Source organism: Eubacterium sp. OM08-24, assembly GCF_003438075.1.
GTDB lineage: Bacteria > Bacillota > Clostridia > Oscillospirales > Acutalibacteraceae > Ruminococcoides.
Window position 1 is genome coordinate 57,672 of sequence record NZ_QSTA01000002.1, and the last position, 230,686, is coordinate 288,357.

The 230,686-nt window shown below is 40.1% G+C and carries 209 protein-coding genes, 5 tRNA genes, 1 pseudogene and 2 CRISPR repeat arrays (2 of these 217 only partly in view); of the genes and pseudogenes, 59 read left to right on the forward strand and 156 right to left on the reverse strand.

Features of this window, described 5'->3' with window-relative positions; genetic code table 11:
• The 7 genes from DXC23_RS05260 to cas9 form a co-directional block, all read right to left on the reverse strand.
• On the reverse strand, positions 1-177 hold the 5' end (the start) of the coding sequence (locus DXC23_RS05260) for a hypothetical protein (RefSeq protein ID WP_117705126.1). The gene continues 195 nt to the left of window position 1, outside the view; 177 of the gene's 372 nt are visible here — the first part of the coding sequence; it begins with the start codon at positions 175-177; its stop codon lies off the left edge, out of view.
• Positions 161-334: a nucleoside triphosphate pyrophosphohydrolase gene (locus tag DXC23_RS12415; protein ID WP_147580692.1), complete on the reverse strand. Its 174-nt coding sequence runs from the start codon at positions 332-334 to the stop codon at positions 161-163. The genes DXC23_RS05260 and DXC23_RS12415 overlap by 17 nt, the downstream gene beginning before the upstream one ends.
• Positions 335-457: 123 nt before the next feature.
• The gene (locus DXC23_RS05265) at positions 458-1,579 is read right to left on the reverse strand and encodes a cysteine desulfurase family protein (RefSeq protein WP_117705127.1); all 1,122 of its coding nucleotides are present in this window, start codon (positions 1,577-1,579) and stop codon (positions 458-460) included.
• Positions 1,580-1,592: 13 nt separating this feature from the next.
• Positions 1,593-1,790, reverse strand: coding sequence for a hypothetical protein (locus DXC23_RS05270; RefSeq protein ID WP_117705128.1), 198 nt, complete (start codon positions 1,788-1,790; stop codon positions 1,593-1,595).
• Positions 1,750-3,354 (reverse strand): hypothetical protein, encoded by a 1,605-nt coding sequence (locus tag DXC23_RS05275; protein WP_117705129.1) that lies wholly within the window; start codon positions 3,352-3,354, stop codon positions 1,750-1,752. The genes DXC23_RS05270 and DXC23_RS05275 overlap by 41 nt, the downstream gene beginning before the upstream one ends.
• A gap of 244 nt (positions 3,355-3,598) precedes the next feature.
• A CRISPR array of direct repeats spans positions 3,599-6,007; the repeat unit is 36 nt; unit sequence GTTTTACTACCTTATGAAATTACACTATTCTCAAAC.
• 72 nt (positions 6,008-6,079) lie between these two features.
• Positions 6,080-6,493 (reverse strand): type II-A CRISPR-associated protein Csn2, encoded by a 414-nt coding sequence (csn2, locus tag DXC23_RS05280; RefSeq protein WP_117705130.1) that lies wholly within the window; start codon positions 6,491-6,493, stop codon positions 6,080-6,082.
• A 134-nt stretch (positions 6,494-6,627) separates the two neighbouring features.
• Positions 6,628-10,593 (reverse strand): type II CRISPR RNA-guided endonuclease Cas9, encoded by a 3,966-nt coding sequence (gene cas9, locus DXC23_RS05285; RefSeq protein WP_117705131.1) that lies wholly within the window; start codon positions 10,591-10,593, stop codon positions 6,628-6,630.
• Positions 10,594-11,078: 485 nt separating this feature from the next.
• On the opposite strand from cas9, the pseudogene DXC23_RS12640 reads away from it, so the two are divergent.
• A pseudogene (locus DXC23_RS12640) lies at positions 11,079-11,318 on the forward strand (NUDIX hydrolase); the annotation flags it as partial.
• Between the two features lie 309 nt (positions 11,319-11,627).
• Here DXC23_RS12640 and DXC23_RS12765 read toward each other — a convergent pair.
• From DXC23_RS12765 to DXC23_RS05325, 6 genes are all read right to left on the reverse strand, one after another.
• Positions 11,628-13,928 carry a CDP-glycerol glycerophosphotransferase family protein gene (locus tag DXC23_RS12765; RefSeq protein WP_117705132.1) on the reverse strand — a complete coding sequence of 767 codons (2,301 nt, stop codon included), beginning with the start codon at positions 13,926-13,928 and terminating at the stop codon, positions 11,628-11,630.
• Between the two features lie 81 nt (positions 13,929-14,009).
• Positions 14,010-15,020 carry a Stealth CR1 domain-containing protein gene (locus DXC23_RS05300; RefSeq protein WP_117705133.1) on the reverse strand — a complete coding sequence of 337 codons (1,011 nt, stop codon included), beginning with the start codon at positions 15,018-15,020 and terminating at the stop codon, positions 14,010-14,012.
• 7 nt (positions 15,021-15,027) lie between these two features.
• Positions 15,028-16,230, reverse strand: a complete 1,203-nt coding sequence (locus DXC23_RS05305) for a CDP-glycerol glycerophosphotransferase family protein (RefSeq protein ID WP_117705134.1) — start codon at positions 16,228-16,230, stop codon at positions 15,028-15,030.
• A 9-nt stretch (positions 16,231-16,239) separates the two neighbouring features.
• A complete protein-coding gene (locus DXC23_RS05310; RefSeq protein ID WP_117705135.1) occupies positions 16,240-16,971 on the reverse strand; it encodes an ABC transporter ATP-binding protein in 732 nt (243 codons plus the stop codon).
• Positions 16,972-16,973: 2 nt separating this feature from the next.
• Positions 16,974-17,756, reverse strand: coding sequence for an ABC transporter permease (locus DXC23_RS05315; protein WP_117705136.1), 783 nt, complete (start codon positions 17,754-17,756; stop codon positions 16,974-16,976).
• A gap of 979 nt (positions 17,757-18,735) precedes the next feature.
• Positions 18,736-18,812 (reverse strand) — tRNA-Pro (locus DXC23_RS05325).
• Between the two features lie 180 nt (positions 18,813-18,992).
• Between DXC23_RS05325 and DXC23_RS05330 the strand changes: the two genes are divergently transcribed.
• The gene (locus DXC23_RS05330; RefSeq protein ID WP_117705138.1) at positions 18,993-20,582 is read left to right on the forward strand and encodes an O-antigen ligase family protein; all 1,590 of its coding nucleotides are present in this window, start codon (positions 18,993-18,995) and stop codon (positions 20,580-20,582) included.
• 44 nt (positions 20,583-20,626) lie between these two features.
• Here the strand turns inward: DXC23_RS05330 and DXC23_RS12420 are convergent, their stop codons facing one another.
• Positions 20,627-20,785 (reverse strand): hypothetical protein, encoded by a 159-nt coding sequence (locus tag DXC23_RS12420; RefSeq protein WP_158552448.1) that lies wholly within the window; start codon positions 20,783-20,785, stop codon positions 20,627-20,629.
• A 227-nt stretch (positions 20,786-21,012) separates the two neighbouring features.
• On the opposite strand from DXC23_RS12420, the gene DXC23_RS05335 reads away from it, so the two are divergent.
• The 6 genes from DXC23_RS05335 to DXC23_RS05360 all read left to right on the forward strand — a co-directional run bounded on the left by DXC23_RS05335 (position 21,013) and on the right by DXC23_RS05360 (position 27,073).
• Positions 21,013-21,375 (forward strand): HIRAN domain-containing protein, encoded by a 363-nt coding sequence (locus tag DXC23_RS05335; RefSeq protein ID WP_117705139.1) that lies wholly within the window; start codon positions 21,013-21,015, stop codon positions 21,373-21,375.
• A 9-nt stretch (positions 21,376-21,384) separates the two neighbouring features.
• The gene (locus tag DXC23_RS05340; protein WP_117705140.1) at positions 21,385-21,957 is read left to right on the forward strand and encodes a hypothetical protein; all 573 of its coding nucleotides are present in this window, start codon (positions 21,385-21,387) and stop codon (positions 21,955-21,957) included.
• 60 nt (positions 21,958-22,017) lie between these two features.
• Positions 22,018-22,428: a peptide deformylase gene (locus DXC23_RS05345; protein ID WP_117705141.1), complete on the forward strand. Its 411-nt coding sequence runs from the start codon at positions 22,018-22,020 to the stop codon at positions 22,426-22,428.
• A 215-nt stretch (positions 22,429-22,643) separates the two neighbouring features.
• Complete coding sequence (locus tag DXC23_RS05350; RefSeq protein WP_117705142.1) at positions 22,644-24,851, forward strand: dockerin type I repeat-containing protein; 2,208 nt, start codon at positions 22,644-22,646, stop codon at positions 24,849-24,851.
• 569 nt (positions 24,852-25,420) lie between these two features.
• On the forward strand, positions 25,421-26,671 hold the full coding sequence (locus DXC23_RS05355; protein ID WP_117705143.1) for an ammonium transporter: 1,251 nt from the start codon (positions 25,421-25,423) through the stop codon (positions 26,669-26,671).
• 15 nt (positions 26,672-26,686) lie between these two features.
• Entirely contained in the window at positions 26,687-27,073 is a 387-nt protein-coding gene (locus tag DXC23_RS05360; protein WP_117705144.1) for a P-II family nitrogen regulator, read from the forward strand.
• Between the two features lie 141 nt (positions 27,074-27,214).
• A CRISPR array of direct repeats spans positions 27,215-31,968; the repeat unit is 30 nt; unit sequence ATTTAAAATCCAGTATGGATAGATTTATAG.
• 186 nt (positions 31,969-32,154) lie between these two features.
• Here DXC23_RS05360 and cas2 read toward each other — a convergent pair.
• The 11 genes from cas2 to DXC23_RS05410 form a co-directional block, all read right to left on the reverse strand.
• Positions 32,155-32,433 carry a CRISPR-associated endonuclease Cas2 gene (cas2, locus tag DXC23_RS05365; RefSeq protein WP_117705145.1) on the reverse strand — a complete coding sequence of 93 codons (279 nt, stop codon included), beginning with the start codon at positions 32,431-32,433 and terminating at the stop codon, positions 32,155-32,157.
• Positions 32,434-32,436: 3 nt separating this feature from the next.
• Complete coding sequence (cas1b, locus tag DXC23_RS05370) at positions 32,437-33,429, reverse strand: type I-B CRISPR-associated endonuclease Cas1b (protein ID WP_176782138.1); 993 nt, start codon at positions 33,427-33,429, stop codon at positions 32,437-32,439.
• Positions 33,430-33,438: 9 nt separating this feature from the next.
• On the reverse strand, positions 33,439-33,936 hold the full coding sequence (gene cas4, locus DXC23_RS12525; RefSeq protein WP_199523052.1) for a CRISPR-associated protein Cas4: 498 nt from the start codon (positions 33,934-33,936) through the stop codon (positions 33,439-33,441).
• 9 nt (positions 33,937-33,945) lie between these two features.
• Entirely contained in the window at positions 33,946-36,162 is a 2,217-nt protein-coding gene (gene cas3 / locus DXC23_RS05375; protein WP_117705146.1) for a CRISPR-associated helicase Cas3', read from the reverse strand.
• Between the two features lie 9 nt (positions 36,163-36,171).
• Positions 36,172-37,245 (reverse strand): CRISPR-associated protein Cas5, encoded by a 1,074-nt coding sequence (cas5, locus tag DXC23_RS05380; RefSeq protein WP_117705147.1) that lies wholly within the window; start codon positions 37,243-37,245, stop codon positions 36,172-36,174.
• Positions 37,246-37,257: 12 nt separating this feature from the next.
• On the reverse strand, positions 37,258-38,157 hold the full coding sequence (cas7i, locus tag DXC23_RS05385; protein WP_117705148.1) for a type I-B CRISPR-associated protein Cas7/Cst2/DevR: 900 nt from the start codon (positions 38,155-38,157) through the stop codon (positions 37,258-37,260).
• A gap of 18 nt (positions 38,158-38,175) precedes the next feature.
• A complete protein-coding gene (gene cas8a1, locus DXC23_RS05390; RefSeq protein ID WP_117705149.1) occupies positions 38,176-39,576 on the reverse strand; it encodes a type I CRISPR-associated protein Cas8a1/Csx8 in 1,401 nt (466 codons plus the stop codon).
• Entirely contained in the window at positions 39,576-40,316 is a 741-nt protein-coding gene (cas6, locus tag DXC23_RS05395) for a CRISPR-associated endoribonuclease Cas6 (RefSeq protein WP_117705150.1), read from the reverse strand. Before cas6 ends, cas8a1 begins: the two co-directional genes overlap by 1 nt.
• Positions 40,317-40,557: 241 nt before the next feature.
• Entirely contained in the window at positions 40,558-41,397 is an 840-nt protein-coding gene (locus DXC23_RS05400; protein WP_117705151.1) for a DegV family protein, read from the reverse strand.
• Positions 41,398-41,492: 95 nt separating this feature from the next.
• Entirely contained in the window at positions 41,493-42,038 is a 546-nt protein-coding gene (locus tag DXC23_RS05405) for a hypothetical protein (RefSeq protein WP_117705152.1), read from the reverse strand.
• A 62-nt stretch (positions 42,039-42,100) separates the two neighbouring features.
• A complete protein-coding gene (locus tag DXC23_RS05410; RefSeq protein ID WP_117705153.1) occupies positions 42,101-42,958 on the reverse strand; it encodes a LysR family transcriptional regulator in 858 nt (285 codons plus the stop codon).
• A 105-nt stretch (positions 42,959-43,063) separates the two neighbouring features.
• Between DXC23_RS05410 and DXC23_RS05415 the strand changes: the two genes are divergently transcribed.
• Positions 43,064-44,146, forward strand: coding sequence for a putative sulfate exporter family transporter (locus tag DXC23_RS05415; RefSeq protein ID WP_117705154.1), 1,083 nt, complete (start codon positions 43,064-43,066; stop codon positions 44,144-44,146).
• 88 nt (positions 44,147-44,234) lie between these two features.
• Here DXC23_RS05415 and DXC23_RS05420 read toward each other — a convergent pair whose 3' ends face one another.
• On the reverse strand, positions 44,235-45,875 hold the full coding sequence (locus tag DXC23_RS05420; RefSeq protein WP_117705155.1) for an AMP-binding protein: 1,641 nt from the start codon (positions 45,873-45,875) through the stop codon (positions 44,235-44,237).
• Between the two features lie 245 nt (positions 45,876-46,120).
• Between DXC23_RS05420 and murF the strand changes: the two genes are divergently transcribed.
• Positions 46,121-47,470 carry a UDP-N-acetylmuramoyl-tripeptide--D-alanyl-D-alanine ligase gene (gene murF / locus DXC23_RS05425; protein ID WP_117705156.1) on the forward strand — a complete coding sequence of 450 codons (1,350 nt, stop codon included), beginning with the start codon at positions 46,121-46,123 and terminating at the stop codon, positions 47,468-47,470.
• A 709-nt stretch (positions 47,471-48,179) separates the two neighbouring features.
• On the opposite strand, the gene DXC23_RS05430 is transcribed toward murF, so the two are convergent.
• From DXC23_RS05430 to DXC23_RS05460, 7 genes are all read right to left on the reverse strand, one after another.
• Positions 48,180-48,256: transfer RNA gene (locus DXC23_RS05430), tRNA-Arg, on the reverse strand.
• 90 nt (positions 48,257-48,346) lie between these two features.
• Complete coding sequence (locus DXC23_RS05435; protein WP_117705157.1) at positions 48,347-49,759, reverse strand: aminopeptidase; 1,413 nt, start codon at positions 49,757-49,759, stop codon at positions 48,347-48,349.
• Positions 49,760-49,795: 36 nt separating this feature from the next.
• Positions 49,796-50,407: a lytic transglycosylase domain-containing protein gene (locus DXC23_RS05440; protein ID WP_117705158.1), complete on the reverse strand. Its 612-nt coding sequence runs from the start codon at positions 50,405-50,407 to the stop codon at positions 49,796-49,798.
• Positions 50,407-51,015, reverse strand: a complete 609-nt coding sequence (gene coaE, locus DXC23_RS05445; protein WP_158552450.1) for a dephospho-CoA kinase — start codon at positions 51,013-51,015, stop codon at positions 50,407-50,409. Before coaE ends, DXC23_RS05440 begins: the two co-directional genes overlap by 1 nt.
• Entirely contained in the window at positions 51,002-52,108 is a 1,107-nt protein-coding gene (locus tag DXC23_RS05450; protein WP_347474783.1) for an L-threonylcarbamoyladenylate synthase, read from the reverse strand. Before DXC23_RS05450 ends, coaE begins: the two co-directional genes overlap by 14 nt.
• Positions 52,050-53,126, reverse strand: coding sequence for a peptide chain release factor 1 (prfA, locus tag DXC23_RS05455; RefSeq protein ID WP_117705161.1), 1,077 nt, complete (start codon positions 53,124-53,126; stop codon positions 52,050-52,052). Before prfA ends, DXC23_RS05450 begins: the two co-directional genes overlap by 59 nt.
• 1 nt (position 53,127) lies before the next feature.
• The gene (locus tag DXC23_RS05460) at positions 53,128-53,316 is read right to left on the reverse strand and encodes a DUF951 domain-containing protein (protein WP_117705162.1); all 189 of its coding nucleotides are present in this window, start codon (positions 53,314-53,316) and stop codon (positions 53,128-53,130) included.
• A gap of 293 nt (positions 53,317-53,609) precedes the next feature.
• Between DXC23_RS05460 and DXC23_RS05465 the strand changes: the two genes are divergently transcribed.
• Entirely contained in the window at positions 53,610-54,623 is a 1,014-nt protein-coding gene (locus DXC23_RS05465; RefSeq protein ID WP_117705163.1) for a CHAP domain-containing protein, read from the forward strand.
• Between the two features lie 56 nt (positions 54,624-54,679).
• On the opposite strand, the gene DXC23_RS05470 is transcribed toward DXC23_RS05465, so the two are convergent.
• Positions 54,680-56,410 (reverse strand): RNA polymerase sigma factor, encoded by a 1,731-nt coding sequence (locus DXC23_RS05470; protein WP_158552453.1) that lies wholly within the window; start codon positions 56,408-56,410, stop codon positions 54,680-54,682.
• A 302-nt stretch (positions 56,411-56,712) separates the two neighbouring features.
• Between DXC23_RS05470 and DXC23_RS05475 the strand changes: the two genes are divergently transcribed.
• Entirely contained in the window at positions 56,713-58,872 is a 2,160-nt protein-coding gene (locus DXC23_RS05475) for an RNA degradosome polyphosphate kinase (protein ID WP_117705165.1), read from the forward strand.
• Positions 58,869-59,954 (forward strand): ATP-dependent 6-phosphofructokinase, encoded by a 1,086-nt coding sequence (locus DXC23_RS05480; RefSeq protein WP_117705166.1) that lies wholly within the window; start codon positions 58,869-58,871, stop codon positions 59,952-59,954. Before DXC23_RS05475 ends, DXC23_RS05480 begins: the two co-directional genes overlap by 4 nt.
• Before the next feature lie 189 nt (positions 59,955-60,143).
• On the opposite strand, the gene DXC23_RS05485 is transcribed toward DXC23_RS05480, so the two are convergent.
• The 5 genes from DXC23_RS05485 to DXC23_RS05505 all read right to left on the reverse strand — a co-directional run bounded on the left by DXC23_RS05485 (position 60,144) and on the right by DXC23_RS05505 (position 65,486).
• Positions 60,144-60,563, reverse strand: coding sequence for a potassium channel family protein (locus DXC23_RS05485; protein WP_117705167.1), 420 nt, complete (start codon positions 60,561-60,563; stop codon positions 60,144-60,146).
• Positions 60,564-60,836: 273 nt separating this feature from the next.
• Positions 60,837-61,577 (reverse strand): CAP domain-containing protein, encoded by a 741-nt coding sequence (locus DXC23_RS05490; RefSeq protein ID WP_117705168.1) that lies wholly within the window; start codon positions 61,575-61,577, stop codon positions 60,837-60,839.
• A 14-nt stretch (positions 61,578-61,591) separates the two neighbouring features.
• Complete coding sequence (locus DXC23_RS05495; protein ID WP_117705169.1) at positions 61,592-63,037, reverse strand: nicotinate phosphoribosyltransferase; 1,446 nt, start codon at positions 63,035-63,037, stop codon at positions 61,592-61,594.
• 42 nt (positions 63,038-63,079) lie between these two features.
• Positions 63,080-64,771, reverse strand: a complete 1,692-nt coding sequence (locus DXC23_RS05500) for a hypothetical protein (protein ID WP_117705170.1) — start codon at positions 64,769-64,771, stop codon at positions 63,080-63,082.
• Entirely contained in the window at positions 64,764-65,486 is a 723-nt protein-coding gene (locus DXC23_RS05505; protein ID WP_117705171.1) for an ABC transporter ATP-binding protein, read from the reverse strand. Before DXC23_RS05505 ends, DXC23_RS05500 begins: the two co-directional genes overlap by 8 nt.
• Positions 65,487-65,931: 445 nt before the next feature.
• Here DXC23_RS05505 and DXC23_RS05510 point away from each other — a divergent pair, with 445 nt between their 5' ends.
• The 10 genes from DXC23_RS05510 (at position 65,932) to ptsP (ending at position 77,127) form a co-directional block, all read left to right on the forward strand.
• Positions 65,932-66,501 (forward strand): Bax inhibitor-1/YccA family protein, encoded by a 570-nt coding sequence (locus tag DXC23_RS05510; RefSeq protein WP_117705172.1) that lies wholly within the window; start codon positions 65,932-65,934, stop codon positions 66,499-66,501.
• A 565-nt stretch (positions 66,502-67,066) separates the two neighbouring features.
• Entirely contained in the window at positions 67,067-67,378 is a 312-nt protein-coding gene (locus DXC23_RS05520; protein WP_117705173.1) for a hypothetical protein, read from the forward strand.
• Between the two features lie 2 nt (positions 67,379-67,380).
• Positions 67,381-67,524, forward strand: coding sequence for a hypothetical protein (locus tag DXC23_RS12425; RefSeq protein ID WP_158552455.1), 144 nt, complete (start codon positions 67,381-67,383; stop codon positions 67,522-67,524).
• Positions 67,525-67,548: 24 nt separating this feature from the next.
• Complete coding sequence (locus DXC23_RS05525) at positions 67,549-68,727, forward strand: acyltransferase family protein (RefSeq protein WP_117705174.1); 1,179 nt, start codon at positions 67,549-67,551, stop codon at positions 68,725-68,727.
• A gap of 212 nt (positions 68,728-68,939) precedes the next feature.
• Complete coding sequence (locus DXC23_RS05530) at positions 68,940-71,042, forward strand: leucine-rich repeat protein (protein ID WP_117705175.1); 2,103 nt, start codon at positions 68,940-68,942, stop codon at positions 71,040-71,042.
• A gap of 316 nt (positions 71,043-71,358) precedes the next feature.
• Positions 71,359-72,108, forward strand: a complete 750-nt coding sequence (locus DXC23_RS05535) for a DeoR/GlpR family DNA-binding transcription regulator (RefSeq protein WP_117705176.1) — start codon at positions 71,359-71,361, stop codon at positions 72,106-72,108.
• Complete coding sequence (gene pfkB / locus DXC23_RS05540) at positions 72,105-73,010, forward strand: 1-phosphofructokinase (RefSeq protein ID WP_117705177.1); 906 nt, start codon at positions 72,105-72,107, stop codon at positions 73,008-73,010. The genes DXC23_RS05535 and pfkB overlap by 4 nt, the downstream gene beginning before the upstream one ends.
• Before the next feature lie 38 nt (positions 73,011-73,048).
• The gene (locus tag DXC23_RS05545) at positions 73,049-74,992 is read left to right on the forward strand and encodes a PTS fructose transporter subunit IIABC (protein ID WP_117705178.1); all 1,944 of its coding nucleotides are present in this window, start codon (positions 73,049-73,051) and stop codon (positions 74,990-74,992) included.
• A 112-nt stretch (positions 74,993-75,104) separates the two neighbouring features.
• The gene (locus DXC23_RS05550; protein WP_117705179.1) at positions 75,105-75,368 is read left to right on the forward strand and encodes an HPr family phosphocarrier protein; all 264 of its coding nucleotides are present in this window, start codon (positions 75,105-75,107) and stop codon (positions 75,366-75,368) included.
• Positions 75,369-75,426: 58 nt separating this feature from the next.
• Positions 75,427-77,127: a phosphoenolpyruvate--protein phosphotransferase gene (gene ptsP / locus DXC23_RS05555; RefSeq protein WP_117705180.1), complete on the forward strand. Its 1,701-nt coding sequence runs from the start codon at positions 75,427-75,429 to the stop codon at positions 77,125-77,127.
• Between the two features lie 832 nt (positions 77,128-77,959).
• Here ptsP and rplQ read toward each other — a convergent pair.
• The 32 genes from rplQ to rpsJ form a co-directional block, all read right to left on the reverse strand.
• Complete coding sequence (gene rplQ / locus DXC23_RS05560; RefSeq protein WP_117705181.1) at positions 77,960-78,301, reverse strand: 50S ribosomal protein L17; 342 nt, start codon at positions 78,299-78,301, stop codon at positions 77,960-77,962.
• 36 nt (positions 78,302-78,337) lie between these two features.
• On the reverse strand, positions 78,338-79,291 hold the full coding sequence (locus DXC23_RS05565) for a DNA-directed RNA polymerase subunit alpha (RefSeq protein ID WP_117705182.1): 954 nt from the start codon (positions 79,289-79,291) through the stop codon (positions 78,338-78,340).
• A 75-nt stretch (positions 79,292-79,366) separates the two neighbouring features.
• A complete protein-coding gene (gene rpsD, locus DXC23_RS05570; RefSeq protein WP_117705183.1) occupies positions 79,367-79,963 on the reverse strand; it encodes a 30S ribosomal protein S4 in 597 nt (198 codons plus the stop codon).
• A 32-nt stretch (positions 79,964-79,995) separates the two neighbouring features.
• Positions 79,996-80,397: a 30S ribosomal protein S11 gene (rpsK, locus tag DXC23_RS05575; protein ID WP_022234125.1), complete on the reverse strand. Its 402-nt coding sequence runs from the start codon at positions 80,395-80,397 to the stop codon at positions 79,996-79,998.
• Positions 80,398-80,412: 15 nt separating this feature from the next.
• Complete coding sequence (gene rpsM / locus DXC23_RS05580; RefSeq protein ID WP_022234124.1) at positions 80,413-80,781, reverse strand: 30S ribosomal protein S13; 369 nt, start codon at positions 80,779-80,781, stop codon at positions 80,413-80,415.
• A gap of 68 nt (positions 80,782-80,849) precedes the next feature.
• Positions 80,850-80,963: a 50S ribosomal protein L36 gene (gene rpmJ / locus DXC23_RS05585; RefSeq protein WP_015523208.1), complete on the reverse strand. Its 114-nt coding sequence runs from the start codon at positions 80,961-80,963 to the stop codon at positions 80,850-80,852.
• Positions 80,964-81,003: 40 nt separating this feature from the next.
• A complete protein-coding gene (gene infA / locus DXC23_RS05590) occupies positions 81,004-81,222 on the reverse strand; it encodes a translation initiation factor IF-1 (RefSeq protein ID WP_022234123.1) in 219 nt (72 codons plus the stop codon).
• A 14-nt stretch (positions 81,223-81,236) separates the two neighbouring features.
• Positions 81,237-81,476, reverse strand: a complete 240-nt coding sequence (locus tag DXC23_RS05595; RefSeq protein ID WP_022234122.1) for a KOW domain-containing RNA-binding protein — start codon at positions 81,474-81,476, stop codon at positions 81,237-81,239.
• A 9-nt stretch (positions 81,477-81,485) separates the two neighbouring features.
• Complete coding sequence (gene map / locus DXC23_RS05600; protein ID WP_117705184.1) at positions 81,486-82,238, reverse strand: type I methionyl aminopeptidase; 753 nt, start codon at positions 82,236-82,238, stop codon at positions 81,486-81,488.
• Between the two features lie 2 nt (positions 82,239-82,240).
• Positions 82,241-82,873 (reverse strand): adenylate kinase, encoded by a 633-nt coding sequence (locus DXC23_RS05605; RefSeq protein WP_117705185.1) that lies wholly within the window; start codon positions 82,871-82,873, stop codon positions 82,241-82,243.
• Positions 82,874-82,909: 36 nt separating this feature from the next.
• Complete coding sequence (gene secY, locus DXC23_RS05610) at positions 82,910-84,214, reverse strand: preprotein translocase subunit SecY (protein WP_117705186.1); 1,305 nt, start codon at positions 84,212-84,214, stop codon at positions 82,910-82,912.
• Positions 84,215-84,658 carry a 50S ribosomal protein L15 gene (gene rplO / locus DXC23_RS05615; protein WP_117705187.1) on the reverse strand — a complete coding sequence of 148 codons (444 nt, stop codon included), beginning with the start codon at positions 84,656-84,658 and terminating at the stop codon, positions 84,215-84,217. It lies immediately after the preceding gene.
• An 18-nt stretch (positions 84,659-84,676) separates the two neighbouring features.
• Positions 84,677-84,847: a 50S ribosomal protein L30 gene (gene rpmD / locus DXC23_RS05620; RefSeq protein WP_117705188.1), complete on the reverse strand. Its 171-nt coding sequence runs from the start codon at positions 84,845-84,847 to the stop codon at positions 84,677-84,679.
• A gap of 17 nt (positions 84,848-84,864) precedes the next feature.
• Positions 84,865-85,362: a 30S ribosomal protein S5 gene (gene rpsE / locus DXC23_RS05625; RefSeq protein WP_022234116.1), complete on the reverse strand. Its 498-nt coding sequence runs from the start codon at positions 85,360-85,362 to the stop codon at positions 84,865-84,867.
• Between the two features lie 17 nt (positions 85,363-85,379).
• Positions 85,380-85,739, reverse strand: a complete 360-nt coding sequence (gene rplR, locus DXC23_RS05630) for a 50S ribosomal protein L18 (RefSeq protein ID WP_022234115.1) — start codon at positions 85,737-85,739, stop codon at positions 85,380-85,382.
• A gap of 17 nt (positions 85,740-85,756) precedes the next feature.
• Positions 85,757-86,299, reverse strand: a complete 543-nt coding sequence (gene rplF, locus DXC23_RS05635) for a 50S ribosomal protein L6 (RefSeq protein WP_117705189.1) — start codon at positions 86,297-86,299, stop codon at positions 85,757-85,759.
• Positions 86,300-86,312: 13 nt separating this feature from the next.
• Positions 86,313-86,711, reverse strand: a complete 399-nt coding sequence (gene rpsH / locus DXC23_RS05640) for a 30S ribosomal protein S8 (RefSeq protein ID WP_117705190.1) — start codon at positions 86,709-86,711, stop codon at positions 86,313-86,315.
• 21 nt (positions 86,712-86,732) lie between these two features.
• On the reverse strand, positions 86,733-86,918 hold the full coding sequence (locus DXC23_RS05645; RefSeq protein WP_022234112.1) for a type Z 30S ribosomal protein S14: 186 nt from the start codon (positions 86,916-86,918) through the stop codon (positions 86,733-86,735).
• Positions 86,919-86,930: 12 nt separating this feature from the next.
• The gene (gene rplE, locus DXC23_RS05650) at positions 86,931-87,470 is read right to left on the reverse strand and encodes a 50S ribosomal protein L5 (protein ID WP_117705191.1); all 540 of its coding nucleotides are present in this window, start codon (positions 87,468-87,470) and stop codon (positions 86,931-86,933) included.
• A 14-nt stretch (positions 87,471-87,484) separates the two neighbouring features.
• Positions 87,485-87,802 (reverse strand): 50S ribosomal protein L24, encoded by a 318-nt coding sequence (gene rplX, locus DXC23_RS05655; RefSeq protein WP_022234110.1) that lies wholly within the window; start codon positions 87,800-87,802, stop codon positions 87,485-87,487.
• Positions 87,803-87,818: 16 nt separating this feature from the next.
• Positions 87,819-88,187, reverse strand: coding sequence for a 50S ribosomal protein L14 (gene rplN, locus DXC23_RS05660; RefSeq protein ID WP_022234109.1), 369 nt, complete (start codon positions 88,185-88,187; stop codon positions 87,819-87,821).
• Positions 88,188-88,219: 32 nt separating this feature from the next.
• Entirely contained in the window at positions 88,220-88,477 is a 258-nt protein-coding gene (gene rpsQ, locus DXC23_RS05665) for a 30S ribosomal protein S17 (protein ID WP_022234108.1), read from the reverse strand.
• 17 nt (positions 88,478-88,494) lie between these two features.
• Complete coding sequence (rpmC, locus tag DXC23_RS05670; protein WP_022234107.1) at positions 88,495-88,698, reverse strand: 50S ribosomal protein L29; 204 nt, start codon at positions 88,696-88,698, stop codon at positions 88,495-88,497.
• Entirely contained in the window at positions 88,698-89,117 is a 420-nt protein-coding gene (gene rplP / locus DXC23_RS05675; RefSeq protein WP_117705192.1) for a 50S ribosomal protein L16, read from the reverse strand. Before rplP ends, rpmC begins: the two co-directional genes overlap by 1 nt.
• The gene (gene rpsC, locus DXC23_RS05680) at positions 89,117-89,788 is read right to left on the reverse strand and encodes a 30S ribosomal protein S3 (protein ID WP_117705193.1); all 672 of its coding nucleotides are present in this window, start codon (positions 89,786-89,788) and stop codon (positions 89,117-89,119) included. Before rpsC ends, rplP begins: the two co-directional genes overlap by 1 nt.
• Positions 89,789-89,802: 14 nt before the next feature.
• Positions 89,803-90,141 carry a 50S ribosomal protein L22 gene (gene rplV, locus DXC23_RS05685; protein ID WP_117705194.1) on the reverse strand — a complete coding sequence of 113 codons (339 nt, stop codon included), beginning with the start codon at positions 90,139-90,141 and terminating at the stop codon, positions 89,803-89,805.
• Positions 90,142-90,161: 20 nt separating this feature from the next.
• Entirely contained in the window at positions 90,162-90,434 is a 273-nt protein-coding gene (gene rpsS, locus DXC23_RS05690; RefSeq protein ID WP_022234104.1) for a 30S ribosomal protein S19, read from the reverse strand.
• A gap of 22 nt (positions 90,435-90,456) precedes the next feature.
• On the reverse strand, positions 90,457-91,290 hold the full coding sequence (gene rplB, locus DXC23_RS05695; RefSeq protein WP_117705195.1) for a 50S ribosomal protein L2: 834 nt from the start codon (positions 91,288-91,290) through the stop codon (positions 90,457-90,459).
• Between the two features lie 78 nt (positions 91,291-91,368).
• Positions 91,369-91,662, reverse strand: a complete 294-nt coding sequence (gene rplW, locus DXC23_RS05700) for a 50S ribosomal protein L23 (RefSeq protein ID WP_117705196.1) — start codon at positions 91,660-91,662, stop codon at positions 91,369-91,371.
• Positions 91,659-92,282 (reverse strand): 50S ribosomal protein L4, encoded by a 624-nt coding sequence (rplD, locus tag DXC23_RS05705; RefSeq protein ID WP_117705197.1) that lies wholly within the window; start codon positions 92,280-92,282, stop codon positions 91,659-91,661. Before rplD ends, rplW begins: the two co-directional genes overlap by 4 nt.
• Positions 92,283-92,298: 16 nt before the next feature.
• The gene (rplC, locus tag DXC23_RS05710) at positions 92,299-92,931 is read right to left on the reverse strand and encodes a 50S ribosomal protein L3 (RefSeq protein ID WP_022234100.1); all 633 of its coding nucleotides are present in this window, start codon (positions 92,929-92,931) and stop codon (positions 92,299-92,301) included.
• Between the two features lie 75 nt (positions 92,932-93,006).
• Positions 93,007-93,318 (reverse strand): 30S ribosomal protein S10, encoded by a 312-nt coding sequence (gene rpsJ, locus DXC23_RS05715; RefSeq protein WP_022234099.1) that lies wholly within the window; start codon positions 93,316-93,318, stop codon positions 93,007-93,009.
• A gap of 488 nt (positions 93,319-93,806) precedes the next feature.
• On the opposite strand from rpsJ, the gene DXC23_RS05720 reads away from it, so the two are divergent.
• Positions 93,807-94,322, forward strand: coding sequence for a cob(I)yrinic acid a,c-diamide adenosyltransferase (locus DXC23_RS05720; protein ID WP_117705198.1), 516 nt, complete (start codon positions 93,807-93,809; stop codon positions 94,320-94,322).
• Positions 94,323-95,036: 714 nt separating this feature from the next.
• Here DXC23_RS05720 and DXC23_RS05725 read toward each other — a convergent pair.
• The gene (locus tag DXC23_RS05725; RefSeq protein WP_117705199.1) at positions 95,037-95,984 is read right to left on the reverse strand and encodes a transketolase family protein; all 948 of its coding nucleotides are present in this window, start codon (positions 95,982-95,984) and stop codon (positions 95,037-95,039) included.
• Complete coding sequence (locus tag DXC23_RS05730; protein WP_117705200.1) at positions 95,984-96,832, reverse strand: transketolase; 849 nt, start codon at positions 96,830-96,832, stop codon at positions 95,984-95,986. The genes DXC23_RS05725 and DXC23_RS05730 overlap by 1 nt, the downstream gene beginning before the upstream one ends.
• Positions 96,833-97,196: 364 nt before the next feature.
• On the opposite strand from DXC23_RS05730, the gene DXC23_RS05735 reads away from it, so the two are divergent.
• The 5 genes from DXC23_RS05735 to DXC23_RS05755 all read left to right on the forward strand — a co-directional run bounded on the left by DXC23_RS05735 (position 97,197) and on the right by DXC23_RS05755 (position 103,677).
• Complete coding sequence (locus DXC23_RS05735; RefSeq protein ID WP_117705201.1) at positions 97,197-98,099, forward strand: DUF5655 domain-containing protein; 903 nt, start codon at positions 97,197-97,199, stop codon at positions 98,097-98,099.
• Between the two features lie 13 nt (positions 98,100-98,112).
• Positions 98,113-99,303 (forward strand): PLP-dependent aminotransferase family protein, encoded by a 1,191-nt coding sequence (locus DXC23_RS05740; RefSeq protein WP_117705202.1) that lies wholly within the window; start codon positions 98,113-98,115, stop codon positions 99,301-99,303.
• A gap of 12 nt (positions 99,304-99,315) precedes the next feature.
• The gene (trpS, locus tag DXC23_RS05745) at positions 99,316-100,314 is read left to right on the forward strand and encodes a tryptophan--tRNA ligase (protein WP_117705203.1); all 999 of its coding nucleotides are present in this window, start codon (positions 99,316-99,318) and stop codon (positions 100,312-100,314) included.
• 193 nt (positions 100,315-100,507) lie between these two features.
• On the forward strand, positions 100,508-102,361 hold the full coding sequence (locus DXC23_RS05750) for a bifunctional UDP-sugar hydrolase/5'-nucleotidase (protein WP_158552457.1): 1,854 nt from the start codon (positions 100,508-100,510) through the stop codon (positions 102,359-102,361).
• 497 nt (positions 102,362-102,858) lie between these two features.
• Positions 102,859-103,677, forward strand: coding sequence for a DUF11 domain-containing protein (locus DXC23_RS05755; RefSeq protein WP_147329128.1), 819 nt, complete (start codon positions 102,859-102,861; stop codon positions 103,675-103,677).
• Between the two features lie 52 nt (positions 103,678-103,729).
• On the opposite strand, the gene DXC23_RS05760 is transcribed toward DXC23_RS05755, so the two are convergent.
• From DXC23_RS05760 to DXC23_RS05775, 4 genes are all read right to left on the reverse strand, one after another.
• Positions 103,730-104,746, reverse strand: a complete 1,017-nt coding sequence (locus tag DXC23_RS05760) for a CPBP family intramembrane glutamic endopeptidase (protein WP_158552461.1) — start codon at positions 104,744-104,746, stop codon at positions 103,730-103,732.
• Between the two features lie 138 nt (positions 104,747-104,884).
• Positions 104,885-105,472, reverse strand: coding sequence for an energy-coupled thiamine transporter ThiT (gene thiT / locus DXC23_RS05765; RefSeq protein WP_117705207.1), 588 nt, complete (start codon positions 105,470-105,472; stop codon positions 104,885-104,887).
• A 34-nt stretch (positions 105,473-105,506) separates the two neighbouring features.
• Positions 105,507-106,349 (reverse strand): carboxylating nicotinate-nucleotide diphosphorylase, encoded by an 843-nt coding sequence (gene nadC, locus DXC23_RS05770; protein WP_117705208.1) that lies wholly within the window; start codon positions 106,347-106,349, stop codon positions 105,507-105,509.
• A complete protein-coding gene (locus DXC23_RS05775; RefSeq protein ID WP_117705209.1) occupies positions 106,349-107,812 on the reverse strand; it encodes an FAD-binding protein in 1,464 nt (487 codons plus the stop codon). Before DXC23_RS05775 ends, nadC begins: the two co-directional genes overlap by 1 nt.
• A gap of 154 nt (positions 107,813-107,966) precedes the next feature.
• Here DXC23_RS05775 and hflX point away from each other — a divergent pair, with 154 nt between their 5' ends.
• The 7 genes from hflX to DXC23_RS05810 all read left to right on the forward strand — a co-directional run bounded on the left by hflX (position 107,967) and on the right by DXC23_RS05810 (position 112,927).
• Positions 107,967-109,217, forward strand: a complete 1,251-nt coding sequence (gene hflX, locus DXC23_RS05780) for a GTPase HflX (protein ID WP_117705210.1) — start codon at positions 107,967-107,969, stop codon at positions 109,215-109,217.
• Positions 109,218-109,301: 84 nt separating this feature from the next.
• A complete protein-coding gene (locus DXC23_RS05785) occupies positions 109,302-109,880 on the forward strand; it encodes a phosphatase PAP2 family protein (RefSeq protein WP_117705211.1) in 579 nt (192 codons plus the stop codon).
• Positions 109,877-110,095 carry a hypothetical protein gene (locus DXC23_RS05790; RefSeq protein ID WP_117705212.1) on the forward strand — a complete coding sequence of 73 codons (219 nt, stop codon included), beginning with the start codon at positions 109,877-109,879 and terminating at the stop codon, positions 110,093-110,095. Before DXC23_RS05785 ends, DXC23_RS05790 begins: the two co-directional genes overlap by 4 nt.
• A gap of 32 nt (positions 110,096-110,127) precedes the next feature.
• A complete protein-coding gene (locus DXC23_RS05795; RefSeq protein WP_117705213.1) occupies positions 110,128-110,796 on the forward strand; it encodes a UDP-N-acetylglucosamine pyrophosphorylase in 669 nt (222 codons plus the stop codon).
• Positions 110,797-110,935: 139 nt separating this feature from the next.
• A complete protein-coding gene (locus DXC23_RS05800; RefSeq protein WP_117705214.1) occupies positions 110,936-111,289 on the forward strand; it encodes a dihydropteridine reductase in 354 nt (117 codons plus the stop codon).
• A gap of 19 nt (positions 111,290-111,308) precedes the next feature.
• The gene (locus tag DXC23_RS05805) at positions 111,309-111,914 is read left to right on the forward strand and encodes a TetR/AcrR family transcriptional regulator (protein ID WP_117705215.1); all 606 of its coding nucleotides are present in this window, start codon (positions 111,309-111,311) and stop codon (positions 111,912-111,914) included.
• Positions 111,911-112,927, forward strand: a complete 1,017-nt coding sequence (locus DXC23_RS05810) for a zinc-binding dehydrogenase (RefSeq protein ID WP_117705216.1) — start codon at positions 111,911-111,913, stop codon at positions 112,925-112,927. The genes DXC23_RS05805 and DXC23_RS05810 overlap by 4 nt, the downstream gene beginning before the upstream one ends.
• 124 nt (positions 112,928-113,051) lie before the next feature.
• Here DXC23_RS05810 and DXC23_RS05815 read toward each other — a convergent pair whose 3' ends face one another.
• From DXC23_RS05815 to fba, 6 genes are all read right to left on the reverse strand, one after another.
• Complete coding sequence (locus DXC23_RS05815) at positions 113,052-113,531, reverse strand: dCMP deaminase family protein (RefSeq protein ID WP_117705217.1); 480 nt, start codon at positions 113,529-113,531, stop codon at positions 113,052-113,054.
• Positions 113,532-113,544: 13 nt separating this feature from the next.
• Positions 113,545-114,888: a triacylglycerol lipase gene (locus DXC23_RS05820; RefSeq protein ID WP_242997430.1), complete on the reverse strand. Its 1,344-nt coding sequence runs from the start codon at positions 114,886-114,888 to the stop codon at positions 113,545-113,547.
• Between the two features lie 102 nt (positions 114,889-114,990).
• A complete protein-coding gene (locus tag DXC23_RS05825; RefSeq protein WP_117705218.1) occupies positions 114,991-118,485 on the reverse strand; it encodes a dockerin type I domain-containing protein in 3,495 nt (1,164 codons plus the stop codon).
• 80 nt (positions 118,486-118,565) lie between these two features.
• Positions 118,566-119,243 (reverse strand): hypothetical protein, encoded by a 678-nt coding sequence (locus tag DXC23_RS05830; RefSeq protein ID WP_117705219.1) that lies wholly within the window; start codon positions 119,241-119,243, stop codon positions 118,566-118,568.
• 162 nt (positions 119,244-119,405) lie between these two features.
• Entirely contained in the window at positions 119,406-121,289 is a 1,884-nt protein-coding gene (htpG, locus tag DXC23_RS05835; RefSeq protein ID WP_117705220.1) for a molecular chaperone HtpG, read from the reverse strand.
• A 189-nt stretch (positions 121,290-121,478) separates the two neighbouring features.
• Complete coding sequence (fba, locus tag DXC23_RS05840; RefSeq protein WP_117705221.1) at positions 121,479-122,345, reverse strand: class II fructose-1,6-bisphosphate aldolase; 867 nt, start codon at positions 122,343-122,345, stop codon at positions 121,479-121,481.
• A gap of 288 nt (positions 122,346-122,633) precedes the next feature.
• Here fba and DXC23_RS05845 point away from each other — a divergent pair, with 288 nt between their 5' ends.
• Positions 122,634-124,394 (forward strand): trypsin-like peptidase domain-containing protein, encoded by a 1,761-nt coding sequence (locus tag DXC23_RS05845; protein ID WP_117705222.1) that lies wholly within the window; start codon positions 122,634-122,636, stop codon positions 124,392-124,394.
• A gap of 621 nt (positions 124,395-125,015) precedes the next feature.
• Here the strand turns inward: DXC23_RS05845 and fliB are convergent.
• From fliB to trxA, 16 genes are all read right to left on the reverse strand, one after another.
• Positions 125,016-126,041 carry a flagellin lysine-N-methylase gene (fliB, locus tag DXC23_RS05850; protein ID WP_117705223.1) on the reverse strand — a complete coding sequence of 342 codons (1,026 nt, stop codon included), beginning with the start codon at positions 126,039-126,041 and terminating at the stop codon, positions 125,016-125,018.
• Between the two features lie 260 nt (positions 126,042-126,301).
• Positions 126,302-127,969, reverse strand: coding sequence for a biosynthetic-type acetolactate synthase large subunit (gene ilvB / locus DXC23_RS05855; RefSeq protein WP_117705224.1), 1,668 nt, complete (start codon positions 127,967-127,969; stop codon positions 126,302-126,304).
• 280 nt (positions 127,970-128,249) lie between these two features.
• On the reverse strand, positions 128,250-129,575 hold the full coding sequence (locus tag DXC23_RS05860; protein WP_117705225.1) for an MATE family efflux transporter: 1,326 nt from the start codon (positions 129,573-129,575) through the stop codon (positions 128,250-128,252).
• Positions 129,576-129,984: 409 nt separating this feature from the next.
• Positions 129,985-131,334 (reverse strand): dicarboxylate/amino acid:cation symporter, encoded by a 1,350-nt coding sequence (locus DXC23_RS05865; RefSeq protein WP_117705226.1) that lies wholly within the window; start codon positions 131,332-131,334, stop codon positions 129,985-129,987.
• 201 nt (positions 131,335-131,535) lie between these two features.
• A complete protein-coding gene (locus tag DXC23_RS05870) occupies positions 131,536-132,291 on the reverse strand; it encodes a DeoR/GlpR family DNA-binding transcription regulator (protein WP_117705227.1) in 756 nt (251 codons plus the stop codon).
• 235 nt (positions 132,292-132,526) lie between these two features.
• Positions 132,527-133,522, reverse strand: a complete 996-nt coding sequence (locus DXC23_RS05875; protein WP_117705228.1) for an aldo/keto reductase — start codon at positions 133,520-133,522, stop codon at positions 132,527-132,529.
• Positions 133,523-133,602: 80 nt separating this feature from the next.
• Positions 133,603-134,568, reverse strand: a complete 966-nt coding sequence (locus tag DXC23_RS05880) for a sugar kinase (RefSeq protein ID WP_117705229.1) — start codon at positions 134,566-134,568, stop codon at positions 133,603-133,605.
• The gene (locus DXC23_RS05885) at positions 134,568-135,407 is read right to left on the reverse strand and encodes a ketose-bisphosphate aldolase (RefSeq protein WP_117705230.1); all 840 of its coding nucleotides are present in this window, start codon (positions 135,405-135,407) and stop codon (positions 134,568-134,570) included. The genes DXC23_RS05880 and DXC23_RS05885 overlap by 1 nt, the downstream gene beginning before the upstream one ends.
• A 39-nt stretch (positions 135,408-135,446) precedes the next feature.
• Positions 135,447-136,502, reverse strand: a complete 1,056-nt coding sequence (locus DXC23_RS05890) for an NAD(P)-dependent alcohol dehydrogenase (RefSeq protein ID WP_117705231.1) — start codon at positions 136,500-136,502, stop codon at positions 135,447-135,449.
• A gap of 96 nt (positions 136,503-136,598) precedes the next feature.
• The gene (locus DXC23_RS05895) at positions 136,599-137,987 is read right to left on the reverse strand and encodes an MFS transporter (protein ID WP_117705232.1); all 1,389 of its coding nucleotides are present in this window, start codon (positions 137,985-137,987) and stop codon (positions 136,599-136,601) included.
• Positions 137,988-138,024: 37 nt separating this feature from the next.
• The gene (locus tag DXC23_RS05900) at positions 138,025-138,732 is read right to left on the reverse strand and encodes a ribulose phosphate epimerase (protein ID WP_117705233.1); all 708 of its coding nucleotides are present in this window, start codon (positions 138,730-138,732) and stop codon (positions 138,025-138,027) included.
• Positions 138,733-138,768: 36 nt separating this feature from the next.
• The gene (locus DXC23_RS05905; protein WP_117705234.1) at positions 138,769-139,866 is read right to left on the reverse strand and encodes a zinc-binding dehydrogenase; all 1,098 of its coding nucleotides are present in this window, start codon (positions 139,864-139,866) and stop codon (positions 138,769-138,771) included.
• Positions 139,867-140,341: 475 nt separating this feature from the next.
• Positions 140,342-141,802, reverse strand: a complete 1,461-nt coding sequence (locus DXC23_RS05910) for an alanine/glycine:cation symporter family protein (protein ID WP_242997432.1) — start codon at positions 141,800-141,802, stop codon at positions 140,342-140,344.
• Between the two features lie 41 nt (positions 141,803-141,843).
• Positions 141,844-142,515, reverse strand: coding sequence for an HAD family phosphatase (locus DXC23_RS05915; RefSeq protein ID WP_117705236.1), 672 nt, complete (start codon positions 142,513-142,515; stop codon positions 141,844-141,846).
• Positions 142,512-143,429, reverse strand: a complete 918-nt coding sequence (locus DXC23_RS05920; protein WP_117705237.1) for a DMT family transporter — start codon at positions 143,427-143,429, stop codon at positions 142,512-142,514. Before DXC23_RS05920 ends, DXC23_RS05915 begins: the two co-directional genes overlap by 4 nt.
• On the reverse strand, positions 143,429-143,749 hold the full coding sequence (gene trxA, locus DXC23_RS05925) for a thioredoxin (RefSeq protein ID WP_022234084.1): 321 nt from the start codon (positions 143,747-143,749) through the stop codon (positions 143,429-143,431). Before trxA ends, DXC23_RS05920 begins: the two co-directional genes overlap by 1 nt.
• A 218-nt stretch (positions 143,750-143,967) precedes the next feature.
• On the opposite strand from trxA, the gene DXC23_RS05930 reads away from it, so the two are divergent.
• The gene (locus tag DXC23_RS05930) at positions 143,968-144,594 is read left to right on the forward strand and encodes a superoxide dismutase (protein ID WP_117705238.1); all 627 of its coding nucleotides are present in this window, start codon (positions 143,968-143,970) and stop codon (positions 144,592-144,594) included.
• A 750-nt stretch (positions 144,595-145,344) separates the two neighbouring features.
• Here DXC23_RS05930 and DXC23_RS05935 read toward each other — a convergent pair.
• From DXC23_RS05935 to hrcA, 16 genes are all read right to left on the reverse strand, one after another.
• A complete protein-coding gene (locus tag DXC23_RS05935) occupies positions 145,345-145,722 on the reverse strand; it encodes a TM2 domain-containing protein (protein ID WP_117705239.1) in 378 nt (125 codons plus the stop codon).
• A gap of 35 nt (positions 145,723-145,757) precedes the next feature.
• Complete coding sequence (locus DXC23_RS05940; protein WP_117705240.1) at positions 145,758-147,236, reverse strand: solute carrier family 23 protein; 1,479 nt, start codon at positions 147,234-147,236, stop codon at positions 145,758-145,760.
• A gap of 350 nt (positions 147,237-147,586) precedes the next feature.
• The gene (gene tuf / locus DXC23_RS05945; RefSeq protein WP_117705241.1) at positions 147,587-148,789 is read right to left on the reverse strand and encodes an elongation factor Tu; all 1,203 of its coding nucleotides are present in this window, start codon (positions 148,787-148,789) and stop codon (positions 147,587-147,589) included.
• A gap of 135 nt (positions 148,790-148,924) precedes the next feature.
• Positions 148,925-151,024 carry an elongation factor G gene (fusA, locus tag DXC23_RS05950; protein WP_117705242.1) on the reverse strand — a complete coding sequence of 700 codons (2,100 nt, stop codon included), beginning with the start codon at positions 151,022-151,024 and terminating at the stop codon, positions 148,925-148,927.
• 36 nt (positions 151,025-151,060) lie between these two features.
• Positions 151,061-151,531, reverse strand: a complete 471-nt coding sequence (gene rpsG / locus DXC23_RS05955) for a 30S ribosomal protein S7 (RefSeq protein ID WP_022234079.1) — start codon at positions 151,529-151,531, stop codon at positions 151,061-151,063.
• 150 nt (positions 151,532-151,681) lie between these two features.
• Positions 151,682-152,101: a 30S ribosomal protein S12 gene (rpsL, locus tag DXC23_RS05960; protein WP_022234078.1), complete on the reverse strand. Its 420-nt coding sequence runs from the start codon at positions 152,099-152,101 to the stop codon at positions 151,682-151,684.
• A 298-nt stretch (positions 152,102-152,399) separates the two neighbouring features.
• Entirely contained in the window at positions 152,400-153,557 is a 1,158-nt protein-coding gene (locus tag DXC23_RS05965) for a leucine-rich repeat protein (protein ID WP_117705243.1), read from the reverse strand.
• 259 nt (positions 153,558-153,816) lie between these two features.
• Entirely contained in the window at positions 153,817-154,926 is a 1,110-nt protein-coding gene (locus tag DXC23_RS05970) for a leucine-rich repeat protein (protein WP_117705244.1), read from the reverse strand.
• A 252-nt stretch (positions 154,927-155,178) separates the two neighbouring features.
• A complete protein-coding gene (locus DXC23_RS05975) occupies positions 155,179-156,003 on the reverse strand; it encodes an Mrp/NBP35 family ATP-binding protein (protein WP_117705245.1) in 825 nt (274 codons plus the stop codon).
• A gap of 29 nt (positions 156,004-156,032) precedes the next feature.
• A complete protein-coding gene (locus DXC23_RS05980) occupies positions 156,033-156,809 on the reverse strand; it encodes a hypothetical protein (protein WP_117705246.1) in 777 nt (258 codons plus the stop codon).
• 107 nt (positions 156,810-156,916) lie between these two features.
• On the reverse strand, positions 156,917-157,459 hold the full coding sequence (locus DXC23_RS05985) for a hypothetical protein (RefSeq protein WP_117705247.1): 543 nt from the start codon (positions 157,457-157,459) through the stop codon (positions 156,917-156,919).
• A 112-nt stretch (positions 157,460-157,571) separates the two neighbouring features.
• Complete coding sequence (gene prmA, locus DXC23_RS05990) at positions 157,572-158,495, reverse strand: 50S ribosomal protein L11 methyltransferase (protein ID WP_117705248.1); 924 nt, start codon at positions 158,493-158,495, stop codon at positions 157,572-157,574.
• Positions 158,496-158,527: 32 nt separating this feature from the next.
• Complete coding sequence (dnaJ, locus tag DXC23_RS05995; RefSeq protein ID WP_117705249.1) at positions 158,528-159,670, reverse strand: molecular chaperone DnaJ; 1,143 nt, start codon at positions 159,668-159,670, stop codon at positions 158,528-158,530.
• Between the two features lie 162 nt (positions 159,671-159,832).
• Positions 159,833-161,683 (reverse strand): molecular chaperone DnaK, encoded by a 1,851-nt coding sequence (gene dnaK / locus DXC23_RS06000; protein ID WP_117705250.1) that lies wholly within the window; start codon positions 161,681-161,683, stop codon positions 159,833-159,835.
• A 60-nt stretch (positions 161,684-161,743) separates the two neighbouring features.
• The gene (gene grpE / locus DXC23_RS06005) at positions 161,744-162,292 is read right to left on the reverse strand and encodes a nucleotide exchange factor GrpE (protein ID WP_117705251.1); all 549 of its coding nucleotides are present in this window, start codon (positions 162,290-162,292) and stop codon (positions 161,744-161,746) included.
• A gap of 19 nt (positions 162,293-162,311) precedes the next feature.
• Entirely contained in the window at positions 162,312-163,340 is a 1,029-nt protein-coding gene (gene hrcA, locus DXC23_RS06010) for a heat-inducible transcriptional repressor HrcA (protein ID WP_117705252.1), read from the reverse strand.
• Between the two features lie 279 nt (positions 163,341-163,619).
• Here hrcA and DXC23_RS06015 point away from each other — a divergent pair, with 279 nt between their 5' ends.
• Together DXC23_RS06015 and DXC23_RS06020 are read left to right on the forward strand one after the other, a co-directional pair.
• The gene (locus DXC23_RS06015; RefSeq protein WP_117705253.1) at positions 163,620-164,642 is read left to right on the forward strand and encodes a sugar-transfer associated ATP-grasp domain-containing protein; all 1,023 of its coding nucleotides are present in this window, start codon (positions 163,620-163,622) and stop codon (positions 164,640-164,642) included.
• 12 nt (positions 164,643-164,654) lie between these two features.
• A complete protein-coding gene (locus tag DXC23_RS06020) occupies positions 164,655-164,921 on the forward strand; it encodes a hypothetical protein (RefSeq protein ID WP_117705254.1) in 267 nt (88 codons plus the stop codon).
• A 69-nt stretch (positions 164,922-164,990) separates the two neighbouring features.
• Here DXC23_RS06020 and DXC23_RS06025 read toward each other — a convergent pair whose 3' ends face one another.
• Together DXC23_RS06025 and DXC23_RS06030 are read right to left on the reverse strand one after the other, a co-directional pair.
• A complete protein-coding gene (locus DXC23_RS06025; RefSeq protein ID WP_158552463.1) occupies positions 164,991-165,920 on the reverse strand; it encodes a bifunctional riboflavin kinase/FAD synthetase in 930 nt (309 codons plus the stop codon).
• 37 nt (positions 165,921-165,957) lie between these two features.
• Entirely contained in the window at positions 165,958-166,503 is a 546-nt protein-coding gene (locus DXC23_RS06030; protein WP_117705256.1) for an NUDIX hydrolase, read from the reverse strand.
• A 52-nt stretch (positions 166,504-166,555) separates the two neighbouring features.
• On the opposite strand from DXC23_RS06030, the gene DXC23_RS06035 reads away from it, so the two are divergent.
• Entirely contained in the window at positions 166,556-167,449 is an 894-nt protein-coding gene (locus DXC23_RS06035; protein ID WP_117705257.1) for a M14 family metallocarboxypeptidase, read from the forward strand.
• 701 nt (positions 167,450-168,150) lie between these two features.
• Here the strand turns inward: DXC23_RS06035 and asnB are convergent.
• The 15 genes from asnB to DXC23_RS06105 form a co-directional block, all read right to left on the reverse strand.
• A complete protein-coding gene (gene asnB, locus DXC23_RS06040; RefSeq protein WP_117705258.1) occupies positions 168,151-170,595 on the reverse strand; it encodes an asparagine synthase (glutamine-hydrolyzing) in 2,445 nt (814 codons plus the stop codon).
• Positions 170,596-170,774: 179 nt separating this feature from the next.
• A complete protein-coding gene (locus tag DXC23_RS06045; protein WP_117705259.1) occupies positions 170,775-171,602 on the reverse strand; it encodes a prolipoprotein diacylglyceryl transferase family protein in 828 nt (275 codons plus the stop codon).
• Positions 171,603-171,672: 70 nt separating this feature from the next.
• Complete coding sequence (locus DXC23_RS06050; RefSeq protein WP_117705260.1) at positions 171,673-172,392, reverse strand: DUF4190 domain-containing protein; 720 nt, start codon at positions 172,390-172,392, stop codon at positions 171,673-171,675.
• Positions 172,393-173,164: 772 nt separating this feature from the next.
• Complete coding sequence (locus DXC23_RS06055; RefSeq protein WP_117705261.1) at positions 173,165-173,581, reverse strand: hypothetical protein; 417 nt, start codon at positions 173,579-173,581, stop codon at positions 173,165-173,167.
• A 79-nt stretch (positions 173,582-173,660) separates the two neighbouring features.
• Entirely contained in the window at positions 173,661-174,518 is an 858-nt protein-coding gene (locus DXC23_RS06060; RefSeq protein ID WP_117705262.1) for an NAD(P)H-hydrate epimerase, read from the reverse strand.
• A 20-nt stretch (positions 174,519-174,538) separates the two neighbouring features.
• The gene (locus tag DXC23_RS06065) at positions 174,539-175,234 is read right to left on the reverse strand and encodes a hypothetical protein (protein WP_117705263.1); all 696 of its coding nucleotides are present in this window, start codon (positions 175,232-175,234) and stop codon (positions 174,539-174,541) included.
• Positions 175,235-175,246: 12 nt separating this feature from the next.
• Entirely contained in the window at positions 175,247-176,215 is a 969-nt protein-coding gene (locus DXC23_RS06070) for a biotin--[acetyl-CoA-carboxylase] ligase (RefSeq protein WP_158552466.1), read from the reverse strand.
• A 37-nt stretch (positions 176,216-176,252) separates the two neighbouring features.
• On the reverse strand, positions 176,253-177,443 hold the full coding sequence (gene coaBC, locus DXC23_RS06075; protein ID WP_117705265.1) for a bifunctional phosphopantothenoylcysteine decarboxylase/phosphopantothenate--cysteine ligase CoaBC: 1,191 nt from the start codon (positions 177,441-177,443) through the stop codon (positions 176,253-176,255).
• A 1-nt stretch (position 177,444) separates the two neighbouring features.
• Positions 177,445-177,840 (reverse strand): aspartate 1-decarboxylase, encoded by a 396-nt coding sequence (panD, locus tag DXC23_RS06080; RefSeq protein WP_117705266.1) that lies wholly within the window; start codon positions 177,838-177,840, stop codon positions 177,445-177,447.
• 26 nt (positions 177,841-177,866) lie between these two features.
• Positions 177,867-178,721 (reverse strand): pantoate--beta-alanine ligase, encoded by an 855-nt coding sequence (gene panC / locus DXC23_RS06085; RefSeq protein ID WP_117705366.1) that lies wholly within the window; start codon positions 178,719-178,721, stop codon positions 177,867-177,869.
• Positions 178,721-179,560 carry a 3-methyl-2-oxobutanoate hydroxymethyltransferase gene (gene panB / locus DXC23_RS06090; RefSeq protein WP_117705267.1) on the reverse strand — a complete coding sequence of 280 codons (840 nt, stop codon included), beginning with the start codon at positions 179,558-179,560 and terminating at the stop codon, positions 178,721-178,723. The genes panC and panB overlap by 1 nt, the downstream gene beginning before the upstream one ends.
• A gap of 595 nt (positions 179,561-180,155) precedes the next feature.
• Positions 180,156-180,437 (reverse strand): hypothetical protein, encoded by a 282-nt coding sequence (locus DXC23_RS06095; RefSeq protein ID WP_117705268.1) that lies wholly within the window; start codon positions 180,435-180,437, stop codon positions 180,156-180,158.
• 53 nt (positions 180,438-180,490) lie between these two features.
• Positions 180,491-180,640 (reverse strand): hypothetical protein, encoded by a 150-nt coding sequence (locus tag DXC23_RS12530; RefSeq protein WP_022234004.1) that lies wholly within the window; start codon positions 180,638-180,640, stop codon positions 180,491-180,493.
• A 153-nt stretch (positions 180,641-180,793) separates the two neighbouring features.
• On the reverse strand, positions 180,794-181,054 hold the full coding sequence (rpsT, locus tag DXC23_RS06100; RefSeq protein WP_117705269.1) for a 30S ribosomal protein S20: 261 nt from the start codon (positions 181,052-181,054) through the stop codon (positions 180,794-180,796).
• 172 nt (positions 181,055-181,226) lie between these two features.
• A complete protein-coding gene (locus tag DXC23_RS06105; protein WP_117705270.1) occupies positions 181,227-181,835 on the reverse strand; it encodes a TetR-like C-terminal domain-containing protein in 609 nt (202 codons plus the stop codon).
• 198 nt (positions 181,836-182,033) lie between these two features.
• Between DXC23_RS06105 and DXC23_RS06110 the strand changes: the two genes are divergently transcribed.
• Entirely contained in the window at positions 182,034-184,751 is a 2,718-nt protein-coding gene (locus DXC23_RS06110) for a YhgE/Pip domain-containing protein (protein ID WP_117705271.1), read from the forward strand.
• Positions 184,752-185,330: 579 nt separating this feature from the next.
• Here the strand turns inward: DXC23_RS06110 and hydF are convergent.
• From hydF to DXC23_RS06165, 11 genes are all read right to left on the reverse strand, one after another.
• Positions 185,331-186,512, reverse strand: a complete 1,182-nt coding sequence (gene hydF, locus DXC23_RS06115; protein WP_117705272.1) for a [FeFe] hydrogenase H-cluster maturation GTPase HydF — start codon at positions 186,510-186,512, stop codon at positions 185,331-185,333.
• Positions 186,513-186,521: 9 nt separating this feature from the next.
• Positions 186,522-187,940, reverse strand: coding sequence for a [FeFe] hydrogenase H-cluster radical SAM maturase HydG (gene hydG / locus DXC23_RS06120; RefSeq protein WP_117705273.1), 1,419 nt, complete (start codon positions 187,938-187,940; stop codon positions 186,522-186,524).
• An 18-nt stretch (positions 187,941-187,958) separates the two neighbouring features.
• The gene (hydE, locus tag DXC23_RS06125; protein ID WP_117705274.1) at positions 187,959-189,011 is read right to left on the reverse strand and encodes a [FeFe] hydrogenase H-cluster radical SAM maturase HydE; all 1,053 of its coding nucleotides are present in this window, start codon (positions 189,009-189,011) and stop codon (positions 187,959-187,961) included.
• Between the two features lie 782 nt (positions 189,012-189,793).
• Positions 189,794-190,648, reverse strand: coding sequence for a TPM domain-containing protein (locus tag DXC23_RS06130; RefSeq protein WP_117705275.1), 855 nt, complete (start codon positions 190,646-190,648; stop codon positions 189,794-189,796).
• A complete protein-coding gene (locus tag DXC23_RS06135; RefSeq protein ID WP_117705276.1) occupies positions 190,642-191,694 on the reverse strand; it encodes a hypothetical protein in 1,053 nt (350 codons plus the stop codon). Before DXC23_RS06135 ends, DXC23_RS06130 begins: the two co-directional genes overlap by 7 nt.
• A 21-nt stretch (positions 191,695-191,715) precedes the next feature.
• Positions 191,716-192,981, reverse strand: coding sequence for an SPFH domain-containing protein (locus tag DXC23_RS06140; protein WP_117705277.1), 1,266 nt, complete (start codon positions 192,979-192,981; stop codon positions 191,716-191,718).
• Between the two features lie 175 nt (positions 192,982-193,156).
• Complete coding sequence (locus tag DXC23_RS06145) at positions 193,157-193,990, reverse strand: zinc ribbon domain-containing protein (RefSeq protein ID WP_117705278.1); 834 nt, start codon at positions 193,988-193,990, stop codon at positions 193,157-193,159.
• A 3-nt stretch (positions 193,991-193,993) separates the two neighbouring features.
• Positions 193,994-195,769 (reverse strand): aspartate--tRNA ligase, encoded by a 1,776-nt coding sequence (gene aspS, locus DXC23_RS06150; RefSeq protein ID WP_117705279.1) that lies wholly within the window; start codon positions 195,767-195,769, stop codon positions 193,994-193,996.
• 34 nt (positions 195,770-195,803) lie between these two features.
• Positions 195,804-197,099 (reverse strand): histidine--tRNA ligase, encoded by a 1,296-nt coding sequence (hisS, locus tag DXC23_RS06155; RefSeq protein WP_117705280.1) that lies wholly within the window; start codon positions 197,097-197,099, stop codon positions 195,804-195,806.
• 98 nt (positions 197,100-197,197) lie between these two features.
• A complete protein-coding gene (gene mgsA, locus DXC23_RS06160) occupies positions 197,198-197,593 on the reverse strand; it encodes a methylglyoxal synthase (protein WP_015523032.1) in 396 nt (131 codons plus the stop codon).
• A gap of 30 nt (positions 197,594-197,623) precedes the next feature.
• The gene (locus tag DXC23_RS06165) at positions 197,624-198,364 is read right to left on the reverse strand and encodes a septum site-determining protein MinD (RefSeq protein ID WP_117705281.1); all 741 of its coding nucleotides are present in this window, start codon (positions 198,362-198,364) and stop codon (positions 197,624-197,626) included.
• A gap of 490 nt (positions 198,365-198,854) precedes the next feature.
• Between DXC23_RS06165 and DXC23_RS06170 the strand changes: the two genes are divergently transcribed.
• Positions 198,855-199,751 (forward strand): DNA-binding protein, encoded by an 897-nt coding sequence (locus DXC23_RS06170; RefSeq protein WP_117705282.1) that lies wholly within the window; start codon positions 198,855-198,857, stop codon positions 199,749-199,751.
• Between the two features lie 161 nt (positions 199,752-199,912).
• Here DXC23_RS06170 and DXC23_RS06175 read toward each other — a convergent pair whose 3' ends face one another.
• The 6 genes from DXC23_RS06175 to nifJ all read right to left on the reverse strand — a co-directional run bounded on the left by DXC23_RS06175 (position 199,913) and on the right by nifJ (position 204,938).
• A complete protein-coding gene (locus DXC23_RS06175) occupies positions 199,913-200,218 on the reverse strand; it encodes a hypothetical protein (protein ID WP_117705283.1) in 306 nt (101 codons plus the stop codon).
• A gap of 170 nt (positions 200,219-200,388) precedes the next feature.
• Positions 200,389-200,637, reverse strand: coding sequence for a hypothetical protein (locus DXC23_RS12315; RefSeq protein ID WP_147329129.1), 249 nt, complete (start codon positions 200,635-200,637; stop codon positions 200,389-200,391).
• 165 nt (positions 200,638-200,802) lie between these two features.
• A tRNA-Leu gene (locus DXC23_RS06180) sits at positions 200,803-200,890 on the reverse strand.
• A 9-nt stretch (positions 200,891-200,899) separates the two neighbouring features.
• Positions 200,900-200,974: transfer RNA gene (locus tag DXC23_RS06185), tRNA-Glu, on the reverse strand.
• A 3-nt stretch (positions 200,975-200,977) separates the two neighbouring features.
• Positions 200,978-201,054 (reverse strand) — tRNA-Met (locus tag DXC23_RS06190).
• A gap of 323 nt (positions 201,055-201,377) precedes the next feature.
• The gene (nifJ, locus tag DXC23_RS06195) at positions 201,378-204,938 is read right to left on the reverse strand and encodes a pyruvate:ferredoxin (flavodoxin) oxidoreductase (RefSeq protein WP_117705284.1); all 3,561 of its coding nucleotides are present in this window, start codon (positions 204,936-204,938) and stop codon (positions 201,378-201,380) included.
• A gap of 505 nt (positions 204,939-205,443) precedes the next feature.
• On the opposite strand from nifJ, the gene DXC23_RS06200 reads away from it, so the two are divergent.
• From DXC23_RS06200 to DXC23_RS06210, 3 genes are all read left to right on the forward strand, one after another.
• Positions 205,444-208,350: an acyl-CoA dehydratase activase gene (locus DXC23_RS06200; RefSeq protein ID WP_278286545.1), complete on the forward strand. Its 2,907-nt coding sequence runs from the start codon at positions 205,444-205,446 to the stop codon at positions 208,348-208,350.
• A gap of 26 nt (positions 208,351-208,376) precedes the next feature.
• Positions 208,377-209,678 (forward strand): 2-hydroxyacyl-CoA dehydratase, encoded by a 1,302-nt coding sequence (locus tag DXC23_RS06205; RefSeq protein WP_117705285.1) that lies wholly within the window; start codon positions 208,377-208,379, stop codon positions 209,676-209,678.
• Positions 209,679-209,918: 240 nt separating this feature from the next.
• Positions 209,919-210,740: a hypothetical protein gene (locus DXC23_RS06210; protein ID WP_117705286.1), complete on the forward strand. Its 822-nt coding sequence runs from the start codon at positions 209,919-209,921 to the stop codon at positions 210,738-210,740.
• A 200-nt stretch (positions 210,741-210,940) separates the two neighbouring features.
• On the opposite strand, the gene DXC23_RS06215 is transcribed toward DXC23_RS06210, so the two are convergent.
• From DXC23_RS06215 to DXC23_RS06245, 7 genes are all read right to left on the reverse strand, one after another.
• Entirely contained in the window at positions 210,941-211,690 is a 750-nt protein-coding gene (locus DXC23_RS06215) for a DUF6273 domain-containing protein (RefSeq protein ID WP_117705287.1), read from the reverse strand.
• Between the two features lie 12 nt (positions 211,691-211,702).
• Positions 211,703-212,146, reverse strand: coding sequence for a hypothetical protein (locus DXC23_RS06220; RefSeq protein WP_117705288.1), 444 nt, complete (start codon positions 212,144-212,146; stop codon positions 211,703-211,705).
• 150 nt (positions 212,147-212,296) lie between these two features.
• Positions 212,297-213,478 carry a DHHW family protein gene (locus tag DXC23_RS06225; protein WP_117705289.1) on the reverse strand — a complete coding sequence of 394 codons (1,182 nt, stop codon included), beginning with the start codon at positions 213,476-213,478 and terminating at the stop codon, positions 212,297-212,299.
• Positions 213,479-213,499: 21 nt separating this feature from the next.
• Entirely contained in the window at positions 213,500-214,894 is a 1,395-nt protein-coding gene (locus DXC23_RS06230; RefSeq protein ID WP_117705290.1) for an MBOAT family O-acyltransferase, read from the reverse strand.
• A 234-nt stretch (positions 214,895-215,128) separates the two neighbouring features.
• Positions 215,129-216,094, reverse strand: coding sequence for a M23 family metallopeptidase (locus tag DXC23_RS06235; protein WP_117705291.1), 966 nt, complete (start codon positions 216,092-216,094; stop codon positions 215,129-215,131).
• A gap of 39 nt (positions 216,095-216,133) precedes the next feature.
• Positions 216,134-216,832, reverse strand: a complete 699-nt coding sequence (locus DXC23_RS06240; RefSeq protein ID WP_117705292.1) for an NUDIX domain-containing protein — start codon at positions 216,830-216,832, stop codon at positions 216,134-216,136.
• Between the two features lie 40 nt (positions 216,833-216,872).
• On the reverse strand, positions 216,873-218,162 hold the full coding sequence (locus DXC23_RS06245; RefSeq protein WP_117705293.1) for a DHHW family protein: 1,290 nt from the start codon (positions 218,160-218,162) through the stop codon (positions 216,873-216,875).
• Between the two features lie 244 nt (positions 218,163-218,406).
• On the opposite strand from DXC23_RS06245, the gene DXC23_RS06250 reads away from it, so the two are divergent.
• The 13 genes from DXC23_RS06250 to DXC23_RS06310 all read left to right on the forward strand — a co-directional run.
• Positions 218,407-219,171: a type III pantothenate kinase gene (locus DXC23_RS06250; RefSeq protein WP_117705294.1), complete on the forward strand. Its 765-nt coding sequence runs from the start codon at positions 218,407-218,409 to the stop codon at positions 219,169-219,171.
• Between the two features lie 516 nt (positions 219,172-219,687).
• Entirely contained in the window at positions 219,688-220,404 is a 717-nt protein-coding gene (locus DXC23_RS06255) for a Wzz/FepE/Etk N-terminal domain-containing protein (protein ID WP_158552468.1), read from the forward strand.
• 19 nt (positions 220,405-220,423) lie between these two features.
• Complete coding sequence (locus DXC23_RS06260) at positions 220,424-221,143, forward strand: CpsD/CapB family tyrosine-protein kinase (RefSeq protein WP_117705296.1); 720 nt, start codon at positions 220,424-220,426, stop codon at positions 221,141-221,143.
• A gap of 89 nt (positions 221,144-221,232) precedes the next feature.
• Complete coding sequence (locus DXC23_RS06265) at positions 221,233-221,907, forward strand: sugar transferase (RefSeq protein WP_117705297.1); 675 nt, start codon at positions 221,233-221,235, stop codon at positions 221,905-221,907.
• A gap of 12 nt (positions 221,908-221,919) precedes the next feature.
• Complete coding sequence (gene rfbF, locus DXC23_RS06270) at positions 221,920-222,699, forward strand: glucose-1-phosphate cytidylyltransferase (RefSeq protein WP_117705298.1); 780 nt, start codon at positions 221,920-221,922, stop codon at positions 222,697-222,699.
• Positions 222,699-223,754 (forward strand): CDP-glucose 4,6-dehydratase, encoded by a 1,056-nt coding sequence (gene rfbG / locus DXC23_RS06275; protein WP_117705299.1) that lies wholly within the window; start codon positions 222,699-222,701, stop codon positions 223,752-223,754. Before rfbF ends, rfbG begins: the two co-directional genes overlap by 1 nt.
• A 27-nt stretch (positions 223,755-223,781) precedes the next feature.
• Positions 223,782-224,702, forward strand: coding sequence for an NAD(P)-dependent oxidoreductase (locus tag DXC23_RS06280; RefSeq protein ID WP_117705300.1), 921 nt, complete (start codon positions 223,782-223,784; stop codon positions 224,700-224,702).
• Between the two features lie 111 nt (positions 224,703-224,813).
• Entirely contained in the window at positions 224,814-225,386 is a 573-nt protein-coding gene (gene rfbC / locus DXC23_RS06285; RefSeq protein WP_117705301.1) for a dTDP-4-dehydrorhamnose 3,5-epimerase, read from the forward strand.
• Positions 225,387-225,416: 30 nt separating this feature from the next.
• On the forward strand, positions 225,417-226,427 hold the full coding sequence (locus tag DXC23_RS06290) for a glycosyltransferase family 8 protein (RefSeq protein WP_022234686.1): 1,011 nt from the start codon (positions 225,417-225,419) through the stop codon (positions 226,425-226,427).
• Positions 226,428-227,672 carry a glycosyltransferase gene (locus tag DXC23_RS06295; protein ID WP_117705302.1) on the forward strand — a complete coding sequence of 415 codons (1,245 nt, stop codon included), beginning with the start codon at positions 226,428-226,430 and terminating at the stop codon, positions 227,670-227,672. It begins immediately after the preceding gene.
• Positions 227,673-227,682: 10 nt separating this feature from the next.
• Positions 227,683-228,801 carry a polysaccharide pyruvyl transferase family protein gene (locus DXC23_RS06300; protein ID WP_117705303.1) on the forward strand — a complete coding sequence of 373 codons (1,119 nt, stop codon included), beginning with the start codon at positions 227,683-227,685 and terminating at the stop codon, positions 228,799-228,801.
• 2 nt (positions 228,802-228,803) lie between these two features.
• Complete coding sequence (locus DXC23_RS06305) at positions 228,804-229,967, forward strand: Coenzyme F420 hydrogenase/dehydrogenase, beta subunit C-terminal domain (protein ID WP_117705304.1); 1,164 nt, start codon at positions 228,804-228,806, stop codon at positions 229,965-229,967.
• A 22-nt stretch (positions 229,968-229,989) separates the two neighbouring features.
• Positions 229,990-230,686 carry the 5' portion of a glycosyltransferase gene (locus DXC23_RS06310; protein WP_117705305.1) on the forward strand. The gene runs 440 nt beyond the window's last position, so only the first 697 of its 1,137 coding nucleotides appear in the window; the start codon lies at positions 229,990-229,992; its stop codon lies beyond the right edge, outside the window.

Consider the following 230,686-nt stretch of genomic DNA (forward strand, 5'->3'; position numbering starts at 1 on the left):
ACTGCAATTATTTGAAGAATAAATACTTCCCTTTTTCTCGGCAACGAGTCCATTATTTCTGCGTTTTTTATAGAATTTATCAAAATAATCTACAATATCAGAAAATTGTGCCTTACCCTCATCGTCAGCAAATCTAAAAAATGCTTTCAAAAGCAACGGCTTATAGGAATAGGTCATCTGCATGATACTCTGCAACTTCTTCGTCAAGCATTTTGTCCAACATTTTAATATATTCTTCATCATCGAGAATTTCTATTGAACACTCATCTCCGTTTGATCTGATTATTTCCGGAGTGCGGTCACGAACAAGTTTATTATAGAGCTTTTCACCCAAAAGCTATCACCACGCTATATAATATATGTAATATTATAATATAATGCAGTGAATTTTCAATAATTTTTATGAATAGTGCAAAATTATTACCTTGATTTTCTAGACTATTACATCTATTATTGTTTATTTTCCCTTTAAAATATGTATTAATGCCTTAGCAATCTTTACTGCCTCGTCGGTTGTGTTGTCTTTGCCTAAAGATATTCGGATTGTACCCTTTGCATATTCATTAGGTGCGGCGATAGCTTTCAGTACATGAGAAATTTGTGTATTTTGGCTGTCGCAAGCCGAACCCGTTGACACCATTATTCCCATTAAATCAAGACGGTGCAACAACATTTCCCCTTCTGCGCCTTTAAAAGAAAGACTGAGATTGCCGCTTATCTGCGGTTGTGCGCCATTGCGAATATAGTCAATTTTTGCACTGCTCAGCAAATGCACTATTGTTTGCTCCAATTTTTGCAAATGCTCTGTATTCTCAGCTATTGCGGCAATATTTTTCTCCAAGGCTTTCGCCATTCCTACTACCGCACTAATATTTTCCGTTCCGCCACGCATACCGCCCTCTTGAGCGCCGCCGTTTATATACGGCTGTATTTCAACTCCATTTTTAATATAAAGGAAACCTATTCCCTTAGGCCCGTTGAATTTATGCGCTGAACATGACAGCATATCAATATTTAAGTCTTTTACATCAACTCTGATATGACCTAATGCCTGCACTGCATCGGTATGAAAAATCAAACCATTTTCATGGGCAACGGCGCACAATTCCTTTATCGGCTGAATTGTTCCGATTTCGTTATTTGCCATCATAACCGAAGAAAGCACTGCGTTTTCTGATATTGCGCTTTTAAGGCTTTTTGGAGTTATAAAGCCTTCTTTTGTAGGGCGAATATATTTTGCTTTGTATCCGCAGCTTTCAAGATATTTGCAGGAATTAAGCACTGCGTGGTGCTCAAACTCAGAGGTAATAATTACACTGTTTGGCTTGTGTAAATTCACAATTCCTTTGAGCGCCCAATTATCGCTTTCTGTGCCGCCTGAAGTAAAAAATATTTCATTAGGTTCGGCATTAATACATTTGGCTATACTTTCCCTTGCGTTTTTAAGTGCCTTTTTTGATGCTTTGGCAAACGAATAAGGCTGAGAGGCATTGCTGTAATCTTCAAGCAAAAACGGGCGCATCGCATTAAAAGCATCTAAGTCTAATTTTGTTGTAGCTGCATTATCGGCATAAATCATTTATAACACCGCCTTATTCAAATAATTTGCAACCCTCGTCTTTAAATTCTTCTATCTTATCGAGCAAATCCTCTACCGTTGTATCCAAATACTGAGCCAAACAATCCAAGCAATAAAATGTATCGGCCTGTGTGCCCAAGAGTTTTTTATTGATACCGACAGTATTTTTGTCAAGATTTTGTAATCCGCAGCTTATGCAATATTTTTTCATTAGTAGTCCTCTTTAAGTTTGAAAACAGGCATTTTTTTACTTTCGGTTTTGTATTCCTTTGGGTCAAGTATGGAAAACCGGCATTTGGAAATCCGCCAAATAAATCTACATCTTTTACGCTAACATAATCTCCGATACAAAATTGCTCCAATACATTATCGGTAGCGATAACATCAAATTTCGCCTGCGATTTTGAAACAAACTCGTCTTTACTTATTCTCAAGGAATTTTCATATACAGGCTCAAAATAAATAGAAGTATCGAGATCTTCTTTTAAGATATCAAGCTGTTCTAATGTAAAATGATTGTGATTTTTTGCAAATGTTGCAAAAACATCGCTCATAGATAATTTTTCGCCAAAAGTGCTGATGATCTTACCCTTGAACGAAAACCTATCTTTGAGTTTATAGCCAATTACATCTCTCAGTCCAATACCGGTTAAATACGGATACCTCTCCATAACAGACGGCAACTCACTTTCGATAGTATCGGTAAGTTCCTTGCCTCCCATATACTTTTTATCTGCAATAGATAAGCTTATCCACCTTGCAATTAAATCTATTTCATACTGAGTAAGCTCGACAATATCTGCATGGAAATACTCGCCCTTTTTATTTCTGATAAACTCGTCACTGTTTGAACCCGAAATTATATTCTTTATTTTGCTGTTTGAAATATGAGAAAGCGCCAAAACAATGTCCTCTGTTTTTACAGGCATTCCGCTTGATATTAAAAAATCACGAATTTCCTGCGCCTCATCTGCCTCAACATTTTCTCCGCTTGCAATGAAGTTTTTCTTTAAAAAATACATATTTGAGCGATTGATATATATAAGATATGTTTTCAGCATATCAACACTATTTATTCTGCCTTGTGCAAAATCGTCTGCAAAATTGCGGTAAAGCGAATCATAATAAATTATATTTTTACCACTTTCAAAAGTGTCACTGATATATTTCAGCAACCTCTGCTTTGCCGCTTCACCAAGCATATCTTCGGGAAGATACGCCATATTGCCATATTTAATGGTTATGCTTTGAATATGATCACAAATTGTTTGATCATCATACTGCAACTCGGTTTCAAAAGTATTTTGCCATTGAATACGAAATCTTCGAAGACTTAATTTATCATTAAGTCTAAAACCTTTTTTATAATTAGCCGACAAAATCTTTCTGTACTGCTCTAAAAGAGCATTAAAAAAGGCTGTTTGACCAGCACAAGAAATTTTATCTGTTTTATCGCCAATGTTTGGATTACTTTTCTTATCCAAAGCATAGCTCGAAATATATTTTATAAAAAATCGGTAATATTCGTTCAAGGCGCTATCAATTTTTTGAATTTGCCTACTGTTTCTTGCCCTAAAAACCACATCTTTATTAACGACTTTCATCACCTTATATACATCATCTGCGTTGGTAACTTCAAATAGCGAATAGCCGAGTTTTCTGTTACTTTTACTGTATGTATCAACTAAATCGCATAGCTTTTTAACACGAGGAATATCGGCTGAACGGACAGAACTATCAAGCCATTTATAAAACTCCTGTTTAGTTTCTGCCATAGTACTCTCTCCTTTTTTGATTTCATCTGAATAACCGTTACATAGTCGTTATAAAAATTCACAATTTTGTATAGATTATATTATTTAAACATAGTATAATATGTATTATTTTATCATTTTTTACAATTATTTGCAATAACCTGTTGTTACAAAATTTCACCAACAGTTTTATATAATATGTTTAATATAAAAATAACGCAAATTGCTACTGCAATTTGCGAAATATAATTTTATTATTTATCACTTTATTAAACCTTATGAAATTACACTATTCTCAAACCTGTAACAGATGACCGACAATATTGCTGTTGTTTTACTACCTTATGAAATTACACTATTCTCAAACATCTGTCATCGCTTTAATTTGCATATTATAGTTTTACTACCTTATGAAATTACACTATTCTCAAACAAGTCCGTCAGAAACAATCACATCAGTTATGTTTTACTACCTTATGAAATTACACTATTCTCAAACTAGAACGGCAAAGAGTAAAGAATATATGAGGTTTTACTACCTTATGAAATTACACTATTCTCAAACCGGTCTTTTTGCGGATACCGCTGTTTACCTGTTTTACTACCTTATGAAATTACACTATTCTCAAACATAAGCCTTTGCTACTATGCTATTCCGGCGGTTTTACTACCTTATGAAATTACACTATTCTCAAACGCTTTGATTGCTAATAAAAATAAAGAAGGTGTTTTACTACCTTATGAAATTACACTATTCTCAAACGTACTTACATTAGAGAGAACACCGTTGACAGTTTTACTACCTTATGAAATTACACTATTCTCAAACTAAATCGTCTATATCCATATCAGGTGAACAGTTTTACTACCTTATGAAATTACACTATTCTCAAACTGCAATACTTGTTGACAGTGTTCGCAAGCAGTTTTACTACCTTATGAAATTACACTATTCTCAAACTACCAAAAACAATTATTGAGTGTATATTAAGTTTTACTACCTTATGAAATTACACTATTCTCAAACCTGCATTGCACTTTTGATTGCTCTTTTGGGTTTTACTACCTTATGAAATTACACTATTCTCAAACCAAAAAGAGAAGGAATATAATCAGTGCTATGTTTTACTACCTTATGAAATTACACTATTCTCAAACATCACCCACTCCGAACTGCCAAACATACAGTTTTACTACCTTATGAAATTACACTATTCTCAAACAATAACCATACTTATAAATTTTATGATAAAGTTTTACTACCTTATGAAATTACACTATTCTCAAACATTCCACTGACCGTCGGTGATACTTTCTAAGTTTTACTACCTTATGAAATTACACTATTCTCAAACCTGCTACTGCAACAAGCCACAAAGTTAAAGGTTTTACTACCTTATGAAATTACACTATTCTCAAACTGTACAGTATATACTTATTCCTGAAGAACAGTTTTACTACCTTATGAAATTACACTATTCTCAAACTAGTGAAAAGGTCAAGAGACCTTGCAGTTCGTTTTACTACCTTATGAAATTACACTATTCTCAAACACAAAAGCGTTTACTTGCGACCCGTCAATCGTTTTACTACCTTATGAAATTACACTATTCTCAAACACATGGACTGACAGTATAGCGGATGCCGGAGTTTTACTACCTTATGAAATTACACTATTCTCAAACACCAACACGAGAGAAACCACAAGAATATAAGTTTTACTACCTTATGAAATTACACTATTCTCAAACGTTCAGCCTCTTGTGCTGTCAAAACCGCTTGTTTTACTACCTTATGAAATTACACTATTCTCAAACACAATCGAGGCTTTTACTTTGCCAAAATCGGTTTTACTACCTTATGAAATTACACTATTCTCAAACTATTTCAATCCGAGAGTTTTTATAATGACTGTTTTACTACCTTATGAAATTACACTATTCTCAAACCCTTGAACAACTTTACCGTCTGTACCGTTTGTTTTACTACCTTATGAAATTACACTATTCTCAAACACGCTTATAATTATTGCTTGCGTTGTTGTTGTTTTACTACCTTATGAAATTACACTATTCTCAAACACCTTGATAACCTGGAACAATTTGAGTACAGTTTTACTACCTTATGAAATTACACTATTCTCAAACTAACAGAGAATAACATTAAATACGAATTTAAGTTTTACTACCTTATGAAATTACACTATTCTCAAACTTACAGCTTTTGAATATGTACGATTGAAAGTTTTACTACCTTATGAAATTACACTATTCTCAAACGAAATAAGTTTGCCAGCTCTGAGCATCTCTGTTTTACTACCTTATGAAATTACACTATTCTCAAACTTCATAGTGTTGTAGCAATAGGTGACAGTTGTTTTACTACCTTATGAAATTACACTATTCTCAAACAAGCCGTATGCTCCGAACGGCGAAAAATATGTTTTACTACCTTATGAAATTACACTATTCTCAAACCGGCGCTGTTGAATTGTAAGTCCTGTCCCAGTTTTACTACCTTATGAAATTACACTATTCTCAAACAAAATGGGAGCTACATTGACAGCGGCTAAGTTTTACTACCTTATGAAATTACACTATTCTCAAACGTCAATCAGCGTAACATCAATATCATTATCGTTTTACTACCTTATGAAATTACACTATTCTCAAACCTCAAAATTGAAAATAAAATGCACCCACTATAATGTGCATGGTAATTTCATAAGATAATTGTAAAACATTAACTAATTTTTGTCAACAATCTTGCATAAATCTTTATCAATTACTATAAGACTTTCTGATTTAGAAATTTTGGCAGGAACAGAATTTTCTATATCTACAATGCAAATATTATGTGCAACTGCCGATGATAAAATCATTTCTATTTCTTCGTCATTAAGATACAAATGGAGATTTTGCAACAGAAAACATTTTATGCCGAGATAATTTTTAAGAAGTTTCAAATATCTCACCAATCGTTCTGCGCTGTTTTCAGAATCGTTGCGTGGTGTAAAAGCAAACAATTTTAAAAATGCAGATGTTTCTATATTATTACAAAAATCAAAATCGAAGTCATACTCTTTAGCCAAGCTTTCGCATATATTGTTGCAACACTCACGCAAGTTATTAATTTCATTAAATAAATTAACATTGCACATATTTCGCTGATATGTATTTTTGTAGTGCTTTCAACATCTCGCACCACCAAATGCCCCATACTATAATCGAGCTTTGAAGTTTTAGTAATTACAACTGTACGCCAACTCACCGCTGCTCGCCTCCTTTTATTTTATCAAATATTTAATAAATCAACTTTTGATTCAAACAAACCTGTTACAGATTGATTTATAAGCTTAATTGAATTGATGCCCTTTAAATCTGTCACTACCATACCAAATTTTATTGCCCCTGCTTTCTTAGCCTCATTAATAAATGTTAAATCTCCTGTAACAACATTACAGTGTATTATTTTTAAAATTTCACTTAAAACATAACACTGCTTTCTGACATCAAGCGAAACAAATTTATCTCTATGAGAACTGATTTTACTTCCCATATCGGCAAATTTCACTTTAAAAATGGTATTTGTCATCTTGTCAACAAAGGCATCAAACAAAGCGATATTTTCATCTTCACTTATTCCGTCAAAGCTCGTTATTTTCCATTCTTCGGGTTTAGACAATAACTTACTTATTTTCTTGACATAAGCCTCCTTATCTGCGTCTAAGACAAGCTGAGTTGCAGGCTTGCAGGAAATATATTTTCCTGTTTTAGCACTCATATGTACTCTGAAACCGTCAATTTCTATACACGAATTATATTTTACTATTGGAATAAGCACAACAGGATTTTTTAGTCCGAGCCTTGCAGTAAGATATTCTGTCGGATTTTCTTCATAGTATTTCTTTAAATAATTATCAATAGCAACGAGCTGTCTGCATTCCTTGCCTTTTTTACCATCGTATTTAACATATGAAAAATATGCTGCTGTCGGCTTATCGTATCCGCCATATTTACTAATATCACTTAACGGCAAATCTTTTTTCAAAGGAGCTTGTCCGTTACCTTTCTTTAAAGGATTGATTTTAAACAAGCCGCCCTTCTGCACATAAGAATATCTTGTAAATAAAATATTATTCTTATGCATACTCTTTTTAACTGTGGAAATAGATTTTGAATTTTCTATATCCCATGTTCCCTTTGTTTCAAATGTGAACATTTTATTTAGGCTGTACTTTTTAGTCTGCAAGCCTTTGATAAATATAGATTTGTTGTGTGTGTAGCGAACATTGTAAACATTTCCCACCACTATATTGAGATATGCGTCTTTTGCATGGTGCAAATCGTTGACATCTCTGCACTTGGTAAACTTATACTCGTTACGAAATTCGCTTACCAAACCTGCCTTAACATAAACTATCTCTGTATTCGGATACAAAGTTTTAAACAACGTTGCAACAGCCTTTGTTGATTGAGAAGTTTCTACGAGCTGTCTTGCGATAAAATCCGAAAGTTCATCATCTGTAAGAGGAGTAACTCGGGTCAATCTTTCGTATTTCTTTTTTGATATAAAATTATGCTGATACAAATACTGCCAATGATTTTTCATCTTTTCTCTCGTACTGCCATCGAGAGGATAATCGTTATCCTTATGAGCATTTATCTGCTTTTTTACAAGCACACGATTATCAAGACTGTCATCTTTGATTTTTGAGCGAGGGAAAATATGATCAATATCATAAAGATTATTGTTGAAAAGATCCTTTAGCTCAATACTTTCGCCCGAATACATACACCTGCCCATTTGAGTATAATACAAGTACAACTTGTCCTGCTTAAATCTGTCATCCTCTGTTTTTTCAAGTTCTTCCCAAAGTTCTCCGCTGTCCTCTTTGCATTTTTTATAGAGTTCTTCAAGTTGTATTTTTCTTGATTTTGTACGACCTGCATCACCTTTTGTGCCATCATGTCTTGTCATTTCAACAAAAATCTTTTTAGGCGCACCGCCTTTTACCTTAACGATTTCCTGCATAATTTTCATAGACTGATATACAGGGCGCTTAACCTTTGGCGATACATACATATTCTCTATCATTTTTTCTATTGATGCTTTATGTGTAGAACCCAACACTGCATTTTCTACACTTTTGGCAAAATTATATTTTGAGCCGAGCAGCTCCATAAGATTATCGTTTGTATTCCAAAGAGTGTTGATAATATTGTCCTTGCACTCGCCTGTTGTGGTATCAAAGTCGTATATTTCTGTTAAAAATTCACGAGATAATCTTCCCCAATCTTTATATTTTAGTTTGCAGATTTTCTTAATTTCATCTTCCGATAATTTATCGGAAAACTTCATTTTTATTCGTCTTTTTAACAACTTCTTGTCATCGCCAAAAATAGTTATAGCTTTGATTATGTCTTCCTTATCCTGCTCTGTTAAATTATAAATACTAAGCTCCAGCGCAGAACGCATATTCGCCTTAAAATCTCCGTCAATTCCTGTGATTTCGGGAGTGTTGCCCGTCTGAGCTTTAATGTAATCCCTCAGCGCCTTTTGTGTAACTTTTTTCCTGCGCATAAACAGGTCGTTAAATACTGCCTGCTTGAAGCTAACATCAGGTTTTTTGCCGTCAATTTTTAAGTTATTGAGTTCGTTAAGCACCATAAATTTGCAGTACAAAATCGAGTTTTTAGGTATAACATCTTTATCAGGCAAATAGGTACATTTTGCAGTAAGATTATTTATAAATTCTTCTGCCGATTTATCCACATCAACAACACTCTTAAAATTCCATGGACATATTTTACCCTCTTTGCGCACAAGCCATGCCTTGTCACTACTATTATTCAAAGGGCCAACATAGTATGGAATACGAAATTCAAATATTTGCAAAATCTTATCCGCAACGGTAACTCCGTTTTCATCTGCATCATTTAAGAAATCAAGATATTCTGACGCATTTTTAAGAATTGCCTTAACCTCGCTTTTGTTCACCTGCATAGGAATTACGCCGTTATCCTTAATTACTATTTTAGGCATAAAAGTTGCGTTTTCAATTTTTTCAAACATACTTTCATAGCCTGTTTTATCAAGCTTATCAAATTTTCCCTTTAAATATTTGCAAAAATCAATCTGATTTGTTCTGTAAATAATAGCTCCGTTTTTTCCGTCCTCTTTAAATTTTCCACAATAAGCTGTGTAATTGTTAAGTTTGTCCTTTGTTTCTCTGAAAATCTCATTGTATTCCGACTTGCATTTTTCTTTTACAAAACTCTTTAATTGCTGTAAATCGCTCTTATGTTCTTCATAGGTCTTTACCTTTGCAAAAGAAATATACTTTTCTCCCTTTAGAATATCTGCAAGGACTGCCCAATCATATAAAGCCTTTACCTTTTCAATAAGCTCAAAACGCTCTAAAAGCAAGTCACGATAATATTCTTCATTATCATCGTATCCTTTTTCAAAAGTAATTGACGGCTTTTCTTCGTTATTATAGCTATCGTCACCATACAAATCTGCCAGCTTTACAGATTGTCCGCATAGAAGTAAAATTACCGCCGTCTGCTTTGGGTGAGTTTTTTTACTGATACCAAGCATTTTGCAAATTTCGGATGATTTTGCGGTTTTTCTCTTAGTTTTATCCTTTAAAATCTCGGCAATTTGAGTACAGTCGGTACACTCAAGACTAAGCTCATATTCGGTACAAAGGTACTCCTGTAAATTAGAGAAAAGCACTTCAAACGATGACTCTTTTTCAAAATCTGAGCCCATATTATCAAATAAAAAGTGACCTCTGTTCTTTATAAGATGGTGTAACGCAAGGTAAACAAGTCTTACATCGTGTGGCTCTCTGCTCAAAATCAGCTCTTTGCGCAAATGATAAATAGTCGGGTAAAGATTATGGTAATCTACATCTGTAAAATCTTCATCTGCGAAAACCGCATAAGGTACAGCTGTCGACTTGTCTTCAAGGTATAATTTACTTTCCTTAAGCCTTTGAAAAAACGCTATATCTTTCTTAGCAATCTCTGTATCAAAAAGCATTTGCAACCATTCAATGCGTTGCCTTTTTCTTTCGGTTCTTCGCCTTGAGGTGCGAAAGCCCCTCCTCTCTTCGGCAGTATTGCTTTCATCAAAAAGTCTAATGCCCCACATAGCATTGCCCTTGAATTTACATAAATTATAGTCAGGGTCGGTTACCGCCCAGCCAACAGAATCTGTACCCATATCAAAGCCTGCATAATAATCATTCATAAAATTAACTCCTTTGTATTGACAAATTGATTTTTTAGATATATAATTTAGATAATCTCAATACCTTATGAGATTACACTATGAGTTCAAATAAAAATTTATTCAAATCGTTGCTTTTGCAACCATCACAGTGTGTGATTAAAGGATCTGATTTATCAGGTCCTTTTTATTTTGTCATATTTCCGCCCCTTGCTAAATATTGTCATATAAAGTCCTTTTTGTTATATGGTATCACCTCTTTACAATAAATTCAACATAATTTTATTTTTTTACAGCCTGTTTTTATATATTATTATAATTAGAAATATATTTAATGTGCTTTTATTTAACATTTATATTTACTCTTAAATACACTCTGATTAATTATATCATTTTAGCTGTCCAATAATCAGGACTTTGCTCGTAGAATTTTAATTTTTTATAAAATAAAAATTGATTAACTTTACCTTTACAATTTATGCAAACAATTCAAATTGAAGGATATTATGAGCGGAAAAGATAACGAAAAGGAGCCTGACTGTTGCTTTACTTGTGAGGGCATTGGTTCAGGTACAGAGAACGGCGGCAATTATAATTGAAAACGGATGTGTACTCTTGCAGGCAACGAAAATGAATATTACTACTCTATCGGCAGTGGAGTTCATATGGGAGAAAGTGCTGTTTTGCAAGAAGTTTTTGAGGAAACGGGTATTCATTATGAGATAGAAAGGCTTGCGGTGATTCATTAAAATTTCTTTAATAATAACAGTGGATCACATACGCCATTTGTTTCAGCCACCAAACGGCGAGCCGTTTGGCTATCAAAAATTTGCAATAGATTAAAGTTTTGTGGGCGTTGCCCACACCCACAACCTTTGAAAAGGTTGACCAAACTTTTTTGTCTTTTGGTACGAATAGTCTTGCTTTTTTCTTGCTTAGTGCCCTACTGAAAATAAATTAAACTACATTTTTCTAAACCATTGACCTGAATTTTAAATTTTTAACTAAAAATCGACAACACCGCTAAGTGTTGCCGATTTACCGATATAACAATATTATTTTTCAAGAAATTCAACAAATTTTTCGCCGAGAACTTCTCTGGAATAAACCTTGCTGATTTTATCGTAGTTATCTCTGAGCTGATCGTCTGTAACCTCAGGGAACTTGCGGATTTTGTTAAGCAAGTCCTCATATGAAGTATAGATACAGCCGTCAATGCCATTTAATACTTCTCTTGAGCCTGTGTTCTCTGTGCAATATACCATTTTGCCGTTGAGTATTGCCTCAATGTACGGCATACCAAACGAATGGTTGAGTGTGAAATCTACAACCGCATCGTGATTTTTCATCTGATTTTTAGGGTTCGAGGTTTCGCCGCAATAGCAAATATAGTCCTCCACCTCGTTGTCAAAAATCTTATCGAGGAACTCGTTGAGATAATCACCTGTGCCGTAAACATCAATTACAATATCGTCAACCTTTTGCTCTTTCAGATATTTTGCAAAGCCGATAAGGTTGTTAATATCAGCCTCACGCTCGTGGCTGATTCTGAGCAAATACATACCGAGGAAGTAGTCACGCTGTGGCTCTTCAGGGTTGTTGGAGTTTACATTCTCCTCTATTGCGCCTATATCCTCTCTTGCCACACTACGGCTTGACTCAAGTGTATTGCCAAGCACGATATAATCCTTGTAATTTTTGAAATTAAATTTATCAAGGTAAAGCTGACGGTTTTCCTCACTTACAAATACTGCCTTGCCAATGTCGATTTTCTCCATTTTATTAACAATATCAGGGAAAAGCTCGTTTACAAGTGCCGCAGTGCAATGGAAAAAGTATATCTTCTCCTCTATCTTCTCGGAGGTTGCGTCATTAAGGAAAAGGTGGAGCGACTCTCTTGTGGAAATTACGGTTTTACTGTTGATATTCTCAAGTTTTTTCCTCATTGCCATACCTGAGTACGGCGAAAGGTTCTGCTTACTGCAATCGCAGTCAAGGTGACCGTAAAGTCCTTTCCATCTGAAAAAGCCACGCTTTAAAAGCTCGATCTTACGGCGTGAATTTGCCTTATACAATGCTGTAAGCTGCAATCCGTAAGGCATTTCCTTTGGCTTTGCGGTGCACTTTAGCGACAAAAGCTCTACAAGATAGTTTTTCTCAAGCAAAGCCTCTGCAAGCGAACGAGTAGCAAAAACAGTACCGCCCACACCGTAGAAATTGTAGCCGAGGAATGTAACCTTGTTCTTCTGAATTGTAGAAAATTCCTCATACATTCTGTCAATATGAGCGCCGCTCTCGATAAAGTCATAGTCGATTTCCTCGGGAAGTCTTGACTTAAAGAACGGATTTATCGTATAGGTTTCGTCGGCAATAGCGTCAACAAGCTGTCTTGCTTTTGTGTAAGAGCACTGCTCAAGCTCCTCTACCTCGCAGTAAAGGTTACGCTTTGCAAGGTAATTCTTCAAATCAGGCTGATACAAAATTACAGGCTTATTGAGCACCGTAAAGTCAAAGCCTACCGATGAATAGTCGGTAATAAGCACATCGTTTTTAGCAAGCTCATCAAGCACATCTGTTTTGTGCGAATGAATGAACTTGATTTTGTCGGTTTTAATGCACTCTTTAAATTCTTCGATTTTTTCCTCATCAAAGAACTGGTGCAAACAAACCGTAAAGGTTGAATTTGTTTTTTCAAGATAATCGGCAAGTTTTTGGCTCGAAAGCACGCCCTTTATCTGATGCATAAGCATTTGAGTCATATAGTTGTCGCCGAGGTACTCTCTCCAAGTCATAAACCAAAGAATATCCTTGCCCTTTTTCGGCTCTGAGTGGTAAGCCTTGTGGCGCTTTACAAGCTCAATGTAGCGTGGCGGATAAATTCCGTAGTAAAGCTGATAATCTTTGAATTTATTGTAATCCATAAGAGTGGGCTTAATGTTCTTGTTGTAATACAAAAAACGGAACATATTATTATTGTAGCCATAGCCCTTATATTCAATAGCTTTGATGCCGAGTGTGCCGTGCTGTAAGTAAATAAGAGGCTTTTCAATGAAAAATTCTGTCTTTAAAAAGCCGAGCTTTGTAGGAGTAATGTCCTTGTAGCTTAAAGAAACAAAGTACATATCGGCATTCAAATAAATTTTAAAATGCTTTACTGTATTTTTCCAAACGACAAAGCTCTTCTCTTCATTTGAAAGAGAGGCATAGGCTGCTTTATTGGCGGCATTTTTTTCAAGTACAAGGTACTTGTCAATACCATCTCTGCGAGCTACTACCTGTTTCCAAAAATAATATGAGTTATTATTTGAGGTTGCGGCAAGATTTTCGCCGAACAGCCATATAAAATTTCTACCCATCAAATTACTCCTTTAGTATATGGTCTATGCTTTGGTAAACTACCAAAACCGCAAAATACAAAACAAATAAACAAAATTATATTACAGCTCAAAAGATGACTTTTCAGGCAAGAGCTTTTCAAATGCGTCTATAACGCCCTGCTTTTTCACCTCAAAATCCGTAGTTTCGGCTGTATCATTAATACAAATCATATTGTGCTTTTGTGACGGAATATCCTTGCACAAATCGGGATAGTTATATTCCTTAACATGATAGCAATAGGCAAAGCTGTCCTTGCGGACTGTATAATTGCCTGCCGCCAACTGCCAGAACTTCATAAGCCACTGGTTTACATTGCCTGTTTTTCTGAACTTATCCTTACAGGTTGCGTCAAGCGTTTCAAATTCCTTTTCCCAAATTTCTTCAAAGGTTGATTTCATAAAACTTGACGGTGTGTGCTGATAATAAAATCCCGGAAACCAATGCCAAGGCAACAACAGAGTTGTTTTTAAATGGTTTTTAAATCCGTTTTTGCTGTCATACCATTTTTTCCAATCACGCTTAAAAACTTTTTCTTTATCAAAATGGTCATTGATTACAGAAACATCTGCGCCGTTAAAAAAGCCTGCGCTGTCCTTATTAAAGCAAATGCAGTCAAGCGCAAAGGTATCGCAAGGCTTGCCGTCTTTGAAAAAGTCCTCCGGCTTAGTGGGTGCTGTAATGAACATATCGTCATTAAAATACACAAACTGCTCGGCAAGTCCCTCTATACGGTGCAAATTAAGCTCAATAGTGTGCGAGTTAAAGGTTGGAAGATACTCCTTTGGAATGTAATCCTTATGGTTTACAATGTTTAGCTTTGGGTTTGAGGTATCAAGCCACTTTGGCAAATGGCCCCATGTGACAAAATGGATTTTATTTACCCAAGGGGCAAACTTTTCCACTCCCCTAAACCAATACTGAAGATTGTCCCAATCTCTGAAACGCACCTCGCTGTTTGCATTGGTAATGGTTTTGCCGTCATATTTAGCTTTTTCTGCCTGCCATTGCTTATCGTTGCCGTCAACCCAAATTATTACAAAGTCAATCGGGTTTGTGTTTTTCTCTTCCATACATACCTCACGGCCATCTTTCTTTGACAGCCTCGTAATTTCTCTTTGAATTTTCCGTATCGTACAAGTCAAAAAATTCCTTGTGTCTGTTTAAATAAAGCTCTGTGTTTGCAAACGAACGCTGTGCCATCTGCTCTATATAGTTCATAAGTCCCTGTTCTTCGTTATAAACAGGGCCAAATCCGTCCTCGGTATAGTCAAAATAACCTTTACCGTAGTGCTGCTCCGAAAATCTTTCATAATCAAACTGAAAATACGCAAGCGGCTTTTTCATATAAGCAAAGTCAATCTGCACGCTTGAGTAATCGGTAATCATAAATGCTGAGCTTTTCATAAGCTCCTGCACGGTGTATTCGGGATATTTGCAGATTGTAAGGTACGGATTGCTCTTTGAAAAGCAGTCGATAAATCTCTGCATATCCCTGTGCGGGTAAAACATAACAGTACAGCCGTACTTTTCGCAAATTTCTTCAAGTCGTTTGCTGTTGATTATTTTACTCCAATTTTTAAAATAATCGCTCTCGCAAAAAGCCTTTTTATCATCTTCAATGCTTTTTGAAAATGCGTCTGTACCGATCCAGTCACGCCATGTAGGCATAATAAGTATCTGATTCGGCACTGTTTTAAAATCGTGAAGTTTGTCCCAACGAGGAAGTCCGAGCAGCTTTACAGTACCCTCGGGGTAGCCGTAATTGTTGCTTACATACTCCCACTCCCTGTATGTGCTGGTAACAAACATACTCATTTTTGTGTTTTTATAATAAAGAAAGTCAATATTTGTAAGAATTACACCATGCTGTAAAAAAACTCGGCTGTTGTGCAAAATTCCGTAAACCTCAAGCAGATAGCAAACGGCATAGTTTGGCTTGCCGCCTTTTTGCGAGCTTATGTTTACCTTTGCGGTAAGGTACAAAATCCAATGCGCAAAACTGCCGTACTTTACGGTTTTGCCGGTTTTTTTGACATTTTCGTAATCAACGCTGTTTTTATACACCGCATAAACGCAGTCCTGCTCAGGGTGATTTTTGCACACATATTCAAAAAAACAAAATCCGTTGTCCGTTGCCTCTACACCGTTGTCGCATACAAGCCACAAATCTTTTCTGAAAATTTTATACACGAGCGCAATCGGCAAGGCAAATATAAACAGAAAAATATGCAGTATATCTCTCGGTTTTACATCTTTGAGTTTTTCAAAAAATCTTGACATACCCCACCATTAAGACATAAATTCTTCGTACAAAGGCAATACTTCCTCGGTAGTACCCTGCATTTTAACTTCGCCCTCGTGCAGCCAAAGAATGTTGTCGCAAAGCTTTCTGAGTGTGTCTGAGCTATGAGATACAATAACAACCGTTCTGTCTTTATTCATAATAAGGCTGCGCATTTTTTCGTAGCTCTTCTTTTTAAACTTTGCGTCACCAACGCTCAAAACCTCGTCAATAAGCATAATTTCGGTTTCAAGAATAGCTGTAATTGAGAAAGCGAGCTTTGAATACATACCGCTTGAATATGTCTTTACAGGACGGTCAATAAAGTCGCCAAGCTCAGAAAACTCAATGATTTCGTCAAGTTTTTCTTCAATTTGCGGTCTTTCAAAGCCTAAAAGCATACCCGAAAGGAAAATATTTTCTCTTCCGCTCAGCTTATTCTGAAAGCCTACGCCGATTGAAAGCAAGGAAATTGAATGGCCGTGCAAGTCGATTTCGCCCTCATCAGGTGAAAAAATGCCTGCGATTGCCTTAAGAAGTGTAGATTTACCGCTGCCGTTTTTGCCGACAATACCCAAAATCTGACCCTTTTCAACCTCAAAAGAAACACCCTTTACAGCCTCAAAATACTCAATTTTCTTATTCTTTCTCGGTGCAAAAATAGACTTTAAAAGCGAAACCTTTTTAAAACATCTGTATTTAATTTTAACATTTCTGACTGAAATTGCTGATTCTCCCATAATTAAATCACCTTTACATAGCTGTTTTCGTGCTTATAAATCGTTCTGATGCCAATAACACTGATAACGATGCCAACAACAAACCACGCAAGCAATGCTACCCAGTGTGGATCCTGATTATAAATAAGCACTCGTCTTAAATCGCAGATAATAAGAGCTATCGGATTACATTTAATCAAAAGCTCACCCAAAATACCGTCAAGTTTATTTTCGATTGAATAGAAAATACCTGAAATGTAGAATCCGAGCTGCAGCACAATGGTAATTACATTGAGCAAGTCCTCAACAAATACGCCAAAGTGGAGCATAATTGTACTGCAGGCAAATGTGATTACCACCAAAAGAACCATAATCGGCAGTGCCCAGAACATACGCCAGCTCAAAGGCACTTGGTAAATAATCATCAAAAGAACCGTAAGAGCATAGGATACGAGCATTTTAAAGCCGTAAACACCGATTTTTTCAAGAATAAATATGTGCTTAGGTATATAAACTTTCGTGACAATCATCTTTTTTGACTGCACGACTTTTACGCAGCTTTTAACAACCTTGCTGAAGAACTGCCAACAGTTAAGACCGATAAATACGAATACCGGGAAATACGGCTCGCCGCTCTTAAATACAAGGATTGCGATAAACGAATACACAAGCATAAAGAAGAACGGATCAAGAATCCACCACAGCCAGCTCAAGAAAGAGCCCGCTACTTCGGACTTAAGTTCCGCCTTTGAAGAAAATACCGTGTAGTTAAAGAATTTTTTGATGTCCTTAAAAAATCTGCTCATCTTTAATAACTCACTTCCAAATCTGTAAAATTTTAATTCTGACACATAATTATCTATTTTGCATTATAACATTATACTGTCAATATTTCAAGTATTGCGTAGTTTTCAGGTGACGAATTTTGCAGGCATTTTTGCGATTTTTCTGTTAAAGAATTTGCAAATAATACACATAATCCTTACATTGTCTTGAAATATCATAATTTAGTTTTCAACATTTCCTTAATAGTATGTTAAAAAATGCGAATTTGTTATGGCTCGTTTTATGCCCAGAACAGAAAAAGCACCCTGCATCTACGCAAAGTGCTTTGGTCTAAAATTCATAATGCGACCACATAGAAATAATTTTTATTGTTTTCTTTACACTCGTGCCCCAAGGGCACTTCCTCGCCTTGCTCGGGCGCAGTCCTGAAAGATTGTATATATAACACTAAAGGGTATTAATACTTTTGTACTAACACCCTTTTCCTGTGGTCGAGGTGACAGTGTTTGTACTATTATAATAATTTCTGCCTCGCCTGTTGTGGCTTGTTCATAGTCATAGTATCATCAACGCTCTCTAAAATGTTTTACCGTCTGAAATATAGTCGCATTGCGTTGTGTATAAATACACTTCCTTATGCTCCTTATTTCAGACAGCGCTTTGCTCCCTTTATCCGCCACCGGCGGCGGTCGCAAGGCTACCACCGGACTGTTTTCTTTACGCTCGCCTTCAAGTCCTGAAAGATTGTATATATAACACTAAAGGGTATTAATACTTTTGTACTAACACCCTTTTTCTGTGGTCGAGGTGACAGTGTTTATACTATTATAATAATTTCTGCCTCGCCTGTTGCGGCTTGTTCATAGTCATAGTATCATCAACGCTCTCGCTAAAAACAGTCCACCGGACTGTTTTCTTAACGCTCGCCTTCAAGTCCTGAAAGATTATACATATAACACTAAAGGGTATTAATACTTTTGTACTAACGCCCTTTTTCTGTGGTCGAGGTGACAGGACTTGAACCTGCGGCATCTTGGTCCCAAACCAAGCACTCTACCAAACTGAGTTACACCTCGAAATTTATTAATTTTTGTTGCCTCAATTAGTCAGCTTAATTATTATATAACACGAAGTGCGATTTGTCAACAATTATTTTTAAATTTTTTCAGATTTTTAAAATATTTTTTGTTTTTCTTTAATTGACATACATTGCTGTGAGGTATAAAATATGATTACACTATTTTAAGGGTGATTATATGTCTGAAAATACTAAATTAAATCCCTCAAGCGGTTTGCCTGAGAATAAATATACTACCAAGAGCAAGTTTGTAAACATATTCTTGCTTGTTATGTTTACGGTTTTTCCGCTGTTCTATACCGATTATTATTACAACATAAGGCACGATAAATATTATTTCTTTCTGTTCGCAACCGATGCGCTCCTGCTTATGCTCGGCGCTGTTGCCGTTACTAAATCCGATTCAGCCAGCGCAAAAAACGAAAAGAAAGCCATACCATGGTACAAAAAGCTGTCTTTCACCGACTATGCGTTTGGCGCTTTCATTTTAGTATGCACAATATCAACTGTCTTTTCGCAAGATCCGTATGACGCATTTTTCGGCATAAGCGGCAGAAACAACGGCTTATTCCTTATGCTTTATTATGCGGTTGTGTATCTGTTAATTACTCGGTTTTATCACTTTAAAAGCTATGTTTTTGTGGCGCTTGCAGGATGTTCGATTATAATTTACCTGCTTGATATTCTCAACTGCTTTTACATTGATCCTCTCGGAATGTTTGCAACGCTCACCGATGAGCAAACTATTGCAAACTTTACCTCTACTATCGGCAACAAAAATCTTATGTCGAGTTTTATCTGCGTTGTAATGCCTGTTACCATTGCCTTTTCTGTATTGAGCAACAAGCGCAACCACCGCATTATCTATTATATATCTTCAGCATTCGGCTATATGGCGCTGATGACAGCCGACAGCTATTCGGGCATTTTGGGACTTGGGGCAGTATTTGCCGTACTGCTTGTATGGTTTTCACGCAAGGTTGCAAGGCTAAAAAGATTTTTTCTTGCAACAACAATTATGCTTTTGAGCGGAAAAGCACTTCGATTGTTTTCGTATTTTATGGGCGACAAATCAAAGGGAATTTCTGAATTTCAAAGTCTGCTTGTATATTCAAATGTAATATGGGCGGTAATAGCCGTATTTGCTGTTATTACTGCGCTTTTGTACCTTGCGGCTTATAGATTTCCATACAAAACCATGCCGATTGCTATACCTATTATAATAGGAAGTATTTTTGTTCTTTCTGTTTGTGCAATGTTTTTTGCGGTGTATTATTTCAGCGTGATAGACACAAAAACCGACCTCGGCTTTCTTAAAAGCTTTCTTCGATTCAATGACAGCTGGGGCACTCATCGTGGTTATATGTGGATTCGCTCGTTTTGGATATTCGGCGACTTTTCATTTTATAACAAGCTGTTCGGCAGTGGCCCTGACACATTTGCCACTGTATTTGAGCCGTATTTTGAGGGACTTATGCACTACGGCGACAGCTCCACAAACTGTGCGCATAACGAATACATAAACTACCTTGTAACTACGGGCATTTTGGGACTTGTCTCTTACCTTTCGATACTTTTCGGTGCGCTGAAAGGTGCAATAAAGTCCGCCGCAAAAAATCCGCTTGCAATTATTTTTGCCGTATCTGTTATCAGCTACGCCGTGCAGGCAACTGTAAACCTCGCCCAGCCGATTACAACACCGCTGTTCATTATATTTGTTTCGCTTTGCGAGGCGGTTTCTCGTCAGCAAAAGGCGGTCAATAATTAATACTAGTATAACCGACAAGACAGACCTAAAAATCTGTCTTGTTTTTATGCCGTTTTTCTGTGCGACACTTGTTTTACCCGGCAATTATTTGCTGAATATTTGTGGGCTTTCGGCTTTCTGAAAATTGCTTTTACAGGGTAGCGCATTGCATAGCTTATAATTACAAAAATACACACATTAACATATAAATTAGCGTCTGTCATATTATTAACTCCTTTTATGTCTTATTTGTTATGCTTTAATTATATAATTTTCAATGGGCCATAATCAGGACTTTGCTCTGAATTAAGAATTTAATTTTTTAAGTTATACTTAAAAAATATCGTTTCTAAAGAGCAAAGGGAGTTTTTTGGGACACCTTATTATTTATAATATAGATAAAGATAAAGAAAGCAAAACCATATTTTTTAAATAATAAGGAGGAAAAATTATGAAAAATCTATATGTTACAATTACAGGCACAAAGTACTACTATGGAATGACGCCTTTTAAGATTGGCAAAAAGCTCACCTGTAAAAAAGAGCCCACCAATCCGCATGACAACGAGGCTATTAAGGTTACGATGAAAAACATCGGTACAATCGGCTACATAGCAAACTCACCGTACACCAAGGCAACAGGAACTCTCGGCGCAGGCGGTATCGGCTGTTATGTTAAGAAAAAGTTTAAGGTAAAGGTAATGTTCATCACCTCTACAAAGGTGATTTGTAAGGTTGTAGACGGTATTAAGGATAAGTACTTAGAAAAAACTGACGAAGTAATCAACAGCAATGAAGATTGCTTGGAAGTTTGAGGAGAAGTTATGCAAAAATCAAAAGCTTACTTGGATTTAGATTTAGATGGCATAAGATTATTTTTAAAAATAGACGATTATGTAAATTGTGCAAACAAAAATGATAGCATTTACGATTATTTATGTTATACAGAAATGTATTTCGATTTTGAAAAATCACATATTCGTTTTTCACCTTTTTCTGACTGCTTGTTTTGCTTTGAAATTGACATTCTTGTTGATATGATTACAAAACACTTAAAAAAAGAATACGATGATATTGAATACTATGAACGTGTATCACCGGATTTATACTTTGTATTTTATCCACAAGACTTTATTCCGACAAAGCGAGAAAGAATTATTAACAAAGAACTAATGATGCTAAACGCTAAAACGAATAGTTACAACTGTATGGAGCTTTATCTCACCTTTGTGCTTAACGGCTTATATGGCAATCATCAGCTAAAGGTTGTATTCAGCGATGAAAAATTACAGTACTTATTAGTCTTTCTTGACCTTGTTAGAGGCAAAAACAATATTCATTCTGAAAAAGTACAAGAATTAATAAACAAAGGAATTATACACCCTTTATATTCTTAATATCATTGTTAAATTCCCAGATATATGCTATAATCAGAAAAAAATAAGCGAGGGATAAATATGGTAAGAGAAATTGTAAGAGATCCTATGTTTTTGCAGAGGAAGTCGGTTGACGCAAGTATGGCTGATATGCCCGTTGCTATTGATTTGCTTGACACCTTAAAGGCTAACTTTGAAGGCTGCGTGGGTATGGCAGCAAATATGATTGGCGTATCTAAAAGAATTATTGCGGTAAGCGACAACGGAAAGTATATTCTTATGTTCAATCCCGAAATCATCAAGGGATACGGCGAATACGAAACCGAGGAAGGCTGCCTTTCGCTTGACGGTGAACGCAAAACAAAGCGATTTAAAACCATAAAGGTTAAATACACAACAGACAAATTCAAAACCACAACACGCACATTTACCGATTTTACATCGCAGATAATTCAGCACGAAATTGACCATTGTAACGGTATTTTAATATAAAACAATCTGTAAAATGTATATTTACAGTCATACTTTAATTTTATGATTATTAAGCACTAAAATATCTATATACCGTTTAATTGTTATAAAATTGTGCATTATTGTAAAGAATGATTGACATTTAAGTGCAAATATTCATTGACAAAATTCACCTTTTATAGTACAATTTTGAAAAGATATTTTTATATATCATTTTTAGTAAAGGGGAATAGACAATGAAAAAGAAAATTATTTCAGCGTTGCTTTCCGCTGCATTGGTTGTGACAAGCTTTTCTTCAATTACTGCCATGGCAGCAAGCGACACAATAGGCGGTACAACCTATCAGCAAAAATCATTTACCGCTAACAAAATCACTCATCCCGAAAACGGATTAAAAGCTCCTGACGGTATTGTTGACTACATTGGCAACAGCACTGTTACAGACGAGATAACAGGTGTTGGCGATCGTGCCCAAAACTATGCGTGGTCTGCAATCGGCTACGGCGACTGGGTGTATATCGGCACTTGCCCTAATGCCATGACTCAAACCCTTAACTTTATGGGTACAATTCTTGGAAATAAATTTGACAAAGAAATTATGACAGCTACCCTAAATGCTATGTTCAACGGCGCTTTCTTTACAGCTGAAGAGGACGGCGGAGATCCTAAGGGTATTCTCGTAAAAGTAAATACAAAGACAGGCGAAGTTAAACTTCTTATGTCAAAGGCTACCACAAACACAAATGTTCAGTTCAGAAATGTTGTTGAGTTAAACGGCAAATTCTACTTCTGCGGCTCGGTAAACGGCTTACCGACGGTTTATCAGGTTGACCCTGCAACCGACGAGTACAAAAAGGTTTATCAGAGTATAGATCAGGCAGATTTTTACAAGGCTTATCAAATGGGTATCAGCGTTGGTATCAGAGGTATAAGCACATTTGAAAACAAGCTCATAATAAGCCTTGTTGGTCTTGAGGGCGCATATATCTGTGAAAGTGACAATCCCGAAGATCCCGATTCATTTAAGGTAATTGCTACAATGAGCGATATGTTCAATTATCCTGCTTACCGCTATCAGGACAGCATCTACGGCGGTTCAATTTGGGATATGGCTGCATATAACGGTTCTTTGTATGTTTCTATCTGCACAGGTACTCCTGAAAACAAGCCTGACGATAACACAATGCAGTCTTTTGCGCTTATCAAGGGTGACAGAGATGACAACGGCAAATGGACATGGACTTCGGTTATCGGTGACAAAGAAAAGAATAATGCAAAGTACACCTACGGTATTGATCCCGAAAGGACAAGATCCGGTGCGGCTAACCTCTGCGTTTATGACGGCTACCTCTACATTGGCGAGTACAACGATGAAGAAATTGCACTTGAAAGAGTTTTGTTTGACCAGAGCTGCGATTTTATGAATTCTAACCTTGAGCAATCCGTAAATCTTTACAGAATGGACGAAAACGAGGAAATTCAGCTTGTTGTGGGAGATGCAGATGAAATGTTCCCCGACGGCGGTCTTACAGGTTTAGGCTCAGGTTTTGACCGCAACGAAAACCAGTATATTTGGAGAATGCAGGTTTACAATAACAAGCTCTATGTAGGTACATTTGATACAAGTTCACTTCTCGAACCAATCGGACAGCTTACAAACGGTGACCTTCTCAAAATGACAGACGAAGAATGGCAGTCACAAATTGAATACATTAAGGTGCTCGCCGAGCTTATTCTTAACAAATATAAAACGCCACAGCTGCCTGTTGCCGCTCCTGCCACACTCTCTATATCAAGAGATGATGCGAGAAATATGGCTAAAAGCGTAAACAATGCAGGCAAAATCAGCCGAGCAACAGCAGCAAATGCAGAAAATGTAATTGAGCTTGCTCAGGAGATTGAAAACACAGCTAACGAAAAAGCGAGCGAAGAATTTATTGCAACATATACAGAGCTTTCTAAAGCATCTAAGAATATGACAATCTCAATAGGTGAAATTATCGGTAAAATATTTACAGAAGAAAACATTGCAAAAATGACTTCATTTGTAAAATGTGCGGCTTATATGAGCACAGCCGAAAGAGGCTTTGATATTTTCACACTTGACAGCAATCTTAATGTAAAGACCGTTACAACAAACGGTTTCGGTGATCCTTACAACCATGGCTGTCGTACATTTGCAGTAACCGATGATAACCTCATTGTAGGCACAGCAAACCCATTCTATGGCACTCAGATCTGGACATTATCGGATAATAAATATGACCTCAATGAGGACAGCAAAGTTGATGTTCAGGATGTAACCTTTGCTCAGTGCGTTGTGGCAGGCACAGAAGAAAAGCCGGCTGACTTTTACGAAAGAGCTGACTATAACAAAGACGGCAAGGTAGATATAAACGATATTACAGCATATCAGATTTACCTTGCAGAAAACAATAATTAAGACTGAATTTAACCGTCGGTTATATAACAATTTACCGCTCTGCAATTTTTGCAGGGCGGTTTTCTTATGCTTTTTACTGTGATATAATGAAAATAGAATTTACTTAGTGTTGGGCAATATTCAGAGGTTCTTTATAGGAAATTGGGGTAAATTATGATTTAGAAAGCCTTGAGGAAAATTGCCCTGCCGCCGCAAAGGTGTGTAATGATTTCTGTATAAGCGTTATCCCTGCTTTTATTAGCATTATGAAAGTTTTATAAAATTTCTTGCAAAATTTAAAATCTGTATACTTTGTGCTTGAATTTGGCTATGATAAGAAAATTTTGAATTTCAGCTAATTTTTTTGCAAAAATCTATTGACAAAGGGCAAAAACAAGGCTATAATTCAACTTGTAAAGTAAAGTTTCCGGAAAACTTCTTATTTTCGCTTATTTTTAAAATGAATATTTCAGAACAAAGAGGTTCACCCTGCTTTTGGTAAATTTGCAATTTATTTTTATTTTCTTGCAATTTGCAAAGGCGTGGTGAGCCTTGTTTTTATTCATTCGGTTTATGTGGAGGTTTTAAAAATGGATGCAGGCAACATAGCTTTTATGCTGATATGCTCGGCTTTGGTGTTCCTTATGACGCCCGGTCTTGCAATGTTTTACGGCGGACTTGTACGCAAAAAGAATGTAGTAAACACAATGATGACTTCAATTTTCATCATCGGAACAGGCATTGTAATGTGGGTGCTTTTCGGCTATTCACTTTCATTTGCTCCAAGCTCAAACGGAATTATCGGCGACCTTAGTTGGATAGGACTTGAGGGTGTATCTCTCACAGAGGGTTACACAGACGGCACAGCAATTCCGAATATGGTTTTCTGCGGATTTCAGATGATGTTCGCAATCATTACACCGGCGCTCATTACAGGTGCTGTTGCAGGCAGAATGAAGTTTAAATCACTTTTTGTGTTTATAATTTTATGGTCATTAATCGTTTATTATCCTCTCGCCCACATGGTATGGGCAGACGGCGGACTTCTCGGACTTGACGGTATCGGCGCTCTCGACTTTGCCGGCGGCGATGTTGTTCATATCAGCTCCGGTGTATCCGCTCTCGTGCTTTGCATTATTCTCGGCAAGCGCAACGATTACGAACACGCAATTTACAGAATCCACAATATTCCGACAGTTGTTCTCGGTGCGTCACTGCTTATGTTCGGTTGGTTCGGATTTAACGCAGGCTCTGCACTTGAGGCAAACGGTCTTTCTGCTCACGCATTTATGACAACAGCCGTTTCTGCCGCTGCCGCTATCCTTTCTTGGATGCTCTGCGATGTAATCAAAAACAAAAAGCCTACGCTCATCGGCGCAAGCACAGGTATGATTGCCGGCCTTGTAGGTATTACTCCGGGCGCAGGATATGTACCGATTTGGGCGGCAGTAATAATCGGTCTTACAACAAGCCCTGTTTGCTACCTTATGATTTCATTCGGTAAAAAGAAATTCGGATTTGATGACGCACTCGACGCATTCAGTTGTCACGGTACAGGCGGTATCTGGGGCGGACTTCTTACAGGTGTTTTCTCAAGCACAGCAATAAACGCTGACGCAGGCAACGGTCTTGTATTCGGAGAGTTTGCTCAGTTCGGCGCACAGGCTCTCGGCATTGGCATAACACTTGTAATTGCTGTTGCCGGCACACTTATCTGCTATGGCTTAACAAAAATTCTTACAGGCAAAATCAGAGTAAGCAAGCGTGACGAAATGCTTGGACTTGACATTACTCAGCATGGTGAATCAGCATATCCGTCATTTAACGGTCTTGATAACTAACGGAGGATTAAACATATGGATAACAATAATGAAGTTCAGCTTATAAAAATTGAGGCTGTTGTCAGAGAGGAAATGTTTCTCGATGTAAAAAAAGCCCTTATGGACATTGGCGTAAACGGCATTACTGCCTATCAGGTTGTTGGCTGCGGTATTCAGCGAGGTATGGCTGAATATGTAAGAGGTCAGAAAGTTGATGTGCAGGTTCTCCCGAAAATCAAGTTTGAAATCGTGGTTTCGTCTGAGGAATGGGAGGCAAAAACCATTGAGGCGATTAAGAAAACCGCTTTCACAGGCAACCCCGGCGACGGAAAAATCTTTACCTACTACCTTAAGCAAGCAGTAAAAATCCGTACCGGCGAAACTGGCTATGATGCAATCCAAACGCCAAACTTTGATGACTAATTAAATATTCCGATTAAAAATCTTTCTTAAATTTTAAATAATCCCCTTAGAGTTGATATTAAAGCCAAATTTGATACTGCTCTTTGGGGATTATTTATTTTGCTTTTCTGATGTGTGGGTTTAATGTGTTATGATTAACTGATTTATGCTCCGGTTTGGATAGATTTATAGGTGCTGGTGCATTTGCAAAAGCTACACAAGAGGAAAATTTAAAATCCAGTATGGATAGATTTATAGCCGCTAACAGGGGGGTACAACTTACAATATATAAAATTTAAAATCCAGTATGGATAGATTTATAGTCCACCTTTGAGAAGTGTTTTTGTATAATCAAAATCATTTAAAATCCAGTATGGATAGATTTATAGTTTAGGACACATAAAAAAGTGACTTAGAACGTATCATTTAAAATCCAGTATGGATAGATTTATAGATTTGATGTTGTAACAGCTGTTCAATGCTTTCAGATTTAAAATCCAGTATGGATAGATTTATAGTCATTTAGATAAAATGTTCAAGGCTCCTTGACTTTTATTTAAAATCCAGTATGGATAGATTTATAGCATTGCTTTTATCATATTAAAACTCCTGCTTTCAGATTTAAAATCCAGTATGGATAGATTTATAGTTTACCAAAGCTGACTAACTCACCTGTTTTCTTGTATTTAAAATCCAGTATGGATAGATTTATAGTATATATCCCCTTAAAATTATTCAACATATCAGGTATTTAAAATCCAGTATGGATAGATTTATAGACTATGATATTAGTTGAATTAATTACTGTTTGTTTATTTAAAATCCAGTATGGATAGATTTATAGGAAAATCCCGCAGGCGTATCCCTCAGCTTAAACAGATTTAAAATCCAGTATGGATAGATTTATAGGGGGACTCGCACTACAAATTTTTATCTGCGAGTTTCATTTAAAATCCAGTATGGATAGATTTATAGTAAACCCTGAAAGTCATCATAAGCAACATCTAAACATTTAAAATCCAGTATGGATAGATTTATAGAACGCTCGCCAGTTTGAACGCAAAGACCGAATGGAGATTTAAAATCCAGTATGGATAGATTTATAGCATACTCATCTACAACAATTTCAGCCTCAATCTTATATTTAAAATCCAGTATGGATAGATTTATAGGTTCTGATGAAATGGTAACCGATTTTCTTATCACTAATTTAAAATCCAGTATGGATAGATTTATAGGTTAGGAACTCCGAAAAATGAAAGGTTGTATTACTTAATTTAAAATCCAGTATGGATAGATTTATAGGCCAGCAGTAAGAACACCAAGACCGAGAAAAACAGCAATTTAAAATCCAGTATGGATAGATTTATAGTATTGCAATGATTATCTTTATTGTTTGTGCTTTTGTATTTAAAATCCAGTATGGATAGATTTATAGTCTCACGCCTTAACTGCATTTCACATCTTATCCAATGATTTAAAATCCAGTATGGATAGATTTATAGGTCTGCCGTTTGTATCGAAGTCAAGAATTGCAGAGCAATTTAAAATCCAGTATGGATAGATTTATAGGAAATAACTTCGTCAGAAGAATATTGAAATTTTTTATTTAAAATCCAGTATGGATAGATTTATAGCGTTTAGAATAGAAACAAACATTTTAAGACTTTATGTATTTAAAATCCAGTATGGATAGATTTATAGCTCTCCTAATTATCCTTTTCTCTTGCCTTACTGTTTATTTAAAATCCAGTATGGATAGATTTATAGCGCCAAGAACGCTTGAAGAGATTATTAAAAATTAAATTTAAAATCCAGTATGGATAGATTTATAGCCTCCTAATTAAATCTGTTTGAATTTTGGATTGTGATTTAAAATCCAGTATGGATAGATTTATAGACCGTCACCCTCTTTAATAAAGACATAATCACAACTATTTAAAATCCAGTATGGATAGATTTATAGTTACAATATTAAAGATTCTATTGATTTAATTAAAGAATTTAAAATCCAGTATGGATAGATTTATAGAATTCATCTGGCTTATTTATGTAATCTCTGATAATATATTTAAAATCCAGTATGGATAGATTTATAGACCTCCGCCCACATCGGGCGGAACGCTTGCATCCTAAATTTAAAATCCAGTATGGATAGATTTATAGTATTCACGATTACTTTTTTGCAAAGACATTGGATAATTTAAAATCCAGTATGGATAGATTTATAGCTTGCACTTAACATTTCAGTTTCTGCTGCAGATACATTTAAAATCCAGTATGGATAGATTTATAGGTTGCTTGAAGATTACGACAAGCCACTTGTTGTCGCCATTTAAAATCCAGTATGGATAGATTTATAGATTAAGTTCTTTTTTCTTAGTATGTATATAATTAGATTTAAAATCCAGTATGGATAGATTTATAGGTATTCGTTTTGTGTTAGTAAGTTTCTTTGTTTGTAATTTAAAATCCAGTATGGATAGATTTATAGATTTTTCTGCCCCCGTAATTTTTCCCGATTTTGCGAAATTTAAAATCCAGTATGGATAGATTTATAGTATTACTTGACTGTTTAAAGCGATACAGGCAATTTAAAATTTAAAATCCAGTATGGATAGATTTATAGCCTGAAGAGTATAAGCCGTCTGAATGTTTCAAAATAATTTAAAATCCAGTATGGATAGATTTATAGAATACTATCATTGATGATATTTTCGCCCAATTAGAATTTAAAATCCAGTATGGATAGATTTATAGCTTTGCGTTCTCTAATGAGCAATTCAAAGAGGCTAATTTAAAATCCAGTATGGATAGATTTATAGAAATATGCGTCAGTACCAAACTCCACACAAATAACGATTTAAAATCCAGTATGGATAGATTTATAGTCAATACCGCTTGCGTATGCTTTGAGTCTATCGCAATTTAAAATCCAGTATGGATAGATTTATAGTAAAAACAGCCCCTCAAATACCGTTCTGGTACTTGATTTAAAATCCAGTATGGATAGATTTATAGAATCGACATTGACATTATTCGTACATATATAAGTAATTTAAAATCCAGTATGGATAGATTTATAGCATATGAGTGAACAGGGCATACCTTACTTTATCGCATTTAAAATCCAGTATGGATAGATTTATAGATACAATTCTGGCTTAATGCTTGACTTAATTAAATATTTAAAATCCAGTATGGATAGATTTATAGATGCTGTTCTCGGATATGCCGTTTTCGATTTTGTTCATTTAAAATCCAGTATGGATAGATTTATAGGTATTCCTCAGCATATAGATTTTCATAAAAATTGTATTTAAAATCCAGTATGGATAGATTTATAGTGGTTGTCGGCAACATCTTTGATAATCCCGAACTTTATTTAAAATCCAGTATGGATAGATTTATAGACTGTTATAATTGCACTTTACATTGGCTTGAAAGTGATTTAAAATCCAGTATGGATAGATTTATAGCCTTTGCTTACAAGGTGTTATCTCTCCGTCAACGCTATTTAAAATCCAGTATGGATAGATTTATAGTAAATGCTGTGCTGAATGCCGACAGTGAGCTTAAATTTAAAATCCAGTATGGATAGATTTATAGTTAGTTTGCGTGGTCGGGCGAGGTGCAGGAAAAAAATTTAAAATCCAGTATGGATAGATTTATAGAGAGCAGGAATTAAAAATCCTTGAGGCAATCAAAAAATTTAAAATCCAGTATGGATAGATTTATAGACCAAAGGTTTGTCTAAAAAAATTAGGAGCTGTTTATTTAAAATCCAGTATGGATAGATTTATAGACCTTTTTTGTCGCACCCTTACACAAGGTCGATTAATTTAAAATCCAGTATGGATAGATTTATAGCAGTTAAAGAACGCTACTGATATTTTAAATGCTCCAATTTAAAATCCAGTATGGATAGATTTATAGTTTAAGAAGTTGTTAGCAAGATAATATCAAAAAGGTGATTTAAAATCCAGTATGGATAGATTTATAGCTGATACATCATTTGAAGGTCTTTTGTCTGACAAATTTAAAATCCAGTATGGATAGATTTATAGTTCCCGCAATATAAAAAATATTTAACTTATGACGATATTTAAAATCCAGTATGGATAGATTTATAGAATCTCCTATCATTATTGTTTTTTACAAAAATCCTATTTAAAATCCAGTATGGATAGATTTATAGGTACTATTGAAAGTACGAATATAAGCACCCATTGTATTTAAAATCCAGTATGGATAGATTTATAGTCATCGCCCGAAAAATGTATAGCCTGATTGTCAAATTTAAAATCCAGTATGGATAGATTTATAGCCAATGCAACACATAAAATTCCTGCTTCGTTATTGTATTTAAAATCCAGTATGGATAGATTTATAGCTGTTTTTAATTTTCCGCAAACATAGCCGTTACTTATTTAAAATCCAGTATGGATAGATTTATAGTGTTTTTTCATTGCTGATTTTGGTGTTTGCTTTCTTATTTAAAATCCAGTATGGATAGATTTATAGTCAGGTAATTGTATTTTTTTAACCCAATAACCATTATTTAAAATCCAGTATGGATAGATTTATAGCTTTTAGTTTCCTTGGTAGTGTTGTTTCTAACATTATTTAAAATCCAGTATGGATAGATTTATAGAAGAAAAAATTTTTTCAGAAGAATTTTCCGAGAAAATTTAAAATCCAGTATGGATAGATTTATAGGAGTTGCCCCTCACTTGCAGACACATATGCAGTGTATTTAAAATCCAGTATGGATAGATTTATAGACATTTTCGATATGACTTTCCATCCCATTCTTTTGAATTTAAAATCCAGTATGGATAGATTTATAGTGTGTGTTTGTTTCCAACCTCGCCCACCACAACGGCATTTAAAATCCAGTATGGATAGATTTATAGCCGTGGGGCAAAAGCTTAAGTAATCATCGGCGTTATTGTGGTCTGTTTTGTCAACATATTAAAATATACTTAAGAATTTATTATATCAACACATACAAAAGCCTAAAACACCGATGATCGCTTGATAAAACAGCTCTGTCAACCTCCCCGTATTTTTTAGCTATGTGAGGTCGACAATAAAATGCCTTATAAAAAATTTGATGTTTTATCATCAACAATTCCGAGAAAATCTTTGCTCATCCATCGCTCTTCACGAGTGTGAAACATTATAACGGAGTCCTTATCCTTTCTGATATAAACATCAAGTTCCTTTTTTAATGCAAGGGCATTCACTTTGCTGATATTGCCCTCAAAAACGGAATTTTGAATATGCACAAGGTATTTTTTGCAAATCTTAAATACCTTTGGCAAAATCTTTTTGCCTTTTTCATCGCATATTATATCATACACAAGTATTACATACAATATTTACCACCACATTTCAAAGCCTTTATACTCTTTTTCGCCTATTATATGCTTAATCAGTTTGTAAAGCTCAAGCCGTATTAAAAACTGATACGAAACATTTTTATTAAGCTCTTTGTGAAAAATAGTTGTTTTGAGTTTCTCATCAAATTCAGAAGTAATTATTTTTGAGGCTTTTTCTGTTAGCTGTAAACCGTTCAATCCCTGCACAAAGCTGTTCTCTGTTATCTGCTTGCGGTTGAGCAGTGAGAAAATTAATCTGTCGGCTATTAGCGGCTTAAAAATCTCAGACACATCGAGCGCAAGAGAATATCTCCTTGTACCGGGCTGATGCAGATAACTGATTGTAGGATTAAGTTGGGTTTTATAAATTTCGGCAAGGGTTTTGGTATACACAAGTGAGTTTACATAAGAAATTAAACTGTTTATCATATTATCCGCAGGGTGATAAACTCTTTTGTCAAATTCTATATCTTGGTCAATTATGATGTTCCATGCCTTGTAGTATTCTTGACGGATATTGCCCTCAATTCCCATAAGCTCTTCTATGCTCTGCACATTCGGAAGTTTCTTTCTCAGATTTTCAATAGAACTCATATATGCCGATACATCTTTGCCTCTGCCGTTGTAATATCTCAGATTTCTGTAAATATTGTATGAAGCGGCGACTATAAATTCTCGTGCTATTGAAAGTCTGTTTACAGAATCTCCGTAAGCGAGCACCTGCTTTACCAAAAGCTGACCTGCAAGTTTGGTTTCTTTAGGGCAAAAACTGCCAATGTAGAACTGATAGTAATTAAAGAAATGTACAAGTATACCGTATTTTGAAAATAAATTCAGAAGTTTTGAGGTAACCGTTATCTCATTCATAATATAAATTTCTTTTATATTTTCAATCGGCAAATCCTTTACATTTCCGTCAACCGTCGTAAATCTGAGCGTGTTATCCTTTTGCGTTAGGTTGCCTGCTGAATATATGTAATAGCTCTCCTGCATTTAATCACCTCAAATACAACACAAATCATAATAAGCACATGATTTGCATATCTTTTTATTTTCATATTGTGGTGGCAAATCAGCCGATATGATTTTTATAATATCGGCTGTCGCACTTTCAAGTTCTTTTTCGTCTTCTTCGCTAAGCTCAACATTAAGACTTTGCTTTAGCAACGGATAATCAATCCTGCCTCTTATACCCTCTACCCCTCGTTTTTTAAGATAATAAATATAGTATTTTAACTGAGCAATGCCTGCCTCTTCGACTTTTCGGCTTTTCTTAACTTCATGCAAAAGATTGTGCTCAGATATGAAATCTATATTAATTGTATTGTCAATCATAATATGCTTTTTATTTTGCTTATAAGTGGTTTCGTCAATCAGCTTGCCGAGTTTTACATTTTCGTTTTCACTCTCCATAGCCAACCCGTTTGAAAAATACCACAGTTTTCTTTTACAAACATAATAATAGTATATATGCATACCCGTAACTCTGTTTTCGTCCATAGTGTTACCTCATAGAAAGTTATCAGGTTCTTCTTTTTCGCCTAACTCTTCTTTTTCTTGCTTTGGTGTTTTCTTTTTCTTGTCAAATCTAATGCCACATTCGGAGTCATAGATACACTCAATAATCGGAAGTTTATTGTACTTCATATCAATAAACTTACCTGTATTGTTATTGTCAATTCTAAACCGATTTACAGAAACAGTGAAACCGAGTATTGTTTCGCTTGCTTTTAGTTTTTCAACAGGGCTTACAGATTCTGAATTGAGCACTTTTAGAGCATCATTAATAACGCTTTCGTTTTGATCAAACACCTCAGCAGGAATTGCGTCACTTCTGTCAATTCTTCTTATTCCGTCTTTTTTCAACTCCAAATAGTCAAAATTATCTTCATACCTTTTTAAATTTTTGCAATACTCATCATAATATTTTGACTGCACTATTTTTTCGGTTGAAAGGTAATTGTCAATCAGTTTTTTCTTTTCCTCCTCAGAAATCACACCGTCAACATTCAGTACAGCTTGCTTTGAAAGTGCATGGATGGTATCATCAACAAAGTAATGAGCGTTGCCCTGTATTTCTGTAAACACAAAGCAATTATATGTTGAAAAATCTTTTTTAGCTCTTCGGTTTACTCTGCCAAAGCGTTGGAACAGGGAAAATAAATCCGATAACTCGGTAATAAGAATATCAAAATCTATATCAAGGCTTGCCTCTACAACAGAGGTTGAAATCCATATTTCAGGAATATTCATACTTTCGTTAGGTTTTTCAGAGGCTTTTAAAATTTCATTTTCCTTGTCTTTTCTGTCATTCTTAGTAAAATTCGAGTGAAAAAGATTTATATCTGCATTTATCTCTGAATCTTTCAATTCAAGATACATTTTGTTTGCAATATCTATCGAGTTGCATACAACAAGATATTTTTTTACTTTGTCGCACTTAGTATCATTGAAAATTTTAATAATATCATCTGATTGCAACGCTTTTTCTTGCACCTTAACATTGTGCTTTAATTTTCCTTTGTCCGAAAAATCAGCTGTTTTTACATCTTCTCCAAAGATTTTTTCAAGCTCATTTTTCACAAACGGCGGTAATGTAGCGGTCAGCACTGCCACCTTGCCGCCAAGCGTATGAATCATTTTAATTGCGTAAATAACAGCTGCCAAAACATCGGGTGAATACATCTGTATTTCATCAATAATAAACTTTGAATATGATGCTACCGCAAGTTTATATTCATAACCTGCATACTTCAAGGCAAAGTCAAATATTTGGTCGGGAGTGCATACTGTAATCGGCAAAGAAAGTTGTTTGCTGTACTGAGCATATACAAAATCATAATTTTTTCCGTTAATTATTGAATCTTCCAAATAATAGGATTTCATATCGGAGTGAACAAGTGCCACTCTTTCCTTATAATCTTCTTGCGAATTATCTCCGCAAAGCTTTTTAATTCTTTCGTACATCGCATTGATAGCTGTTTTTAAAGGCAAAACAAAAAAGCATTTGTTGTCGCCACACCAAAGCAAGCCTGCCTCGGTTTTGCCCATACCTGTCGGTGCTGTTACAATTAAGTTGCTGTCCGTATTTTTAATACAAAATTCTTGCAATTCATTGTAGCTTACATTTTCAGCTGTTTCCCATTCATTAAGTGAAGTATTAAGAAAATCATTGACCTTTTCACATTCAATGCCTGCGCTTGCACTGTAATCGCATTTGTGCAAAAAGCCTTTTAACAAAACAGCGTATTGTTTTTCGGGTTCGCTGAGTTTTTTGTCGAACAGGTCTTTAATTTTCTTAACATTGCGTTTCATCTTATTGTACGAAGCGGTTTCCAAACCAAGTTCAGAAATAAAGGTTTCGATAAGTTCTTTATTTTCACCGAAAACCGTAATAGGAGATTCCTTATTATCGTGATGATACATCACTGCAAAATATACACTATCAGGCTTATTGCACTCGGATTTATCAATGTAAAATATTGAAAGCACATTGTGCGGAATTTCAAGCTCCGACTGAAATTTGCCGCCCCTTTGCACTCGCTTTTGAAATTGAGAGTTTGCCTTTCCGTAATCGTGTTTTTTGCACGCAACAAGTAAATCTGAATATAACTCATCAGATTTTATATAGCCGAGCTTATAGAGCAGTTTTGCCTGCTCTATAAGCTCATTTGAATGTTGTCCGATAGTTTTGTCGGGTTTTGCAAGTTTATCTTCTATATTCATATAAATACCTCAAGCTAAAAGCACTGTATATATTCCGTTCTCTGATTTATCAAGCATTATACCTTTACATCCGCTGTCAAGGTAATTAATCTGGCAGAAAATAACAGGCACACGATTAAACACTCGTTTTCTCATACCGCCCTTTATTTGCTCAACCACATAATCCTTTGGCATAAAATATTTTGTGCCTCCTGCGTATCCACCGTCTGTTTTTGAAATTATATCCATATCGGATTGATTTTCCTCATAATACTCAACAGGCATATAAACATCGAAATCATCTTTTTCGTAATCAACATCTTCATCAACCTCAGTAAGCTCTGTTTGAGCACACTCGAGCACTTCTACAAAGTCCTCTCCTCTGCCGATTGCAGTAAGGTTTCCGATATTCTCCATAATATCATTCATAGTATTGTCATCAGTCACAATATGAATTACAAGTTCAATGTCGCAAAGGATTTCATAATACTTAGGGCCTTTTGCAAGGGTTCTGAAATGCGAAAACGGAACGGTATATTTTACTCTTTTAAGTTCCTTGAAAATGGATTCAATATATTTGATGCGCTTACGATAACATTTCACCTCTTCTGGAGAAATATTTTCATCAGCTTTCATCTCTTTAAGTTTGGCTTTCTTTTTATCAATTATATTTTTATGCTTGCCAAATCGTTTATTAGTACGAATTAATGAACGGTATTCGTTTAACAATTTTTCATTAACAACTTTTATTTTGACGCCATCTTTAAAGCTAGCACTCCCGGATTCTTCACTTTTATTTCCAACTGCCACCACCTGATATGCACTTGAAAGCATATCAGGATTTTTCATTTTTACAAGGGTATTACGGTCATCTTTAAGACTGTTAAGAAAACAATCGTCCTTATACATTTTAGTTTTTAACGAGCCGTACTTTCCCTGTACGCTTACCTGCATAGGGTGATAGGTTGTATAACCGCAAGCCTTGTGAATTGCTCCGATAACAGTAGAATATGGCGGCAAAGGGTATGTCATACGGCACTGCACCGTTTCTTCTTTTTTATAATTTGCGCTGTTTTGTTTTATATGAAGTCTAATTGCTTTCATATTAATTCCGCCTTACTCTGAAAAATACTCTTTTACCTGACCTCTGAGATTTTCAAAAAAATCCGTTACACTTGTTGGGTTAAGCTCTCTTACAATTTCATCTTCGTTTGAAAGCTCGCCGTTGCGCATAAGTGCACAGCTGTAACCCTGAGCAAGCTTTTCCTTGACAGGCTCAATAATAAGCTTTTTTCCTGAAACAGAAACCGCATTTTCAAAGATGTGGGTTTTGCGTGGTGAAAGTCCGCCTGCAACAAAGATTGGCTCTGCGTTGTCGAGGTTGCCCTTAACAACAAGTGAAAGATTTTCCACTGCATCAATAAGAGCAATAACTCTCTCGCATTTTTCGTTGTTGTCTGCCTCTGCGCCAAAGTTTTCGTCTTTGCCGATTTTTTCAAGGTCAATGGTAAGACTGTAAATCTTTGTTGACTTGTCATATTCATACTGATATGGCATAAGTCCGCAATCCTTGGCGTTATTCTGAACATTCAAACCATGTGCCTTTGCATAATTTGTTGCGAGATAAAGATTGTTGTGGAAACGGGCGTCATTAATAAAAGGTTCTGTTGCTACCGCATCGGTAAGATAGAAAGAACTGTTGCGAATATATGTAACATCTTTTGATTTTGTAAACATATATCCCCCCTCAAGAGATCGGCAGTTTGCTGCATTTATTTCTTTATTTACAAGCTTTTGCGTTACTGTTTTTTCTTTTTCTTTATCCACCTTAGTTTGTAAATCATCATAAAATCCAGACTGAACGCAGATGGCATTTTTCAGGCTTTCTCTGCTCCTTGTTGCGTATTCTTTGCCGCCTCTGAACACTTTTTGAACACTTGAAATATTGCCAAGGCTTTCGCCATAGTTACTTGTCATATTTGCGATTACTGTAAGAGTTAAAGCTTTGTTTTTCATAATAAAATCTCCTTTATATTAGTCTTTATTTTCGTTATTTCTTTCGCTTGATACATATAATCCTGATACAAACATATAAACAACATCCTTGTTTACTTCTGCATTTTCAAAAAAATCATACATAAAAGGAAAATCTATTCCAACGCAATCATATAATTTAAGAAGTATATCTTTTACTCTGTCGTAATCATGAACGCAAAGTGATGATGTTAGTTTATGTCTATACGAAATAATAGTGTTTTCACTATTTAAGCTAATAAGTTTTTGTGAAACTTTATTGCCACATTTTTTTGCTGAGTACAATTTATCCATATTCACAATTCCTTTCCAAGATACATTTATTTGAATAAGTACATCTGTATTTGCTCTTATTTTCCTTCTGTTATTGGTGTCTATAAAATATAGCTTTAACATTCTGAGAATAACATCATCAAGCAAAACATTATTAAGGCAACGATAATACACCTCACTTTGAAGTATTAATGTATAATTATTTGTGGAATAATAATAATTCAACATTTTCTCCGATAAATTCCTTAACAGCTTTAGTCTGTCCAGTCTTACAAAAAATGTTTCATAATAATCTTTACTTTGTGACTTTGATATTATTTCAACATCATAGCTGATATAATCTTTTGAATTTTGCAAGACAAGCAAAAGTTTATTTTTGTCGCCTTTGCCCTCTGTATTGCTGAGCTGCTCTGAAAAAGCACGATTAGTATTTACTAAAGTTTCAACCGAAAAATTATTATTTACAAAATATGTTTCTCGCATATCGGGATTTGAAAAAGCAAACGGAATAAAGTCAAATTCCAAAATATCGTTAGCGTCAAAACTTTCTTTTGAAAAGCAAAAGCCGAGAATATTGGTTTTTTTGCTATTATCAACATCGTAACCTTTTATTCTGCAAACTTTATTTTTATCAGTATACAATCTATTCTTGTTACAATAATTTCCATATAAATTCAATTTATATTTATATAAATGTGTAATCATTTCATATCTTTTTTCGTATATGGCTGAAATAAAATAATCTTTATTACTTCCATCAAATCTTTTGTTTTCAAAAAATTTTTCATAAAATGAATCCGTGCAAATCCTTTTAAAATTAACTATATCTTCATCGATTAATTTGTCTTTATTGAGAATATTTTGCAATTTTATATGCGTCATATATTTTTCAAAATAACTCTCAACAAAATCGAGATACTTTTCTTCGGTAATACTATCGCTTTTATAAATAATTCCGTCAAAACCATGAATATAATTTTCAGGCTTTTCGTCAACATTATAAAGAATTTTATAGTCGATTCTAAAATGGTCAAAATACTTGCACAAGCCTACAACTGCCGCCGCAGCCCTCCAATCGGTAGGCTGCAGCAATGTATCATAACCATAGTATTTAATAGTTGTTTTCATCAGTTCGTTTCATCTCCTTCGGCTATAAGTTGGGCAAAACCAAATCCTGCGGATTTTCTTGAGCCGATACCGCTTTTGAGCAAGTAATTTATTACCGCCCTGTCACCGCTGATAATAAAAGTGCCCAAACTGCACTCTATATAATTTTTGTAGTGGTACACAACAGTCTTTTTGGCATCTAACGGTTTTATGCCGAATTTTGAAAGTATCTTTTCATCAAAACCGTTTTCGTTAAGCTGTCGTTTTATTATCTGCTCGGCAAGCTCGTTGAAATTTTCATCTGCAACAGAAACATACTTGTCCGAATTACTCTCTGCGTTATGTATTCTCAAGCAAAGCGGACTGAGCATTTTTACAAGTGCAGAATTTGAACTAACCGTCTTTTCCTGCACCTGACTAACGCTGGTAAGAATCATTTCATTGCCAAGCGGTGCAGGAATATGCTTGCCCTTTTGCTTTATAAAAGCAGATGCAAAAATATATCCCGTTGTGCTGTCGGCAGTAGAAAAAGTGATACTGATTTCATTCTTGCCAAGCTCTATTTCCGTTTTTGAAAATTTAGGCATCGGCAAATTTACCGCAAAGGTAAAATTTCTGCGTTCGGGTGTAAAATAATACTTTTCAAAATACTTTCCCTCGGCAATCTCTGACAGTGACCGCTTAAAATAAGAAAGACATACTCGCCGATAGTCAAGCGGAAACTTGTTATGCTTTGTAATAAATCGCAATAAGATTTTCATATTTAACCTCCGTTTTTTATCTTTTATATTCAATTTGCATTATATCAGTAAACAAAATTGTTTGTCAATATTCCTAATATATGTTTATTTTATATATTTTTTTATTTATAAAATAATCATAGCACATTACCTGTCCAATAATCAGGACTTTGCTCATAAGTTTGAAAAAATTTTCAAATTATTTCACGCAAAAGAAAACACCCCTAAACAAGAGGTGTTTTTCGGGTATTCGGATAATTGATTACAATTTTACATATGCAACACCGCAGGCATTTGAGCCGATATGACTGCCAATGACTGCGCCTATTTGCATTATCTTAACACTTGCCGCCGTTGGCAGGTGTTTTTTTATGTCTGCCGCAAGCTCTTTTGCAAGGCTTTTGTTGTCAGAATACATTACATACAATGGAAAATGCGGATTGAGTTCTTCCCTTTCGAGCCTTTGAGCAAGACTCTTTAGTCCTCTTTTAATGCTAAAACTCTTGGCAAGCAATTCCACCTCGCCGCCACTGAGCCTTATTACAGGTTTTATATGAGCGACCGCCGAAAGCATTGCCTTGGTATAATTCACCCTGCCGCCGCGATGCAGATACTCAAGTGTGTCAAGGCAGGCAAGCAATGATATTTTCGACTTTACGCTCTCAAGTCCGTCAAAAATTTCTTTTGCGGTTTTGCCCTGTCCGCGCAGTTTGACAGCATATTCCACAAGCAGTTTTTGTCCTGCTGAGGCGGTTAAAGAATCTACTATATACACATTTTTACAGCCTGTCATATCACAGGCAATCCTTGCCGTATTTGCCGTTCCGCTGATTTTTGATGACATAAAAATTGCCACACCGCCGTCTTTGCCGCTGTTGGCAATCTCAAGCTCCTGCACTATATCGTGAAGTGACGGCTGAGAGGTTTTTACGGGCTCTGTTGTATTTTTCAGCTTTTCAAAAAAGTCATTTTTCGAGAGTTCTCCGTTATCCTTATGCTCATCATCACCAAAATTTACTGAAAGCGGCACGCAGTCAACCATTAATTCTTTCAGCTCCGAAACCTCAAAATCCGATGCGGAATCTGTTATTATTCTTACCATTAAAGCACCTCTAAAAAGATTTACATTAATAGTATAGCCAAATTTTTATAAATTCTGCATACAAAAAATCGGCACGAAAACGCACCGATTTAAAATTAATGTGTATTTAAGTATTCAAGAAATTCCGCCGTTTTTGACCAATATTTTATGCCCCAATTTTCAAAATTCCACTCCTCCATATAGTCGTTACACTCGTAATCAATGTAAAAAAGTTTTTCATTTCTAACTACGAAGTTGGTCGGAAAATAATCTATATTTGTATTGTTTGCATACAACAGTGTGCACATATTCTTTACCTGTTCTATATATTCGGGTTTCACGCTGTCCGTTTTCACCATTTCAAAAACAGTGTCGCCCTCAATATATTCCTTTAAAATACGCTCGTTTTCTATATCTATGTCGAGCATTTCAGGCATTGTAATACCGATTTTCAAAAGACGGTTATAATCGTTTAGCTCGGACTGAATTTTTTTGCCAAACTTATAATAACTGCATGGCTCATGGTGAATCTGCTTTAGCACATAATTGCTTGTGCCGTCTGTTGCAAGGTAGGAATATCCACCCTTTCCCCTGCCGAGCAGTTTTATTATATTAAAATTTCTGCCGTTTACAGAAAGTTCGGTTGGTATTGAGTTTTGCATACAATCACTTCTTTTTATATTATTCGGTATATTTACAGCACAATTATATCACACAAAATTGATTAAGCAAGTATTTTTTCAAAACTCTCTACTATTTTCAGTGAATCCGGAGTATCAAGATACACAAACCTAAAATTGCGTACGGTCTTGTAACCGTCAATATAAAAAGGAGCGAGTGTGTCACTGCTTTTCAAAAATGCTTTATACGCAAAGGTTATTCCGATATTTTTTGCAATTAATTTTGACATCAATCCAAAATTGCTTACGCACACATTTCGCCTAAAATTCTCAACGGTGTAATTATGTTCAGACAAAAGCTGTTCGAGGATTGTCCTTGTTCCCGAACCCTTTTCACGAATAAACAGTGTTTGGGAGAAAGCTTTTTCAAGAGAAATTGCTTGGTTTGCAAACGGATGATTTTTACTGCACACACCGATAAAATCTTCCTCCTTATAAATTTTGCTTGCAAATTCCTTGCTGTCGAAAAAGCCTTCAATCATCGCCAAATCAAGCTCGCCTTTCTTGAGTCTTTGCAAAAGCCTTACGGTGTTGTCTATATCAATCAGCAGGTTGTTGTTTGGATTTTTTAAATAATCTGCAAGTTTTTCATCAATCACAAATTCACCAATTGTTTTTGTTGCGCCTATTCTTAGCACAGGCTTTCGCTCTGTCTGCATTTTTTCAAGCAGCTTTTGCTCCTGAAAAATCACATTTTCAGCATAATTTTTAAGCAGCTCTCCGTCACCGGTAATTTTTAGCGTATGTCTGTCATATATAAAAAGCTTACACTTATATTCGTTCTCCAAAAAATGAATATGCTGAGTAACGGCAGGCTGTGTCATATTCAAAAGCTCTGCTGTTTTTCGATAATTCATCGTATCGCAAAGCACAAGAAATGTTTTTATTCTGTAATCTATCATAATAACCTCATAAATTTTACTTATTATTTCATATTAAATCATAATTATATTTTATTACTAACTTGTGTTACAATCAATAGGTAATATAAATTTGGAGGGAAATTTATGACATTTATTAAGAAAAATTGCGGCGGAATATTGCTTTGCGCTATAATTGCGGCTTTTGCCGAAATTATGTGTATGTTCGGCATTGGCGGATTTTCATTTGAACTTATAGGTGTGCCGGTATTTGCTATTATAACAGGTATGATTATTTCACTAATCTCGCCTACTCTTGCAAAAAAATCCACATTTGCCGGCGGAATTAAATTTACATCTAAAAAGATATTGCAATGGGCAGTTATAATTCTCGGTTTTTCGCTTGACCTCAATACCATTGCTGTTGTAGGTGCAAAAAGTTTGCCTGTAATTATCTGCACTGTTTCAACATCGCTGATCGTTGCTTTTTTAATGATGAAAATTCTTAAAATCAACTCAAAAACCGCCTGTCTTATCGGTGTTGGCTCATCAATTTGCGGTGGCTCTGCCATTGCCGCAACCGCACCCGTTATTGATGCAGACGATTCAGATGTGGCAAGGTCAATTTCTGTAATCTTCTTTTTCAATATTCTTGCCGCACTTATATTTCCTGTTTTCGGATATTCAATAGGGCTTGGCACAGAGGGTTTTGCTGTGTTTGCAGGCACTGCCGTTAATGATACCTCATCTGTAACAGCCGCTGCGTCTACCGCCGAAAGCATTTACAATACAACAGGTATTCTTTCTGCTGCTGTAACCGTAAAATTGACACGCACACTTGCAATTATTCCGATTACTCTTTGTCTTGCCATTTACAGAGCAAGAAAAGCAAAACAGTCAGACAAAGGCGAAGGCTCGTTTTCGTTTAAAAGAATTTTCCCTTGGTTCATCCTATTCTTTATAGGTGCGTCAGTAATAACAACAGTTGTGGGAATTATTCCGGAATGTAGTTTTACGCTTTTTTACAGTCATTTTATTACATTTACAAAATGGCTTGCAAAATTTTTTATAGCAATGGCAATGGCAGGCATCGGGCTTAACACTAATATTGTTGACCTTATAAAAAACGGCGGAAAGCCTATTTTACTCGGCCTATGCTGCTGGATTTCTATTACTGCCGTATCTCTCTTGGTACAAAGCCTTACAGGTATTTATTCATCAAACATTTAATTCATACAAAAATCACCGCCAAGTATAACCTGACGGTGATTTTTTGTTTTGCACAAAAGTGTATATATTAAAATTAATTTCAAAACTATTACGCATTTGCTTTGAGTGCAACTCTTTTTATTTTACCGCTGATTGTCTTTGGCATTTCATCGGTAAATTCAATGTACTGTATCCATTTGTATGATGCAAGGCGCTTGTTTGAAAAAACTTTAATGTCATTTACAAGATTTTTGTCAGCGTCGCATCCGTCAACGGTTTTTATAATTGCCTTGATTGCCTGTCCACGACTTTCATCGGGCACACCGATTACGGCGCACTCAAGTACGGCAGGGTGTTTCATAAGCACATTTTCAATTTCAAAAGGGCCTACTCTGTATCCTCTTGTTTTTATAAGGTCATCAGCTCTGCCTACATACCAATAATATCCGTCCTCGTCCATATATGCAGTATCGTTTGTGTGGTACATTCCCTTTCTCCACGCATATTGATACATTTGCTCGTCACCAATGTAATTTGTAAATATTCCGTACTGCTTTCTGTCCTTTGGAGGTATAACTACAATCTCGCCTGTTTCGCCCTGCTTTACCTCGTTGCCGTCTGAGTCAACAAGTCTTATGTCATACATTGGGCTTGGCTTTCCGATTGAACCCGTTTTGCCATGAGTGCCGTTAAGATTTGCAATGAGCAATGTAGTTTCACTCTGACCGTAACCTTCCATTGGGTGAAGTCCTGTCTGCTGATACACTGCCTCTGCCACAATCGGGTTGAGTGCCTCGCCTGCTGTTGTGAGATATTCAAGCGAGCTTAAATCGTACATTTGCATACCTTTTTTGACAAAGTATCTGTATGCGGTAGGCGGTGCGCAGAATGAAGTAACCTTGAATTTTTCAATAACCTTGAGGATTTTTGACGGTGAGAACTTTTCAAAATCAAAAGCCATAACCGCACAACCGCAAAGCCACTGACCGTAAATTTTACCGTATGATGCCTTTGCCCAGCCTGTTTCGGCAATTGAAAAATGAAGTCCGCCCTCTTTAACATTTTGCCAATACTTTGCTGAAATTATATGGCACAAGGAATAAATGTGGTTATGCACCACTGCCTTTGGATAGCCTGTTGTGCCCGAAGTAAAGTAAATGAGCATAGGCTCGGTTGCCTTGGTTTCTACTCGTTCAAGCTCGGCGCTTGCGCTTTCGATTTCTTTTGTAATATTTACAGTGCCGTCAAAATCTTTTCTTGCCACAAACACTGTTTTTAATGAATTTCCCTTATTCTTTGCCTGCAAAATATTCTCTACGGTGTCGCTGTCGGGTGTGCATACCGCCATTTTAATATTTGCAACATTTACTCTGTAACTTATGTCCTCGGCGGTAAGCATATTTGTGGCAGGAATCGCAACCACGCCCAGCTTATGGAGCGCTGTAACTATGTACCAATACTCATAGTTGCGCTTGAGCATAAGCAATACTCTGTCACCTTTTTTTATGCCGTATTTCAAGAAAACATTTGCCGCCTTGTTGCTTAGTCTGCTTAAATCCGCAAATGTAAAAATTCTTTCCTCACCCTCTGGATTTGTCCACACAAGAGCAATATCGTTTGGTGCTTTTTCTGCCATTTGGTCGAGCACATCGTATCCGAAATTATAGTTATCTTCAAATTTTAACTTAAAGCTCTTTAATGTATTATCGTTGTCAAATTCTTCGGTGCAAAATTGCTTATACAACTGCATATTATCTCGCCTTTCAGAATAAACCTAAAATTATTACAGATAAAATAATATCAAAAATAGACTGATTAGTCAATAAATAGCATTATTCTTATTTTATTAATAAATCAAACAGTTATGCAAAAACTGCATAATAATGTAAAATAATCAGCACTTCGTAAATATTACCGCTATTGCAAAAATACAGTATTTTTGGTATATTTAGAGTATATAAAAGTATAAATAAAAATTTAACAGGGCGTGATAATATGAAAAAATTTACTCTTGAGGAAATAGCTGCTGCCTGCGGCGGTAAATATGTGGGTGACGAAAATTTAAAGCAAACCGCAATTTCATCAGTTGAGCGTGACAGCAGATGCATTAAAGAAAATTCACTTTTCCTTGCCATTAAAGGCGAGCGAGCAGACGGACACGATTTTATTGAAAAATGCTATGCTGACGGCGCTGTATGCGCTATCTGCGAAAACGCACCGAAAAATCCTACAAAGCCGTACATACTCGTTGACTCTACCCTTGAGGCGGTTAAAAAAATAGGTATGGCATACCGCAAAAAGTTTGACATTCCGATAGTCGGCGTGTCGGGCAGCGTGGGTAAAACCTCTACAAAGGAAATGCTTTACGCTGTGCTTTCTCAGAAATTTAAAACCCACAAAACGCAGGGCAACCTAAACAATGAGCTTGGTGTGCCTCTTACACTTCTTGCAATGCCGGAAGATACCGAGGCGGCTGTAATTGAAATGGGAATTTCAGATTTTGGCGAAATGAGCCGACTTGCGCAAATGGTTCAGCCAACCATCTGCGTGATTACAATAATCGGCTGTTGCCATCTTGAAAATCTTGGCGACCGCAACGGTGTATTAAAAGCAAAAACAGAAATGTTTAAATTTGCAAGCGAGGGTGCGGAGTTTGTGCTCAACGGTGACGATGACAAGCTCTCAACCGTAACAGAAGTAAACGACAAAAAGCCGATTTTCTTTGGACTTGACAGCAAAAACGAATACTATGCCGAGAATATTCAAAACAATGCAGACGGCGGTGTGCTTGCCGACCTTTGCTTTGGCAACACAAAGCTTTCTGTAAAAATTCCTGCTATCGGCAGTTATATGGTATCAAATGCGCTTGCCGCCGTTGCAGTAGGCAAACTTTGCGGACTTAGCAATGACGAGCTGATAAGGGGTGTGGAATCCTACAAAACAGTAGGCAGCAGAGCAAATGTTATTAATACTAAAGATTACAAAATCATAGATGACTGCTACAACGCAAACCCGACCTCGGTTATGGCAAGCATAGATACACTTGTGAACTTTAAGGGCAGAACGGTTGCGATTCTCGGCGATATGAAAGAACTCGGCACAAACGAGCTTGAAATGCACCGCACAACAGGAGAGTACGCAAAAGAAAAAGGCGTTGACCTTGTAATTGCAGTAGGGCCGCTCGCAAAATCACTTGCCGAGGGCAGTGGCGGAAAATGGTATGCAGATATTGACTCTCTCTTCCCCGAAATTAAAGATCTGCTTAAAAAGGGCGATACAATTTTAGTAAAAGCCTCACATTCAATGCAGTTTGAAAGAATAGTTGCGTTTTTGAGAGGAGAATGAGCTGCTCTGTTTCACTTATTGTGGTTATCTTTTCAGGTTCTGTTTTAAATGTTGGGGTAACATTGTAAATAATGATTTAGCCGATTTTCGATCGGGCAACAAAGTAATGCAAAAATAAAGCTCTCCATCCCAAAGTTAAAAGTTTGGTCAACCTTTTCAAAGGTTGTAGGTGTGAGCAACGCCCACATATGCTTTATGCTATCGCAAATTTTAATAGCCAAACGGCTTACCGTTTGGCGGTTTGAAATAACGGCGAATGCCATTAAATTGCGATAGCAAAAAAGGAAAGATATTCTTAAAATTAAAGCCGTCAACGCATAGCGATGACGGCTTATCTGCTGATTATTTCTTTTTGGTTCTATGATAAATGTTTGGGTAATGATGTTATCCTAAAAATTTCAACAAGCTAAAAAGCCTTCCGCTTTGAGGGGAAGTTGGCATTTTCTAGGGAAAATGCCAGATGAGGTGTCGCCGTTTACGGCGTTTTTCTTAATCTAATCTTTTATATAAGAGAACTCTTAACGAGTTCTACACCTCATCAGTCACTTGCGTGACAGCTTTTTTCTGCGAAAACGGCTAACCCTTTGTCGCTATGCGACATTTTCCTTTACATAGGAATACCGGGAAGCCTTGATAACTCTGTTCTTAGCCCCAACTATTGACAAAGAACCGAAAAAAATAACACACCCTGTAAATCAAGGTGTGTTATTGGCGCGCTGGAAGAGACTCGAACTCCCGACCTTCTGATTCGTAGTCAGACACTCTATCCAGCTGAGCTACCAGCGCATATGCGGTTAATTATTAACCGCAAGAAGTATATTACCACATTCTTTTAAAAAAAGCAAGTGTTTTTTGAATTTTTATTTATTTATTTTTTTAATTTTTATCATCAAAGAAAGCAAAGAATGCTCTGTAAGCCATATAAACATCAACCTTTGATACGATTTCAAAAGGTGCGTGCATACAAAGTACAGGCACACCGAGGTCTACTACATCAACATTCATATTGGCAACATACTTGGCGATTGTTCCGCCGCCGCCCATATCAACCTTGCCGAGCTCGCCTACCTGCCACATTACATTGTTTTTCTCAAGCAAAGCTCTTACCTTGCCCATATACTCGGCAGATGCGTCCGAAGTATCGTACTTTCCGCCATGACCTGTATATTTTGAAATAACAACACCCTCGTTAATATAGCAAGAATTCTTTGCCTCGTAAGCCGCTGCATAGGTTGGGTCATATGCTGCGCTTACATCTGCCGAAAGACAAGTGCTCTTTGAAAGTGCCTTGTATCCGTCAATGCCGTCCTGCTTTGCAAGGTCATACACAAAGTAACGCAAAAAGTCGCTCTGCATACCTGTATTGCCGTCACTGCCTGTTTCTTCCTTATCGGTAAGGTAAGTAATACAGGTCTGCTCAGGAGTGTTTACATCAAGAGCCGCCATAACCGCAGGATAAGCACAAACCTTATCATCGTGACCGTAGCCGCCGATCATACTTGCGTCAAATCCAATATCTCTTGTCTTAAATGACGGAATAAGACAAAGCTCTGCCGACAGGAAATCCCCCTCAACTATGCCGTATTTCTTATTAAGAATTGCCATTACATTGAGCTTTACAAGGTCTTTTTCGTCTTCGCCGTCAGCATATGGACGAGAGCCGACAAGAACATTGAGGTCTTCACCTGTAAACACCTTTGCAAGCGGCTTTGAAACCTGATCCTTTGCAAGGTGTGGGAGCAAGTCGGTAACGCAGAAACAAGATTCGCCCTCGTCATCGCCCCAAGTGATGTTTACCTTTGTGCCGTCAAGCTTTACGACTGTGCCATGGAGAGAAAGCGGAAGTGCTGTCCACTGGTACTTTTTAAGACCGCCGTAGTAGTGAGTTTTGAAAAGTGCAAGGTTTGTGTCCTCGTAAAGTGGGTTTGGCTTTAAATCAATTCTCGGTGAATCAATGTGAGCAATCGCAAGTCTTGCGCCGTTCTTTACGCCGTTTTTACCGATAACTGCAAGAGCAATCGCCTTGTCACGATTTACATAATAAACCTTGTCACCTGCATTATATGACGCATTTTCGTTATACTCTGTAAAGCCTGCTTTCTTTGCAAGCTCAAGAGTGTAGCTTACAGCCTCACGCTCAACAGGAGAATGGTCTAAAAATTCTTTATAGCCTACGCAGAAATCGTCTGCCTTTTCAACTTCTTCGGCACTGAGGGCAGCCACGCCCTTTTTGCCTTTCATAAAAATTTCTTCTTTAAGAAGAGTTGCCTTACTTTTTTCGTCTGCCATAATTATCTTCCTTTCATTTAGTTGTACCATATTATTTTATGAATAATATAACTCAATATACTTTGCTTTTGCGTCCGTTACCCTTTCCACATATTCCTTTGTTTCGGGATACGGTATATCTGTAAGCGTTACGCCGTCTGTGCTGTAATCGGGATTGTCAAGCCAGTCAGACACCACAAAACCTGCGTTGTACGCTGCAATAGCCGATGTTTCTGTTCCGTAAAAATCAAGAAAATATTTTAAAAGATACGAGCCGTAGTCTATACAGATTTCGGGATTAAACAAGTCGTCTTCTGTGTATTTTCCCTCGCAGTCTCTCACCTGCTGCAGCCATTCAAACGAACTCGGCATAACCTGCATTATTCCGCAAGCGCCTGCGTCCGACTGAGCGTCTGCATTAAATCCGCTTTCCGTTCGGATAACGGCATAAATAAGCGACTCATCAAGCTCATAATCCTTTGCGGCTTTTTGCACATATTTACTGTAATCTCTCGGATAGCTGAGTTCGAGCAGCTGTTCCCTTGCGCTGTCATAACAATTAAACACAAACAGTGCAAGCAAAATTGCCGCAAGCACAATACAGCCGCCGACTATAAAGCCTTTTTTCTTCTTTTGTGGTTTCTTCTTGTATCGTGGATTTGCCGCCATTAAATCACCTGCCGTAAGTATCCGAGCAGTCCCTCGGCTTTGCTGATAAGTTCTTGCCGAGAGCCGTTATTTTCAAGAATAAAATCCGAATTTTCTTTGAAATAGCTTTCGGTAAGCTGAGCGTTTATACGGCTGTCCGCCATTTCTTCTGAAATATTATCCCTCTGCATTATGCGCTGTTTTCTTATATTTTCATCTGCGGTAATGCTGATTATGAAATCGCAAATCACATTTGCCCTGCTCTCAAAAAGCTGAGGCGCATCAAACACAATCAGCTTTTTGTCGGCACTTATACACTCCTCGGCTTTTTTCAGAAAAAGCGAAAGCACAAACGGGTGGATAAGCTCGCCTAAAATTTCTGTTTTTTCCTTTGTTGCAAATGCCCTTTGCGCAAGTTTTTTGCGGTCAAGAGTTTTGTTTGGCAATATTATGTCACTGCCAAACTCCGCCGAAAGAATTTTAAGACACACCGAGTTTGGCGCATAAAGCTCTGCCACAAGACGGTCTGCATTGATTACCGCCGCACCGCTTTTGGCAAAAACCTCTGATACAGTGCTTTTGCCTGCGCCCGTCTGCCCTGTAAGTCCTAATATTTTATATTTTTTCAAGGTCAATCACCTCATAGCCGGCGGCTCTGATAAGCCTGTTATACAGTGCCATTCCAACGCCCTCACATGACGGCAGTCGGGAATACGCCGTATCTATTCCGCCAACCTCGTCAACCTCTCGGAGCATATCAAAAAGTCTGTGCGCCTGCTGTGCATAGTCTTTTCTTTTGCCAAGCGAAAATGTTTTTACTTTCAGCTGTGAAATATCCTCGTCACAACACAAGGCGGCTGTTTTGCCGTCAGCCTTGCTGTTTACATAATTAATATATTCTTCATCTGTGCCTTTAAGAAGTATAACCCTCGCTTTTGGCGAATAATGCTTGTACTTCATACCCGGACTTGCCGCCTTTTGGTTAGGGTCGAGCTTGTCGAGCACCGCCTTGTTAAGCTCAACCTCGCCAATGGTTTCTCTGAGCTGTTCAAGAGTAATTCCGCCCGGTCTTAAAAGGCAAGGAACTTCGCCCGCAAGAGTGATAACCGTACTCTCCACACCAACTTCGCTTGCGCCGCCGTCAATAACAGCCTCTATTTTGCCGTTCATATCATTCATTACATGAGTTGCGGTAGTAGGGCTTGGCGAACCCGACAAATTTGCCGATGGTGCGGCAAGCGGAGTTTTAGCCGCTCTTATGAGCGCCCTTGCAACAGGGTGTGACGGACAGCGGATTGCAACGGTTTCAAGTCCTGCCGACACTTCATCGGGAATAATATCCGATTTTTTCATTATAATTGTAAGAGGGCCCGGCATAAATTTTTTGGCAAGAATTTTTGCCTTTTCGGGAATTTCTGCGGTTAAGCCGAATTTTTCTATATCCTCAAACTCAGCCACATGAACAATCAGCGGATTATCCATCGGTCTGCCCTTTGCCTTGAAAATTTTTGCGACTGCCTTGCCGTTGAGAGCGTCTGCCGCAAGTCCGTAAACGGTTTCGGTCGGCATACCTACAAGTCCGCCTTTTCTCAGGATTTCTCCTGCTTTGTTTATGTTTTCCTGTGTACTTTCGAGCAATAATGTTTGCATATTGTCACCTTGATTATGAATTTTCCATACTTTCCTTGAGCTTTTCGGCTCTGTCTGCTGTAACAAGAGCATCTATAACCTCGTCAAGATTGCCATTCAATATATCTTCAAGCTTGTATAGCGTAAGTCCGATTCTGTGGTCGGTAAGTCTGCCCTGCGGATAATTGTAGGTTCTTATTCTTTCACTTCTGTCGCCTGTGCCTACCTGTGACTTACGGTTAGCGGCAATTTCACTCGCCTGCTTGTCCTGCTTTTCCTTTAAAAGTCGGCTTTTAAGCACCTTGAGCGCCTTATCTTTGTTTTTGTACTGACTTCTTTCGTCCTGACACTCAACAACAGTGCCTGTGGGCAAGTGGGTAATTCTGATTGCGGAGCTGGTTTTGTTGATATGCTGACCGCCTGCACCGCTTGAGCGGAATGTGTCTATTTTCAAATCGTTAGGGTCAATTTCAAGCTCGACATCTTCTGCCTCCGGCAAAACGGCAACCGTTGTGGTTGAAGTATGCACTCTGCCCTGACTTTCGGTTTCGGGCACTCGCTGAACACGATGCACGCCGCTTTCATATTTAAAACGAGAGTATGCGCCCTCGCCCTCAATCATAAAAGAAATTTCCTTGTAGCCGCCAAGCTCGGTTTCGTTTGCGTTTACTATTTCGATTTTGTATCCCTTTTTCTCGGCATACATACTATACATTCTGAAAAGCACCGCACTGAAAAGCGCCGACTCCTCACCGCCTGCGCCGCCACGAATTTCCACGATAACATTTCGCTCATCATTCGGGTCTTTTGGCAAAAGTAAGATTTTCAGATTTTCCGAAAGCTCCTCAATATTTTGCTTAGCCTCGTCAAGTTCGAGCTGAGCAAGCTCCTTTAAGTCGTTGTCACTGCTTTCGTCAAGAATTTCAAGACTTTCTTCCTGCGCCTTTACCGCCTTTTTGTAATCACGATATGTAAGCACAATTTCTTCAATCGACTTAAGCTCTTTCATTATTTTTTGATACTGCTCGGGATCTGCCGCAACCGACGGCTCATAAAGCCTTTGCGAAAGCTCGGAGTACCTTTTGTCAAAAATTTCTATTCTTTCAAACATATTATTTTTCCTTATCGGTTAAAATTCTTTTAATATTTTTTTCAATCTTATTGCGTGGCACCATAACCTCTCTGCCACAACCGAGGCAACGGATTTTAAAATCCATTCCAATCCTTAATATTTCAAATTCTTTACAACCGCAAGGGTGCGGTTTTTTCATTTCTGCTCTGTCACCGACATTAACATTCATACTAACACTTCCGATTATATAAAAGCTAAAAACTCAAGTAAAACAGACGCTTTTCGGCATTTTTAAACAATATTTTGCAAAAAGCGCTTGTCAGCATTTTGTTTTATGCTATTATTGATTTTTATTATATATCAATACTGCCAAAATATCAAGAGTTTGCTTTAACTGCTTTTACAAAGATTACAAATAATTACAATAATATTAAAAATTCATTGCCTTTTTATCACAGATGTGGTAAAATAGGCTTTGATAAACAGAAATGTAAACATATTTGACAGAAAGGAAGATTTAAAATGTTTTATAAAAAACTCAAAAGAATTCCGGCAATGTTCTTAGTTTGTGCATTACTTTTTACCACAGTATTTTCGTATTCAATGATTGCTAATGCGTCATCGTCTTTCACCTCAAGACTTGATGCACCGTCATACAGCAATGATTATTATTACAGCAATAAAAATATCTATTACCAATACGGCTATGGTATGCCAAACTGCACAGCTTACGCTTACGGCAGAGCATACGAAATTCTTGGCAGAGATCCGGGACTTTGCCACTATGACGCTTACGAGTGGTATGACTACAACGATGGTTACAGCAGAGGTCAGACTCCAAAGGTTGGCGCTATTGCTTGTTGGGAATATTACAGAAACGGCGAAACAGGCGGTCATGTTGCCGTTGTAGAAAAGGTAGAGAACGGTACAGTTACACTTTCAAACTCAGCTTGGGGTTGGAAAAACTTCTACCTTACATATGCCGATGTTAATGACCCTACAATGGGTGAGTCAGACTGGACATTCCAGGGATTTATTTACCTTGGCGACTTTAACAAGGGCAGTGACAGCGATAATGTTGTTACAGACTACAAAAACGGTGTTTATGAGGTTGAAGTAAGCGACTATCTCAATATGAGAGAAACCGCAGCAACTTCTTCAAAAACAGTTTCTCAGCTCTATAACAACGATCAGGTTTATGTTACCGATATTAAAGCAAACGGCGGCTACACATGGGGTTATTCAGAAATAATCAAGGGTACCAACAAAGGCAAAAAAGGTTGGGTGGCTCTTGACTTCTGTAAGTTTATTCAGGACAAGCCTACAAGTGATGACATAGTATACAAGATTGGCGATATCGACTTAAGCGGTGAAATCAATGTTCTCGACACCACCGCTCTCCAGTTGTATGTATCTAAAAACGGCGACCTTACAGACGCACAGCTAAAGCTTGCCGATCTTGACGGCGACGGTAAAATTGATGTAGGCGATGTAACAGCTTTACAGCGCATTATTTCAAAACAAAAAACACTCTAAAACTACATAATAAAATTACGGTCATTCGCAAAATGTGCGAATGACCGTTTTTTGGTTTAAAATTCAATTGTACATGTATCCTCATACAAAGCTCTATCTCCCGAAACTCCGCTTGCCCATGCGTGGGTTTCAGAATCTTCTTCTATCATTCTGAATTCTAAAATATTTTTTCCCGATGCATTTTTGTACTTTTCAATATCCTCTTTATCTACTAAAATATAATAATAGCAATTCATATCAGCGGCACAATACTGTATTGTATATGCTGTAGTATCGTTTCCGTTAATCGTTGCACTGAGCATCTCAAACTTTACAGTTTTATCTGTTTTATTATGTGAATATAATCTTAATCTATCATATTTTTCTGATGAGGTGTGGTCTGTATCTAAATACAATAAAGTACCGTATTCATTGTCAAAAACAACCTGTTCGGTATTTGTATTTTCTCTTGCCGGCGGAGTGATTTCGTCAGCTGTTTTGCCTGTTGGATACAAATAAAATATTTGATTACAATAAAATGTTTCTTCGTCAGAATGATTTTCAGTATTATATACCTGTAGATTAAATGCCACTTCATCAATAGAATTTATACCGCATTTTTTAATTTGTTCAAGATCAAATTTTATGCTGAATGAATCTGTTTCGCCCGGATCTGTGCAACCATAGCCAACCCTACCAATATCATGGCAATAATACCTGTTTACATAAAAGTAATCGCTAAAATCTGTATCAACTTTTATTTCTTCATCTGTTGTTTTATTTTTGAGTTCTGCTTTTACCTCAAATCTGTTACTATACATCTCACAACCCGTGACAGTGACAGTACACTTGTCGTTATCAAAAAGCACCTGTTCATCAAGACTGTAATCAATTTGAGTTAATCCGTCTTCTCCGTTGTCAGCTCCGCTGTTCTCATCGGAAATATTGCTGTTTATTTGAGAAACAACATCATCGATGTTTTTATCCTTATTTTTGTTATTCACTACCACCGCAGCCGTAATTCCGCCAATAACAACAGCAAAAGCTGCAACTATTGCAAAAAGTTTTAAAAGAATTGATTTTGACATTAATTTTCCTCCAAATGCGCCTATATTTTTTTCTGCTTTTAATGTACTGCTTTTCGGTTCTAAATTTTGAGATGTTATACTTATCTTCGGAACAATTAAGTTTTTTGCCTCTGTAATGAAAAGAGAAGTAAAAAACGGAACGGGTACAATAATGTGCAATTTATCGTTGTTTTCCTCTTCATACTTTAAAATCGCCTTTTTCATTTTTCCTCTGGCAAGATTAAGGCGTGACATTACAGTACCCACGGGGCAATCTTCAACCTCTGCAATTTCTGTTATTGACATTTCATCAAAATAATACATAAAAACGGCTCTGTATTGTACTTGCGACAAAGTATTCTGCATAATTTCTAAAATTATTCTGCGATTTTCATTATCGGTTATATATTCCTCGGGAATTGTTATTTCCGAAGTTTCAGAATAATTCTCAAGAATTTCATCATCAAGCTGCAGTTCCTGTTTGGCTTTAAAAAAGTCCTTGCATTTATTTACCGCAATTTTCTTAACCCATACAGGGAATTTGGCGTTTTCTTCAAGAGTATTCAGCTTTAAAAATGCGGTAACATATGTATTTTGCATAATTTCCTCTGCGTGAGTTTCGTTTTTCAACAAACTTATGCAGGTAAACCACACCTCTTGCTGTGTAAGATAATACAACCTGTCAAATGCCGTATTATCACCGTTTTTGGCTTTAATTACTAAACTACTTATTTCTTCCATAAATATCTCCTTTAAATCAGTATAAAAAGCAGTACATAATATAGACGATTGAAAATCAACTTCCATTTAATTTTTTTAAAATTTTTAATATTTTTTTAAATTTTTTTGATTTATGATTTTTATTATTTTTGTGATAAATTTTATTATATCATAAAAACGCTGTTTATGGGTATTTATTTTTTCAAACTTTTAATACGAATAATTACAAATGACTTTTCAAAAATTTTTTGTAACTTTTACATAAATTTTACTTGAAATATTTAAGATTTAACAATATAATAAGAATAATAAGGAGTGATATAATGACTTCAACAATTGATGTAAAAAAGAAACAAGATTTAAAAAAATGGCTTGAAATGCCTTACAATAACAGAGAGCTAAGCTGGCTCGATTTTAACGCCCGTGTACTTGAAGAGGCTTTTGAAAAGGAAAATCCTATAATGGAAAGATGTAACTTCCTTTCAATTACAGCCTCAAACCTTGACGAATTTTTTATGGTTCGTGTTGCAGGCGTACTTGATAATATTCATCGTGGCACAAACAAACCCGACCCATCGGGACTTACACCTAAAATGCAGATGAAAAAAATCAGTGAAAAAGTACATGCCTTTGCCGAAAAGCAGTACAACTGCTACAATCGTTCCATTATTCCGTCACTGAGAGCAAACGGCATTAACTTTGTTAAGGCAGATGAAATGACCGACGAGCAAAAAGCATTTGCAGACGATTATTTTCAGAGAGTGGTATTCCCTGTTCTCACACCGATGGCGGTTGACACAAGCCGTCCGTTCCCTTTGCTTGCAAATAAGAGCCTTAACATTGCGGTTTTGCTGACAAATGCCGAGGGTGAAGAATTTTACGCACTTGTGCAGGTGCCGTCGATTCTCCCACGATTTTTGGAACTCCCTGCAAAGGGCAAGCGTGACTTTATAACCCTTGAAAGAATTATTACCATTCATTTGGGCGAACTGTTTGAGCTTTATAACATCAAACAGTCGGCAGCTTTCAGAATCACAAGGGACTCTGACCTTGACATTGACGAGGACACGGAAGACCTTATGGAGGAAATTAAAAAATCCATTAAAAAGCGTCAGCGTGGTGTGCCTGTAAGACTTGAATTTTCTAAAAAATGCCACAAGTCAATCCGCCAATTCCTTGTAGATGCATTGCATGTAACCGAGGACGAAATTTATGTACAGCACGGTCCGCTTGACCTCACTTTCCTTTCTAAATTTGCAAGAATAAAGGGCTGCGAAAAATTCTGTTTTGAGCCGATTACACCTGTTAATCCGCCTGCCGAATTTTATGATTGCAACGATATTTTCGAGGCTATTCGTGAAAAAGACAGACTTGTGCACCACCCATATGAGAGCTTTGATGTAGTGGTTGACTTTGTTAAAAAAGCCGCAAAAGACCCCGATGTACTCGCAATCAAGCAGACATTGTATCGTGTAAGCGGCAACTCTCCTATCGTTGCGGCACTTATTAAAGCCGCTGAAAACGGCAAGCAGGTTACCGTACTCGTTGAGCTTAAGGCTCGTTTTGACGAGGAAAACAACATACAGTGGGCAACCAAACTTGAAAAAGCAGGCTGTCATGTAATTTACGGTCTTACAGGTCTTAAAACTCACTGCAAAATCTGCCTTGTTGTACGAAAAGACAAAGACGGAATCCGCCGTTATCTGCATATGGGTACAGGTAACTACAACGACAGCACAGCGAGATTCTACACAGACATCGGTATGTTTACCTGCCGTGAAGAATACGGCCTTGACGCATCGTCATTATTCAACACACTTACAGGCTATTCTTTACCGCCCGAATACAATAAATTTATTGTTGCTCCTCAAGGTATGCGACCTTTCTTTGAGGAAATGATAAGAAAGGAAATTGAAAATGCAAAGCAGGGACTTCCTGCGTCAATTACCGCAAAGGTAAATTCACTTGTAGACCCTGCAATCATCAGCTTGCTTTACGAGGCATCGCAGGCAGGCGTAAAAATTGAGCTTATCGTGCGTGGCATTTGCTGTCTTATTCCGGGATTAAAAGGCTGGAGCGAAAACATAAAGGTAATAAGCATTGTAGGACAGCTCCTTGAGCACAGCCGAATTTTTAAATTTGAAAACAACGGCAATCCTCTCTACTACCTCGGCAGTGCCGACTGGATGCAGAGAAACCTTGACAGACGAGTTGAACTTGTGTTCCCTGTTGAGGACGAAGACATTAAAAACAGGGTTGAACAGATTTTAAAAGTTACGCTAAAAGACACGGTAAATGCAAGAAAGCAGTTACCCGACACCACATATCACCTTGTAGATAAGCGTGGCAAAAAACGACTTAACAGCCAAAAACATTTTTCAAAACTTGCACAACAGGCACAAAATGCCGTTAAAAAACAGACATATGTAAGAACAGTAGGCACTCCTATAGTACCTGCAAAGGAAGGAGAAAAAGCAGAATGAAAAGAATCGGTATTTTAACAAGCGGCGGTGACTGTCAGGGACTTAACTCTACTATCCGTGCAGTCGCAAAAACACTTTATCAGAATTGCGGCAATGACGGCGTGCAGATTATCGGCATTATTGACGGCTACCGAGGACTTATTTACAACGAAACAAGGATGATGAAACCTGATGATTTTTCGGGTATTCTTACAAGGGGCGGTACTATTCTCGGCACATCAAGACAGCCGTTCAAACTTATGAGAGTTATTGACGAAAACAGCGTTGATAAAGTTGCCGAAATGAAAAAGAACTATAAAAAACTTGAGCTTAACTGCCTTGTTGTTCTCGGCGGAAACGGCACACAGAAAACCGCAAACCTCTTGCGTGAAGAGGGCTTGAATGTTGTTTCTCTGCCAAAAACAATTGACAATGACCTTTGGGGTACAGATAAAACATTTGGTTTTCAAAGCGCCGTTGACATTGCAACAAATGTTATCGACTGTATTCACACCACCGCAACCTCACATGGAAGAGTTTTCATTGTTGAGGTTATGGGGCACAAGGTTGGCTGGCTGACTTTGTATGCAGGTATTGCCGGCGGTGCAGATGTTATTTTAATTCCGGAAATTCCGTACGATATTAATTCCGTAATTAATACAATTAAGAAAAGAACCGAAAGCGGAAAGAAATTTTCAATTCTTGCCGTTGCCGAGGGCGCAATTTCAAAGGAGCTTGCCGCAATGCCTAAGAAAAAGAGAAAGGCTGCTTTAGCTGAAATTGCCTATCCGTCAATCTCATATAAGATTGCAAAGGAAATTCAGGATGCAACAGGACAGGAAACAAGAGTTACAGTGCCCGGACATTTCCAGAGAGGCGGAAGTCCTGACGCATATGACAGAGTGCTTTCTACTCGCTTTGGCATTGCCGCCGCTGAGCTTATCATAAACGGCAACTATGGCAAAATGGTAGCGCTTGTAAACAACAAGGTTGTTGCCGTACCGCTTGAGGAAATTGCAGGCAAGCTGAAAGCCGTTCCTGCCGACCACGAAATCGTAGCCGCCGCAAGGAAAATGGGCATTGCCTTTGGCGACGAAAAATAATTAACATTTTGTGTTTGAAATGTTGAAAAAAGCGTTCACCACTTTTTAAGTTAGTGAACGCTTTTAATTTATTGGTTGACCAAACTTTTTTGCTTCGGGACGGAAACTCTTGCCTTTTCATCACATTGTTGCCCGATTGAAAAAGCTAAACATAATCATTTACAAAGCATAAATAAAGTCCCTGTTAATTTATTTCCTATTAAACTTTTTAACCTTTTCAGAGAGGCTTTGCAACTCTTCCTTTGAAAGATCCGGCAGATGTTCGAGGTCATCAAGAAACTTTGCGATGCTTTCTTTCTCTCTCAGCCTTGTGCTTTCAATATAATAGCTCGTTATTATTCCGGGTACAACAGCAATTATGAGAATTGAGCAGATAGAAAGGAATATTGACATGGCTCTGCCTAAAATTGTAACAGCTGTTATATCTCCGAATCCGATTGTTGTTGCCACGCTAAAGCAATACCATATACTGTCAAAAATGCTTTTTATATTAGGCTCTATTATCCATACACCCACGCTCACACAAGCAAAGATGATTATGTATGTAGTCAAAAATTTTAATGCGCCTGTTCGTTTTAGCACAATTTTTATAAGCCGAGTTTTTTTCATAATTCCACCGCCTGCCTTATTTAACAAAATTATATCAATATTGCCCGATTTAGTCAATAAAATTAAAAATACGATTTTTATTTGTAAATTTGCTCATTTCCCGTATTTAATTTTAATTACGGTATTGGTCGGGCAGCAAATTTAGCAAACAGCTTATTATTTGTCCCGAATATAAAAGTTTTGCTTTTGCTTTACTTCGTTACCCGACCGATGATTCGCTAAACCACCATAATAAAAAAGTCCGACCTTTAAAAGTCGGACTTTAATAACTATTTAGCCTTTTACAAATAACTGTTCCCAATAATAAACATTATTGTCAACATAGCAGGACACACCGATTTTGTTATAATTGCTGTTCATAATGTTTTGGCGATGTGACGGTGACTCCATCCATGCTTTTACAACCTGAGCAGGTGTAGTCTGTCCTTTAGCAATATTTTCGGCTGCCGCACTAAAGAAAACATTGTTTTCAATCAGTGCTGTTATCCAGCTTGTTTCATTTGGGCGCTGATGAGAGAATAGTGTAACTGTTTCCTTTGCTCTTGTGTCTGCCGCATTAGTGATTGTAGTATCCTTTTGCAGTGCCGGAATACCCTCTTTGGCTCTTTCGGCATTTATAAGCTCAATTACCTTATCGGCAAATTCTCTGTTGTAGCTTGCCTGCGAAACAGGTTTTGTTGTTGGCTGCGGTTGTGTTGTTGGCTGAGCGGTGGTCGGCTGAGTGGTAGGAGCGGTTGGAGTATCTCCGCTCGAAATCAGAATTTGTGCTGTGGTTACATCTTGAACATCAATTTTGCCGTCATTGTTGTAGTCGGCAATTTTTTTCTGTTCATCGGTTAATTGACCGTCGCCCGATATGTTGATCTGCAAGTATGTAACATCAACCACATCAAATTTTCCGTCACCGTTTAAGTCATAGTCTTGCAAGTCTTGCGCCGATACCGACACCATCGCAGTTGAAATTACCGCAGCAGCCGATAGAATTACGGCTATAATTTGTTTTAATTTTTTCATATCTGCACCTTTTATCAGCTTTGATAAATATTGAGGAGAATATTTTTAATATCCCAGAGCTTTTTGGAAAGGTCAACATAGTAGTTATGCGGATTTTCAAATCTCTTAACCTCGTCCCAAAGAAGTCCGATCTGGTCTTTACAGTATTTAGCAATTTCTTCAATGCTTGGTGAGTTATACACACACTCGCCGTTTTTAAATATCGGCACAAGAAGTTCTTTCGCTGTAAAGTCAGTCAAAGTCTTTGTTTTCCAAGTAGCATTTTGGTCAAAAATTGTATGCGGCTTAGAGAAATCCATAACTTCGTCGTACACACAAAGCTCATCGGCAAGCGCTTTGCCGCTTTCGTTATCATAGTAACGGTAGAGCTTTTTAAAGTGCGGATTTGTGATTTTTGTTGTATTTTCGCTGACCTTGATTTTAGGGATAATCTCGCCGCTTGTAGGCTCTTCAACAGCTACAAGTTTATATACGCCGCCAAATACAGGCGAGCTTGATGAGGTGATAAGTCTTTCACCAACGCCGAAAACATCAACCTGAGCGCCCTGCATCATAAGGTCACGGATAAGATACTCGTCAAGAGAGTTTGACGCAACAATTTTGCAGTTCGGCAACCCTGCCTCGTCAAGCATTTTTCTTGCTTTTTTTGAGAGGTACGAGATATCGCCCGAATCAAGACGGATTGCAAACTCGTTAATTCCCTTTGGAACGAGCACTTCTTTAAACACCTTTATTGCGTTTGGAACACCGCTTTTAAGTGTGTTGTAGGTATCAACAAGCAATGTAGGGTTTTCGGGATAAAGCTCGCAGTAGGTGCGGAAAGCAGTGTACTCGTTGTCAAACATCTGTACCCATGAATGAGCCATTGTACCGCCGGCAGGAACACCATAGAGTGCGTCTGTAAGCGTACAGGCTGTACCTGCACAACCACCTATATATGCCGCTCTTGCACCGTCAACAGCACCTGTTGCGCCCTGCGCTCTGCGTGAGCCAAACTCAAGCACTGTTCTGCCCTGAGCCGCACGAACGATTCTGTTTGCCTTTGTTGCAATAAGCGTTTGGTGGTTGATTGTCAGCAGGAGATAGGTTTCAATCAGCTGAGCCTCAATAGCAGGCGCTTTTACAGTGATAATCGGCTCGTTAGGAAAGATAGGAGTTCCCTCCGGTATAGCGTAAATATCGCCTGTAAATTTAAAGTTTGCAAGATATTTCAAAAATTCTTCGTCAAAAATTCCTTTTTCTCTGAGATATTCAATATCGCTTTCAGAAAAGTGAAGATTTTTGATATAGTCAATTACCTGCTCAAGACCTGCGGCAATGGCAAAACCTCCGTTGTCGGGCACTTTTCTGAAGAAAAGATCAAAGTAAACATTCTTTTTGTAAAAGCCGTTTTTAAAATAGCCGTTTGACATTGTAAGCTCATAAAAATCGCAGAGCATAGAATAGTTAGTTTCTGTCATTATAAATCACCTGAAATTTTAATTCCAATTTATTCGGACTTATCAGCTTTCAATCTGTTCAAGATTTGCTACGCCCTTTTTAAGGCAAACTTTTTGTGCCGCAACAGCAAGAACACACATTACTATAACAAGTCCAAGGTTAATTATAGCAGGTTCAACGCTAAAAATCCATAGTAATACAAGAGAAATTGTGCAGATAGCGGCGGTAATTGCAATAATTATAGCCGCATTTATTACTGTATTGTAGTTGCCACGCAGTGCGTTTATTTCATCGTCCCACACAAGCTTAGGATTTATGGTGTCTAAAAATATTCCGAGGTAGGTAACAAACACAACGCAAATCAAGCTCAGGGCAATGTGAATAAGCGGAGTTACTATGAAAACAAACGGATTAAATGTTGTTGCGAGTATTGCGCAGTACACATTAAATGCTATTACATACAGCACCATAACTGAGCCGCTGATTATTATGCTTGCGAGAGCTTTTGCGTTGATTTGCGTTCTCAGTCCAACAGGAATGTAGCGCATAAACTGAAAATGCTTGCCCTCTCTTGATATTGAGGACGAGGCAATACTGTTGATTGCCGTAACAAGTGCCGAGATTACAACGGCGGATACAGTGATGATTGTAATGCTTTTCCGGTCGCCTGCAAGGTACGGAGTCAGCACACCCGACAAAAAGTTTGTACTTCCCTGCAAAATCATAATAACAGCCATAAATACAGGCCACAAAAGATTTATGGCAATGCAGTCCATAAAGAACGGCGGTGTTCTGAAAAGCACCAAAAATTCCTTTTTAAGGTAGCTTGCAAAAATGTCCTTCTGAACAGATTTTTCAATAGCCTGTCCTGCAATGCTTTTACTGCGCTTTGATTTTGTTGTATTGATGTCCGACACACCTTTGATATACATTTTTGATGCAAGGAAAAGGAAGACTGCAACAAAAATTACATTTGCAAGCAAGTATAAAAGCAGTTGATATACGGATTCGCTTGAGATAGAATCCATCATAAGCGGAATGTGCGGAAAAATAATGTTCATTACATTTAAAAATCCGTTGTCGGCACTTGCAAGTGAGCTGACGATTGCCTCGGGATTAAATCCGCTCACGCTCACGAGGGCTACCAATGAGCCTACTATAAGTACGGCAGTGCCGATACCTGTGATTTTGTTGAGAAAATCACGATTTTTTACCGAATGGGTAAAATACATAAATATAACGGCAATAATTCCGCAGTAGGCAAGAGGAATTATAGGAACGGTTAAAATGCCGATTAATGAGGCAACTATACCCGTAGCCGAAAATCCATGCGCACACATAAAGCCTGCACAAGCGCCGAGAATCAGGATAAACTCCATAATGTTCTCAGAAAGCAGAGAATAGGCAAACTTAGCGCTTACAATCTCCCTCGGCTTTAACGGCAGAGGAATTAGATTTTCAATATCGTTTGAAAAGTAAAATATATTAATGATTACATTAATACCGAAGATTACCGACAAAATGGATATAATATGTAAAATTACATTTGCGCCCTGCGTTGTGCCACCGTAAGACATTACGCCGAGAGTGAGCGCATAGGTTATTATGCCGACAAGCAGTCCTGCGGGAATCATAATCAGCAGAACAACGGCAGTGCCCATAATTTTATAAAAGTGCTTTGAGCGCTTTTTTTCAGCCGAGGTAAGCTCGGTTGTTTTTATAAAGGTTTTTAATAAAGTTAAGAAATTACTCATTTTCAGTCAGCTCCAAAAAGATTTGTTCAAGTGATTTGCCTGTGTTCTGACTGCAAAGGTTATCAAGAGTGCCGTCATACAGCGACCTGCCCTTTTTAATGATAATAACCTTGTCGCAGAGCTTTTCCGCTACCTCAAGTATGTGAGTAGAGAAAAATACACAGTTGCCCTTGTCGGCGTGTTCACGCATCATAGACTTTAGTTCAAAGGCACTTTTTGGGTCAAGACCGATTAAAGGCTCGTCAAGAATCCATACATCGGGATTGTGAACAAGTGCGGCGGCAACCATAATTTTTTGGCGCATACCATGCGAATAGCTCAGCATAGGAGCTTTAAGACTGTCGGTAAGACCGAATCTGTCGCAAACCTCGGTAAATCTCTTTTTGCGCACATCGGTGGGAACTTTGTATATGTCGCCTATAAAATTGAGAAATTCAATTCCTTTAAGCCTTAAAAACATATCGGGACTGTCGGCAATGTAGCCGATGCTTTTTTTAGCCTCAAGCGGATTTTTTTTAATATCGTAGCCGTTAATGCTGATTTCTCCGCTGTCGCTTGATAAAATACCCGTCAGCATTTTTATTGTGGTGGTTTTTCCCGAGCCGTTTGGCCCGATAAAGCCTACAATTTCGCCCTTGTTTACATTAAAGGACAAATCGTCTACCGCTTTAAGGGTGTTGTTAAACACCTTTGTAACATTATTGAATTTTATCATAATTTCAACCCCTTATGTATTTGTATTTATATAAATATTATAAAATCATAGGCTTGCATTGTCAATTATTTTTATAATGTTTTTAAATATTGACGATATATAATGGTATATTTATTGTTTGCAAAAGAAAAAATAAAAATTTTGTCCGTATTTGTCCCGATGTTGTCATAGTTGTGTCTGTATAATAAAGGCATAGAAAATCAAACAGACAAACTTTCATTTCTTAAAGGAGAAATCATTATGACAACTTACAAACTCAATCAAAACCAAACACAAAGATCATCAACATTATTTAGCTCAAACCCTGTATTAAGAAGAATGTCTAAATCAAGCGCATGAGCAACCGATTCGAGCTGCGCAACATATAAGGGCATATTGGTAAAGACACTTTATTTCCTCGCTGCAACCGTTGCAGGCTTTGCTTTATTCTTGCTTAATCTCTCCAATGCTTGCATTTGGTCATCATATTAATAGCGGAATTTTTGATTTTTACCTTCCGCAGATGATGGTTACAGGCGTTGCAGCTATCGTAGGCACAATCGCACCGTTTGTTGCTATATTTACTCAGCGTACAGCACCTGTAAGCGGTACACTTTACACACTCAGCCAAGGCATTATTATTGCAGCAATTTCAGTTTTCTATAAGGGCGCTTATTCAAATTTAATTGTATGGGCAGCAGTTATTACTCTTGTAATTGTATTCGCTATGCTTTTACTCTTTACTTCAGGCAAAATCAGAGCTACCGACAAGTTCAAAGCTGTTACTCTTACACTTTTACTTTCAACAATCGGCATTTCAATTCTTGGCTTTATCGCTTTCCTTATTCCTGCAACAAGAGGTTTTGTATTGGTTTTTGCAGATAATCCAATCTTCGGTGTTGTAATGTCAGTTGTATTTATTGTAATTGCAGCTTTATTCCTCATCAGCGACTTTCAGGTAATTCGTGAAACTGTTGAAAATCATCACCAAAGAAAGACGAGTGGGCAGTATCATTCGGTCTTGCTTTTACAGTAATTTGGCTCTACTTCAAGGTTCTTGACCTCTTAATGAGAATTTACAGCGCAAAGAGCTAAATCAACTTTTAAGGAGATACGCATATGAGCGTAATTTTAAAAACCTATCAATTATCAAACATACAAAAAGGTCGTTTAGGACAACATTTTCTGTTGGTTAAGTAAATGGAAGTTTGATTTTATATATTGCAAGAATCCCATTCCGATATTGGAGTGGGATTTTTGCTTTAATATAAAAATATACACAAATATAGTTGCGGATATTCTCCTTGTGCATATTGTGGTTTAGTTGTATAATAGTGTAGAAAATAATTTGTGGGGTGTTATTTTGAAAAAGAGTAGGCTGGGCATCAGCCTAAATGTAGTATTTGCCATATTGTTTGTAGTGCTGCCGGTAGTATTTTGCATTACCGCAAAAACATTTGCTACAAGCAGCGGCTATTCCGTTACGCCTGTAACTCTGACGGGCGAATACACAACCGACAAAGGCGATACCTTTAAACTTGACAGGGATCACCCGTTTTTAAATAATAATTATAAGTCGATAACTTTTAAAGGAAAAATCAATGCTTATGTCATTCCTCGGCATACTCACATTCTCGCTTGCAGGTGTGCCTATGAGAAAATCAAAGCTGCAAAATTTCAGCTTTGCGCCGGTAGCTTTCTTCGGCGGTCTTTATTTTCTCTTTGATACGCTCAATTACTATATGCCGCTTATCATTGACAATCCACAAAACCGAACCCCGACACATCTCGGCATTGAAAACATTAAAGAAAGAATTTCAACAATGTGCAACGGCGATGTTACCATTGAAAGCGAGGCAGGCAAAGGAACTGTATCTACAATTAAAATTTTTAAAGACACAAAGGAGGATTAATTATGAAAATACTTGCAGCAGATGACGAGGCGCTTGCGCTTGAAATGCTTGTTGATTCTATCAGAGAGGTAAAGCTTGACGCAGGCACTGTAAATTCATATATGAACGAATATATGTCGCAGTATTATTGGGCAGAGTTTATTTAGTAAAATGAGAAAGGGTAAATATTTATGAGTAAAAATGGTAGTAAACGATTGACAAATGCGGTTGCTCAATCCGACAGCGGAGTAAACCTCAGCTTTAAACTGCTGTCGGCAATAGGAATTATAATTATAGTTTCGGGACATTGCTACAAGGGAGGAATTTCCCTTGCGTATGATTGGTTTCCGATTTATTCCTTTAACCTTGCCTTGTTTGTGTTCATTTCAGGTTATTTCTACAAGGACAAGCACGAGGATAATGTATTAAAGTACATATGGGGCAGAGCAAAAAGACTGCTTATCCCCGCATATCTTTGGAATATTGCATACGGTATATTCGTAATTATTATGAAAAACTGCGGATATGTTTCGGGTGCAGATGTAAACCCGTATAACCTCTTTATTATGCCGTTTGTAGACGGTGAGGCATTCCAATACAACCTCGGTTCGTGGTTTGTATATCCTCTGTTCTGCGTGTATATTATCAACATACTTTTCAGAAAGCTGTTGAGCCTTATAAAACTCAATAACGAGTATATCATTCTTATTGTATATTCGGTGGTTGGTATGGTTGCCGTTCAGACTTCAATAGAAACACCTAACGGCTTTCACGGACCAATGCTCTTACTGTTCAGGACTATGTTCTTTTTGCCATGCTTTGAATTTGGCAAGTTCTATAAGGCAAAACTTGAAAAGCACGATAACCTCAACAGCTTTGCGTATTTTGGCATTCTCTTTGCGGTTCAGCTCATTTTGCTTACATTCTTTAAGAACCTTGAGTACACACCGTCAAAGTGCAATCAGTTTGAAAACGGCTGTATAATTCCGTACATTACGGCAATTACAGGTATTGCCTTTTGGCTTAGAGTGTCAAAGCTCATTGCGCCGATTATCAAGCATTGGAAACCGATTTTGCTTGTAGCCGACAATACATACAGCATAATGATTCACCACCTTACAGGCTTTATGTTGGTAAAATGGCTGTTCTATTTAATAAGCCGCATAACTCCGCTTTTCTCTGATTTCAGTATTCAGACAATGAAAGAAACTATCTGGTATTTCTATATGCCAAACGGAGTTTACAGTTATGCTATAATCTACCTTGCGGTAGGAATTTTCTTTTCCATTCTTATCGGAGTTATTCAGAAAAAGGTGTGGAAATCCATTAAATCCGCATTCACCCCCAATATTTCAAAGTCAAAAGCATAATTTAGGAGCGCTCGGTATGGGCGCTCTTTTTACATTATAAAATCAGATACTGCAATAATTCCCAAATAAAAATACTAAAAATTCAAGTGCTTGTGCAAGTAACTGAATTGCACAATTTTGTATTGACAGTAAATTTCATATTTGCTATTATTTTTATTGTATATTGAGAAGTATATAAAATATTTTGTTATAATGACAAGGAGAGAAAATAAATGAAAAAATTTTTAGCATTAATTATTGCTGTGGTTTTAGCTGTAAGCGGGTTATCTGTGATTTCAATTACAGCAAATGCGGCAACTATTTTTATAAGCGGCAACTATGAATATACTGTAAATTCAGATGATACCGTAAATATTGCGGGATATAAGGGTATAGCAACCGATATTACAATTCCGTCACAAATTTTAAATAAAAATGTTGTAAAAATTTCTGATAATTCTTTTTACAACAATAGCACATTAACTTCTGTTAAAATACCAAATACAATAAAAGTTGTCGGTTCAATGGCATTTCACAATTGTACAAAACTTTCAAAAGTTACATTACCAAGCAATCTTACGGAAATTGGCTATAATGCATTTGAAGGAACAACAGCACTTACAACAATTACAATTCCAAAAACAGTTACAACAGCCGGTAATAATGTATTTAACGGTTCGGCACTTAAAACAGCCGCTATAGAAAACGGCGCAACAGCAGTAGCAGACAATCTTTTCAGTAACGCTAAAAATTTAACTAAAGTAACAATTCCGAATACAGTAAAGAAAGTAGGCTCAATGTCATTTTATCATTGTGAAAAACTTTCGTCGGTAACATTGCCAAATACTCTTACCGAAATCGGCTATAGCGCATTTAACGGAACAACAGCGCTCACAACAATTACAATTCCAAAAACGGTTACAACAGCCGGTAATAATGTATTTAACGGTTCGGCACTTAAAACAGCCACTATAGAAAATGGTGCAACAGCAGTAGCAGACAATCTTTTCAGTAACGCTAAAAATTTAACTAAAGTAACAATTCCGAATACAGTAAAGAAAGTAGGCTCAATGTCATTTTATCATTGTGAAAAACTTTCGTCGGTAACATTGCCAAATACTCTTACCGAAATCGGCTATAGCGCATTTAACGGAACAACAGTGCTCACAACAATTACAATACCGAAGACTGTAACCAAAGCAGGCAGTGATGTGTTTGAAGATTCGGGACTAAAAACAGCCACTATAGAAAACGGTGCAACAGCAGTAGCAGACAATCTTTTCAGTAACGCTAAAAATTTAACTAAAGTAACTATACCGAATACAGTTAAAAAAATCGGCTCAATGTCATTCTACGGTTGTAAAAGTCTATCATCGGTAACATTGCCAAATACTCTTACCGAAATCGGCTATAGCGCATTTAACGGAACAACAGTGCTCACAACAATTACAATACCGAAGACTGTAACCAAAGCAGGCAGTGATGTGTTTGAAGATTCGGGACTAAAAACAGCCACTATAGAAAACGGTGCAACAGCAGTAGCAGACAATCTTTTCAGTAACGCTAAAAATTTAACTAAAGTAACTATACCGAATACAGTTAAAAAAATCGGCTCAATGTCATTCTACGGTTGTAAAAGTCTATCATCGGTAACATTGCCAAATACTCTTACCGAAATCGGCTATAGCGCATTTAACGGAACAACAGCGCTCACAACAATTACAATACCGAAGACTGTAACCAAAGCAGGCAATGATGTGTTTGAAGATTCGGGACTAAAAACAGCCACTATAGAAAACGGAGCAACATCAGTGCCGAATAATTTGTTTAGTAAAGCAACAAATCTGACACAGATAACCATTCCAAATACAGTTAAAAAAATAGGTTCAATGTCCTTTTATGACTGTACAAAATTATCCTCGGTAACTTTGCCGAATACTCTTACATCAATCGAAACATCTGCATTTAAAAATTGCCAAGCTATGAAATCTATTACTATTCCAAAGAGTGTTACATATTTTGGTACAACCGCAGTGGGCTATAGTGATGGCAGAGTTGTTGACGGATTTATAATTTACGGCTATAAAAATACAAAGGCGCAGACATACGCAACCAAAAATAAAATTACATTCAAAGCATTGCAGGAGGAAACTGTACCTGTAGGTGATATAAATAATGACGGCAAAATAGATGTATCGGATGTTACATACTTACAGATGTATCTTTCGGGCAATTCATCATATGTAATTAAAAATACAAAGGCGGCAGACGCAAACGGCGACGGTAAAATTGATGTTGCCGATGTTACAAAGATTCAGACTATTATTGCTTCGTAATTAAAATTTAATATTAAAAGTACTTTAAAGCTGTTCGGGCAAGAGTTACCGAACAGCTTTTTGCTTTTATAAATGACAAAATACGGGAATAAAAAGACAGTAATCGGGATAGAATATTTTTGAATAATCTTGACTGATTTATGACTGAATTTGAACGATTTAAAAGTGTAAAAGGAAAATCACTTGTTAAAATACATAAAACTATATGCGATTTTTGATGTAAACTAACTGAATTTCAATTTTAATGAATTTTTTTGAAATAATTTGCTTGACTTTGGCGAAACAGGTGTTATAATGTACTCAAGAGGTGAGGGAAATGCTTACTCAGGAAAGATACCAAACAATACTTCAAATATTAAACGAAAAAAATACGGTTACGGTTCAGGAGCTTACAAAGCTGTTAAATACATCCGAGTCAACAATAAGGCGTGACCTTACAACACTTGACGAGATGGGCAAGCTGAATAAGGTATTCGGAGGAGCAACCTCAATTCATCAGCTGTCGGGCGTATATGAGCCTGATGTGGAGTCAAGAGAAAGCGTAATGCTTGAGGAAAAGAAAGCAATCGCTATCTATTGTGCCAAACTTATTAATGATACGGATTTTGTGTATATAGACGCAGGCACAACCACTGATCTTCTCACGGATTACATTACAAATAAAAACGCAACCTATGTTACAAACGGCATTACACACGCAAAAAAGCTGATAAGAAAAGGCTTAACAACCTACACAATCGCAGGCAGAATAAAGCCGGCTACCGAGGCTATTGTAGGTACAGAGGGACTTAGGTCGCTTAAAACATATAATTTTACAAAATCCTTTATGGGTACTAACGGAATTGAAATTAATGCAGGCTTTACCACACCTGATATGGACGAGGGCTTGATCAAAGAGGAAGTAATAAAAAGGAGCTATATGTCTTTTGTTCTTGCCGATAACACCAAATTCAGAAAGGTATTTCCTATTACCTTTGCGGATATTAAAGACTGCTGTATTATAACCGACAAACTTCCGTACAAGGAGTTTTCGGAAAAAACAATAATCAAGGAGGTTATGAAGTGATTTACACAGTTACACTAAACCCATCAATTGATTACATCGTTCGTCTTGATGAGCTAAAGACAGGAATTACAAACAGAACTACAAGCGAAGAATATTATATCGGCGGCAAGGGCATAAATGTTTCGTGTGTGCTTTCGGAGCTCGGTATAAAGAGCACAGCGCTTGGTTTTGTTGCAGGATTTACCGGAGAGGCTATTGAAAAAGGTCTGAAAAATCCTAAAATCACAGCAGATTTTATCACACTTAAAGGCGGAATTTCAAGAATCAATATCAAGATAAAGGCAGGAGAGGAAACAGAAATCAACTGTCAAGGTCCGCATATTGACGAAGAAGAACTTTTGAATTTGTTTGATAAAATCGACAATATTCAAAGCGGCGACACACTCATAGTTGCAGGAAATATTCCGAACACCCTGCCTGACGATGTTTACGAGAGAATCCTCGAAAGACTTGAGGGCAAAGATGTAAGAATTGTTGTTGACGCAACCAAAAAGCTGCTTGTAAATTCTTTAAAATACAAGCCGTTTTTAATCAAACCAAACAGACAAGAGCTTTCAGAAATTTTTGATACCACAGTCAAAACCGAAAACGATGTTGTAAAATATGCTCAGGAATTACAGAAAATGGGTGCTAAAAATGTTCTCGTATCGCTCGGCGGTGACGGTGCATTGCTTGTAGATGAATTTGGTGAGGTTCACAAAGAGGGCGTTATTAAAGGCTACAAGGTGCTCAACACAGTAGGCTCGGGTGACTCGATGGTAGCAGGCTTTGTAGCCGGCTGTATTGACAAAAACGATTACGCCTATGCGTTAAAGCTCGGCAGTGCCTGCGGAAATGCAACAGCATTTTTAAACGGACTTGCCACAAAAGAAAAAATCGAAGAATTGCTTGCTCAGTTCTGAGTGGGTAGAAATAAATAAATAAAAAAGGAGAAGAATTTATGCGTATTACTGATTTATTAAAGCAAAGTGCCATAGAGCTTAATGTATCAGTGGCAAACAAACAGGCAGCAATCGACAAGCTAGTTTCATTGCACGAAAAGAGCGGAAACCTTGTAAATGCAGCCGAGTATAAGAAAGGAATCCTCGCAAGAGAGGAAATGGGAACAACAGCAGTCGGTATGGAAGTTGCCATTCCGCACGCAAAGAGCACGGCAGTTAAAGCTCCTGCACTTGCTGCAATTACAGTTCCTAACGGTGTAGATTATGAGGCTCCGGACGGACAGCCTTGCAAACTTATTTTTATGATAGCGGCTACAACAGACGGCGATGTTCACCTTGAGGTGCTCGCAAGACTTATGCAGCTTTTAATGCACGAGGACTTTACAGCGAAACTTAAAGCCGCAAAAACTCCGAAAGAATTTATCTCTATTATTGACGCAAAAGAAACAGAGAAGTTCCCCGATGAACCAAAGGCAGAAGTTCCTGCAAAGAAGGGTTACAGAGTTCTTGCTATCACAGCTTGTCCAACAGGTATTGCTCATACTTATATGGCGGCTGAATCACTCCAGAAAGCCGGCGACAGCCTTAACATTCCGATTAAGGTTGAAACAAACGGTTCGGGCGGTGCAAAGAATGTGCTTACCGAAGAAGAAATTGCAAATTGTGACGGTATCATCATTGCCGCTGACATCACAATAAATCTTGCCCGTTTTGACGGCAAGCCCGTTTTACAGTGTGCCGTTTCAGACGGTATTCATAAGCCAGAAGAGCTTATCAACAAGATTGTAAACAAAGAAGTTCCCGTATATCATCACAAAGGCGGTTCTGCAGATGCTCCAAAGAAGAGAGGCGGCGCTTACGGTCACCTTATGAACGGTGTATCACATATGCTCCCGTTCGTTGTAGCAGGCGGTATCTTCATTGCAATTGCATTCCTTATTGATATTGCATGCGGTGTTAACGCACAGGAGGTTGGCAGTACATTCGGTACGGTAACTCCTGCAGCCGCATGGTTTAAGACACTCGGCGGTGTGGCATTTAACCTTATGGTTCCTATTCTTTCCGGCTTTATCGCAATGTCAATTGCAGACCGTCCCGGCCTTCTCGTTGGTCTTGTAGGCGGATTCCTTGCAACATCAGGCGCAACCTTTGCAGATCCGGGTGCTGTTAACACAGTTCCGTCAGGCTTCCTCGGTGGCTTGCTTGCAGGTTTCGTAGGCGGTTACTTAATGCTTGCTATTGAAAAAATGTGCGATAAGATGCCTAAGGCTCTTGAGGGTATCAAGCCAGTTCTCATCTATCCGCTTCTCGGACTCGGCGGTATTCTCGTTGTAATGTGCGCAGTCAACCCGTTCATGGGTATGATTAACTCAGGTATGTCAGACGGCCTTAACGCTATTGCCTCTAACCCTGCAATGATGGTTCCGCTCTGTGCGCTCCTCGCAGGTATGATGTCTATCGACATGGGTGGTCCTTTCAACAAGGCAGCTTATGCATTCGCAACACTTAACCTTGCAAATGCAGACGATCAGGCATACATCATTATGGCAGCAGTTATGATCGGCGGTATGGTTCCTCCTATTGCAATCGCTCTTTCAAACACATTCTTCAAGAATCGTTGGACAGACGAAGAAAGAAAGAATGCTCCCGTAAACTATGTAATGGGACTTTCATTCATCACAGAAGGTGCAATTCCTTACGCAGCAGGTCATCCGCTTCAGGTTATCCCTTCATGTATCGTTGGTTCTGCAGTAGCAGGCGCATTTTCAGCTCTCTTTGGCTGTAAGCTTATGGCTCCTCACGGCGGTATCTTCGTATTCGCAACAATGCAGGGTACATGGTATTTCTACCTCCTTGCTCTTGCAATCGGTGCAGTAGTTTCAATGTTTATGCTTGCTTTACTTAAAAAGCCACTCAACAAAGAGGTTAAAAAGGTTAAATAATTTCAACAAAAAATCTTCCATTCTTTCTTAAAATATGATAAAATAAACTTAATTCAGACAGGGAGTAGCCCTCCCTGTCTAACACAAAACTATTATAAAGGGGTTTTCTATTATGGTATCAAAAAAACTTACATTAAATAATGCATCAGGTTTTCATATGCGTCCCGCATCAGTATTTGCAACAGCAATGGCAAAGTTCCAGAGTGATGTTACAATTGATTTCAACTCAAACAAAATCAATGCAAAAAGTCTTTTAAATATTATTGCAGCTTGTATTAAGTGCGGCAGCGAGTTTGTAGTAGAATGTAACGGTCCTGACGAAGAAGAGGCTCTTGCAAAGGCAGTAGAGCTTATTGAAAGCGGACTTGGTGAATAAAAACGGGAGCGTGTCTTGCGGCACGCTTTCTTACTAAAATTTGAAAGCAGGTGAGGTTATGTTACACGGAACACCCGCTTCCGAGGGTATCGGACTCGGAAGAGTAATGATTATTGAAGAAACAAAACTTGAATATAACAATGTTACTGTTACTGATACAGCGGCAGAGGTTGAGCGTTTCAGAAATGCCGTTCAGATTTTCTGCGACAATACCGCCGCTCAAGCAGATGCGCTGAAAGCGTCGGCAGGTGAAAAAGAGGCAGAAATTCTCGAGGGTCACATTCAGATGATGAAAGACCCGTATATGTGCGGTGAAATCGAAAAACTCATTGACAACGGTCAGTGTGCCGAGGCTGCACTTGAGTATATGTGCGATATGTTTATTACGATGTTTTCTGCCACAGATGACGAGCTGACACAGCAGAGAGCAGCTGATGTTAAGGATTTAAAAACAAGTATGCTAAGCATTTTGCTCGGAGTAAAAGAAGTAAAACTTTCGGCAGCGCCAAAGGGTACGGTAGTTGTCGCAAAAGAACTTACTCCGTCCATGACAGCAGGCATCAATAAAGAAAATATTGTCGGAATTATTACCGAAACAGGCGGCAAAACATCTCATTCGGCTATCCTTGCAAGGGCACTTGAAATTCCCGCCGTGCTAAGCGTAAACGGTGCGGTTTCAAAACTTTCGGCCGGTGCTTATGTAATCGTTGACGGCAGTGAGGGCGTAGTAATTGATGAGCCGGATGACGCTGTTATTCAGGAGTACAATACAAAGAGAATTAATTTTCTTAAAGAGCGCAAAGAACTTGAAAATTTCAGAGGCAAGGCAACTAAAGCTTTAAGCGGTGAGGAATACGAGCTTTTCTGCAATATCGGCAAGCCGGAGGATGCAATAAAGGCAGTTGATGCAGACGGCGAGGGCGTTGGTTTGTTCAGAACTGAATTTTTATTTATGGACAGAACCGCTTTGCCAACCGAGGACGAGCAGTTTGACGCTTACAAAAAGGCAGCGCTTACATTAAAGGGAAAGCCTGTTATTATCAGAACTCTTGACATCGGCGGTGACAAGGAAATTCCTTATCTCGGACTTAAAAAGGAAGAAAATCCTTTCTTGGGTTTCAGAGCAATAAGATATTGCCTAAAGCACAAGGATTTATTTAAAACACAGCTCAGAGCTATTGTAAGAGCAAGTGCATTTGGTGATGTAAGAATTATGTTCCCACTCATTACAGCGGTTGATGAGCTTAGAGAGGGCAAGGCACTTGTAGAAGAGGTTAAGGCTGAGCTTAGAGAGCAGGGAGTAGAGTTCAACGAAAATATCCCTGTCGGCATTATGACAGAAACCTCGGCGGCAGTTATGATTGCTGATATTCTTGCAAAAGAATCCGACTTTTTCAGCATCGGTACAAATGATCTTACGGGTTATACAATGGCTTGCGACAGAGGCAATGACGATGTTGCATATCTGTATTCACCGTTGCAGCCGAGTGTGCTGAGAGGAATTAAGTATATTATTGATTGCGCAAACAAGAATAATATTCCTGTCGGAATGTGTGGCGAGGCAGCAGCCAATCCAATGATGGTGCCGCTATTAATGTCATTCGGACTTACCGAGTTCAGTGTATCCGCACCGTCGGTATTAAAGGTGAGAAAGACTATTTCTACATGGTCAAAGGCAGAGGCAGACAAAGTAGCTGAAAAGGTACTTGCAATGGCCACAGAAAAAGAGATAAGCGATTACCTTAAAACTCTTTTATAATTAATCAGACAACAAGTTTCATAATCAACTCTAAATAATAGTTTGCAAAGGGCAGTGTTCATATGAGCACTGCCCTGAGCCTTTATGTGAAAATAATTTTAACAATAATTTATAAAATTTGGTTCTTTGTCAATAGTTGGAGTTAAGAACATAGTTATTAAGGCTTCCCCTTGAGGGGAAGCCTGTTTAGTTTGTTGAAATTTTTAGGATATCATCATTACCCCAACATTTATCACAGAACCGAAATAAATTAACAGGGATTTTATTTATGCTTTGTAAATGATTATGTTTAGCTTTTTCAATCGGGCAACAATGTGATGAAAAGGCAAGAGTTTCCGTCCCGAAGAAAAAAAGTTTGGTCAACCTTTTCAAAGGTTGTGGGTGTGGGCAACGCCCACAAAACTTTATGCTATCGCAAATTTTTTTGATAGCCAAATGGTTCATTTGGCGACTGAACATAACAGCGAGAGCCTGTAAATTGCAACAGCAAGAAGAAAAAGTTATTTTTATAATTTATGCCGTCATTGCTACACAATGACGGCACATTTTTTTACTTTTTTAAGGATATCGCCTGTTTTTCAAACAAATTCTAACACGCAAACAGCTTTGCTGTTTGCGCCAGAAAATAAGTAATAATAAAACCTTTTTATGGGCTCTGCCCAAACCCGCAACCCTTTAAAAAGGTTGACCTAAATTTTGAATTTATAAAACTAAACTTTGTGCGCTAAACCATTATTTACATCACCATTAAAAAATCAAAAATAATACAACAAAAACGCTCTCAACCAAAGTTGAGAGCGTATATATTCAGCAAATATTAATTACCGAAAAATCAGATTAACTCGATAACAGCCATCTCAGCACCGTCACCACGACGAGGACCGATCTTTGTTACTCTTGTGTAACCGCCGTTTCTGTCAGCATACTTTGGAGCAATCTCAGTAAAGAGCTTTACTGTAACTTCTTCCTTAGTAATGAAACCTAAAACGAGTCTTCTATTGTGAAGGTTATCTTCTTTAGCTGTTGTAATCATCTTCTCTGCCATAGCCTGAACTTCCTTGGCACGAGTAAGAGTTGTTTCGATTTTGCCGTTTTCGAGAAGGAATGTAACCATTGCACGGAGCATAGCTGTTCTCTGAGCAGTTGTTCTTCCTAATTTTCTTGTACCTGGCATTGTGTTCACTCCTTTACCGTTGGGTTTTTAAAGTGTTTATTCGTCTTCCTTCTGAAGACTAAATCCGAGAGAATTGAGTTTCTGGATTACTTCCTCGAGAGATTTTCTGCCGAGGTTTCTTACCTTCATCATATCCTCTTCTGACTTGTTGATCAAATCTTCTACCGTATTAATACCGGCACGCTTTAAGCAGTTGAATGAACGAACCGACAAATCAAGGTCTTCGATAGTCATTTCAAGAATTTTCTCCTTGCCCTTATCGTCTTTCTCAACCATAACCTCTGCGCTTGATGCCTTATCTGAAAGGTTTACAAAGAGGTTTAAATGCTCAGTAAGCACCTTAGCTGCAAGTGATACAGCCTCCTGTGCGTTGATTACACCGTTTGTCCAAACATCAAGTGTGAGTTTGTCATAGTCGGTGATCTGACCTACACGAGTGTTGTCAACTGTGTAGTTTACCTTTAATACGGGAGTATAAATAGAATCAATAGGTAAAACGCCAATAACATTATTGCCGCTAATAAGCTTGTTGCGTTCAGCAGGGATATAACCTCTGCCCTTGTCAATGGTGATTTCCATATTGAGCTTTGCATCCTCACCGAGAGTTGCAATGTGCTGCTCAGGATTGAGAATCTCAACCTCGCTGTCACATTTAATATCTCCGGCAGTTACTACGCAAGGACCCTGTGCTGAGATTTCAACAACCTTTGGGCTTGTTTCGTAAAGCTTTGCAACAACGCTTTTCATATTAAGAACAATTTCCGTAACGTCTTCCTTTACGCCGGGAATAGTTGAAAATTCGTGAAGAACTCCGTCAATCTTGATAGAAGTAACAGCACAGCCTTCAAGAGAAGAAAGCAATACTCTGCGTAAGCTGTTGCCTAATGTATTGCCAAAACCACGCTCGAGCGGCTCAACAACAAATCTGCCGTACTTTCCATCCTCGGTTAATTTCTCGGTGTCAATTCTCGGCTTTTCAATTTCGATCATTCGCGAATCCTCCTAAACATTATGCGGCTGCATAACGCAGCCAATGCGTGTGTAACCTGCCTGTGAAAAAAGGGATTACTTGGAGTACAACTCAACAATAAGGTGAGGAGCTACTTCGTAGTCGATATCCTCAAGACCCGGCAAAGCAACAACCTTTGCTGTGTATTCTTCCTTATTTACCTCAAGCCACTTTGGTGAGAGTCTGCCGCTTGTCTTATCAAGAATTTCTTTAAACTTAACGCTGTTCTTGCTCTTGTCTCTGATTGTGATAACATCGCCAACCTTAACTCTGTAAGATGGGATATCAACTCTCTGACCGTTTACGAGGAAATGACCGTGAGTAACAACCTGTCTTGCATCTCTTCTTGTCTGAGCCATACCCATTCTGAAGATGATGTTGTCAAGTCTTGTTTCAAGACAAACGATGAGGTTAGTACCTGCCTGACCTTCCATCTTAGTAGCAATTTCATAGTAGTGATAGAACTGCTTCTCAAGAACGCCGTAGATAAACTTTAACTTCTGCTTCTCTTTAAGCTGTAAGCCGTATTCTGAAACCTTCCTTCTACCATTTGCATTTGGCTTTCTGAAAGATTCCTTGTTTATGCCTACAACAGTAGGGCTAATGCCCAGGTATCTGCATCTTTTTAAGATAGGATCTCTGTTTACTGCCATTTTATTTTCACTCCAATAGAATATTTTAAATACTATACACGTCTTCTCTTAGGAGGACGGCATCCATTGTGAGGAATTGGAGTTACATCCTTAATCATAGTAACTTCAAGACCTGCTGACTGTAAAGCTCTGATTGCAGCTTCACGGCCCTGTCCCGGACCTTTAACATATACTTCAACGGACTTCATACCGTGTTCCATTGCAGCCTTTGCAGCTGTTTCTGCTGCTGACTGTGCGGCAAACGGAGTAGACTTCTTAGAGCCTCTGAAACCGAGTTCACCGGCACTTGCCCAAGATACAGCGTTGCCCTGTGTATCAGAAATAGTAACAATTGTGTTGTTAAAAGTTGACTGAATATGTGCTGCGCCTTTTTCAATATTTTTGCGTTCACGGCGACGGCGAATAACTTTCTTACCACCCTTTGGTGCTGCCATAATCCATTGCCCTCCTTACTTCTTCTTGTTAGCCATGGTTTTGCGTGGGCCCTTACGAGTACGAGCGTTTGTCTTTGAACGCTGACCTCTTACCGGAAGACCTTTTCTGTGACGAACGCCACGGTAACAACCAATATCAATAAGTCTTTTTATATCATAAGCTATGTCACGGCGAAGGTCACCTTCAACACGACAATGATGCTCAATATATTCTCTGAGCTTTGATACATCTTCTTCTGTCAAATCTCTGACACGAGTGTCAGGATTTACACCTGTTGCAGCAATAATGTCGCCTGCAGTTTTACGGCCGATACCGTAGATATAAGTTAAACCGATTTCAACTCTTTTATCTCTTGGTAAGTCAACACCTGCTATACGAGCCATTCAGTTGCACCTCCATTAAAAATCAATAAATTAAATTAGTAGTTTGTGTTTTAATGTTGTTAAGGTAATTAACCCTGACGCTGTTTGTGCTTAGGGTTTTCGCAAATAACTAAAATCTTACCTTTTCTTTTGATTACTTTGCACTTATCGCACATTTTCTTTACTGAAGGTCTGACTTTCATTAGTTAATCATTCCTTTCTAAAAAGTCGTATTGCCCCGGCTTATTTAGAACGCCAGGTAATTCTTCCTCTTGTCAGGTCATACGGTGACATTTCCACCGTTACCTTGTCGCCCGGCAAAATGCGGATAAAATTCATACGCAATTTACCTGAAATAACAGCTAAGATCACGTGACCGTTAGGCAGCTCAACCTTAAACTGTGCGTTAGGGAGAGCCTCCCTTACAATACCCTCGATTTCAATTACATCCTGTTTGGACATATCTTAAACCTCCGTTAGTCGTTTTTTAAATCACTTAAAATTCGTTTTATCTGCGGATTGGTTTCTGCTGAACCTGTATAAACTACAGTTGTAGCCGCAAGATGAAGTAAATTTTTCTTCTTCGGTTTTTCAAGCTTACGAGTTTTACCGTCTGCTATAAACGCAAAATGACCCTCAACCGAGAGTACAAGGAAAAATTTACCTTTGTCACGCCCTGACTTTGCTCTGACTATGCTACCCTTTTGAATGTTCATAAATCACCTTTAATCACAAAGAGTCATAATCTTAGGACCGTCAGGAGTAATTGCTACTGTATGTTCAAAATGTGCGGCAAGCTTACCGTCAACCGTAACGGTAGTCCACTCATCATCAAGAACACGCACCTCATAGGAGCCCTGAGTTACCATAGGTTCAATAGCGATTGTCATACCCGGCAACAGTCTTACGCCTCTGCCCGGTGTGCCGTAATTGGGGATACTTGGGTCTTCGTGTAATTTCGCACCTACGCCGTGGCCGACAAAATCTCGTACCACCGAGTAACTGCGAGCTTCGACATACTTCTGAACAGCGCTGCCTATATCGCCTACACGATTTCCGGCAACAGCCATTTTAATTCCCTCAAAAAGGCCTTCTTTAGTTGCGTCAAGCAAACGCTGAGCTTCGTCACTGATTTTACCGCAGGCAAACGTATAGGCATTATCGCCGTGAAAGCCTTCGTAAAATGCGCCGACATCAACGCTTACAATGTCGCCCTCTTTAAGAATCTGTTTTTTACTCGGTATGCCATGGATAACCACATTATTTACGGAAATGCAAGCACTTGCAGGAAAACCGCCATAACCGAGAAACGAGGGTGTAGCACCCTGTTTCTCGATATATTTGCGAACAATAGTATCAATTTCGTAAGTGGTGATACCAGGCTTTACAGCCTCACCTGCAACACGGAGTGCCTCCGCTGATATTCTGCATGCATCTTTCATTTTAGAAAGTTCCCGTGCTGTTTTTACAATAACCATACTTAAGCCTCGATTGCTTCTAAGATAAGCTTTGTAGTAGAAACTACATCGTCTTTACCCTCTACATTAATGAGCTTGCCCTGCTTCTCGTAATAAGCTGCGAGAGGCTCAGTCTCTTTGTGATATACAGCAAGACGAGCAAGTACAGTATCTGGGTGGTCATCCTTGCGCTGAACAAGGGTGCCGTTACAATCGTCGCATACGCCCTCAACCTTTGGTGGAAGGTTTGTAAGATGATAAGGCTTGCCACAATTTTCACATACACGGCGTCCGGACATACGCTTGATAATTCTTTCGTCGGCAACATCAATGTTGATAACATACTGAATTTCAACGCCCATCTTATCCAGAGCCTCAGCCTGAGGAATAGTTCTTGGGAAACCGTCAAGGATAAAGCCCTTAGAGCAGTCATCCTGTGAAAGTCTTTCTTTTACGATGCCGATAACAACCTCGTCAGGAACGAGCTTGCCTTCGTCCATAAAAGACTTAGCCTTCAAACCCATCTCAGTGCCGTTTTTCAGCGCCTCACGGATCATATTTCCGGTTGAAATAGTGGGAATTCCAAAATGCTCACAAAGTACAGCAGCCTGAGTGCCTTTACCTGCACCCGGAGCACCTAACATAATAATGTTCATTTTATTATACTCCTTTTCTTTCAATATGTCAAGAAATTAGTCAAGAAAACCTTTATAATGTCTCATCATCATCTGTGACTCGAGCTGCTTAACTGTTTCAAGTGCAACACCTACGAGAATGATGATTGAGGTACCACCGATAGCCATACGACCCATACCTGTTGCAGAACCGTAAACACTTGGAACAAGTGCGATTACTGCGAGGAAGAGAGCGCCGATAAGAGTGATTCTTGAAAGAATGTTTCTTATATAGTCAGCTGTCGGAGCACCCGGACGTATACCGGGGATAGTACCGTTGTTTGACTTAAGGTTGTTTGCCATTTCAATCGGATTGTACTGAATAGTAGTATAGAAATAAGCGAACATTATAATTAAGATAAAGTACAATACATTGTAAAGCCAACCGCTTGTATCAAATGCATTGAAGAAAGCACCCCAGAAACCGTCTTTAACCTTTAAGAAAAGATTAATAGTACCCGGGATAGAAAGAATTGAGCTTGCAAAGATGATTGGAAGTACGCCGCCGAGAGCAACCTTGATTGGAAGGTGACTTGACTGACCGCCATACATCTTTCTGCCAACAACTCTCTTTGCATACTGAATCGGAATTCTTCTTTCGCTGTCCTGCATAAATGTGATAATCCATACAATAGCAACAAAGATAACGATCCAGAGAGGAACGAGGAAGTAGAACTGAGTAGAACCCTTGCCTGCAAGTTCCCAGAACTGACCAAGCATACTTAATGTGTATGGGAGCTGAGCAACGATACCGGCGAAAAGGAGAATTGAAATACCGTTTCCGATACCGTTTGAGTTGATCTGCTCACCGAGCCACATCATAAGTGCTGTGCCGGCTGTGAATACGAGAATAATTACAATAGCAGAGAACCAGAGTGAGAAACCATCTCTGTAAACAGTTACGCCTGAATTATGGAGATAGAACCAATAAGCAAAGCCCTGAATAAGACCAAGACCAACTGTTACATAACGAGTGATTGTACCAATCTTTCTTCTGCCTGCCTCTCCCTCTTTTGCCATTCTCTCAAGAGGAGGAATTGCAACAGTGAGGAGCTGCATAATAATTGAGCTGTTGATGTAAGGTGTAACGCCCATTGCAAAAAGTGTTGCATTTGCAAAAGCGCCGCCTGACAATGTATTAAGATATGCAAGCATTGTATTGCCCTCGTTCATACCGTTCATGGCATCGGCGAGAGCCTTCATATCCAGAAACGGAACAGGAATAACTGAACCGATTCTGAATACGATGATAATCATAAGTGTAAATAAAAGTTTCTTACGAAGGTCAGGTATTGACCAGGCATTTCTAATTGTTTTTAACAATTATACCACCTCTGCCTTTCCGCCTGCTGCCTCAATGGCTGCTTTAGCAGATTCGGAGAAAGCAGATACCTTTACTGTAAGCTTTTTATCAATTTTACCGTTGCCGAGAACCTTAACAGCGTCAAAGCCGTTCTTAAGAACGCCTGCGTTTACAAGAGCCTCAGTATCAACAGTTGCACCATCTTCAAACTTTCTGTTTAAAGTGCTAAGGTTGATAGCAACAACATTCTTAGCGAAAATGTTATTGAAACCTCTCTTTGGAACTCTACGCTGAAGTGGCATCTGGCCGCCTTCAAAGCCCGGGCGAACGCCGCCGCCTGAACGAGCCTTCTGGCCCTTGTGTCCCTTGCCGGCTGTTTTACCCCAACCTGAACCGTGACCTCTGCCAATTCTCTTTGAGTCCTTCTTTGAGCCCTCAACCGGTGAAAGTTCATGTAACTTCATAAGTACGCACCTCCTTGCTTATGCTTCGATAACCTCTACGAGGTGGATAATCTTTGCTACCTTGCCTTTTGTCTGAGCGTTATCAGGCTGAGTTGTTACATCGCCGATTTTCTTCAGACCTAAAGCCTGGGCGGTTGCAATCTGTGGTTTTGTACAGCCGATGAGGCTCTTTACTAACTTAATTGTCATAGTTTACAACCTCCCTCTTATACGATTTCCTTAACAGATTTACCACGAACTGCGGCAACTTCTTCAGCAGTTCTGAGAGCTGCAAGACCTGCAAGTGTTGCTCTAACAACATTGCATGGGTTGTTTGAACGAAGAGCCTTTGTTCTGATATCCTTAATACCAACTGCCTCGATTACGGCACGAACCGGGCCGCCTGCGATAACACCGGTACCGGGAGCAGCAGGTTTCATAAGAACTCTGCCTGCACCAAACTCACCAACGATTTCGTGAGGGATTGTTGTACCTCTAAGTGAAACCTTCATAAGGTTTTTCTTTGCATCCTCAATGCCCTTACGGATAGCATCAGGAACCTCACCAGCCTTGCCGATACCAAAGCCTACTACGCCGTTACCATCGCCTACAACTACGAGAGCTGCAAACTTAAAAATACGACCGCCTTTAACCGTTTTTGATACACGGTTGATAGTAACTACTCTTTCTTTTAATTCGCCTGTTACTTCTACTGTTTTAGCCAAAGTTATTCCTCCTATCCTTAGAAATTGAGTCCGCCCTCACGAGCGCCTTCGGCCAATTCCTTAACACGGCCGTGATAAATGTTACCGCCTCTGTCAAATACAACATCAACGATATTCTTCTCAGCTGCACGCTGTGCAATAAGCTTGCCTACTGCCTTAGCTGCTTCTTTGTTTCCGCCATTGCCTTCAATGCTCTTGTCAAGGCTTGAAGCCTGAGCAAGTGTAACACCAGCTACGTCATCAATAAGCTGAGCGTAGATGTTGTTTGTGGAGCGGAATACGCATAAACGTGGACACTGAGCAGTACCGCTGATCTTGCTGCGGATTCTCTTATGACGCTTAATGCGTGCTTTTTTTGTTTCAGGTCTGCTTACCATAGTCATTCACTCCTTAATTATTTACCCTTACCTGCTTTACCTTCCTTGCGGCGGATAACTTCATAATCGTACTTAATACCCTTGCCCTTATATGGCTCCGGTGGACGCTTTTCTCTAACCTCGGCAGCAAACTGACCAACCTTTTGCTTGTCAATGCCTGTGATTATGATTTTGTTTGGATCAGGAACTTCAATCTTGATGTCGTCTGTATCCTCTACGATAACCTGGTGTGAATAACCAAGGTTCATAACGCACTTGTTACCCTGCTTCTGAACACGGTAACCAACGCCGTTTACCTCAAGAGTCTTCTTGTAGCCCTCTGTAACACCTACAACCATATTGTGAATAAGTGTTCTTGTAAGGCCGTGAAGTGAACGGTTTTCTTTTGCGTCGTCAGGACGAGTAACCTCGATTACATCGCCCTTAACTTCTACTGTCATAGCCGGGTTGTACTTGAAATCAAGTGAACCCTTTGGTCCCTTTACAGTGATAACGCCGTCAGCAATTGAAGCTGTAACACCGGCGGGAATATTTATAGGTTTTCTTCCAATTCGAGACATTTATCGTACCTCCTTACCAAATGTAAGCAAGAACTTCGCCGCCAACATGTTCAGCACGAGCCTGACGGTCTGTCATTACGCCCTTTGAAGTTGAAATGATGGCAATACCGAGGCCCTTCATAACCTTTGGCATATCTTCTACATTGCTGTAAATGCGTAAACCTGGCTTTGATACACGACGAAGACCTGTGATAACAGGAGTCTTGCCGTCAACGTATTTAAGAGTAACCTTAATAACGCCCTGCTTACCATCTTCTATAACTGTGAAATTCTTGATGTAACCCTCGTCAAGAAGAATCTGACAGATTGACTTCTTAAGGTTTGAAGAAGGAATTTCAACAGTATCGTGCTTTGCTGAGTTAGCGTTACGGATTCTTGTAAGTAAATCAGCAATTGTATCTGTAATCTGCATTAGATGTTACCTCCCTTGTCCTTACCAGCTTGCTTTCTTTACACCCGGAATTTCGCCCTTGTAAGCGAGCTCACGGAAGCAAATACGGCAAATACCAAACTTACGGAGGTAGGCGTGTGGTCTACCACAGATGTTACATCTTGTGTACTCTCTTGTAGAGAACTTCTGCTCTCTCTGCTGCTTAACTTTCATTGAAGTCTTAGCCACAACAATCCCTCCTTACTTTGAAAACGGTGCGCCCATAAGTGTTAAAAGCTCACGAGCCTCTTCGTCTGTTGTTGCAGTGGTAACGAAACAAATGTCCATACCACGAACCTTGTCAACCTTATCATACTCAATTTCAGGGAAAATGAGCTGCTCTTTAAGACCCATATTGTAGTTGCCTCTGCCGTCGAAAGAGTTAGGGTTAATACCTCTGAAGTCTCTTACTCGTGGAAGTGCTACATTGAAAAGTCTGTCGAGGAACTCATACATTCTCTCGCCTCTAAGTGTTACCTTACAGCCGATTGGCATACCCTCTCTGAGCTTAAAGTTAGCAACTGACTTTCTTGCACGGCAAACAAGTGCCTTCTGACCTGTGATAATACCAAGGTCCTTAGAAATAGCGTCGATAACCTTTGAATTTTCTCTTGCCTCGCCTGCGCCAACATTGATAACAATCTTGTCAAGCTTTGGAATCTGCATTGTGCTCTTATAGGAGAACTTGTTCATAAGAGCAGGTGCAACTTCTTTTGAATAATATTCTTTAAGTCTTGCCATATCTTATATCCTCCTTAAAGTGCTTCGCCACATTTAGCGCATACACGGCCCTTAGAACCGTCTTCGTAAATCTTGTGAGCAACTCTTGTCTGCTTCTTGCAACGAGGGCAAACGATCTGTACCTTAGATGCGTACATAGCGCCTTCAGCCTTAACGATGCCACCCTGCTCGCCCATTTTTCTTGGCTTAACATGCTTAGAAACCATGTTTACCTTCTCAACAATTACCTTGCCTTCTTTTGGGCTGACAGCAAGAACCTGGCCCTGCTTGCCCTTATCCTTACCGCTGATAACGATAACGGTGTCGCCTGTTTTTACATGAACTTTACTCATATTGTGACACCTCCAATTAAAGTACTTCAGGAGCAAGTGATAAGATCTTCATATAATCCTTATCACGAAGCTCTCTTGCTACTGGTCCGAAGATACGAGTACCCTTAGGGTTCTTATCTTCCTTAATAATAACAGCTGCATTCTCGTCAAAACGGATATAAGTACCGTCCTCACGTCTTACGCCCTTTGCAGAACGAACTACGACAGCCTTAACAACGTCGCCTTTTTTAACAACACCGCCGGGTGCTGCTTTTTTAACTGAAGCAACGATTACATCGCCAATGTTGGCATATCTTCTTCTGGTACCGCCGAGTACACGAATGCACATAAGTTCTTTTGCACCTGTATTATCGGCAACCTTGAGAAGTGTCTGCTGTTGAATCACAGTGTATTCCTCCTTTTCTCAAAAGCCGCAACTTATTTTGCTTTCTCAATAATCTCGACGAGTCTCCATCTTTTATCTTTAGAAAGAGGACGGGTCTCCATAATCTTTACACGGTCGCCAATGCCACACTCGTTGTTCTCGTCATGTGCCTTGAAACGAACTGTACGCTTAACAATTTTGTTATAAAGCTTATGCTTTACGCTGTCCTCGACTGCTACAACAATAGTCTTGTCCATCTTGTTGCTTACAACCTTACCGACAACAACTTTTCTCATATTTCTCTCACTCACTGTTAAGTCCTCCTCTCTTAAGCCTCAGCGCCATTGAGTTCACGCATACGAAGAATTGTAGAAACTCTTGCGATGTCTTTCTTTACGGCGCCGATTCTGGATGAGTTTTCGAGCTGATTAACAGCAAGCTGGAAACGAAGGTTAAATAACTCTTCCTTGAGGTCTGCGAGCTTTAACTCGAGCTCTTCGACAGACATTTCTCTAATTTCTGATGCTTTCATTACTGCTCACCCTCCTCTTTTTTAACAAACTTGCACTTAATTGGAAGCTTATTTGCAGCAAGGCGAAGAGCCTCTCTTGCAGTAGCTTCATCTACACCGCCGAGTTCAAACATAACTCTGCCCGGCTTAACAACGGCTACCCAATACTCAGGTGAACCTTTACCTGAACCCATTCGAGTTTCTGCAGGCTTTGCAGTAACAGGCTTGTCAGGGAAAATTTTGATCCATACTTTACCGAATCTCTTGCAGTAACGAGTCATAGCGACACGGGCAGCCTCGATCTGGTTTGAAGTGATCCATGCAGGCTCTGTTGCCTGAAGACCGAACTCACCGTAAGTAACCTTGTTACCACGAAGAGCCTTACCTGTCATACGACCTCTGTGTACTCTTCTGTACTTAACTCTCTTTGGTAATAACATTACTTTCTGCCTCCTTCTCTGCGTGGCTTTCTTGACTTAACTTCGTTTAAAACCTCGCCTTTGTAGAGCCATACCTTAACGCCAACCTTACCGTAAGTAGTGTTAGCCTCGGCAAAGCCGTAGTCGATGTCAGCACGAAGTGTCTGAAGCGGAATAGTACCCTCGTGGTACTGCTCTGAACGAGCGATTTCAGCGCCGCCAAGACGACCTGAACACATAATCTTAATACCCTTAGCGCCACGACGCATTGCGTTACCAATTGACTGCTTCATAGCACGACGGAATGAAATTCTCTTTTCGAGCTGCTGAGCAACATTTTCAGCAACAAGCTGAGCGTCAAGCTCAGGAGCTTTTACTTCTACAATATTGATAGCAACAGGCTTCTTAAGCATAGCCTCGCACTGAGCCTTGAGCTTTTCAATCTCAGCGCCGCCCTTACCGATAACAAGGCCCGGTTTAGCACAGTGAATGCTAATCTTAACCTTTTTGCCGTCACGCTCAATTTCAATTTTTGAAATACCGAAGTTGTAGAGCTGAGCCTTGAGTGTTTTACGGAGGTTATAATCCTCAACGAGTGTTGCACCAAAGTTCTTCTTGTCTGCAAACCAACGGGAATCCCAATCTTTAATTACACCGACACGCAAACCGTGCGGATTAACTTTCTGACCCATATTTAAACCTCCCCTTAGTCTTCTTTTTCCTTGAGGACAAGGCTGATGTGAGATGTTCTCTTGTTAATTCTGAACGCTCTGCCCTGTGCTCTTGGACGAATTCTTTTAAGGATGGGGCCTGCTGTTGCGTTGCATTCTGCAACATACAGTCTTGATACATCCATATCATGATTATTCTCAGCGTTAGCCATAGCTGAATGGAGCAACTTTAAAAGTGGCTCGCTAGCGGCCTTAGGAGTGTGCTTGAGAACAGCTTCCGCATATTTAGCGTCTTTACCTCTGATAAGGTCAAGAACAACGCCTACCTTGCGGGGTGAGATACGAACAAATTTTGCAATTGCTTTAGCTTCCATCTGCAATACTCTCCTTCCGCTTACTTAGATGTCTTAGATCCAGCGTGACCCTTAAATGTTCTGGTAGGAGCAAACTCACCGAGCTTGTGACCAACCATATCTTCTGTAACATATACAGGAACATGCTTACGACCGTCGTGAACTGCGAATGTGTGACCAACGAACTCAGGGAAAATTGTTGAGCTTCTTGACCAAGTCTTAAGAATTCTCTTTTCGCCTTTTTCGTTCATCTCCTGAACCCTTTTAAGCAATACAGGCTGAACAAAAGGGCCCTTTTTAGTACTTCTACTCATAATTTAAGCTCCTTTCTCTGCCTTACTTACCGTTTCTTCTGCGAACGATAAGCTTGTCGCTGCTCTTGTTGTTCTTACGAGTCTTGTAACCGAGTGCCGGCTTACCCCAAGGAGTAACAGGTCCCGGACGACCAACCGGAGATTTACCTTCACCACCACCGTGTGGATGGTCATTAGGGTTCATTACAGAACCACGAACAGTAGGTCTCCAACCCATGTTTCTCTTACGACCGGCCTTACCGATCTTAACATTCTCGTGATCAACATTACCTACCTGGCCGATTGTAGCCATGCAGCTTTCAGGAACGTTTCTGAGCTCGCCTGAAGGAAGTCTTAAAAGTGCAAGACCGTTTTCCTTAGCCATGAGCTGTGCCATATTACCTGCTGAACGAGCAAGCTGAGCACCTCTGCCCGGATAAAGCTCTACGTTATGAATGAATGTACCAACAGGAATAGCAGTAAGCGGTAATGCGTTACCCGGCTTAATGTCTGCGTTCTCACCTGCTGTTACTTTATCGCCTACCTTAAGTCCTTCCGGAGCAATAATGTAAGCCTTGTCACCGTCAGTATACTCAATAAGAGCGATGAATGCTGAACGGTTTGGATCGTACTCAAGTGTTTTAACTGTGCCTTCTACATCAAATTTCTGACGCTTGAAGTCAATGATACGATACTTTCTACGGTTACCGCCGCCTCTGTGACGAACAGTAATTCTGCCGTAGCTGTTACGACCTGACTTTTTGTTTAAAGGAGCGAGTAAGCTCTTTTCAGGTGCAACCTTTGAAAGAACAGAATAATCTGTAACCGACATATTTCTTCTGGAGTTAATGGTCGGCTTAAATACTTTAATTGCCATTTGGTTTCACTCTCCTCATGATGGCTTTGCGGGAAAATGGCTCTTTCCCATACATTCTGCCTGAATAATTTTTCAGGCTTACATCATGCCTTCAAAAAATTCGATAGGCTTGCTGTTTTCTTTAAGTGTTACGATTGCTTTCTTCCAGCTCTTTGTGTAACCGCCGTTGTTTCTGCCCTGACGGCGGAACTTACCACGAACGCTTACTGTATTAACCTTAGCAACCTCAACCTTGAAAAGCTCTTCGCAAGCTTTTGCGATTTCAATCTTGTTAGCCGATTTAGCAACTTCAAAGGTATATACCTTGTTTAAAACACCTGACATACTCTTCTCTGTAATAATCGGACGAATTACGATATCCTGAGCAATCATGCATATACCTCCTCAATCTTGCTTACAGCATCCTTAGCGATTACGAGTGTGCCTGCATTAAGAATATCGTAAACATTAAGTGTGTTTACCTGTGCAGTCTTAACACCAGGAATATTAGATGCTGACTTTACGATCATGCTGTTATTCTCCGGAAGAACGATGAGAGCTTTCTTCTCTGCACCGATAGCCTCGAGCATAGCAGCGATTTTCTTTGTTTTGTACTCAGTCATTGCGATTGAATCAACAATGATGATTTCCTTATCCATAGCCTTAGCTGAGAAAGCTGACTTCATAGCAAGTCTTCTTACTTTCTTGTTTACAGTAAATCTGTAACTTCTTGGCTTTGGAGCAAATACGATACCACCGTGTGTCCACTGTGGTGAACGAGTTGAACCCTGTCTTGCACGGCCTGTACCCTTCTGTCTCCATGGCTTTCTGCCGCCACCTGAAACCTCAGCTCTTGTAAGAGCAGACTGTGTGCCGTGACGCTGGTTTGCGAGATAGTTTACAACCATCTGATGCATAACAGCTGTGTTTGGCTCAATACCGAATACGGACTCGCTAAGGTCGATAGAACCAACCTGCTTGCCTTCCATATCTACTACTGCAAAATTAGGCATTTATAATCCCCCTTCCTTAAGCCTTTACGGAATCTTTGATTACAACGATTCCCTTGTTTGGGCCTGGAACAGCACCCTTGATAGCGATAAGGTTGTTTTCAGCGTCAACCTTAACAACTGTGAGGTTCTGTACTGTTACCTGCTCAGCGCCGAGATGGCCTGCCATTCTCTTGCCCTTCCATACTCTTGAAGGAGATGAACAAGCGCCGATTGAACCGCCGTGACGAACGCAAGGACCTGTACCGTGTGTTTCCTTAAGACGCTGGAAGTTCCAACGCTTAATAACGCCTGCTGTACCCTTACCTTTGCTCTTGCCGGTAACATCGATCTTGTCACCAGGGGTGAATACGTCTGCCTTTACGAGATCGCCTACATTGTAAGCGTCTGTGTCAGCAAAACGGAATTCTTTAAGAGTTTTCTTTGGTGCTACACCGTTCTTGTCAAAAAAGCCCTTCATTGGCTTTGTAACCTTATGTGGTTTCAAGTCGCCATAACCGAGCTGAACTGATGCGTAGCCGTCGTTTTCAACTGTTTTCTTAGCTGTAACCACACATGGGCCTGCTTCGATAACAGTTACGGGAACGAATACTCCCTTTTCATCGAAAATCTGTGTCATACCGATTTTCTTGCCGATGATTGCTTTCTGCATAAAATGTATCCTCCTTGTTAGGTTATTGGTTGGTTTTCACCAACTTGACCCTGTCTGCTTGTAGGTTGGTACGGATTATAATTTAATCTCGATATCAACGCCGGCAGGGAGCTCTAAGCTCATAAGAGCTTCGACTGTCTTGTTTGACGGTCTTAAGATGTCGATAAGACGCTTGTGAGTTCTCATCTCAAACTGCTCACGGCTGTCCTTATACTTATGAACAGCACGAAGAATTGTAACAACCTGCTTCTCTGTTGGAAGTGGAACAGGACCTGAAACTCTGGCACCTGTACGCTTTGCTGTTGCAACGATTCTCTCAGCTGACTGATCAACGAGCTGATGATCGTAACCCTTTAATCTTATTCTAATCTTTTCCTTGACTGCCATTATCGTCGCCTCCTTGAAAATTTTGCCGAGCCGTTTTACCGACTCTTCGTTAGTTGGCGGGCGTTCGCTTTAGAACTTTTTTTAATAACACAGCCGGGTGTTTCACCACCCTGCATTAAAAAACCCGTTTAACTATTCAGTTAACCGGGACGTTCTGAAAGCGTTTTGAACATAGTTACAGACACAGCAACCCCTATGCCAAAGTATGTTCAGTGTTTCATTGTAAATCGCCCGGTTTAAAATCGGACATACTCCACGGAAAAACCGGCCTGTTTCAGCCGCAACCTCCCGCTTCATCGCATATCTATATTGCAGTCACGCAAGCATTATTATACAATATGTTCCCCTTTTTTTCAAGTATTTCGCAAATATAGTGTTAGAGAACTTTTGAGAATTTTAAACCGAGTTTTTGTGCAATTTGACATTATTGTCAAATCACTCTTAAACATATATAATTATACCTATATAGAGTTTTGGAGTTGATTTTTGTGAAACACATTTATTACGGTGACGGCAAGGGCAAAACCACAGCCGCAATCGGTCTTGCTGTAAGAGCGGCAGGCAGTAAAATGAAAGTGCTGTTTGTGCAGTTTTTAAAAACTGAATTTTCGGGAGAAAGGCATATACTGAGCCATACCGAAAATGTTACTCTTACATTCTGTCCGCTTGAGCTGAAATTCACCTTTGAGATGGACGATAAAGAAAAGGCACAGGCGGCAAAGATATTCAAGGGCATTTTTGACAGTGCCGTTACAACAGCGCTCACAGAAAAATACGATATGGTTGTGCTTGACGAAGTGTTTGAGGCAATCAATGCCCATATGCTTTCCGAGAGCGAGGTTTACGAGTTTATTACAAATGCGCCGTCAAGTATGGAAATTGTTATGACGGGACACAATCCGCCAAAGAAATTTATGGACTGCGCCGATTATATTACGGAATTTAAGAAAATCAAGCATCCCTATGACAAAGGCATTACAGGCAGAATAGGAATTGAATTTTAAAGAACAGCTTAGGCTGTTCTTTTTTTCGGTTTTTTGTAGGCAGTCGGTGTAAATAACGGTTTAACAGATTATATGTCGGGCAACAAAGTACGGCAAAAAAATGTTTCCGTCCCGAAGTTAAAAGTTTGGTCAAACTTTTCAAAGGTTGTGGGCATTACCCACAAAACTTTATGCTATCGCAAATTTTGACAGCCAAACGCCTTACTGTTTGGCTGTTTGAACATAACGGCGAATACCTTTAAATGCAAAAGCAAAATTAAATGCGAAAACAAAATAAAAAAGGAAAGCCACGCTACTAAACTACTAATTTCCCGCTTTTCAATGGCAAATCAGCAGCACACGCAAACTTTTGCATCCTTTAGAGTACATTTTCTCTAAGACTACTCAAGTGCGACTTTCTCACTCTCTGCCACTCATTAGTCTTTACTTTTGTTATATCTTAAAACCTTGATTAGTCTAAAGTTTGTTCTTTTTATGATGTAATTGCAACTGTTTGCTTTTATTAAAAATCAGTAAAAATCAGTGCATTTTTATTATTTTATGGGCTCTGCCCAAACCCGCAACCCTTTAAAAAGGGTTGACCTAAATTTTGAATTTATTAAACTAAACTTTGTGTGTTAAACCACACTTCTTACTATTAACACAACATTTCACAAGAAAAAACCGCCCGACAATTTTTGTCGAGCGGTAAATACAAATCTATTTGATTTTAAATTACTTATCCTGAGCCGCTGCCTTGATTTTCTTTGCAAGGTGCGGAGCGGTAAGCTCAAACTTATCGAGAAGTTCAAGTGCAGGACCGCTGTAACCAAAGCAATCGTTTACACCAACCTTAGTAACCTTTACAGGGCACTCTTCACTGACAACTGAACATACAGCGTCACCAAGACCACCGATTACATTGTGCTCTTCAATAGTGATAATTCTGCCTGTTTCCTTTGCTGCCTTAACGATGATTTCTCTGTCGATAGGCTTGATTGTGTGAATATTAATAAGGCGAGCGTTAATGCCCTCTTCCTTAAGCTGCTTACAAGCCTTAAGAGCCTCATTTACACAAAGACCTGTTGCAATAACTGCCACATCGTCACCGTCAAGGAGTGTAATACCCTTGCCAAGTTCAAATGTATAAGTTTCAGGGTCGTTAAAGCTCTCAATAGCAAGTCTGCCAAGACGGATATATACAGGACCGTCGTACTCGATAGCTGCCTTTGTTGCAGCCACCATCTCGTAGTGGTCGGCAGGGTTGATAACTACCATACCCGGAATTGTACGCATAATACCGATATCCTCAAGGCACTGATGAGTTGCGCCGTCTTCACCTGTAGAAATACCTGCGTGGCTGCCTGCAATCTTAACATTAAGGTGCGGATAAGCAACCGAGTTTCTGATCTGCTCAAATGCTCTGCCTGTTGCAAACATTGCAAAAGATGCGGCTACCGGAATTTTGCCTGCTGCTGCAAGACCTGCTGCAACACCTACCATATTGCCCTCGGCAATACCGCAATCAAAAAATCTTTCAGGAAATTCCTTTTTAAAAATACTTGTCTTTGTTGCTGCTGCAAGGTCAGCGTCAAAAACAACGATGTCTTCGTTAGTTTTAGCAAGCTCGCAAAGTGCCATACCAAAGCTCTCACGAGTAGCAATTTTCTTTGATTCAGCCATTAGCAGTTGCCCTCCAATCTGTCAATTTCAGCCTGAAGCTCGGCTGTAGCCTGATCGTACTGCTCTTTGTTAGGAGCTGTGCCGTGCCAGCCAACCTGATTTTCCATAAATGAAACGCCCTTGCCCTTTACTGTTTTTGCAAGGATAGCAACAGGCTTGCCCTTAACTTCTCTTGCCTTGTTAAGTGCGTCCTCAATCTGATTGAAGTCATGACCGTCTATCTTAAACACTTCAAAACCAAAACTCTCAAACTTTTTGTCTAGCGGCTCAATGCCTGCAACCTCGTCAACTGTACCGTCAATCTGTAAACCGTTCTGGTCAACGAAAATCACAAGATTGTCAAGCTTATTGTGAGCGGCAAACATAGCAGCCTCCCATACCTGACCTTCTTCAACCTCGCCGTCACCGAGTACAGAATATACACGATAGCTCTTGTTGCTGATTTTTGCAGAAAGTGCCATACCGCAGGCTGCTGAAATACCCTGTCCGAGTGAGCCTGTGCTCATATCAATACCGGGTGTACCCTTCATATCAGGGTGACCCTGAAGCATTGCGCCTACATGACGGAGCTTTGTAAGCTCGTCCCACTCAAAATAGCCCTTAAGTGCAAGAACTGCATAAAGGCTTGGGCAACAGTGACCCTTTGAAAGAACAAAACGATCTCTGTCCTCCCACTTAGGATTCTTAGGGTCAACATTCATTTCCTTAAAGTAGAGATATGTGAAAATATCCGCTGCCGAAAGGCTACCGCCCGGATGTCCCGACTTAGCACAAAAAGTGCCGAGAATTGCTCCCATTCTTGCCTTTGTTGCAAGAATTTGGAGCTGCTTGATTTCTGAACTGTCCATTCCATTATCCTCCTGATTAACCTTAAATAGAAGTAATCAATTTCATATACATAGTAACATAATTGAAATAAATTATTTTTCGTTATTAGAATTAAGAACTATTTTACTGAATTTAGTTGCGAGTTTTTGGCTTTCGTTTTAAAATTCTGTTAATTTGCAAAATAATTGTAAGCATTTTGTGCAATGCTTTTTAAAAATTAAAGCACAAATTATAGCTTTTGCCGCTCGGTAGCTTGAATATTTTTCTTTGTTGTATTATAATATAATGTGGTTTATAGTTAATTTTTATAAGTTTACTTTTTGCAATTTTTAAAAAGGTTCAACAAATGTCTTAAATAACAAAATGATCATCGGAGGTGAATCTATGGCTGATATAAAATTATTTTCTTTAAAAGGTCAAGTTAAGGAGCTTAATTCTAATCAAGTACCTCTTGAAAAAGAATTACAACAATTACTTGAACAAAACATGTCTACCTTTTTTGGCGTTACTTTTCTTAAATCAGAGTACCGTATAACTAATGGTCGTATGGATAGCATTGGAATTGATGAAAATAATTGTCCTGTTATTTTTGAATATAAGCGTAGTGTAAACGAAAATGTAATAAATCAAGGACTATTCTATCTTGATTGGTTGCTTGACCATAAAGCAGATTTTAAACTTCTAGTTATGGATACACTCGGAAGTGAGCAGGCAGATAAAATTGATTGGAGTATGCCTTGTGTTATATGCGTAGCAAATGATTTTACGAAATTTGATGAACACGCAGTCAATCAAATGCAAAGGAACATTAAGCTAGTGAAATATAAAAAATTTGGAAATGACTTGATTTCTCTAGAATATCTTAATGCTCCTCAGGTACAGCCAATAGAATTTGATGATGGTTTTGTGAAACAAACTAAAAAAAGTAATTCGAAAGATAAAGATTTTGACCAGTATTTTAATGAGGCTGGTATAAAAAATCAAAATTTATTTTATTCTGTTCGTGATTATATTTTGTCCTTAGGTGACGATGTTTCTGAAAATAGATTGAAATTATATGTAGCATTTAAAAAAGTTCGCAACATAATTTGTGCTGAAGTGTATCGCAATAATGTTTGTTTACATCTGAGATTAAATCCGGATACTGTTGATTTAGCACAGGGGTTCATTGAAGATGTACGAAATAAAGGGCATTGGGGTACAGGCGATTTGCGTATAAATTTAAAATCTGTTGAAGATTTTGAAAAAGCTAAGCCTTTATTAGACAGAGCCTATAATGAAAACTAAGGAGATTTTTTAAATGGAATATACATTTTCCGACAGGGTTTCTAACCTTAAGCCAAGTGCAATCAGAGAAATTTTTAAATATGCGGCAGACCCCGAGGTGGTTTCTCTCTCGGCAGGCAATCCCTCACCCGACGCTTTTCCTGCAAAGGAAATAGCCGAAATTTCTGCAAAGGTTCTTGCCGAAAATCCTATTTCTGTCTTACAGTACAGTGTAAGTGAGGGATACACTCCCCTCAGACAACACCTTACCGAGTATATGAAAAAGGAGCATAATGTAGGCAGAGATGGCGATGACATTTTAATCACAACAGGCGCTCAGCAGGTTATGGATTTATGCTCAAAGGCGCTCGTAAACGAGGGCGATGTGGTTATTTGCGAGGCACCGTCATTTATCGGTTCGCTCAACACATTCAGAAGTTACAACGCAAAGCTCGTGGGAGTTCCCGTTGAGCCTGACGGAATGAGCATTCCTGCACTTGAGCAGGCACTTAAAGACAACAAAAACGCTAAGTTTATATACACAATACCAAACTTTCAAAATCCATCGGGCGTTACAATGAGCCTTGAAAAACGCAAGGCTGTTTATGGGCTTGCGAAAAAATACGGCGTGCTTATTCTTGAGGACAACCCTTACGGGGATTTAAGGTACAGCGGCGAATTTATCCCAAACATCAAGAGCTTTGACGAGGACGAAATCGTAATTTACTGCGGTTCTTTTTCAAAGGTAATTTCACCGGGTATGCGTGTTGCGTACTGCATTGCGCCAAAGCCTATTTTCCAAAAGCTCGTTGTATGCAAGCAGGGCAGTGATGTGCACACCAACATTTGGTCACAGTATGTTTGCGATGAGTTCATTACAAAGTACGATTTCAACGCTCATCTTGAGAAATTACGCAAGCTCTACACAAAGAAAGCTCAGTTCTGTATGGATTTACTTGACAAATACGCAAGTCCGGCAATCACATATCATAAAATTGACGGCGGACTTTTCATTTGGTGCGACCTGCCCGCAAGCATTGATATGCCGTCATTCTGTAAAGAGGCAGTGCTCAAAAAGGTATGCGTAGTACCGGGAAACGCTTTTCTTACAGACGAAAACGAAAAATGCAACAGCTTTAGAATCAACTTTTCAACGCCGACAGACGAACAGCTTGAAAAAGGAATTAAGATACTCGGTGAGCTGGCAAACAGCAAGCTGAAATAAAGGAGAATATTTATGGAAAATGAAAAGAAACAAATCGCATTCAGTGCTATTCAGCCGAGTGGTACAATCACACTTGGCAACTACCTCGGCGCTATTCGCAACTGGGTAACCATGCAGGACGAATACAACTGCATTTACGCTCTTGCCGACCTCCACACAATTACAGTCAGACAAGACCCTGCACAGATGAGAAAAAATATTCTCGACGCATACGCATCAATCCTCGCTTGCGGAATTGATACAGAAAAGAGCCTTTTCTTCATTCAGAGCCATGTGCACACACACGCAGAAATGGCATGGGTGCTCGACTGCTACACACAGTTTGGCGAGCTTTCAAGAATGACACAGTTCAAGGATAAGTCGGCAAAGCACGCTGACAACATCAACGCAGGTCTTTTTACATATCCGTCACTTATGGCAGGCGATATTTTGCTCTATCAGGCAGACAAAGTACCTGTCGGTGCAGACCAGCAGCAGCACATTGAGATTACAAGAGATATTGCAACCCGTTTCAACGGTCTTTACGGCAATGTTTTCAAAATTCCTGAGGGATTTATTCCAAAGAACGGCGCAAGAGTAATGAGCTTGCAAGACCCTACAAAGAAGATGAGTAAGTCAGACGAAAATGTAAACGGTTGCGTACATCTTCTCGACTCACCTGAGGCAATTATGCGCAAATTCAAGCGTGCAATTACCGACAGCGAGGCTCATGTTCACTACGGCGAGGGCAAAGACGGCATCAATAACCTTATGGGTATTTACAGCACAATTACAGGTCTTAGCTTTGAGCAGATTGAGCACGACTTTGAGGGCAAGGGATACGGCGACTTTAAGACAGCTGTCGGCGAGGCAGTAGTAGAGGAGCTCCGCCCGATTCGTGAGCGCTACGAATCATATATCAAAGACAAGGCATACCTTGAGGAATGTTACCGCAAGGCTGACGAAATTGCACTTAAAATCAGCAGCCGCACAATGAATAAGGTTATGAAAAAGATTGGCTTTATTTTATAATTTTTATAATCTTGTTTAAATAATTTTCAAAACTTACCGCTCAGCCTTATACTTTAGGCTGGGCGGTTTTTGCAATAAAATATATAAATAATTGTTTTGCAAGCTATTGAAATCATTTTACAATATGGTAAAATATAATCAATTAATAAGCAAAACAATATTATATCTAATGCAGTGTTCAAAAGGAGATAATATGAAAAAAGCAAAAAACAAAAAGGTATGCTGTATATTTCTTACAGCAGCTGTATTGTCGGGCATTTCCGTTTACAGCGTATCCGCAGAAGAAACGAAAACCGAAATTCATATTGTTCACACAAATGATATTCACGGTTATTACAAATCGACCTCAAACGGACAAATCGGATTTGACTCGCTCAAAACGATTGTCAGCAAAGAAAATGCAGATCTATTGCTCGATGCAGGCGACACATTTCATGGCCAGTCCTTTGCAACGGTTGAGAACGGCAAAAGTATAGCTGAGCTGATGGACGACCTTGGCTATGACGCTATGACCCCGGGCAACCATGATTGGTCATACGGCGCAGACCGAGTAAAGGAGCTTGACGAAAACAGCACATTTAAGGTTTTAGCCGCAAATGTTGTAGATGACAACGGCGACAGTTTCTTTGACAACACCTACTTTGTAAAGACCGTTACTGCCGATGACGGCACAGAGCTAAAGGTAGGTGTGCTCGGTGTTACAGACGAAAGTTTTTATACATCGACCGCATCTAAGAATGTGGAAAATGTGCGTTTCACAGAAGATACCGACAAAGCAAACGAGGTTGCACAAAAGCTACGCAATGACGAAAACTGCGACATAGTTCTTGCAATCACCCATAACAATAATCTTGATGATTTTGTAGCCAACACTTCGGGAATTGATGCCGTTATAGCAGGACATCAGCATATTCTCATTGATAAGGATTACACAAACAAAGACGGCAAGAGCGTTAGAGTTGTAGAGGCAGGCTATTATTTTTACGATGTAGGTGTGCTTACCCTTACATATGACAAAGAGCTTGGCGTTACACAAGCGTCTGAAAAAGTATATACCTCTGCCGAAACTCAGGATATGTCGGACGCCGACATTGCAGGAAAAATCTCTGCCATTGAAAAGCGTGAGGAAAGTGTGCTTAACGAGGTAATCGGCGAAAGCAAAAACGATTATCCTTACAGCTGGGAAGAAATACGCACAAGCGAACAGAAAATAGGCAGAATTGTTACAGCCGCTTACCTTGATTACACAGGTGCTGATGTAGCTATGGAAAACGCAGGCGGTATTCGCTCCGGTATACGCAAGGGCAATGTTACATATTCAGATTTAATTTCAATTTCACCGTACGGAAATGTGCTTATAGAAAAAGAGCTTACAGGCAGTCAGATTATGGATATTCTGAATTTTACCGTTGACCTTATGAAGGAAAATTCAGCGGTTTATGATCTGCAAAAAGAGGCAATTAAAAAAGGAGAAGACCCATATCAGTACAGCTGGCCGAATAACAGCGGTTCTGTAATGCAGTTCAGCGGCTTGAGTGCTGAATATAACTTTGCAAAGCCACAGGGAAACAGAGTTTCTAATGTTTTGATTGGCGGCAAACCGATTGACCTCAACAAGACTTACAAGGTCGTTTCTAACAACTATGCTTTTTCAAGCTCCGATTACGGTACTGCAAGCACACAGCCGATTGCAAAAGAATACACTACCTGCGAGCAGGCACTTCGTGACTATATTTCAAAGGGAAACTTTGAACAGGCGGCAGAAAAAGAAAATCTTCTTGCAAAAGCAGATGTAACAGAACCAACAACAGTGCAGCCTGCAACCGTTCAGCCTGCTACATCAGTTACATCACCTGCCTACACTGAACCGTCAACCGCTGCAACCACTACATCTATGGCAACCGCTGACAGCGCAGCTAAAGGCAACTCTCAGGATAACAATACCGTTAAAACTTCAGGCTATATTCCAACACTTGTTGCTTTGCTTGCCCTCGTATCCGGCGGTACATTTGCTGTATTAGTCGGCAAAAAGTGCAATAAAGATTGATATAAGCAGTAATAGCGATGTAACACACAAAGTTTAGTTTAATAAACTTAAAATTCAGGTCACCCCTTTTAAAGGGGTGCGGGTTCGGGCAGAGCCCGTGAAAGTTTCCTTTATATCTTACTTGCAGGCGCAAAAACAGCAAAGCTGTTTGCGTGCACCAAAAACTAAGTTTGTAAAAACAGGCGACAGCCTTTTAAAAAAAATAGTTAAAATAATGTGCCGTCATTGTTACACAATGACGGCACATATTATAAGAATATCTTTTCCTTTGTTGCCAGACCGAAAGTTAGTTAAACCATAATTTATTAAATTCTCCCAACATTATCATAGAACCTTTTTATATACATTATAATGTAACACTTTGCAGGTGCTGTCATACTATATACCAAGGGACAAGTAAAGTCCCCTGTAAAATAAATGATTTGCAAAATAAAAAATCATATAAAGCAAAAGAAAATAATTTTACGGATTATAACGAAAAGCAAGGCGGCGAAAATATGGCTATTATCAAAAACTCGGCAACGCTGACCTACAATAATGCTCAGACTGTAAACTCAAACGAAGTAGATACCGAAGTTCGGGAATCGCAGTCCGTTGCCATTGCAAAAGACGCTTTGCTGACAAATTATGTTCCGGGCGAGCCGGTCGGTTATGTTATGACTGTAACAAATACAGGAACAGGCAATCTTACCGGTATTACAGTATCGGATAATCTCGGCAGCGACACAGCCGCTAAACTGCTTGACTATATTGACGGTACGGCTGTTGCACGATTGTGGGCAACGGCAATTACACCGACAGTTACAAGAACAGATAATTCTCTCAGTATTTCAGGCTTTGGCGCACTTGCGGCAGGGCAGTCGCTTACAATAGCGCTGTCACTTCTTCCTTCTGCCGCACAGTCAGGCGAAATCACAAACACAGCTACGGTAACGGCAACTACTCCTCTTGCTACAACGGTTACCGCAACCGACACCGCAACAATAGCACCTGCACAGCAAGAACTTGTAACTCTGCTCAAAGCCGCTCCGTCAAGCGTTGCATCGGGAGGTATTCTTCCTTACACTCTCATTGCGCAGAATGAGGGTACGGTTGCCGCCGAAGGCATTATATTTACCGACACACTTCCTGTCGGCTACAAAGTAACGGGCATTGAGCTTACGGTAAACGGTCAGCCTACTGTTATATACAATGCTGATCAGTGGACGCAGGCCGAGAATGTTCTAAAATTCCCGACAGGCAATGCCGAACCGGTTACAATTCCGGCAGGCTCATTTGCAACAGCGATTATTACGGGTACAGCACCGACAATTTAAAACAAAGAATATAAAAACAGTGGTGACATTCACAAAATGTCACCACATTACTTTATCCGCCATACAAAGCGTTTACAACTGTTTCAAAAACAAGAATTACATAGGTAATAATAGTTACGGGTGCTGAAAAATACACACCGAGTTTTTTGCCGATAGAAATATTATATCTTCCCTTATATAAAGGAAAGCGGCCACGATGCTTTACAAGCTCAATAATCGAAAGGACTATTGCCGCAATAACTATGCCAAACACCAAAAGCCCGCTTAAACCTAAAACCGAAATCTGAGCAATGCGGCTTGATATATATTCGGGATTTGCGCCGATAATCTCATCGGTATCAATGCCGTTTGAGCAAAGCTGTTGAACCGCTGCTATGGAATTAATGACAAAGTGGACTATCATAGACGGAATTACCGAGCGTGTTTTTGCGTAAAGAGCGCAGGCAATAATGCCCATACCTGTTGCGTAAATGGTTTGAACGCAGTTTGTGTGCCATAAACCGAACGCAACGCCCGAAACAATGATTGCGAACCACTGCCCCATCGGCTCGTTGTTTCTGTAAATACTGCCCCTAAACAAAAGCTCCTCAAAGAGCGGAGCAAACAGAGGCAAGGCAACCACTGTTGTTATTATGCCAAAAGGCGAATCACCGAATGAAATATCGGTGGTATTAAGATTTATGCCGACCGACTCAAGTAATGAGCTTATAATTGACGATGAAAACGCAAGCGCATATGTTAAGCCGATTGCTATTATTACATATTTAATAATCCAACCGACAGGCTTTGCCGGTTTTACAAAGCAGGTTTTCAGCGAAAGACCTACCCTTTTGCCACGCAGTTCCGAAAAAATCAGAAGAATAAGCGGCATTATCACAAGGTAAATCAAGCAGTAGCTGATAAACATTTTAAAACCGTAATCGTTGCCGATGTCAGCGCCTTTAAGCAGGTCAAATATAAAATACACAAAATACGAGCACATCTGCGATAAAATCACAAAGCATAAAAGCGGCAGTGAGCTGTAATTTGAGAGTGTGCGTATTTCTCGGTTGATTAGTTTTTTATCCATTTGATTATCCTTTCTGATGAATTTTTGGGAACACCTAAAGTTTAAATTTTTAAAGCTAAGTTTTATGCTTTGACACAATTTTACCCATTCCATTCTAAACAAGCCTCCCTCATAAGAGGAAGGCTTGTTGCTTAAAACTTATTTCTCAGCTCGTCTGATTGGACCGAGCTTTTCACTTCCGAAATCAATTAAAAGTCCGAGTATAATTGCGCCTGCAATCAATATGCCAAATTTGGGGAGCATATACAAACCGTTGTATATAAGCGAATACAGCCAAACAGGCATACCGTCCGCAAAACCTGCCCACACGGTAATACCGCTTAAGAAATGGCACAAAAATCTCAACACGCTTGCAAGCAATGCGCCCAAAGCAAGTCCGACTGCCTGATTTTTAATACCTCTGAAAACTCCGCCCAGACCGATTACGCCAAAGGCAATAAGGTAGTCGAAAAAGAGAATCATAAGAGTTGCCTGCCAAGAAGTTGCATACGCAAAGTTTGACATACCGAAAAGCATCTGAATAAGTCCGTAGACAACACCTGTCAGACAACCTGCCAACGGCTTGTAACGATAACCGATAATCAAAATCGGCAGCATACTGCAAATCGTAATACTTCCGCCGTACGGAAACTCGATTTTTATCAGGCTCAATACAGTTGCAAGCGCAACCATAACCGCACATTCGCAGAGCATAATCACATTTTTATTTATTCCTGTTTTCTTCATTCTACTCTACTTTTCTTTATTATGTGTATAAAAATTATTTTGCGATTTTAAGCGAAATATCAAACGCTTTTACCGAGTGAGTAAGCGCACCCATTGAAATAATGTCAACGCCTGTTTCGGCAATTTCTCTTAAAGTTTCGTCTGTAATACCGCCGCTTGCCTCAAGCAATGCCTTGCCATTTGTAATCTCAACTGCCTCTTTCATAAGGGCAGGGCTCATATTGTCGAGCATAATAACATCAACATCAGCATCAAGTGCCTGTCTTAACTCATCAAGGTTTCTTACCTCAAGCTCAATCTTTGTCATATGACCGAGCTTTGTCTTGAGCTTGGCTACGGCATTTGCAATTCCGCCGCCTGCGTCAATGTGGTTGTCCTTGAGCATAGCCGCATCTGAAAGGTTGTATCTGTGGTTTCTTCCGCCGCCTACTGTTACCGCATACTTCTGCAATGCACGAAGTCCGGGGAGAGTTTTTCTTGTATCGGCAATAGATGCGTTTGTGCCCTTTACAATTTCAACGGCATTGTGAGTTGCGGTAGCAATACCGCTCATATGCTGAATAAGATTAAGCGCTGTACGCTCGCCTTTTAAGATTGTACGGGTTTTGCCGTGAATTTCCGCAATAATATCGCCCTTCTTGAGCACATCGCCGTCTTTTTTATAAACCCTAGCCTCAAAACCTGTCGGCTGTAAAATTTCAAAAACACGAAGTGCAATCTCAATACCGCAGAGTACGCCGTCGCTCTTTGCAAGGAATTTTGCGGTATCTTCCTGTTCCTCGTCAATGAGATAGTCGGTTGTGGTATCAAGGTAGTTAATATCCTCAAGCAAAGCTGTCTTTATAATGTTATCTGCATAAATACTGTTGATTAGCATTATTTAATGCCCTCCTTAAATTCTTCAAGAATAATACTTGCAACGATTGCAATACTTCTTGCCTCTACATAGTCAGATGTAACAGCAAAATCGTCCGATACAAGTTCGGAAAGAATCTGCTCAACCTTGTTGTAGCTTTCCTCTGCCTTTTCAGGCTTAGGAAGTACAAAATATGTATCCTGCAAAATCTCTCTTATCTGCGAACGGTAGCCATGCGGCAGTGCCTTGCCATCAATCGACTTTTTAAGCGGCTGTCTGCCGAGCGGCTTGCGCTCTTTTCTTAATCTTTCTGTAATTACATTTGCGGCTGTTCTTGAGAATACAAGTGCCTCAAGCAATGAGTTGCTTGCAAGACGGTTAGCGCCGTGCACACCTGTATGTGAACATTCGCCTGCCGCAAAAAGTCCCTCAATAGAGGTTTCTGAGTTTGTATCAACATCAATGCCGCCCATAAGGTAGTGCTGACAAGGGAATACGGGAATTTTATCTACCGTAATGTCTACTCCCTCTTCAAGGCAGCGCTCGTAAATCATAGGAAATCTGTTTTTAATAAATTCGGCAGGCTTGTGTGTAATATCAAGATAGAACTTTTCGCTGTGAGTTTTTATTGACTCTCTTATAACCGCATTAGACACAACATCTCTCGGAGCAAGCTCGCCTCTGCTGTCATAATCCGAGGCAAATCGTCTACCCTCGCAGTTAAGGAGAACAGCTCCCTCGCCACGAACAGCCTCACTTATCAAAAATCTTTCTCTGTCCTTTTCAGCCGCAAAAGCAGTCGGGTGGAACTGAACTCTTGAAAGGTGCTTGATTTTTGCGCCCATCATATATGCGAAAGCAATGCCGTCACCTGTGGCAATAGCCGAGTTTGTGGTGTATTTATAAACTCTGCCTATACCGCCTGTTGCAAGCAGACAGAAGTTACAGCCGTAGGTCTTGCTTTCGCCGTCCTTAACAACACTTACATAAAAGCCGTTAAGCACCTTGTCAATCGCATACACAAGGCAGTTGTCGAGAATTGTAATATTTTTGCGTGTCTTAACTACCTCAATAAGTGCGTCAACAATAGCCTTACCCGTTGAATCCTTATGATGCACAATTCTGTGTCTGCTGTGACCTGCCTCAAGAGTTTTGCACATTGTGCCGTCCTCGTTAAGGTCAAAGTCAACGCCAAGCTCCTTGATGTTCAGTACATCCGACGGGCCCTCCGTAACAAGTTTTTCTACCGCATCAAGAGTATTCTTGTATTTACCTGCAATAAGTGTATCGGTAATATGCAGCTTGTAACTGTCGTGAACAGTATCAAGCACTGCTGCCACACCACCCTGTGCCAAAGAGGAGTTGGAAAGCGTAAGTTCCTTTTTTGAAACGAGCAAAGCGTTAATATCCTCCGGCAGATTGAGTGCCGCATAAAGTCCGGCAGCACCTGTACCGACAATTATTACATCATATTTTTTATCCATTTGTAAAACCCCGATTATATAAATTTAATTTGCAAATAATTAATAGTAAAAATGTTGTTTACAAATTTATACCAATATATTATACTACTTATTAAAGGAATAGTAAATAAAATGTAAACAAAATCTTTTATTTTCTGATAAAAACGGTGAAATTATGGAAATGATAAGTAACGAAGAAAAAATTACGCAGGCTGTACTTGTCAGCGTTGACACAGGCGACTATGACGCAGAGGCATCTCTTGCCGAGCTAAAGGAGCTTGTAAAAAGTGCGGGTGTAGAACCTGTATTTACAGTCACACAAAATTTAAAGCGCCCCGAAACAGGCACTTATGTGGGCACAGGCAAATTGCAGGAAATTGCGGATATTTGCAAACAGCAGGAAATCGACTTGCTCGTGTTTGACTGCGAGCTTTCCCCTACTCAAATACGAAATATAGAGGCAGAAACCGACACACGAACCATTGACCGCACAATGCTTATTCTCGATATATTTGCTTTGCGTGCAAGGTCAAAAGAGGGCAAGCTGCAGGTAGAGCTTGCTCAGCTTAAATACCTTATGCCCCGACTTACAGGTAAGGGCGTGGCAATGTCACGACTTGGCGGCGGCATAGGCACAAGAGGCCCGGGCGAAACAAAACTTGAAACCGACCGCCGACACATCAGCAGGCGAATGGAAACCCTCAAGGCAGAGCTTGCCGAGGTGGAACAGCACCGCTCAATGCTGAGAAAGCGCCGAGAGAAAGACGGAGTTATCACCTGCGCTATTGTAGGCTACACAAACGCAGGAAAATCCACCCTTATGAATTATCTTACCGATGCGGGGGTGCTTGCTCAGGACAAACTTTTTGCAACTCTTGACCCTACATCAAGAGCTCTCAAGCTACCAAGCGGCGTTACGGTTATGATGATTGACACGGTAGGACTTGTACGCAGACTTCCGCACCACCTTGTTGAGGCTTTCCGCTCAACTCTTGAAGAGGCGGCTCTGTCAGACATTATTTTGAATGTATGCGATGCCTCGAGCGATGAGGCAAGAGTGCATATGCAGGTTACAACCGACCTTTTAAATTCACTCGGCTGCGGCGACACACCGATTATCACCGTACTAAACAAGTGCGACCTTTTGGAAGAAGAGAGTTTTCCGCAGGAGATAGGCTCATATGTCAAGATAAGCGCCAAAAACGGCACAGGCATTGACGACCTTTTAAAAGCTGTTGACGATAACCTGCCTGTAAGAGTAAAAAGAGTATCTTTGCTCATTCCTTTTGCAGACGCTGGCTTGGTTGCCGAAATCCGCAAAAATGCAACGCTTATCAGTGAGGACTATGTTGCCGAGGGCATTAAGGTTGAGGCAATCCTTGATGAAAAGCTGTATTCTAAAGCAGAAAAATATCTTATTGACTAAATTTATTGAAAAAACAAATGTCGTTTGCTATAATATGTTTATAAGCATATCAGCAAGCGGCATATAACATTTATAGGAGAAATTATGTCTTTTTTTGAAACAATCACTCCGTGGGACGCATCGGTTTTGCAGTCAATACAAGGCATAAAATGTGATTTTCTTGATACATTTATGGCTGTAATGAGCTTTCTCGGTGAAAAAGGTCTTATCTGGATTATACTCGGACTTACGCTCTGCCTTTTCAAAAAGACAAGGGCAACGGGAGTTATAATGCTTTGCGCAATGATTTTGGGATTGCTGCTCGGTGAGTTCGGCATAAAAAATATTATCTGCCGCCCCCGTCCGTTTGTAACCTACGACTTTACCGTAAACGGAATTACGCCGACAGGATTCAGCTTTCCGTCGGGACACACAACCTCGTCGTTTGCCGCTGCAACGGTAATTATCATACGCAAAGAAAAGTTCGCCGTTTTTACGGCTGTACTTGCTTTTCTCATTGCGTTTTCAAGGCTTTACAACTGTGTACACTATCCTACAGATGTAATCTGTGGTGTTGTACTCGGTATTGCGCTTGCAATAATAACTTGTCTTATATTTAAAAATTTCGGCTGGGATAACCGTCTTAACAAAAAGATTATTCGTAAAAAAGGTGATGTAAAATGACCGAACACAGATATTTAGGCAAAACCTCAAAGGACTACTTTGTAATAAGGGGAATTAATGTATTTAACGAAAGATGGTGCGGTACAGGCAAATGCGTTACCGTTACCTCGCCGCTTGACAAAAAGAGTTATGTTTTCTCGGAATACACAAGTGACGGAGTAAAGTTTATTGCAGGTAAGGACTCGTATGGATATTGGCTGTTTTTTGCAGCATAATTTGATTTTAAACCGAAAGGAAATAATACATAATGAATGAAAAAATGCTCATAAAAAATCTTTATGACCTCGACAAAACAATTGCAAAACCACTTCTTGAAACGCTCGACTATCCTTGGGAGGCACTTCCTAAAATCAAAGATTTTATAATCGAGCTCGGCAAAACTCTTGACCCTGAAATCTACGAACAGCGTGGAGAAAATGTATGGGTTGCAAAGAGCGCAACTATTTACCCATCTGCTCACCTCGGCGGCCCACTCATCATTTGTGAGGACGCAGAAGTAAGACACTGCGCATTTATCAGAGGCTGCGCAATCGTAGGCAAGGGTGCGGTAGTAGGCAACTCAACAGAGTTGAAAAACTCAATTCTCTTTGACGGAGTACAAGTACCGCATTACAACTACATCGGCGACAGTATTCTCGGCTACAAGTCGCACACAGGCGCAGGCACAATTACCTCTAACCTCAAGAGCGACAAGTCGCTTGTTACAGTTAATTGCGACAACGAAAAGGTAGAAACAGGCGTTAAAAAATTCGGTGCAATGCTCGGCGACCATGTTGAGGTTGGCTGTAACAGCGTATTAAACCCCGGCTCGGTAGTCGGCAGAAACACAAATATTTATCCTCTTTCATTTGTAAGAGGTTATGTAGAGGCAAACAGCATTTACAAGCGCCTCGGCGAAATTGCAGATAAAATCTGATAATAATTTGTTAATCTAAGCAGTCGCACAGTCGACTGCTTATTTTATATTTTGATTACAACACAAAGTGGCTTTTGTGTTGTTCTGTTTACGGAAAATCTCCTTTATAATAAAATCATCAAATAAAGGAGGTTCAATTATGAACACAGATAAAATTTATGCAGAACAGCTCGCAAACGAATATACACCAAAGGATACATCAAAGGTAGTAGCTCTTAAAAAGCTTGACGCAAAAGCAAAGCGCCCTGCCACAATTTTTACTTATACCTTGGGCATTATCTCGGCCTTGATTTTAGGCATAGGTATGTGCCTTACAATGGGACAGATTGGCGACAGTTCAACCGTTTCATTTATAATCGGAATTATACTTGGTGTTATTGGAATAATCGGCATAAGCGTAAACTACCCGATTTACAAAAAAATGCTTGCCAAGGGCAAACAGAAATACGCTTTTGAAATCGTACAGCTTGCAAAGGAAATCAGCGATAAATAAACAAAAAGAAGGTGCAGATATGAACAAATCAGAAAGCAAATATTTTAATACGGCAAAGAAAATGGATATTGCATTTCTTGAACTGCTTGAGCAAAAGGATTTTGAATACATAACCATAAAGGAAATTTGCAAAAGGGCAGGCGTAAACCGCTCGACTTTTTATCTGCACTATGAAACTATATCCGATCTGCTTTCTGAAAGCGTTGAATATATAAACAGGCATTTCCTTGATTATATGAAAATAAATTCGGTCGATTTTATGTCAAAGCTCAACGATTGCCCGATAGAGGAGCTTAACTTAATAACACCCGAATATCTTATCCCCTACCTTTCATATATAAAGGAGCACAAAAGCATTTTTAAAACCTCGGTTAAAAACGCAAGCGTGCTTAATCTTGACAAAAGCTACTCATTAATGTTCGAGCACATTTTCAATCCAATTATGAACAGATTTAAAATACCGCAGGAACGCAGAAACTACATTATGTCTTTTTACATAAGCGGACTTATGGCGATTATATCGGAATGGCTGAAAAGCGACTGCAAGGAGTCTGTTGAAAATCTCATTGCAATTATTGAAGATTGCGTTTTGCCTGACAACAAAGAAAACCGGAGGTCACAATGAAAACCGGAATTTATTTAGGAAAAGAAAATATTGAAATTAAAGAAACCGATATTCCGCAAGTCGGTGACAATGATGTGCTTATTAAAAATATTTATTCGGGCATTTGCGGAACTGATGTTGCTGTGTTTAACCACGGTAAAAATACAGGCCACAAAATAACCGTAGGCGGTGAATTTGGGCACGAAACAATCTCACGGGTTGTAAAAATCGGTAATAATGTAACCGAATTTAAGGTTTCGGAGCGTGTGTATCCGTACCCGCTTTATGCAAAGGGCGATACTCGCAGAGCAGGAACTATCGGCGGATTTTCGGAATACACACTTATTCCAAACGCTAAGCGCAACCACTCGCTTTATGATGTTGATGAGCGAATTTCTGACAAGCTCGCAAGTCTTATTGAGCCGTTTACGGTAGGCTGCAGAGCCGCAAGACGAGCAGTTAATTCAGGCATAAACAGCCACAGCGCAGCAGTATTCGGCTGTGGCACAATAGGTATTGCTGCGGCGGTTGCCCTTAAATATTTCGGTACTAAGCGTGTAATGATGTGCGACGCCTCGGACTTCCGCCTAAACATAGCCAAAGACCTCGGCTTTGAGGTATGCAATGTTTCAAGCGGCAATTTTGATTTGCACGCAAAAGAATATTTTGGTACAGCGCCGTCATTAACAGTCAAAACAGCAAATATTGATTGCTGGATAGATACCGCAGGCGCAGAAAATATTTTTGATGACTTTATGCAATACGGAAAAATCGAGAGTCATTTTGTTGCCGTTGCCGTAAACAAAGCTTTGCGCAAACTTGATTTGCTGCATATTACATATTCTCAAAAAAGCATTGTAGGCTCTGGCGGATATATGCCCGAAGATGTGCGTGATGTGCAAAAAATTATGGTAAGCGGTAATTGGAATTTGGAGAGTATAATTACCCACGAATTTCCGATTGACAAACTGAAAACCGCCTTGCAGACCGCAAGTGATGTAAACCACGCAGGCAGTGTTGTTATAAAATTTTAGTATTAAAGCCCTCGTGCAGCAGCGAGGGCTTTTTACATAGACTTTACAATACAGCTTGTTTTATATAATTATTGATGTATAATCAAATAGTAACATTTTATCGGATACAGCTTTTATATGTTTGTTATTTGTCAAAATCAACAGAAAGACTTTTTTTATCCGAGGTAAACTTACGGCACTTTACCCCTGCCGACTGCAACATTCTTTTTGATGCAACTGTCGCACTGCTGTCGGCATATTTATCGTAAAGATAAACCACCTCGGCAATGCCCGACTGAATAATCGCCTTTGCGCACTCGTTGCATGGGAAAAGGTCAACATAAAGTCTTGCACCTTTTAGGTTGTTTCCCCTCGCATTTAAAATTGCGTTAAGCTCGGCGTGTACTACATAATTGTACTTTGTGTCAATGCCATCTCTGCACCATGGATAATCGTCATCGGAACAGCCAAACGGAAAACCGTTGTAGCCTGTGGAAAGAATAATATTGTTGTTGTCAACAATGCAAGCGCCCACCTGCGTGTTTGGGTCTTTACTGCGCTTAGACGCAAGTATAGCCACGCCCATAAAGTATTCGTCCCACGAAATATAATCTTTTCTCTTCATCTTATCCTCCTTATCAGTAACCTCTTTTTTTCAAATCTGCAAGTATCTGCACATAAAATTCCCTTATGTCAAAGCCCTTAATATTCTCACGATTAAGGTCAATCATATCGCCGTGAGAAATACCTCGCTTGCCATTTGTGGTAATGTAAGTATATTTTGCACCCCAAGGGAATGAATTTTCCGAAACCAATCCGTCATTTGCGCCGTCAAAATATTTTACAAGATTGTACGAAAAATTAAGCGGAAATTTTCCGTTGCCTGCTCTGTTGAGCCTTGAGCCAAAGCTCTGATAATAAACCTTAGGCGAATCAAACACCTCGGTATTTAATTTATTGCAGTTTTCCTGAGTAAGATCAGTTACAGCCGCAATGAAGTCGGGATTTTTGTCACCAAATTTTTTCAAAGCTGCGTTGTATGCAGCAGCAATTTTATTTTTAACATTCGGAGAAACCTTTGTTAAAAGATAGTCGGCAAAGCCACAGCCACGATGCGGAGTATTAATAGTTGTGAGCGACGCTGTCATATTCTCAACACCATAACAGGCAATAGCTTTTCTGCAATCGAGTCCGCCCTTTGAATGGGCGATAATATTCAGCTTTTCACAGCCTGTTTCAGCAACGATCTGCTTTATTCGCTCGGCAAGCTGCTTTGCGCTTTCATCAACAGATGCAGCTGATTCGTGATTACCGTAGTAAATTTCCGCACCGTTTGCCGCCAGCTCGGCAGGAACTCTTCCCCAATAATTTAAGTAGGCACTGTCCCTGAAGAACACGCCATGCACAAGCAAAATCGGGTACTTTGTTTTGCAAATTTTTTGGCTGTTTCGGCTTTTGTCAAGCTCGGCTTTGTCAATTTCAAAATTAACCTCGCTCATAGTTATTTTTATAATTATGCCAAGGCAAACAAGATTTGCAATCGGAATAAATCCGCACAGCAAGCCGATTACCCTATGCTTTATGCCAAGCTGAACCGATGAGCAGTAAACGGAAATTATGCCGTTCCAAAACAAAACGAACTCCGCAAGCACCGCACAGCCAAGGGATATTGCCCATTTTATCCAACTGTCGGGCAGCATTTGAAAAGCCGAGTAAACATAAATCCCGCACGAAAGCAGAGTTGTTATTAAAAATTGCAAGAGCAATTCACTGCCGTGTGCAATCATTCTGAATTTAAAAGACGGATAGCCGCCTTTTGCAACAGACGGAAAAACATTTGCAAGCACAAAAAGCATAACTCCGAAAAATGACAAATACCATTTTTCAAGCACCACAGAAAGCAGCATAGAGTTAATGCCAAACATAAGCACAACGCAAAGCAGCACTCTGTAAAAGAATGTAAATACTTTGGATTTTTTCATTAAATCACCTGTTTTTATAATAACACGCACACACGAAAATTGCAACAAAAAGTAAATAAGACATAGCAAAAGCGGTCACTGCAATTAGCGACCGCTTTTTAATCATCTTAAACTTAATGCCCCAAGCTCTGTTACATACCCTGCAATGTATTGTTGAAGTAGGGTTACATCCAAAACATCAACATAGCCGTCATTATTGACATCTGCAAGCTCTGCCTGCTCGCTTGATAAATTAATTAAATCAACATTATATTTCATAATCAAAGTTACATCATTTACATCAACCTTGCCGTTCATATCAACATCTCCAACCATTATGTTGCCGATTGTAAATGCTTTTTCAACAGTTCCGCTGTAATTACCAATACCGCTGATAATAGCAGTGGCAGTGCCGACAGAAGTGTTATTTTTGAATGTTACGGTATAGTCCTTATCCTTAACAAGGGCAATGCCGTTGTTTTCGAGTATCATTTCGGGAACAGCCGCCTTGCCGGAGTACTCGCAGTTTTTAACAACAATTTTAGGAATTGTTGAAATATCGCACCTTGTAATATCAAACCAGCAAATATTTCTTCCTGTGAAATTGCCTATACCCTTAATTACAACAATACCTATGCCCACATTGAGGTTGTTTTGGTATTCTACGGTATAATCAACATCTTTCGCTAAGGTGTAGCCGTCCATTGTTACTGCAACATCAGGCTGAATTTCCTTGCCCGAATACGGCACCGAGTTAATGCTCGAAACCTTGCAGTCATTCACATCAACAGTGTTAATTGTAAAGGTCTTTGTAGTGTATCCTACAAAATCACCCTTGCCCACTATTGTGTATGTATATTCGCCGGCGTTTTTAGCCTCGTATGCACCTGTAAGTGTGTAGTCAATGCCCTCGTACAGGGTGTAATCGTTTACCTTTACAACAGGCTTAACAGCTTGCGTTTTTCCGTTGTAAGTAAGGTTTTCGGCAGTTACCTCTGCGTTGCTCAGGCTAATTTGTGTAATGCTTGCCACAAACTCATACGGTGTATCGCAATCTGCCTTTGGAGTGTAGGTTACAGATATATTGCCGTTAGCGTCAGCCCGTACCTGATCTACATACAAAACATTATCATCTGTTAAGAGCTTATCGACATTCTTATTTTTTAATGAATAAAAATTATAAATACCGTTTTGTGTGTAGCCTGCAAACTTAGCGGTATGCTTAGAGGATGACGCACCTACGGGTTCGAGTGCCTGCTTTGCCCTCAGCACCTTAGTATGGTCATAAATTTGAATAGCAACAGGCGAGGCTTTGCTTGAGGTACTTCCGTTGCCAAGCTGTCCGTATTCGTTATCTTCCCAGGTGTATACCGTACCGTTATTTTTTAAGGCTATTGTATGGGAACCGCCAGCACTGCTTACAACATTACTCATTATTTTTATCGGAGTATAGCTGTTTTTTATGCTTCCGTTGCCAAGCTGTCCGAAATAGTTATCTCCCCAGGTATACAGTCCGCCGTCCTTGGTTATTGCCGCACTGTGGTTGCCGCCAAGACTTACTGCCGCCACTTTTTCCATTATTTTTACCGGAGTACTTCTGTTTGTTGTGTTTCCGTTGCCAAGCTGTCCGCAATTGTTATTTCCCCACATATACAAACTGCCGTCCTTGGTTACTGCCGCACTGTGATTATAGCCAAGGCTTACCATCGCTACATTCTCCATTATTTTTACCGGAGTGTAGCTGTTTGTTGTGCTTCCGTCGCCAAGCTGTCCGTAATAGTTATCTCCCCACATATACAGACTGCCGTCCTTGGTTATTGCCGCACTGTGATAGTCGCCAAGGCTTACCGTTGCTACATTTTCCATTATTTTTATCGGAGCATAGCTGTCTGTTGTGCTTCCGTTGCCAAGCTGTCCGCTACCGTTATATCCCCACATATACAGACTGCCGTCCTTGGTTACTGCCGCACTGTGAATGCCGCCAAGGCTTACAGTCGCCACATTTTTCATTATTTTTATCGGAGTATAGCTGTCTGTTGTGCTTCCGTTGCCAAGTTGCCCGCAATAGTTAGCTCCCCACATATACAGACTGCCGTCCTTGGTTACTGCCGCACTGTGATAATAGCCAAGGCTTACCGCCGTTACATTTTCCATTATTTTTATCGGAGTATAGCTGTCTGTTGTGCTTCCGTTGCCAAGCTGCCCGTATCGGTTATATCCCCACATATACAGACTGCCGTCCTTGGTTACTGCCGCACTGTGCTCATCGCCAAGACTTACCGCCGCTACATTCTTCATTATTTTTACCGGAGTGTAACTGTTTGTTCTGTTTCCGTTGCCAAGCCGTCCACCTCCGTTAGATCCCCACATATACAAATCGCCGTCTTTTGTAACCGCCGCCGAGTGATTGCTACCTGCCGCTATTGGGGCTATTTCGCCTGTCGGGGTAAAGTCGTAATCCGTATTACCCTGTGAACCGCCAAACACAAGTTCAGCCGATGTTGCCGCATTATTTACGGTTAAAACGGTTGACTCCGCCTGACCGCTATATGAGGCGGTAATACTATGGTTGCCGTTAGGTAAATATAATATCGCAATGCCGTTGGAGTCGGTTGTTTCTGTACCGTTTACAGTAGCACCACTTACAGGCTTTTTGCCTTTATCCCTTACCGCAACCGTTACCTTGTATGTAATATGCGGGCAGGTGGTAAAACCAAACTGATTATAATCAAATGAATAGTAAAAGTCGCCGCCCTTATAGCTTTTAGATGCCGACCACTCAAACTTTAGCTTATCTGAATTAAAAAACTTTGCATAAACGCTTATACCTTTTATATAATTTATTTCACCCTTAAGACAGGTGCCGCAATCGTGCTTATAGTCCTCGTTATTGCCCGTTTCTGCAAACTCGGCACTTATTTCAGGCCCTATTTTTCCCGAAATTCCGCCCTCCGCAACAGCGCCGAGCAGCTTTACTTTGCCTGTAACCTTTAAGCCGATAAACAGCTTTCCTTTTACCTTTAGCTCTGTTTTTATTTCTGCCGCTTTGCTTAAATCTTTATAGCCCTCACTGCTTGACACACTAAAGCCGAATTGAGTTTCAACAGAAGCACCAAACGATACTTCAATTTCACCCTCAAAAGAAACAGCCGGCTCTATTGATATGTATAATCCCGGAACAGGAGATACTCCGTACTCGCCCAAACTAAAATCGTGCGAAAACATAGTTGCCGACACGCTGATTTCTACACCCAAGGATTGCTTTGATATAAGTTCAAGGTACTGATAGCTGAGAGATACATAAACCTTTGCCGAAACCGAAAGTCCAAAGCTCAATGAGCCTGTTACAGAAATGGTATCATTAGGGGAATAATTAATCGCAAACCCCGTAGAAAATGCTGCCGAAGCCTCCATATCCACCGCTCTTGAGGTTCTGCTCCTGCTTGACGCCTCTTCAACCTTTAACTCATCACTGAGGTTTGAATCGTCATATGTAAAATCCGACTTTTTAGCGGTACTGTCTATCTTTACATAATCGAATACCTCGTCAAGTTCGGTATCCGCACCTGTAATAGTTGCAGTTGTGCCGTCTATGGTGATATTTGCAATTTTTACCACAAGTGCGTCGCCGTCACTGTAATTATAAGAGAAAATATCGCCCTCATTAAGAGAAGAAATACTCTCGTCTATATTTTCGATTACATAGGTTTTTGTGGTATCGTCACTTTTTGTAACCTTGTTTTTATCGCCGAATCATCAACAAGTTTTACATCTCCATTATAAACAGCAAAGTTATTATCGTCTTCGTTATCGAAATTAAGCACTTTGTTCTCGTCAAAGTCATCGGTAGTTTTTGCAAGAAATTCCTGCATTTCCTTTGTATACATCGGTGAAGAATAAGCGGTACACAAAGGCTTGTTTGTAACTGTGTCAATAAGATAACCCTTTACATAAAAGTACTGTGGCATATTCTCGGTATCAAGGGTAACATTTCTCTCGGTTTCACCCTTTTTTACCTCTGTTGTGCCTGTTGCAATAAGTGTGTCGCAGTTCTCGTTGTAAATAGCCACAAGCAAGGTTGCGTCAACAATGGTTTCAAACGAAATTACGGCATTGTTGCCCGAAACTGCAACAGAAAATACATTACAGCCATTGTTCTCCTCCGTTTCTTCGTTTTTATCTTCAATTTCATTCGCAAGCATTGCGCCCACCGAGCTTGTACCCTGAACGGATAGGTTGTTCTGAATGCTTGCATTCTGTGCGCTTGCATTTTCATCATTTGTTACCGCACTTACACTAACTGTAAATACCGAAAAAATAATTGTAGCTACAAGTGTAATTGCCAAAAATTTGCTTAAAAATTGTTGCCTTTTCATAATATCCTCCTCAAGCCTTATTTTAACATTATTATACAATATAAAAATATATGTTTCAATATATTTGTTGTAATTAACCGTTTTGATGTAAAAATTAACATAAAAACTCCCGTTTAACCATAATCAGTCGGTTAAACGGGAGTATAAATTCAAAATATTAAATTACACCATAAGACTGCAAACAAGGTCTGCGTATTCGCCCGGATTTTCGATTGGAAGTCCTGCTATGAGGAGTGCCTGATTGTAGAGAAGTTCTGCGTACTTCTTTGCTTTTTCAATGTCTGTCTGCACTGCGCTTTCCATTGCCTTTACAGCCGAGTGGTTCATATTAAGCTCAAGAACTCGCTGAGCTTTCATACCGCTGTCAGGCTGAACTGCGTTGAAGTACTTTTCCATTTCAAATGAAATTCCGCCCTTTGCGGTAAGGCAAACAGGGTGAGAAACGAGCTTTTTAGATGCAACAACTTCGCTGACCTTATCGCCGAGAGTTTCTTTTACAAATGTAAGGATTGCACTGCTGTCCTTTTCTTCCTCTTTGTTCTCGTCATTCTCAATGCCGAGGTCATCGTTTGTTGCCGAGCAGAATTTCTTATCCTTATACTGCATAAGTGTTTGGAGTGAGAACTCGTCAATTTCCTCTGTGCAGTAGAGAATTTCGTAGCCCTTTGAGCGCAAAAGCTCTGTTTGCGGGAGATTGTCGATTGATGAAATGTTCTCGCCGACAGCAAAGTAAATAAACTTCTGATCCTCTTTCATTCTGTCAACATACTCAGAGAGGGTTACGAGCTTTTTCTCTGTTGAGGAGTAGTACATAAGCAAATCCTGCAATTCCTCTTTGTGCATACCGTAATCGGATGCAACACCGTACTTGAGCTGTCTGCCAAAGGCATTGAAGAATTTTTCGTAATTTTCTCTGTCATTTGCGAGCATTGAGGTAAGCTCGTTTTTAATCTTCTTTTCAATGTTCTGAGCAATGGTTATAAGGTGGCGGTCATGCTGGAGCATTTCTCTTGAAATATTAAGCGAGAGGTCTGCACTGTCTACAATACCCTTTACAAATCTGAAATGCTCAGGCAAAAGCTCCTCGCAGTTATCCATAATAAGAACACCGCTTGAGTAGAGCTGAAGTCCCTTTTTGTATTCCTTTGTATAGTAATCGTAAGGTGCCTGTGACGGAATGAAAAGCAATGCCTTGTATGTAACAACACCCTCTACGGAAGTTACGATTGTACGCAAAGGCTTGTCCATAGCCATAAACTTTTCACGATAAAAATTATCGTACTCTTCCTGCTTAACATCTTTCTTGGCTCTCTGCCAAATCGGGAGCATACTGTTAAGAGTTTCGGTTTCTGTGTAGTCCTCATATTCAGGCTTGTCGCTGTCCTTAGTTTCTTCCTTAACTCTGCTGTGAGTCATATCCATCATAATAGGATAGCGGATATAGTCGGAATATTTCTTAATAAGTCCCTGTATTCTGTACTGCTCAAGGAACTCGTCATAGTTTTCTTCATCGGTATTGTCTTTAATCTCAAGCACAATAGTTGTACCGATTTCATCTCTCTCGGTTTCTGTGATTTCGTAGCCGTCTGCGCCGTCAGATTCCCACTTGTAAGCTGTGTCACAGCCGTATTTCTTAGTAACAACGGTAATTTTCTTTGCTACCATAAAAGCTGAGTAAAAGCCGACGCCGAACTGACCGATAATGTCAATATCGTCCTGCTTTTCGCTCATTTCCTGCTTAAACTTATATGAACCCGAAGATGCGATTGTACCAAGGTTGTTTTCAAGGTCATCCTTATCCATACCAATACCGTTATCGGTAATGGTAAGCGTGCGGTTTTCCTTGTCGGGCTTTATAAAAATTTTAAAATCTTCTCTGCTCATATTCAGCTTATCATCTGTAAGCGCAATAAAGCAAAGCTTGTCGATAGCGTCGCTTGCGTTTGAAATAAGCTCTCTGAGGAAAATCTCCTTATGAGTATAAATTGAATTAATCATCAGGTCGAGAAGTCTTTTTGACTCTGATTTAAATTCTTTCTTAGCCATAAAATTACTTCCTTTTTAATTAATAATGCGTACTACATTCTTTCGTACTAATATTATATTATACATCAAATTGCTTATTTTTTCAATAGATAAAGTGGTGGTTATGTGTAATATTGTCTGCACACAAAAAACCTCCGCCATAAGACGGAGGTTTGAATTTGCGAAAATATTGTAAGATAATATATAAAATTAAGCCTTACCAACTGAACCGAAGAGTTCCATTTTCTCTTTAACAGTAGCCTTGATAGCCTCTGCGCCCGGAGCGAGGAGCTTTCTTGGGTCAAAGCCCTTGCCCTCTAAGTCCTTGCCTGCCTCAACATACTTTCTTGTAGCATCAGCAAATGCGAGCTGGCACTCTGTGTTTACATTGATCTTTGAAACGCCGAGTGAAATAGCCTTCTTGATCATATCAGCAGGGATACCTGTACCGCCGTGGAGTACGAGTGGCATATCGCCTGTGAGCTGCTGAATAGCGTCAAGAGTTTCAAAGCTAAGACCCTGCCAGTTTGCAGGATACTTACCATGAATGTTACCGATACCTGCTGCGAGCATTGTTACGCCGAGGTCAGCAACCATTTTACATTCCTTAGGATCTGCGCACTCTCCCATACCGATAACGCCGTCTTCCTCACCGCCGATTGAACCAACTTCAGCCTCAAGTGAAAGACCGAGAATGTTACAAGCAGCTACGAGTTCCTTTGTCTTAGCAATGTTCTCTTCGATTGGATAATGTGAACCGTCAAACATAATTGAGCTGAAACCAGCCTTGATGCAAGCCTTAGCGCCTTCGTATGAACCGTGGTCGAGGTGAAGAGCAACAGGAACAGTAATGTTAAGCTCCTCGAGCATACCGTTTACCATACCAACAATTGTCTTATAACCGCACATATATTTACCTGCGCCCTCAGATACACCGAGAATTACAGGTGAGTTAAGCTCCTGAGCAGTTAAAAGAATTGACTTTGTCCACTCAAGGTTATTGATGTTGAACTGACCAACTGCATAGTGGCCTGCTTTTGCTTTTGTAAGCATTTCTTTAGCGTTTACTAATGGCATATTAATCTTCCTTTGTAGTAAATTTTCGGAACAAAAAGCATAGTCGCTCCGAGTTACTTTTATTATACAATAAAACTTTTCAAATATAAAGCCTTTTGCAAAAGTTTTTTGCTTTTTTGCAGAAATTACAGGAAAATTCTCGGAATATCACCTAATTTTCAACATACACTCACATAAGCATGATATAATTTTGTTGCTTTTAAAGCGATAAAGATATATAATTATTAAAGCAAAGTAAATTTGAAATACTTGCAATCAGGCAAATTGCCCTGATAAGGAGATATTTTTATGGATAATAATTTTAATAATAATCAGTTTGAGCCTGAAAAGCCATTTACAGAAAAGCCAAACGAGCCACAGCCTGCTCCTGTTTTTGAAAACGAAAACGAGGACGGTGCAAAGGCTGTTGACAATGCAGGCGAAAATGCACAGCAGTTTTACGATGAACCGCAAAATAATTACGAAAGCGCCTTTCCGCAAAATCAGCCTCAGCAAAGCAATTTTGCACAGCAAGCGCCGAATTTCAGACAGCCGCAGCAAAACGGATATTATCAAAACAACGGCGGCAGACAGTACAACCAAAATTATAATCAGCCGTACGGTCAGCCTGTAAATCCGCAGCAGCCGTACTATCCGCAATACGGCAATCCGCAGGCAAACGGCAGAGCGCCGTATCAGCAGCCGCAACCGCAATACAGACAGCCGCAGTATCCGCATTATCAGCAGTACCCTCAGTACGGACAGCAAAATTATCAAAATTCAAACTTTAATCAGCAACAGTATCAGCCGTACACACAGCAGGGTGCGCCTGTTAATTATTCAAATACATATGCTCAGCCGCCAATACCAAATATTCCACGCAAAAAAATGTCGCCAGGCATAATCGTAATAATAGTTGTGCTTTCAATTCTTTGTGTGGGCAGTCTATGTGGAATTGTTGCATCGATAGCGGCAAATTCGTCAAAATCAAATAATTTCAGCAACAGCTACACATTCACACTCCCGAGTGACAGTCCGTACTTTAACAACAACTCAAGCACTCAGGATCATAGCGAATCGGATTACAGCAACAAAACAAATCCGTCTTACGAGGGAATTGATTTAAAGGCTAAGCCGAGCGACACTAAAGATTCAAAATACAACACAGAGTACGCAAGCAACGAAATCACAGACTCAATCGTAGGTGTGCTTTGCTACTCGGACGAAATTACAGACGATTCGCAGTGCACATCGCAGGGCAGCGGAATTATTATTACTTCAGACGGATATGTGGTAACAAACTCTCATGTAATCGGCAACAGCAAAACACTTTACCTTATACAAATCGTCACCTCAGACGGCAAGCAGTATAAAGCAGGTGTGGTTGGTTACGATACACGCACAGACCTTGCACTTCTTAAAATGGACGATGCAAGCGGTCTTAAAGCCGCAAACTTTGGCAACTCAAAAGATGTTGCACTTGGTGAAAATGTAATTGCTATCGGAAATCCGGGCGGAATTAAGTACAGCAACTCAATTACTCAGGGCATTGTTTCTGCCGTTGACAGACAGAGCAGTATTACAACAAATGTAAAATTCATTCAGACAGACGCAGCTATAAATCCGGGCAATTCGGGTGGTGCGCTTGTAAATATGTTCGGACAGGTAATAGGCGTTTCATCATCAAAAATTGCCGCTACCGATTACGAAGGAATGGGTTTTGCTATTCCGTCAGCTACTGTAAAAGATGTAATTGACGATATTATGAAATACGGCTATGTGCAGGGCAGAGTAATGATTGGTGTTGTAGGTGAGAATGTTCAGAGCCGTGGAAATATTCCGGCAGGCATTGCAATTTACAGCATAGACGAGGACGGTCCTTGCGGCAATACAGAATTAAAGCAAAACGATATTATCACCGGTGCAGACGGCAAAAAAATATCTAACTTTGCAGAGTTTTACGATGTACTCGAAAGCCACAAAGCAGGCGATAAGCTCGAGCTTGAATATTACCGCACCTCTGACTCAAGCACTGGCAAGGTAACAATTACATTGCAGGAAAGCAAGTAATAAAAATCAATAAATTCAAAAGACCGCTTTCAAATGATAGCGGTCTTTTTTCTTTACCAAAAATGCTAAATTATGGTTTACCACATAAAGTTTAGTATAATAAATTCAAAATTTAGGTCAACCCTTTTTAAAGGGTTGCGGGTTTGGGCAGAGCCCATAAAACATTAAAAACACACTGATTTTTAATAAAAACAAATGGTTGAATTTATATCATAGGATAAATAAACCTTAGATTGTTCAAGACCTTAAAATAAAACAAAAGTCAAGATTAATAAGTGGCAGAAAGTAAGAAAGTCACACTTTAGCGGTCTTAGAGAAAAGATAATATAAAGGATGCAAAAGTTTGCGTGTGTGGCTAATTTGCCCTTAAAAAGTGGCAAATTAGTAGTTTTAGTAGCGTAGCTTTTCTTTTTGTTGCTGTCGCATTGGCTCTCGCCATTATGTTCAATTCGCCAAACAGCTTGCTGTTTGGCTATCAGAATTTGCAATAACATAAAGTATTTGTGGGCGTTGCCCACACCCACAACCTTTGAAAAGGTTGACCAAACTTTTACATTCGGGACAGAAACATTTTCTTTTGCCGTACTTTGTTACCCGACCGAAAATCAGCTAAACCATAATTTAAGAATTAAAAAATTTTTCCCTCAGATATTCAATATTTTCATAGGAATGTTCAACCTCTTTTGAATAAAGTCCTATTATTCTATGCCTTTGTTCAATATTAAGTCCGCCATTATTCACAAACAAAAATAATTGCAGGATATACGCAGATTTTACCGCAAGCAAAATAAGGCTAAAGCACTCTGTAACATCGTAGGTAACAATAGAATTAAGAAAATATCGGTAAACATAATAATACATTAGATTTTTGTATTCGTAATCATATTCGCCTATATACTCGCTAAAACGCAAAATATCTTTGCTGTCTGCTTTATATTTTTCTGCCCTTTCAAGCAAGGCTTTCCACTCGTCTGTCATAATATCAAGCTGCAAAAGCAAGTCTATTGTCTGCTTGTAGTCAGCAATAAAGCCGTTTTCGTCAAACTCTGTTTCAGCCTCATACTCCACTCCGTCAAGCGCAGACTGCACCTCAATGCAGATTTTATATATCATATCCAGGCAATCAAAAATGCCATTGTTGTCATTGCCAAGTCCAGAAAAAATCTTCTCCCTTGCGCTATACAGCAAATCCATTACCTCAGTATCATAGTCGCAAGGCTCAGCGATTTTTTCATCTTGTGTAACAATCAACTTTTGCATTGCGCCCTTTTTCAGCATAAGTCGGAGTGCTTCGGGACAAGCGAGCGAAAGTATTTTTTCTTGAAATTTCGAGTAGTCAAGAATAATTCTCGGAAATCTTTTGCAGGTTTCACAAAGCGAGTTTTCGCCGAGGTTTATATAAATATCGCACAACATATTCTTATTCCAAAATGGACAACGGCTATTGTCAAGGGTAAAAATCCTGTCGCCATCTGAATCTATCGTCATAACATTTCTCAGTTTTTCGCCAATTTCGCCCTCGGCGTTTTTATACTTTAAATAGCTGTCATCATCAACCACAACATCCCATTCCTTGCAGCAGCTGTCGGGACATTTATTTGCAATACATTTAAAATTCCTGTAAAATTCGTGGTAAGCAATTTTCATAGTGTACCTCTCGCATTTATTTTTAGTTCTATTCTATGTTGGAGTAATATTAATAATGGTTTAGCACACTTTCGGTCGGGCAAAAAAAGTAACAAAAAGCCTAAACTTTCCGTCCCGAAGTTAAAATTTATAAAACTAAACTTTGTGTGTTAAGCCACAATTTACCCAACTTTTTGATAAAGAGCCCAATTTTTCAACATCAGCATAATAAAATGTTAAAAACTCCCGACCGTAACTACTGTTAAAGTCGGGAGTAAAAATTACATCTCAGTGATTATTTCGTTTACTGTCTTTCCCGGAGGAATCATTGGAAGTACATTCTGATCGGGGCTGATTCTGCAATCAACAAGAACAGGTTTATTGAGCGCAAATGCCTTTTCGAGTACGGGCTTAATATCCTCTTTTGTGTTAATTCTCATTCCGTCAATGCCGAACGCATTTGCAAGGGCAACAAAATCAGTTGCACGATGAGGATCGGTCTGAGAAAAACGGTTGCCGTAAAACAATTTCTGCCACTGGCGAACCATACCGAGCACAGTATTGTTCATAACGAGAATTACAACAGGCAAATCGTAAGATTTCATTGTAACAAGCTCGTTTAAGTTCATATGGAAACTGCCGTCACCTGTAACGAGAGCTACTCTCTTGTCAGGGTAAGCCATCTGAGCGCCGATTGCTGCACCCATACCAAATCCCATTGTGCCAAGACCGCCGGAAGTAAGGAATGTTCGTGGAGTCTGAGCCTTGTTGAACTGAGCAACCCACATCTGATGCTGACCTACATCGGTAGCAACAATATCATCGTCACTCTTGATTTCGTTGAGTGCGTCAAGAATATCTTTTGGCTGAGGGTACTTGTCATCAGCAGGAATTTTATTATCTAAAAAGTGTTTCCACTCGCCGAGTACAGAAAGCCATTCTGAATGATTCTGCTGTTCCATACCATCGCAAAGTGCCTCAAGTATATTTTCAAGGTCGCCGAGCACATACTCGCTAACCTTAACATTTTTATTAATTTCTTTTTCGTCAATTTCAAGCTGCACAATTTCAGCCTGAGCGCCAAACTTATCTCTGTCGCCTGCTACTCGGTCAGAAAATCTTGCGCCGCAAGTAATAATAAGGTCGCATTTATCGGTAGCCATACCTGTTTCATATCCGCCGTGCATACCTATATTGCCCATACAAAGCGGATGGTCGGCAGGAATACAGCCAAGTCCCATAAGTGAGCAGCAAACAGGAATGTCTGTAAGCTCGGCAAACTTTTTGAAAACCTCGGTTGCGTTTGCGCTGATAATACCGCCGCCTGCATAAATAATAGGCTGCTTTGATTTTCTTATCATATCCTGAACCCTTTTGATTGTTTCAGGATTCTTTATGCTTACTCTTGGAATTTCCTGTGGCTTTACAGCCTCAAACTCTGTCTTGTTAGCTGTAACATCCTTTGGAACATCTACAAGAACAGGGCCTTTTCTGCCCGACTGAGCAATTTCAAAAGCCTTGCGGAGAGTTGGGGCGAGGTCATCAACCTTTTCTACAATAAAACTTGCCTTTGTAATAGGCTTTACGATATTTACAATATCAACTTCCTGAAAGCTATCTCTGCCGAGCTGGTCTGTGGTAACATTGCCTGTAATGGCAACAACAGGAATACTGTCGATATTAGCGGTAGCAATACCTGTAACTATATTTGTAGCACCCGGGCCTGAGGTTGTAATAACAACGCCTGTTTTGCCGGTAGCTCTTGCGTAACCGTCTGCTGCGTGAGATGCTCCCTGCTCGTGAGCGGTAAGAACATGCTTGATCTTGTCGCTGTACTTATAAAGAGCGTCATATGTATTGAGAGCCGCACCACCCGGATAGCCGAAAACGGTATCAACTCCTTGCTCTAACAAACATTCACAAATAATTTCTGCACCTGAAAGCTGCATTTTCCTCTCTCCAATCCTCTTTACACGACACTTTATCTATATATCTATGCCTTTAGCTTAATGAGTTTTATATATACGCTACTTTTTATTTTACATAATAACAGCAAAAAAGTCAATGTTTTTCGGTTCTTTATCAAAAGTCAGTGTGAATTATTGTTTAGCGTAATTTTGGTGGGCAAAAATAAAACAAAAGCAATACCATCCGTCCCGAATATAAAAATCAGGTCAACCTTTTCAAAGGCTGACCCAACTTTAAACTTATTAAACTAAATTTTTTGTATTAAACCATTCTATGCTTTTTCCATCTGCCTGAGAGGTATCTTGCGAGGTATGCCACTGCTCTTGCGTACCAATCAACGAACATTCCTATCCATACTCCCAAAACGCCCATACCAAGCACCATAACAAGGATATAGCTGCATACAATTCTGAATATCCACATTGAAATCATACTTACTCCGAGGGAGAAGTTTACATCTCCGGCGGCTCTGAGTGCATTTGGCAAAGCAAAGCTGAGCGGCCAGCCTACAAGTGAGGCGATGCTGAAGCATCTGAGTACAAATACCGCCGTATCGCTTGCCGAAGGCGAAAGTGAAAATATATTTACAAACAGCGGAGCAAACGCAAACAAAAGCCATTTGCATGCCCAGTCGCCAATGTAAGTCATTATCATAAGTTTTTTTGTGTAGAACTTTGCGGCGTCCATATCCTTAGCGCCAACGCACTGTCCGATTATTGTAACCATTGCAAGTCCGATTGAAGTACCGGGAATATTTGGGAAGTCGATAATCTGAAACGCTATTGAATTTGCGGCGATTGCGTCAGTGCCGAGTGTAGCAACCATTCCCACAACAACGATTTTACCAATCTGGAACATTCCGTTTTCAATGCCGCTCGGAATACCGATTTTTAAAATTCTGACTACATAACTCTTTTTTGGAATAAACTTTCTGATTTCTCTGACTTCCATAGGATTCTTTTTTGAAAAAATAAATCCGCTCATAATAAATCCTGCGGCTACTCTGCTTATTAATGTGGCAAGCGCAACACCGGCAACACCGAGTCCGCAGCAATAAACAAACACAGCATTAAGGCTGATATTAATTATATTCATCAATATGCTGATCTGCATACTGATTTTGCTGTTGCCTGTACTTCTGAAAATTGCCGCACCGGCATTATACATACCCAAAAACGGATACGAAAGCGCCGTAAAGAACAGGTAAATACACGCCGCATCCATTACATCCTGCTCAATTGAACCGAAAATAAGCGAGAGCATTGGGTTTGTGAATATGCAGAAAAAGATTGTTGCCGCAAGCGAGAAAATCATCATAAGCGTTTCAAGCTGAGCGCAGGTCTGCTTTGCCCTTTCGGTTTCCTTGCAGCCGCAATACTGACTTGCAATTACAAGTCCGCCTGTGGCAAAAGCCGCCATCACCTGAATGATTAACCTATTTATATTATCAACAAGTGCAACACCCGAAACCGCAACCTGTCCGACTGTTGATACCATAAATGTGTCAACCATTCCCACGCTAACCGCAAGGAGCTGTTCAAAGATAAGAGGAACAATAAGTCTGAAAATATATTTGTTTGAAAACATATACTACCTTTCCTACCCTTTCATCAAAAACAACATCAAAATTTTTGATTTGTTTGTTTTTCATTCCTTTTTCTATACATTTTCTGTTTTTCGTACATATAATAGTACCGATTTACAGATTTGTCAAGATTTAAAAATGCCGAAAAAGTACAGTATTTGCAAGCTGTTTTTATGTCAAATATTTACACTTATTTATTAAAAATAAACTTACACAAAACCATGAATTTTTACGGAAATTTCTATTAAACTTTACCTTTAATTTACAAAGGCTTGAAATTTTAAATTATTTAGCTAAAGTTGTGCGATAAACCATAAATTACTCCAACTTGTGATAAAGAACCTTTACAAAAAACTCCCGCCATAATGACGGGAGTAAAATTTGATTTCTTAAGGGGCATAAAGAAAGGCCTTATTTTTTGTTGTAAACTTCTTTATCAAGTTTGCCCTCTTTGCTGCAAACTATAACATTTGTTGCGGCATCGCCGATTACATTAAGAGTAATAACTGCCATACCCGGGAGGTAGTTCATAGCAAGTATCAAAGAATATCCGATCATACAAAGCTCTGAATTTAAACCAAGTCCCATCATTACAACATAAACCATTGTTGTTCCGGCTACCGGAATAGCCGGTGTACCGATTGCGGTACAGATTGACAAGAAAGCTGTAAGCATTAATGTTACAGGTGTAATCTCCACACCTGCTGCGGTAGCAATAAATGTAATTGCTATCATATGCATTGCTGTTGTACCGTTCATATTAACGGTCATACCAGTTGGCAATACAAAACTTGTAATATCCTTTGAGCAGCCAAGCTCCTCGGTACAAGTTTTTGTATTAAGCGGCAATGTTGCGGCTGATGAATTTGTAGCAGCAGCAAACATACCGATTTTTGCGCTCTTTTTGAGGAATGTAAATGGATTTAAACGAGTTGTAAGGAATATGCCGATTGGATAAATTGTAACAACAAGCAAAAGGCTGACAACGATTGTTGTAGCAATCCACACGAGTGTAGGTGAAATGTACTCAACACCATATACAGCAAATGCTCTTGCTATCATACAGAAAATAGCAACAGGAGCAACCTTATTGATAAGGAAGTTAAGTGCCATTTGAACAACATCGTTTAAAACCTCAATAACTCTCTTTAAAGGAGCCGCTTTTTCTCCCATAGCTGTCATACAAAGTCCCAATACAATGGCAACTACAACAACCGAGAGAATTGCGTTATTTGATGACAACGCATTAATTATATTTGAAGGAACAGCATTAACAACAGTAACAAGCGGATTGTAACCGTCCATAGTTACAAGGTCTTGTGCCTGCTGAGCCGGAAGATTTACATTAAACCAACCCATTGATTTTACAAAGTAAGCGCCTGCACCTGCAAGAGCGGCTGCAACTATATAAAAGCAAAGGTAGCACACAAAAGTTTTACCGGCTATTCTGCCAAGCTTTTTAGGGTCTGCAAGACTGCAAAGAGCAAGGCTGAGTGAACAGAGTACAAGCGGAACTATCATCATTTGAAGTCCACGCATAAAAAGCTGTCCTATAATATAAAAGAGTCCTATACCTTCGATTTTGGTAGTGGCTGTAATATCTTGGAAGAAAATAGCGTCAACTACCTTCCATATGCCCTCGGCATCCGTACCGACAAGCTGTGCCTTAATTAAAAGACAGATAATACCAACACCAAATCCGGCAGCAACAGCAATCAGCATTTTCTTGACTATTGAAGATTTTTGCTTTTGTGATTTCATTTCTACATCTCCTTTTTAATCACTAAACGCTATAATAAGGTGTGCCGCATATTAAAAGCCCCACATATGCAGTTTTTCCACCAATAATAACCAATAATCAAAAACAAACTAAAAAATATTAAATTGTCAAAAATAATTTAAAATATATATAAAGCACTATGGCTTATTTTCAAATTAATATTAACGCCGACAGCTGATTTTTTATTCATACAAAAGCTCAATATTGTTGCCCGCACAAAAGTCAAGCCACCTATCGTCAGGCTTTTTATCGGTAACAATGCAGTCAACATCGCCCCATGTAAGAAAATTAACAAAAGCTGTCTGATTAAATTTTGTATGGTCCGCAAGAAGAATTACCTTTGAGGCTCTCTTTGCCATTTCCGACTTCAGCACTGCCTCTCCCTCTGTGGAGTCCATAATACCTTTTTCTATATCGAGTGCCTTGCAGGCGAGCAAAGCAACATCTACATTATATCTTGCAATATTTTCTTTTGCGAGTGTACCCTGAAACGAAAGAGAGTTTTCGTCATATGTACCGCCGGTAGAAATAACCTTCATTTTTGCACCTTCAAGCTCCTGCAAAATCTGAGTAGAAAAGCTGATAGCGGTAATATCGCTGTTGCTCTTAATCAGCTTTACCACCTCCATTACAGTGGTGCTGTTGTCTGCCATAATTGTATTTACATCAGAAAGTCTGCCGCACACAATTTCGGCGATTTTTTTCTTTTCTTCGTTATTAATAGAACGTCTTTTAAAGAAATGAATATGATCCTTTTGGCTTACTGTGTTGAGCACCGCACCGCCAAAGGTTCTTGTAATAAGTCCTTCGTTCTTGAGCTTTTCAAGGTCACGGCGGATTGTTTCCTCCGTAACATCATATTTCCTGCTGAGGTCGGTTACAAAGACCTCGCCCGAAAGCTCTATTTCTTTTTTTATCTTATCAATTCTTTTTTCCATCAGTACATTTCTCCTAAAACAACAATATCTCTCATCAATTAACTATATTATATTTTAACAATTATTATCTAATAAGTAAAGACTTTATGTAAACAAATACAAAATTTTAACATTTAGAGAAATATGTTTTTGAGGGTTAGTTGCTGTCTGCGGCTGAGCTTTTACCGCAGACAGCTGACTAAAAAAGAGCACATAAACAAATATACGAAATATATTGAAAAAACTTGTTAGATAATTAATCCTTGTCGATTGCCTCAACCATTTCACGCATCATAGCAACATCGGAAGCCTCAAGCTCAAGCTCTGCTGACTTAACATTTTCAGCAATCTGGTCAACAGTTGTTGAACCGCTGAGGAGGTTAATGAAGTCACCCTGTGCAAGAATCCAAGCAAGTGCAAGGTTTGCGATAGTACAGTTGTACTTTTCGCAGAGTGGTTTCCACTGATCCATAACATCCATAGCTTTCTGCATATTCTCAGGCTGGAACCACTTTTTAGGAATCTGAGCGCCAACAGGCTTGTAATCTCTTGGCATTGTGCCTGAAAGCAGACCCATTTCAAGTGGTGAATAAGCCTGAATTGTAACACCGTTCTCACGGCAGCATGGAATAATCTCATCTTCAATGCCTCTGTCAAGGATTGAATACTTAGCCTGAACTATGTCAAGCTCGCCCCACTTGAGGTACTCTTCAATCTGCTTGATGTCAACATTTGCTGCACCGATAGCCTTGATTTTACCCTGAGCCTTAAGGTCATTAAGCACTTCCATTGTTTTTTGAATCGGAACATAATACTCGCTGCCCTCGATTGACTGCCAGTGTGTCATATATACATCAACATAATCTGTGCCCATTCTCTTGAGTGATTCTTCAATCTCTCTCTTGATAGACGCACTGTTGAGGTTTTTGTAAAGCTGAATACCGTTTACCTTATTGAAAAGGTCGCCCTTCATCTCCTGATCCCATGTAACACCGCACTTTGTGATGATAACAACATCTTCACGATTCATACCCTCAAGAGCCTTGCCGAGAATTTTCTCGCTGTTGCCAAAGTTGTAACCAGGAGCAGTATCAATAAGATTTACGCCGAGCTTTGGAGCTTCTCTGATTGTATCTACTACAACCTGAAGGTCGTGGTCGCCGCCCCATGCAGAGCCGCCGCCGATTGACCATGTACCAAGACCCATTCTTGAAATATCTATACCTGTTTTACCAAGTTTCATTGTCTTCATTGTAATCACCTTTTCTCTCATATTAAAGTTGATTTTCTGCCCTGCATGGGGGAACTATGCAGGGCAGCTGCAAAGTGTTTTTAAAGAATATAATCCTTATGATATTTTTCAAGCATATCTTCTACCATCTGCTTGTTTTTAACGCCTGTTGTAGCGCCTACATACTGAACAGAAATGGCAGCTGTGCAGTTTGCGTAAATACCGCAGTCACGAATATCTTTGCCCTGTAAAAGAGCTGAAATAAATCCTGATGCGAAGTTGTCGCCTGCACCGATTGTATCAATGGCAGTTACGCCCTTGCACGCCGGAACAATCATTGCGCCGTCTTTGTTGCGGATATAACAGCCTCTCTTGCCTATCTTCATAATTACATTTTTTACACCGCAATTATAAAGAACATCGGCAACCTTTGCCTCGTCGGTTTCGCCTGTCATCAGACAAGCCTCGTCAAAATTAGGGAAGAAATAATCAACATAGCTGAGTGCTTCCTTAATATCGTCAAGTGTCTCACCAAGGCGAGGTTTAATCATATCGGCGGTAATTGTCATCCCCTCGGCTTTTGCAACCTTAAATATCTCTACAAGTGCTTTGCCGTCAAGAAGCGGGCAGTTAAAAATACTTGCGAGTGAAAGGATTTTAGCCTGTTTCATCTTTTCAAAGTTAACATGCTCAATGTTTTCTTTCCAAAGGCTGCCGTTGCGGTTTGTAACGAAAGTTCTTTCGCCGTCATCTGTAACAAGTCCTATGTTCATTGAAGTATCAATGTTGGGGTCAACCTTAATTCCCTCAACATCAATATTATCCTGCTTGCAGGATTTAAGAATAAACTGACCTGCCGCATCATCGCCTATACAAGCGATAATGCCTGTCTTAAAGCCGAGTCGGCTGATAATTGTTGCCTCATTCATAGCGTCGCCGCCAACCGACATTGCAATACGGTCAACCGGATATGATTCTATATCGAATATATCTCTTGATACGGGTCGCAGAGGAATATCTACGACCGCAGCACCAAGACAAATTACATCTAATTTTTTATTACTCATTACTCATCAGCTCTTCCGTCATCACCAAATAATTTAATCTTATACATAGCTCTTTCTTTAACAGCCTTTCTAACCTCACGCTCTAATGCGAGGAATGGCTCATCCTTGTGAGCATTAACAGCCTCCATAGCTGCCTGACAAAGCTCTGTGTGAATGTTAATCTTAGCAATACCAAGTGAAATAGCTTTCTTAATGTCCTCATCACCGATACCTGATGCACCGTGGAGTACGAGAGGAACATCAACCTCTTTTGCTACTGCCTCAAGAACATCAAAAGCGAGCTTTGGCTCTGAAGAATATACGCCGTGAACATTACCGATAGCAACTGCGAGTGAGTCACAGCCTGTTCTCTCAACAAATTCCTTAGCCTTTGACGGGTCTGTGTACTGATACTCTGAGAGAGCCTCTTCGTAAACAGTTTCGTTGCCAACATGACCAAGCTCAGCCTCAACAGGAATGTTGTATGCGTGGAAATAATCTACACATCTCTTGATTTCAGCAACATTTTCCTCATATGGAAGAGCAGATGCGTCACGCATTACTGAATTCATACAGTGGTTTACTGCATTGTGGAGAATTGTCATATTTCTGCCGTGATCCCAGTGAAGAATTACAGGTACTGTTGCTTTCTTTGCCATTGACTCCATCATATAGCAATAATCTTCAAAGGAAGTGTTGCCTGTAAAGCCTGTACCGAATGAAATAATAATCGGAGCTCTGAGTTCCTCAGCTGCATCTATAACGCCCATGAGCATTTCAGCATTCCATACATTGAAGTGTGGAATTGCATAATGACCTTCTGTTGCTTTTCTTTCCCAATATCTGATATCTGAAATCATAGTTAATCACCTTTCATTAGTAATAGTAATATTTAAAAATCATTCAGCTACTTTGATTACGCCCTTAACCATATTGGCTTTCTTAACAGGGTCGATAGCATCCGTAAATGCCTGCTGAACATCCTTGTAGTCATAAACATTTGTAACCATATCTTTAACATTGAATTTGCCTGTTGCAATAGCCTCGATTGTCTGTGGGAAGTTATTGCAGTAACGGAATGAAGTCTGAATTGTAACTTCACGGTTAATCTTGAGGAAGTCAATCGGAACAGGCTTAGACTGTGTGCCGACCATCATAATCTTGCCGCCACGAGCAACAATCTGAACTGCCTGCTGAGCTGTAAATACAGAACCTGCTGCCTCAAATACGAGCTCGCAGCCATGGTCACCGAAATATTCAGGTGAACGGAGAAGTGCAACTGTATCCTGCTCCTTGCCGTTGATAACTCTGCTTGCGCCGAGCTTTAATGCAAGGTCAAGACGGTTCTGCATAATGTCAACAACTGTAATATCAGTAGCACCGAGGCTCTTGCAAGCCTGAAGTACCATAAGACCGATAGTACCGCCGCCTAAAATAACAATGCTCTTGCCAAGCTGAGCACCGCCGAGAATTGCAGCGTGCATACCAACTGCTGCCGGCTCAACAAGTGCTGCCTCCATTGTTGTCATACCCTCAGGAATGTGATATGTCCACTCCTCAGGATGAGTCATATACTGTGTGAGTGCACCCTTGTAGTTAGGCTGTGTAGCCATAAAATCCACATCAGGGCAAATATTATATCTGCCTGTACGGCAATATTCACATGAATCATCAGGTACACCCGGCTCTATAAGGACTTTGTCGCCAACCTTAAATTTGGTTACATTTGCGCCAACCTTAACAACCTCGCCTGCTACCTCATGACCAAGACCGATTTTCTGATTTGGATCCTTAGGTGGAATGAACGGGCCAAACTCAAAGCCGTGAATGTCAGAACCGCACATACCAACATATTCAACTTTCATTAAAATTTCATTATCTTTTGGTTCAGGAACTGCGCACTCCTGAATTTCAAACTGCTTAGGTGTAACTAAAATTGCTTCTGAATTTTTCATAACGAGAACCCCCTAAAAAAAGTGTTTTGCCTTGGCACCCGAGGTTAATCGGGTGCCAAACGAGTAAATAATATGCCAATAAACTTACTTGTAAAATTAATCTACCGCACCGATGTCTTCAACAGATTCGCCTCTTGTTTCAACACCGAGGAAGATGATAGCAACAGCGATGATAACTGCAACGATTGAAATAAGAATGAATACACCGCCTGAGCCTAATGAAGATGCTGCTACACTTGTAACAAGGAACGGGAAGAAGATGTTACTTACACGACCCATTGCGTTACTAAAGCCTGAACCCGAAAGTTTTGCTGATGTAGGCCACATTTCAGGAACATATACTGCTGATGCGTAGCAAACATACATATAAATAATTGTGTTAAGCAAGAAGGTCATTACGATAAGACCAAACATACCGAGCTGCGGAGCGAGCAAGCCTGTTGCAACGCCAAGACCTGCCATGCCGAGGAGAAGGATAACACCCATAACTCTGCGAGGAATTTTATCCATAATGAGAGATGCGATAAAGATACCGAATGGAGCGCCGAATAAACCGAACATTGTCATAAACTGTGACTGTGAAGTATCAAAGCCCATACCTTTGAGCATTGATGGCATCCAGTTCATAAGTGTATACTGGATTGTGTTCATACCGATAAGAACGAGTGAACCAACGATTGTACGCTTTAAGAGTTTGCCTTTGAAGAGTGCTCTGTAAGGGAGCTTCTTAACAGGCTTAGCTTCTTTAACTTCAATTGGAGGAAGTTTTTTGCCTGTTGACTTTTCAATTTCTTTTTCAATGCTTGTCATAATAGCATCTGCTTCTTCGTATCTGCCCTGTGACTCAAGCCATCTTGGTGACTCAGGAAACTTCTTAACGATGAATACGCAAGCGATAATTGAAAGGATTGAAGGAATCATAAACTGGATTCTCCAGTTCATAGCCATACTTACACCTGTAAGGCCAATGAGAAGTGCGATACCGTTGCAAATCGGGTGAGCCCAGTTGCCGATGAATGATGTACGGCTTGACCATGTACCACGGTTTTTACCGGGAACATACTCTGTAAAGCCTGCAAAAAGAACTACGAGCAATGCACCGAGTGCAAGACCCTGTAAAAGCCTGAATACATAAAGAACATAAACATTTGGTGATAATGCACCGCCAATCATAGCGATGATGTGGATAACTTCGTAAAGAAGAATACTCTTTTTACGACCGATTTTGTCGCCGATAGGACCGCCGATTAACGCACCAAAGAGCTGTCCTGCTGTGTAAGTTGTGCCCCACATTGCAAGGAGGGCTGTACCCGGCTCAAGCCAGTGGATTTCGTTTAAAAGAATGTTCTGAACGGCACCGCCGATACCGTTTGACCAACATACCAAAAGTGCAAAAGCTGTAACAAGCCACATTTTGATATGCCATTTTGATTGAGGCAAGCGGTCAAGTCTTGCGCCAATGTTGACATTGGATTTGCTAGCCATAGATTTTTCTCCTTTTATTCACTTCTTTGATTTATTTTTACAATTTGATTTTTCTCTCGGCACCGTCAAGCTCTCGCTCAAGATCTGCCTCCATAATGGACCAAGCTTTTTTAAAGTCCGCATCCTTGTTCCACAATGCCGGAGGTCCTAATACCACGAGGTCTGCACCTGCTTCATAGAGTGGACGGTACAAGCCGCTATTCATTGAACCGTCTGCCTCGATTATGAACTTCAAACCTCTTTCTCTTCTGAGTTTAGCCAGCTGATTGATTTTTACAAACATCTGTAAATCAACAGGCTGTCCTGAGATGCCGGGATCAACAATCATAATTGTAACTTTATCGAGTAACGGAAGATAATATTCAATAGTAGAAAGCGGAACCGATGGGCTTAAAGCTATGCCGGCTTTACAACCGAGCTTTTTGATTTTATGTATTGTTACAAAAGCATCGCCCTCAATGCAGTCTGTATGAGGAGTAATGTAAGCAGCACCTGCTTTTGCAAAGGTTTCAAGGTACTGTTGCGGATGCTTTACCATGAGGTGAGCATCCATAGGTTTTAAATTCTTGATATGCTTGTTAAGATAATCAAGATAATCAGGGCCTATACCGTAGCTCGGTACATAAACGCCATCTTTAATATCCATATGAAGAAAATCAGATTTTTCATTAATCAGCTTAACCTGTTCTTCTATGTGAAATAAATCACAACAACCTACCGATGGGGCAATCATTAGCTTTCTCATTGAAAATCCTCCAAAATGCATTTAATACATTATTAATTAATCGTCATAATCATATGTGAAGATAACCTTGATAGCCTCTTTCTTAGCCATTGCGTCAAAGCCCTCTCTCCACTGTGAAAGACCGAGTCTGTGAGTAATCATTGGTTCAACCTTAATCTGACCTGACTGAAGAAGTCTGATGCAGTTTCTCCAAGAAGTTGAGTCATAAGCCATATGACCGATAATGCTCTTGTTCCAAGAAGTAATATCGTTGATTGAGAACTCAAGTGGTTTAAAGCCCATACCGACTCTTACGATTTCCGCATTTGGTCTTGTCATTTCAAGAGCCTGCTTTAATGCGATGTTTGCACCCGAACACTCAATAACAAGTCCGAGGTTATCTCTGCCGCAAATCTCTGTGCATCTTGCAACTACATCTTCTCTTGAACCATTTACACAATGTGTAGCGCCAAGCTCTTTAGCTACGCCAAATCTTACCTTTGTGTCGTCCTCAAGACCAACCATTACTATGTTTACAGCGCCCATAAGTTTTGCAACCTGTACTGAGAACAAACCAAGTGGGCCTGTACCGAATACTACAACATCCTGTCCCGGAATAAGATGTGACTGCTGAGCCACCGCCTTGTAAGCATTACAGATTGGGTCGAGCACTGCAGCCTCTTCATACTTAACGCCCTCAGGAATTTCCCAGATAGCGTGTTTATGAATTGCAAGAATTTCACCCGGTACTTTGCAGTACTTTGAGAAACCGCCGCCCCATGTGTTGTTGTCAAGTCCAAGGTTTACTTTGTGTTCGCAGCAAAGGAAGTCACCGCTTTCGCAAGCCGGGCAAACGCCGCATACATGAGCACTGTTGTCTGATACAACTCTCTGACCAACATGCCAGTCTTTTACATTTTCGCCAACTTTAACGATCTCGCCGGCAAACTCGTGACCACGAACTGACTGCTGCTGTCCCTCGCAGTTTGTATCATCATAACCATTGTCTACGCCCCAGTGTTTCATATCCGCACCGCAAATTGCTGCGGCCTTGATCTCAAGAATAATATCATCAGGTCCGCACTCAGGTACGGGATAATTTTCCATCATTTTGTAGCCACCGAAAGCTGTTCCGAATCTTTTTAAAGCATGCATATTTAAGTCTCCTTTTTTTATTCCGCCTCAAAGCGGTTATTTATTTGACACCTATATAATACAACATCTTTTTGTGGATTTCAAGCATTATTTTCTGTTTTTTAAACATTTGTATGCTTGCACAAGTAATTTCTCGTTTCTTTGTGTAATCTGCCGTAATAAATACATTTATTTGTATATATAAAATAATTTTTATGGTAATATTACTACTATTCGCTTGTCGCTTGTTAATTAAACACTGTTTTTATAATAAAAAGCTTATTTATTAAATGTGCGTTTTGGTCAAAACCGAAATTCTACTATTGCACAAAATGGAAAATTCTGTCTATTTTCTGCGTTTCCCACATTTTTTATTTAGGTTTTAAAACAGTAAGAATAAGCCTGACACCACAAATCACGCAGTGTCAGGCTTTTATATCTTTATTGTAAATCAAAAACCCGACCTTAGCTTACTAACGCTAAAGTCGGGCATTTTTTACTTTCTTCTCTTAACAAACGGAACAGGAGTTTTATCGTACTCATCAAGTCTGTTGCCGTAGAGATAATAATTTGTTTCCTTTGTAATAACAGGTGCGAGCACCACCATTGCAAATATATTTGGCAATGTCATAAAAGCGTTAAAAATATCTGACATTGTCCATACAATATCAAGAGATGTAATCGGAGCAATAAGAAGAATAACTATAAACAGCACCTTGTAAGGGATAATTCCATTTGGACCGAAAAGATAATCAACACAGCTCTCGGCATAGTAACTCCAACCAAGAATTGTTGAAAATGCAAACAATACGATACCGACAACAAGAATCGGTGTGCCTATGTACGGAATCTGTGCAAATGCGGCAGATGTAAGTTCGCCGCCCTCAACCGAAGCTGTATCAATGTTCGGGTTCTTAATACATGAACTTACAATTACAAGACCTGTCATAAGACATACAACAACAGTATCCCAAAATGTACCCGTCGATGAAATAAGCGCCTGACGAACCGAGTTTCTTGACTGGGCTGCAGATGCAACAATCGGAGCAGAACCCATACCTGATTCGTTGCTGAAAAGACCTCTTGCAACACCGTAACGAGCCGCAATCATAATGCCTGTACCCGCAAGTCCGCCGCCTAATGCCTTAAAGCTGAAAGCCGACTCGCAAATAAGTGTAACTGTCTGCCAAAGCACATCAAAGTTAATTGATAAAATAATGATACAACCGATAACATAGAGTATTGCCATAAGAGGTACGAGTTTTTCGCATACTCTTGAAATAGACTTAATACCGCCGAAAATAACAAGAGCAACGCAGATTGCAATTACAATACCCGAAATAAGCGCAACCGTCGAAATATCCATTCCGAAGAAGTGGAGCATATATGTTTTGTCAGGATTAAAGGTTGTATCCATAATCTTTGCAATCGCATTTGTCTGAACACCGCAGCCAACGCCGAATGACGCAAACAACGCAAATACCGCAAACAATACGGCTACCCACTTAAAGTTAATTCCTGTTTTCTTTGATACGCCGTTTTCAATAGCATACATTGCGCCGCCGCGCATTTTACCGTCTCGAGTTTTTACACGGTATTTCACCGCAATAAGCGACTCCGCATACTTTGTGGCAATACCAAACACGCCTGAAATCCAGCACCACAGCACTGCACCTGCACCGCCAAGCGCAATAGCCGTACCTACGCCGATAATATTACCTGTACCTATTGTAGAGGCAAGTGCTGTAGTAAGCGCCTGAAACGGGCTGATGTCGCCGTCTGAATCAGGGTCTTTTGTAACAGAAAGTTTAATCGCTTTAAATGTTTTGCGCTGAACAAACTTTGTTCTGACGGTCATATAAATGTGTGCGCCAAGCAAAATTACTATCATTGGCACGCCCCATAAAATGTTGTCAAACTTTGTAAAAAAGTCATTCAGCATTTGTAGAAAATCCATCGAGTTCAATCCCTTCTTCTTTTTTGCTCAATTGCTCAAGGTTACTGTATATTACAATCCTCAAGCTCCCTCAAAATCCTTTTTACATCACTCAGTCCGTCTGCAACACCGTGCAAAAGCGGAATTATATCATTACTCGGCTTGTCAAGGTCAGGCACCATTACTGTTACACAGCCTGCCGAGCTTGCCGATTTAATGCCGTTTGGAGAATCCTCAAGCGCAACGCAATTTTGCGGAGAAAGTCCGAGCATTTCCGCCGCCTTGAGGTAGATGTCGGGTGCAGGCTTGCCAACGCTTACCATTGACGCACTCACCGTAACATCAAAATATTTATATAAATCGTGAGCCTTGAGGTACCGCTCTGCCCTTTCAGGCGGAGTTGCCGTTGCAAGCGCCACCTTATAGCCGTTTTCTTTTAAAAACTCAAGCAGTTCCTTTGCCCCGTCCTTTGACTCAATACCGTTTTTCTCAACATAACTGTCCATAAGCTCAACTCTTTTTGAGCGCACAGCCTCATAATCGAAACCGTTGCCGAATATTCCCTTGAGCTTAGCTGATGCAAGCGGCCGAGCCATACTTCGGATTGAAAGTGCGTGTTTTTCCTCCATGGGAAATCCGTAAAATCTTCCTGCCTCGCACCAAAAGCGAACATAGAGCTTTTCGGAGTCGAGAATAACTCCGTCCATATCAGATATTACACCTTGAATTTTCACCGCTCACACCTCTTTTTTATCTGCATATTAGATATAAATATTCCTGCGCAAATCAGCACCACAGAAACAATCATTTCTATGCCGAACACGCTTTCGCCGAGCATAATTCCCGACAGCAGTGTGCCGAACACAGGCACAAGCAAATTGAACACACAAATTCTGCTTGCGTGGTGGTGTTTGAGCAAAGCCGTCCATATCGCAAAAGCGGCAGCTGATACAAAAGCAAGCCAAAAAAGCACAAGCAATGCCTTTATGCTTGAAAAGTTAAGTTTGCCTCCTGCTATAAATCCTGCAATTAAAAGCAGTATTCCGCCAAACGAAAGCTGAAAACCCGTGACCGAAATCGGTTCTCGGTCACGAACTATGCCCTTAGAAATAAAATTACCTGCTGCCGCCGATAAGGTGGACATCAATATCATAAAATCGCCGAACAGCATGTCGGCAGTTACACCGCCGCCGCTGTTTACACACAAAACTCCGCAAAAGCCGAGAATACAACCGATAATTTTACAAACATTGAGCTTGTCCGACTTAAAAAACAGCGGAGCAAAAAGCACAGTAAAAAAGGTTGCACAGGCGGTTATAACCGAAGTGTTCGCACCGCTTGTAAATCCTATGCCGATATATGTAAAAATATACTGCCCGAAAGTCTGCACAGAGCCGAGCAGCATAACAGGCATAATGCCGTTTTTCTCAATTTTAGGCAAGTGCTTGTTCTTGACTAAAAAAATGAAAAGCACCATTATTCCTGCAAGGGTAAACCTTGCACCTGCAAAAAGCAGCTTTGAGCCTATGTCGTTTCCCTCTATGCCAAACTGCACATAGCCTACTTTTATAAAAGGAAACGCAGTACCCCAAAGCAAAGTGCAAAATATTGCAAGTGCAGCGGCTACCTTGTAATTTTTTATGCTCATCAGCTTAAATACGGCTTTAATTCTTCAAGCATAGCCTCTTTTTTGCGAAGACCCGTAAGTCTGAGCACTTCTTCACCGTTTTTAAAAAGGATAAGTGTAGGAATACTCATAACACCGTAGTAATCGGCAACTTGACGCTCGGTTTCCACATTAAGCTTAAAAAATTTCATCTGTGAGCCAATCTCTGTAGAGAGCTCCTTAAAAACAGGACCCATCATTCTGCAAGGACTGCACCACTCTGCCCAAAAATCAACAAGCACAGGCACATCTGCGCCAAGAACTTCGGATTCAAATTCTTCTGCAACAATTTCTTTAACCATAGCAATACCTCCTGCTTTTATTATTATCACATATAAACTCATTATCAATAAAATAAAAAAATTTACTGCTATTTTACATTATAACAGAACATACGCCGTTTTTCAACTTTTTTTACATTTCATAAATTCAATTATATGAATAAAAAATCATTTTTACATACTCAACCGGTAACTATAGCAATGCTGAGGCATAAAATAATCTGAAAGGATGATTTGCTATGGACAATAAATACCCGTTTGTAAACACGCCGTTGCGCTATCCATACAATGCGCTTGAGCCGTACATTGATGAAAAAACAATGATTTTGCATCACGACAGACACCTGCAAGCATATATTGACAAGTTAAATTTGCTGATGAGCGAATGCAGACAGCTTCAAAAATTGAGTTTGCAGGAAATATTAAAAAATTCCTGCCGTATTCCGGAAGAAAAACGCAGAGATGTGCTGAATAACGCAGGCGGTGTGTATAACCATAGATTTTATTTTAACGGTATGAGTCCCGACTGCCGAGGACTTGAGCGAGGGATACTTCACCGCAAAATGAGCGAGAACTTTACAAGTTTTGAAAATTTCAAAAATGAGTTTACCGCCGCCGCTATGTCTGTTTTCGGCTCAGGCTATGCGTGGCTTGTATATGACGGCAAAAAGCTGAAAATTATCACCACCAAAAATCAGGATACTCCGCTCTGCCGAGGTCTTGTACCGATACTTAACATTGATGTCTGGGAACACGCTTACTACCTAAAGCACTACAGCGACCGCAAGTCTTACATTGACGATTTTATCAAGGTGGTAAATTGGGCAACAGCCGAAAAAAGACTTTGCAATCAAAAAAGTTTTTAACAATTTGTATTGGCAATGTTAAAAATTGTGGTTTAGCAAATTATCGGTCGGGCAAAAAAGTAAAGCAAAACTTTCCGTCCCGAAGTTAAAAGTTTGGTCAACCTTTTCAAAGGTTGTGGGTGTGGGCAACGCTCACAAAAGTTTTAAACTATCGCATATTTTTGATAGCCAAACGGCTTGTCGTTTGGCGGATTGAACACAATGGCGATAGCCTAAAAATGCGACAGCAACAGAAGGAAAAGCCACGCTACTAAACTACTAATTTGCCACTTTTCAAGGGCAAATTAGCCACACACAAAAACTTTTGCATCCTTTAAAGTATCTTTTCTCTAAGACTGCTCAAGTGCAGCGTTCTTACTATCTGCCACTTATTAATCTTGACTTTTACTTTATCCTAAAATCTTGATTAATCTAAAGTTTAGTTATTCTAATGTGCAATTACAACTGTTTATTTAAATAAATTCGTTCTTATTATTTTACGGGCTCTACCCAAACCCGCAACCCTTTAAAAAGGGTTGACCTAAATTTTAAATTTATTAAACTAAACTTTGTGTGCTAAACCATTATTTACCCAACTATTGACAAAAGCAAAAATACCGAGCATTGCGCTAACAATACTCGGTATTCAGCCATTTCAGTGCAATTATTAATTTTTCTTCCGCTTTTTCAGAATTAACACTATTATTGCAATATCACAAGTAATAATAGCTATGTTAAGAAGTATTTTTAATATGCGCATATGTCGCCGCCTTATTTTATCGGTAATCCCTTGCTGTCTTTATATGAGCCTGTCGCAATTCTGATAATATCAACTATCCAACCGAAGCCAAACAGTCCGCAGGTAAACAAATACAAAATGCCCATACCGATTTTACCGGCATAAAAGCAATGACCGCCAAGCATGCCAAGCACTACACAGAGAATTAAAGCCACTGATTTATCTTTCTTGCTGTGCCTTTCGTATTCAACATACGGTGTTGAATTAATTGGATTTACATTGTTTATCACATTCTGAATAATAATCGGCTGTGGTGCGGCTTTGCTCTCGGGATATTCAAGTTCCGAGCGGCAATACGGACAAAGTCTGTATTCACTGCCGACATTTGCACCGCAATTTTTACATACCATAGTAATTCACCTCGCTGTGAATGTCAAACTTTTAATTACTTTTTATCTGCTTTCGGTTCAACTTCTTTTTCAAAGTTTGCCGCATCAGATGCATTTGCAGAATTAAACTTGTAGTCCTTACCGGGGAAAATTGCGTTAAGAACTATACCTGCGATTGAAGCAACGGCAAGCGGTGAAAGTGTGATTGTAGCACTGCCGATTGCAAAGCTTACTGTATCGCTTGAAAGTCCGAGCGCACATACAAGAATTACAGCAGCAACAATAAGGTTACGGCTCTTTGTAAAGTCAACCTTGTTTTCAACAACATTTCTTACGCCGATAGCTGAAATCATACCATAAAGAACGAATGAGATACCGCCGATAATACAGCTTGGAATTGAACCGATGATTGCAGATACAATCGGGAAGAATGAAACACCGACAGCAAAGAAAGCGGCAATTCTGATTACTCGTGGGTCATAAACCTTTGTGAGCGCAAGAACGCCTGTGTTTTCGCCGTAAGTTGTGTTTGCAGGGCCGCCGAAAAGTGACGCTACGGTTGTTGCGATACCGTCACCTGTAAGTGTTCTGTGAAGACCCGGGTCCTGAATGTAGTTGTTGCCTGTTGTAGAACCGATAGCGCAAATGTCACCGATATGTTCCATCATTGTAGCAAATGCGATAGGAACAATGGCAATAATTGATGATGCGATAAGAGCGGTGTTAGAATAGTCAATGCCGCCGAATACGGTTTTCTCCCAATGAATCGGAATACCGATAAGACCTTCACTGCCAAAAATATTGCCCTTAGCAATATTATCGCAAATAGTGTTTACGCTTGTAAAATCGAAAATCGGCTGATAAACGCCGTTGGCATCTGCACCGCCTGAGAATAACCACGGTACATTCTGAATAAGGTTAGGGTTTGCCTGCGAAATAAAGTAAAGGACAAGTCCTACACCGTAAGAAATAAGCAATCCGAGAATAATCGGAATGATTTTTGCCATACCCTTGCCCCAGATATTGAACACAACAATTACCGCAAGTGCAACAACGGCAAGCAGCCAGTTGGTTGTGCAGTTAGATACAGCAGACGGAGCAAGTCCAAGTCCGATTGCGATAATGATAGGGCCTGTAACAACAGGTGGGAAAAATCTCATAACCTTGTCAATGCCAACTGCCTTAATGATAGCGGCAAGGATAAAATAGACAAGTCCTGCACACGCTACGCCAAGGCAGGCATACGGTAACATACTGTTAGGGTCATCGGGTGCAAGCGCTTTGATAGCGGCATAACCGCCAAGAAAAGCAAATGAAGAACCGAGAAAAGCAGGTACTTTAAACTTTGTTATGCAGTGAAACAACAGAGTACCGAGTCCTGCCATAAGCAAAGTAGTCGAGATGTCAAGTCCTGTGATAATCGGAACAAGAATTGTTGCACCAAACATTGCAAACATATGCTGAATACCAAGAATTATCATCTTTGGCTTGCCAAGTTTGCGGGCGTCATAGATTGCGCCGTTGTTTTTATCCATTTTGATTCCTCTTTCTCTTTTTTGAGTTTTTATCCGTAAAAACCCTATTCTTTTTAATTATACTGTCTTGAAATAATAAAAGCAATATATTTTTATTATTACATAAAATATTGCATTTTAAGTTTATAATTAAATAAATAATTGAAATTATGATTAATGCACAGTTTAGACTGAATTATCACACAGTTGTGATTAAACAATTTGAAAAGTTTGGTCAACCTTTTCAAAGTTTGTGGGTGTGGGCAAAGCCCACAAATACTTTCCGTTTATGCAATTTAATCAAAACAAAAAGAGCCGACTCTTGCGAATCGGCTCAATTATTTAAGAAAGTGTTATAAATTCAAAGTGAATTACTCGTTAATAGCGATAACTGCACCTGAACCTACTGTTCTGCCGCCCTCACGGATAGCGAAACGAAGACCTACTTCGATAGCGATTGGAGTGATAAGCTCAACATCCATCTCAACGTTATCGCCAGGCATACACATCTCTGTACCCTCTGGGAGTGAGATTGTACCTGTAACGTCAGTTGTTCTGAAGTAGAACTGTGGACGGTAGTTGTTAAAGAATGGTGTATGACGGCCACCCTCGTCCTTTGTAAGAACGTAAACCTGACCACGGAACTTTGTGTGTGGGTGAATTGTACCTGGCTTAGCAAGTACCTGACCTCTCTGGATGTCAGTTCTCTGAACACCACGGAGAAGTACACCTACGTTGTCACCAGCCTCAGCATAGTCAAGAGTCTTTCTGAACATCTCAAGACCTGTAACAACAACTTTTCTCTTCTCGTCTGTAAGACCAACGATCTCAACTTCCTCAGAAGTTCTGATCTGACCTCTTTCAACTCTACCTGTAGCAACTGTACCACGACCTGTGATTGTGAATACGTCCTCAACAGGCATAAGGAATGGCTGGTCAGCCTTACGGTCAGGAGTTGGGATAAACTCGTCAACAGCATCCATAAGCTCGTGGATGCAAGCATACTCAGGAGCATTAGGATCCTTAGAATCGCTTGTAAGTGCGAGGTAAGCTGAACCCTTGATGATTGGTGTGTCATCGCCAGGGAAGTCATACTCGTTGAGGAGGTCACGGATCTCCATCTCTACGAGCTCAAGAAGCTCAGGATCGTCAACCTGGTCTGTCTTGTTCATGAATACTACGATGTAAGGTACACCTACCTGACGAGAAAGAAGGATGTGCTCTCTTGTCTGTGGCATAGGACCGTCAGCAGCTGATACAACGAGGATAGCGCCGTCCATCTGAGCAGCACCTGTGATCATGTTCTTTACATAGTCAGCATGGCCTGGGCAGTCAACGTGTGCATAGTGACGCTTTTCTGTCTCGTACTCAACGTGAGCTGTGTTAATTGTGATACCACGCTCTCTCTCTTCAGGAGCCTTATCGATGTTAGCGTAATCAACGAAGTCAGCATCGCCTTCTAAGTTGAGAACCTTTGTAATTGCAGCTGTAAGTGTTGTTTTACCATGGTCAACGTGGCCAATTGTACCAATGTTTACATGGGGTTTATTTCTTTCAAATTTTTCTCTTGCCATTGGAAATTTCCTCCTTAAATATGGTAATTCATTGTAATTTACATTACAATAGATTTAATGCTATTGTATCAACAAATTAACAAAAAATCAAGAGGTTTTTATAAAAAACCTTATATATTCAGCAAAAAGGATTTATTAGTCCTTCTTAGCTCTCTCGCTCATAATCTTTTCAGCGATGTTCTTTGGAACTTCTGCATATGTGTCAGGCTCCATTACATACTGACCACGGCCCTGTGTCTTAGAACGCATATCAGTAGCATAACCAAACATCTCAGAAAGCGGAACATGAGCTGTTACTCTCTGTGCACCGTTCTCAGCTTCCATACTCTGGATCATACCACGGCGAGAGTTAAGGTCGCCGATAACATCACCAAGGTATTCGTCAGGAACGATAACTGTAACCTTCATGATAGGCTCAAGGAGAACAGGATCAGCTTTTCTCATAGCCTCTTTGAATGCCATAGAACCGGCAATCTTAAATGCCATTTCTGATGAGTCAACCTCGTGGTAAGATCCATCATAAAGCTCAACCTTAACGTCAACTACATTGTAACCTGCGAGTACACCGCTGAGCATTGCGCCCTGAATACCCTGGTCAACAGCTGGGATATATTCCTTAGGAATAGCACCGCCGACAATGTTATTAACAAATTCGTAACCCTTGTCCTTGTTAGGGAATACATTAATCTTAACATGACCGTACTGACCCTTACCACCTGACTGACGAGCATACTTCTCATCAACAGAAGCCTCTGTACGGATTGTTTCTTTGTAAGCAACCTGTGGAGCACCAATGTTAGCCTCTACCTTAAACTCACGGAGAAGACGGTCAACGATAATCTCAAGGTGAAGCTCACCCATACCTGCGATAATTGTCTGACCTGTTTCTTCATCAGTATAAGCACGGAATGTTGGGTCTTCTTCTGCAAGCTTTGCAAGAGCAATGCCCATCTTTTCCTGGCCGGCCTTAGTCTTAGGCTCGATAGCTACTCTGATAACAGGCTCCGGGAACTCCATAGACTCAAGAATTACAGGATGCTTTTCGTCGCAGAGTGTGTCTCCTGTTGTTGTATTTTTAAGACCAACAGCAGCAGCGATATCACCTGCATAGCAGCAGTCAATATCTTTTCTGTCGTTAGCGTGCATCTGAAGAATTCTGCCCATACGCTCGTTGTTGTCTTTTACAGAGTTGTAAACTGTGTCACCTGCATTTACAACACCTGAGTAAACTCTGAAGAAGCAGAGCTTACCAACGAATGGGTCAGTAGCAATCTTAAATGCGAGAGCCGCAAATGGCTCTGTATCAGAAGAATGTCTTTCAACCTCGTCACCTGTATCAGGGTCTGTACCCTTAATAGCAGGAACATCAGTTGGAGCCGGCATATAATCGATAATAGCATCAAGGAGCATCTGAACGCCCTTGTTACGGTATGAAGAACCGCAAGTTACAGGAACCATTGTATTGTCGATTGTAGCTTTTCTGATAACTTTCTTAATTTCATCTATAGAAATTTCCTCGCCGCCGAAGTATTTCTCCATAAGATCCTCGTCAAGCTCAGCAACTGACTCGATGAGTTTCTCATGATACTCGTTAGCAAGATCCTGCATATTCTCAGGAATCTCTTCCTCACTGTAATCTGTACCGTCTTCGTTGTGGTAAATCTCGGCCTTCATAGTAACGAGGTCGATAATACCTGTAAAGTCGCTTTCGGCACCGATTGGGAGCTGAATCGGAACAGCATTACATTTAAGTCTGTCCTTCATCATCTGAACAACATGGTAGAAGTTAGCACCCATAATGTCCATTTTATTTACGTAAACCATTCTTGGTACACCGTAGTTATCAGCCTGACGCCATACTGTTTCAGACTGAGGCTCAACGCCGCCCTTAGCACAAAGAACTGTTACAGAACCGTCAAGTACACGAAGTGAACGCTCAACTTCAACAGTAAAGTCAACGTGACCAGGTGTATCAATGATGTTGATTCTGTGTTTCTTGTACTGATGCTTGCTGCCGAACCAGAATGCTGTTGTTGCAGCAGAAGTGATTGTGATACCACGCTCTTTCTCCTGAACCATCCAGTCCATGGTTGAAGCACCATCGTGTGTTTCGCCGATTTTATGGTTTACGCCGGTATAATACAGGATACGCTCTGTTGTTGTGGTTTTACCGGCATCGATGTGCGCCATGATACCGATATTTCTTGTCTGTTCAAGTGAAACCTGTCTTGGCATAAAATCCTCCTCTAAAAATTACTCCGGTAATAAAAATTACCATCTGTAATGAGCGAAAGCCTTGTTTGCTTCAGCCATCTTATGAGTGTCTTCACGCTTCTTGAAAGCACCGCCTGTGCTGTTAGTAGCATCAAGAATCTCTCCTGCAAGTCTTTCCTTCATTGTTCTTTCATTTCTGGCTCTTGAGTAAGTTGAAATCCAACGAAGACCGAGTGTCTGTCTTCTCTCAGGACGAACCTCCATAGGAACCTGATATGTGGCACCACCTACACGGCGAGCCTTAACCTCGAGAACTGGCATTACATTTTCCATAGCCTGCTCGAAAACCTCAAGTGGGTTATTACCTGTCTTATCAGCAATGATTTCAAATGCACCGTAAACAATCTTCTGAGCAACGCCCTTTTTACCGTCGTACATAATGTTATTGATAAGACGAGTTACAAGTTTTGAATTATAAAGCGGATCTGGTAATACGTCACGCTTCGCAATAGAACCTCTTCTTGGCACTTTGCTTCCCTCCTTCACAATAATTGAGATATCATAGGTACTCGAAAGCGACAAACTCCCGTATGCCAACAAGAAATCCATACATATATATAGAAATCCTGCCGCATAGCAGAACTTAAAATCAATTTAAGCCGAAGTTATGTCAATTCCTTATTTACCTGCCTTTGGACGCTTTGCGCCATACTTAGAACGAGACTGCATTCTTCCTGCAACGCCCTGTGCGTCGAGTGTACCACGAACGATGTGATAACGAACACCAGGCAAGTCCTTAACACGGCCACCACGGATAAGAACAACGCTGTGTTCCTGAAGGTTGTGACCAACGCCCGGAATGTAAGAGCTAACTTCGATACCGTTAGAAAGTCTTACTCTGGCAATCTTTCTGAGAGCTGAGTTAGGCTTTTTAGGTGTAGCAGTCTTTACAGCTGTACACACACCTCTCTTCTGTGGTGAGCTCTGATTGATAGCAACACGCTTCTTAGAGTTCCAACCCTTTAAGAGTGCAGGAGCCTTAGCTTTCTTTTCGGAAACCTCTCTGCCCTTTCTTACCAACTGGTTAAATGTAGGCATATTTTTCCTCCTTCCCAAAATATTAAGAAATTGATTAACCGCTCTGACAAGCAGAGCCGATTGGCGAGCAAGGTGCAATTACACATTGCTCCACAATTTAGTATTATAACCCAACAAATATCATTTTGTCAAGCATTTTTATCCCGATTTTACGGCATTTTTACTTACATTTTCAAGTTTTGTGCTGTGGCAGATACTATTTTACCCCAAAATTTTCTGCATATACCGCAAAAACTGCCCTCCGACAAATCAGAGAGCAGTTTTATATAAAAGGTTATCAATTTTTAGCTTTGCCAAATCAGTTATTCTCAACCTTAAAGCCGTTATCCTGAGCGTATTTTTCGGCTGCTGAGCCTTTCTTTGCTACAATAACAAGGTCTTTTGAAATAACATTTTCTTCATTTAAATCTAAATATCCGACACCGACATCGTCGATATATGTTACAGACTCCGGAATTGTAATCTTTTTAAGATACTTGCAGTTATAAACAGCATAGTCTCCAATACTTTCAACACCATCTTCAAAAACAATTTCGGTTACGCCCTCTAAGCCCCACAAAGCATAGCCCTCAATATTCTTAACAGAGCCGGGGATTATAAGCTTCATATTCAAATCATCGGTGTCGATATTCGAATAATTATAAACATATATCTCACAAACGCTTGTTACAGGCTTGCCGTTAATTTCGTTCGGAACTCTGATTTCAAAATTCTTATCGGTAAATGTTTCGTCAAATGTGTCCATATAATTATAGCCTGTGATTTCAATTTCGCTGCCGTCGTTAATCTCCTGATAGTAAAAATGGCTTGCACTGTCATAATTTCTTTCACTGCTCTCAGCGCTGCTGTCACTGTTGTATTTGCTTTCATTATCTTCTACAAATATGCTTACGCCTTCCTTAACGCCGCCAATAACCGAACCGACAGCCTTAAAAGCATTGCAAGCTACAACACCGACAACAACAGCAAGAATAATTATGATACCGAGAATAACGCTGATTACAATAGCCGCAACCTTGCCACCGCTCATGCCCTTTTTAGGCTGATTAGGCATATTGTTGTTAGGAACATTTGTAAACTGCTGACCTGTGTAACCGTTATTTACAGGCATACCGTTTGGCTGATTAGCAGATGAATTATACTGATACGGCTGTGGTGCAGGCTGTGCATTGTTTGCGTCGGCACCAAAACCCGAAGGTGAATTATATGCGTCCGAACCGAAATTGTTTGGCTGTGTGTTGTAATTATCCGCACCGAAGCTGTTTGACTGTGAATTGTTGTCAGCAACATTCTGCTGTGCAGGTTCGGAATTATAATTGTTTGCCGCAAAATTATCCGACTGTGCAGGCTGTGTTTGAGTTTCCTGCTCTTTTACAGGCTCTTCGACAGGAGCGGGTGTGCCGCAGCTTGTGCAAAACTTACCTGTGATTTCATTTCCGCAATTAGGACATTTCATTTACTATACCTCTCCTTAAATAAGCAAAATATATTTGCCATACTATTGCATAATTATACCATTTTGTTTATGCAAAAATCAATTGCTTTTATTTACATATAAAAAAGCAATATATTGTATATTTTTATAATTTCATAACAAAAAGGTTCTCCGCAGCAGAGAACCTTAAGTTTATTATTTAGCATAATTTCATCAAAGCAATTATCTCAACTTTCGATAAGAGCCTTTAGAATTTAAACGCTCACGATTAATCAAAGCATCAGTTATATTTAATGTACAAATCGTTATCCTTAGCGTATCTGTCGGCAGCCGAGCCTTCTTTAGCGTATATGTAAGTAAGCGGAGAACGGGTATATTCTCTTTTGCCGACAGGCTCTGAAAATGTATCTCCCGCAATATTAAAGCCTACCGCATGCTCGCCTATAACGGTCACCGATTCCGGAATATTAACCCTATCAAGCGAATAGCAATCCACAATAGCGTCAGGCTCAAGAGTTTCAACACCGTCTTCAAAGGTAATTTCACGCACATGTTCCGACAGTTTAAAAGTATCGCTCTGTATTGTCTTTACTGTACCGGGTACTGTAATATAAATATGGAGAGTACCCGAGGAAAGAGGATTGGTCGGATTGATTTTTCCGATAGCAGTTACGGTTTTGCCGTTAATTTCACTCGGAATATTAAAATAAAAATTGTAAGTATCATCTACAACTTCATCCTTAAAATCATTGTAGTAATCCACGGTGTCAATACCTGTGACTGTAACAGTTCCGTCATCGTTTTCAGTGTAAAAGCAATACGAGTTTTCGTCCAAATCCATACTCACGGACGAAACGGCAGCAGAGTCATCCGCACCCGTAAGCTCACCTGTTCCCATATTAAATTTATTGTTTTTGATTACATTCGTTATGACGGTATATCCGATAACACAAAGGCTGATAATCAATACACTTGCAATAACAAGAACAACTATGAGAGTTGTTTTTGATTTTTTCTTTTCACGGGCATTTACAACATCCGAAAACGGCTGATTTTGATTAGTATAACCGCTCGGCATTGCGCTGTTGTTGTAATTAGGGTTTCCGTAACTATGCTGTGAATTGTAATTTTTTTGAGCATAGTTGTTTACAGACTGCGTGCTGTAACCGCTTTGTGCGTATTCGTTTACAGGCTGAACACCGGCACTGTTTAAAGCAGTATTTTCAACTGTAGATTTCGACACTTCTTCAGAATTATTTATATTTTCCTGTTCGTCGGATTTTTCCTGAACGGCTTTTTCCTGTTCTAATTCTTCTTGCGGTACGGGTCTGCCGCAAAAAGTACATATATTACCCTCAAATCTTTCTCCGCAATCCGGACATCTGTGCATTTTTCTGTTCCTCCAAATTTTATATCAATTACATTCCATAGAACAGCATAATTATACCATTTTGATACATATAAATGCAAGCATATTTTTGGATATAATAAAGCATAAAATAACAATTTATTTAGCTAAAGTGCATAACAAAAGGCTCTCCGTTCAGAAGAGCCTTAGCTTTAAAATTATGTTTCAGAAAAACATTTCGTAAAGCGATTATAAGATTTTATCTTAAATTTGCGCAAAGTCATAATTTATTATTCACGCAAGTGCTTTTTCGATTTCCTGTGCGGCATCATCAAGGTAGTTGCCCTCAAAGAGTTCTACTCTGCCATCGTCGACACACTTGGCAAGGTCGCTGTCAATAGGAAGCTTTGCAAGTACCTTTGTATTGTAACGCTCGGCAATTTCATCAATATGGCTTTCACCGAAAATATTATGCTTTTTGCCGCAATCGGGACATACAAAATAACTCATATTCTCAACAAGACCGAGAATCGGCACATTCATCATATTTGCCATTTTTACCGCCTTTTCGACAATCATGGAAACAAGCTCCTGCGGAGATGCAACTACAATGATTCCGTCAATCGGCAAACTCTGGAATACGGTAAGCGGAACATCTCCTGTTCCCGGAGGCATATCAACAAACATATAGTCCTCGTTTTCCCAGATAACATCTTTCCAAAACTGCTTTACCGTGCCTGTAATGACAGGTGAACGCCATACAACAGGGTCGGTCGGATTTTCAAGCAAAAGGTTTACTGACATAATATCAATTCCCGTTTCGGTTGTAACAGGAATAATTCCGTATTCGTTGCCCTTTGCTCTTTCGTTAATGCCAAAAGCCTTTGGAATTGACGGGCCTGTAATATCTGCGTCAAGAACAGCCGTTTTTTTACCAAGACGATTGAAAGTTACCGCAAGAGTTGAAGTAACAAGGCTTTTGCCTACTCCGCCCTTGCCCGATACTACGGCAATTACTTTCTTTACACTGCTGTACTTGTTAAGGCTTTCTCTCATACTTTCGGGATTTTTTGACTTGCAATCCGAACTGCAAGAAGAACAATCATGACTACATCCCATATTTTTCATCTCCGTTTATTTAAAGTTATTTATACAATCTGTGTTGTTTCGTCCTCCACATACTCTGTTTCAGGCTCGGTTTCGGGTGTTGACTCATATGTTTCGGGTTCTGTGTATTCCTCCGTATACGGCTCTGTATATTCCTCTGTGTAAGCCTCGGTTTCATCTGAAACGGTAGGCTCTTCATACTCTGTGTAATCGGGAACATACTCAGGCTCAGTTTCGGGTTCATAATACTCCGTTGTCGGCTGTTGAGTTGTTATAGCCGCCTTTGTTGTCGGTACGGTTGTTGTCTCAGACTTTTTATTCTGGAATGAACACTTTGACAACACAAAAGCAATAACACAAACCAATATAACCGCAACAGCCACCACAATACAAATTAATGTGGCTTTATTGTTTTTCTTTTTTGATTTTTTATTCTTGCCCTTATGGTGGTTAATATGAAAATCGTTTACATAATAGTCATCATTATCCGGCTTTCTGCGTTTATGCTCGTGCCTGTGCTCGCCTGTCTGACCGTCAAAGTCATCGCCGTAATCCTTATTGCTCTTGCTCGGATTATCTGACGGAATATGCTTTTTGCTTGCTACCGACTGAAAATTAAAATCGTCGCCGTAGCTGTCTGTGTAATCATCCTTACCCTCTGTGCCGTACTGCACACTTTCAGGCTCGGTGCTGTCTACATCAAAATTTTCAACATCGGCAAATCTATCCTCTTCCTCGTCCTGCCTTGCATGACGGGCAACATACACTGCCTCTTCCTGTTCGCCGTCTATACCGTCAAATTTATCCTTTTCATCCATAAATTCACCCTCTTAAGCTAATTCAAACAAATAATTACTACCGCTTAAATAATAAAACAGCGGCTCGAGTTTGTCAAGTCGCTGTTAATTTTATAAGTAAAGCAAAATTATTCTTCTGTGCTTTCCTCGCCGTCATTTTCGCTTTCAACGGTTTCTGTTGTTTCCTGTGAGCTTTCCTCGTCAGCCGCCTTAAGGTCAGCCTCAACGCCGCCCTCAACAAGCTTTTCCTTGTTTTCGCCCTCGTCCTCGGCCATTTCATAGCCGCTGAGGAATGTATAGGGAACGCCATAACCAAATACAACACCTGCGAGTGTTGCCACAAGACTGAGTGAAGACTCATTTACTACAAATGCATCGTGAAGCGGCATACCGCTTGCAATACTTGCGATCATTATGTATAAAGCAGGCAACACCATAACAATTAATGTAAGCGGTGAAAAACGCTTAACAGGCTTGCCGTCACCTACTCTTGTTGCATAGAACAAAAGCAGACCGAATACTGCATATACAAAAAGCTGAATTACATTTGAAAAGACTTCGCTCTGTCCGAGTGCAAAGTTTGCAAAAAAGTGTGCGCATACTACAAATGCGAGAATAAGGAATGCAGAGAAAAACAGATTTACTGTATCCTTTTTATTTGTTTTTTTCATAATCGTGCCTCCGAGCATCAAAGTTAATTAGATTTTACCATGCCATTGTGACAGTTTTTTGACAAATGTTCAGCAAATACCGCACAATACAGCACATAGTGAGCTTTGCGCCTTATTTTTTCGCCTTAGCGGCAAGGCACACCCAACCTTTTTCAAGGTGTTCTTCTATAATATCAAAATCCTTGCCTACAGATTCTTTAACTTCTTCGGCACGGGTATCAATAATACCGCTCATAATATAAACCGCATCGTCTTTCATAAAGTCTTTTACACCTTTTGAAAGGAACATAATTGCGTCAGCTACAATATTTGCAAGTACAATGTCATACTTACCTGTTACCTTGTCTGTAAAACTGCCGCAAATTCCTGTAAAGCGGTCTGCTACCCCGTTGATTTCTGCGTTTTCTTTGGCGGTTCTCACCGCAACATCGTCAATGTCAACACCTACTGCGCTCTCTGCGCCCATAAGCAAAGACGCAATGCCGAGCACACCGCTGCCGCAGCCCACATCAAGTACCTTGTCGCCTTTTTTCATATACTTTTCGCACATTTCAAGGCAAAGTCTTGTGGTTTCGTGGCTGCCTGTACCAAAGGCAAGACCGGGGTCAATATTTAAAACAATTCTGCCCTGCGGATCGTAATCATCTCTCCAGCTCGGACGAATAAGGAGCTTTTCGCCGACGGCAATCGGATTAAAATACTTCTTCCAATTATTTCTCCAATCCTCCTCGGCGCAGTCGAGCAATTCAATTTTATGCTCAATACCCTCGGCATTATACCTTTCAGATAAAAATGCCACCGCCTCGTTAGGAGAAACATCAGGCTCAAGGTAAATATGAACATAGGCAACGCTCCTGTCTTTCTTGAGCAAATCCTCATCTATAAGGTCAATGTGTGCAATCTCCTGCACTTCCTGCTCAAGAGCAGTGTAGTCCTCAATATAAATTCCGTAAGGCACTACAACATTCGCAATGTCGCCTGCCCTGTCTATATCCTTTGCGTTTACCGCAATTTTTATTTCTGTCCAAGACTCCATTTGTTAAGCCCCTTTATATACTGTTATCAGAATTATTCGTTGAACATTCTCTTTATTTTCTCAAAAAAGCTGTTGCGCTGTGCGTAGTTCTTTTCGTTTGTAACGTTCTCAAATTCTTTTATAAGATTTTTCTGCTTAGCGTTAAGATTCTTCGGAACTTCAATGGTTACACGCACATACTGGTCGCCTTTTCCTCTGCCGTTAAGACGCTGAATGCCTTTGCCCTTAAGCTTAAATACATCGCCCGGCTGTGTACCCTCGTGAACCTGATACGAAACCTTGCCGTCAAGAGTAGGAACAACCACCTCTGCGCCGAGAGCAGCCTGTGCAAATGTAAGAGGAAGATTGCACCATACATCATCGCCTCTGCGTTCAAATACAGGATGCGGCTGAACATTTACATATACATGAAGGTCACCCGAAGGGCCGCCGTTGTAACCTGCGTTGCCTCTGCCGCCGACATTAAGAATCTGCTGGTCTTTAATGCCTGCCGGAACTGTAATATCAACAGTTTTAGTCCTGCGCTTTCTGCCCGAACCGCCGCACTTAGGGCAAGGACTGTCAATAATCTTGCCTTTACCGTGACAAGCGTCACAGGCACGCTGTGTCTGAACAACTCCGAAAGGTGAACGCTGGCTGATTGTAACTCTGCCCGAGCCTCCGCATACAGAGCAAGTCTTAGGCTGAGTACCGGGTTTTGCGCCCGTACCGTGACATTCATCACAAGAAGAAACGCAATCGTAGCTTACGGTCTTTTTACAGCCCTTTGCAGCCTCTTCAAATGAAATATAAATGCTTGCCTCAACATCGCTGCCTCGGCTCGGAGCATTAGGATTATTGGAGCGTCTGCCTCCGAATCCGCCGAAAAAGCTTGAAAAAATATCATCTATATCAATGCCCTGACCGTATGCACCGTAACCGCCTGCGCCGCCCGCACCGAAGTTAGGGTCTACGCCTGCGTGACCGTACTGGTCATAGCGGGCTTTTTTATCTTTATCTGAAAGTACCTCGTAAGCCTCGTTGACTTCTTTGAATTTTTCTTCACATTCCTTATCTCCCGGATGGAGGTCAGGGTGGTACTTTTTAGCGCTCTGACGGTAAGCCTTTTTAATTTCGTCTTCGCTTGCTCCCTTAGAAACGCCAAGCACCTCGTAATAATCTCTTTTATCTGCCATCATTCTCACCTTTTAATAACTTGTTATCAGCTGTATAAAGGTTATCTATATACGCTGTCAAAAATCCATACAGTGCTAAAGGAGCCGTTGTAAAAAACAGCCCCTTTAACAAATTTTAACAGGAAAAACAAATGAAGTCAATCATTGTGTAAATCTTTTTTATCAGTTGCCGTCTACATCCTTAAAATCGGCATCATATACATTAGGATCTCCGTTTGAGCCGCCCTGAGCGCCCTGCTGTGGGTCACCCTGTGGAGCTGCACCCTGAGCACCCTGTGGGTTTGCCTGCTGATAGAGCTTTGCAGAAACTTCGTAAACAGCTTTCTGTAAATCCTCCTTAGCAGCGTCAATCATAGACTTGTCGTTCTTAGCGATAGCGTCCTTAACGGCAGCGCACTTTGTGTTGATTGTGCTCTTCTCGTCCTCAGAAATCTTGTCGCCACTCTCGTTTACGAGCTTTTCAGCCTGATATACAAGGTTCTCTGCTTCGTTCTTAGCATCAACCTCTTCACGGTGCTTCTTATCTTCTGCAGCGTACTGCTCTGCTTCCTTAACAGCCTTGTCGATATCTTCCTTGCTCATTGAGGTTGAGTTCTGAATCTGAATCTTCTGCTCCTTGCCTGTACCGAGGTCTTTTGCAGATACATTAACAATACCGTTTGCATCAATATCAAATGTAACCTCAATCTGTGGGATACCACGCATAGCGGGAGCAATGCCTGTGAGAGCAAACAAACCGAGCTGCTTGTTATCTCTTGCAAATTCACGCTCACCCTGTAAAACATTGATTTCAACCTGTGTCTGGTTATCAGCGGCAGTTGAGAAAATCTGGCTCTTCTTTGTAGGAATTGTTGTGTTTCTCTCAATAATCTTTGTCATTACGCCGCCCATTGTTTCAACACCAAGTGAAAGTGGTGTAACATCGAGGAGGAGAAGTCCCTCTACCTCGCCGCCGAGAACACCGCCCTGAATAGCAGCGCCGACAGCTACGCACTCATCCGGGTTAATGCCCTTGAACGGCTCTTTGCCGATGAGCTTTTTAACAGCTTCCTGAACAGCCGGGATTCTTGAAGAACCGCCAACCATAAGAACCTTGTCGATCTGGCTGATCTGTAAGCCTGAGTCTGAGAGAGCTGAACGAACAGGACCCATTGTAGCCTCTACGAGATCAGCTGTAAGCTCATCAAACTTAGCTCTTGTAAGTGTTAAGTCAAGGTGCTTAGGACCTGTCTGGTCTGCTGTAATGAACGGGAGGTTGATTGATGATGTTGTAACGCCTGAAAGCTCAATCTTAGCTTTCTCAGCAGCCTCTTTAAAACGCTGCATAGCAACCTTATCCGATGAAAGGTCAATACCTGTTTCATTCTTAAATGATGTTACCATCCAGTCAATGATTCTCTTATCGAAGTCATCGCCGCCAAGACGGTTGTTACCTGCTGTTGCAAGAACTTCCTGTACGCCGTCGCCCATCTCAATGATAGATACATCGAATGTACCGCCGCCGAGGTCATATACCATAACTTTCTGGTCTTTTTCCTTATCAATGCCGTAAGAAAGAGCTGCTGCTGTTGGCTCGTTGATAATTCTCTTTACATCAAGACCTGCAATCTTACCTGCATCCTTAGTAGCCTGACGCTGAGCGTCTGTAAAGTAGGCAGGAACTGTAATAACTGCCTGAGTTACCTTTTCACCGAGGTAAGCCTCAGCGTCAGCCTTTAACTTAGAAAGGATCATAGCTGAAATTTCCTGTGGTGTGTACTGCTTGCCGTCAATAGATACCTTATATGAAGTACCCATTTCTCTCTTGATAGAAGAAACTGTTTTGTCAGGGTTTGTAATAGCCTGACGCTTAGCAACCTGACCTACCATACGCTCGCCGTCTTTTGAGAAAGCAACAACGGAAGGAGTTGTTCTTGCGCCCTCGGCGTTAGGAATAACTACCGGCTCGCCGCCTTCGATAACTGCTACACATGAGTTTGTTGTACCTAAATCTATACCTATTGTCTTTGCCATAATAAATTCCTCCTGAATATATTTGTTTTACTTTTATACTGATTTATTTATATAAAGGTCTTAGTCGCAATTTGCAACCTGAACCATTGCATGACGAATAATTTTATCGCCGATTTTGTAACCTGTCTGGAACACCTGTGAAATGCAATTCTTTTCAAAATTCTCATCGTCAATCTTTGAGATTGCGTTGTGAATTTCCGGATTAAACTCCTCACCCTGCGCACCGAAAGGCTCAACCTTGAGCTTTTTAAGCGACTTTGCAAGCTGATTTGAAATAAGCTCAATGCCCTTCAAAATATCGGGATCGGCGTCCTTTAAATTTGTAATAGCCATCTGAATACTGTCTGCTACCGGCAAAAGTTCTGTAACCGCCTTTGCTGTTGCATCATCATAAATAGAAAGCTTTTCGTTTGCTGTACGCTTGCGGTAGTTGTCATACTCGGCACAAAGGCGAAGATATTTGTCTTTCTGTGAGTTTAGCTCCTCCTCAAGTTCAGCTATTTTTTTGGCGGTTTCATCAATTTCTTCCGTAACCGCTTCAGCTGTCTGTTCGGATGTATTCTCGTTTACAACAGCTTCGTCTTTTGTCACTTCTTTTTTCTTTGACATATTACCTTTCCTTTCTATATTAATGCTCTATAAGCTCGCTTATTATCTTGCTTACACATTCGCTTATACATTCTATAATCGAAATCACTCTGCCGTAATCCGTTCGTATCGGAGCTATTACGGCAAGCGTACCGGACGGTGTATCCTTTACGCTGTAACTTGAGGATATTACCGAGCTGTACGCAAGCTCTATGCGGCTGTTTTCCGTTCCTATACTTACCGAAGTACCTATCGGCAGGCTTGTAAGAACACCTGCAAGATCTCCTTTTCTTGAAAGAAGTTCAATTACATTTCTTGCCGCAAGAAAATTTACATTCTGCATAAACAACGGCTTTGTCTGACCGCTCAAAAAGATTCCGACTTCGTTTGCCTTGTCTGCCGCATCTTTTATCGCCGTAAGCACACTTGGCATAAAGAGCGATAACTCGCCAAATCTTGCCGCTGCCGTTTGTATAAACGGACGATTTATCGAAGAAAGCCTTACTCCGTCAAACAACTCGTTGAGTGCCTTATCGAAAATCTCAAGAATTTCGGGAGTGATTATAAATTCGCATCTGAACAGCTGATTTTTTATAATGCCGTTTGAGGCAATTACAACAGCCATTGCTGTATGTGAACCCGTCTGCACAAAGCTGATTTTGTGAATCCTGCTTTCTGCGGAATTCGGTGTTGTGGCAACTGCGGTAAGTCCTGTCAGCTCCGAAAGAAGATCTGCGGCTGACTTTAAAATATTTTCGGGCGACTCGGCATTTCTGTAAAGCCTATCCTCCACAAGTTCTCTGCCCCGCTGTGACACTGCCACAATCTTCATAAGATTGTCAACATAATATCTGTATCCCTGCTGAGTAGGTATTCTGCCTGCCGAGGTGTGCGGCTGAATCAGATAGCCCCTTTGCGTAAGGTCTGCCATATCGTTTCTTACAGTAGCCGATGAAACCTTTAGGTTGGTTTCATCTATCAGAGTTTTTGAACCTACCGGCTCGCCTGTCTTTATAAAGTTTTCAACAACAGCCGAAAGAATTTTTTGCTTTCTTTCCGCAAGCTCCATAGGTACCACCTCTCTGCCTGCGTTTTGTTGTTTTAGCACTCTCTATATGTGAGTGCTAACTCTTATGTTTATACTATAATCTTAAAGTCAGCAAAAGTCAAGAGTTTTATTAGAAAAATTTTACTTTTCAAAAACTTTTTCACAAATCAGTCACTCATATTGACTTTTTACCGCAATATATACTATAATAAGTATTATATCGACTATTACAATTTTCATCTAATAAATCGGCATATTTTTGCCACTGCTTTTAATAAAATACATACTTTCGAGGTTACTATGGGGATTGGTTACTTTTTCAGAGTTTGTTCAGGAGCAACTCTTGGCAAACTTTCCGGTGCAATTAACACTGTTCACACAAAATCCGGCAAAAACAAAGCCGGCATTTTCTTTGATATGGTAGGTTGCTTTTTAAAATACAGAGCCGGATACAACGACTATGTTCTGTTTGAATACTACAATATGACAGCCGACCAGCGCAAAACATATATGACACGCTTTAAAAACAAGCGCTTTATGTTAATGCAAAACGACCTTACAAGCGCAGAGATTTTTAACGATAAAAGATTATTTGACACACGATTTGCAAAATATCTTGGCAGACGAGTTCTTGTGGTTGACGAAAAGGTAACCCTTGAGCAGTTCAGCGAGTTTATAAAGCCATGGGATGTTTTCATTGCAAAACCTGCATTCGGCGAATGCGGCAAAGGCATTGAAAGACTTGTTAAAGCGGACTTTAAGAGTGACGAAGAATTTTATAATTATGTTTTTGACAAAGAAAACGAATTCGGTGTGCTTGAAGAGGCAATAAAACAACACCCCGATGTTTCAAAAATTTATCCGCATTCAATCAACTGTCTGAGAATTGCCACACTTGTGGTAGACGGCAAGCCGAACATTCTCTATGCTGTGTTCAAAACAGGCAACAACGGTAAATTTGTAGATAATCTTGAAAACGGCGGATTTGCCTGCCACTTTGACCTTGATACAGGAACGGTAACAGGCCCCGGACATACCTCGAATATGGACATTGCATACGAACACCCCTATTCGGGAATAAAATTTAAGGGATTTAAGATTCCGTATTGTGAAGAGGTCAAGGAGCTTGTCAAGAATGCGGCGCTTGAAGAACCCGAATTCAAATATTGCGGTTGGGATGTGTGCATTTCCGAAAACGGCCCTGCTATTATTGAGGGCAATGACTATGCGGCATATGACTTTCCGCAGTTACCCGACGAAGATACTCCAAAGGTCGGATTAATTTCAATTATAAAGCAGTACATTCCGGATCTTAAACTGTAACGGAGATTAACAATGGAAACTATTAAAAACTTTTACTTTATATTATGGGCGATAATCGCACTGTATATGTTTGTATCAGCAAAAAAGCTCGGTTCGCTATGCTATATTATCGGCGGATTTTTCTCCTTTATGACAGTATGGTATGCAATGAACAGCTTTTCGGGCATAGCAATGTTTGACGGCGTGCTCGGTATTGTGTTCAAATGCGTAGTAGGTGCTTTTCTGCTCGGCTTTGTACTGATTTATGTAATAGGCAAATATAAAAAGAATAAAAAATAAGAGTAATAATGAAAACGGCTGTTCAACGAGAACAGCCGTTTTGTGGTTTAAGATAAAAAGTTTATAATTTTAATTACAATCTGCTATTTCAGCAAAAATATTTTTAGCTGTCTTTGCGTTATCAAAGATAGCTTTTTTCAGTTCATCAAGCGAAGAAAACTTCTTCTCTCCTCTTATAAAGTCCAAAAGCCGCACATCTGCCACCCTGCCATACAATTCCTCGCCCTTATAATCGGGCATCCAGGTTTCGCACAACGGGGCAAATTCTCCGACTGTCGGCTTTACTCCGATATTGGTTACACCGCAAAACTTTCTGCCGTCATCAAGGGTTATGCAAGATGCATACACACCGAATTTCGGTACAACAAGTTCTTCGTGCAGTGATTGATTGAGCGTAGGAGTGCCAAGTTCTCTGCCGAGATGCTGTCCATGCACAATCTCGCCGCTAAAGCCAAAGTATGAACCTAAAAGCTCGTTTGCTCTGCGCACCCTTCCGTCTTTTATAAGTTCTCGGATAAGCGTTGATGATACAACACCCTCCTTCTCCTCAACGGGCGGCAAAACTTTCAACTCAATGCCGTTTTCCCTGCAAATTTCAGCGAGCATTTGTGTGTTGCCATCTCCGTTTTTGCCAAAGGTGTAGTTAAAGCCACAGCACAGCTTTTTGGCTTTAAATGTTTTTATCAGTATATCCTCAACAAATTTTCGTGGTGCAATATCCACCACCGACTTAAAGTCGCACATATACAGGTGCTGTATTCCGATTTCGGACAGCGCCTCTTTTTTGTTTTCAATGCTCATAAGCGCCTCTTGCGGCTGATTTTTCAACACACTTTTCGGACTTTGTGCAAAAGTATAGCAGATTGGCACAAGGTTTTTTTCATTGCCCTTTACCGCCTCGCCTATAACCTTGCGGTGACCGATATGCAGTCCGTCAAAAAAACCGAGTGCAACAGATGTATTTTCTTTTTCGGGTAATAATTCAAAAAAAGTTTGCATATATTTATTCATACCTTAATTGCAGAGCACCTGCAAGTTAAATTTTTCCACTTTTAAGCAGCATTGCTGTTTTTAGTACGGCTACCTGAGTTTTGGCATCAGGCAACTGGTTGTTGAGCACCATTTCAACAGCCTTGTCGAGTGGGATTTTTTCAACATTCAAAAATTCTCCCTCGTCAGGCTTGCTCTCGCCCTCGCTTTTTATTCTGCATACATAAAGGTGAATTATCTCGTTGGTGTAGCCGGGGGACGGATAAAGCTGACCGAGTGAAGTATACGAATATCCCTGAGCGCCTGTTTCTTCAAGCAATTCACGCTTGCCGTTTTCAAGGGGAGTTGAGCCTTTTTCGAGTTTGCCTGCCGGCAGCTCAAGTACAACCTCCTTGTACGGATAACGGAACTGTCTTACAAAAAACAGATTATTGTCATCGTCAAGTGCGGCAACAGTAACTCCGCCGGGGTGATTTACGACTTCTCTCTTGGACTTTTTGCCGTCCTCAAGTTCAACATCATCAAGGGTGATATGCAAAATTCTGCCGTCAAAAACAGAAGTGCTGTTCAAGGTCTTTTCAAAAAGTTTCATACTTATACCTCATTTGAATTAATTTAAGGAAAAAAACAGAAAGGAAAATTTTATGACAGACTACAATGTAATGCCCGACTACCAAACAAGAAAAAAGATTATTAACAGCATCTGCGAAAAATACAGCTTTGTGCACCACTCGTTTGCAGGCAAAAGCGTATGCGGAAGATGCATTGATGTTCTGCACATTGGCAACACAAAAAATCAAGTGCTGTACTGCGCAGGCTTTCACGGCTCGGAATATCTCACCATTACTGCTGTGCTCAAATTTTTTGAGCAATGCGCCGATGCAATGCAAAACGATTCCGTTGTGGGCCGCTACAAAATCAGAGATTTTCTGCGTGATAAAGGTCTTACGATTGTGCCCTGCGTAAATCCCGACGGTGTGGAAATTGCAATCCATGGCTCTGCCGCCGCTCTCAAATACAAATCTCTTGTAGACAAAGCCTCAAAAGGCAACAAGGTTTGGCAGGCAAACGCACGAGGTGTGGACATAAACCACAATTTCAACGCAGGGTGGAACGAGCTGAAAAATCGTGAGCTGAGTATGAATATAAAATCTCCGTCCGCAACTCGTTTTGGCGGAAATGCACCCGAAAGCGAGCCTGAAACCAAGGCTCTCACAAACCTTTGCAAGCGCAACAACTTTGACCGAGCCATTGCTTTTCATAGTCAGGGCAGAGAAATTTACTGTTCATTCGGCAAGCACACGCCCGTTATGAGTTTTCGCCTTGCGTCTGTTTTGTCGCAAGCAAGCGGATACAATATATCAGTGCCCGAGGACATTGCAACAGGCGGTGGATTTAAAGATTGGTTTATTGAAAAATTCCGCCGTCCTGCGCTCACTATTGAGATGGGCAAAGGCAAAAATCCTCTCCCTCTCTCCGATTTTGAACCCGAGTACAACATAATGCTCAATATGCTCTGTCTTGGAGTTATTGTGTAAATCTTTCTGTTTTGTTTTATTGGTTTTTATCAAAAGTTGGGTAATGTGGGTTAGCAAATTATCGGTCGGGCAACAAAGTAAAGCAAAAGCCAAACTATCCGCCCGAAGTTAAAAGTTTGGTCAACCTTTTTAAAGGCTGTAGGTGTGGGCAATGCCCACAAAACTTCAAGCTATCGCAAATTTTAATAGCCAAATGGCTTGCCGTTTGGTGGCTTAAACACAATGGCGAAAGCTTAAAAAATTGCGACAGCAACAAAGAAAAGCCACGCTACTAAACTACTGATTTGCCACTTTTCAAGGGCAAATCAGCCGCACACAAAAGCTTTTGCATCCTTTAGAATATCTTTTCTCTAAGACTGTTCAAGCGCAACTTTCTTGCTTTCTGCCACTTATTAGTCTTGACTTTTGTTTTATTTTAAAGTATTAACTAATCTAAAGTTTAGTTATCCTATAATATAATTGTAACTGTTTATTTAGATTTCAATTCAGTGCAATTTTATTATTTTATGGGCTCTGCCCAAACCCGCAACCCTTTAAAAAGGGTTGACCTAAATTTTAAGTTTTTAAAACTATAACTTTGTGCGTTAAACCATCATTAATTAATCTTATCCCAACATTTAAAACACAACCATTTTATTATAATCATCTGCCCGACAACCGCTTTTGTGGTGTCGGGCAGTTATGTTTTTATTTTATTTTAATTAGTCCTCGTCATCAAAGAACTTAATCGACTTTACAATTTCGTCAATCGCCTCGTCTGAAATAACATTAGGCTCATCAAGATATTTTGAGCGCTTTTCAATGCCCTCAATCGCCATTTCAAGCTCCTCCTGCGGAGTACTCGGCTTTTTTGGTTCTTCATAAACCTCTGTATCCTCAGGATTAGAAATATTCACATATTTCTCTGCCTTTGGCTCTTCCTCAGCCTGCTCGGTTTCCTGCGGCTCTTCTTCCTCAATTACAGGCTCGTCCTCGGTCTTAACTTCCTCAGGCTCAGCCTCTTTCTTAATTTCGGGTTCTTCCGCTTTTACCTCTTCAGGTTTTTCCTCGGCTTTTTCTTCAGCCTTTACCTCTTCGGCAACATTATCCTCAGCAGGCTTTTCTGCCTTTACAGGTTCTTTTTCTTCTGCCTGTTCTTTTTCAGCTTTTTTTGCCGATTTATCTATGCCAAAGTTTGGTGCGTCATAATCTTTGTCGAGCTTTTCGGCCTCGGTCATAATTGCCTCGCCAAACTCATTGAGCTTTTTTTCCTGTCTTGCCTCGGCAATTGCTCTCAACTCATCAAGGTGATTTACAGGCTTTTCTACCTTTTCGTTATCCTCGTTAAAGTAAATATCATACCATACAAGGAACACATAGATTGTCCAAACCTTACGGCTGTTATCCTCTTTGTTGCTGTAATGCTCATCAAGCCAACGAATAAGAATATCTGTATTAAAGAACTTCTCGGCTGTTGCTCCCTTAAACTTTGTCTTAACAACATTGTAGTATTTTTCATCTCTGAGCCATACTCTTGTAGGAACAGGGAAACCGAGCTTTTCTTTCTCGGCGGTAGCCTCAGGCATATGACGAACAGCCGCCTTACGCATAGCGTACTTTGTGTTGTGTCTGTTGCAGCGGAGCTTTGTAGGGAGAGTTGACGCAACCTTGAACACTTCTTTATCAAGGAACGGTACTCTCAGCTCAAGCGAGTTAGCCATACTCATTCTGTCTGCTTTAAGGAGAATATCGCCCACCATCCACATATTAATGTCAAGATACTGCATCTTTGTAACATCGTCATATCTGCGGCAACGGTAGTAATACTTCTTTGCATAGTCCTGCGGACGGCTTGCAAGGTTAGGGTCTTTTAAAAGCTCACGCTTTTCCTTGTAATCATACATAAAGGCATTGCCTATGTAGCGCTCTTCAAGTGGGTCTGTCGCTCTGATAAGGTAATCTCTGCCCTTTATGTCAGGCAGCTTTTTGCATACGGCTCTGATAGCCTTTCTGATGCAATGCGGAACGATTGTCTGATAAATTTTAAATACTCTCGGCTCGTTGTAGCAGGTGTAACCGCCAAACAACTCATCTGCGCCCTCGCCCGAAAGTACAACCTTTACATACTCGCTTGCAAGTCTTGATACAAAGTAAAGTGCAATACAAGACGGGTCTGCAAGCGGCTGGTCCATATGATACTGAACAGTAGGAACTGCGTCCCAAAATTCCTCACTTGAGATAAGGTGTGTGTGATGTTCAACACCGATTTTCTCGCTAAGTCCCTTTGCCCAGCTGATTTCGTTGTAGTGCTCGCCAAAATCAAAGCCTACTGTAAATGTTTTTTGATCGGCAAAGTAGGTTGAAACATAGCTTGAGTCAACACCGCTTGAAAGGAAACAGCCAACCTCAACATCTGCAATTTTGTGCGCATTTACAGAATTTTCAAACACCTTTTCGATAGAATCAACAGCCTCTTCCTCTGTCATCTCATCGTTAGGATTAAAACGAGCCTCCCAATAACGGGTAGTTTCAACCTCGCCGTCCTTATACCAAAGATAATGACCCGGCATAAGGCAGAACACACCCTCAAAGAAAGTTTCGGGCGGAACAGCATACTGATATGAAAGGTAGGTATCAAGCGCTCTTTTGTTAAACCTCTTAACAAACTTAGGGTGCTCAAGAATACTCTTGATTTCACTTGCATACACAAATTCGCCGTCAATCATTGTGTAGTGCATCGGCTTAATGCCAAAGAAGTCACGAGCAACAAAAACCGACTTATCCTTAGTGTTGTAAATCGCAAAGCCAAACATACCTCTGAGCTTTAAGAGCAAGTCCTCTCTCCACTCCTCAAAGCCGTGAATAAGCACCTCGCTGTCGGTGTCTGTATAAAATTTATGTCCCTTTGCTATAAGAACTTTTCTTAACTCTTTATAGTTATAAATTTCGCCGTTAAAGGTGAGGACAAGTGTTTTATCCTCGTTATAAATAGGCTGATGACCTGCGTCAAGGTCAATGATTGAAAGTCTGCGAAAGCCCATTGCAATGTAATCGTCCATAAACACACCGTCCGAGTCAGGACCTCTGTGTGTGATGACATCGGTCATATTTTTAATGACCTTATCTCTGTCGATAACTTCGCCTGTAAAGCCACAAATACCGCACATATATAAAACCCCTTTCGGTAATCTGTCAAAACAAAATTTTGTAATTGCATATATAGATTATTGTATCATAATTAATTTGTAAATTCAACAGTAAGAACTCATATATTACGCATATTTACCGCAAAGAATTATAGGAAAATACATATAAAAACAGGCACTCCGCAAAGTGCCCGTTAAAATTAAGTATTAGATTGAAAATTTTTGTCATCCCTTTTGCGCAAATCCCTTATGAGCATAAACAGAGAAAAGGCAAAAATAAATATACTCAGCCATTGCGAGGTTGACAAAGCGCCAAAATAGCCACGCTCTGAAATATCACCTCTGAAAAATTCGTTTATAAACCTTAAAACAGGATAAATAAGTCCGTATATCCAAATAAGTATTCCGTTTTTAAGATTTTTGCACCTGCAAAGCAAAAACAAAAGCACAATAAAAATTACAATATTTTCGCCCGACTCAATAAGCTGAATAGGCAGTCTGCGCACTCCGTTTGCGCTTTCTATAAGCGAATGCCGATATACAAAGCCAAAGTCGCTCTCCACTCCATAGCAACAGCCTGCAAGAAAACAGCCGATTCTGCCGAAAGCATGGAACAGCGGAATACATGGCACTATGGTGTCGGAATAACTGCGTACATCAAGCCGCTGCGTTTTCATACTTATATATGCGCCGATACACGCACCGATAAGTCCGCCGTAAAACACCATTCCGCCGAAAATATCCATAGCATAGAGCGCAAACATTTTAAAGCTGCTAAAAACTCTGTCGAGGTGGGTAAACACAAAATACAGCTTTTCGTGCTGAGCAACTGCAAATACGATATGTGCCATAATAAAACCGCATATTCCGCCCACAACACCGATTATCACATAGCGATAACCCTCAATATTTTTGCGCCTTTTCATAGTAATAAACTTTATAACAAGAAAGCAGGCAAGTATGCCGAGTCCTGTCATAAAGCCGTAGTACGGCAGTTCAATGCCGAGTGTTTCTCTTGTAGAAAACATATTATCTCTCCAAATAATAAGGCAGTGTGAAACACGCACACTGCCCTGTATTAAACATTATAATAAGCAATTAATAATACATTGAGTTAGCATAAGATGCCAAATTGCCTACCGCACACATTACGCAACCAAAGCACGATACGCAAGAAATAATTGAGAGTGCGGCAATTATAAGACCGATAACACCACATACCAAGCCTGTTGTAGCTTTGCTCTTGCCCGCATAATTACCTGTCTGAGCCGCAATTTTATTGTATTTAGATGCCTTTACGATAGCAATAATGCCTGTAACCACACCTGCTACCGAAAGTATGCCCGAACCGATTACACCTATATAAAATCCTAACATTGAAGTGCCCGACATATAGGTGCCGTATGAGCTTGAGCCTGTGCAAATAAATGCTGTCCAAAACATAATAACCGCAACTATTGACGCAACAAGGCTTATAATACCTGTAATCATTGCAGCTTTAGCCTCGGAATCTCCGGGGAACTGAGTTGGAATATTAGGCTGCTGATAACCGCCGTTGTAGTTTTGCTGAGCATAGTCAACATTCTGCTGTGGGTAAGTATTCTGATAATTTTGTGCAAAGCCGTTGTCATAGGTTGGCTGATCATATGCGTTGTTATTCGGCTGATTGTAGTTATTGTCATAACTCTGATTATAATTATTTTGCTGTTGATTGTAGTTATTATCATAGCTCTGATTGTAATTATTCTGCTGTTGATAGCCGCTGTTATACTGTGGGTCGTTGCCACCGTTCGGCTGATAATAATTATTTTCGTTCATAATTTTATTCCTCTCATATTTATATAACTCTATTCTATTTATTATCCGCAAAAAAGTCAATACTTTTGTCAAAAAATGTATATTTTATATGTAGAATTGTTTTAATTTCAATGAATGATGTATACATTTTTGTATATATGTGGTAATGGGGAGATTGTGGTTAAATGCATAAAATTTGGTTTTATAAATTTAAAATTCAGGTCAACCCTTTTTAAAGGGTTGCAGGTTTGGGCAGAGCCCATTAAACTATAAAGCGCACTGATTTTAAATAAAAACAAGTAGTTGAAATCATATCATAGAATAACTAAATTTTAGATTATTTAAGACTTTATGATAAAAGAAAAGTCAAGAGTAATGAGTGGCAGAAAGCAAGAAAGTTACACTTGAGCATTAGCAGAGAATAGATATTCTAAAAGGACTCAAAAGCTTGTGTGTGGCTAATCTGCCCTTGAAAAGTGGCAAATTAGTAGTTTGAGCAGCGTGGCTTTTTCTTTGTTGCTGTCGCAAATTTTAAAGGCTTGCGCCGTTATATTCAGCCGCCAAATGGCAAGCCGTTTGGCTATCAAAAATTTGCAATAGTTTAAAGTTTTGTGGGCGTTGCCCACACCCACAACCTTTGAAAAGGTTGACCAAACTTTTAACTTCGAGGGGAAAGTTTCGTTTTTTACTTTACTTTGCCGCCCGACCGAAAGTGAGTTAAGCCTTATCCCACCCCAACTTCCAACAAAATTAGGTCAACCTTTCAAAGGCTGACCTAATCTAAAACTTCTATTTATATTTTCTTATCAAACTCACTGCCGCATTTTGGGCAATGCACTCTATGTTTGCCTTTTACATTTCTTACTCTGAGCTGAGCCTTGCATATCGGGCATTTTAAGTAGCGGTACTCCTTGCGGTCACGAATTTTTTTATATGTGAGCTTAAACCAACCTGTAACCGCATTGTAAAAAGGCAAAAACGCACGATTTTCGGCACTTCTTTTGGAGATATTGCGTGAAAGCGAACGAAACACCGTAATGACAATTATCGCAATTTCAAAAGCGTCTATAATCAGTGTAGGAATCGGTGCAAATACAAATACATTCACAAACCAAAGCACGAGGAACAACACAAAAAGGCTGTTGTTGAGCTTATCTGTGCCATATCTGCCCTGCATAAAAATCGCAAACTTCTGCATTAAATTTCGCATAACATCAATTCCTTTCAAAAGCTATTTTATCATACGCCCTTATGTTTTGCAATATACAAAAGTCAAAATAAAAGCATTATCATTCTCTTATATAATCGGCGCAGAAATACACATATTTTACATCTGCAATCACCGCCGAATGTTCGGTTTTTACAACGATTGTTTTCTTGTTTTTTGCGCTCATCTCTGTAATAACCTCGGTGATATTGCAGGTTTCGGGACAATAATTGAATTTCTCCATAAATTCCTCGGTTGTATAAACCTCTGAATTGTAACCCTCAAAAAGCTCAAGGTTATCGTAATCTATCAGCTTGTATTCATCAAGCAAAAGCTCTATTCCAATGTCGGCATTTGTGAGCGAATCAATATAGTACGGTGCATCATTAAGGAAAAGTCCTGTTTTCAGACTGCCGATAGAAACCGTAAGGTCTGAGTTTACCGCAAGCTCGCCATATCCCGTATCGCCGTTTATTCCGCTGTTTATGTCGGCGCTTACAACATAGGCAGGCGTCATATTTATCTGTGTAATTGCCTGTGCCATTTCGCCCTCAACCTTGCCCGAAAATCCTGTGCCGAGCAAGCAGTCCACAACTATATCATAGCCCTCAAAATTGCCTGCCTCATAAAGCGACATTTCATTTACCCCGAGCGACTTTGCGAGCTGATAGTAATAAAGTCCGTCCTTTGAAAAGCCGTCAACCACTCTTACAATTGTACACTCCATAGAATGTCTTGCAAGAATACACGCAAGCGCATAGCCGTCACCGCCGTTGTTGCCCTTGCCGCACACAACGCAGGTTTTTCCTGCAAATTTTACCTTATCAAAAATGCCCTGTGCCGCCCTCATCATAAGCTCGACAGAGGGAGTACGCTCCGCTATGGTGCGTGCGTCACTTTCTCTCATATTCTTTACAGATACTACTCTTTCAAAATCCATAGTAATTTCCTTTCGATATGCTATTTACGCAGTGCGTTATATGCCGCAATTACCGCCTCGTCACTGACTGTGCAATGCAATGAAAATAAATCGACCGCAGAAAAAATCTCATCGTACAGCTCAAGAATTTTCAACATTTTATCCTGCTTGCGTGAAATCAGCGTTGCCTCAAGCAATTTTGCAAATACCCTGCCTGCGCTCACCTTTTCGGCATAATTTTTACTGTCACGCTCAAGCAAAAATACAGCTTTAAGCGGCGCAGATATATTTGCTCCTATATTTGACTTGCCCATCCACGGAGTGCCGTAAACATAAAAAACTCCGTCTTTTTTGCGGATTATCGGCTTGTCATCGTTAATCATTGTAACCCTGTCGCCAAAAAGCTTTCTCCATAGCGCCGTATGGGTCGATTTTCCTGTTCCGCTCGGCGCAGAAAAAACATAAGCGCCGCCGTCAAGCATTAAAGCCGAGCTGTGAAAGAAAAGTCCGTCATAGCTGTCGAGAATTTTTCCGCACACCAAAGTGTTGATTATGCTGTTCTCAACCATATAATCTATATCGCCGTTTGCTGTGAGCCTGTCAATCTCGCTTTGCTTTGCCTCTACACAAAAATCCGCCGTATTTTCATCTGTAATATAATTGGCAAGAATTTTCCTTGTTTTTTCGTATTTTGGATTTATCTCAATATTAAGGTCGGCAATTCTGTATATCGGCATCTCTTCCTCCAATTAATAGATTCCCTGCACTGTAACTTCGCCTGAATTTACGGTGTGCAGAGTACCGTCCTCAAGCCTTACCACAAGCTCGCCGTTATTGTCAATTTTTTCAGCTACTCCATTCAACTGCTGTGAATTTCTGAAAAAGCAGACATTTCTTCCGATAGTGGCGCAAAGCGAGGTGTATTCCTCAAGCGCCTTTTCTGTGAGCCTTAAATCATTGTTTAAAAGCTCCTTTTCAAGGTACTCAATAACAACCGCCAAAAATTCGTTGCGGTCAATATGCTTGCCTGTTTCAAGGAATATTGATGTAGCCTTATGGGCAATCTCTTCGGGAAACTCTGTGTGCTCAACATTTATGCCTATACCCGTAATTGTGTATTCAACCGCAGAAAATTCAGCACTCAACTCGGTAAGAATACCCACGAGCTTTTTGTGACCCGCAATAATATCGTTAGGCCACTTGATTTTGCAGTCAATGCCCGTATAGTCTTTTATTGCCTTGCAAACCGCAAGACCTGCAAGCGGAGTGATACCTGTAATTTCGTTAGGCGCAAGGTCGGGGCGGAGCAGAAAAGAAAATGCTATGCCGTCATCTTTCTTTGTCTGCCACACTCTGCCGAGTCTGCCCTTGCCATTTGTCTGTTCTCTTGATGCAACAAGCGTGCCGCTTTCACAGCCGTTTGCGCCAAGTATTTTTAAATAATCATTTGTAGATGTTACGGAATCCAAAACGGTAAGATTTTTACCGATAAGTTTGGTATTCAAATGTGATTTTACTGCATATGTGTTAAGATGTTCGGGATAGGCAAGCAGCTTGTAGCCCTTGCGAGTTATGGAGTCGATAACATAGCCCTGCGCCTTTAAAGCATTTATCGCTTTCCAAACGGCTTGTCGTGAAACTCCCAGCTCTGCCGAAAGTTCCTGTCCTGAAATGTATTCTTCTGTCTGAGAGAGAATCTCAACTATTTTCTCGTGCATAAAAATCATCCAATCTAAAAATTCTTATCCTTTTTAATTATTTATTAAGCTCGGCAATTCTGTCGAGAATTTTGTCTGCAACCTCAGTTTTAGACATTATACCAAGCTCTGTTGTATTCGTTTTGTCAATAATGGTAACAACATTTGTGTCACCCTGAAAGCCTGCACCCTCAACCTTTAGATTGTTGCAGACTATCATATCAAGATTTTTTGTGTCGAGCTTTTTCTTTGAATTTTCAGTCATATTTTGCGTTTCCATAGAAAATCCGCATATAAACTGAGTTTTCTTGTTTTTGCCAAGCTCTTTTAATATATCCTTTGTCGGTTCAAGCTCAATGCTGTTCATTCCGTCCGCCTTTTTCAGCTTATCGCTTGCAATCCGCTTTGGTCTGAAGTCAGCCACAGCCGCCGCCTTTACAACAATATCGGTGTTTTCAAATTCCGCAGTGACCGCATTGTACATATCTTCTGCAGTGGTTATATATATCATTTTTACAAAAGGAACAGGCGGTAAATTTACCTTGCCCGACACAAGAGTAACCTCTGCGCCTCTAAGCATTGCCTGCCTTGCAACGGCATAACCCATTTTGCCCGAAGAATGATTTGTGAGGTAGCGAACAGGGTCAATGCTCTCTTGAGTAGGGCCTGCGGTAACAAGCACCCTTTTTCCTTTGAAATCCTGTTTATCCGACAATGCTCTTTCAAGATAGTCGAGCAACACCTGTTCATCGGGCATTTTGCCCTTACCGATTGCACCGCAGGCAAGTCTGCCCTCGGCAGGCGGAACTATAATGTAGCCGAAACGCTCAAGTTTCGCAAGGTTATCCTGCACAATAGGGTTTTCATACATATTTGTATTCATAGCAGGCGAAATAATAACAGGGCACTTGCATGCCATAACAGTGGTAGTAAGCATATCGTCTGCAATTCCGTTTGCTATTTTGCCGATAACATTTGCGGATGCAGGTGCAATAATAAATGCGTCCGCACTTGTGGCAAGCGAAATATGCGCCACATTATACTGAACATTTCTGTCAAAGGTATCTGTAATGCACTTATGCTTTGTAAGCTCCTCAAAGGTGAGCGGATTAATAAAGTTTGTTGCGTTTTGCGTCATCAGCACATTGACATTACAGCCTTTTTTTACGAGCGCACTTGCCACATTTGCCGATTTATAGGCGGCAATGCTGCTTGTTACGCCAAGGATTATATTTTTTCCTTTAAACATTTCAGTCCTCCATATCCTTTAAAAGACCATGTTTTTCGTAAGATGTAATTCGTGTGATTTTGTTGTCATCATCAACAAACACAACCTTTGGCTTATGCTCAAAAGCCTTTGTATTGTCAATCTGAGCATAGCTCATAATAATTACCTTGTCGCCCTTTTGCACACATCTTGCCGCTGCGCCGTTAAGACAGATAACGCCCGAGCCTTCCTCGCCTGCAATAACATAGGTTTCAAAGCGCTGACCGTTATTTACATCGGCAATCTGCACCTTTTCGTATTCCATAATACCCGACGCTTTCATTAAAGCCTCGTCAATGGTAATAGAGCCTACATAATCAAGCTCAGCCTGTGTAACAGTTGCACGATGAATTTTACTTTTAAGCATTGTAACTGTCATAACCCTCTCCCTTTCCGAAAACACGCTTACAGTGTGTCAATATCAACAATAAAGTTATCAATAAGTCTTGTTTTGCCAATGTAAACGGCGATTGCTGTAAGCACATAGCCTTTGTATTCATCAATAGGTGTAATGCTGAGTGCGTCTACCACGCTTACATAGTCAATCTTTGCAAGCGGTTCTGCCGAAATACACTTGGTCATAGCGTCAATTACAGTTTGAGCGTTACGCTCGCCGTCCTCAACCATTTTCTTGCCGAGAGCAATACTCTTGCTGAGAACCAAAGCTGCCTGTCTTTCCTCTGCGGAAAGGTAAGTGTTTCTTGAACTTTTTGCAAGGCCGTCTGCCTCACGAACGATAGGGCAACCCTTGATTTCAATATCAAAATTAAGGTCAGCTACCATTCTCTTAATAATAGCAAGCTGCTGTGCATCCTTTTCGCCAAAATATGCTCTGTCCGGCGCAACAATATTAAAGAGCTTGCTTACAACTGTGCAAACGCCGCCAAAATGGGTAGGTCTTGTTTTGCCGCAGAGCTCCTTTGTAAGATTGTTCATTACAACATTTGTAGAAAAGCCGTTCGGATACATTTCCTCAGGTGTAGGATTAAAAATAAGGCTTGCGCCTGCATTTGTGCAAAGCTCTGTATCCTTTTCAATATCTCTCGGGTAGCTTTCAAGATCCTCATTCGGAGCAAACTGAATAGGATTTACAAAAATACTTACAACTACTCGGTCATTTTCCTTTACCGCTCTGTCAATAAGGCTCTTGTGTCCCTCATGAAGATAACCCATTGTAGGTACAAGACCTACTGTAAGTCCCTGCTTTTTCCATTCCTTAACCTGCTGTCTTACCTCAGCAACAGAACCTGTGCGCTTAATCATTTTTCTTCCTCCATAACCTTTTTCATAACTTCATCATCTATCTTATAGCCATGCTCCTCGCTTGGGAAAGCACCCGACTTAGTTTCATTTATATAGTCGGCAAATGCCTGTCGCATAAACGAACCTGCATCTGCGTATTTCTTAACAAATTTCGGTGTATAATCACTGAACATTCCGAGCATATCCTGATATACAAGCACCTGACCGTCACAGCCTGCACCTGCACCGATACCGATAGTCGGAATATCAAGAATACTTGTAACATATTCCGCAAGTTTTGCCGGAACACACTCAAGCACAACCGCAAAAACACCTGCTTTTTGAACCGCAAGCGCATCTTTTACAAGTCTTTTAGCCGAAAGCTCGTCCTTGCACTGAACCTTAAATCCGCCGAATGCATTTACCGACTGCGGAGTAAGTCCTAAGTGCGCCATAACAGGAATACCTGCCTGTGTAATAGCCTTGATTGCATCGCAAACGCTTTCGCCGCCCTCAAGTTTTACTGCGCCTGCGTTAGCCTCTTTCATAAGTCTGCCTGCGTTTACAAGTGCGTCATAAACCGAGGTCTGGTATGACATAAACGGCATATCCACAACTACCATTGCCTCTTTTGCGCCTCTTGCAACCGCCGCACCGTGGTGAATCATATCTTCCATAGTAACGGCAACCGTGCTGTCATATCCTAAAATTACATTACCCAGTGAATCGCCGACCAAAATAGCATCTACACCGGACTCGTCCATAAGCTTTGCAGTTGAATAATCGTAGGCGGTAAGCATTGTCAGCTTTTCTCCCGACTGCTTAGCTTTGGCAAATGTTGTTACAGTTTTTTTCATTGGTAATTCTCCTTAAAAGTATTTGAACATACCGCTAAAAAGAAATAAAAGGATTTACAAAAACTAAGTAAATCCCGTACCGCTTTCCGTATTGTCCTGTTCCGAGCGGATACAGGCGAACGGATAATAGTAAAAATATAAAGTGGTACAGTTTCAAAGCGAATACTATCCATCATTTATAGTACCACATATGGCGAAAAATTGCAATATTATTATGATTTTGCAAGTGCTGTGCATAGCAAAAATTATTGTTGATTAGCCGACTGATATTTGTTATAATGTCATAGTAAAGAAACGGTGGCGGCTGTTTCAGCTCCCTTGTGAAAGGGGGTGTTATATTTTATGGTTGAGAGTATTACATACTTAATTGCATTTGCTATTGTTTTGGTAGCATTTGATAAAATCATAAATGATATAAAAAAGAAATAACCGCCCTGCACTCGCAATACAGGACGGTTAAATAAAATAATTTAGCAAAAATGTTAGCGAAACAGCTAAAGCCGTTTCTTTACACTATTATATTAACATACAACATAATTTATGTCAACAATATTACTTTAAAATAGGATTTAGGCGCAGTGAAAGCTGTGCTTTTTTATTTGCACCATTCAAGAGTAAGGAAAAACTGCTCGTAAGTATCGTCCCAACCGTCAATTCCGTTTACTCCGCCGCCGTTTACACTTCTGAGTTTGGAATCGTTCATATCCTGTCCGCAGGCAAAAAGCTCGCCTATACTAACATCATAGCCAAGGCTTTGGCAAAGCGAACAAAACTCCGCCACCGGATCTTCGGCAGATTTGGTGGCAATCAGCTTTGCCTTAAGATTATTATCATTTTTAGCGTCCTTTAAAAGTCTGTCAAGCTCGTGCTGTATCACAAAATTCCTCCGCAACAAAAACAAGGTCACCCAAGCGGATGACCTTAATTACATTATTCAATAGAACTGTCGAGGTACTCCATAAGCTCCTCATCGTCTTTCTTCTGCTTATCTTTAACGATAAAGAAAGCTGTGAGTGCGGCAGATGCTACCGCAACCGCTGAAATAATGCTGATTATGAGCCAAAAGTGTTTCTTTTTCATATGCTGTTCCTCCCGATTATGTTAAATTAACGGCAATATTATATGCGTATTATCTAAATATATTCTATCATTTTTAATGAAAATGTCAACATAAAAACAAAAAAAGCAGAGAAAAAATCTCTGCTTTTAAGGTTGCAATTCAAAATCTTTAACTTATGCAGATGCATTAAGTCTTTTTGCAAGAGATGACTTGCTTCTTGCAGCTGTATTCTTATGCATAATACCCTTAGCTGCTGCCTGGTCGATTTTCTTCATAGCAAGACTAACTGCCTCTGTTTTGTTGGCAGCATTTGTGTCAACAGCGTAGTAAGCCTTTTTGATAACTGTCTTTAAAGCTGACTTTACAGCCTTGTTCTGAGCTGTCTTAACAGCGATAACCTTTACACGCTTTTTTGCAGATTTAATGTTTGGCATTGTCCCACCTCCTTAAAGTATCAGTCATATGTCAATTATAATAGCATATAACTTCAAAAAATGCAAGAGATTTAAGAAAAAAACTCTGATTTTCTTTCTTTTTACGCAAAATTTTCCTGTGTATATAAATTTTCGCAGTCGATTTTCCTATACATTATATAATACGCAAAAATCAAAGCTTTATTTTTGAATAATCCGACACCTGAAAGTTATTGTCAAAACTCTTTAAAGTACCCACAACCATATCGGTTGTAATCTTTGCCATATGCGCAGGCTCAAGGGCGTTTTCATCTGTAAGCCAATGCTTAAAAAGTCCCATACCGCCCGAAATGCAAAAGTCAAAAACATATCTTACATCGTACACATTCTTGACCATACCGCTCTCAAATATCTTTTTTATTCTTTCGGCAACAAAATCCTCTACCTGACGAATAAATGAAATATCGCCGTTTTCGCTTACAAGAGCAATGCAGATTTCTCGGTTATCGCTTAGGATATTATAAATATGCTCAAAAAATCTGCACATTTCCTCTTCACTGCTTGTAGGCGGATACAAATCAATAGCGTGCTTAAACTCTGTTAAAAGCTCACGCTCAAGCTCCGACACCATACTATATATATCTGTATAGTGCAGATAAAAGGTAGAGCGGTTAATGTCTACCTCCTCCACAAGCTCTTTTACTGTAATTTCTTTTATGCTTTTTTTCTGTGTAAGTACCGCAAGTCCGTGTCTTAAAGCCGCCTTTGTTTTTCTTACACGCCTGTCTGTTCGCTCTGCCATAATTTATTCACCATTCCTCAACATTTCACTTTTACAATGTCTATTATTAAACACAAGCGCTTTTTTTAATGCTTGAATGTTTCCTTTATAGATATTATAATATATAACACAAAGAAAATCAACACCTTATCTATTAAAATATATAATATAGTTTAATAACAACGGAGTTGATTAGTGTAAAGAAAGGAGAATACTGTTATGGTAAAACAGGAATGGAAAAGCCTGTGGCGTAATCCGATACTAATAATTGTATTGGTATTCATCATTGCAATTCCTGCAATTTACACCACTCTTTTCCTCGGTTCAATGTGGGACCCATACGGCAAGCTCGATGAATTGCCTGTCGCAGTGGTAAACCTTGACGAACCGGTCGAGTATGAGGGCGAAACCCTTAATGTAGGTCAAAAACTTGTTGACAAGCTCAAAGAAGACGGCTCACTGTGTTTTAACTTTACAGACACTGAGCAGGCAGAGTGTGGACTTGAAAACGGTACTTACTACATGGTAATCACAGTTCCAAAGAATTTCTCTGAAAATGCTACCACACTTACGGATGCAACACCAAAGAAAATGGAGCTTGACTACAAAACAAATCCGGGTACAAACTATATAGCAATGAAGATGAGCGAAACCGCTCTTGAAAAAATCAAGACTTCGGTTGCTCAGGAGGTCACAAAGACCTATGCCGAAACTATCTTTGATAAAATCGGCGAAGCAGGTGACGGAATGAAAGACGCCGCAGACGGTGCAGGCGAAATTTATGACGGCACTGAAAAGCTCGCTGACGGCAACAAAACTATTTCAGATAATCTAAAAACTTTGTCGGAAGGTACACTTACTTTTAAAGACGGCACAAGCGAATTAAAGGTTGGACTTTCATCATACCTTGACGGTGTAAATCAGCTTTCAGACGGCTCAACTACACTTGCAAACGGTGCTACATCTTTACTTACAGGTGCATTAAAGCTCAATGACGGCGCAAATTCACTTTCTGACGGCACAAAAACTCTTTCATCAGGTACAACAACACTTGAGAGCGGTGCAAAAACACTTGAGAGCGGCTTGAAAACCTATACAGACGGAGTAAAGCAGGCTAATGACGGTGCGGCTGCGCTTAACTCAAACAGTACGGCACTCACAAGCGGTGCTCAGCAGCTTACCGCAGGCAACGAACAGCTTTCATCGGGCAGTGCGCAAATTCTCGGCGGACTTAATCAGATGAGCAGTACAGTAAAAAGCGGTTTGCCGAGCGAGGATAAAATCACCGAATTAAGCGGTGGACTTGATACTTATTCGGCAGCTATCGGCAAGATGAACGAAGAATTGCAGAACACTTCACTTCCGAGCGAGGAAGAGCTTGCAGCTCTCAATGCTGTTAAAACCGATCTTACAAACAGCCTTACAAATGCAGGCGACAATGCAAAATCACTTTATGTGCTTGCAGCTCAGTTACAGGCAAGCGGTGATTTACAGACAGCCGCTCAGGTAAAGGAAATTGCAGACAGCCTTGCAGTAAATGTTACATCTGCCGCAAATGACGCAACAGCAATCAGTGCAGTGTTTGAGCAGGTTACGCCTTCACTTTCAAAGGTAACAGAGCTTAAAAACGGCGTTGCAGAGCTTAACGAAAACAAAGAGCTTGTTCTCGGCGGTGCTAAAACAGCCGTAAGCGGAATGTACAGCGGTCTTGCAAATGTAAGCTATGCACTCGACACTCAGCTCATACCGGGTATGGCAACACTTGACGGCGGTATTTCTCAGGTATCAGACGGCGCTAAGTCACTTTCAAGCGGACTTACAGCTTACACAAGCGGTGTTGCTCAGGTTGGCAGCGGACTTACTCAGCTTAACGATAATTCAGCTCAGCTAAACTCAGGCGCAACTCAGCTTTCAAGTGGTGCAAGCCAGCTTGCAAGCGGTGCTAAAACACTTGACAGCGGTGCTGATGAATTAAAGAGCGGTACTAAGACTCTTGCAGACGGTACAAAAACTCTTGACGATGGTACAAAGACACTTACAAACGGTTTTGCTACACTTACAGCAAACAATTCAAAACTTTCAAGCGGTGCAAATCAGCTTGCAGACGGCGCAGTAACACTTAATGACGGCGCAGATAAACTTTACGACGGTTCAATAACCCTCGGCAACGGACTCTCTGACCTTAAAGACGGTGCAGACACCTTAAAGACAGGTCTTGAGGACGGCAAAAAGACAATAAACGAAAACAAGGGCGACGATGCAGTTTACGGAATGATTTCAAGTCCTGTTGAATCAAACGAAACTAAGATTTCAAATGTTGAAAACAACGGTCACGCAATGGCAGCCTATATGATGTGCGTTGGCTTGTGGGTACTTTGCATAGCATTCTGTATTATGTATCCTCTCACCGAGCACCATGGCACAATCAAGTCAGGTTTCTCTTGGTGGCTGAGCAAAGCAGGCGTTGCTTATCTTGTAGCACTTGTTTCTGCTTATGCAATGATAGGTTCACTCCAGTTGTTCTTACACTTTGAACCTACCGAGCTTTTAAACACATTCCTTGTTGCAGGAATTACCGCAATCGCATTTATGTCAATCCTTTACTTCTTCAATGTATGGCTTGGCAAGGTAGGCAGCTTCTTAATGCTTATCTTCATGGTAGTACAGCTTGCAGGTTCGGCAGGTACTTACCCAATCGAAATTTCAGGCGACTTTGTTGCTACAATTCACAAGTGGTTGCCATTCAGCTATGCTGTTGACGCATTCAGAGGCACAATTTCAGGCAATGGCAATATACTTGAAGTAACAATCGTTCTTCTCTCAATTGCAGTTATCTTTACACTCCTCACAATTATGATGTTCAACATCAGAGCAAAGATGATTAAAAACAACAAGAAAGGTCTTTACGACTTTATCGAAAAATGCGGTTTAGCTTAATGAAAAGCTCAAATAAATAAACAGCAAAATCCGACTTCAGTATGGAGTCGGACTTTTGCTGTTTAACAGAGAATTTTTTACGATTTTTATTCAAAGTGTAAAAAAATTATGGTTTAGCGGAGTGTCGGTCGGGCATTGAAATTTAGCTAACGCTAAATTATCCTCCCAAAAGCAAAAAAGTTTACTCAATTTTTTCAAAAATTGCGGGTTTGGGCAGCGCCCATAAAATCTTCCGATATTACAATTTTTCGGGTGCAAACAGCCACGCTGTTTGCGTGCTAAAACTAAGTTTGTTAAAACAGGCGACAGCCATTAAAAAAATATATCTTATTAATGAAATAACGAATTTCTTTTCTTGTTGCTATCGCATTTTTAAAGGCTAACGCCGTTGTGTTCAAGCCGCCAAACAGCAAGCTGTTTGGCTATCGTCAGACTGCATAAACGGAAAGTATTTGTGGGCTTTGCCCACACCCACGACCTTTGAAAAGGTCGACCAAACTTTTATAATTAATTGGCAAATCAATTTGCTAAACCATAATTTACTCCACAAAAGCAGAAAACTTTTGTGAGGTCGTTTCATCATATTTTATTTACAAACAAATCACCGTTAAAAATTCCACGCATATATGAAATAGCAATGCCGTAGTTTGTAAACGGTACGCCTGCGTTTTCGGCTTTTTGTCTGCGGCTGTCAACTTCTTTTTCGTTAAGCATACAGCCGCCGCAATGTATTACAAGTTTATATTTTGTAAGGTCAGAGGGAAAATCTCTGCCCGAGCTTGTTTCTATTTTTATATCCTTGCCCGTATATTTTCTTAAAAGCCGTGGAAGTTTTACCGTGCCAATATCGTCGCATTGGCGGTGGTGAGTACATCCCTCGCTTATAAGAATCGTGTCACCGTCACAAAGCGAATCTATAGCTTTTGCACCCTTTGCGGCAGTGTCAAGCACGCCCTTATACCTCGCCATAAGAATTGAAAAAGAAGTAAGTCTGATGTCTTTCGGGGTGAGTTTTGCGATTACTGCAAAAGCCTGACTGTCGGTAATTACAAGCGATGGCTTTTGGGCAAGCGATTTCAAAGTCCGTTCAAATTCGCTGTCCCTCGTTACAACGGCGATTGCGCCCGAATCGAGAATTTCCCGTATTACCATTTGCTGCGGCAAAATTATTCTGCCTTTTGGCGCAGCCTTGTCTATCGGCACAACAAGCACTACCGTATCACCTGCGCTAATTAAATCCGAGCAAAGCGTTCTCTGCTCTCTGTCGGATTTTAACAGGTTTGCTATTCTTTCTTTCAACTCAAAAACACCTGTATTTTGTTCTGCGCTTACAAACATTCCGTCATCTGTATGCGGTGGATTTTTCAGCAAATCAGCCTTGTTATAAGCCACAACATACGGTATGTTTTTCTGTTCAAACAGATTTATAAGTTGAGAATCTGCCGCTGTTTTTCCCATCGAACCGTCAACCACAAGCACTGCAATATCCGTTCCGTCAAGCACTTGTCTTGCCTTTTCAACTCGCATTTCGCCAAGGTCACCCTCATCGTCAATACCCGGTGTGTCTATTATCACAACAGGGCCGAGCGGCAAAAGCTCCATTGCTTTCATTACAGGGTCTGTGGTCGTTCCCTTTACCTCGGATACAACCGACAAATTCTGCCCCGTAACCGCATTTACAAGGCTTGATTTTCCTGCATTGCGCTTGCCGAAAAATGCAATATGCACTCTTTCTGCAAGCGGTGTGTCATTAAGTCCCATAAGCACCTCTTAAAAGCAAAAATCCCGACTGCCGTTTTCTATCTCTGCAATGTGTTGAGCCGCAATTTTTCTTACCTTTTCATTTGGAATTTTCAAAAGCTCTTTTTCAATAAGCTTTTCGCCAATTTTCCTTGTATCCTCGCTTGCGTAATCCATAAGATATTCTTTTAATGTCATAAGTGCATTGGGATGACAGCAGTTTTGAATCTGACCGCTTTTGCAAAGCGACATAAATCGGTCACCTGTTCTGCCCTCACGATAGCAAGCAGTACAGAATGACGGAATGTAGCCAAGGCTCATAAGCCAATTTACAACCTCGTCAAGCGTACGATTGTCCGACACATCAAACTGCGAAGTGTTTTCGTCCTCTTCCTCAGGCTCGGCATAGCCGCCAACGCTTGTGCAGGACGCACCGCTTATCTGCGATACGCCAAGTCTTATAACCTTTTCACGCACCGCCTTGCTCTCTCTCGTTGAGATAATCATACCTGTGTACGGAACAGAAATTCTGATAAGCGCACAAATTTTGGCAAATGTATCGTCATCAATTCCGTTGTCGAATGAATCGGGGTCAATATCGTCTGCGTGCTTAATTCGTGGGACGCTGATTGTATGCGGGCCTACTCCGTGAACCGCCTCAAGATGCTCTGCGTGCATTAAAAGTCCCGCAAATTCATAGCGGTAAAGTTCCAATCCAAACAGCACGCCAAGTCCCACATCGTCAATTCCGCCCTGCATCGCCCTGTCCATTGCCTCTGTGTGGTAGTCATAATTATGCTTTGGCCCTGTGGGGTGCAATTTCTCGTAACTCTTTTTGTTGTAAGTTTCCTGAAAAAGAATATAAGTTCCTATGCCGGCATCCTTTAGCTTTCTGTAATTTTCAACCGTGGTGGCGGCAATATTTACATTAACTCGTCTGATTGCGCCGTTTTTGTGATTTATCGAATAAATCGTCTTTATGCACTCAAGAATGTACTCAATCGGATTGTTTATGGGGTCTTCGCCTGCCTCAATCGCAAGCCTTTTATGTCCCATATCCTGCAAGGCGATAACCTCGCTCTTCACTTCTTCCTGCGTAAGTTTTTTTCGGCAGATATGTTTATTTTTAAGATGATACGGGCAGTAAACACAACCGTTTACACAATAATTTGAAAGATAAAGAGGGGCAAACATAACTATTCTGTCGCCGTAAAAATCCTTTTTTATCTGCTCGGCAAGGTCGTAAATCTGCGCAAGCCTGTCGCTGTCCTCGCACGCAAGCAATACGCTTGCCTCCCTATGGCCAAGTCCTTTTCTAAGCCTTGCCTTGTCGATGATTTTGTCTATGAGCGCAAGGTTATCTTTGTTTTCGTTTGCATATTTTAGGGTGTCAAGAATTTCACCGTCATTAATAAATTCCTCTGCCTTCAGAGATTTTTTGTCATACATTTCATATTTCCTTTCATATCACAACTTAGGCTCAATGTAGTTTCCCACATCGGTCACAACCTCGTAGCCGATTGACTTCATTCTGTTCTTCATACAACTTATGCACTGCGCCGACTCGTCACCCGTACAAATTTTATTATCGTACAGAGAGTAGTCCTTTCTGTGCTCAAGCGGAGAAAGGTTTGGCATAACCACATTTGCTCCGTGCAGTATCCCCTTTTCCCTGCCGTTGATGTCCGCCGTACCGAGTGCGGTTGTTGACGGCAGCAGTACGCTCGGCAACAGCAGTCTTATTATTGAGATGAGCATAAGGCAAAGCCGCACACTGCCTGTGTGATAACTTGCAAAGGGTGTGTCTTTATGCGGAATAAACGGCCCTATGCCGCACATTTGCGGATTTAGATTTTTTACAAAAAGCAAATCATCCGCAAGATTTTCGGCGGTTTGAAAAGGCGACCCCACCATAAAGCCTGCGCCTGTCTGATAGCCTATTTCTTTGAGCCGATGCAAGCACTCAAGCCTGTTTTTATGCGACATACTGCTTGGGTGCAGTTTTTCATAATGGCTTTTGTCGGCTGTTTCGTGGCGGAGAAGATAGCGGTCTGCGCCCGAATCATACAGTCTTTTGTAACTTTCGTAACTGCGTTCGCCGAGAGAAAGCGTTACTGCGCAGTCGGGATATTTTTTCTTGATTTTTTGCACAATATCGCACATAACCTCATCGGTAAAATATCCGTCCTCGCCGCCCTGCAAAACAAAGGTGCGAAAACCGAGCGCATAGCCTGTATCGCAGCACTGTAAAATCTGCTCTTTTGAGAGTCGGTAACGAACGGCATCTGCATTTGACCTGCGTATACCGCAGTAAAGGCAGTCATTTTTACAAATACTTGAAATCTCAATCAAACCACGGATATACACCTTGTTACCGTAGTATTTTTGTGCCGTCTGCTGTGCCTTTTTGCGCAGGTACTCAAGTTCCGAATCTGTAATTGTATTTATTAAAAAGACAAGCTCCGCTTTGTCTGCAATATGCTCGGAGCAGAGCTTATCAATGATTTCATAGTTATACATATTTTTAATTCTTTTGTTGTATTTTTATCTTTGTTGTCCAATCAAAATAAATCTTATTTTGATTATGTGTTAATAGTTAAGGTAAATATCGGTCGGGCAACGAAGTAAAGCAAAAACTTAACTTTTCGTCCCGAATATAAAAGTTTGGTCAACCTTTTCAAAGGTTGTGGGTGTGGGCAACGCCCACAAATACTTCCTCTTGCTCAATTTAACGATAGCCAAACGGCTTGCCGTTTGGTGGCTTAAACATAATAGCGAAAGCCTTTTAATGCGAAAGCAAAATAAAAAGAAAAGCCACGCTACTACAACTACTAATTTGCCACTTTTCAAGGGCAAATTAGGCACACACGCAAACTCTTGTTTCCTTCAGAATTTCTTTACTCTACTTTGGCTAAAGTGTAACATTCTTACTCTCTGCCACTCATTAGTCTTAAATTCCTATTTATTTAAAAACATTGATTGGTTTAAAGTTTGGTTTTTATGATGTAATTGCAACTGTTTGCTTTTGTTAAAAAGCAGTGTATTTTACTGTTTTATGGGCTCTGCCCAAACCTGCAAGCCTTTAAAAAGGCTTGACCCAAACTTTTAACTTCGGGACGGAAAGTTTGTTTTTATCTTACTTTGTTGCCCGACCAAAACTAATTCATTGCAATTACCACAACCATTGGCAAACCGTCTAATTAATACTTTTTAAAAATCGGCAGGAACAAAATTCCTGCCGATCGTTTGTAAAGAGTCTGATTTTGTTCTTGATAAATATGAAGAACGCCATTGTTGCAAATTTAAAAATGTCTGCCACCGCCGCCGTGTGATGAATGACTTGAACGGTGACTGCTGCTGCTCCTGTGACTGCTGTGCGACGACGAGCTTGAGCTTGAACTCGACACGGTAGTATAAGTCACATTTTTGTATAAGAACTGATCCCTGCTTTCGGTGAGGTTCAGCGAGCTGTTCTTTTCAAGGTCGTAGTTTGCACCCTTACCGTTCTGACTGTATTTATAACGGATAATAACGCACGCACCTGCCGCAAATGCTCCCACCGCAAGTGCAAGCACCGCTCCGGTGTACATACCTTTTAAAAATCTGTCGGCAAGCGTAAGCGGCTCGTCTTGAATCTTAACATTGTTATATGTTGAGTTGCCGGTGCTTTTGCCAACAGAGTGATAGTACTGCACAGAATCAATAAATTCGTCGCACGCACCCTGATAGTTGCCATCTGCAAGCTCCGCCTGAACATCGTCAAGCATAGTATCCATACGACTGTCATCAAAATAATACATAGCCTCGCCCTTTGTAATGATATACATTTCACGAGAGCTCATATCAACAGTGAGGAACACGCCGCTTTTTTCGTCACCGCAACCGTAATCGTGGTTATCGAAATAATCGTTGCAATAGTCCTCTATATCGTATGATGAAACATTGTTGTTGTTTGTATAGATTATAGTGTCCCAGCCTGTTGCGAGCGTACACTTTTTGAGATTATTCTCAATGCTTTCTTCCTGTGAATCAAGCAAAATGTCCGCATCGTCCGTAAGCTTTTTTGTGCTTTCGGCAAATGCCGTATTAGCAGAAACCGCAAGCATTGCACTTACCGCCAACGCTGTGGCGGCAACGGAAAGTATATTTTTCAGCATAAGAATATACCTCCCAGCATACCGAGAATAAATCCGATTCCCGCCAAAATGCAGGAGAATATAACAAGCTTATCGGTTGCGGCAGGCAAACTGCCGTAGAGTTTACCTGTCTGACCGTTGATGGCAAACGGATAAATTTTGCCCTTATAATTATAGGTCATAATCCACACCGGCAAAAGCGTGTAGCTCCAGCTTTCTATGTCTGTGCGGTCATAGTAATTTGTTACTTCAACACCTGAATATTCTCGGCAAGTGCTTTTTAGCACCTCTTTGCAATACTCGTCAACCCTTTGGTCAACCATTTGCTGAATATTCGCTTTTTCTATATCTCTTTTTTCAGCCTGAAATCCCGACAAATACGACATAGAAAACTTCTGTGCCTCTGACAAATCAAATGGATGTATGCACTGCAGCATTTCTCTGTCGGTAGATGAAAGCGCCCTTTCAAAAACATTGCGTATATAAACATCGCCGCTTCTGAACAGGTCATAATACGAAGTTTCGGTATATCGTCTGTCACCGGATTTCCAGTGCCTGTACTTTTTGCCCCTTGCCGTCATATGAGAATCCTGTTGAGTATCTATGTACCAATACGGGAAATATACACCTGTCATTTTCTCAATATTTGAGTCGCTTAAAAAATCTTTGGGCAAAAACTTTTTGCCTTTTGTTTTATCCATAAAAGCTGAAACGGCTTGTTCTCGTGACAACTTAAACGGAATAATTCTGTCGGGTCTGAAATCTCCCGACAATCTGCCCTTGAGCACAACAGGATTGTGGCAGTAAAAGCAGGTTGTTGCCGCTGTTGATGATGTTGCAACAACCTCTGCACCGCAAGAATCGCAATGGAACACATATCCATCGTGCAGTTCCTCTTTAAACTCCTGTTGAGTGTCCGCACCGCTTTGCTCCCTTTCAGCGTAAATCTGCTGAATTTTCTCAGGCGAAAACTCCGAAAGGCAGTATTCACAACAAAATCTCTGCCTTTCGGGGTTAAATGTCAGTGGTGCGGCGCAGGACGGACAGTTATAATTGACTGTACCCATCTATTACCTTATCTCTCAAAATTATTCTGCTTTTGTACCGCACTCCGGACAGAATTTCTGATTTTCTTTTAATTCATATCCGCAGTTTACACAGAAATGCTTTTTAGGTGCGTCAGGCTTTTTTGCGCCGCATTCAGGGCAGAATTTGCCTGTATTTACCGCACCGCAAGCGCAAGTCCAACCGTTTGACGGCTGTGCCTGTGCCGGCTGAGCATTCTGCTGTGGCTGAGCAGGCTGTGCGCCGCCGAGCGGATTGCCCTGTGGCTGTTGAGGCTGCTGTGGCTGCTGATTGTTGTAGTGTGGGTTCTGCTGATAGCCGCCGAGGATATTACCGCCTGCGTTCATACCCATGCCCATACCCATAAAGCCTGCCATAGCGCCGTTTGAGTTTGAGCCTGCTGCTTTCATACCCTCTGCAACATTAGCTGCTACATAGCCCTGCTGAACTGCTGCGTCTGAAAGCATTGCGCCCTTGTTTCTCATATTGATAAGCTCTGTGCTCTCGTCATTATAAGAAATGTTGATAGCAACTGCCTGAACCTGAAAACCACGCTGCTGCTCCCATTCCTCGTCAAGAGTTTTAGCCATATACTGACCAAATTCACGGGATTTACCCTTAATAAAGCTGATTCTGTAACCGTCAGCCGAGAAGTTGTTTATAGCCGAGCTTAACGCTGCCTCAAACTCTGTGTTGTACTGAATTGACTTTGACTTGTAGTCAAAAGGCTGACAAGCTGTTACAAGTCCCTTGTCGATAACCTCCTGATAAAATTTGAGCGGATCGGTAATCTTAATTGAATATGTACCGTGTGCACGAAGGAAAAGCTCTGCATTGTAAAAGCTGTCAAAGTAGTTTACAACATTCTTTGTGCCAAAAAGAATACCTGTGATTTCTGCAAGGTTGATGTAGATTACATACTGCGACTGTGACGGAATTCCGCCGTACTTAATACGTGAGAATGTTTCTTTAAGAGAGTCGCCAAACTGACCGCAGAAAAGTGATGGCATTGAGCTGTTGCTTACCTGATAGTAACCCGGCTCTGCTGTAAAGTCAACTACCTTGCCACCGTCAATAAGGAGCATACACTGATTGTCGTAAACCTGAATAACAGATCCGTTTGATACAATATTCGGTGTGCCCTTTGTGTTCTGAGATGTTCCGTGTGTTATCTTTTCACCCGGAACCATTGCGAGAGTTCCGCTCATTGGTCTTGGCTGAATAACCTCCTGCCAAGAATCTGCCAATCCGCCTTTAACTGAGTTAATGGCTGCTCTGATAATGCCCATAGTTTTTCTCCTTTTTACAAGAAATTTTCTTTATTTATTTTTGTGAGCTGAAATAAATGTACCGAAGTGGAGAGTTTACTCTTTAGAACAGATACTCCTAAACAACTTTTCAAGATTTTTTAAGAGTGAGTCAATCTAATTTTCGATATCTGCCAAAGTACATTTTAATTATAAATTAATATGGTCTTGTTGTGGTTGTCTGTTCCCTTACCGATGAGAACTTCCACGCTCTTATATTGATTTCCGTAATGCCTGTGCCGCAGTATTCGCAGAATTTTTGACCTAAGTTTTTGATAGGTGCGCCGCAGTTAGGGCAATTAAGACCAAGTCCCTCGCTGCCGTTTGCCACCATATCCACATTCTGAATATACACAAGCTCGGTTTCATACACACTTTGAGTTTTCATATCTCTGCTGCCGTACACCACGCCGCCTGAGCTGTCTGTGGTGTAGGTGTAAGAACCAACGGAAGACACAAACAAAATTCTTGCGGTTGCGCCGTCCTTTGTGTATCGTGAAATCTCCGTACGGTGAATTACAATATCGTCATAGCTCTGTGCATAGCCTCTGTTTGACAAGTCAGCAATAATGCCCTTTACATTGTCTTTTAAGGCTGTGGAGCACTCGCTGTACAAAAGCTCCGGATTTTTCTCCTCAATAGAGTTCATATAGCTGCGCAGTACGGTTTCTGCTTTTTGCTTGTAGTCCTCGTAATCAAATTCGGGAAAATCTCTTTGTATCCTCGGCAAGCAAAGACTTGTCATAGCCTGCAAAGAGCGTGGAGTTTCACTCATTTCCATTTTTTGATTATTAATTCCCTGTGCAAAGGAATCCGTACCGAACATAGTTCTTGAAATTTGTCTTATTCCTCTTTTTATTTTGTAAACTGCCACCGCAATGGCAATGACAAGTGCCGCTATTATAACAAGCGTTACAATAAGTCCGACAGGCACTCCGCCCGAAGAAACCGCTGCACTTTTCGCCAAAAAAGCTGATACGATAAAATTCATCGCTTACTCCTGTGGCTTTACTGAAATGCCGAGAACATCAAGGCTCTCATCATCAACAACAGACGGGCAAGCTGACATAAGCTCGCTTGCGTTCTGTACCTTAGGGAATGCTGTAACATCACGAAGGCTGTCTGTGCCGCACATAAGCATTGTAACACGGTCAAGACCGATGCCCATACCGCCGTGTGGTGGTGCACCGTACTTATATGCTTCTACAAGGAATCCGAATTTTGCTTCAATTTCCTCGTCTGTGAGCTTTAATGCCTTAAACATTCTCTGCTGTAACTCATAATCTGTAATACGCATAGAACCGCTTGAAAGCTCTGTGCCGTTAAGTGTGAGGTCATAAGCCTTTGCAATAACCTTTGACGGGTCTGTGTCGAGGTACTGCAAGCACTCTTCCTTAGGCATTGTGAATGGGTGGTGCATTGCAAGCCACTCGCCGCTCTCTTCGTCATACTCAAAGAATGGGAAGTCAACAATCCAAAGGAACTTAAATTCATCAGGAATAATGTCGAGCACCTTGGCAACCTTAAGTCTTAATGCGCCGAGTGTAGAAAGAACTGTGCTGTTCTTGTCGGCAACAATAAAGATTACATCGCCCTTTTCAGCACCGAGTCTTTCATAAATTGCAGAAAGCTCTTCCTCTGTCATAAACTTTTTGAAAGATGCGTTCGGCTCGTCAACCCATCTTACATAGGCAAGACCCTTTGCACCGATGCCCTTTACATACTCTGTGAGCTTGTCAATTTCTTTTCTTGTGTAAACAGATGCTGCGTTCTTTGCTACAATGGCACGAACCGAACCGCCGTTTTCAATAGCGCTTGTAAATACGCTGAAACCGCAGTCCTTTACAAGGTCGGAGATATTCTGAATCTTCATATCGAAACGAATATCAGGCTTATCCGAGCCGTAGTTCTCCATAGCGTCGTTGTATGTCATTTTCTCAAACGGAGTTACAAGCTCCTTGCCAAGCACTTCTTTAAACAAACGCTTGAAAAGTCCCTCGTTGATTTCCATAATTTCATCCATATCCACAAACGAAAGCTCCATATCAATCTGAGTAAACTCAGGCTGACGGTCGGCTCTTAAATCCTCATCTCTGAAACAACGGGCAAGCTGAATATAGCGGTCAAAACCCGATACCATCAAAAGCTGCTTGTAAATCTGCGGTGACTGCGGAAGAGCATAGAACTTTCCCTTGTGGATTCTTGACGGTACAAGGTAATCTCTTGCGCCCTCCGGAGTTGACTTTATCATCATAGGAGTTTCTATTTCGATAAAGCCGTTCTCGTAGAAATAATCTCTTGCAACCTTTGCAATCTTACTTCTCATAATAATGTTGTTCTGAATAGGACGGCGGCGAAGATCAAGATAACGGTACTTAAGTCTTAACTCCTCGTTTGTGCTTGTTTCGTCAACAATTTCAAAAGGAGGTGTCTGTGCCTTTGAAAGCACACGAAGGTCTGTTACCATAACCTCAATATCGCCTGTGGGAATATCCTTGTTCTTGGAACTTCTCTCACATACTATGCCTTTTGCCGCCAAAACATACTCACTGCGGCAAGCAAAAGCTTTATCAAAAATTTCTTTATCCGTCTTATCATTAAACGCAAGCTGAACAATGCCTGTGCGGTCACGCAAATCTATAAAAATAAGCTGACCGAGGTCACGACAACGCTGTACCCAACCGCAAACTGTTACTTCTCTGCCGACATCGCCGATTCTAAGGTCGGAGCAATAGTCGGTTCGTTTAAGTCCTGTCATAAATTCTGCCATTTTTGTATATCTCCTTAAATTAAGTTGTCAACGCTTACAGCTTAAAGCTGTCAACATCGGCAAGCTGAAGTACCATAAATTTCTCTGCAAATGTATCGTCAAGTACAATTTCAGTCTGCTCGCCGCTCGACATATTCTTAATAACTGCCTTGCCCTGCTCAATCTCATTGTCGCCAAGCACCATAGAGAACTTTGCGCCGATTTTGTCGGCATATTTCATCTGTGCTCTAAGTCCTCTGCCTACAACATCGGTTTCGGCAATAAGTCCGCAGGAACGGACAGCTTTGATAATTTCAAATGATTTAAGCGATGCCTTTTCGCCCATAACCGCAACATAGAGGTCGCAGGTTGACGGTTTCGGAATTTCAATGCCCTGTTTGTCCATAAGCATTAAAAGTCTTTCAATGCCCATTGCAAATCCGAGTGACGGCAAGTGCTTTCCGCCGAGCTCCTCAATAAGTCCGTCGTATCTGCCGCCGCCGCAAACTGTGCCTTGAGCACCGATAAAGTCGGTAACGAACTCAAAAACAGTCTTTGTGTAGTAGTCAAGTCCACGAACGATTGTAGGATTTACTGTATATTCAACACCTGCGGCATCAAGGTATTTCTGAACGCTTGCAAAGTGCTCTTTACACTCATCGCAAAGATAATCTGTAATTTTAGGTGCGCCCTGTGCAATCTTTGAACATACGGGACTTTTGCAGTCGAGTATTCTCATAGGATTTTTTTCAAGTCTTGAATTGCAGGTTTCGCAAAGCTCGTCTTTGTATCCGTAAAAATACTCCTTGAGCGCCTTGTGGTACTCGGCACGACAAGTAGGACAGCCGATAGAATTAATTTCAAGTCTGAGCTGTTTAATGCCAAGGCGGTCAAAAATAGACTGTGCGGCGCAAATAAGTTCCGCATCGGCAACAGGTGACTGTGTACCGTAGCACTCAAGACCGAATTGGTGGAACTCTCTTAATCTGCCTGCTTGCGGCTTTTCGTAGCGGTAGCAAGACACAAAATAGCTTGCCTTGATAGGTAAGCTGTCATTTACAAGACCGTGCTCAAGCACTGCTCTTGCTGCGCCTGCCGTACCCTCGGGACGAAGGGTAACACTTTCTCCGCCCTTTGTATCGAATGTGTACATTTCTTTCTGAACAACATCTGTTGTCTGACCCACACCTCTTGCAAAAAGCTCTGTGTGCTCAAAAACAGGTGTACGAATTTCTTTAAAGCCGTAAGACGCCGACTCCTTGCGCATAACATCTTCAACGAACTGCCAGCGGTAGCTGTCCTTTGGCAAAACATCCTCTGTGCCCTTAATCTTTTTGGTGATTACTCCCATTATTTCCTCCAAATTATAAAACCTTTTATATTAATCGAAAATTCCGTATAAACACAATTATCGGGCAGCACAAAACCGCCCGACAATGAAATCGTTTTTTACTTTAAAATATTTCTCCAGTCAAGGTCGCCACGCTCAAGACCATGAATAAGTACCTCTGCGGTTGCGATATTTGTTGCAACCGGAATATTGTGCATATCGCAAAGTCTGAGCATATTCATATCATTAGGCTCGTTTGGCTTTGGATTTAGCGGATCTCTGAAAAAGAGAAGCATATCAATTTCGTTGCAAGCAATTCTTGCCGCAATCTGCTGACTGCCGCCCTGTGAGCCTGCCAAAAACTTCTGAATTGTAAGGCCTGTTGCCTCTGAAACCATTTTGCCCGTAGTGCCTGTTGCACAAAGGTTATTTCTGCTTAAAACACCGCAATAAGCAATGCAGAACTGAACCATAAGTTCCTTTTTTTCATCGTGCGCAATAAGAGCAATATTCATACACAAATTCCTCCCTATATATTAAAAGGCTTATCCTTTAAATGCCAAGGGTACTCTTTGCCCCTCAAGCCTTCGTGCCAGACAATCAAAAACCGATGCTGCGGCACTCCAGTTAAGCCCTGCAACTCCACGCTGCATAATAACTGATATTCTTATGTCAAACGGCACAAGCGCTATAAGCTGAGTTTGCACCGCATCAATAACTTCATCAAGGTCGGCATAAAAGCCAAGCTCGGTAAAAGTTTTTCTGTCAAAGCGGTTAATTACAAGCCTTTGGTTTTTTACACCCAAAGCATCGAGCTTGTTTTTAACCTTTAGTCCGCCTCGTACACTTGTAGGCTCTGCATTAGCTACTATAAGCGCCCTGTCGGCAGGCGTAGCAGCAGTAACAAAGCCCGAACCGATACCCGCCGGTGAATCAATAATAACAAAATCATAATCAGCCTTTAAAGACTCCACAAGCTGACGGAACACACCCGGACTAAGCTCGTTATCGGTATCGAAAGGTGCTGCCATTAGATAAAGATTTTCATTGTTTTTGCTTTTATAAACCGCATCTGTAAAAGAACAGTTGCCGCTTACGGCGTCTGCCGCATCAAAAACAATATCGTTCTCCATATCGAGCATAATATCAAGACCACGCATACCGCAGTCGCAGTCGATAAGCAAAACTTTTTTACCCTGTTTTATAAGAGCAACCGAAAGGCAAATGCACACCGTTGACTTACCGGTGCCGCCTTTTCCGGAGGCTACTACTATAACATTATCCATAATACATACTACCTCTGAATTATTCTATCATATTTTTGTCAAAAGAGCAATAAAAGAGAGCAATTTTATCAAACAAAAATTATATTTAGTTTTTATGCAATATATATAAATTTGCAGGTCAAGTTTTTAATTTTTTACATTTTTACCATAACCTGATAGTAAAATTACACTAAATAATCGTTTGATTTTCTCATTATTAAAATCTCAGGTAATTTTTTCACACCATTTTTCATATGCAAGTTTAACCTGCAAAAAATTCTTGCCGCAATAACAAACAGATTTTGTTCTTATAAAATCTACTGAAAATGCGGTTTTTATAAATTATATCACCTTTTGCCGTCAAAATAAGTATTATTTTGGTGGCGGTTATTTTTTCGGCTAAATCAAATGGGTTATGCCGTTATCGGCAAGAAAGTCGAATTTTGCAATGTATAATTCGTTGATTTATTGCCGATAATATGATATAATTATTTAGAGTCGGAGGTGGAATATGAAATTTTTATCAGTTGCTCAAGTAGCTAAAAATTGGAATTTATCTGAAAGAACAGTGCGCAATTACTGCGCAAGCGGAAAAATTCCCGATGCCTTTTTAACAGGCAAAACATGGAATATTCCCGAAAATGCCGAACCTCCGAAAAGGAGCAACTCAGTAAAACAAGCGCCGAGTAATCTATTGGAGGTTTTAAAAGCCGAAAAAGCAAGCAAAATAAGCGGCGGCATATACCATAAAATACAGGTTGAACTAACATATAATTCAAACCATATCGAGGGCAGTAAATTAACGCACGACCAAACACGCTACATTTACGAAACAAATACAATCGGCTTTACCGACAGTACGATTAATGTAGATGACATAGTTGAAACCGCAAACCATTTTAAGTGCATTGATATGGTGATTGACAAGGCAGCAAAGCCTCTGAGTGAAACTTTTATAAAACAGCTGCATATGGTGCTGAAAAACGGAACGAGTGACTCACGCAAGGATTGGTTTGCCGTCGGTGATTATAAAAAATATCCGAATGAAGCCGGAGGTAAAATTACCACTCCTCCTGAGGAAGTGCACGATAAAATAAAAGCTCTGATTTCTGCCTACAACAAGACCGACAACAAATCTTTTGATGATTTAATCAGCTTTCACTATGAATTTGAGTGTATTCACCCATTTCAAGACGGCAACGGTCGTATAGGCAGATTGATATTGTTTAAAGAGTGTTTAAAGCATAATATAGTCCCGTTTATTATTGACGAAAACCTAAAAATGTTCTATTACAGAGGACTAAGCGAATGGCAAAACGAAAAGGGTTATTTAATTGATACCTGCCTTACAGCGCAAGACAAATTCAAAAAATACCTTGATTATTTCAGAATACCATATAAAGATTAAATCCGAGCCGTCAGTGAGCGCACAATATTTTCGGCTGTCGCAAATTTTTGCGTTAAATTATAATAAGACTGATAATTCAGATAAAGCAAAATAAGACAAAAAACGGAGCACTCGCTTTGATGAGTTGCTCCGTTTTACTTTATATCAAAATTTATTCTCGCTTAATAATGGTACTCGCTTTCAGAAATCTTTACCATTTTATAAACATATTCTCTGTATTCGGGATCATTTATACAGCATTTGCCATGAGAACCGTTTTGCGTATTAATACTTACAATATATCCTTTGTAATAATCCGAGTAGCAGGAAATATTAAAAAATCCGCTTTGGTATCCCTTTCTGTTAAAATTGACGGTAAACTTACATCGACTGCGTTCCTTGCACTTGCTTTCAATAAATGCAATTAATTCATCAACCGAAGAATCTTGCAGTCTATACAGCGGTCTTTGATTTATATCTTGATACATTGCACACACTTCCTTGCTAAATATTGGATGAATTATGTTATAGCTTATTTTCGGTCGGGCAACAAAGTAAAACAAAAGCCGAATTTTTCGTCCGAAGTTAAAAGTTTGGTCAACCTTTTTAAAGGTTGTGGGTGTAGGCAACGCCCACAAATACTTTCCTTTTACGCAATCTAACGATAGCCAAACGGCTCGCCGTTTGGCGGCTGAACGCAACGGCGAGAGCCGATGCGACAGCAACAAAGGAAAGATATTCTTATAAGTTGTACCGTCATTGCAATGCAATGACGGTACATTATTTTAATCATTTCTTTTCTAAAGGCTATCGCCTGTTTTTTCAAACTGAGTTTTAGCACGCAAACAGCAAAGCTGTTTGTGCCTATAAGTAAGTTATAAAGGAAACTTTTATGGGCTCTGCCCAAACCTGCAACCCTTTAAAAGGGTTGACCTAAATTTTGGATTCATTAAACTAAGCTTTGTGCGCTAAATCCTAATTTTCCTCAACCACCGACATTAACCTGCTGCCATCTTAACTGCTGAAAGCAAAACTAAAAAGGTCTACCGCCTTTCGACAATAGACCTTTTTATGGTGCCGGTGACCGGACTTGAACCGGTACGGTCGCAATGACCGAGGGATTTTAAGTCCCTTGTGTCTGCCTATTCCACCACACCGGCTAATTAGTTTGGTGACCCGGACGAGAATCGAACTCGTGTTACCGCCGTGAAAGGGCGGTGTCTTAACCGCTTGACCACCGGGCCGTATGGTAGCGGAAATAGGACTTGAACCTACGACACCTCGGGTATGAACCGAGTGCTCTAGCCAGCTGAGCTATTCCGCCATCTGTTCGCCAACATCAAATCAGCAAGATAGATTATAATATAATACCCTCGATTTGTCAAGGGATATTTTAAATTTTTTTGAAAATTTTTATAATTTTTTCAAAATTCTTAATTCTATCTGTATTTTTAAGCATTTTAAGCGAGCAAACATATATAATTTGCGATCACTGCCGTAAAAATACTTATTTTACTGTTACCTCATTATTGTTAGCCGATAAATTATTTTTATTCTGAGCTTTGCCCAAAATAAAAGGTGTGGCTGTCCTCCACCTTTTGGCAGAGGACAGCGCAAACTTATTAAATTTTAATTTATTTTACCAAATTACTCTGCATCCGGAATGCTTGCGAGTTTTTCGAGATGAGCGTACTTCTCCTCAGCTACCTTTTCAGCCTTAGCAAAGAGCTTTTCTGCTCTCTCTGGGAATGAACGGGTAAGTGAGTTGTAACGAACTTCGCCCATAATAAAGTCACGATAAGATGCACTTGGAGCTTTGCAATCGAGCATAAACGGATTCTTGCCCTCATCGGCACGGCGTGGGTCATAACGGAAGATATTCCAATAACCTGCCTCAACAGCCTTCTTCTCTTCCTGCTGAGCAATGCTCATACCGCCCTTAATACCATGGTTGATACATGGAGCGTAGCAGATGATAAGTGATGGGCCGTTGTAGCTTTCAGCCTCTACCATAGCCTTGAGTACCTGATTGTTGTCGGCGCCCATTGCGCACTGTGCAACATATACATAGCCGTAGCTCATTGCGATAGCAGCAAGGTCTTTCTTCTTAACAGCCTTACCGGCAGCAGCAAACTGTGCAACAGAACCTACCGGAGTAGCCTTTGATGCCTGTCCGCCTGTATTTGAGTAAACCTCTGTATCGAATACGAGGATATTTACATTTTCGCCTGATGCGATAACATGGTCAAGACCGCCAAAGCCGATATCGTAAGCCCAGCCGTCACCACCGAAGATCCACATTGACTTCTTAGCAAGCTCGTCCTTGTCGATAAGTGTCTTTTTAGCAAGCTCGCCAACCTTAGCGTCATCAACATTCTTTTCAAGCTCTGCAATAAGTGCGTCTGTTGCAGGACGGCTTGCTGTTGAATCGCAAACTGTGTCGAGGTAGTTCTGACAAGCTGTCTTTAACTCTTCGCTGTCTGTATCTTTCTGAATGTTCTCAACATACTCTACAAGTCTGTTGCGGATAGCTTTCTGACCGAGAGCCATACCAAGACCAAACTCAGCATTATCCTCAAAGAGTGAGTTCTGCCAAGCAGGGCCAAAGCCTTTCTTGTTCTTTGTGTATGGTGTTGCCGGAGCAGATGCACCCCAAATTGATGAACAGCCTGTTGCGTTAGCAATGAACATTCTGTCGCCAAAGAGCTGTGTAACGAGCTTAGCGTATGGTGTTTCACCACAACCTGCGCAAGCGCCTGAGAACTCAAGGAGTGGCTGCTTGAACTGGCTGCCCTTAACTGTTGAGAACTTAAACTTAGCGGCTACTTCAGGCTTTTCGTCAAGAGTTACCGCATAATCAAATACAGCTTGCTCTGCACGCTGGCTGTCGATTGGCTTCATTGTAAGAGCCTTTTCGCCCTTCTTGCCCGGACATACATTAGCGCAAGCGCCGCAGCCTGTACAGTCGAGTGTTGATACAGTCATAACGAACTTGAGCTCCTTAAGACCGATCATTGGAATGCTCTTTGTGCCCTGCGGAGCGGCTGCAAGCTCGTCCTCTGTCATAGCAACAGGACGGATTACAGCGTGAGGACATACGATAGCACACTTGTTACACTGAATACAGTTGTCTGAATTCCACTCAGGAACATCAACTGCGATACCACGCTTTTCATAAGCGGCTGAACCGTTAGGAGCAGTACCGTCAACATGATCCATAAATGCAGATACAGGGAGCTTGTTGCCCTTGTACTCATTTACAGGCTTGAGGATACCGTTTACATACTCAACGAGTGCGCCCTCGCCCGGAACTACATCGCTTGCCTTATCGTCAGCGGCATTTGCCCAATCAGCAGGAATTTCAACCTTCTTGAGGTCTTCCATACCACGGTCAATAGCTGCGTAGTTCATATCTACGATAGCCTGACCTTTCTTCATATATGACTTCTTAGCGGCTGCCTTCATAAGCTCCTTAGCCTTTTCAGCCGGGATAATGTCTGCAATCTTAAAGAAAGCTGACTGAAGAACTGTGTTGATTCTGCCGCCAAGACCGATTTCTTTACCGATCTTGATACCGTCGATTGTGTAGAAATTGATATTTCTTGTAGCAAGGATTCTCTTCATCTTGCCAGGGAGTCTTTCTGAAAGCTCGTCAACATCCCAAGGACAGTTGAGGAGGAATGAACCGCCTTCCTTGAGGTCGTCTACGATGTCGTACTTGTCAACATATGATGGGTTGTGACAAGCAACGAAGTCAGCCTTAGAAATATAATATGTTGATTTGATAGGCTGATTACCGAAACGAAGGTGAGAAACTGTAAGACCGCCCGACTTCTTTGAGTCATAAGCAAAGTAGCCCTGAGCGTACATATCGGTGTTATCGCCGATAATCTTAATGGAGTTCTTGTTTGCACCAACAGTACCGTCAGCACCAAGGCCCCAGAATTTACATGAATGTGTACCCTTTGGAGTTGTGTCAGGGTTCTCAACGATAGGAAGTGAAAGATTTGTAACATCATCAACGATGCCGATTGTAAATCTTCTCTTAGGAGCGTCGCTCTCTGCGTTTCTGTAAACAGCAATGATGTCGGCAGGAGTTGTATCCTTAGAACCAAGACCGTATCTGCCTGTAAACACCTTTACGCCGGCAAAGTCTGAACCGTTGATAGCAGCGAGAACATCAAGATAGAGTGGCTCACCGATTGAACCGGGCTCTTTTGTTCTGTCGAGAACAGAGATAGTCTTAACTGTCTTAGGAAGCTCACTTAAGAGATAGTCTGCAACGAAAGGTCTGTAAAGGTGAACCTTTAAAAGACCAACCTTTTCGCCTGCTGCGTTGAGGAAGTCTACAACCTCTTCTGCACAATCACATACAGAACCCATAGCAACGATAATGTGCTCTGCGTCCTCTGCACCATAGTAGTTAAATGGCTTGTAGTTTGTGCCGATCTTCTCGTTTACCTTGTTCATATATTCAACAACAACTTCGGGTACTGCATCATAATACTTGTTGCAAGCCTCTCTTGCCTGGAAGAAGATGTCGTCGTTCTGAGCTGTACCTCTTGTTACAGGGTGCTCAGGGTTAAGTGCTCTTCTGCGGAACGCTTCTACTGCGTCCCAATCAAGCATATCTGCGAGATCCGCATAATCCCACTCTTCAATCTTCTGAATCTCGTGAGAGGTTCTGAAACCGTCAAAGAAGTGGAGGAAAGGAACTCTGCCCTTGATAGCCGAAAGATGTGCAACGGCAGCAAGGTCCATACATTCCTGTGGGTTGTTTGAACAGAGCATTGCATAGCCTGTCTGACGGCAAGCATAAATATCTGAATGGTCACCGAAAATTGAAAGAGCGTGGCTTGTAAGAGCACGGGCAGATACATGAATTACGCCCGGTAAAAGCTCGCCTGCCATCTTGTACATATTCGGAATCATAAGAAGCAAGCCCTGTGAAGCTGTGTAAGTTGTGGTTAAAGCACCGGCTGCAAGCGAACCGTGAACCGCACCGGAAGCACCGCCTTCCGACTGCATTTCCGTAACCTGTACTTCTCTGCCGAAAAGGTTTTTAGTGCCCATTGCCGAGAACTTGTCGGTAAGGTCAGCCATTACGGAAGAAGGTGTGATAGGATAGATAGCAGCAACATCTGTAAACGCATAAGAAACATGAGCAACAGCGCTGTTACCGTCCATAGTTTTCATTTTTCTTGCCATTGGAATTGTCCTCCTTAAAGTATGTCAGCGACAACACCGTTTGTCGCATTTAATACAATTTTTAAAGATACATACTGTATCATAATAAATTTTAACACTTAAATGTTAATTTGTAAAGAGGTTTTCAACAATAACGCATATGTTTTTACCCGATTTTTCTAAAACTTTACCAAATATTTTAAATTTCCTCATAAAACCGAGTTTTTCGCCGATTCAGGTGATTTTTAGACAAAACAAAAGTTTGTTAATTGCCATAAAACCGTAAAATTCGTCAATAATTTTCATACGCAAAAAATTGTTATACATACATTATGCGAAAATTGTATTATTTTGGCAAGAAAACATACAACTTAACGGCTGATATTTTTGTAAATAATAGTCATTTTTATTAAAGAAATTATATTGCGATTAAAGAATTAAAATTAAATAAAAAAAGCGTATAATAGTTTGGATAATCAATTGACATAATATGACTTTATATAACTTTATAAGGCACGGAGGCAGTATGTTGAAATTAGGACTTGACATTGGCTCAACTACAATAAAATGCGTTGTTTTAGACGAAGAAAACAAAATTATATACAGTACCTATGAGCGACATTATTCTCAGATAACCGAGAAAATCGCCGAAATTCTTGCAACTGTACGCAGCAAGGTAAAGGGTGTTGAAAACGCAGCCGTTGCGCTTTCCGGTTCTGCCGGTATGGGTGTTGCGGAGTCAAGCAATATTGACTTCGTGCAGGAGGTTTACGCAACAAGAGTTGCCACAAACACATTTATTCCGGGCACAGATGTTGTCATTGAGCTTGGCGGCGAGGACGCAAAAATCCTTTTCCTTACAAACGGTCTTGAAGTGCGTATGAACGGTACTTGCGCAGGCGGTACGGGCGCATTTATCGACCAAATGGCAACCTTGCTCAATGTTCCGCTTGAGGAGCTTGACTCACTTGCAAAGCAATACGAAAAAACCTACACTATTGCATCTCGCTGCGGTGTATTTGCAAAAACAGATATTCAGCCTCTTTTAAATCAAGGCGCAAGGAAGAGCGATATAGCCGAAAGTATCTTCAACGCCGTTGTAAGCCAGACTGTCGCAGGTCTTGCACAGGGACGAGAAATCGAAGGTCAGGTTGTATATCTCGGCGGCCCGCTCACCTTTATGAGCGAGCTTAGAAACTGCTTTGACAAAACCTTAAACACAAAGGGTATCTGCCCTGAAAATTCACTTTACTTTGTTGCCTGCGGTGCGGCTCTCTGCGCCGAAAAGCCTATTGACTTTGACAAGGTAATAGATGAAGTTAAAAATTATCGTGGCAGCGGCAACTTTGCTTTTAATCCGCCGCTTTTCAAAGATGAAGAGGACTACAAAAAATTCTCTGACCGCCACGCAAAGGCTACCGTAACCCAAAAGGAGCTTAAAGGCTACAAGGGCAAGGCTTATGTGGGTATGGACGCAGGCTCTACAACCGTAAAGGGCGTTGTGCTTAACGACGACGGCGAACTTCTTTATTCAAAATATCTTCCGTCAAAGGGAAATCCTGTTGAAATCATCAAGGGATTTCTTGAGGAAGTCTATACAATCAATCCCGAAATTAACATAGTTTCATCTGCCGTAACAGGCTATGGTGAAGAAATTATAAAGAACGCTTTTGATGTTGACTACGGCATAGTAGAAACCATTGCGCACTTTACCGCCGCAAAATACTTTATGCCCGATGTTGAATTTATCATCGACATCGGCGGTCAGGACATCAAGTGCTTTAAAATTCACAACGGCGCAATCGACAACATCTTCCTCAACGAGGCTTGTTCTTCCGGATGCGGCAGTTTCTTGCAGACATTTGCAAATGCGCTCGGCTACGAAATCGCCGACTTTGCAAAGCTCGGACTTTTTGCAAAGCGCCCTGTTGACCTCGGCTCAAGATGTACCGTATTTATGAACTCAAGCGTTAAACAGGCTCAGAAAGACGGCGCAACAATCGAGGATATTTCAGCAGGTCTTTCCTTAAGCGTTGTAAAGAACGCACTCTACAAAGTCATCAGAGCGTCAAGTCCTGACGAACTCGGCAAAAGAGTTGTAGTACAGGGCGGTACTTTCCTTAATGACGCCGTACTCCGTGCATTTGAGCAGGAAATGGGCGTTGAGGTTGTTCGTCCGAACATTGCCGGACTTATGGGCGCATACGGTGCGGCTCTCTATTCCAAAAACAAATCAAAGGGCAACGGCAAAAGCAAGCTTTCGGATATGAAAGCGCTCAAAGCCTTTGTTCACGATATAAAGGTAACAAACTGCGGTATGTGCAGCAACAACTGCCGACTTACAATCAACAGCTTTGGCGGTGGCAGAAGATTTATTGCAGGCAACCGCTGCGAGCGACCGATTACAAAGAAATCTCAGTCAAACGAGCTTAATATGTACGCTGTCAAGCTGAAAATGCTTGAGGAATACAAGCCTGTTGAGGGACTTCGTGGCAAGCTCGGTATGCCGATGGCACTCAATATGTTTGAAATGTATCCGTTCTGGTACAGATTCTTTACAGAGCTTAAATTTGAGGTGTTCCACTCACCGTTCTCTACAAGAAAGCTTTACCAGAGAGGTCAGCAGACGATTCCGAGTGATACCGTATGTTTCCCGGCAAAACTTGTGCATGGTCATATTCAGACCTTAATAGACGAGGGTGCGGAAACTATATTCTACCCATGTATGTCATACAACTTTGACGAGCACCTCGGCGATAACCACTACAACTGTCCTGTTGTTGCCTACTATCCCGAAGTTATCAACAACAATATGAAAGATGTGCAGAAAATCTGCTTTATAAAGGAATATTTCGGCGTACATATGCCAAAGCATTTCCCACAAAAGGCATATGAGGCACTTTCAAAATATTTTCCTGACCTTACTCTCAACGAGGTAAGAAAGGCCGCAAAACTTGCTTATGACGAACAGCATAAGTACAGAAAAAAGGTAATTGCAAAGGGCAACGAGATTATTGAAAAAGCCGAAAAAGAGGGCAAAAAGATAATGGTGCTCGCAGGCAGACCTTACCATATAGATCCCGAAATCAACCACGGCATTGATAAGCTGATTTCAAGCTTTAATGTTGCTATTGTCAGCGAAGATGTAATATCTCCGAGGGTTGAAAAATTTAATACTCATGTACTTAACCAGTGGACATATCATTCAAGACTGTACGCTGCCGCTAAGTATGTTACAACAAGAAAGGATATGGAGCTTATACAGCTTGTTTCCTTTGGCTGCGGCGTAGATGCCATTACTACTGACGAAGTAAGAGAAATTCTTGAAAAAGAGGGCAAAATTTACACGCAGATTAAAATTGACGAAATCACAAATCTTGGTGCAGTTAAAATCCGTATCCGCAGCTTGCTTGCTGCTATTGATAACGATTAATCACCGTATGAAAGGTTGTGCTATAAATGGCTGAGCTTAAATACGACAGCAAAACAGGTCGTTTGCTTTTTACAAAAGAAATGAAAAAGGAATACACAATCCTTATGCCGAATATGGCGCCTATTCATTTCAATATACTTCAGAATGTTTTTAACTATTACGGCTACAAATCAGAGCTTTTAGACACCTGCGGCCCTGAAATTGCGCAGACAGGTCTTAAATATGTTCACAACGATACCTGCTACCCTGCACTTTTGGTAATCGGACAGTTTATTCACGCTTTGCAAAGCGGTAAATATGATGTGCATAAGGTCGCACTTATGATTACTCAGACAGGCGGCGGCTGTCGTGCGTCAAACTATATTTTTCTCTTGAGAAAAGCGCTTAAAAAAGCAGGCTTTGAGTTTGTGCCTGTAATTTCTCTTTCCTTTGGTATGGAAAAGAACAGCGGTTTTTCACTCACACTTCCGCTTATCAGAAGATTTGTGGGCGGTCTTGTGTACGGCGATCAGCTTATGCTGCTTTCTAACCAAACCAAGCCTTATGAGGTAAACGAAGGCGAAAGTATGGCACTTGTTGCCGACTGGAGCGAGAAAATCTCGAAAATGCTTATTGAGGGCAACGGCTATACGCTTGAAGAAATTGACGAAAATCTTGATAAAATCACAAAATCTTTTTCGGAAATCGAGCTTAATAAAGTGCCAAAGGTAAAGGTAGGCATTGTAGGCGAGATTTATGTAAAATATTCAAAAATGGCAAACAACGGACTTGAGGAATTTTTGGCATCGCAGGATTGCGAGGTTTGCGTACCGGGTCTTATGGGCTTTGCTTCATTTAAGGTTGACAACCGAATTGAGGACGCCAAACTTTACGGCGGTGCAAAGATTAAATCCACATTTTGTAAAATGCTGCTTGACTACCTCACAAAACTCGAAGCACTTATGATTGAGTCTGCTAAGAAATACAACTTTGTTCCGCCGCACGAATACGCTCATACAAAACAGCTTGTAAAGGGCATTATCGGCTACGGCAGCAAAATGGGTGAGGGCTGGCTTTTGACCGCAGAAATGCTTGAACTTGCCGAAACAGGCTACGAAAACATTGTTTGTACTCAGCCTTTTGGCTGTCTGCCAAACCACATTAACGGCAAGGGCGCTATCCGTAAAATCAAGGAAGTAAACCCAAAGGCGAACATAGTTACAATCGACTATGACCCCGGTGCTCCAAAGGTAAATCAGGAAAACAGAATCAAGCTTATGCTTGCTGTTGCAAAAGAGGAGCTTAATAAAGAGCTTGCCGAAAAACAGGACGCAGAGCAAAAATCCTAACAAAACGCAGTCCGATATTTTATAATCGGACTGTATTATTTTTAAGGCTTTTTAAGTTGTGATAATTCAGATAGCTTTGGTCGGGCAACAGAGTTTGAAAAATAACGAACTATTCGTCCCGAAATCTAAAATTTAGGCTGGCTAATTTTCCCCACCAATTTTAAACAGAACATTTTTAGAAAATTAACATTAACATCTACATATAATAATGTATAGCAAAAATTTTAAGAGGTGAAACGAGTGAAAAAGAATAAAAGCAAGGCAAAAGCGCCAAAACAGCACCCACTGCTTTACAGCGTAAAGCAAAACAAGGAGCTTACCGCACTTTACTTTATACTAAGGCTTGTAATTATATTTATATTTGTTCTCAACATCATCCGTGGCAAATACGAAAGTGCAATGACCTGCGGACTTACATTTATACTTATGCTGATTCCGTCATTTATCGACCGCCGACTTCATGTTGAACTGCCGAGCGTGCTTGAAACCTTTATGATACTGTTTGTATTCTCGGCAAATATTCTCGGTGAAATCGGTTCATTCTATGAAAAAATACCTTTTCTCGACACAATTCTTCATACGCTGAACGGTTTTATCTGCGCAGGCGTGGGATTTGGACTTACCGATATTTTGAACCGCAGTAAAAAGGTTAAATTCAACCTCTCCCCTATCTTTGTATGCCTGTTCTCGTTCTGCTTTTCAATGACGGCAGGTACAGTGTGGGAATTTTTCGAGTTTGGCGTTGACACTTTTCTCGGCAAAGATATGCAGAAAGACACAATCGTCACAACAATCAACTCTACCCTGCTTTCGGGCAACGATACAAACGCCGTTACCCATATAAGCGGAATAACATCTACAACCGTAAGCGGCAAAGACCTCGGCATCAACGGCTACCTCGACATCGGTCTTATAGACACAATGAAAGACCTGCTTGTAAACTTTATCGGCGCAGTTGTTTTTAACGGTTTGGGATTTATCTACCTTAAAAACAGAGGCAAAAAAGCAAGTTTCTTAAATAACTTTATCCCGAAAAAGGCCGAAGATATTACAGAAGAATAAGTTTAACAATCAAAATCCGACAGTAGTAAAAACTATTGTCGGATTTTTTGTTGTATCCTAATTATTGGTAATATTGATAAATTATGACTTATCAAACTAAGTAATAAAATGTAGCCAATTAACGTTTAGATAAGCACAGGTAAATGAATTTCAATAATTCTTTCAAAATAACATAATCACTTTAATATAAATAAGTTATGTTATTTTAAAATATATCTGCCCTCTTCTTTATGTATTTCTTGCTTACCGTCAACACAAAATGCTGGCCTGATACCATTCATATCGCATGCATTCGTGCTTCCAATTTCACCTTCCGGTCCTACTGCATATACACAAGAATCATATGTAGAATCCGCACTTCTTAACCACCAACTTACAGTAAACTTTCCATTATTCGTAGTAGCAAAACGATTCTTATTATCTTTAAAATACAACAATGGCACCCCTTCAACTCCGACATGCCCATTTTTTTTATATCCAAGTTCAGTAAAAGACAACAAAAACACTTTTCTTACAATAGTTATCACGCTATCATCTATTTGATTCAAGCATCGTTCATCTAAAATCTCTATTTCCGAATCTTGAATTAAGCAACGAGTTTGAATAGGTAAATTATCAAAAAACTCTCCCATTAAGTAATTATCAATTTCGCTTTCTTCATAGTAAGCCGAATAATCACTAACTCTTCTATTCTCTGGAAGAATTTCTTTTCTTAACAAAAGTGTTTTACCATTATAATCATTAGTTAATACAATATATGGAACAAATCCTGTTTTTTCTTCAATATATATGATTGGTTCAATTTTACATTTTTCAGAATACGCCAAATCACTTATTGTATTATATTCCTCGGTTACTGTTTGTCTTTTACTACAAGCATTTAATAGAACTCCAAGAACAATTGCTAATACTACTACTTTTAATACTACTTTATACTTTTTTCTGAACACTTATGTGGCTCCTTAATTTTTCTGCTTTTTACGTCTTATTTTTGTAAATGCCATACACATCACTATACTTACCATGATTACAGCCATTAGGCTCCAAAATCCAACTGCAGATTCGTCTCCTGTTGAAACAGATTCTATCTTTTCTCCTCCATTTTCATTTGTTCCCGAACCAGAATTGTTACCTGTATTATTATCTTTTCCCGAATCAGGATTTTCTGGTTGAATATCAACAAATGTCAGGGGCTGTGTGCTTTGAGATACTGTTTTAATTTTCAGTTTATTATTATAATATTTTTTATTGCTGAAATCTATTATAGCTTTATTACAGCGATAATGATAGCTTAGCAAAATCTCGTTACTTATCGTATCACTTTTGTTTTTATACTCTATATAAAGCCACTTGCCCTCATGAATAGCTTTAAATATATTTCTTCCTATGCTGTTAATTGTCCTCACCGCCTTTAGTTCTTATATTTCACTGAAATCATTATAGCATAAATATTTCATAAAACAACAAATTTATACTGAAAATATTAAAATTTATCCACGCAAAAAATAAACACCCGACTAAAAAGCCGAGTGTCAATTTTACCGCTATTAATCATTTTATGACAGCCATGCAATGTCGGTATCGGTTGCAAGGTTATCTATGCCGTAGAGCACCAGGATATTATCGGGTTTTTCCTGCTGTGCAAGTTCTGAAATGCTGTTTTTGTAATAACGCATATCGACGAGTATTACCTCACTGTAATTTTCTGCAAGGAACGGCGCAAGACAATGTGAAAAGCTGTCCTTTACAAGGAGAATTTTTCCGCCTGCGGCATTTGTATTCTTAATTCTTGTCATTGCGTGGTTTCCGTCTATGAATACAGGGTATTTATCGTCCTCTTTAAGGTGGTTGTAGAAGTACATAGAATGGTACTCCTGCTTTTCGTCACCCTCAATAATCTCTGTGCTTATATTCTTTTGGGTGTTGTTTTTGTTGTTCCACACCTCAATGGTGTCGGGCTGAGTAAGCCAAAAACCACTTGTCGAATATGTTGTGCCGTAAAAATCATCGTACTTTTCAACAGTAAACAGGCTCTTGTCGGCAGGAGTAATTCCAAGCGCCTTGCATATCTCTGTGTAGCCTGTATATGCGCCTGCCGTTGTCCAATGGTGGTCTGTCTTGTAGTAAAGCTGTGTACCGCTTGCGTAAGCATTTTTGAAAGCCGAACGCAAATCAACAAAGTTTGCGCCGCTCTCTGCAAGCACCTGCTGTGCGTTCTCGATTTTTTCGTCATCTGTATATGTATCGTGAACCGCAGGCAGAACATCGCTTGCAATGTAGCCTGTTGACGGCACAAGAGTTACCGTTACGGGCACATCAACCGATTTTGCAAAATCAGCTATTGTCTGCACATTGCTTTTAAGTGTGCTGTCATCAAGCTGAGGCTTGTTGATAAGGTAGCCGTTCTTACAGTTATACACTCCGTCAGCACCGTTGTTGCCAACCGAAAGATTAAAGTATGCGTTTGCGCCTACCCACTGCGTACGCAACGGAAAATGGTCGGCAAAATATTTTTCAAAATCTGTGCCGAACTTGCCGTCAAGCACCGAATTTACCGTTACTGTCGGGAATTTTTGCAAATATCTTTTTTCGCTTGAGCTGTAATCCGCTTTTGGATTTATCAAAAACCAAATTGCAAAGCCGAATATAAAAAGTATAAACACAAAACTCGGCAAATGTCGGCAGACAGGCTTTGAGGATTCCATATGTTTTGCTGAATGTTTTGCTGCATATTTCATAAAGACTCTCCTTTCCTACCGTTAAAATCTGAAATATAGGAATGGGTTATAGCTCTGATTTACAAGCGAGGCTGTGCAAAGTACAAGCACTGCTGCCACAAACGCAGTCTGAGCAAAACCGATATACTTTGTGTTCTGCACCTTTGCGTAGAGCTTTGCCGCAAGCGGTGTGCTTGCAACAGCCGCTGCAATGATAAGCGGCAAATATGAAAGTATAAGATTGAGCGCCTGCTCTCCGCAGATACCGTTGCCGAAGTTAAACAAATCTCCGAGGAATGTACCGAGCTTGCTCATATCTGTAAAGTAGAAAAGTCCCCAGCCGATAACTACTATAAACATTGTGTAGATATGCTGAATTGCCGACGGCAGTTTGTCGAGAACCTTTTTGAAAACAAATTTTTCAAAAATAAGCAAAACGCCGTAGTAAAGTCCCCACAACACAAAGTTCCAAGACGCACCATGCCAAATGCCCGTAAGTCCCCATACGATAATAAGGTTAAGTATCTGTCTTTTTGCGCCTTTTCTGTTGCCGCCGAGCGGAATATAAACATATTCCTTAAACCATGTTGAAAGTGAAATATGCCATCTTCTCCAAAATTCCGTAACGGATTTTGAAATGTACGGGTAGTTAAAGTTCTTAAGAAACTCAAAGCCGAGCATATTGCCAAGACCGCAAGCCATATCGGAATAGCCCGAAAAGTCAAAATAAAGCTGAAAGCTGTAGGCTATAATTCCTACCCAAGTGCCGACAACGCCGTTTTCATCGGTTGTGGCAAACATTGCCGTACTCAGGTTGCCCATCTGATTAGCAATCAGCACCTTTTTGCCCAAGCCGATTATAAAGAGGTTTACACCCTTTGTAAACTCGTCCAAGGTTTCTTTTCTGTTTGTGAGCTGTTCGGCAACATCACGGTAACGAACGATAGGGCCTGCAATCAACTGCGGAAAAAGCGCTACATATGTACCGAAGTTAATCGGATTTTTCGATACGGGCGCATCGCCTCTGTAAACATCAATTACATAACTCATTGTCTGGAATGTATAGAAGCTGATACCGATCGGCAAAGAAATCTGCGGAGTCGGCAGATTCAGGAACGGCAGCATATTAACGGTTTCTACAATCATTCCCGTATATTTAAACACGGCGAGTGTGCCGATGTCGATAACGCAGGTGAGTATAAGCACAAGTTTACGCTTTTTGGGGTCATCTCTAAATTTATCGACAAGGTAACCGCCTATGTAGTTTACGGCAATGTTTATGAGCATAAGCACAATGAGCTTTGGCTCGCCCCAGCCGTAAAACAAAAGGTTTATAAAGAATAGAAAGATGTTTCTGCCCTTTCTCGGCACTATATAATATATAAGCAGAGTAAGCGGCAGGTACGCAAACATAAATACAAGGCTTGAAAAAACCAATCTGTATACCCCCAAATATTCTATAAAATAAGTGCAAAATCAAGCGTTAAATATCTTTTTTAACCTGATAATTCATTGCTCTGAACGCAGTATAATAATTGTCGGGATTTGCACACTATAAAATACCCCCACCGCTTTTTGGTGAGGGTGATTACAGTTTATTTTACATTATTTTGAGAATACAGTCAATGAAAACAGCGCAAATATAATTGCTTTTCGGAATTTTTGGCATTATCAACTAATTTCTTTAAAGGAATACTGCCTTTTAAACTCTTTTGTTTCACTGTTTCGCAAAACGGCGCTTTTGTGTTGCTCAAGAGTGCCTATGAGTGCATACATATCAACCCATATTTCGTTGTCGCTTTCCTTTTGGCTCTCATCAAAAACAAGCTCAAGTCCTATGTGCAGGTGGCTTTCTGTAATGCCGTTTATGTTCTCGGTATCGCTGTAACCCGTTCTGCCCACATAGCCTATAACATCGCCTGCCGTAACCGTATCGCCCTCCTTGAGGTTTTCGGCATACGGGCGGTTTTGCCGCAAATGCGCATAATACCAATACCTTTTATTGTCAAGCGAGCGGATTCCTATGCGCCAGCCGCCGTATCTGTTCCAGCCGAGGCACTCGACCTTGCCCGATTCAACGGCTATAACGGGAGTACCGACTGCCGACATCAGGTCGTGCCCCAGATGCGGTCTTGCGTAGCCGAATGTTCGTTTTGCGCCAAAGTCATCGTAATGCGAATACGGAAAGGTTTTTGCAATCGGCGAAAACCACCGCAGTCCGTAGTCCTGCTTTACACTGCCGTCAGACTGCTCCTCCTCAAAGTCGCCGACCATACCGCTGAGCACCGCCGTATATACATTATAATAGTATGTATAGTATTTCATATCCTTGGTAAGCTCGGCTATTGTTTTGCCGTCTTTCAGATTTTCGCAGAGGTTATCCATATCGCTTTGCTTGTATTTTGCAAAATCTCCGCCGTATTTTGCGCCGAGGTATGCAAGAATTTCGATATAATTTAATTTTGTATCCTCGCTCTGAGATGAAATATCGTAGCTCACAGCTTTTTGCAGTGCGTCAGCCGTAACATTGAACTCCGCATACTTAATAAAATTGTCGGTTTCCTTTCCGCCGACAATCGTCATAACCGAACAGGCAAGCACAAAAGCAGAAATAAGCAATAAAATAATCCGTTTCATATATAATCACCCGATTATATATATGAAACGGATTTAAAATTAATTTCTCATTAAATGTATTGCGGTTTCGGCTTTTTCTATTATTCTAAGGTCGTTGTCATAGGTGCACAGCTTTCGTGCCTGCTGAAGATCGACCCAAATGTAGCTGTCAATTTCTTCCTCTTGAATTTTTACGCTGTCGGTAAAAGCCTGCGCAAGGAAGAACACAACTCTTTTGCGGATTTTGCCGAACGGACAGTACTCGCTGATTTCACGAAATCCTTTTGCAAGGGTAACATCTAAGCCTGTTTCCTCCTTGATTTCTCGCAAGGCGGTTTCCTGCTCGTTTTCATCATTTTCTATATGACCTTTCGGAAAACTCCAATATCTGCCGTTGCTGTTCTTCACAAGCAACACCTTTGTATTCTGCTTGTTGCGGTAGAAAATCACAGCACCGCAGGATTTTTCGTAAAGGCAGCTTATGCTCTCCACTTTTACATTACGCAAGCGGGCAAGTATTTTTTTTAGCTCAGGCTCGTAGTAAATTTCTCCATACGGAGCAACTATGAGCTTGTCACCCTCAAGACCCTCAAATTTAGCAACGGCAATCACTACTCCGTCCAAGTATTCCTCTGCCCTGTCTTTGCGAGTAACAAGGTATGCGCTCTTGTTTGAAAAGGAATTTCCCGATACATAAGCCGAGAAAAAACCTTTTCCGACCTTGCCAAACACATTTACTCTTACATTTTCCGCAAGCATTGCCGCTGCCTCCTTTCTTAATTCAAATAAAAATCAACAATTAATTCAGTAAGCCGTCCATACTGTCGAGCTGTACCTGAGTATTTGCACTCATAATGCCGTTGAGGTAAAGAACCTCTGTAATGCCGTTCTGCTTGCAGTAGTCTGCAAGATTCTGTCCGAAATATCTGAAATCTATGATATGAACCTCAGAATAGTTGTTTGTAAGATACGGCGAGAATGCGTTGCCGTAGCTTTCTTTGATAACGGCAATCTTCTTGCCCGTGCCTTTTTCTGAATCCGAATGTAAAACGGTGAGCGGATTGTCGCCCATAATAAATAAACTGTATGTATTTGAACCCGCCTCCGCATACTGATAATAAGGCGAATCGTAGTTTGATACAGTGCCGTTTGAATCCGTAATATCCATTGTAACATTATAAGGGAATGTCCAATAGCTTACGGTATCGGTTTTAAGTCCGTCATTTGTGTTTGCAAACGAACCTGTAAAGCCCTCGACCTTGTTTTCGGTACAGGTGCTGAGGTCAAGAACATCCTGATTTGTTGCCTCGGCAAATGCTGTATAAGCATAGTAAGCGCCAAGTCCTGTCCAGTGGTGGTCTGAATTGTAGTAAATATACTCGTTGCAGTGCTCAGCAAGCTTGTTGTAAACATTTATCGGAGTAACCGAGCTGTTGAGCTTTGAATATATCTGCTTAATGTTCTCCGCCTGTGAATCAGACGGTGCGTCACTGTTTTTCAGTCTTTGCGGAAGTCCCATCTCTGTATGGTTAGGAACAACCATATTGTAAACTTTTATTCCGCTGAGCTTTTGCTGATAGCTGTTGATTGAATCGGCATAAAGCTCTGCTCTGAATTCGTCACCGCCAAAAAGCTCAAACGCTGCGCCTTTCCAAATATAAGCGTTCGTGCCCATATATCCTGCTGTGTTGTCGTCCTGAATGTTCGGCGTAACAAAATTCAGTGCCGACGCACTTGCCGATGGTGTTGCAGGCTGGGTTGCAGCTGCCTGAGTAGGCGGTATTGTTTCATCAACTTTCTTTTCTTTTTTGCCGCTGCCTGTGCAGGCTTTGAACATTGAAGATATTATAGCGATAATAAGCACTAATATAAGTATACCAACACCAACGATAATAATGCGGTTTCTCATTCTTCGGCTTACTAATCTTCTGTTCGGCTTGCGGTGCACATTACTGCGGTTTGTAGGTGCAGGTCGCCTGCCGCCTTGCGCCGGTCTGTTTGCAGGCTGACGATGCTCTCGTCTGTACTGACTTCTTTGAGCGGCAACCTTATCATCATCAAAATAATCTAAGTTATATTTATCTGCCATACATTCTCACTCCTGCCATAAACAACAAGTAACAGATAACAAACGCTGTTTTCTCATTATAATTGTAAAACATATTTTATTATACAACATCTTCTGTCTAAAAACAATACAATTTTTTATTTTTCGATTAATTCTGCAATCATCATAAATATTGTCAAAAACATAGTTGAAACAAGAGCGAAAATACGATATAATTTTAAGTTGCAGGATATTTTTTCCCAGCAAAACAAACGAGGTGATATTTATGTTGCTTTGCACTGATGTGGGCAATACAAATATAAAATTCGCACTTTATAACGGCGACAAACTGCTTATGAAACTCAGATTTTCCACAAATCGCAGCAAAACAGCCGATGATTATGCAGTTGACCTTTATACTATATTCAAGATTAACAATGTTAATGTAAAGGAAATCAGCGGATCTATAATTTCAAGTGTAGTACCGCTTGTAACTGACCTGCTTAAAAAAGCTATTATGACTGTTGCCAATGTAGACAGTCTTGTTATAGGGCCGGGAATAAAAACAGGACTTGACATTCGCCTTGACAATCCGGGCGCTGTCGGCTCTGACATTGTGTGTATGTGCGTGGCTTTAAAGGAATACTACCCCTGCCCCGTTATAGTGGTGGGAATGGGCACTGCAACAACAATTCTTTATATGAACGAGAATAAGGCATATTGCGGCGGCGTGATTCTGCCGGGTGTGCAAATTTCGCTTGACGCTCTTACGGCAAGATGCGCACTCCTGCCGTCTGTTAATTTTTCCGCTCCGCAAAAGGCTATCGGAACAAACACCGCCGACTGTATTCGCAGTGGCATAATTTACAGCAACGCAGCTATGATAGACGGAATGATTGACCGCTTTGAGGAGGAAGTTCAGCAAAAATGCACCTTGGTTGCCACAGGCGGAATGGCTCAGCATATTGTAAGCTACTGCAAAAAGAATATAATCATAAATGATGACCTTGTACTTGAGGGACTAAGACTTATTTACGAAAAGAACAAATAAGGCACAGGCATTTGCTCGCCTTTACATATTAATATAAAACAAACGCTTTTCGCTCTGTTGATGACCGCATCGACAGGGCGATTTTGTTTTATTGCGCCGAACGATTATTTACCGATACAATTCATTGTGAGGTGTGATTTATATTATCTTCAAACAAGATTGTATGTGTAGAAAATATGAAAGAAAAACGGATTTTTTTGTGAATATTTATTATATCGTCCTTATCAACATTGTAACAAAATTTATTTCTTGTAGGCACAATTCACAAATCATTTTCTCAGATTATTCCTTATTTTACATAAACTACAAAGTGTTTTATATTTTTTTACAAAAATTTCCATTATGTGCATAAACACAGCCCTTTTGCTGATTTTTTGCTCTATTGATTTTTACTCTGTTTTCAAATATAATATTTATGTTATATTATTTTGAATTATGGGTTTTTGTGCCGATTTTTATATGACAATTATATGGTGGTTGTTCATAACGGCAAAAACCAAGAGGAGTAAAGTATTAATGGAAATATCGTTTAAGGACATAACAAGAGTAATTAAGAAAAACATCGTTTTCATTTTGGTTGTATCGTGTTTATTTGCAATCATATCGGTTTTTGTAACTACATTTTTTATTCAGAAAACATACACCTCAAGCGTAAAGCTCTATGTTGAAACAAACTACAACACTTCCTCTGCTATGGAAGACAACCAGAGTGTAAACTACGCTAAAAACCTTGTTTTAACCTACATTGAGCTGCTCGATTCAAACACATTTTACAGCGAGGTTTCAAAGGAGCTCCACGAAAAATACACAGCGTCACATCTCAAAACTATGATTAAGTTTGAAAGCATTGAGGATACCGAGGTATTTAAGGCGATAGTTGTATCGCCAAGTCCTTACGAATCAAAAGAAATAGGCGACTCCATTGCTAAAATAGCACCTAAGATAATCGCAAATGTAAAGGACAACGCAAAACTCAAGATTGTTGATGAGGCAGATACACCGAAAGCACCTACATCACCGAATGTAACAAGAAACACAATTATTGCATTTCTCGGCGGACTTATACTTGCTCTTATCATTTCATTTGTTCGTGACTTCCTCGATGTGAAGATTAAATACAACGAAGAAATGACAACTATTCTTGATCTTCCTATTCTTGCCGCAATTCCTGACTTTGAGTATTTTTCAAATCAGAAAAATGCAAACAAATACGGCAACAGATACGGCAAATAAGTAAAGGAGTTACACAGCAATGAAAAAGAATAAAACAAAAATTGATCGTTCAATAGATACCGATGTTCTCGGCTTTCAGGTTCGTGAATCTTACAAGGCGGCAAGAACAAATATAGCTTATTCAATTCTCAAAAAAGGCTGCAAAAAGGTAGCTTTTACATCATCTACAAAGAGCGAGGGCAAAACAGTAACCTCTATCAATGTTGCGTCGGCACTTGCTCAGCAGGTTGACACCAAGGTGCTTGTAGTTGAGTGCGACCTTCGCCGTCCGAGAGTAAACACAGCACTTAAAATTGAGCCTACACCCGGTCTTACAAACTATCTTAATGACGAGTGTTCGCTTGAAGACATTATAAAGGACACTAAGATTGACAACCTCAAGGCGATTGCCTACGGCGCAATTCCTCCTAACCCGTCCGAGCTGCTTGCGAGTGAGGCTATGGCTTACCTTATCAAGACGGTTGAAAAAGAGTACGACTACATTATTTTTGATACACCGCCTGTCGGCATTGTTATTGACGCAGTTCCGATTCTCAAGGCATCTGACGGTGTGGTAATTGTTGCAAGAAACAACTCAACTACATATCCCGAGCTTGCAAAAACCGTAGAAACAGTCGAGCGTACAGACGCAAAAATCATCGGAGTTATTCTTAACAGAGTTAAACCGCAGGAAACAAGAAAAGGCAAGGGTTACTACTCAAGATACGGCGGATATTACAGCAATTCAACCAAAGACTAAGCTTTAATACTTCAGAGCAATTTTATTTAATTACACAGGTAATTAATTGGGTATGATAAAAATTTACGGAGGAGAAAACGAAAACAATTATGGAAAAAGCAAACATTACCGACACATCGAAAGCGGCAGCATCAAACACACATTCAGTTAAGCCGAAGCCGATTTACGATTTTGTAAAGCGTGTTTTCGATATTGTATGGTCACTCATCGGTTTGATTGTTCTTTCACCTGTTTTTATCATTCTTTCCATACTTGTAAAAACCACAAGCGAAGGTCCTGTTTTCTTTGCGCACAAGCGTGTCGGCAAAGGCGGCAAAACAATAAAAATCTATAAGTTCAGAAGTATGGTAACAAATGCGGAAGAACTTATAAAGCAGTTTACCCCCGAGCAAAAAGCCGAATACGAAAAAAACTTTAAGCTTGAAAACGACCCTCGAGTTACAAAAGTAGGAAACTTTATGAGAAAAACAAGTCTTGATGAACTTCCACAGCTTATTAACATTCTTAAGGGCGATATTTCTATTGTAGGCCCTCGCCCCGTTATGGATGTTGAAACTAAAATTTACGGTAACTACCGCAATATGCTGCTCAGCGTAAAGCCGGGTCTTACAGGCTTTTGGGCGGCAAACGGCAGAAGTCACACTACATATACACGCAGAAGAGCTATGGAAATTTACTATGTAAAGAATCGTTCCGTATTACTTGATTTAAAAATAATTTTCAAAACATTTATTTCTGTATTCAAGCGTGAAGGTGCGGTTTAAGGAGGAAAAGCAATGAAAGCGGTATTACTTGCAGGCGGTTTCGGAACACGAATTTCCGAGGAATCGCAGTTTAAGCCAAAGCCAATGATTGAAATAGGCGGAATGCCGATTTTGTGGCATATTATGAAACTTTACTCATACTACGGCATAAATGAATTTATTATATGCGCAGGCTACAAACAGCATGTAATTAAAGAATGGTTTGCGGATTATTTTCTGCATACTTCGGACATAACATTTGATTTTACACAGGACGATAAAATAATCGTACATAACAAAAGGGCCGAACAGTGGAAGGTCACGGTCGTTGACACAGGTCTTAACACAATGACAGGCGGCAGACTCAAAAGAGTGCGTGACTTTATAGGCAACGAGCCTTTCTTTATGACCTACGGTGACGGCGTTTCTGATGTAGATATAAACGCACTTTTAGAGTTCCACAAAAAGAACGGCAGACTTGCCACTATGTCGGCAGTCAAGCCCGAAAGCCGCTTTGGTGTGCTTGACCTTTCAAGCGACAACAAGGTAAAGGCATTTCGTGAAAAGAGCGACATTGACTCAGGTTGGATAAACGCAGGCTTTATGGTGCTTGAGCCGCAGGTACTCGACTATGTAAAGGACGACACCATAATGTTTGAGCGTGAGCCTATGGAACAGCTTGCAAAAGAGGGTCAGATTATGTGCTGGAAACACAACGGTTTTTGGCAGTGTATGGACACTCTTCGTGACAAAGAAAAGCTCGAAAAACTCTGGAGCACAAACAACGCTCCATGGAAGGTATGGAATGACTGATGCTTGATTTTTATAAAGGTAAAAAAGTATTTGTTACGGGTCACACAGGCTTTAAGGGCAGTTGGCTCTGCAAAATTCTTGCAAATGCAGGCGCAGAGGTAACAGGCTACTCGCTAAATCCGCCTACAAACCCGAATTTATTTGAAATTGCAAATATTGAGGGCGACATTAAGTCCGTTATCGGCGATATTCGTGATTTTGATTTGCTTAAAAAGACATTTGACGAGTCACAGCCCGAAATTGTACTTCACCTTGCGGCTCAGCCGATTGTGCGTGACAGCTACAAAATGCCTGCTTATACATACGAAACAAATGTTATGGGCACTGTAAATATTCTTGAGTGCGTAAGGCAGTCGGACTGCGTAAAATCATTTTTGAATGTTACCACAGACAAGGTTTACGAAAACAAGGAGTGGCAGTGGGGCTACCGTGAGAACGAACCGCTTGACGGCTTTGACCCGTATTCAAACAGCAAGAGCTGTTCGGAGCTTGTAACACACAGCTACAAAAATTCGTTCTTTGCAGACGGCAGAGTGGCAATTTCAACCGCAAGAGCAGGCAATGTTATTGGCGGCGGCGATTTTGCAAACGACAGAATTATTCCGGACTGCGTGCGTGCACTTGAAAAAGGCGAAGATATAATCGTTCGTAATCCTCATTCAACAAGACCGTATCAGCATGTGCTTGAACCGCTGTTTGCGTATCTTATGATTGCAAAGGCTCAGTATGAGGACATAAAATTTGCCGACTACTACAATGTAGGTCCTGATGAGTGCGACTGCGTTACAACGGGCGAGCTTGTAGACCTGTTTGTAAAGTATGCGGACGGCAAGATAAAATGGATAAACAAGAGCGAGAAAAATGCCGTACACGAAGCGAATTTCTTAAAACTCGACTGCTCAAAACTCAAGGCTGTATTTGGCTGGAAACCGCATTGGCATGTAACTGAGGCCGTTGAAAAAACTGTTGAATGGTCACGCTGTTATATGGAAAAAGGCGATGTGCGAGAATGTATGGACAAGCAGATTGCGGAATTTTTAGCGAGCAGAATTTAATATATCATCTACAAAAGAGGTTCTATGATGAAAAAGGCGATTGTAACAGGCTCAAACGGCTTTGTGGGTTCAAATGTCTGCAAAAGACTTTGCGCTGACGGAGTTAAAGTTTATGCCGTTGTAAAAGATGAAAACGAAAAAATCAATAACATAGAAAAGCTTGACGGCATTGAAATTGTGTACTGCGAGCTTGATGAAATTGAAACTCTCTTTGATAAAATTTCAGACAGAGATGTTGATGTTTTCTACCACTTTGCATGGGTTGGCTCAGCAGGCCCGCTCAGATGTGACGAGAACATTCAGCTGCAAAACGCACTTTGGACAGCTCGTGCGCTCAGAACAGCCGACAAAATGCAGTGCAAAAAGTTTGTAAACGCAGGTTCTATTATGGAAAAGGAAACCTATACAGCGGTTTACACTCAGAAAAGCAAACCGGGTTTGCCGTACATTTACGGCGCAGGCAAGCTCATTGCCCGTTCAATCTGCAAACCGATTGCAAACAGCCTTGACATAGACCTTTGCTGGGCGGTAATTACCAACGCTTACGGCGCAGGTGAGTTTTCGCCGAGATTTGTTAATTCAACAATTCGCAAAATTATTGCAGGCGAGCCTTTACAGTTTACAGCCGCTACACAAAATTACGATTTCATTTATATAGACGATGTTGCAAGAGCCTTTGAGGCAATCGGCGAATACGGCATTGCAAACAAAGAGTACACAATAGGCAGTGGCAACGCAAGACCACTCAAGGAGTTCATTCTAGAAATGCAGAACGAGCTTGCACCTGAGGCAAAACCGATTTTCGGTGATGTGCCGTTTACAGGTGTAAATATGCCGCTTGAGGCATTTGATACAACCGACATAGAAACAGACTGCCACTTCAAACCTGAGATTTCCTTTGCAGAGGGCACAAGGCTTACTATGGAGTGGATTAAGTCCGTAGACTAAAAATCAGGGCGAAATTTATCTTTCGCCCTTTATATTCGTTATGCAAACTGCGTTTTTATGAAAATTATGGGTTAATTTTCAGAATAGAAACATTTTAAGGAGATTATTTATATGATTCAGAAGTTTGAATTTTGCAATACCGATTTTGAGGGTGCATATCTTATAAAGCCTTTCTGCGCAACAGATGTAAGAGGCGCATTTATTAAGGACTACTCAAAAGAGGTTTTCGAGGCTAACGGTCTTGAGCACAACCTTGCAGAGGTTTTCTACACAGTATCTCACAAGGGTGTTATCCGTGCTCTCCATTTTCAGAGAGTCCACGAGCAGGCAAAGCTTGTAAGATGCATTAAAGGCAAGGTTTTTGATGTTATCGTTGACCTTCGTCCCGACTCCCCTACCTTTAAAAAGTGGCAGGGTTTCTACCTTTCCGAAGAAAATATGAACGAACTTTATGTTCCCGAACATTTTGCTCATGGCTACCTTGTGCTTGAGCCGTCTGTTGTTTCTTACAAATGCGGCGAAAAGTTCTACGGCGAGTACGATGACGGCATTATGTACAACGACCCCGACTTTGGCGTTGAGTGGCCGTTTGACGAAATCGGCGGTATTGAAAATCTTATTTTAGCCGATAAAGACAAAAATCTCCAGTCGTTTAAGGAATTTGAAGAAAAGTATCTTAAATAATGACTTAAAAATATTTTTACGGAGGGTAAAATGAACATAGTTTATTCAAGTTCTGACAGCTATGCACCGATTGCGGGTGTGTCGATAATGTCTTTACTTCATAACAATACAGACTCTGAAAGCATCAATATTTATATGATAGACAACAGCATTTCTGCCGAGAACAAACATCGCTTTGAAGAAATGGTCGGCAAATACGGACGCACCATTCACTTTATACCTCAGCCCGACCTCAACAAAAAGGCAGGCGTGGAAATTGAGGTTGGCAGATGGAATATCAGTACCTTTTTCAGACTTTTTCTTTGCACCATTTTGCCTGACGATATAGACAGATGTATTTATCTTGACTGCGACACAGTTATTCGCCACTCGCTAAAGGAATTTTGGGAAACAGACCTCGGAGACAAGGTTGTGGCGGCTGTTGACGACTGCCGAAGTGACCGCTACAAAACCGAGCTTAACCTTGACAGCAACAGCACCTACACAAACAACGGCGTACTGCTCATTGACCTTAAAAGCTGGCGTGAGATGAATGTTGAAAAGGAATTTCTCGACTTTATCATTGCGCACAACGGCGACATAACCTATGTTGACCAAGGTGTGCTCAACGGTGTTCTCGCCAAAAAGGGACTTGTAAAGGTAGTACATACAAAATATGATGCAATGACTGTATTCTTCGACTTTAATTTTAAAGACCTGATGAAGGTCAGAAAGCCTGAGCACCATCTAAGCGAACAGGAGTACAGCGAAACGGTAACAGACCCGTATATTATTCACTATACTTCGTGCTTTTTGTCGGGTACACGACCATGGAACGAAAACAACAACCACCCGTTTGTCGGCGATTACCTAAAGTACAAGGCTATGTCGCCATGGAAAGACTTTCCGCAGTACCCCGATGACAGAAAGAAATCTAAAAAACTGATGACAAGTGTGTGCAATGCCATGCCAAAGGGTATGATGATTGCCGTAATCTCGCTTGTTCACTCAAAGCTCTACCCTATGGCACGAGCATTAAAACAAAAAGGCAGGGCCGAATAAATGAAAATTCTGCTTGTAAATAAATACCACTATGTAAAAGGCGGCAGTGAAACCTACTACTTTGGACTTGCAAAGCTACTTACAGAGCTCGGGCATGATGTAATCTACTTTGCAATGGCGGACAGTCATAACAAATCATGTGAACAAGAAAAGTACTTTGTCAGCAATGTTGACTTCAATGGCAATATTTCTAAGTTGCAAAAAGTAAAGGCTGGGTTTCGCGTTCTCTACTCTTTTGAGGCAAAAAAAAATATTTCTTTGCTAATTGAAACTGAGCATCCCGATATTGTTCATATAAATCTTGTGCACCGTCATATTACACTGTCAATTGTCCGAGCAATAAAAAAATACAATATTCCAATTGTTTTTACAATTCATGACTTGAATTGCGTTTGTCCAAATCATGAAATGCTTGTAAATGGCAAGGTGTGTGAAAAGTGTCTGCATGGCGAATATTTAAACTGCATAAAAAATAAATGTGTAAAAGGCTCAACCGCCAAAAGCACGCTTGCCGCTATTGAGGCAATGAACTATAAGCGAATGAAAATATATGACGATATAGACCTGTATATAACACCGTCTTATTTTTATAAGAAAAAGCTTGAGGAATCCGGAATTATTCACAGCCAAATTATTCACATGAAGAATTTTCTTCCTACTGATACAGTATATTCAGACAGTAATCCTGATAAGAACTACCTGTTATATTTTGGTAGAATTTCAGAAGAAAAAGGCGTTCTCACTCTCTTGAAAGCTGTAGAAAAGTTGAACAATAATATACCTCTTATTATTCTCGGCACTGGTCCTATGGAGGATGAAATAAAAGAATACATATCTTCTCACAACCTTGAGGGCAAGGTTAAAATGCTCGGCTTTAAATCAGGCAATGAGCTCAAAAAGTTCGTCGCAGAGGCAAAGTGTATTATTCTTCCAAGTGAATGGTATGAAAACGGACCTTACGCAATTATGGAGGCAATGTCGCAGGGCAAGCCGGTAATTGTAACGAATTACGGCGGTCTTCCTGAAATTGTAGAAAACGGAAAAACCGGATTTGTATGTAAGCCCTTTAATAGCGATGACCTAAAAAAATCAATTGAAAAGGTATGTGCCCTTTCTCAAGATGAATATAAAGCTATGAGCACTCGTGCTGTCCAAAAAGCAAAAATTGAATTTTCACCTGAAACATACGCACAAAGACTTACAGATTATTACATAAAACTCATTGGAAGTAAAAAGCAAAAATAAAGAGGAAAGTATGAAAAAGAAGAAAACCGTTGCATATCTTACAAGACATGCCGTATCTAACTACGGCTCTGTACTTCAGGCATATGCAACACAAACCGCTCTTGAAAAGCTCGGCGCAAATGCCGTATGTATAGATTATTACCGAACAGACGAAAAAACCGAAAATCTTGTTGACACAAGACTCAAAAGTGTGAGTGCAAAGTGGAATAAAAATGCACTCACTCGTCTTGTTTTTAAAGCAACTCAAAATCCCGTATATAAATTTGCGGATAAGCGATTTGCAGAGTACAGAAAAATCGTTAAGGTGACCGACAAGGAATACAACAGCGAACAGGAGCTTGCCGCCGATATTCCTCAGGCAGATATTTATATGACAGGCAGTGATCAGGTGTGGAATACCGTTGTGTGCGGTGAGATTGACCCTGTATATTTTCTGTCGTTTTTGCCCGACAGTGCAAAGAAGATTGCATATGCCGCAAGTTTTGGCGGCAGTGAAGTTTTGCCAAAGGACAAAGAAAACATTAAAAAGTGGCTTAAACGCTACGATAAAATTACAATTCGTGAAAACAGCGGTGTAAAAATCGCAAACGAACTCGGAGTGCCTGCCGAGCAGGTGCTTGACCCTACCTTTTTGCTTGAAAAATCGGAGTGGGAAAAGCTCATACCTCAGCGAGAGTGCAGCGAAAAATATGTGCTTGTGTATCAGCTCCACCCAAACAAACAATTTGACGAATACGCAAAGCAGTACGCAAAGAAAAAAGGACTTAAACTCTACCGACTGAGCCACTGTTTCCACCATATTGTGAGGAGCGGCAAATTTGTTTGCTGTCCGCCAATCGGTGAATTTTTGTGGTACATAAAAAATGCCGAGCATTTCCTTACCGATTCTTTCCATGGCACTGCCTTTGCAATCGGTCTTAACACACAATTTACCGATGTTCTGCCAAAGAGTTACAGCGAAAGAATCTCAAGTATTCTTCAGCTTATCGGCTACGAAAACAGAATACTCAAAAGCTACAACGACTTTGACATTGACAGCGAAAAAATAGATTTTGAAAAGGTAAACGAAAAAATATCGGCAGAGCGTAAAAAATCTCTTGATATTCTTAAAAATATGATAGGTGATTAATTGTGAACAATATACTTCAGCTTGGCAAAAGCTGCTGCGGCTGCTCAGGCTGTGAGCAGATTTGTCCTAAAAAATGTATAACCATACAACCCGACAGCGAGGGATTTCTCTACCCTGTTGTTGACGAAAGCAAGTGCGTTGACTGCGGTCTGTGCGTAAAGCACTGCCCCATTATGACTGACGCAAAGCGTTGCGATGAGCCAAAGGTGTATGCGGCAAAGTACAAAGACCGCACCTCGGCTTTTAAAAGCACATCGGGCGGACTTTTTATTCCGCTTGCAAAGGAAGTGCTTGCAAGGGGCGGCGTTGTTTTCGGCTGTGCATATGACGAAAATCTTGTTGCAAGGCACATTGCCGTAAGCAATGAAAGCGAGCTTTACAAATTGCAAAGCTCTAAGTACGTGCAGAGCGACACCCGAGGTATTTATAAGCAGGTAAAAACCTTGCTTGCAGACGATAAATATGTTTTGTTCAGCGGTACAGGCTGTCAGGTCGCAGGACTTAAAACATTCCTTAACAAGGACTGCGAAAAACTGCTTACCGTTGACATTGTGTGCCATGGTGTGCCAAGTCCTGCGCTCTTTAAAAATTATGTTGACTATATGGGCAGAAAGCTCGGCGGAAAACTCACCTCATACAATTTCAGAAGTAAAGAAAAACGAGGCTGGGACTTGTATTACAAGGCTGAAAACGGCAAAAAAAGCAAGTCGGACTACGGATTTTTTGACCCGTATTACAGCGCCTTTCTCTACTGCAAAACCTACCGAGAGAGCTGTTACGAATGTAAATTTGCCAATAAAAACAGAGTGGGCGATATTTCGCTTGCCGATTTTTGGGGTATTCAAAAATTCCACCCCGATTTTTATGACGAAAACGGAGTATCTCTCGTACTCGTAAATACCGAAAAGGGCAAAGATTATTTTGACCTGATAAAAGACAGGCTCGAAATTATAGAATCGGATTACGAAAAAGCCTCTGCTATGAACTCAAACCTTGTCGTGGCATCAGAAAGACCGGCGTGCAGAGATACAATTTATGACGGCTTTGACGGCTTAGATTTTGACAGCTATGTCAAAACAAAACTTGCGTTCAAGGTAAACCCGAAAACCAAAATCAAAAAAATGATACCTCTCGGCGTAAAGAGGGTACTGAAAAAACTGCATTAAGCAAAACAGGAAGGAAACGAAAATGAAAGTATTACAGATTGCTGTCGGAATCAACGGTGGCGGTGTGGGTGCTGTTTTATTGAACTTTTACGCCCATATGAACCACAACGATGTAAAATTTGACATCATAATTGATGATTTGCCGTCAGTTAAAAACGGCAGTCTTAACGAGGACGCATTTGAAAAAATGGGCTGTAATATTTTTCGTGTTACTCCCAAATCGCAAAATCTGAGCGAGAACATCAGGCAGGTCAGCGAGATTATGAAAAACGGCAATTACGATATTCTCCACTCAAATATGGAGGAATGGTCGGCGCTGTACTGCAAGCTCGGCAAAAAATACGGCATAAAAACAAGAATTGCCCACGCACACCTTGCGTATGTAAACAATCCGAGCTTTGTAAAAAGAATGTATAACAGTGTGCTAAAGGTAGGACTTCGCCGCTACGCAACAGACTTTTTTGCTTGCAGTAAGGACGCAGGCAGGTATCTTTTCGGCGACAAAATCCTTGAAAAAAACAAATTCAGAGTTTTACCGAATGCGATTGATACAAAAAGCTACTCCTACAATCCGAGCACAAGAAAAAGAATAAGAAACGAGTTTGGCATAGCCGACACCACCTTTGCGATAGGCTTTGTAGGCAGACTTTATTATCAGAAAAATCCCGAAAGAATGTTGAGCATATTCAATGAAATTTGCAAGCTCCACCCCGATTCTC

Excerpts from the sequence above, each read along its gene's own strand:
- DXC23_RS05265 (WP_117705127.1), bottom strand. The coding sequence starts at position 1,579 with ATGATTTATGCCGATAATGCAGCTACAACAAAATTAGACTTAGATGCT.
- DXC23_RS05270 (WP_117705128.1), bottom strand. The coding sequence starts at position 1,790 with ATGAAAAAATATTGCATAAGCTGCGGATTACAAAATCTTGACAAAAAT.
- DXC23_RS05275 (WP_117705129.1), bottom strand. The coding sequence starts at position 3,354 with ATGGCAGAAACTAAACAGGAGTTTTATAAATGGCTTGATAGTTCTGTC.
- csn2 (WP_117705130.1), bottom strand. The coding sequence starts at position 6,493 with ATGTGCAATGTTAATTTATTTAATGAAATTAATAACTTGCGTGAGTGT.
- cas9 (WP_117705131.1), bottom strand. The coding sequence starts at position 10,593 with ATGAATGATTATTATGCAGGCTTTGATATGGGTACAGATTCTGTTGGC.
- DXC23_RS12765 (WP_117705132.1), bottom strand. The coding sequence starts at position 13,928 with ATGGGTAGAAATTTTATATGGCTGTTCGGCGAAAATCTTGCCGCAACC.
- DXC23_RS05300 (WP_117705133.1), bottom strand. The coding sequence starts at position 15,020 with ATGGAAGAGAAAAACACAAACCCGATTGACTTTGTAATAATTTGGGTT.
- DXC23_RS05305 (WP_117705134.1), bottom strand. The coding sequence starts at position 16,230 with ATGTCAAGATTTTTTGAAAAACTCAAAGATGTAAAACCGAGAGATATA.
- DXC23_RS05310 (WP_117705135.1), bottom strand. The coding sequence starts at position 16,971 with ATGGGAGAATCAGCAATTTCAGTCAGAAATGTTAAAATTAAATACAGA.
- DXC23_RS05315 (WP_117705136.1), bottom strand. The coding sequence starts at position 17,756 with ATGAGCAGATTTTTTAAGGACATCAAAAAATTCTTTAACTACACGGTA.
- DXC23_RS05330 (WP_117705138.1), top strand. The coding sequence starts at position 18,993 with ATGTCTGAAAATACTAAATTAAATCCCTCAAGCGGTTTGCCTGAGAAT.
- DXC23_RS12420 (WP_158552448.1), bottom strand. The coding sequence starts at position 20,785 with ATGACAGACGCTAATTTATATGTTAATGTGTGTATTTTTGTAATTATA.
- DXC23_RS05335 (WP_117705139.1), top strand. The coding sequence starts at position 21,013 with ATGAAAAATCTATATGTTACAATTACAGGCACAAAGTACTACTATGGA.
- DXC23_RS05340 (WP_117705140.1), top strand. The coding sequence starts at position 21,385 with ATGCAAAAATCAAAAGCTTACTTGGATTTAGATTTAGATGGCATAAGA.
- DXC23_RS05345 (WP_117705141.1), top strand. The coding sequence starts at position 22,018 with ATGGTAAGAGAAATTGTAAGAGATCCTATGTTTTTGCAGAGGAAGTCG.
- DXC23_RS05350 (WP_117705142.1), top strand. The coding sequence starts at position 22,644 with ATGAAAAAGAAAATTATTTCAGCGTTGCTTTCCGCTGCATTGGTTGTG.
- DXC23_RS05355 (WP_117705143.1), top strand. The coding sequence starts at position 25,421 with ATGGATGCAGGCAACATAGCTTTTATGCTGATATGCTCGGCTTTGGTG.
- DXC23_RS05360 (WP_117705144.1), top strand. The coding sequence starts at position 26,687 with ATGGATAACAATAATGAAGTTCAGCTTATAAAAATTGAGGCTGTTGTC.
- cas1b (WP_176782138.1), bottom strand. The coding sequence starts at position 33,429 with ATGCAGGAGAGCTATTACATATATTCAGCAGGCAACCTAACGCAAAAG.
- cas4 (WP_199523052.1), bottom strand. The coding sequence starts at position 33,936 with ATGGACGAAAACAGAGTTACGGGTATGCATATATACTATTATTATGTT.
- cas3 (WP_117705146.1), bottom strand. The coding sequence starts at position 36,162 with ATGAATATAGAAGATAAACTTGCAAAACCCGACAAAACTATCGGACAA.
- cas5 (WP_117705147.1), bottom strand. The coding sequence starts at position 37,245 with ATGAAAGCAATTAGACTTCATATAAAACAAAACAGCGCAAATTATAAA.
- cas7i (WP_117705148.1), bottom strand. The coding sequence starts at position 38,157 with ATGAAAAACAAAGCTTTAACTCTTACAGTAATCGCAAATATGACAAGT.
- cas8a1 (WP_117705149.1), bottom strand. The coding sequence starts at position 39,576 with ATGAAAACAACTATTAAATACTATGGTTATGATACATTGCTGCAGCCT.
- cas6 (WP_117705150.1), bottom strand. The coding sequence starts at position 40,316 with ATGAAAATCTTATTGCGATTTATTACAAAGCATAACAAGTTTCCGCTT.
- DXC23_RS05400 (WP_117705151.1), bottom strand. The coding sequence starts at position 41,397 with ATGGTAAGAATAATAACAGATTCCGCATCGGATTTTGAGGTTTCGGAG.
- DXC23_RS05405 (WP_117705152.1), bottom strand. The coding sequence starts at position 42,038 with ATGCAAAACTCAATACCAACCGAACTTTCTGTAAACGGCAGAAATTTT.
- DXC23_RS05410 (WP_117705153.1), bottom strand. The coding sequence starts at position 42,958 with ATGATAGATTACAGAATAAAAACATTTCTTGTGCTTTGCGATACGATG.
- DXC23_RS05415 (WP_117705154.1), top strand. The coding sequence starts at position 43,064 with ATGACATTTATTAAGAAAAATTGCGGCGGAATATTGCTTTGCGCTATA.
- DXC23_RS05420 (WP_117705155.1), bottom strand. The coding sequence starts at position 45,875 with ATGCAGTTGTATAAGCAATTTTGCACCGAAGAATTTGACAACGATAAT.
- murF (WP_117705156.1), top strand. The coding sequence starts at position 46,121 with ATGAAAAAATTTACTCTTGAGGAAATAGCTGCTGCCTGCGGCGGTAAA.
- DXC23_RS05435 (WP_117705157.1), bottom strand. The coding sequence starts at position 49,759 with ATGGCAGACGAAAAAAGTAAGGCAACTCTTCTTAAAGAAGAAATTTTT.
- DXC23_RS05440 (WP_117705158.1), bottom strand. The coding sequence starts at position 50,407 with ATGGCGGCAAATCCACGATACAAGAAGAAACCACAAAAGAAGAAAAAA.
- DXC23_RS05450 (WP_347474783.1), bottom strand. The coding sequence starts at position 52,108 with ATGCTCTTGTTACAGCAGACAGAGCCGAAAAGCTCAAGGAAAGTATGG.
- prfA (WP_117705161.1), bottom strand. The coding sequence starts at position 53,126 with ATGTTTGAAAGAATAGAAATTTTTGACAAAAGGTACTCCGAGCTTTCG.
- DXC23_RS05460 (WP_117705162.1), bottom strand. The coding sequence starts at position 53,316 with ATGAATGTTAATGTCGGTGACAGAGCAGAAATGAAAAAACCGCACCCT.
- DXC23_RS05465 (WP_117705163.1), top strand. The coding sequence starts at position 53,610 with ATGTTTTATAAAAAACTCAAAAGAATTCCGGCAATGTTCTTAGTTTGT.
- DXC23_RS05470 (WP_158552453.1), bottom strand. The coding sequence starts at position 56,410 with ATGGAAGAAATAAGTAGTTTAGTAATTAAAGCCAAAAACGGTGATAAT.
- DXC23_RS05475 (WP_117705165.1), top strand. The coding sequence starts at position 56,713 with ATGACTTCAACAATTGATGTAAAAAAGAAACAAGATTTAAAAAAATGG.
- DXC23_RS05480 (WP_117705166.1), top strand. The coding sequence starts at position 58,869 with ATGAAAAGAATCGGTATTTTAACAAGCGGCGGTGACTGTCAGGGACTT.
- DXC23_RS05485 (WP_117705167.1), bottom strand. The coding sequence starts at position 60,563 with ATGAAAAAAACTCGGCTTATAAAAATTGTGCTAAAACGAACAGGCGCA.
- DXC23_RS05490 (WP_117705168.1), bottom strand. The coding sequence starts at position 61,577 with ATGAAAAAATTAAAACAAATTATAGCCGTAATTCTATCGGCTGCTGCG.
- DXC23_RS05495 (WP_117705169.1), bottom strand. The coding sequence starts at position 63,037 with ATGACAGAAACTAACTATTCTATGCTCTGCGATTTTTATGAGCTTACA.
- DXC23_RS05500 (WP_117705170.1), bottom strand. The coding sequence starts at position 64,771 with ATGAGTAATTTCTTAACTTTATTAAAAACCTTTATAAAAACAACCGAG.
- DXC23_RS05505 (WP_117705171.1), bottom strand. The coding sequence starts at position 65,486 with ATGATAAAATTCAATAATGTTACAAAGGTGTTTAACAACACCCTTAAA.
- DXC23_RS05510 (WP_117705172.1), top strand. The coding sequence starts at position 65,932 with ATGCTTGCATTTGGTCATCATATTAATAGCGGAATTTTTGATTTTTAC.
- DXC23_RS05520 (WP_117705173.1), top strand. The coding sequence starts at position 67,067 with ATGCTTATGTCATTCCTCGGCATACTCACATTCTCGCTTGCAGGTGTG.
- DXC23_RS12425 (WP_158552455.1), top strand. The coding sequence starts at position 67,381 with ATGAAAATACTTGCAGCAGATGACGAGGCGCTTGCGCTTGAAATGCTT.
- DXC23_RS05525 (WP_117705174.1), top strand. The coding sequence starts at position 67,549 with ATGAGTAAAAATGGTAGTAAACGATTGACAAATGCGGTTGCTCAATCC.
- DXC23_RS05530 (WP_117705175.1), top strand. The coding sequence starts at position 68,940 with ATGAAAAAATTTTTAGCATTAATTATTGCTGTGGTTTTAGCTGTAAGC.
- DXC23_RS05535 (WP_117705176.1), top strand. The coding sequence starts at position 71,359 with ATGCTTACTCAGGAAAGATACCAAACAATACTTCAAATATTAAACGAA.
- DXC23_RS05545 (WP_117705178.1), top strand. The coding sequence starts at position 73,049 with ATGCGTATTACTGATTTATTAAAGCAAAGTGCCATAGAGCTTAATGTA.
- DXC23_RS05550 (WP_117705179.1), top strand. The coding sequence starts at position 75,105 with ATGGTATCAAAAAAACTTACATTAAATAATGCATCAGGTTTTCATATG.
- ptsP (WP_117705180.1), top strand. The coding sequence starts at position 75,427 with ATGTTACACGGAACACCCGCTTCCGAGGGTATCGGACTCGGAAGAGTA.
- rplQ (WP_117705181.1), bottom strand. The coding sequence starts at position 78,301 with ATGCCAGGTACAAGAAAATTAGGAAGAACAACTGCTCAGAGAACAGCT.
- DXC23_RS05565 (WP_117705182.1), bottom strand. The coding sequence starts at position 79,291 with ATGATCGAAATTGAAAAGCCGAGAATTGACACCGAGAAATTAACCGAG.
- rpsD (WP_117705183.1), bottom strand. The coding sequence starts at position 79,963 with ATGGCAGTAAACAGAGATCCTATCTTAAAAAGATGCAGATACCTGGGC.
- rpsK (WP_022234125.1), bottom strand. The coding sequence starts at position 80,397 with ATGGCAGCACCAAAGGGTGGTAAGAAAGTTATTCGCCGTCGCCGTGAA.
- rpsM (WP_022234124.1), bottom strand. The coding sequence starts at position 80,781 with ATGGCTCGTATAGCAGGTGTTGACTTACCAAGAGATAAAAGAGTTGAA.
- rpmJ (WP_015523208.1), bottom strand. The coding sequence starts at position 80,963 with ATGAAAGTCAGACCTTCAGTAAAGAAAATGTGCGATAAGTGCAAAGTA.
- infA (WP_022234123.1), bottom strand. The coding sequence starts at position 81,222 with ATGTCCAAACAGGATGTAATTGAAATCGAGGGTATTGTAAGGGAGGCT.
- DXC23_RS05595 (WP_022234122.1), bottom strand. The coding sequence starts at position 81,476 with ATGAACATTCAAAAGGGTAGCATAGTCAGAGCAAAGTCAGGGCGTGAC.
- map (WP_117705184.1), bottom strand. The coding sequence starts at position 82,238 with ATGGTTATTGTAAAAACAGCACGGGAACTTTCTAAAATGAAAGATGCA.
- DXC23_RS05605 (WP_117705185.1), bottom strand. The coding sequence starts at position 82,873 with ATGAACATTATTATGTTAGGTGCTCCGGGTGCAGGTAAAGGCACTCAG.
- rplO (WP_117705187.1), bottom strand. The coding sequence starts at position 84,658 with ATGAAGTTACATGAACTTTCACCGGTTGAGGGCTCAAAGAAGGACTCA.
- rpmD (WP_117705188.1), bottom strand. The coding sequence starts at position 84,847 with ATGACAATTAAGTTAGTAAAGAGCCTCATCGGCTGTACAAAACCACAG.
- rplR (WP_022234115.1), bottom strand. The coding sequence starts at position 85,739 with ATGGTAAGCAGACCTGAAACAAAAAAAGCACGCATTAAGCGTCATAAG.
- rplF (WP_117705189.1), bottom strand. The coding sequence starts at position 86,299 with ATGTCTCGAATTGGAAGAAAACCTATAAATATTCCCGCCGGTGTTACA.
- rpsH (WP_117705190.1), bottom strand. The coding sequence starts at position 86,711 with ATGCAGATTACAGATACAATTGCTGATTTACTTACAAGAATCCGTAAC.
- rplE (WP_117705191.1), bottom strand. The coding sequence starts at position 87,470 with ATGGCAAGACTTAAAGAATATTATTCAAAAGAAGTTGCACCTGCTCTT.
- rplX (WP_022234110.1), bottom strand. The coding sequence starts at position 87,802 with ATGAGTAAAGTTCATGTAAAAACAGGCGACACCGTTATCGTTATCAGC.
- rpmC (WP_022234107.1), bottom strand. The coding sequence starts at position 88,698 with ATGAAAGCATCAGAAATTAGAGAAATGTCTGTCGAAGAGCTCGAGTTA.
- rplP (WP_117705192.1), bottom strand. The coding sequence starts at position 89,117 with ATGTTATTACCAAAGAGAGTTAAGTACAGAAGAGTACACAGAGGTCGT.
- rpsC (WP_117705193.1), bottom strand. The coding sequence starts at position 89,788 with ATGGGTCAGAAAGTTAATCCGCACGGTTTGCGTGTCGGTGTAATTAAA.
- rplV (WP_117705194.1), bottom strand. The coding sequence starts at position 90,141 with ATGGAAGCTAAAGCAATTGCAAAATTTGTTCGTATCTCACCCCGCAAG.
- rpsS (WP_022234104.1), bottom strand. The coding sequence starts at position 90,434 with ATGAGTAGAAGTACTAAAAAGGGCCCTTTTGTTCAGCCTGTATTGCTT.
- rplB (WP_117705195.1), bottom strand. The coding sequence starts at position 91,290 with ATGGCAATTAAAGTATTTAAGCCGACCATTAACTCCAGAAGAAATATG.
- rplW (WP_117705196.1), bottom strand. The coding sequence starts at position 91,662 with ATGATTGCTCAGGATATCGTAATTCGTCCGATTATTACAGAGAAGAGT.
- rplD (WP_117705197.1), bottom strand. The coding sequence starts at position 92,282 with ATGCCTAATTTTGCAGTAGTAGATATGGAAGGCAAGCAGGTTGGTTCT.
- rplC (WP_022234100.1), bottom strand. The coding sequence starts at position 92,931 with ATGCAGAAAGCAATCATCGGCAAGAAAATCGGTATGACACAGATTTTC.
- rpsJ (WP_022234099.1), bottom strand. The coding sequence starts at position 93,318 with ATGGCAGTCAAGGAAAAGATTAGAATAAGATTAAAGGGTTACGATCAT.
- DXC23_RS05725 (WP_117705199.1), bottom strand. The coding sequence starts at position 95,984 with ATGGCTGAATCAAAGAAAATTGCTACTCGTGAGAGCTTTGGTATGGCA.
- DXC23_RS05730 (WP_117705200.1), bottom strand. The coding sequence starts at position 96,832 with ATGGACAGTTCAGAAATCAAGCAGCTCCAAATTCTTGCAACAAAGGCA.
- DXC23_RS05735 (WP_117705201.1), top strand. The coding sequence starts at position 97,197 with ATGGCTGATATAAAATTATTTTCTTTAAAAGGTCAAGTTAAGGAGCTT.
- DXC23_RS05740 (WP_117705202.1), top strand. The coding sequence starts at position 98,113 with ATGGAATATACATTTTCCGACAGGGTTTCTAACCTTAAGCCAAGTGCA.
- trpS (WP_117705203.1), top strand. The coding sequence starts at position 99,316 with ATGGAAAATGAAAAGAAACAAATCGCATTCAGTGCTATTCAGCCGAGT.
- DXC23_RS05750 (WP_158552457.1), top strand. The coding sequence starts at position 100,508 with ATGAAAAAAGCAAAAAACAAAAAGGTATGCTGTATATTTCTTACAGCA.
- DXC23_RS05755 (WP_147329128.1), top strand. The coding sequence starts at position 102,859 with ATGGCTATTATCAAAAACTCGGCAACGCTGACCTACAATAATGCTCAG.
- DXC23_RS05760 (WP_158552461.1), bottom strand. The coding sequence starts at position 104,746 with ATGGATAAAAAACTAATCAACCGAGAAATACGCACACTCTCAAATTAC.
- thiT (WP_117705207.1), bottom strand. The coding sequence starts at position 105,472 with ATGAAGAAAACAGGAATAAATAAAAATGTGATTATGCTCTGCGAATGT.
- nadC (WP_117705208.1), bottom strand. The coding sequence starts at position 106,349 with ATGCTAATCAACAGTATTTATGCAGATAACATTATAAAGACAGCTTTG.
- DXC23_RS05775 (WP_117705209.1), bottom strand. The coding sequence starts at position 107,812 with ATGGATAAAAAATATGATGTAATAATTGTCGGTACAGGTGCTGCCGGA.
- hflX (WP_117705210.1), top strand. The coding sequence starts at position 107,967 with ATGGAAATGATAAGTAACGAAGAAAAAATTACGCAGGCTGTACTTGTC.
- DXC23_RS05785 (WP_117705211.1), top strand. The coding sequence starts at position 109,302 with ATGTCTTTTTTTGAAACAATCACTCCGTGGGACGCATCGGTTTTGCAG.
- DXC23_RS05790 (WP_117705212.1), top strand. The coding sequence starts at position 109,877 with ATGACCGAACACAGATATTTAGGCAAAACCTCAAAGGACTACTTTGTA.
- DXC23_RS05795 (WP_117705213.1), top strand. The coding sequence starts at position 110,128 with ATGAATGAAAAAATGCTCATAAAAAATCTTTATGACCTCGACAAAACA.
- DXC23_RS05800 (WP_117705214.1), top strand. The coding sequence starts at position 110,936 with ATGAACACAGATAAAATTTATGCAGAACAGCTCGCAAACGAATATACA.
- DXC23_RS05805 (WP_117705215.1), top strand. The coding sequence starts at position 111,309 with ATGAACAAATCAGAAAGCAAATATTTTAATACGGCAAAGAAAATGGAT.
- DXC23_RS05810 (WP_117705216.1), top strand. The coding sequence starts at position 111,911 with ATGAAAACCGGAATTTATTTAGGAAAAGAAAATATTGAAATTAAAGAA.
- DXC23_RS05815 (WP_117705217.1), bottom strand. The coding sequence starts at position 113,531 with ATGAAGAGAAAAGATTATATTTCGTGGGACGAATACTTTATGGGCGTG.
- DXC23_RS05820 (WP_242997430.1), bottom strand. The coding sequence starts at position 114,888 with ATGAAAAAATCCAAAGTATTTACATTCTTTTACAGAGTGCTGCTTTGC.
- DXC23_RS05830 (WP_117705219.1), bottom strand. The coding sequence starts at position 119,243 with ATGAAAAGGCAACAATTTTTAAGCAAATTTTTGGCAATTACACTTGTA.
- htpG (WP_117705220.1), bottom strand. The coding sequence starts at position 121,289 with ATGGCTAAGAAAGAATTTAAATCAGAGTCAAAAAGACTTCTCGACCTG.
- fba (WP_117705221.1), bottom strand. The coding sequence starts at position 122,345 with ATGCCATTAGTAAACGCTAAAGAAATGCTTACAAAAGCAAAAGCAGGC.
- DXC23_RS05845 (WP_117705222.1), top strand. The coding sequence starts at position 122,634 with ATGGATAATAATTTTAATAATAATCAGTTTGAGCCTGAAAAGCCATTT.
- fliB (WP_117705223.1), bottom strand. The coding sequence starts at position 126,041 with ATGAAAATTGCTTACCACGAATTTTACAGGAATTTTAAATGTATTGCA.
- ilvB (WP_117705224.1), bottom strand. The coding sequence starts at position 127,969 with ATGCAGCTTTCAGGTGCAGAAATTATTTGTGAATGTTTGTTAGAGCAA.
- DXC23_RS05860 (WP_117705225.1), bottom strand. The coding sequence starts at position 129,575 with ATGTTTTCAAACAAATATATTTTCAGACTTATTGTTCCTCTTATCTTT.
- DXC23_RS05865 (WP_117705226.1), bottom strand. The coding sequence starts at position 131,334 with ATGAAATCACAAAAGCAAAAATCTTCAATAGTCAAGAAAATGCTGATT.
- DXC23_RS05870 (WP_117705227.1), bottom strand. The coding sequence starts at position 132,291 with ATGGAAAAAAGAATTGATAAGATAAAAAAAGAAATAGAGCTTTCGGGC.
- DXC23_RS05875 (WP_117705228.1), bottom strand. The coding sequence starts at position 133,522 with ATGAAGACAATGAAACTTGGTAAAACAGGTATAGATATTTCAAGAATG.
- DXC23_RS05880 (WP_117705229.1), bottom strand. The coding sequence starts at position 134,568 with ATGAGTAATAAAAAATTAGATGTAATTTGTCTTGGTGCTGCGGTCGTA.
- DXC23_RS05885 (WP_117705230.1), bottom strand. The coding sequence starts at position 135,407 with ATGATTTCAGATATCAGATATTGGGAAAGAAAAGCAACAGAAGGTCAT.
- DXC23_RS05890 (WP_117705231.1), bottom strand. The coding sequence starts at position 136,502 with ATGAAAAATTCAGAAGCAATTTTAGTTACACCTAAGCAGTTTGAAATT.
- DXC23_RS05895 (WP_117705232.1), bottom strand. The coding sequence starts at position 137,987 with ATGGCTAGCAAATCCAATGTCAACATTGGCGCAAGACTTGACCGCTTG.
- DXC23_RS05900 (WP_117705233.1), bottom strand. The coding sequence starts at position 138,732 with ATGAGAAAGCTAATGATTGCCCCATCGGTAGGTTGTTGTGATTTATTT.
- DXC23_RS05905 (WP_117705234.1), bottom strand. The coding sequence starts at position 139,866 with ATGCATGCTTTAAAAAGATTCGGAACAGCTTTCGGTGGCTACAAAATG.
- DXC23_RS05910 (WP_242997432.1), bottom strand. The coding sequence starts at position 141,802 with ATGGATTTTCTACAAATGCTGAATGACTTTTTTACAAAGTTTGACAAC.
- DXC23_RS05920 (WP_117705237.1), bottom strand. The coding sequence starts at position 143,429 with ATGAGCATAAAAAATTACAAGGTAGCCGCTGCACTTGCAATATTTTGC.
- trxA (WP_022234084.1), bottom strand. The coding sequence starts at position 143,749 with ATGGTTAAAGAAATTGTTGCAGAAGAATTTGAATCCGAAGTTCTTGGC.
- DXC23_RS05930 (WP_117705238.1), top strand. The coding sequence starts at position 143,968 with ATGGACAATAAATACCCGTTTGTAAACACGCCGTTGCGCTATCCATAC.
- DXC23_RS05935 (WP_117705239.1), bottom strand. The coding sequence starts at position 145,722 with ATGGTATGTAAAAATTGCGGTGCAAATGTCGGCAGTGAATACAGACTT.
- DXC23_RS05940 (WP_117705240.1), bottom strand. The coding sequence starts at position 147,236 with ATGGATAAAAACAACGGCGCAATCTATGACGCCCGCAAACTTGGCAAG.
- tuf (WP_117705241.1), bottom strand. The coding sequence starts at position 148,789 with ATGGCAAGAGAAAAATTTGAAAGAAATAAACCCCATGTAAACATTGGT.
- fusA (WP_117705242.1), bottom strand. The coding sequence starts at position 151,024 with ATGCCAAGACAGGTTTCACTTGAACAGACAAGAAATATCGGTATCATG.
- rpsL (WP_022234078.1), bottom strand. The coding sequence starts at position 152,101 with ATGCCTACATTTAACCAGTTGGTAAGAAAGGGCAGAGAGGTTTCCGAA.
- DXC23_RS05965 (WP_117705243.1), bottom strand. The coding sequence starts at position 153,557 with ATGAAATGTCCTAATTGCGGAAATGAAATCACAGGTAAGTTTTGCACA.
- DXC23_RS05970 (WP_117705244.1), bottom strand. The coding sequence starts at position 154,926 with ATGCACAGATGTCCGGATTGCGGAGAAAGATTTGAGGGTAATATATGT.
- DXC23_RS05975 (WP_117705245.1), bottom strand. The coding sequence starts at position 156,003 with ATGGGATGTAGTCATGATTGTTCTTCTTGCAGTTCGGATTGCAAGTCA.
- DXC23_RS05980 (WP_117705246.1), bottom strand. The coding sequence starts at position 156,809 with ATGGATGAAAAGGATAAATTTGACGGTATAGACGGCGAACAGGAAGAG.
- DXC23_RS05985 (WP_117705247.1), bottom strand. The coding sequence starts at position 157,459 with ATGAAAAAAACAAATAAAAAGGATACAGTAAATCTGTTTTTCTCTGCA.
- prmA (WP_117705248.1), bottom strand. The coding sequence starts at position 158,495 with ATGGAGTCTTGGACAGAAATAAAAATTGCGGTAAACGCAAAGGATATA.
- dnaJ (WP_117705249.1), bottom strand. The coding sequence starts at position 159,670 with ATGGCAGATAAAAGAGATTATTACGAGGTGCTTGGCGTTTCTAAGGGA.
- dnaK (WP_117705250.1), bottom strand. The coding sequence starts at position 161,683 with ATGGCAAAGACAATAGGTATAGATTTAGGTACAACAAACTCATGTGTA.
- grpE (WP_117705251.1), bottom strand. The coding sequence starts at position 162,292 with ATGTCAAAGAAAAAAGAAGTGACAAAAGACGAAGCTGTTGTAAACGAG.
- hrcA (WP_117705252.1), bottom strand. The coding sequence starts at position 163,340 with ATGGAGCTTGCGGAAAGAAAGCAAAAAATTCTTTCGGCTGTTGTTGAA.
- DXC23_RS06015 (WP_117705253.1), top strand. The coding sequence starts at position 163,620 with ATGGGGATTGGTTACTTTTTCAGAGTTTGTTCAGGAGCAACTCTTGGC.
- DXC23_RS06020 (WP_117705254.1), top strand. The coding sequence starts at position 164,655 with ATGGAAACTATTAAAAACTTTTACTTTATATTATGGGCGATAATCGCA.
- DXC23_RS06025 (WP_158552463.1), bottom strand. The coding sequence starts at position 165,920 with ATGCAAACTTTTTTTGAATTATTACCCGAAAAAGAAAATACATCTGTT.
- DXC23_RS06030 (WP_117705256.1), bottom strand. The coding sequence starts at position 166,503 with ATGAAACTTTTTGAAAAGACCTTGAACAGCACTTCTGTTTTTGACGGC.
- DXC23_RS06035 (WP_117705257.1), top strand. The coding sequence starts at position 166,556 with ATGACAGACTACAATGTAATGCCCGACTACCAAACAAGAAAAAAGATT.
- asnB (WP_117705258.1), bottom strand. The coding sequence starts at position 170,595 with ATGTGCGGTATTTGTGGCTTTACAGGCGAAGTTATCGACAGAGATAAG.
- DXC23_RS06045 (WP_117705259.1), bottom strand. The coding sequence starts at position 171,602 with ATGTTTTCTACAAGAGAAACACTCGGCATTGAACTGCCGTACTACGGC.
- DXC23_RS06050 (WP_117705260.1), bottom strand. The coding sequence starts at position 172,392 with ATGAACGAAAATAATTATTATCAGCCGAACGGTGGCAACGACCCACAG.
- DXC23_RS06055 (WP_117705261.1), bottom strand. The coding sequence starts at position 173,581 with ATGCGAAATTTAATGCAGAAGTTTGCGATTTTTATGCAGGGCAGATAT.
- DXC23_RS06060 (WP_117705262.1), bottom strand. The coding sequence starts at position 174,518 with ATGGATTTTGAAAGAGTAGTATCTGTAAAGAATATGAGAGAAAGTGAC.
- DXC23_RS06065 (WP_117705263.1), bottom strand. The coding sequence starts at position 175,234 with ATGCCGATATACAGAATTGCCGACCTTAATATTGAGATAAATCCAAAA.
- DXC23_RS06070 (WP_158552466.1), bottom strand. The coding sequence starts at position 176,215 with ATGCACGAGAAAATAGTTGAGATTCTCTCTCAGACAGAAGAATACATT.
- coaBC (WP_117705265.1), bottom strand. The coding sequence starts at position 177,443 with ATGTTTAAAGGAAAAAATATAATCCTTGGCGTAACAAGCAGCATTGCC.
- panD (WP_117705266.1), bottom strand. The coding sequence starts at position 177,840 with ATGACAGTTACAATGCTTAAAAGTAAAATTCATCGTGCAACTGTTACA.
- panB (WP_117705267.1), bottom strand. The coding sequence starts at position 179,560 with ATGAAAAAAACTGTAACAACATTTGCCAAAGCTAAGCAGTCGGGAGAA.
- DXC23_RS12530 (WP_022234004.1), bottom strand. The coding sequence starts at position 180,640 with ATGAAAAAGAAACACTTTTGGCTCATAATCAGCATTATTTCAGCGGTT.
- rpsT (WP_117705269.1), bottom strand. The coding sequence starts at position 181,054 with ATGCCAAACATTAAATCTGCAAAAAAGCGTGTAAAGGTTATCGCTGTT.
- DXC23_RS06105 (WP_117705270.1), bottom strand. The coding sequence starts at position 181,835 with ATGGCAGAGCGAACAGACAGGCGTGTAAGAAAAACAAAGGCGGCTTTA.
- DXC23_RS06110 (WP_117705271.1), top strand. The coding sequence starts at position 182,034 with ATGGTAAAACAGGAATGGAAAAGCCTGTGGCGTAATCCGATACTAATA.
- hydF (WP_117705272.1), bottom strand. The coding sequence starts at position 186,512 with ATGGGACTTAATGACACACCGCTTGCAGAAAGAGTGCATATTGCATTT.
- hydG (WP_117705273.1), bottom strand. The coding sequence starts at position 187,940 with ATGTATGACAAAAAATCTCTGAAGGCAGAGGAATTTATTAATGACGGT.
- hydE (WP_117705274.1), bottom strand. The coding sequence starts at position 189,011 with ATGTATAACTATGAAATCATTGATAAGCTCTGCTCCGAGCATATTGCA.
- DXC23_RS06130 (WP_117705275.1), bottom strand. The coding sequence starts at position 190,648 with ATGCTGAAAAATATACTTTCCGTTGCCGCCACAGCGTTGGCGGTAAGT.
- DXC23_RS06135 (WP_117705276.1), bottom strand. The coding sequence starts at position 191,694 with ATGGGTACAGTCAATTATAACTGTCCGTCCTGCGCCGCACCACTGACA.
- DXC23_RS06140 (WP_117705277.1), bottom strand. The coding sequence starts at position 192,981 with ATGGGCATTATCAGAGCAGCCATTAACTCAGTTAAAGGCGGATTGGCA.
- DXC23_RS06145 (WP_117705278.1), bottom strand. The coding sequence starts at position 193,990 with ATGAATTTTATCGTATCAGCTTTTTTGGCGAAAAGTGCAGCGGTTTCT.
- aspS (WP_117705279.1), bottom strand. The coding sequence starts at position 195,769 with ATGGCAGAATTTATGACAGGACTTAAACGAACCGACTATTGCTCCGAC.
- hisS (WP_117705280.1), bottom strand. The coding sequence starts at position 197,099 with ATGGGAGTAATCACCAAAAAGATTAAGGGCACAGAGGATGTTTTGCCA.
- mgsA (WP_015523032.1), bottom strand. The coding sequence starts at position 197,593 with ATGAATATTGCTCTTATTGCGCACGATGAAAAAAAGGAACTTATGGTT.
- DXC23_RS06165 (WP_117705281.1), bottom strand. The coding sequence starts at position 198,364 with ATGGATAATGTTATAGTAGTAGCCTCCGGAAAAGGCGGCACCGGTAAG.
- DXC23_RS06170 (WP_117705282.1), top strand. The coding sequence starts at position 198,855 with ATGAAATTTTTATCAGTTGCTCAAGTAGCTAAAAATTGGAATTTATCT.
- DXC23_RS06175 (WP_117705283.1), bottom strand. The coding sequence starts at position 200,218 with ATGTATCAAGATATAAATCAAAGACCGCTGTATAGACTGCAAGATTCT.
- nifJ (WP_117705284.1), bottom strand. The coding sequence starts at position 204,938 with ATGGCAAGAAAAATGAAAACTATGGACGGTAACAGCGCTGTTGCTCAT.
- DXC23_RS06200 (WP_278286545.1), top strand. The coding sequence starts at position 205,444 with ATGTTGAAATTAGGACTTGACATTGGCTCAACTACAATAAAATGCGTT.
- DXC23_RS06205 (WP_117705285.1), top strand. The coding sequence starts at position 208,377 with ATGGCTGAGCTTAAATACGACAGCAAAACAGGTCGTTTGCTTTTTACA.
- DXC23_RS06225 (WP_117705289.1), bottom strand. The coding sequence starts at position 213,478 with ATGAAATATGCAGCAAAACATTCAGCAAAACATATGGAATCCTCAAAG.
- DXC23_RS06235 (WP_117705291.1), bottom strand. The coding sequence starts at position 216,094 with ATGAAACGGATTATTTTATTGCTTATTTCTGCTTTTGTGCTTGCCTGT.
- DXC23_RS06240 (WP_117705292.1), bottom strand. The coding sequence starts at position 216,832 with ATGCTTGCGGAAAATGTAAGAGTAAATGTGTTTGGCAAGGTCGGAAAA.
- DXC23_RS06245 (WP_117705293.1), bottom strand. The coding sequence starts at position 218,162 with ATGGCAGATAAATATAACTTAGATTATTTTGATGATGATAAGGTTGCC.
- DXC23_RS06250 (WP_117705294.1), top strand. The coding sequence starts at position 218,407 with ATGTTGCTTTGCACTGATGTGGGCAATACAAATATAAAATTCGCACTT.
- DXC23_RS06255 (WP_158552468.1), top strand. The coding sequence starts at position 219,688 with ATGGAAATATCGTTTAAGGACATAACAAGAGTAATTAAGAAAAACATC.
- DXC23_RS06260 (WP_117705296.1), top strand. The coding sequence starts at position 220,424 with ATGAAAAAGAATAAAACAAAAATTGATCGTTCAATAGATACCGATGTT.
- DXC23_RS06265 (WP_117705297.1), top strand. The coding sequence starts at position 221,233 with ATGGAAAAAGCAAACATTACCGACACATCGAAAGCGGCAGCATCAAAC.
- rfbF (WP_117705298.1), top strand. The coding sequence starts at position 221,920 with ATGAAAGCGGTATTACTTGCAGGCGGTTTCGGAACACGAATTTCCGAG.
- rfbG (WP_117705299.1), top strand. The coding sequence starts at position 222,699 with ATGCTTGATTTTTATAAAGGTAAAAAAGTATTTGTTACGGGTCACACA.
- DXC23_RS06280 (WP_117705300.1), top strand. The coding sequence starts at position 223,782 with ATGAAAAAGGCGATTGTAACAGGCTCAAACGGCTTTGTGGGTTCAAAT.
- rfbC (WP_117705301.1), top strand. The coding sequence starts at position 224,814 with ATGATTCAGAAGTTTGAATTTTGCAATACCGATTTTGAGGGTGCATAT.
- DXC23_RS06290 (WP_022234686.1), top strand. The coding sequence starts at position 225,417 with ATGAACATAGTTTATTCAAGTTCTGACAGCTATGCACCGATTGCGGGT.
- DXC23_RS06295 (WP_117705302.1), top strand. The coding sequence starts at position 226,428 with ATGAAAATTCTGCTTGTAAATAAATACCACTATGTAAAAGGCGGCAGT.
- DXC23_RS06300 (WP_117705303.1), top strand. The coding sequence starts at position 227,683 with ATGAAAAAGAAGAAAACCGTTGCATATCTTACAAGACATGCCGTATCT.